At 34.7% G+C, this 230,686-nt stretch carries 211 protein-coding genes, 1 tRNA gene, 1 other RNA gene, 6 pseudogenes, 1 CRISPR repeat array and 2 other annotated features (2 of these 222 cut by a window edge); of the genes and pseudogenes, 89 read left to right on the forward strand and 130 right to left on the reverse strand.

From position 1 onward, the window contains the following. The 3 genes from ACI6PB_RS08115 to nfsA form a co-directional block, all read left to right on the forward strand. Positions 1-136, forward strand: the 3' portion of a protein-coding gene (locus ACI6PB_RS08115; RefSeq protein ID WP_056955778.1) for a catalase. Its footprint begins 1,313 nt before the window's first position; the window shows 136 of its 1,449 coding nt (coding positions 1,314-1,449); the start codon falls outside the window, past its left edge; the stop codon is at positions 134-136. 175 nt (positions 137-311) lie between these two features. Then, a complete protein-coding gene (locus ACI6PB_RS08120; protein WP_404327261.1) occupies positions 312-704 on the forward strand; it encodes a nuclear transport factor 2 family protein in 393 nt (130 codons plus the stop codon). Then, positions 688-1,425 (forward strand): oxygen-insensitive NADPH nitroreductase, encoded by a 738-nt coding sequence (nfsA, locus tag ACI6PB_RS08125; RefSeq protein WP_025084803.1) that lies wholly within the window; start codon positions 688-690, stop codon positions 1,423-1,425. The genes ACI6PB_RS08120 and nfsA overlap by 17 nt, the downstream gene beginning before the upstream one ends. Here nfsA and ACI6PB_RS08130 read toward each other — a convergent pair. The 4 genes and pseudogenes from ACI6PB_RS08130 to ACI6PB_RS08145 form a co-directional block, all read right to left on the reverse strand. Further along, positions 1,422-2,022: pseudogene (locus ACI6PB_RS08130) on the reverse strand (SAP domain-containing protein). The gene nfsA and the pseudogene ACI6PB_RS08130 sit on opposite strands and share 4 nt — an antisense overlap. Next, positions 2,006-3,778 (reverse strand): oleate hydratase, encoded by a 1,773-nt coding sequence (locus ACI6PB_RS08135; protein WP_404327262.1) that lies wholly within the window; start codon positions 3,776-3,778, stop codon positions 2,006-2,008. The pseudogene ACI6PB_RS08130 and the gene ACI6PB_RS08135 overlap by 17 nt, the downstream one beginning before the upstream one ends. A gap of 188 nt (positions 3,779-3,966) precedes the next feature. Next, a complete protein-coding gene (locus ACI6PB_RS08140) occupies positions 3,967-4,797 on the reverse strand; it encodes an aldo/keto reductase (protein WP_025084808.1) in 831 nt (276 codons plus the stop codon). Between the two features lie 200 nt (positions 4,798-4,997). After that, positions 4,998-6,074 (reverse strand): serine hydrolase, encoded by a 1,077-nt coding sequence (locus tag ACI6PB_RS08145; protein ID WP_025084809.1) that lies wholly within the window; start codon positions 6,072-6,074, stop codon positions 4,998-5,000. 160 nt (positions 6,075-6,234) lie between these two features. On the opposite strand from ACI6PB_RS08145, the gene ACI6PB_RS08150 reads away from it, so the two are divergent. Together ACI6PB_RS08150 and htpX are read left to right on the forward strand one after the other, a co-directional pair. Then, positions 6,235-6,783: a LemA family protein gene (locus tag ACI6PB_RS08150; RefSeq protein ID WP_025084810.1), complete on the forward strand. Its 549-nt coding sequence runs from the start codon at positions 6,235-6,237 to the stop codon at positions 6,781-6,783. Positions 6,784-6,795: 12 nt separating this feature from the next. Then, positions 6,796-7,704 (forward strand): zinc metalloprotease HtpX, encoded by a 909-nt coding sequence (gene htpX / locus ACI6PB_RS08155; RefSeq protein WP_025084811.1) that lies wholly within the window; start codon positions 6,796-6,798, stop codon positions 7,702-7,704. Between the two features lie 47 nt (positions 7,705-7,751). On the opposite strand, the gene ACI6PB_RS08160 is transcribed toward htpX, so the two are convergent. Next, positions 7,752-8,348 carry a sugar O-acetyltransferase gene (locus tag ACI6PB_RS08160; RefSeq protein WP_025084812.1) on the reverse strand — a complete coding sequence of 199 codons (597 nt, stop codon included), beginning with the start codon at positions 8,346-8,348 and terminating at the stop codon, positions 7,752-7,754. A gap of 195 nt (positions 8,349-8,543) precedes the next feature. On the opposite strand from ACI6PB_RS08160, the gene ACI6PB_RS08165 reads away from it, so the two are divergent. From ACI6PB_RS08165 to ACI6PB_RS08185, 5 genes are all read left to right on the forward strand, one after another. Beyond that, positions 8,544-9,356 (forward strand): DNA/RNA non-specific endonuclease, encoded by an 813-nt coding sequence (locus ACI6PB_RS08165; RefSeq protein WP_025084813.1) that lies wholly within the window; start codon positions 8,544-8,546, stop codon positions 9,354-9,356. A gap of 4 nt (positions 9,357-9,360) precedes the next feature. Further along, complete coding sequence (glyA, locus tag ACI6PB_RS08170; protein ID WP_404327264.1) at positions 9,361-10,599, forward strand: serine hydroxymethyltransferase; 1,239 nt, start codon at positions 9,361-9,363, stop codon at positions 10,597-10,599. A gap of 106 nt (positions 10,600-10,705) precedes the next feature. Beyond that, positions 10,706-11,014, forward strand: a complete 309-nt coding sequence (locus ACI6PB_RS08175) for a helix-turn-helix transcriptional regulator (RefSeq protein WP_025084815.1) — start codon at positions 10,706-10,708, stop codon at positions 11,012-11,014. A gap of 61 nt (positions 11,015-11,075) precedes the next feature. Continuing rightward, positions 11,076-12,290 carry an NADH:flavin oxidoreductase/NADH oxidase family protein gene (locus ACI6PB_RS08180; RefSeq protein ID WP_404327265.1) on the forward strand — a complete coding sequence of 405 codons (1,215 nt, stop codon included), beginning with the start codon at positions 11,076-11,078 and terminating at the stop codon, positions 12,288-12,290. Positions 12,291-12,293: 3 nt separating this feature from the next. Continuing rightward, complete coding sequence (locus ACI6PB_RS08185; protein WP_404327266.1) at positions 12,294-12,968, forward strand: type 1 glutamine amidotransferase domain-containing protein; 675 nt, start codon at positions 12,294-12,296, stop codon at positions 12,966-12,968. A gap of 45 nt (positions 12,969-13,013) precedes the next feature. Here ACI6PB_RS08185 and ACI6PB_RS08190 read toward each other — a convergent pair whose 3' ends face one another. The 13 genes from ACI6PB_RS08190 to ACI6PB_RS08250 form a co-directional block, all read right to left on the reverse strand. Then, positions 13,014-16,736, reverse strand: a complete 3,723-nt coding sequence (locus ACI6PB_RS08190; protein WP_404327267.1) for a hypothetical protein — start codon at positions 16,734-16,736, stop codon at positions 13,014-13,016. 138 nt (positions 16,737-16,874) lie between these two features. Next, positions 16,875-18,014 (reverse strand): ROK family protein, encoded by a 1,140-nt coding sequence (locus ACI6PB_RS08195; RefSeq protein WP_404327268.1) that lies wholly within the window; start codon positions 18,012-18,014, stop codon positions 16,875-16,877. A 13-nt stretch (positions 18,015-18,027) separates the two neighbouring features. After that, positions 18,028-20,298 (reverse strand): glycoside hydrolase family 3 N-terminal domain-containing protein, encoded by a 2,271-nt coding sequence (locus tag ACI6PB_RS08200; protein WP_404327269.1) that lies wholly within the window; start codon positions 20,296-20,298, stop codon positions 18,028-18,030. A gap of 17 nt (positions 20,299-20,315) precedes the next feature. Beyond that, the gene (locus ACI6PB_RS08205) at positions 20,316-21,698 is read right to left on the reverse strand and encodes a PTS sugar transporter subunit IIC (RefSeq protein ID WP_404327270.1); all 1,383 of its coding nucleotides are present in this window, start codon (positions 21,696-21,698) and stop codon (positions 20,316-20,318) included. 486 nt (positions 21,699-22,184) lie between these two features. Further along, positions 22,185-23,780, reverse strand: a complete 1,596-nt coding sequence (locus ACI6PB_RS08210) for an SLAP domain-containing protein (protein ID WP_404327271.1) — start codon at positions 23,778-23,780, stop codon at positions 22,185-22,187. Between the two features lie 101 nt (positions 23,781-23,881). Further along, positions 23,882-24,316: a MarR family winged helix-turn-helix transcriptional regulator gene (locus ACI6PB_RS08215; RefSeq protein ID WP_404327272.1), complete on the reverse strand. Its 435-nt coding sequence runs from the start codon at positions 24,314-24,316 to the stop codon at positions 23,882-23,884. Further along, positions 24,316-25,269 carry a zinc-binding alcohol dehydrogenase family protein gene (locus ACI6PB_RS08220; RefSeq protein WP_404327273.1) on the reverse strand — a complete coding sequence of 318 codons (954 nt, stop codon included), beginning with the start codon at positions 25,267-25,269 and terminating at the stop codon, positions 24,316-24,318. The genes ACI6PB_RS08215 and ACI6PB_RS08220 overlap by 1 nt, the downstream gene beginning before the upstream one ends. Positions 25,270-25,416: 147 nt before the next feature. Then, positions 25,417-26,946 carry a glutamate/gamma-aminobutyrate family transporter YjeM gene (gene yjeM, locus ACI6PB_RS08225; RefSeq protein WP_056955838.1) on the reverse strand — a complete coding sequence of 510 codons (1,530 nt, stop codon included), beginning with the start codon at positions 26,944-26,946 and terminating at the stop codon, positions 25,417-25,419. A 39-nt stretch (positions 26,947-26,985) separates the two neighbouring features. Beyond that, positions 26,986-28,416: a C69 family dipeptidase gene (locus ACI6PB_RS08230; protein ID WP_056951939.1), complete on the reverse strand. Its 1,431-nt coding sequence runs from the start codon at positions 28,414-28,416 to the stop codon at positions 26,986-26,988. Between the two features lie 9 nt (positions 28,417-28,425). After that, positions 28,426-28,752 carry a heavy metal-binding domain-containing protein gene (locus ACI6PB_RS08235; protein ID WP_025084966.1) on the reverse strand — a complete coding sequence of 109 codons (327 nt, stop codon included), beginning with the start codon at positions 28,750-28,752 and terminating at the stop codon, positions 28,426-28,428. A gap of 171 nt (positions 28,753-28,923) precedes the next feature. Further along, on the reverse strand, positions 28,924-29,109 hold the full coding sequence (locus ACI6PB_RS08240) for a CsbD family protein (protein ID WP_025084965.1): 186 nt from the start codon (positions 29,107-29,109) through the stop codon (positions 28,924-28,926). Positions 29,110-29,725: 616 nt separating this feature from the next. Continuing rightward, positions 29,726-30,874 carry a tyrosine-type recombinase/integrase gene (locus ACI6PB_RS08245; protein WP_404327274.1) on the reverse strand — a complete coding sequence of 383 codons (1,149 nt, stop codon included), beginning with the start codon at positions 30,872-30,874 and terminating at the stop codon, positions 29,726-29,728. Positions 30,875-30,924: 50 nt separating this feature from the next. Further along, positions 30,925-31,560 carry a helix-turn-helix domain-containing protein gene (locus ACI6PB_RS08250; protein WP_404327275.1) on the reverse strand — a complete coding sequence of 212 codons (636 nt, stop codon included), beginning with the start codon at positions 31,558-31,560 and terminating at the stop codon, positions 30,925-30,927. A gap of 117 nt (positions 31,561-31,677) precedes the next feature. On the opposite strand from ACI6PB_RS08250, the gene ACI6PB_RS08255 reads away from it, so the two are divergent. The 7 genes from ACI6PB_RS08255 to ACI6PB_RS08285 all read left to right on the forward strand — a co-directional run bounded on the left by ACI6PB_RS08255 (position 31,678) and on the right by ACI6PB_RS08285 (position 36,671). Then, a complete protein-coding gene (locus tag ACI6PB_RS08255; protein ID WP_404327276.1) occupies positions 31,678-31,878 on the forward strand; it encodes a helix-turn-helix transcriptional regulator in 201 nt (66 codons plus the stop codon). A gap of 48 nt (positions 31,879-31,926) precedes the next feature. After that, a complete protein-coding gene (locus ACI6PB_RS08260; protein WP_404327277.1) occupies positions 31,927-32,190 on the forward strand; it encodes a hypothetical protein in 264 nt (87 codons plus the stop codon). Positions 32,191-32,246: 56 nt separating this feature from the next. Then, a complete protein-coding gene (locus tag ACI6PB_RS08265; RefSeq protein ID WP_404327278.1) occupies positions 32,247-32,474 on the forward strand; it encodes a hypothetical protein in 228 nt (75 codons plus the stop codon). 227 nt (positions 32,475-32,701) lie between these two features. Continuing rightward, on the forward strand, positions 32,702-32,971 hold the full coding sequence (locus ACI6PB_RS08270; protein ID WP_404327279.1) for a hypothetical protein: 270 nt from the start codon (positions 32,702-32,704) through the stop codon (positions 32,969-32,971). Between the two features lie 15 nt (positions 32,972-32,986). Then, complete coding sequence (locus ACI6PB_RS08275; protein WP_404327280.1) at positions 32,987-35,644, forward strand: phage/plasmid primase, P4 family; 2,658 nt, start codon at positions 32,987-32,989, stop codon at positions 35,642-35,644. Positions 35,645-35,958: 314 nt separating this feature from the next. Beyond that, a complete protein-coding gene (locus tag ACI6PB_RS08280; protein WP_404327281.1) occupies positions 35,959-36,177 on the forward strand; it encodes a hypothetical protein in 219 nt (72 codons plus the stop codon). A gap of 71 nt (positions 36,178-36,248) precedes the next feature. Next, positions 36,249-36,671, forward strand: a complete 423-nt coding sequence (locus tag ACI6PB_RS08285; RefSeq protein WP_404327282.1) for a hypothetical protein — start codon at positions 36,249-36,251, stop codon at positions 36,669-36,671. Here ACI6PB_RS08285 and ACI6PB_RS08290 read toward each other — a convergent pair. From ACI6PB_RS08290 to ACI6PB_RS08300, 3 genes are all read right to left on the reverse strand, one after another. Next, positions 36,661-36,786 carry a hypothetical protein gene (locus ACI6PB_RS08290; protein ID WP_264372382.1) on the reverse strand — a complete coding sequence of 42 codons (126 nt, stop codon included), beginning with the start codon at positions 36,784-36,786 and terminating at the stop codon, positions 36,661-36,663. The genes ACI6PB_RS08285 and ACI6PB_RS08290 overlap by 11 nt on opposite strands. A gap of 289 nt (positions 36,787-37,075) precedes the next feature. Next, a complete protein-coding gene (locus tag ACI6PB_RS08295; RefSeq protein WP_404327283.1) occupies positions 37,076-37,390 on the reverse strand; it encodes a MazG-like family protein in 315 nt (104 codons plus the stop codon). Next, positions 37,390-38,754: a DNA/RNA helicase domain-containing protein gene (locus ACI6PB_RS08300; RefSeq protein WP_404327284.1), complete on the reverse strand. Its 1,365-nt coding sequence runs from the start codon at positions 38,752-38,754 to the stop codon at positions 37,390-37,392. Before ACI6PB_RS08300 ends, ACI6PB_RS08295 begins: the two co-directional genes overlap by 1 nt. A gap of 477 nt (positions 38,755-39,231) precedes the next feature. On the opposite strand from ACI6PB_RS08300, the gene ACI6PB_RS08305 reads away from it, so the two are divergent. Together ACI6PB_RS08305 and ACI6PB_RS08310 are read left to right on the forward strand one after the other, a co-directional pair. Next, entirely contained in the window at positions 39,232-39,696 is a 465-nt protein-coding gene (locus ACI6PB_RS08305) for a hypothetical protein (protein WP_404327285.1), read from the forward strand. A 178-nt stretch (positions 39,697-39,874) separates the two neighbouring features. Further along, a complete protein-coding gene (locus tag ACI6PB_RS08310) occupies positions 39,875-41,107 on the forward strand; it encodes an MrcB family domain-containing protein (RefSeq protein ID WP_404351047.1) in 1,233 nt (410 codons plus the stop codon). A gap of 79 nt (positions 41,108-41,186) precedes the next feature. Here ACI6PB_RS08310 and ACI6PB_RS08315 read toward each other — a convergent pair. Further along, a pseudogene (locus tag ACI6PB_RS08315) lies at positions 41,187-41,339 on the reverse strand (helix-turn-helix domain-containing protein); the annotation flags it as partial. 194 nt (positions 41,340-41,533) lie between these two features. On the opposite strand from ACI6PB_RS08315, the pseudogene ACI6PB_RS08320 reads away from it, so the two are divergent. After that, positions 41,534-41,680 (forward strand): annotated as a pseudogene (locus ACI6PB_RS08320) (IS256 family transposase); the annotation flags it as partial. Between the two features lie 655 nt (positions 41,681-42,335). Here the strand turns inward: ACI6PB_RS08320 and ACI6PB_RS08325 are convergent. Next, on the reverse strand, positions 42,336-43,601 hold the full coding sequence (locus ACI6PB_RS08325) for an aminotransferase class I/II-fold pyridoxal phosphate-dependent enzyme (RefSeq protein WP_404327287.1): 1,266 nt from the start codon (positions 43,599-43,601) through the stop codon (positions 42,336-42,338). 257 nt (positions 43,602-43,858) lie between these two features. Continuing rightward, positions 43,859-45,907 (reverse strand): putative ornithine decarboxylase, encoded by a 2,049-nt coding sequence (locus ACI6PB_RS08330; protein WP_404327970.1) that lies wholly within the window; start codon positions 45,905-45,907, stop codon positions 43,859-43,861. A 288-nt stretch (positions 45,908-46,195) separates the two neighbouring features. Between ACI6PB_RS08330 and ACI6PB_RS08335 the strand changes: the two genes are divergently transcribed. Beyond that, a complete protein-coding gene (locus ACI6PB_RS08335) occupies positions 46,196-47,647 on the forward strand; it encodes an APC family permease (protein ID WP_025084947.1) in 1,452 nt (483 codons plus the stop codon). Positions 47,648-47,710: 63 nt separating this feature from the next. On the opposite strand, the gene ACI6PB_RS08340 is transcribed toward ACI6PB_RS08335, so the two are convergent. The 4 genes from ACI6PB_RS08340 to ACI6PB_RS08355 form a co-directional block, all read right to left on the reverse strand. Then, on the reverse strand, positions 47,711-48,040 hold the full coding sequence (locus tag ACI6PB_RS08340) for a hypothetical protein (RefSeq protein WP_404327288.1): 330 nt from the start codon (positions 48,038-48,040) through the stop codon (positions 47,711-47,713). Positions 48,041-48,058: 18 nt separating this feature from the next. Next, positions 48,059-48,379, reverse strand: a complete 321-nt coding sequence (locus ACI6PB_RS08345) for a bacteriocin immunity protein (RefSeq protein ID WP_025084945.1) — start codon at positions 48,377-48,379, stop codon at positions 48,059-48,061. Positions 48,380-48,845: 466 nt separating this feature from the next. After that, positions 48,846-48,917 (reverse strand) — tRNA-Gln (locus ACI6PB_RS08350). Positions 48,918-49,090: 173 nt separating this feature from the next. Then, positions 49,091-49,363: a hypothetical protein gene (locus ACI6PB_RS08355; protein WP_025084944.1), complete on the reverse strand. Its 273-nt coding sequence runs from the start codon at positions 49,361-49,363 to the stop codon at positions 49,091-49,093. A gap of 268 nt (positions 49,364-49,631) precedes the next feature. Here ACI6PB_RS08355 and ACI6PB_RS08360 point away from each other — a divergent pair, with 268 nt between their 5' ends. Beyond that, positions 49,632-50,546: a hypothetical protein gene (locus tag ACI6PB_RS08360; protein ID WP_404327289.1), complete on the forward strand. Its 915-nt coding sequence runs from the start codon at positions 49,632-49,634 to the stop codon at positions 50,544-50,546. 16 nt (positions 50,547-50,562) lie between these two features. Here ACI6PB_RS08360 and ACI6PB_RS08365 read toward each other — a convergent pair whose 3' ends face one another. Further along, on the reverse strand, positions 50,563-51,594 hold the full coding sequence (locus ACI6PB_RS08365; RefSeq protein ID WP_025084943.1) for an aldehyde reductase: 1,032 nt from the start codon (positions 51,592-51,594) through the stop codon (positions 50,563-50,565). A gap of 124 nt (positions 51,595-51,718) precedes the next feature. Between ACI6PB_RS08365 and ACI6PB_RS08370 the strand changes: the two genes are divergently transcribed. After that, complete coding sequence (locus ACI6PB_RS08370) at positions 51,719-52,288, forward strand: TetR/AcrR family transcriptional regulator (protein WP_025084942.1); 570 nt, start codon at positions 51,719-51,721, stop codon at positions 52,286-52,288. A 46-nt stretch (positions 52,289-52,334) separates the two neighbouring features. Here ACI6PB_RS08370 and ACI6PB_RS08375 read toward each other — a convergent pair whose 3' ends face one another. From ACI6PB_RS08375 to ACI6PB_RS08390, 4 genes are all read right to left on the reverse strand, one after another. Continuing rightward, positions 52,335-52,475, reverse strand: a complete 141-nt coding sequence (locus ACI6PB_RS08375; protein WP_404277825.1) for a hypothetical protein — start codon at positions 52,473-52,475, stop codon at positions 52,335-52,337. A gap of 11 nt (positions 52,476-52,486) precedes the next feature. Then, on the reverse strand, positions 52,487-52,732 hold the full coding sequence (locus tag ACI6PB_RS08380; protein WP_025084941.1) for a GlsB/YeaQ/YmgE family stress response membrane protein: 246 nt from the start codon (positions 52,730-52,732) through the stop codon (positions 52,487-52,489). 74 nt (positions 52,733-52,806) lie between these two features. Continuing rightward, positions 52,807-53,394 carry a type 1 glutamine amidotransferase family protein gene (locus tag ACI6PB_RS08385; RefSeq protein WP_404277827.1) on the reverse strand — a complete coding sequence of 196 codons (588 nt, stop codon included), beginning with the start codon at positions 53,392-53,394 and terminating at the stop codon, positions 52,807-52,809. Positions 53,395-53,530: 136 nt separating this feature from the next. Beyond that, positions 53,531-54,247 (reverse strand): GntR family transcriptional regulator, encoded by a 717-nt coding sequence (locus tag ACI6PB_RS08390; RefSeq protein ID WP_404327290.1) that lies wholly within the window; start codon positions 54,245-54,247, stop codon positions 53,531-53,533. Between the two features lie 227 nt (positions 54,248-54,474). Here ACI6PB_RS08390 and ACI6PB_RS08395 point away from each other — a divergent pair, with 227 nt between their 5' ends. The 4 genes and pseudogenes from ACI6PB_RS08395 (at position 54,475) to ACI6PB_RS08410 (ending at position 57,289) form a co-directional block, all read left to right on the forward strand. After that, on the forward strand, positions 54,475-55,797 hold the full coding sequence (locus ACI6PB_RS08395) for a PTS sugar transporter subunit IIC (RefSeq protein WP_025084938.1): 1,323 nt from the start codon (positions 54,475-54,477) through the stop codon (positions 55,795-55,797). An 11-nt stretch (positions 55,798-55,808) separates the two neighbouring features. Beyond that, a pseudogene (locus tag ACI6PB_RS08400) lies at positions 55,809-56,722 on the forward strand (haloacid dehalogenase-like hydrolase). 88 nt (positions 56,723-56,810) lie between these two features. After that, a complete protein-coding gene (locus tag ACI6PB_RS08405) occupies positions 56,811-57,008 on the forward strand; it encodes a helix-turn-helix domain-containing protein (RefSeq protein ID WP_404327291.1) in 198 nt (65 codons plus the stop codon). Positions 57,009-57,055: 47 nt separating this feature from the next. Then, positions 57,056-57,289 (forward strand): hypothetical protein, encoded by a 234-nt coding sequence (locus tag ACI6PB_RS08410; protein ID WP_404327292.1) that lies wholly within the window; start codon positions 57,056-57,058, stop codon positions 57,287-57,289. A 123-nt stretch (positions 57,290-57,412) separates the two neighbouring features. Here the strand turns inward: ACI6PB_RS08410 and ACI6PB_RS08415 are convergent, their stop codons facing one another. The 3 genes from ACI6PB_RS08415 to ACI6PB_RS08425 form a co-directional block, all read right to left on the reverse strand. After that, positions 57,413-58,441, reverse strand: a complete 1,029-nt coding sequence (locus ACI6PB_RS08415) for an IS30 family transposase (RefSeq protein ID WP_041501690.1) — start codon at positions 58,439-58,441, stop codon at positions 57,413-57,415. Positions 58,442-58,791: 350 nt separating this feature from the next. Beyond that, positions 58,792-60,258, reverse strand: a complete 1,467-nt coding sequence (locus tag ACI6PB_RS08420; RefSeq protein ID WP_404327293.1) for an MFS transporter — start codon at positions 60,256-60,258, stop codon at positions 58,792-58,794. Between the two features lie 51 nt (positions 60,259-60,309). Then, on the reverse strand, positions 60,310-60,594 hold the full coding sequence (locus tag ACI6PB_RS08425; protein ID WP_309510827.1) for a metalloregulator ArsR/SmtB family transcription factor: 285 nt from the start codon (positions 60,592-60,594) through the stop codon (positions 60,310-60,312). Positions 60,595-60,752: 158 nt separating this feature from the next. Here ACI6PB_RS08425 and ACI6PB_RS08430 point away from each other — a divergent pair, with 158 nt between their 5' ends. Together ACI6PB_RS08430 and ACI6PB_RS08435 are read left to right on the forward strand one after the other, a co-directional pair. Beyond that, positions 60,753-61,937, forward strand: a complete 1,185-nt coding sequence (locus ACI6PB_RS08430; RefSeq protein WP_404327294.1) for an acetate/propionate family kinase — start codon at positions 60,753-60,755, stop codon at positions 61,935-61,937. 221 nt (positions 61,938-62,158) lie between these two features. Continuing rightward, a complete protein-coding gene (locus ACI6PB_RS08435) occupies positions 62,159-62,428 on the forward strand; it encodes a SemiSWEET family transporter (RefSeq protein WP_034544509.1) in 270 nt (89 codons plus the stop codon). Positions 62,429-62,489: 61 nt separating this feature from the next. Here ACI6PB_RS08435 and ACI6PB_RS08440 read toward each other — a convergent pair whose 3' ends face one another. The 3 genes from ACI6PB_RS08440 to ACI6PB_RS08450 form a co-directional block, all read right to left on the reverse strand. Then, complete coding sequence (locus tag ACI6PB_RS08440) at positions 62,490-64,016, reverse strand: ABC transporter permease/substrate-binding protein (RefSeq protein WP_025086304.1); 1,527 nt, start codon at positions 64,014-64,016, stop codon at positions 62,490-62,492. Further along, on the reverse strand, positions 64,016-64,948 hold the full coding sequence (locus ACI6PB_RS08445; protein WP_404327295.1) for an ATP-binding cassette domain-containing protein: 933 nt from the start codon (positions 64,946-64,948) through the stop codon (positions 64,016-64,018). Before ACI6PB_RS08445 ends, ACI6PB_RS08440 begins: the two co-directional genes overlap by 1 nt. A 167-nt stretch (positions 64,949-65,115) precedes the next feature. Next, on the reverse strand, positions 65,116-66,150 hold the full coding sequence (locus ACI6PB_RS08450; RefSeq protein WP_059075255.1) for an IS30 family transposase: 1,035 nt from the start codon (positions 66,148-66,150) through the stop codon (positions 65,116-65,118). 497 nt (positions 66,151-66,647) lie between these two features. Between ACI6PB_RS08450 and ACI6PB_RS08455 the strand changes: the two genes are divergently transcribed. Further along, entirely contained in the window at positions 66,648-67,880 is a 1,233-nt protein-coding gene (locus ACI6PB_RS08455) for an ISL3 family transposase (RefSeq protein ID WP_227005137.1), read from the forward strand. 211 nt (positions 67,881-68,091) lie between these two features. Here the strand turns inward: ACI6PB_RS08455 and asnS are convergent, their stop codons facing one another. Beyond that, entirely contained in the window at positions 68,092-69,483 is a 1,392-nt protein-coding gene (asnS, locus tag ACI6PB_RS08460) for an asparagine--tRNA ligase (RefSeq protein ID WP_025086240.1), read from the reverse strand. A gap of 60 nt (positions 69,484-69,543) precedes the next feature. Next, positions 69,544-69,776: a binding site (T-box leader), on the reverse strand. Positions 69,777-69,851: 75 nt separating this feature from the next. Here asnS and ACI6PB_RS08465 point away from each other — a divergent pair. The 3 genes from ACI6PB_RS08465 (at position 69,852) to ACI6PB_RS08475 (ending at position 71,970) form a co-directional block, all read left to right on the forward strand. Beyond that, positions 69,852-70,568: an alpha/beta hydrolase gene (locus tag ACI6PB_RS08465; RefSeq protein WP_056955813.1), complete on the forward strand. Its 717-nt coding sequence runs from the start codon at positions 69,852-69,854 to the stop codon at positions 70,566-70,568. An 83-nt stretch (positions 70,569-70,651) separates the two neighbouring features. Then, positions 70,652-71,347 (forward strand): hypothetical protein, encoded by a 696-nt coding sequence (locus tag ACI6PB_RS08470; protein WP_404277847.1) that lies wholly within the window; start codon positions 70,652-70,654, stop codon positions 71,345-71,347. Positions 71,348-71,427: 80 nt separating this feature from the next. After that, complete coding sequence (locus ACI6PB_RS08475) at positions 71,428-71,970, forward strand: AAA family ATPase (protein WP_056955814.1); 543 nt, start codon at positions 71,428-71,430, stop codon at positions 71,968-71,970. A 179-nt stretch (positions 71,971-72,149) separates the two neighbouring features. Here the strand turns inward: ACI6PB_RS08475 and ACI6PB_RS08480 are convergent, their stop codons facing one another. The 10 genes from ACI6PB_RS08480 to ACI6PB_RS08525 form a co-directional block, all read right to left on the reverse strand. Beyond that, positions 72,150-73,385, reverse strand: coding sequence for an acetate kinase (locus ACI6PB_RS08480; RefSeq protein WP_309510823.1), 1,236 nt, complete (start codon positions 73,383-73,385; stop codon positions 72,150-72,152). A gap of 263 nt (positions 73,386-73,648) precedes the next feature. Continuing rightward, a complete protein-coding gene (locus ACI6PB_RS08485) occupies positions 73,649-74,815 on the reverse strand; it encodes a MalY/PatB family protein (protein ID WP_404327296.1) in 1,167 nt (388 codons plus the stop codon). A gap of 13 nt (positions 74,816-74,828) precedes the next feature. After that, the gene (locus ACI6PB_RS08490; protein WP_404327297.1) at positions 74,829-75,680 is read right to left on the reverse strand and encodes a DUF3737 family protein; all 852 of its coding nucleotides are present in this window, start codon (positions 75,678-75,680) and stop codon (positions 74,829-74,831) included. 112 nt (positions 75,681-75,792) lie between these two features. Next, the gene (locus tag ACI6PB_RS08495; protein WP_025086143.1) at positions 75,793-77,589 is read right to left on the reverse strand and encodes an ABC transporter ATP-binding protein; all 1,797 of its coding nucleotides are present in this window, start codon (positions 77,587-77,589) and stop codon (positions 75,793-75,795) included. Further along, the gene (locus tag ACI6PB_RS08500) at positions 77,579-79,342 is read right to left on the reverse strand and encodes an ABC transporter ATP-binding protein (protein WP_025086144.1); all 1,764 of its coding nucleotides are present in this window, start codon (positions 79,340-79,342) and stop codon (positions 77,579-77,581) included. The genes ACI6PB_RS08495 and ACI6PB_RS08500 overlap by 11 nt, the downstream gene beginning before the upstream one ends. A gap of 174 nt (positions 79,343-79,516) precedes the next feature. Continuing rightward, entirely contained in the window at positions 79,517-80,617 is a 1,101-nt protein-coding gene (locus ACI6PB_RS08505) for a lactate oxidase (RefSeq protein WP_025086145.1), read from the reverse strand. A 337-nt stretch (positions 80,618-80,954) separates the two neighbouring features. After that, on the reverse strand, positions 80,955-81,569 hold the full coding sequence (locus ACI6PB_RS08510; protein WP_034544413.1) for a TMEM175 family protein: 615 nt from the start codon (positions 81,567-81,569) through the stop codon (positions 80,955-80,957). Positions 81,570-81,579: 10 nt separating this feature from the next. Then, entirely contained in the window at positions 81,580-82,746 is a 1,167-nt protein-coding gene (locus ACI6PB_RS08515; protein ID WP_404327299.1) for a cation:proton antiporter, read from the reverse strand. A 280-nt stretch (positions 82,747-83,026) separates the two neighbouring features. Further along, the gene (locus tag ACI6PB_RS08520; RefSeq protein ID WP_404327971.1) at positions 83,027-84,175 is read right to left on the reverse strand and encodes an MFS transporter; all 1,149 of its coding nucleotides are present in this window, start codon (positions 84,173-84,175) and stop codon (positions 83,027-83,029) included. Between the two features lie 54 nt (positions 84,176-84,229). After that, positions 84,230-84,760: a PadR family transcriptional regulator gene (locus ACI6PB_RS08525; RefSeq protein WP_025086159.1), complete on the reverse strand. Its 531-nt coding sequence runs from the start codon at positions 84,758-84,760 to the stop codon at positions 84,230-84,232. Positions 84,761-84,917: 157 nt separating this feature from the next. Here ACI6PB_RS08525 and ACI6PB_RS08530 point away from each other — a divergent pair, with 157 nt between their 5' ends. Beyond that, a complete protein-coding gene (locus ACI6PB_RS08530; RefSeq protein WP_025086160.1) occupies positions 84,918-85,595 on the forward strand; it encodes a dihydrofolate reductase family protein in 678 nt (225 codons plus the stop codon). A 15-nt stretch (positions 85,596-85,610) separates the two neighbouring features. On the opposite strand, the gene ACI6PB_RS08535 is transcribed toward ACI6PB_RS08530, so the two are convergent. From ACI6PB_RS08535 to ACI6PB_RS08545, 3 genes are read right to left on the reverse strand one after another with little or no spacing between them, the layout of a single operon-like run. Then, positions 85,611-86,624, reverse strand: a complete 1,014-nt coding sequence (locus ACI6PB_RS08535; RefSeq protein ID WP_404327300.1) for a zinc-binding dehydrogenase — start codon at positions 86,622-86,624, stop codon at positions 85,611-85,613. Positions 86,625-86,647: 23 nt separating this feature from the next. Further along, on the reverse strand, positions 86,648-86,974 hold the full coding sequence (locus tag ACI6PB_RS08540) for an AzlD domain-containing protein (protein ID WP_025086162.1): 327 nt from the start codon (positions 86,972-86,974) through the stop codon (positions 86,648-86,650). Beyond that, entirely contained in the window at positions 86,961-87,668 is a 708-nt protein-coding gene (locus ACI6PB_RS08545) for an AzlC family ABC transporter permease (protein WP_025086163.1), read from the reverse strand. The genes ACI6PB_RS08540 and ACI6PB_RS08545 overlap by 14 nt, the downstream gene beginning before the upstream one ends. 148 nt (positions 87,669-87,816) lie before the next feature. Between ACI6PB_RS08545 and ACI6PB_RS08550 the strand changes: the two genes are divergently transcribed. Together ACI6PB_RS08550 and ACI6PB_RS08555 are read left to right on the forward strand one after the other, a co-directional pair. Beyond that, positions 87,817-88,620, forward strand: a complete 804-nt coding sequence (locus ACI6PB_RS08550) for a fumarylacetoacetate hydrolase family protein (RefSeq protein ID WP_025085966.1) — start codon at positions 87,817-87,819, stop codon at positions 88,618-88,620. A 70-nt stretch (positions 88,621-88,690) separates the two neighbouring features. Further along, the gene (locus ACI6PB_RS08555; RefSeq protein ID WP_056955799.1) at positions 88,691-89,734 is read left to right on the forward strand and encodes a zinc-binding dehydrogenase; all 1,044 of its coding nucleotides are present in this window, start codon (positions 88,691-88,693) and stop codon (positions 89,732-89,734) included. Between the two features lie 111 nt (positions 89,735-89,845). Here ACI6PB_RS08555 and ACI6PB_RS08560 read toward each other — a convergent pair. The 3 genes and pseudogenes from ACI6PB_RS08560 to ACI6PB_RS08570 all read right to left on the reverse strand — a co-directional run bounded on the left by ACI6PB_RS08560 (position 89,846) and on the right by ACI6PB_RS08570 (position 94,073). Next, positions 89,846-91,941 (reverse strand): annotated as a pseudogene (locus ACI6PB_RS08560) (LTA synthase family protein). Positions 91,942-92,042: 101 nt separating this feature from the next. Continuing rightward, positions 92,043-92,741 carry a hypothetical protein gene (locus ACI6PB_RS08565; protein ID WP_404327301.1) on the reverse strand — a complete coding sequence of 233 codons (699 nt, stop codon included), beginning with the start codon at positions 92,739-92,741 and terminating at the stop codon, positions 92,043-92,045. Positions 92,742-92,882: 141 nt separating this feature from the next. After that, on the reverse strand, positions 92,883-94,073 hold the full coding sequence (locus tag ACI6PB_RS08570) for an NADH-dependent flavin oxidoreductase (protein WP_404277875.1): 1,191 nt from the start codon (positions 94,071-94,073) through the stop codon (positions 92,883-92,885). Positions 94,074-94,241: 168 nt separating this feature from the next. Between ACI6PB_RS08570 and ACI6PB_RS08575 the strand changes: the two genes are divergently transcribed. Further along, complete coding sequence (locus tag ACI6PB_RS08575; RefSeq protein ID WP_025085963.1) at positions 94,242-94,553, forward strand: multidrug efflux SMR transporter; 312 nt, start codon at positions 94,242-94,244, stop codon at positions 94,551-94,553. Positions 94,554-94,903: 350 nt separating this feature from the next. Here the strand turns inward: ACI6PB_RS08575 and ACI6PB_RS08580 are convergent, their stop codons facing one another. From ACI6PB_RS08580 to ACI6PB_RS08590, 3 genes are all read right to left on the reverse strand, one after another. Then, positions 94,904-95,962, reverse strand: a complete 1,059-nt coding sequence (locus ACI6PB_RS08580) for a DUF916 and DUF3324 domain-containing protein (protein WP_309510820.1) — start codon at positions 95,960-95,962, stop codon at positions 94,904-94,906. 67 nt (positions 95,963-96,029) lie between these two features. Further along, entirely contained in the window at positions 96,030-96,494 is a 465-nt protein-coding gene (locus tag ACI6PB_RS08585) for a WxL domain-containing protein (protein ID WP_404327972.1), read from the reverse strand. Next, complete coding sequence (locus ACI6PB_RS08590; protein WP_404327302.1) at positions 96,470-96,622, reverse strand: hypothetical protein; 153 nt, start codon at positions 96,620-96,622, stop codon at positions 96,470-96,472. The genes ACI6PB_RS08585 and ACI6PB_RS08590 overlap by 25 nt, the downstream gene beginning before the upstream one ends. 233 nt (positions 96,623-96,855) lie before the next feature. On the opposite strand from ACI6PB_RS08590, the gene ACI6PB_RS08595 reads away from it, so the two are divergent. Together ACI6PB_RS08595 and ACI6PB_RS08600 are read left to right on the forward strand one after the other, a co-directional pair. Then, positions 96,856-97,629: an NrtR DNA-binding winged helix domain-containing protein gene (locus tag ACI6PB_RS08595; RefSeq protein ID WP_309510819.1), complete on the forward strand. Its 774-nt coding sequence runs from the start codon at positions 96,856-96,858 to the stop codon at positions 97,627-97,629. A gap of 138 nt (positions 97,630-97,767) precedes the next feature. Continuing rightward, complete coding sequence (locus ACI6PB_RS08600) at positions 97,768-98,931, forward strand: MFS transporter (RefSeq protein WP_404327973.1); 1,164 nt, start codon at positions 97,768-97,770, stop codon at positions 98,929-98,931. 47 nt (positions 98,932-98,978) lie between these two features. On the opposite strand, the gene ACI6PB_RS08605 is transcribed toward ACI6PB_RS08600, so the two are convergent. From ACI6PB_RS08605 to ACI6PB_RS08640, 8 genes are all read right to left on the reverse strand, one after another. Further along, positions 98,979-99,692 (reverse strand): B3/4 domain-containing protein, encoded by a 714-nt coding sequence (locus ACI6PB_RS08605; RefSeq protein ID WP_404277879.1) that lies wholly within the window; start codon positions 99,690-99,692, stop codon positions 98,979-98,981. After that, complete coding sequence (locus tag ACI6PB_RS08610; protein ID WP_319792496.1) at positions 99,689-100,210, reverse strand: GNAT family N-acetyltransferase; 522 nt, start codon at positions 100,208-100,210, stop codon at positions 99,689-99,691. Before ACI6PB_RS08610 ends, ACI6PB_RS08605 begins: the two co-directional genes overlap by 4 nt. Then, the gene (locus tag ACI6PB_RS08615; protein ID WP_309510816.1) at positions 100,207-100,659 is read right to left on the reverse strand and encodes a MarR family transcriptional regulator; all 453 of its coding nucleotides are present in this window, start codon (positions 100,657-100,659) and stop codon (positions 100,207-100,209) included. The genes ACI6PB_RS08610 and ACI6PB_RS08615 overlap by 4 nt, the downstream gene beginning before the upstream one ends. 104 nt (positions 100,660-100,763) lie before the next feature. Next, positions 100,764-101,039 (reverse strand): hypothetical protein, encoded by a 276-nt coding sequence (locus ACI6PB_RS08620; RefSeq protein WP_025086376.1) that lies wholly within the window; start codon positions 101,037-101,039, stop codon positions 100,764-100,766. Between the two features lie 123 nt (positions 101,040-101,162). After that, the gene (locus tag ACI6PB_RS08625) at positions 101,163-101,786 is read right to left on the reverse strand and encodes a hypothetical protein (RefSeq protein ID WP_025085967.1); all 624 of its coding nucleotides are present in this window, start codon (positions 101,784-101,786) and stop codon (positions 101,163-101,165) included. A 119-nt stretch (positions 101,787-101,905) separates the two neighbouring features. Further along, positions 101,906-102,769, reverse strand: coding sequence for an SDR family oxidoreductase (locus ACI6PB_RS08630; protein WP_404327303.1), 864 nt, complete (start codon positions 102,767-102,769; stop codon positions 101,906-101,908). Positions 102,770-102,902: 133 nt separating this feature from the next. Continuing rightward, positions 102,903-103,085, reverse strand: a complete 183-nt coding sequence (locus ACI6PB_RS08635; RefSeq protein WP_025085969.1) for a hypothetical protein — start codon at positions 103,083-103,085, stop codon at positions 102,903-102,905. A gap of 2 nt (positions 103,086-103,087) precedes the next feature. Further along, positions 103,088-103,780, reverse strand: a complete 693-nt coding sequence (locus ACI6PB_RS08640; protein ID WP_025085970.1) for an NAD(P)H-dependent oxidoreductase — start codon at positions 103,778-103,780, stop codon at positions 103,088-103,090. Between the two features lie 142 nt (positions 103,781-103,922). Between ACI6PB_RS08640 and ACI6PB_RS08645 the strand changes: the two genes are divergently transcribed. After that, entirely contained in the window at positions 103,923-104,357 is a 435-nt protein-coding gene (locus tag ACI6PB_RS08645; RefSeq protein ID WP_025085971.1) for an ACT domain-containing protein, read from the forward strand. A 277-nt stretch (positions 104,358-104,634) separates the two neighbouring features. On the opposite strand, the gene ACI6PB_RS08650 is transcribed toward ACI6PB_RS08645, so the two are convergent. The 8 genes from ACI6PB_RS08650 to ACI6PB_RS08685 form a co-directional block, all read right to left on the reverse strand. Beyond that, positions 104,635-105,414, reverse strand: a complete 780-nt coding sequence (locus ACI6PB_RS08650) for an alpha/beta fold hydrolase (protein WP_404277889.1) — start codon at positions 105,412-105,414, stop codon at positions 104,635-104,637. A 178-nt stretch (positions 105,415-105,592) separates the two neighbouring features. After that, positions 105,593-107,020 (reverse strand): C69 family dipeptidase, encoded by a 1,428-nt coding sequence (locus ACI6PB_RS08655; RefSeq protein WP_025085974.1) that lies wholly within the window; start codon positions 107,018-107,020, stop codon positions 105,593-105,595. Between the two features lie 124 nt (positions 107,021-107,144). Next, positions 107,145-108,626 carry a family 1 glycosylhydrolase gene (locus tag ACI6PB_RS08660; RefSeq protein ID WP_056955659.1) on the reverse strand — a complete coding sequence of 494 codons (1,482 nt, stop codon included), beginning with the start codon at positions 108,624-108,626 and terminating at the stop codon, positions 107,145-107,147. A gap of 21 nt (positions 108,627-108,647) precedes the next feature. Then, positions 108,648-110,102, reverse strand: a complete 1,455-nt coding sequence (locus ACI6PB_RS08665) for a family 1 glycosylhydrolase (protein WP_404327304.1) — start codon at positions 110,100-110,102, stop codon at positions 108,648-108,650. Positions 110,103-110,126: 24 nt separating this feature from the next. Continuing rightward, a complete protein-coding gene (locus ACI6PB_RS08670) occupies positions 110,127-111,575 on the reverse strand; it encodes a PTS transporter subunit EIIC (protein ID WP_404327305.1) in 1,449 nt (482 codons plus the stop codon). 102 nt (positions 111,576-111,677) lie between these two features. Then, positions 111,678-112,508, reverse strand: coding sequence for a PRD domain-containing protein (locus ACI6PB_RS08675; protein ID WP_309510813.1), 831 nt, complete (start codon positions 112,506-112,508; stop codon positions 111,678-111,680). Positions 112,509-112,523: 15 nt separating this feature from the next. Beyond that, positions 112,524-113,006, reverse strand: a complete 483-nt coding sequence (locus tag ACI6PB_RS08680; protein ID WP_404327306.1) for a PTS glucose transporter subunit IIA — start codon at positions 113,004-113,006, stop codon at positions 112,524-112,526. A gap of 291 nt (positions 113,007-113,297) precedes the next feature. Next, positions 113,298-113,489, reverse strand: a complete 192-nt coding sequence (locus ACI6PB_RS08685; RefSeq protein ID WP_309510811.1) for a helix-turn-helix transcriptional regulator — start codon at positions 113,487-113,489, stop codon at positions 113,298-113,300. A gap of 133 nt (positions 113,490-113,622) precedes the next feature. Between ACI6PB_RS08685 and ACI6PB_RS08690 the strand changes: the two genes are divergently transcribed. Beyond that, positions 113,623-113,991: a hypothetical protein gene (locus tag ACI6PB_RS08690; protein WP_404327307.1), complete on the forward strand. Its 369-nt coding sequence runs from the start codon at positions 113,623-113,625 to the stop codon at positions 113,989-113,991. Between the two features lie 56 nt (positions 113,992-114,047). Here the strand turns inward: ACI6PB_RS08690 and ACI6PB_RS08695 are convergent, their stop codons facing one another. From ACI6PB_RS08695 to gnd, 3 genes are all read right to left on the reverse strand, one after another. Further along, the gene (locus ACI6PB_RS08695; RefSeq protein ID WP_404327308.1) at positions 114,048-115,400 is read right to left on the reverse strand and encodes a gluconate:H+ symporter; all 1,353 of its coding nucleotides are present in this window, start codon (positions 115,398-115,400) and stop codon (positions 114,048-114,050) included. A gap of 70 nt (positions 115,401-115,470) precedes the next feature. Next, a complete protein-coding gene (gene gntK, locus ACI6PB_RS08700) occupies positions 115,471-117,006 on the reverse strand; it encodes a gluconokinase (RefSeq protein ID WP_404327309.1) in 1,536 nt (511 codons plus the stop codon). Positions 117,007-117,034: 28 nt separating this feature from the next. Continuing rightward, entirely contained in the window at positions 117,035-117,937 is a 903-nt protein-coding gene (gene gnd, locus ACI6PB_RS08705; RefSeq protein ID WP_404327310.1) for a phosphogluconate dehydrogenase (NAD(+)-dependent, decarboxylating), read from the reverse strand. A gap of 139 nt (positions 117,938-118,076) precedes the next feature. On the opposite strand from gnd, the gene ACI6PB_RS08710 reads away from it, so the two are divergent. The 3 genes from ACI6PB_RS08710 (at position 118,077) to ACI6PB_RS08720 (ending at position 120,087) form a co-directional block, all read left to right on the forward strand. Beyond that, entirely contained in the window at positions 118,077-118,934 is an 858-nt protein-coding gene (locus tag ACI6PB_RS08710) for a MurR/RpiR family transcriptional regulator (RefSeq protein WP_404277910.1), read from the forward strand. A gap of 158 nt (positions 118,935-119,092) precedes the next feature. Then, positions 119,093-119,362: a hypothetical protein gene (locus ACI6PB_RS08715; protein ID WP_404277912.1), complete on the forward strand. Its 270-nt coding sequence runs from the start codon at positions 119,093-119,095 to the stop codon at positions 119,360-119,362. 77 nt (positions 119,363-119,439) lie between these two features. Then, on the forward strand, positions 119,440-120,087 hold the full coding sequence (locus ACI6PB_RS08720) for a TetR/AcrR family transcriptional regulator (RefSeq protein WP_025085172.1): 648 nt from the start codon (positions 119,440-119,442) through the stop codon (positions 120,085-120,087). A 73-nt stretch (positions 120,088-120,160) separates the two neighbouring features. Here ACI6PB_RS08720 and ACI6PB_RS08725 read toward each other — a convergent pair whose 3' ends face one another. From ACI6PB_RS08725 to gntK (ACI6PB_RS08735), 3 genes are all read right to left on the reverse strand, one after another. Then, positions 120,161-120,865, reverse strand: coding sequence for a LysM peptidoglycan-binding domain-containing protein (locus ACI6PB_RS08725; RefSeq protein WP_404327311.1), 705 nt, complete (start codon positions 120,863-120,865; stop codon positions 120,161-120,163). 245 nt (positions 120,866-121,110) lie between these two features. After that, on the reverse strand, positions 121,111-122,463 hold the full coding sequence (locus ACI6PB_RS08730) for a gluconate:H+ symporter (RefSeq protein ID WP_025085171.1): 1,353 nt from the start codon (positions 122,461-122,463) through the stop codon (positions 121,111-121,113). Between the two features lie 55 nt (positions 122,464-122,518). Continuing rightward, positions 122,519-124,054: a gluconokinase gene (gene gntK / locus ACI6PB_RS08735; RefSeq protein WP_404327312.1), complete on the reverse strand. Its 1,536-nt coding sequence runs from the start codon at positions 124,052-124,054 to the stop codon at positions 122,519-122,521. 421 nt (positions 124,055-124,475) lie between these two features. Between gntK (ACI6PB_RS08735) and ACI6PB_RS08740 the strand changes: the two genes are divergently transcribed. Continuing rightward, positions 124,476-125,510, forward strand: coding sequence for an IS30 family transposase (locus tag ACI6PB_RS08740; RefSeq protein ID WP_059075255.1), 1,035 nt, complete (start codon positions 124,476-124,478; stop codon positions 125,508-125,510). A gap of 177 nt (positions 125,511-125,687) precedes the next feature. Here the strand turns inward: ACI6PB_RS08740 and ACI6PB_RS08745 are convergent, their stop codons facing one another. After that, positions 125,688-126,215, reverse strand: a complete 528-nt coding sequence (locus ACI6PB_RS08745) for a GNAT family N-acetyltransferase (RefSeq protein WP_227005172.1) — start codon at positions 126,213-126,215, stop codon at positions 125,688-125,690. Positions 126,216-126,391: 176 nt separating this feature from the next. Between ACI6PB_RS08745 and ACI6PB_RS08750 the strand changes: the two genes are divergently transcribed. Beyond that, positions 126,392-126,760 carry a hypothetical protein gene (locus ACI6PB_RS08750; protein ID WP_025085170.1) on the forward strand — a complete coding sequence of 123 codons (369 nt, stop codon included), beginning with the start codon at positions 126,392-126,394 and terminating at the stop codon, positions 126,758-126,760. Between the two features lie 65 nt (positions 126,761-126,825). On the opposite strand, the gene ACI6PB_RS08755 is transcribed toward ACI6PB_RS08750, so the two are convergent. Then, positions 126,826-128,790, reverse strand: coding sequence for a glucose PTS transporter subunit IIA (locus ACI6PB_RS08755; protein ID WP_404327313.1), 1,965 nt, complete (start codon positions 128,788-128,790; stop codon positions 126,826-126,828). Between the two features lie 201 nt (positions 128,791-128,991). On the opposite strand from ACI6PB_RS08755, the gene ACI6PB_RS08760 reads away from it, so the two are divergent. The 3 genes from ACI6PB_RS08760 to ACI6PB_RS08770 all read left to right on the forward strand — a co-directional run bounded on the left by ACI6PB_RS08760 (position 128,992) and on the right by ACI6PB_RS08770 (position 133,666). Next, positions 128,992-131,694 carry a glycoside hydrolase family 65 protein gene (locus tag ACI6PB_RS08760; protein ID WP_404327315.1) on the forward strand — a complete coding sequence of 901 codons (2,703 nt, stop codon included), beginning with the start codon at positions 128,992-128,994 and terminating at the stop codon, positions 131,692-131,694. A 193-nt stretch (positions 131,695-131,887) separates the two neighbouring features. After that, positions 131,888-133,252, forward strand: a complete 1,365-nt coding sequence (locus ACI6PB_RS08765; protein ID WP_025085167.1) for an MATE family efflux transporter — start codon at positions 131,888-131,890, stop codon at positions 133,250-133,252. Between the two features lie 210 nt (positions 133,253-133,462). Next, positions 133,463-133,666, forward strand: coding sequence for a hypothetical protein (locus ACI6PB_RS08770; protein ID WP_404277927.1), 204 nt, complete (start codon positions 133,463-133,465; stop codon positions 133,664-133,666). 61 nt (positions 133,667-133,727) lie between these two features. Here the strand turns inward: ACI6PB_RS08770 and ACI6PB_RS08775 are convergent, their stop codons facing one another. Further along, entirely contained in the window at positions 133,728-134,771 is a 1,044-nt protein-coding gene (locus ACI6PB_RS08775; RefSeq protein ID WP_404277929.1) for an alpha/beta hydrolase fold domain-containing protein, read from the reverse strand. 152 nt (positions 134,772-134,923) lie between these two features. Between ACI6PB_RS08775 and ACI6PB_RS08780 the strand changes: the two genes are divergently transcribed. The 4 genes from ACI6PB_RS08780 (at position 134,924) to ACI6PB_RS08795 (ending at position 138,425) form a co-directional block, all read left to right on the forward strand. Beyond that, positions 134,924-135,898 carry an ROK family protein gene (locus ACI6PB_RS08780; RefSeq protein ID WP_025085164.1) on the forward strand — a complete coding sequence of 325 codons (975 nt, stop codon included), beginning with the start codon at positions 134,924-134,926 and terminating at the stop codon, positions 135,896-135,898. Positions 135,899-135,964: 66 nt separating this feature from the next. Further along, positions 135,965-136,774: a Cof-type HAD-IIB family hydrolase gene (locus tag ACI6PB_RS08785; protein WP_309510800.1), complete on the forward strand. Its 810-nt coding sequence runs from the start codon at positions 135,965-135,967 to the stop codon at positions 136,772-136,774. Further along, the gene (locus ACI6PB_RS08790) at positions 136,774-137,628 is read left to right on the forward strand and encodes a helix-turn-helix domain-containing protein (RefSeq protein ID WP_404277935.1); all 855 of its coding nucleotides are present in this window, start codon (positions 136,774-136,776) and stop codon (positions 137,626-137,628) included. Before ACI6PB_RS08785 ends, ACI6PB_RS08790 begins: the two co-directional genes overlap by 1 nt. Before the next feature lie 2 nt (positions 137,629-137,630). After that, on the forward strand, positions 137,631-138,425 hold the full coding sequence (locus tag ACI6PB_RS08795) for a Cof-type HAD-IIB family hydrolase (protein WP_404327316.1): 795 nt from the start codon (positions 137,631-137,633) through the stop codon (positions 138,423-138,425). Positions 138,426-138,654: 229 nt separating this feature from the next. Here ACI6PB_RS08795 and ACI6PB_RS08800 read toward each other — a convergent pair whose 3' ends face one another. Both ACI6PB_RS08800 and ACI6PB_RS08805 read right to left on the reverse strand, forming a co-directional pair. After that, positions 138,655-139,263, reverse strand: coding sequence for a sugar O-acetyltransferase (locus tag ACI6PB_RS08800; RefSeq protein WP_404327974.1), 609 nt, complete (start codon positions 139,261-139,263; stop codon positions 138,655-138,657). A 99-nt stretch (positions 139,264-139,362) separates the two neighbouring features. Next, positions 139,363-139,932, reverse strand: a complete 570-nt coding sequence (locus tag ACI6PB_RS08805) for a cob(I)yrinic acid a,c-diamide adenosyltransferase (protein WP_025085160.1) — start codon at positions 139,930-139,932, stop codon at positions 139,363-139,365. Between the two features lie 150 nt (positions 139,933-140,082). Between ACI6PB_RS08805 and ACI6PB_RS08810 the strand changes: the two genes are divergently transcribed. Beyond that, complete coding sequence (locus ACI6PB_RS08810) at positions 140,083-140,802, forward strand: MIP/aquaporin family protein (RefSeq protein ID WP_309510798.1); 720 nt, start codon at positions 140,083-140,085, stop codon at positions 140,800-140,802. A gap of 248 nt (positions 140,803-141,050) precedes the next feature. Here ACI6PB_RS08810 and ACI6PB_RS08815 read toward each other — a convergent pair whose 3' ends face one another. Genes ACI6PB_RS08815 through ACI6PB_RS08825 form a run of 3 tightly spaced genes read right to left on the reverse strand, consistent with a single transcriptional unit; the run spans position 141,051 to position 144,179 of the window. Further along, positions 141,051-141,728 carry an ECF transporter S component gene (locus ACI6PB_RS08815; protein WP_056955978.1) on the reverse strand — a complete coding sequence of 226 codons (678 nt, stop codon included), beginning with the start codon at positions 141,726-141,728 and terminating at the stop codon, positions 141,051-141,053. Further along, positions 141,718-143,322 (reverse strand): ABC transporter ATP-binding protein, encoded by a 1,605-nt coding sequence (locus tag ACI6PB_RS08820; RefSeq protein WP_404327317.1) that lies wholly within the window; start codon positions 143,320-143,322, stop codon positions 141,718-141,720. Before ACI6PB_RS08820 ends, ACI6PB_RS08815 begins: the two co-directional genes overlap by 11 nt. Beyond that, positions 143,256-144,179 (reverse strand): energy-coupling factor transporter transmembrane component T, encoded by a 924-nt coding sequence (locus ACI6PB_RS08825; protein WP_404327318.1) that lies wholly within the window; start codon positions 144,177-144,179, stop codon positions 143,256-143,258. The genes ACI6PB_RS08820 and ACI6PB_RS08825 overlap by 67 nt, the downstream gene beginning before the upstream one ends. Positions 144,180-144,295: 116 nt before the next feature. Between ACI6PB_RS08825 and ACI6PB_RS08830 the strand changes: the two genes are divergently transcribed. After that, positions 144,296-144,676, forward strand: coding sequence for a DUF4430 domain-containing protein (locus tag ACI6PB_RS08830; RefSeq protein ID WP_051564168.1), 381 nt, complete (start codon positions 144,296-144,298; stop codon positions 144,674-144,676). Between the two features lie 172 nt (positions 144,677-144,848). Further along, positions 144,849-145,874: an SLAP domain-containing protein gene (locus ACI6PB_RS08835; protein WP_025085155.1), complete on the forward strand. Its 1,026-nt coding sequence runs from the start codon at positions 144,849-144,851 to the stop codon at positions 145,872-145,874. A 37-nt stretch (positions 145,875-145,911) separates the two neighbouring features. On the opposite strand, the gene ACI6PB_RS08840 is transcribed toward ACI6PB_RS08835, so the two are convergent. From ACI6PB_RS08840 to ACI6PB_RS08850, 3 genes are all read right to left on the reverse strand, one after another. Beyond that, positions 145,912-146,748, reverse strand: a complete 837-nt coding sequence (locus tag ACI6PB_RS08840; RefSeq protein ID WP_025085154.1) for a helix-turn-helix transcriptional regulator — start codon at positions 146,746-146,748, stop codon at positions 145,912-145,914. A 659-nt stretch (positions 146,749-147,407) separates the two neighbouring features. Next, entirely contained in the window at positions 147,408-148,298 is an 891-nt protein-coding gene (locus ACI6PB_RS08845; RefSeq protein WP_309511209.1) for an IS3 family transposase, read from the reverse strand. A 5-nt stretch (positions 148,299-148,303) separates the two neighbouring features. Continuing rightward, a complete protein-coding gene (locus ACI6PB_RS08850) occupies positions 148,304-148,555 on the reverse strand; it encodes an IS3 family transposase (protein WP_002816285.1) in 252 nt (83 codons plus the stop codon). Between the two features lie 17 nt (positions 148,556-148,572). Here ACI6PB_RS08850 and ACI6PB_RS08855 point away from each other — a divergent pair, with 17 nt between their 5' ends. The 4 genes from ACI6PB_RS08855 to ACI6PB_RS08870 all read left to right on the forward strand — a co-directional run bounded on the left by ACI6PB_RS08855 (position 148,573) and on the right by ACI6PB_RS08870 (position 152,941). Further along, entirely contained in the window at positions 148,573-149,373 is an 801-nt protein-coding gene (locus ACI6PB_RS08855) for an IS30 family transposase (protein ID WP_404327319.1), read from the forward strand. Positions 149,374-149,461: 88 nt separating this feature from the next. Next, positions 149,462-149,743, forward strand: coding sequence for a LytTR family DNA-binding domain-containing protein (locus ACI6PB_RS08860; protein ID WP_404327975.1), 282 nt, complete (start codon positions 149,462-149,464; stop codon positions 149,741-149,743). A 156-nt stretch (positions 149,744-149,899) separates the two neighbouring features. Further along, positions 149,900-151,504, forward strand: coding sequence for an IS1182 family transposase (locus ACI6PB_RS08865; RefSeq protein ID WP_025086411.1), 1,605 nt, complete (start codon positions 149,900-149,902; stop codon positions 151,502-151,504). Between the two features lie 141 nt (positions 151,505-151,645). After that, the gene (locus ACI6PB_RS08870; RefSeq protein ID WP_404327320.1) at positions 151,646-152,941 is read left to right on the forward strand and encodes a glycoside hydrolase family 73 protein; all 1,296 of its coding nucleotides are present in this window, start codon (positions 151,646-151,648) and stop codon (positions 152,939-152,941) included. Positions 152,942-153,082: 141 nt separating this feature from the next. Here ACI6PB_RS08870 and ACI6PB_RS08875 read toward each other — a convergent pair whose 3' ends face one another. Continuing rightward, positions 153,083-154,447: an NCS2 family permease gene (locus ACI6PB_RS08875; RefSeq protein WP_404280433.1), complete on the reverse strand. Its 1,365-nt coding sequence runs from the start codon at positions 154,445-154,447 to the stop codon at positions 153,083-153,085. 354 nt (positions 154,448-154,801) lie between these two features. Here ACI6PB_RS08875 and ACI6PB_RS08880 point away from each other — a divergent pair, with 354 nt between their 5' ends. From ACI6PB_RS08880 to ACI6PB_RS08890, 3 genes are all read left to right on the forward strand, one after another. Continuing rightward, positions 154,802-155,824 carry an SLAP domain-containing protein gene (locus ACI6PB_RS08880; protein WP_404327321.1) on the forward strand — a complete coding sequence of 341 codons (1,023 nt, stop codon included), beginning with the start codon at positions 154,802-154,804 and terminating at the stop codon, positions 155,822-155,824. A gap of 127 nt (positions 155,825-155,951) precedes the next feature. Next, a complete protein-coding gene (locus ACI6PB_RS08885; RefSeq protein ID WP_404327976.1) occupies positions 155,952-156,326 on the forward strand; it encodes a GNAT family N-acetyltransferase in 375 nt (124 codons plus the stop codon). Between the two features lie 104 nt (positions 156,327-156,430). After that, positions 156,431-158,092, forward strand: a complete 1,662-nt coding sequence (locus ACI6PB_RS08890) for an ABC transporter transmembrane domain-containing protein (protein WP_404351052.1) — start codon at positions 156,431-156,433, stop codon at positions 158,090-158,092. A 43-nt stretch (positions 158,093-158,135) separates the two neighbouring features. Here the strand turns inward: ACI6PB_RS08890 and ACI6PB_RS08895 are convergent. From ACI6PB_RS08895 to ACI6PB_RS08910, 4 genes and pseudogenes are all read right to left on the reverse strand, one after another. Beyond that, positions 158,136-158,787: pseudogene (locus ACI6PB_RS08895) on the reverse strand (family 1 glycosylhydrolase); the annotation flags it as partial. An 86-nt stretch (positions 158,788-158,873) separates the two neighbouring features. Then, positions 158,874-159,908 (reverse strand): IS30 family transposase, encoded by a 1,035-nt coding sequence (locus ACI6PB_RS08900; RefSeq protein WP_059075255.1) that lies wholly within the window; start codon positions 159,906-159,908, stop codon positions 158,874-158,876. A gap of 410 nt (positions 159,909-160,318) precedes the next feature. Further along, positions 160,319-162,403, reverse strand: a complete 2,085-nt coding sequence (locus ACI6PB_RS08905; RefSeq protein WP_025086045.1) for an ATP-dependent Clp protease ATP-binding subunit — start codon at positions 162,401-162,403, stop codon at positions 160,319-160,321. A gap of 15 nt (positions 162,404-162,418) precedes the next feature. Then, complete coding sequence (locus tag ACI6PB_RS08910) at positions 162,419-162,640, reverse strand: hypothetical protein (RefSeq protein WP_025086046.1); 222 nt, start codon at positions 162,638-162,640, stop codon at positions 162,419-162,421. Between the two features lie 166 nt (positions 162,641-162,806). Between ACI6PB_RS08910 and ACI6PB_RS08915 the strand changes: the two genes are divergently transcribed. The 3 genes from ACI6PB_RS08915 (at position 162,807) to ACI6PB_RS08925 (ending at position 166,880) form a co-directional block, all read left to right on the forward strand. Beyond that, the gene (locus ACI6PB_RS08915; protein ID WP_056955863.1) at positions 162,807-164,525 is read left to right on the forward strand and encodes a DUF6792 domain-containing protein; all 1,719 of its coding nucleotides are present in this window, start codon (positions 162,807-162,809) and stop codon (positions 164,523-164,525) included. Between the two features lie 467 nt (positions 164,526-164,992). Further along, complete coding sequence (brnQ, locus tag ACI6PB_RS08920; protein WP_034544540.1) at positions 164,993-166,396, forward strand: branched-chain amino acid transport system II carrier protein; 1,404 nt, start codon at positions 164,993-164,995, stop codon at positions 166,394-166,396. 1 nt (position 166,397) lies between these two features. Next, positions 166,398-166,880: a GNAT family N-acetyltransferase gene (locus tag ACI6PB_RS08925; protein ID WP_034544539.1), complete on the forward strand. Its 483-nt coding sequence runs from the start codon at positions 166,398-166,400 to the stop codon at positions 166,878-166,880. Positions 166,881-167,120: 240 nt separating this feature from the next. Here ACI6PB_RS08925 and ACI6PB_RS08930 read toward each other — a convergent pair whose 3' ends face one another. Beyond that, positions 167,121-167,792, reverse strand: a complete 672-nt coding sequence (locus ACI6PB_RS08930; RefSeq protein ID WP_025086372.1) for an AraC family transcriptional regulator — start codon at positions 167,790-167,792, stop codon at positions 167,121-167,123. A gap of 282 nt (positions 167,793-168,074) precedes the next feature. Between ACI6PB_RS08930 and ACI6PB_RS08935 the strand changes: the two genes are divergently transcribed. Continuing rightward, positions 168,075-169,103 (forward strand): IS30 family transposase, encoded by a 1,029-nt coding sequence (locus ACI6PB_RS08935; protein WP_152319183.1) that lies wholly within the window; start codon positions 168,075-168,077, stop codon positions 169,101-169,103. Positions 169,104-169,333: 230 nt separating this feature from the next. Next, complete coding sequence (locus ACI6PB_RS08940) at positions 169,334-170,368, forward strand: IS30 family transposase (protein ID WP_059075255.1); 1,035 nt, start codon at positions 169,334-169,336, stop codon at positions 170,366-170,368. 152 nt (positions 170,369-170,520) lie between these two features. On the opposite strand, the gene ACI6PB_RS08945 is transcribed toward ACI6PB_RS08940, so the two are convergent. After that, the gene (locus tag ACI6PB_RS08945; protein WP_025086399.1) at positions 170,521-171,861 is read right to left on the reverse strand and encodes a glucose-6-phosphate isomerase; all 1,341 of its coding nucleotides are present in this window, start codon (positions 171,859-171,861) and stop codon (positions 170,521-170,523) included. A gap of 55 nt (positions 171,862-171,916) precedes the next feature. Then, positions 171,917-172,537, reverse strand: a complete 621-nt coding sequence (locus ACI6PB_RS08950; RefSeq protein WP_025086398.1) for a VanZ family protein — start codon at positions 172,535-172,537, stop codon at positions 171,917-171,919. A 113-nt stretch (positions 172,538-172,650) separates the two neighbouring features. Here ACI6PB_RS08950 and ACI6PB_RS08955 point away from each other — a divergent pair, with 113 nt between their 5' ends. After that, positions 172,651-174,825: an LTA synthase family protein gene (locus ACI6PB_RS08955; protein ID WP_404327324.1), complete on the forward strand. Its 2,175-nt coding sequence runs from the start codon at positions 172,651-172,653 to the stop codon at positions 174,823-174,825. Between the two features lie 81 nt (positions 174,826-174,906). Further along, complete coding sequence (locus ACI6PB_RS08960; RefSeq protein WP_404327325.1) at positions 174,907-177,075, forward strand: LTA synthase family protein; 2,169 nt, start codon at positions 174,907-174,909, stop codon at positions 177,073-177,075. 238 nt (positions 177,076-177,313) lie between these two features. Here ACI6PB_RS08960 and ACI6PB_RS08965 read toward each other — a convergent pair whose 3' ends face one another. Next, positions 177,314-178,819, reverse strand: a complete 1,506-nt coding sequence (locus ACI6PB_RS08965) for a HAMP domain-containing sensor histidine kinase (RefSeq protein WP_025086013.1) — start codon at positions 178,817-178,819, stop codon at positions 177,314-177,316. After that, positions 178,819-179,568: a response regulator transcription factor gene (locus tag ACI6PB_RS08970; RefSeq protein ID WP_309510789.1), complete on the reverse strand. Its 750-nt coding sequence runs from the start codon at positions 179,566-179,568 to the stop codon at positions 178,819-178,821. The genes ACI6PB_RS08965 and ACI6PB_RS08970 overlap by 1 nt, the downstream gene beginning before the upstream one ends. 76 nt (positions 179,569-179,644) lie before the next feature. Between ACI6PB_RS08970 and ACI6PB_RS08975 the strand changes: the two genes are divergently transcribed. Next, positions 179,645-180,421, forward strand: coding sequence for a Cof-type HAD-IIB family hydrolase (locus ACI6PB_RS08975; RefSeq protein WP_404327326.1), 777 nt, complete (start codon positions 179,645-179,647; stop codon positions 180,419-180,421). Between the two features lie 44 nt (positions 180,422-180,465). Here the strand turns inward: ACI6PB_RS08975 and ACI6PB_RS08980 are convergent, their stop codons facing one another. Together ACI6PB_RS08980 and ACI6PB_RS08985 are read right to left on the reverse strand one after the other, a co-directional pair. Then, entirely contained in the window at positions 180,466-181,461 is a 996-nt protein-coding gene (locus ACI6PB_RS08980; RefSeq protein WP_404327327.1) for a zinc-binding alcohol dehydrogenase family protein, read from the reverse strand. Between the two features lie 135 nt (positions 181,462-181,596). Then, positions 181,597-182,283 (reverse strand): hypothetical protein, encoded by a 687-nt coding sequence (locus tag ACI6PB_RS08985; protein ID WP_051564294.1) that lies wholly within the window; start codon positions 182,281-182,283, stop codon positions 181,597-181,599. Positions 182,284-182,597: 314 nt separating this feature from the next. Between ACI6PB_RS08985 and ACI6PB_RS08990 the strand changes: the two genes are divergently transcribed. Beyond that, positions 182,598-183,146, forward strand: a complete 549-nt coding sequence (locus tag ACI6PB_RS08990) for an NADPH-dependent FMN reductase (RefSeq protein WP_025086008.1) — start codon at positions 182,598-182,600, stop codon at positions 183,144-183,146. A 242-nt stretch (positions 183,147-183,388) separates the two neighbouring features. Here the strand turns inward: ACI6PB_RS08990 and ACI6PB_RS08995 are convergent, their stop codons facing one another. Further along, a complete protein-coding gene (locus ACI6PB_RS08995) occupies positions 183,389-186,022 on the reverse strand; it encodes a glycoside hydrolase family 3 N-terminal domain-containing protein (RefSeq protein ID WP_309510786.1) in 2,634 nt (877 codons plus the stop codon). 219 nt (positions 186,023-186,241) lie between these two features. On the opposite strand from ACI6PB_RS08995, the gene ACI6PB_RS09000 reads away from it, so the two are divergent. Next, positions 186,242-187,174, forward strand: coding sequence for an IS30 family transposase (locus tag ACI6PB_RS09000; protein WP_404327328.1), 933 nt, complete (start codon positions 186,242-186,244; stop codon positions 187,172-187,174). 471 nt (positions 187,175-187,645) lie between these two features. Here the strand turns inward: ACI6PB_RS09000 and ACI6PB_RS09005 are convergent, their stop codons facing one another. Further along, entirely contained in the window at positions 187,646-187,840 is a 195-nt protein-coding gene (locus ACI6PB_RS09005) for a hypothetical protein (protein ID WP_056955871.1), read from the reverse strand. Positions 187,841-187,918: 78 nt separating this feature from the next. On the opposite strand from ACI6PB_RS09005, the gene coaBC reads away from it, so the two are divergent. Then, positions 187,919-189,112, forward strand: coding sequence for a bifunctional phosphopantothenoylcysteine decarboxylase/phosphopantothenate--cysteine ligase CoaBC (coaBC, locus tag ACI6PB_RS09010; protein WP_309510785.1), 1,194 nt, complete (start codon positions 187,919-187,921; stop codon positions 189,110-189,112). 53 nt (positions 189,113-189,165) lie between these two features. Here the strand turns inward: coaBC and ACI6PB_RS09015 are convergent, their stop codons facing one another. The 4 genes from ACI6PB_RS09015 to ACI6PB_RS09030 all read right to left on the reverse strand — a co-directional run bounded on the left by ACI6PB_RS09015 (position 189,166) and on the right by ACI6PB_RS09030 (position 192,818). Then, positions 189,166-189,573 (reverse strand): amino acid decarboxylase, encoded by a 408-nt coding sequence (locus ACI6PB_RS09015; RefSeq protein WP_309510784.1) that lies wholly within the window; start codon positions 189,571-189,573, stop codon positions 189,166-189,168. After that, complete coding sequence (locus tag ACI6PB_RS09020; protein ID WP_025086243.1) at positions 189,573-190,145, reverse strand: UbiX family flavin prenyltransferase; 573 nt, start codon at positions 190,143-190,145, stop codon at positions 189,573-189,575. Before ACI6PB_RS09020 ends, ACI6PB_RS09015 begins: the two co-directional genes overlap by 1 nt. Before the next feature lie 12 nt (positions 190,146-190,157). Next, the gene (locus tag ACI6PB_RS09025) at positions 190,158-191,633 is read right to left on the reverse strand and encodes a UbiD family decarboxylase (protein WP_404327329.1); all 1,476 of its coding nucleotides are present in this window, start codon (positions 191,631-191,633) and stop codon (positions 190,158-190,160) included. 135 nt (positions 191,634-191,768) lie between these two features. Further along, positions 191,769-192,818 carry an MFS transporter gene (locus tag ACI6PB_RS09030; protein ID WP_152319199.1) on the reverse strand — a complete coding sequence of 350 codons (1,050 nt, stop codon included), beginning with the start codon at positions 192,816-192,818 and terminating at the stop codon, positions 191,769-191,771. Positions 192,819-193,447: 629 nt separating this feature from the next. Between ACI6PB_RS09030 and ACI6PB_RS09035 the strand changes: the two genes are divergently transcribed. Further along, a complete protein-coding gene (locus ACI6PB_RS09035) occupies positions 193,448-193,657 on the forward strand; it encodes an ATP-binding cassette domain-containing protein (protein ID WP_056955873.1) in 210 nt (69 codons plus the stop codon). Positions 193,658-193,702: 45 nt separating this feature from the next. On the opposite strand, the gene ACI6PB_RS09040 is transcribed toward ACI6PB_RS09035, so the two are convergent. Then, complete coding sequence (locus ACI6PB_RS09040; protein WP_059075255.1) at positions 193,703-194,737, reverse strand: IS30 family transposase; 1,035 nt, start codon at positions 194,735-194,737, stop codon at positions 193,703-193,705. Positions 194,738-194,888: 151 nt separating this feature from the next. Between ACI6PB_RS09040 and ACI6PB_RS09045 the strand changes: the two genes are divergently transcribed. Beyond that, positions 194,889-195,227, forward strand: coding sequence for a hypothetical protein (locus ACI6PB_RS09045; RefSeq protein ID WP_056955994.1), 339 nt, complete (start codon positions 194,889-194,891; stop codon positions 195,225-195,227). Positions 195,228-195,369: 142 nt separating this feature from the next. Here the strand turns inward: ACI6PB_RS09045 and ACI6PB_RS09050 are convergent, their stop codons facing one another. Continuing rightward, positions 195,370-197,622, reverse strand: a complete 2,253-nt coding sequence (locus ACI6PB_RS09050) for a UvrD-helicase domain-containing protein (protein ID WP_404351245.1) — start codon at positions 197,620-197,622, stop codon at positions 195,370-195,372. 74 nt (positions 197,623-197,696) lie between these two features. Further along, complete coding sequence (locus ACI6PB_RS09055; protein ID WP_404327331.1) at positions 197,697-198,590, reverse strand: LysR family transcriptional regulator; 894 nt, start codon at positions 198,588-198,590, stop codon at positions 197,697-197,699. 115 nt (positions 198,591-198,705) lie between these two features. Here ACI6PB_RS09055 and ACI6PB_RS09060 point away from each other — a divergent pair, with 115 nt between their 5' ends. Then, complete coding sequence (locus tag ACI6PB_RS09060; RefSeq protein ID WP_025086228.1) at positions 198,706-199,434, forward strand: DUF554 domain-containing protein; 729 nt, start codon at positions 198,706-198,708, stop codon at positions 199,432-199,434. A gap of 203 nt (positions 199,435-199,637) precedes the next feature. Here the strand turns inward: ACI6PB_RS09060 and ACI6PB_RS09065 are convergent, their stop codons facing one another. Then, positions 199,638-200,570 (reverse strand): agmatine deiminase family protein, encoded by a 933-nt coding sequence (locus tag ACI6PB_RS09065; protein WP_404327332.1) that lies wholly within the window; start codon positions 200,568-200,570, stop codon positions 199,638-199,640. 250 nt (positions 200,571-200,820) lie between these two features. On the opposite strand from ACI6PB_RS09065, the gene ACI6PB_RS09070 reads away from it, so the two are divergent. The 3 genes from ACI6PB_RS09070 to ACI6PB_RS09080 all read left to right on the forward strand — a co-directional run bounded on the left by ACI6PB_RS09070 (position 200,821) and on the right by ACI6PB_RS09080 (position 203,753). After that, the gene (locus ACI6PB_RS09070) at positions 200,821-201,594 is read left to right on the forward strand and encodes a hypothetical protein (RefSeq protein ID WP_056955993.1); all 774 of its coding nucleotides are present in this window, start codon (positions 200,821-200,823) and stop codon (positions 201,592-201,594) included. A gap of 210 nt (positions 201,595-201,804) precedes the next feature. Continuing rightward, positions 201,805-202,833, forward strand: a complete 1,029-nt coding sequence (locus ACI6PB_RS09075) for an IS30 family transposase (RefSeq protein ID WP_041501690.1) — start codon at positions 201,805-201,807, stop codon at positions 202,831-202,833. Between the two features lie 119 nt (positions 202,834-202,952). Continuing rightward, the gene (locus ACI6PB_RS09080) at positions 202,953-203,753 is read left to right on the forward strand and encodes an HAD family hydrolase (RefSeq protein WP_404327333.1); all 801 of its coding nucleotides are present in this window, start codon (positions 202,953-202,955) and stop codon (positions 203,751-203,753) included. Between the two features lie 69 nt (positions 203,754-203,822). Here the strand turns inward: ACI6PB_RS09080 and ACI6PB_RS09085 are convergent, their stop codons facing one another. Together ACI6PB_RS09085 and ACI6PB_RS09090 are read right to left on the reverse strand one after the other, a co-directional pair. Further along, complete coding sequence (locus ACI6PB_RS09085; RefSeq protein WP_025086419.1) at positions 203,823-204,017, reverse strand: PspC domain-containing protein; 195 nt, start codon at positions 204,015-204,017, stop codon at positions 203,823-203,825. Between the two features lie 19 nt (positions 204,018-204,036). Next, a complete protein-coding gene (locus ACI6PB_RS09090) occupies positions 204,037-204,225 on the reverse strand; it encodes a PspC domain-containing protein (RefSeq protein ID WP_025086418.1) in 189 nt (62 codons plus the stop codon). A gap of 181 nt (positions 204,226-204,406) precedes the next feature. Here ACI6PB_RS09090 and ACI6PB_RS09095 point away from each other — a divergent pair, with 181 nt between their 5' ends. From ACI6PB_RS09095 to ACI6PB_RS09105, 3 genes are all read left to right on the forward strand, one after another. Continuing rightward, positions 204,407-204,709 (forward strand): hypothetical protein, encoded by a 303-nt coding sequence (locus ACI6PB_RS09095; RefSeq protein ID WP_404351055.1) that lies wholly within the window; start codon positions 204,407-204,409, stop codon positions 204,707-204,709. Between the two features lie 67 nt (positions 204,710-204,776). Then, positions 204,777-205,028: an IS3 family transposase gene (locus ACI6PB_RS09100; protein WP_002816285.1), complete on the forward strand. Its 252-nt coding sequence runs from the start codon at positions 204,777-204,779 to the stop codon at positions 205,026-205,028. Positions 205,029-205,045: 17 nt separating this feature from the next. Further along, positions 205,046-205,924 (forward strand): IS3 family transposase, encoded by an 879-nt coding sequence (locus tag ACI6PB_RS09105; protein ID WP_404327966.1) that lies wholly within the window; start codon positions 205,046-205,048, stop codon positions 205,922-205,924. A 187-nt stretch (positions 205,925-206,111) separates the two neighbouring features. On the opposite strand, the gene ACI6PB_RS09110 is transcribed toward ACI6PB_RS09105, so the two are convergent. The 8 genes from ACI6PB_RS09110 to ACI6PB_RS09145 all read right to left on the reverse strand — a co-directional run bounded on the left by ACI6PB_RS09110 (position 206,112) and on the right by ACI6PB_RS09145 (position 214,289). Beyond that, positions 206,112-206,516, reverse strand: coding sequence for a hypothetical protein (locus ACI6PB_RS09110; RefSeq protein WP_404327335.1), 405 nt, complete (start codon positions 206,514-206,516; stop codon positions 206,112-206,114). A gap of 76 nt (positions 206,517-206,592) precedes the next feature. Then, positions 206,593-207,411 (reverse strand): helix-turn-helix domain-containing protein, encoded by an 819-nt coding sequence (locus ACI6PB_RS09115; RefSeq protein WP_025086128.1) that lies wholly within the window; start codon positions 207,409-207,411, stop codon positions 206,593-206,595. A 405-nt stretch (positions 207,412-207,816) separates the two neighbouring features. Next, complete coding sequence (locus ACI6PB_RS09120; RefSeq protein ID WP_025086129.1) at positions 207,817-208,641, reverse strand: MetQ/NlpA family ABC transporter substrate-binding protein; 825 nt, start codon at positions 208,639-208,641, stop codon at positions 207,817-207,819. Between the two features lie 87 nt (positions 208,642-208,728). Next, positions 208,729-208,960, reverse strand: a binding site (T-box leader). Next, positions 208,960-209,649, reverse strand: a complete 690-nt coding sequence (locus tag ACI6PB_RS09125) for a methionine ABC transporter permease (RefSeq protein ID WP_025086130.1) — start codon at positions 209,647-209,649, stop codon at positions 208,960-208,962. It overlaps the preceding feature by 1 nt. Before the next feature lie 3 nt (positions 209,650-209,652). Beyond that, positions 209,653-210,711: a methionine ABC transporter ATP-binding protein gene (locus ACI6PB_RS09130; RefSeq protein ID WP_034544406.1), complete on the reverse strand. Its 1,059-nt coding sequence runs from the start codon at positions 210,709-210,711 to the stop codon at positions 209,653-209,655. A gap of 7 nt (positions 210,712-210,718) precedes the next feature. Further along, positions 210,719-212,053 carry a M20/M25/M40 family metallo-hydrolase gene (locus ACI6PB_RS09135; protein ID WP_025086132.1) on the reverse strand — a complete coding sequence of 445 codons (1,335 nt, stop codon included), beginning with the start codon at positions 212,051-212,053 and terminating at the stop codon, positions 210,719-210,721. 30 nt (positions 212,054-212,083) lie between these two features. Continuing rightward, positions 212,084-212,902, reverse strand: coding sequence for a MetQ/NlpA family ABC transporter substrate-binding protein (locus ACI6PB_RS09140; protein WP_025086133.1), 819 nt, complete (start codon positions 212,900-212,902; stop codon positions 212,084-212,086). Positions 212,903-213,572: 670 nt separating this feature from the next. After that, positions 213,573-214,289 carry a LysM peptidoglycan-binding domain-containing protein gene (locus ACI6PB_RS09145; protein ID WP_404327336.1) on the reverse strand — a complete coding sequence of 239 codons (717 nt, stop codon included), beginning with the start codon at positions 214,287-214,289 and terminating at the stop codon, positions 213,573-213,575. Between the two features lie 216 nt (positions 214,290-214,505). Between ACI6PB_RS09145 and ACI6PB_RS09150 the strand changes: the two genes are divergently transcribed. After that, entirely contained in the window at positions 214,506-215,105 is a 600-nt protein-coding gene (locus tag ACI6PB_RS09150) for a YitT family protein (protein ID WP_051564363.1), read from the forward strand. Between the two features lie 116 nt (positions 215,106-215,221). Next, a CRISPR array of direct repeats spans positions 215,222-215,983; the repeat unit is 28 nt; unit sequence GAATCATCCCCATGTATATGGGGAGCAC. A 294-nt stretch (positions 215,984-216,277) separates the two neighbouring features. Here ACI6PB_RS09150 and ACI6PB_RS09155 read toward each other — a convergent pair. After that, complete coding sequence (locus ACI6PB_RS09155; RefSeq protein WP_404327337.1) at positions 216,278-219,457, reverse strand: hypothetical protein; 3,180 nt, start codon at positions 219,455-219,457, stop codon at positions 216,278-216,280. 178 nt (positions 219,458-219,635) lie between these two features. On the opposite strand from ACI6PB_RS09155, the gene ACI6PB_RS09160 reads away from it, so the two are divergent. Further along, on the forward strand, positions 219,636-220,568 hold the full coding sequence (locus ACI6PB_RS09160; protein ID WP_034544610.1) for an IS30 family transposase: 933 nt from the start codon (positions 219,636-219,638) through the stop codon (positions 220,566-220,568). Positions 220,569-220,988: 420 nt separating this feature from the next. Here ACI6PB_RS09160 and ACI6PB_RS09165 read toward each other — a convergent pair whose 3' ends face one another. Next, positions 220,989-224,006 (reverse strand): hypothetical protein, encoded by a 3,018-nt coding sequence (locus ACI6PB_RS09165; RefSeq protein ID WP_404327338.1) that lies wholly within the window; start codon positions 224,004-224,006, stop codon positions 220,989-220,991. 270 nt (positions 224,007-224,276) lie between these two features. Between ACI6PB_RS09165 and ACI6PB_RS09170 the strand changes: the two genes are divergently transcribed. After that, positions 224,277-224,597: a helix-turn-helix domain-containing protein gene (locus tag ACI6PB_RS09170; RefSeq protein WP_025086035.1), complete on the forward strand. Its 321-nt coding sequence runs from the start codon at positions 224,277-224,279 to the stop codon at positions 224,595-224,597. A gap of 173 nt (positions 224,598-224,770) precedes the next feature. Here the strand turns inward: ACI6PB_RS09170 and ssrA are convergent. Further along, positions 224,771-225,135, reverse strand: a transfer-messenger RNA (tmRNA) gene (gene ssrA / locus ACI6PB_RS09175). A gap of 141 nt (positions 225,136-225,276) precedes the next feature. Here ssrA and ACI6PB_RS09180 point away from each other — a divergent pair. Next, positions 225,277-225,921 (forward strand): DUF3862 domain-containing protein, encoded by a 645-nt coding sequence (locus ACI6PB_RS09180; protein WP_025086034.1) that lies wholly within the window; start codon positions 225,277-225,279, stop codon positions 225,919-225,921. Between the two features lie 192 nt (positions 225,922-226,113). Here ACI6PB_RS09180 and ACI6PB_RS09185 read toward each other — a convergent pair whose 3' ends face one another. Both ACI6PB_RS09185 and ACI6PB_RS09190 read right to left on the reverse strand, forming a co-directional pair. Beyond that, positions 226,114-227,277 carry an MFS transporter gene (locus ACI6PB_RS09185; RefSeq protein WP_309510776.1) on the reverse strand — a complete coding sequence of 388 codons (1,164 nt, stop codon included), beginning with the start codon at positions 227,275-227,277 and terminating at the stop codon, positions 226,114-226,116. 310 nt (positions 227,278-227,587) lie between these two features. Beyond that, positions 227,588-228,346 (reverse strand): hypothetical protein, encoded by a 759-nt coding sequence (locus tag ACI6PB_RS09190; RefSeq protein ID WP_025086032.1) that lies wholly within the window; start codon positions 228,344-228,346, stop codon positions 227,588-227,590. A gap of 216 nt (positions 228,347-228,562) precedes the next feature. On the opposite strand from ACI6PB_RS09190, the gene ACI6PB_RS09195 reads away from it, so the two are divergent. Both ACI6PB_RS09195 and ACI6PB_RS09200 read left to right on the forward strand, forming a co-directional pair. Continuing rightward, positions 228,563-228,889, forward strand: coding sequence for an ArsR/SmtB family transcription factor (locus ACI6PB_RS09195; RefSeq protein ID WP_404327339.1), 327 nt, complete (start codon positions 228,563-228,565; stop codon positions 228,887-228,889). Beyond that, positions 228,879-229,496, forward strand: coding sequence for a cation transporter (locus ACI6PB_RS09200; RefSeq protein WP_404327340.1), 618 nt, complete (start codon positions 228,879-228,881; stop codon positions 229,494-229,496). The genes ACI6PB_RS09195 and ACI6PB_RS09200 overlap by 11 nt, the downstream gene beginning before the upstream one ends. 210 nt (positions 229,497-229,706) lie before the next feature. On the opposite strand, the gene ACI6PB_RS09205 is transcribed toward ACI6PB_RS09200, so the two are convergent. After that, a protein-coding gene (locus ACI6PB_RS09205; protein ID WP_059075255.1) for an IS30 family transposase crosses the window boundary here: on the reverse strand, positions 229,707-230,686 show its 3' portion. Its footprint extends 55 nt past the window's final position; 980 of the gene's 1,035 nt are visible here — the last part of the coding sequence; its start codon lies off the right edge, out of view; the stop codon is at positions 229,707-229,709.

The raw sequence follows: 230,686 nt of genomic DNA on the forward strand, positions 1-230,686 counted from the left end.
TATTGTTTCTGGACTCGGAAGCTTTGATGACAAAGAAATTCAAATTTTAGAAACTAAACAATTTTATGCCGCTGATAAAGAATATGGTTTAAGAGTAGCTCACGAATTAAATTTATCAGAAAATGATATAAAATAAACTTTTACGAAAATAAGCACTAGCAATGATCCCTAAAAAGATTATTACTAGTGCTTATTTGAATATCCTCAGTTACATTGATCAATCACTTGATAATACTGTTATTTGTACTAGAAAAGGTTACTAAAGATTCCTATAATTAAAGTTAACTTGTAAAAAATCAATGGAGAATCTTATGGATAATACAGCTATCATCAAAAAATATTTTCAATCCTGGCTTACACGGGACTTTTCAGACCTAGACACCTACATCGACGAAAAAATCATTTATCGCGAATGTTACGGTCCTATATATATTGGTCTGGATGAACTACATCAATTTATCGACAATATGATGAATCGCCAAAAAGTTTTAAACTGGCGAATTGATAAAATCCTCCCAACAGACAAAAACACTTATACAGTGTTATGGTATTTTCATGCTGTTGAGCATACTGAATACGACTTCGACGGTGCCTCAATAATTCAATTTAAAGATAATAAAATTATTGACGTCGCTGAATATCGATCTAAACATGAGACTTTTCGTCCATTCAAAAAAGAGGGTAAAAATGAATTCAACAATTAAGAATATGACTGAACACGTTTCTGTACGTGAATTTAAAGATCAAGCCATCACCGCTGATCAAAAGCAATCACTATTAGCTGCAGCTCAAAGTGGTTCCACATCTGAGTTTGTTCAAGCTTTTTCTATCATCGAAATAACTGATCAGAAACTTAGAAATGAGTTAGCTGATATTACCATTAGCTCCCCACATGTTAAAAAAGCCGATACATTTTATGTTTTTGTAGCCGATTTAAACCGTCAGGCTAGTATTTTAAAAGCACATAATCAAAGCTTAGATAGTTTAAAGAATATGGAATCATTGATTGTCAGTGTCGTTGATACGACTATTGCTGCTCAAAATATGGCAGTTGCCGCTGAATCAATGGATTTGGGTATCTGCTATATTGGTAGTCTTCGTAACAATATCAAACGAGTGGCTGAATTACTGAATCTACCAAAATTCACTGTTCCCGTCTTTGGTATGACGGTTGGTATTCCTGCAACGAAAAATCAGCATAAACCACGCCTACCACAGGCTAATCAAGTCGCTACTAACACATATGACAATCAGAAATTCACTGATTTAAAAGCATATGATCAAGATGTCCACGAATATTATGCTAATCGTAAAACTAATGCTTCCGACACCAATTGGTCTGAAAAGAACTTAACAATTTTCAAACAAATTAGACGTCCAGAGGTAGCCAGTTTTCTTAAAGAACAGGGCTTTACGTTAGCTTAATTTTTTCGATACTTTTCAATTTCACTTTGATACTGATCAATTAGTTGTGAACGATAAGTCTTATCAGTTTGACCATCACGAACTTTAGACCAAATAATAGCCGCAACCTTCATTTTTGCGAATATTTTTTTGAACGCTCATCATGGTTAAAATCTTTTACAAAATTATTCCATTGGTAAGTGTGTTCTTCCTCATTGTCAGTCAAAGTTTTATTCTGATAGGCATCAATTAAATCCTGTACCGTGGCTGAAGTGTCCTGATCACTTTGAACTTGGCGCATTTTAATTGCCATGGACTTTTTAAAACTGAATTTACTCATTTGAAAATAATCAGCGAAAAACTTTCTAGCTTCTGCATTCAATTTGAATCCCGTGGCTAATAATTTAGTCTGCGGATTGATTTGTTCCGTCTTCAATGATGAAATGTGAGTATTAGTCCGCCAGTTTTTATTTGTGATTGTGGTATGCCACTCAAATACTGAATAATATATTGATTCAATTCAGCCTTAGTTCCATAACTAGGCAACTAATTATCTTTACAAATCTGTACTAATTCTGTTTTATACCAGTTTTTCTTTATATTACAAGAGATGTGCATCTTTCAATAGTTCTTCAATATAAGTTCCATGGATCTTCTCCATAACTTTCTTCTCTACCAAACGTTCCTTAAATGGCAATTTAATATCTTCAAGCTTCTTCTTACCATCTAGATAGTAGATAGCACGCATCAATGTACGTACATCATAAGCTGAACCAAAGACTTCAGGAACTCCACGATCAACATTCAACAAAGTATAAACGGCTTCCATAGCTGTTCTAACTGAATATTCTGTTGTGAAGACTGTATCACGGTCTGTTTCAGCAAAATTACCAATGAAGGCTAAGTTCTTTGATCCTTCTGGAACAACTAATGGACGATCTCCAAGTTTTCTTGGCATAAAGTATGAAGTGATGTATGGCATATGTGCTGGAATAGTACTTGCATGATTTTCAGCAATATCCTTGATCTTATCAGTTGGAACACCAATATGATAAAGCCACTCTTCACATAATTCATCACCAGTACACTCAGTGATCTTCTTATTTACGAAATTACCTGGTTTATCTGAGAATAGTCCATAAACCCAGACAACCAATTCGTTATCCTTTTGTCTCTTAAAGTGTTTTTGACGACTGATGGAATATCCATATAACCAGTTAGAATCTTTGATACTTACTGGACCACTGGTTACGATTGAACCGCTATGTGGATCTTTCTTACTGATCTTCTCGATATATGGTGTTACTTCATCATCAGTTAAAGTAACTGTTCCAGAAATAGTCCAGTTTGCTTCAGGGATATTCTTACAGAATTTGTCTGGATGACCAAAAGCCTCATCTTGTTTAGCTAAGTTTTCCCATAATTGCCAACTGCTACCCAATTCATGTTCGGTTGGTGCTGGATGAGTCTTGTCACCATAAGTTGTGCTCTCAGTAATTGAACCATTTGTTACAAAGACTAAATCATTTTCTGTCAAACTGATTGTGTTATCTTTGCCATCAGTTGTAAGGTCGATTTCTTTAGCCACTTTAGAACCATTTGATGTATCAACCTTAATATTATTTACATGAGTATTATATGTGAATTGAACACCTTTACTCTCCAAGAATTTAATCAAAGGTTGAATCAAGGATTCATATTGATTGTATTTGGTGAATCTCAATGATGAAAGATTTGACAATGAATCAATATGATGACAGAAACGCATCAAATAACGTCTCATTTCCATAGCACTAGCCCAAGGTTCGAAAGCAAACATTGTTGACCAGTAGAGCCAGAAGTTAGAATTCAAAAAGTCCTCTGAGAAGACTTCATTGATCTTCTTATCACCCAAATCCTTTTCAGGTGTCATAACCAAATCCAATAGTTCTTGAACTGCCTTTGGTGTTAATGTTAAATCTCCTTCAGTTGGCAATTCTTTTCCTTGCTCTTGGATAACTCTGCCATGTGAGAAACTAGGATCTTCTTTATTCAACCAATAAAATTCATCCAAAACAGATGCATCAGGATTTTCCAATGATGGAATTGATCTAAACAAATCCCAAAGTGTTTCGAAATGAGGTTCCATCTCTCTACCACCACGGATGATATAACCCTTTTGTTCATTCCAAATACCATCCATACTACCACCAGGTAGAGCTAATTCTTCTAGGACATGAATCTTGTCGCCTTTCATTTGACCATCACGTACGAGAAATGACGCAGCTGCCAAACCAGCTAATCCAGAACCAACAATGTATGCTGACTTATCATCAACGCCAACTGGTTTCATTGGTCTAGCAAATGCCTCATAATTTCCGTTACTTCTATACATAAGAACCACCTCTTGAATTATTAGCTTTCTTAGTTGAAATCGTTTACAGCTAGAATATAGTTCTTATATTTCTAAATTTCAATAGATATTCCAAAATAATATTATTTTTTAAATTCTATATTCTCTAAAAAATGAGACAATATAAAAAAAGAGTGGTATTTGAGATAGTCTCAAATATCACTCTCATTTTAGAATTCCTCATAAACAGCAGGATCTTGGTCCTTGTTACGTCCATCTGATTTAGTCAATGAATTAATTTTATCCATATCAGTATTTGATATTTCAAAATCAAAAATACTCAGATTCTCTACTTGTCTAATTGGCGACGATGACTTAGGAATTGGTACGGTTCCCAATTGATGTTCCCATCTCAAAATAATCTGACCAACTGACTTATTATATTTCTTACTTAATTCAATCAAAACTGGATTCTTTAATACAGAACTGGCGCGCCCAAGCGGACTCCAATCCATCGTGATAATTCCATTATCCTTATCAAATTTACGCATATCAGCCTGATTAAAATATGGATGCAATTCAATTTGGTTAATAGTCGGTAAAATACCAGTCTCTTGCTTTAATTTATTTAAATGTTCTGGCAAGAAGTTACATACACCAATTGATTTAACCAGACCAAATTTTTGCGCATCAATCAAAGCTTGCCAAGCTTCGACATACATTCCACGTTTGGGATTAGGCCAATGTAACAAATAAAGGTCAAAATAATCTAAATGTGCTCGATAAAGTGATTCTTGCAAAGCAGCAATCGCATCATCAGAAGCATAGTATCTACCAGGTAATTTAGAGGTCACAACTAATTTATCACGATCAATGCCACTTTCAGAAATAGCACGACCTACAGCACCCTCATTTTCATAATTATAGGCCGTATCTAGCATTCGATACCCATTGTTAATTGCAGAAACTATACTTTGAACACCTTTACGTCCATTTAATTTGTAAGTCCCAAAACCTATTTCAGGTATTACTTGTCCATCATTTAATTTGTACATCAACATTCACTCCTTTATAAGTCAATATTAACGTAACTCTTTTTAATCAATCAAACAATTAATTTATCACATAAAAAAAGGCCCTACATCAAAGATGCAGGACCAGAAACCATTCCATAGAAATCTTTGGAATGTATGAAACAGTTTTGTGCGGATAGGCTATACCCGCATCTATTATAATAGCACACTATTCCTAAACTACAAAGCTAATCATTAGCCATTTGATAAATTTGTTTAACAAATGGCTTAACATCCGCTGCTTTTCTAGAGTAATTCTCTAAAGCTACAACTGCCGTTTTACCATCATCAGAAATATGAACTACTCCCTGGAAACCATATCCCCAACCGTTAGCATAATTATCATCCTTACCATGATACATACCACCGCCATAAGTACTGATACTTCCGGGAACAAACAATTCATCGCGTGACTTCTTCGTCAACATGGAACCATTCATGATATATTCTTCAGCTTTATACAAATCATTGGCACTCATGAAGACTTGTCCAGTACCTAATTCATCGTACTCATAATATCTCTTAGTATAGAAGATATTTTGATAATCCATCTTGATCGACAAAGGATTAGGGTTGTTATATCCAATTGCTTTAACAACGTCTGGAGAATAGTCATAAGCAAAGATAGTATGTTTGAGATTTAGTTTATTAGTATATGTCTCCGTGAATAATTGTTGATAAGTTTTACCAGTTACTTTTTCCAAAATACCACAAAGTAGATTGAAATTAATAGCTTGATAATTCCACTTATCATGTAATAGACTGATATATTTTGTATTCTTAATATCAGCATTGATAATTTCTGAATCTGACATGACTCTGTATGGTCCAACGTCCCCCTTCAGCATTAAGCCTGACGTCATAGCCATCATTTGTCTGAGTGTTATGTTATTACTACCTGGAACTTCGGGATAAAATTGTGACAATTTGTCATTCAAGCTCAATTTGTTTTCTTGAACTAATTTCATAACCATTGCCGCTGTTAAATTCTTCTGAATCGAATCTATTTCATACGATGTTTCATCATTATTATAAAGACTAGTACCGTAATTAGAATATCCTCGACTAGTTTCAAATATCGGCTTACCATTCTTTACAACCAATAAACTGCCGGAAAAGCCTTTTTGATCAAGAATCTTATTGGCCTTTTGAGCAAACTCATCAGTGTAATTTGTATCAACCAAACTATCTACACATGCAGTCGATGGTGCAATACCAAGCAAGGCAGATGAAAGCATTAAAATGGGTAAAAACATTTTTTTCATAATATTCACCTTAAAACCTGTTTGAATACCTTCCTTAATTGTTAAGTATAGATTATTTTTCAAAAAATTAATAACATTTTAGTCAAAATTTTCTGTCTACTTTCACTAGAATCATTGCAATATGGTAGAATATAGCCAATAAGAAATGAAGGAGATTTAAATGAAAACAATAATAATAATTGCCATTATTTTAGTGATAATTGTCGCCTATGCGGGCATGTACAATAGTTTGGTAAAATATCGCAATCGTGCTCGTGAGTTCAGTTCTCAAATCGATGTTCAGCTAAAACGTCGTACTGACTTGATTCCTAACTTAGTCGAAACTGTCAAAGGTTACGCTACACATGAAAAGGAAACACTAGCAAATGTTGTTGCTATGAGAAACAATGTTACTAACGCTGACAGTCTCCAAGATAAGGTTGAGGCCGACAACGCTTTGACTGGTGCTTTAAGACAGGTTTTTGCTTTAGCTGAAAGTTATCCAGATTTGAAAGCTAATCAACAGTTTTCACAATTAATGGAAGAACTTTCAAATACTGAAAATAAAGTATCTTATGCACGTCAAGCTTACAATAGTCAAGTTCAGGCTTATGATACCGCTATTGAAACATTCCCTCGTAATCTTATTGCTGGTATCCATGGATTCAAGGAAATGGACTTTCTTCAAATTCCTGACGCTGAAAAAGCCGCACCTAAGGTTAAATTTTAATCAGGTCTTCCTATGATTTATGAACAAATTGACCGTAATAAACGTAAAACTTACTTTATTTTCTTTTTCTTCTTTTTGTTACTAGCGGCTTTAGGTAGTTTTATCGGTGCTTATTTCTTTGACAATATCTATTCAGGTATCGTTATTGCATTGGTAATCGCTATTGTCTATACACTGATAACTTATTTTCAATCAACTAGTATCGTCATGCAGATGAATGGTGCTAAAAAATTGGAATCGGCCAAGGATGCTCCTGATCTCTGGCATATTGTAGAAGATCTCTCAATGGTTGCTGATATACCTTTACCAGATATTTATATTATTGATGATCCCAGTCCCAATGCTTTTGCTACCGGACGTGATCCCCAACATGCCGCTGTGGCTGTTACCACTGGTCTTTATCAAATGATGAATCGTGAAGAACTCGAAGGCGTTTTGGCTCATGAGATCTCTCATGTTAAAAATTACGATATTCGAGTATCAACAATTTCTGTAGCCTTATCTTCAGCCATCATTTTGATTTGCTCAATTATCGGTAATGCCTATCGTTGGTGGATTCCTATGGATCGTGACGATCGTGATAACAACAATTCTGGAGCTATCCGAGTCGTTCTTTGGCTAGTAGGTTTAGTCTTCGCTATTTTGGGACCATTGATTGCTAGTTTAGTTCAAATGGCTATTTCTAGAAATCGTGAATACTTAGCCGATGTATCCGGTGCTGAATTGACTCGTAATCCTCAAGGATTGATCAATGCTCTGGAGAAATTAAAGGAAAGCACTAAACCAATGCGCCGAGTTGACGACGCAAGTGCATCCTTGTATATCGATGATCCAACAAAAAAGAAACACTTCTCAGGACTTTTCGATACTCATCCACCTTTGGATGATCGTATTGCTGCTTTGAAAAAAACTTTTGAATAGTATAAAAATAGCTCACTCAACTTTTATGGTTAAATGAGCTATTTATTTTAAATAAAATCATGACCAACAAAACCGGTCTTATCATCATCAGTAATAGGACGAATAACCTTACAAGGATTACCAGCGGCGATAACTTTATCAGGAATATCATGTGTTACAACACTACCTGCGCCTATAATCACATCATTTCCAATTATCACTCCTGGCAAAACCGTTACATTAGCAGCCAACCAAGTGCGGTTACCTATCGAAATTGGTTTGGCAATACACCCACCAATTTCACGCTCTTTAGCATCAAACAGATGATTACTAGTATACAAACCAACTTTAGGTCCGAACAATACTTTATTTCCTATCGTTACTTTCGCTCCATCCAGAATGACACAATCATAGTTTGCGTAAAAATCATCACCGACAAAAATATTACGTCCAAATTCACAACGAAAATTAGGATTAACAAATGGTGCCTTACCCGCTTCACCAAATAATTGACGAACTAATTTTTCTTTCTTTGCTTCATTACTTTCGTTATTAATTTTAGTGGTTAATTCCGTTGATTTTGCTCTAGCATCAACCAATAATTGATCCAAATCATCATATGGACGTCCGGTTGACATATATTGAAACTTTTCATCTAAATTCATCTTTCTTTCCCCCATTTTGCACATTAATACTTATTAAGTGAATTTTATCATGAATTAATATAATTTTTCTAATTAGTCAAGGTAATTCCGAATTAATTTTTGTGATTCGGGAAATAATGTTCTAGATTTCTGAAAATATATGATAAAATCATACATGGAGATTTCCAAAATCTTCATAGTAAGGGGAACGATTTTATGTATATGTTATTACTTGTTTTATTAGGTGCCATCGTGTTGTTTACAACATTCATGGTCAAGCCTAAAAAACGCCTGCACCGCAAGCTGGTATCTTTAGGATTACTACTGATTGTGGTTGGTGGTTCAGGCGTTTACGAATCCTACCAAAATAATGGGATTGGAACTGGTGATAATCCGAAGCAAGTTGAAAAGAGCAAAACTTATTCGAGTTCTAGTCTGGCCAATCTGAATTACAATGGTAGCCAAGAAATAGAAGTTAATAACAATACGCCTACTTTTACAAAATCCGAACTAAATGTCTCAAATGGTCCCTGGCAAGAATTCGCCGATTTAGATAACCTAAACCGTGCAATTCAAGCTGATGCACTATTAAGCAAGAGCTTAATGCCTACTCAAAAGCGTGAAGCACTTTATGTTAATCCAACTGGTTGGCACAATAAGCGTATCAAGGGTGGCTGGCTATATAATCGTTCACACCTTATTGGTTATCAATTAACAGGACAGAATAATAATCCTAAGAACTTGATGACCGGTACTCGTTCTCTGAATTCACCAGAAATGCTCAAACACGAAAACGATATTGCCTACTACCTAAAGCAAAATCCTAGCAACTATATCAGATATCGGGTTAAACCGATATATCGTAATGATGAATTGGTTGCACGTGGTGTTCAAATGATGGCTGAATCAATGACTTCATCAGGTCAATCAGATAAAGCAGTATCTTTCAATGTGTATATTTTTAACGTTGAAAAGGGTGTTAAGATTAACTATAGCGATGGTACAAGTGTAGTTAATAATAATTATTAAGGAGATGGTCGTAGTGCAATATAGTACAGGAGATAAAGAAGTTTTCGATCTAATCAAAAAGGAAGAAGAACGACAAAATAGAAATATTGAGTTGATTGCTTCCGAGAACCTTGTTTCTGACAATGTTAGAAAAGCTCAAGGATCAGTTTTAACAAACAAATATGCTGAAGGTTATCCAGGGCATCGTTACTATGGTGGTTGTGAATACATCGATCAAATTGAACAAATTGCTATTGATCGTGCTAAGAAATTATTCAATGCTGAATATGCTAATGTTCAACCACATTCAGGTTCACAAGCTAATGCCGCAGCTTACCAAGCAGTTCTAAAACCTGGTGATTCTGTTTTAGGTATGGATCTTAACGCTGGTGGTCACTTGACACACGGCTCAAAAGTTAACTTCTCTGGTAAAATGTATAACTTCCATTCATATGGTGTTAACGCTGAAGGTTTCATCGATTATGATGACGTTCAAAGAATTGCTGAAGAAGTAAAGCCAAAACTTATCGTTGCTGGTGCTTCTGCATACAGTCGTATCATTGACTTTAACAAATTCCGTGAAATTGCTGACTCCGTTGGTGCTTACCTAATGGTTGATATGGCCCACATCGCTGGACTAGTTGCTGTTGATTTACATCCAAATCCAGTTGGCGTTGCTGATATCGTTACAACAACTACTCACAAAACTCTTAGAGGTCCTCGTGGTGGTATGATCCTTGCCAAAGCTGAATTAGGCAAAAAGATCAACTCTGCTATTTTCCCAGGAACTCAAGGTGGTCCACTAGAACATGTTATTGCTGGTAAGGCCGTTGCTTTCGGTGAAGATCTTCAACCTCAATTCAAGGATTATATGGAACAAGTTGTGAAAAATGCTGCAGCTATGGCCAAAGTTATCAATGATGCTGACAACCTATCAGTTTTAACTGGTGGTACAGACAATCACTTGCTAAACGTGGTTCTAACTGAAACAGATATGAATGGTATGGAAGTTCAAAACCTTCTTGATACAATTCACATCACAACTAACAAGGAAGCTATTCCTAATGATCCATTACCTCCTAAGTACACATCTGGACTACGTCTAGGTACTCCTGCTATCACATCAAGAGGCTTTAACGAAGAAGATTGTGAAGAAGTAGCACGTATTATTGTTGACGCTATTAAGTATCACAATGATCCTGAAGAATTAAAGAAATTAGATGCTCGTACAAAAGCACTAACAGACAAGCATCCTATCAAATAGTAATTACTAAAACAGAGCTGAGGCTCTGTTTTTTTTGTTGACATTTTAATTTGTAATAGTTATTATAGGTTTAAACATTTAAACCTATAAAATTAAGGAGATCAATATGGCTGAAGAAACAATGAACCTTTTTCGAAAAGGTATGCCCATCTTTGGTATCTTTCAAGATGAGAATCGTCAGAAAATAATTTTGCTACTATGTAAAAATAAAGAATTAACTGTCAATCAAATTACTGAACAAATTAACTTATCACGTCCGGCCGTCTCCCACCACCTCAAATTAATGCTAGATGCTGGTGTTATCGCTGTAAACAAAGTCGGTAAAGAACGTCTATATCGTGTTTCACTAGATGACACAGTTCAACTGCTCAAAGATTTAACTGTTTCACTTGAGAATAGTATTTCATCTAAATAGGATGAAATTTATTTTTTGCTCAATAGGTTCAAATGTTTAAACTTATTATTAGGAGAATATTATGACAACTATCTTTACACCCTTAACTTTAAAAAATGGTACTACAATTAAAAACAGATTTGCTAAGGCCGCTTTAAGCGAAACCTTAGGTGACAAAAACTATCAACCAACGAAAGAACTCATCTCCCTTTATCAAAAGTGGGCTCTAGGCGGTACTGGTCTTCTTATTACTGGAAATGTTATGGTCGACCGCAATGCCCGTGGTGAATATGGCAATATTGTTGTTGATCGTCAGCAGGATTTGAATTTATTAAAGAAGTGGGCTCTAGCCGGAACCACGAATGATACCAAAATTTTCATGCAATTAAATCATCCCGGTAAACAGTCCCCTAAAACCATCAGTAAACAACCAGTTGCTCCTAGTGCCGTTCCCATGACTGGTTCTAACGGATTTGCCTTCAATACGCCTAGAGCTTTAAGTATTGCAGAAATTAAACAAATCATTAACAAGTTCACCGAAGCCGCAGCTATGGCACAACAAGCTGGTTTTTCAGGAGTCGAAATCCATGCAGCTCACGGATACCTTTTGAACCAATTCCTTTCACCACACGATAATCAACGAAATGATGAATACGGTGGCACATTGAAAAATAGAATGCGTATCTTAACCGAAATTTACACTGGTATTCGCGAAAAAGTTGGCCATGATTTCCCAATTGCTTTAAAAATCAATTCATCCGATTTCCGTTCAGATGGATTCTCTGAAGAAGATTCACTTCAAGTAATTCAAAAAATGGACCAATTAGGTATCGATTTGATTGAAATTTCTGGTGGTAATTACGAAAATCCTAAAATGCAAGGAATCGGTAAAGGTGCTTTCTTCATTGACTACGCTCAAAAAGTAAAACAGATTATTTCAACTCCAATAGTTGTTACAGGTGGTTTCAACACGGCCATCGGTATGGAGAATGCTATTCAAAATAACGAAACTGACTTTATCGGATTAGCCCGCCCTCTAGTCATGGTGCCTGACTTGCCTAACCAATTAAAATGGGGTAACTTTACTTCTGTAAAACTACATCATTTAACTACTGGTTCAAAAAAATTGGATAAAAAAGTGGGTTCATTGATTGGTTTAAGTTTCTATCAACAACAAATGTTGCGCATTGCTGAAGGTAAAGCAATTCAACATACAACCAATGCTTGGGGAGCTTTGCTGTTCTCCCTCAAACATCAAGGATTATCCGCTTTAATGCCACAACGAGATAAGGAGTAACTCATGAAAAAGATTCTAGTTGTTTTAACAAATACAATTGAATATAAAGGCACTGACCAAGCTACCGGACTCTGGTTAGGTGAAGCCACCGAATTCGTTGATGAAGTGACTAAAGCTGGATTTGAAGTCGACTACGTTAGTCCCAAAGGCGGTTTCGTTCCTCTTGATCCTCGCAGTTTCAAATATACCGACAAATCTACCATGGCAATTTACAGTAGTTCTGATTTTCAACAACGAGCCTTAACTAATTCATTGAAACCAACACAAATTCAACCCGAAGATTATCAGGCCATTTATTATACTGGCGGACACGGAGTTATGTGGGACTTCCCTACCAATCCCGAATTGCAAAGTATTACTAAGAAAATTTATCAACAAGGCGGCTTCGTAACCTCCGTCTGTCATGGCATTGCCGGTTTACTCAACGTTAAAGATGATGACGGCAATTACTTGATTGCTGGTAAAAAAATCACTGGCTTTACGACTGCTGAAGAAATTTTAGCTGGTAAAAGAAAAGTTGTGCCCTTCCTCAATGAAGAAGTTGCTAAAATGCACGGTGCCAATTTTCAAAAGAAACGTGCCTACAAAGAATTTGCTATTCAAGATGGTCAACTTATCACCGGACAAAATCCATTCTCCGCTAGAGCCGTTGCTAGAATATTAATTGAGAATAATTAAAAACAGGTCTCATCAAAATTAATTGGTGAAACCTGTTTTAGCGTATTAATAAATAAACTCATCTTTTTTTTCTTTTAATTGCGTTTCTTTTTTACGCTTCATCAAGTATCCTTCCTCATTTTCTAAATATCTCTTATGTTCTATATAATCTAATCCCTTGATGCTATCTTTTAAATCACGTATAAAACTAATTTTATCATCAATCAAGGGTACCTCACTACCATACGAACTACTAAAATCTGGGAATAGCCTTAATTTCTTGAATAAACCAACATTATTGGATAATTTAATAAAATACAATAACAACCTAATCTTCTCATTTGGAAAACAATAGTAGATAGTTTGAAAAATATTATTCATTGAACTTATATCATCAAAATTATTTTCAATATAGTCTTCTACCCAATTAATTTTTTTATTATTAATAATAACATCATCCGAATTCAAAAATATCTTTTTACTTACCTCCTCTAGTGCCATATAGTTTCTAGTAATATTGAAAAAGCAGTCGTAAACAGGCCTGTAAAAGGAATCTATATATTCTTTATAATTCGGTAATAACCAGATCTTCTTGAATAACTCTATGAACAAATCGTTCTTAATTATTTTCTTATTATTCATCAGATATCGATTCCAATAATCTACATCATTAGTAATTAATTTAAATAATAATATACCCATGTAATCAAAGTCTGGCTTGTCATCTAATATATATAACTCTTTTAACAATCTCTGATTATTCTCGAATAACGATAATAATTTAGAAATTTCTTGTTCACTATCAATATTCCTAAACATTGAATCTACCATTAATACATTATTATCAGAATTTAAAATCAAATTTGATAATTCTTCAAGAAAACCTGTATCCTCTTTTATATTCTTTTCCAATTCATTGATTCTAGGTATTAATGGCTGCTTTTCTTTAGCCTGTGATCTAATATAATCTAACAAAATATCTTTATTAAAAGAAACTGGACTTCTTTCAAAGAAATCACAAAACCATACATTTTTATCCTCTAAATTATTATTTTCTATAAGTTTTAATCCTAAGTAGATATCAGAGTGATTAATGATTCCATCTATCACTTCAACACGTACATTGGATTCATATGGTATGTCATTTTCAAAATATTTTTGTACAACCTTGAGATAGAAATCATTATTCTCCATCTTTATTATTCTAAATACCCATGATAAAGCAGATCCTATTTCATATCCGGATACACTATTATTCTTAAATTTCTCAATTTTTTTCATAATAGAAAATAAGTGACCAAATTTTTCTAAATTATAGTTTTTAATCACAGATTCTATTAATCTATATTTATTTGCTTGTTTTCTCTCATAGTCTTTTCCAATACATTTTTGAGAAAAAGCCTCATAAATTTTAAAATCTAAATTACTTTTATAAGCATCCATTACACCGTTATATTCTATTTTTCTTTTTTTGGCTTTTGTTACTAATTTATACATAACAATTGCCTGTTCCAAATTAGGATTATTCCACTTTACAAAAAAATCATCACTAAGGCATTTTAAATCCCATTCAAATATAGGAACGAAGTCACTATTTTCTTTATTCACCGCTGTCCCGAAATTAGTCATCATTATATGATATATTTTGTTCTTTAATGATTCATTCTCCTTAAAAATCGTACACAACGTCGACCAAATAAATGCTCTCAGTTTCTTACTACCTTCACTATACGTAATATATATCGTGTAGATGTCCACTGATCTAATATTATATGAAGATTCTATATTTTGAAATTCAACAAATAAGAATTCTTTTACAATCATTAAATAAAAATAAATTCCATTCTTTTTATTAGCTTCGTTCTCAACCACTAAATATTTCCATAACCATTTTATTAACTCATTTTCTCTCAAATAATCGTCCTTATAGGAATGCGTATCAAATTTCATTTCATAAGTAAAAGCTAAATAAACATCTAATGCCAGGTTTTGCTTTTCGTTAAAAATTTTACAGAGCAGTTCTACTGCCTCTTCATAATAAGGTGTATCTTTAAAATTTCCCAATAAGCTAATATATTCATTGTTTATTGTTTGATTTTTATCTTTTTCTGAAAAATCTAATTTTGATACATCAACTTCTTTAGACTCTAACTTTTTTATTCGTTCATTTATAATTTCAAGTGTTTTTCCCGGGTTTAATTGATAGAAGTCTTTCATATATATTTCCTGAGTACTCTCATCTGATTCAATCCATGCTTCATTAACCTGATCTTTAATATAATTTCGTACTTCTTGATTTGAAAAAATGGAGAATAGTGTATTAAGTGCATAATTAATTCTTGTCATATACTTAGGAAATCCATATTTTAATATCTTTTTTATACCTATTCTTTTTTTATCTATCAATATATAACGTAATAAATAATCTCCAAAACTTTGATCATTTATTTTTACCAGCTGATTCAAATATATATCTACAATTTCTTTTTGACTTAACGATTTACAAATATCATTGAATTCTGTAATACTTATTTGAAATTCATTTAATATTCTTTTAGCAAAATCATCTTTTGATATACTAATATTGGGAAGTAAGGCTATCACAAATAATGTAATTAAGTCTTTATCCTTCAACTTTTGAGCTTCAATAATATAACTATAATATGATTTTAAAATATCATCCGGAATTTTATGCTGCTCTACTACACTTAGACCGGCCATCAGTGCTGCTCTAACATTTCCCTTTGCCAAAGAACATATATCATCAAGAACTTCACTATCTTTTATACTTAGATTTGTTTGAATTATATTTCTAATTTCTTTTTCCTTGAATCTATTCAATATAATTTCATGATTCTTCAAATCAAAAAATTTTCCAATCTCTTTGACAAGTGAATTTTTAGCATAATCTCTTACTGTCATTAGTAATTTTATACTTGTATTTTCAATTGGATTTTGAACTCGATCCAATATGAAATCCAAACTAGTTGTCATATTGGCATCATCTATAAAAAGCAAATATTTTCCAGAGGTCGTAGTATAGAAACGTATATCATCAAATAGTTCTTGACCATTATTTGTTATACATAAAACATTATATCCATCCCTTTCAAACTTTTTACAAACTTCTATTGCTAATCTGGTTTTGCCAACTCCTGCATTGCCACTAATTAGTGTAACTGCCGACTGATTTATTGACTCTTCCACATTAGATAACTCTTCCGTTCTATACTTTAATTCAAATTTTAAGGGAGTGTTAATTTTATTCCGATTATATCTTTCTATAAAGTCTCCAATATTAAAAATTTGCTCTGTATCTGGACTAATATTTAAATATTCATTTGCAATTGACACATATTTGTATCTTAGATCATGTGATACAGTATCTATACCTATAAGTTCAATTTTCACACTTGGAATTAATTCCTTTAAATTTGAGATTTGCTCAATTCTTAAATTTGTAGATGTATATGCACATATAATCTTTTTTATCTTTGACTCAGGTATGTCTAATTTGTTTTTATTGAAGCACGACAAAATATCGTCTTTAATTTTATCAAAGGGACGTTCCTTTACTGATCCATACATGATTAAAATATAAGTCCCATCATCACATAAACTGTACGTATCTGGTATACCTTTAGTAACTTTATTAGAACCTGTACGAGAACCTAGAGTCTGTATATTTTTAAGATTGAGCTTTTTATAAAAGTAAGCATCCATCATTTTTTGATACTCACCACCACTTAATCCTAAGATGGCTCTTTGAATTTCATTTACTCTACTCACAGAATTACACCTAATATTCTTTATTATTCTTATTGGATAATCATTATACAATGATTATTGCATCCTTACAAAATAGGTCTCACCAATAAATTGGTGAGACCTATTTTACATATCAAGGAATAATATTTTTTATCTTTTTTATGCTTCAAATATCACTCTCTTATCATCAAAATTCAAGACATGTCTAGTTATATTGGCACAACCACCTAATAATGTTGCCCTATTCACATCTTCTATCAAAGAAATTCCACTTGATGGCCAAAACATACTTTTCTTTAATTGAGAATTTGGTCTGTCCAATAATTCAGGAATAACATGCAGTAGACGTGAATTATAAACTATTTTTTGCGGATCAAAGGATAACATAATATTCTGGGTAAGCATCGTTAAGTAGTAATTAAACTCATTCAAAATATCGGTCGTTTCAGCATCTTTTTTACAATATAAATCTGCAATATCTTCAAAACTTAGACTTTCATTATCCTTTAAAAGCCTAAGTTTTTTCAATACATTCATCTCTGAACAATAATCTTCAAAGGTTTTTACATGACCGTCATTATTTGATACAACTATATGCCCCACTTCACCTGCTTCACCACAAGATCCCGTATACAGTTTATTATTTAATATAATTCCGGCACCAACTCCACGATGAATACTGATACAAACCATATTCACATCATCATAATGATCAATAAAATCACGTTCAAAAACAACAGATAAATTGGCTTCGTTTTCGATGATAATTGGTACTGAAAAACGCTTTTTTAGTTCACCATATATATCTACTGATTCCAAATTCAATTGTGGTGAATAAATAATTTTTTTATCATTTATCACACCATGAAAAGCCAATGATATTCCCAATAATCCATTCACAGTATTAATACGTATTTTCTTAATTTTATTACAAAGCATATCTATTCTTTCGAGAATAGTATTATTCCCTGTATCCATATGAACTACTGAAAGTACCTCACCATTAATCTTATTTATCATAAAATCCATATAATCGTAAGCAAAGTCAATTGAAATGGTATATCCGTAATTTGGGTTCAACATTAACATTGTTGGTTTCCTACCACCATTATGGGTACTACTTCCCCTACCAGTTTCAACGATGAGTTGCCTTTTTATTAAGGTTTCCACGATTTCCGAAATAGTTACTTTATTGATTCCAACTTTTTTAGATACATCACTTCTCGAAATATGTCTTTCATTTAAAATTGTTTGTAGGACCTTCTCTGTATTTAATGCTCTAACATTTACTGTTGACATGAAATTACCACTCTTATTCTAATGACACATTTTGTTTAAGATCTCCGACAGAAATCATTACGCTTTCAGGAATAGTATATTCATTACTTGCATTGATATAACTTAATTCATTCAACTTCTCTTTAAATTTGACTGTCATTGAAGAATTTGCATCTAAATATACCTTCTCAAAATCAACCATTCGTTTAATTGCTCCAAAAACTCCTATTGTTTTTGCACTCGAGAATAGTAAAACAGACTCTTTAACACTGAATTTACTATCATTTGACAACTTTATCGAGACTGAAATGTAATCATCTATTCTTGATACATTCAAATCTTTATATGACAAATTACCATAGTGTTTACCAAAACCAAATGGATAAGCGGGGGCACCACTTTCATCATAATAATTATCATTTTTTGCTATGGCCCTTTGATAATAATAGACTGGTAGCTGTTCACTATTTACAGGATAACTAACACTTAACTTACCATTAGGATTATAAGTTCCATCAATAATATCCGCTATAGCTTTGCTACCCATCTGACCAGGATACCAAGATACAAGTAAAGCATCTGTCTTTCCTATTAATCTAGAAATATCATATGGTCTTCCCTGAACGAGGATTGTTATAACAGGTTTATTAAGTCTAGAAATTTCACTTATCAATTTTTCCTGTGCTCCCCCTAAGATCAAGGAAGCAACATCAACATTTTCGCCACTATCCATATTGATTCCTTTAGATGAAACCGCACCATTTGCTAAGAATTTCATATCGAAGTTTCTAGTACTTGATCCCCCTAAGGTAAGAATAATAACGTCACTTTTAGAAGCCAATTGAACTGCTTCAGATATCATATCTAATGATTCTGCTGTATCCCTTATATCGCAACCTTTGGCAAATGAAACATTTAGAAATTTTTCCTTTAATGAATTATAAATTGTATTTTTCTTTGCTTTTTCTGTTTGAGGGGCAGTATAGTCCCCCAACATGTTATATAGACTATTTCCATTAGGACCAATAACAGCAATCTTTTTGTTTTTATTTAATGGTAATATATTTCCTTTGTTTTTCAATAATGTGATGCTTTCATGTGCCACTTCTAAATTAACTGCTTCCGAATGTTTAACTGTTTCACTATATTCTTGTTCACTCGATTCTACGTATGGATGGTCGAACAAACCTAACAAGAATTTAATACTTAATACTTTTTCAACCGCCCTATCCAAATAACTCATTACATCTGGATGTTTATCTAGAGTCTTTTCGATACTCATGAATGTATCATCCCAAAGACTTAAATCTATCCCTGCTTTTAATGCAGCATATGCGGCCTCTTCTTTGGTTCCATAAATATCAACCAGTCTATCCAGAGCAGTCCCATCGGACATAATCATCCCTTTAAAACCATTTTGCTTTCTTAAAAATTCTGTCAATAAGTTCTCATTGGAATGACATGGTATACCGTCAATATCATTATATGCAGCCATAATTCCAACAGCATTCCGAGTAGAATATGCTAATTTGTCATAAACCTGATGAAACTCTCTATTTCCAATATTTACAGAGCCTGAATTATGTCCACCTAACGTCTCACCTTGGGCAATGAAGTGTTTCAAAATAACACCAACCGTACGCTCATCAGGTACTTTATTATTTAAATAATCTTCATCATCCTTTATTAAGGATCCTTGAAATCCCTTAACTATAGATTCAGAAAATCGGGCGCTCAATAATGGATCTTCACCAAAGCACTCTTCCGTTCTTCCCCATCTAGGATCCTTTGCTAGATCCAATGTAGAAACTAGTGCTAAATTTATACCTTTAATTTTTAATTCATTTGCTTCAGCTTGAGCCATTTCTCGCATTAAATCGGTATTAAAACTATTTCCCTTACCAAGGTTAGTTGGATAAGAAATACTACCTAAACCTTGATGTCCATGCGGACACTCTTCTGAAAATAAAGTTGGAATACCCAATCTAGAATGATCAATCACATACTTTTGAATTTTATTGATTACTAAATAACTGTCTTGTGCTTCAATGCCTGTTTCATAATCAACCTTTGACCAAGGGTCGGCTCTTAGAACTCCATATAAAGATCCTAATCCTTTACCCCATTCGACATGTTCCTTCAGATAATCAGTTAATTCAAAGCCATTACTATCAGATTTTTTATAACATTTCCATCCATAAAGGTGCTGATTTATTTGTCCAATTTTTTCCTTTACTGTCATTCTTTTCATTAAATCAGAGACTCTTTTACGAATCGTTAAATCAGAATTTAAATAATCCTCCATTGATATCTCCTTGTTAACTAAGCCATATTTGTACTTGTACTGCTATCTTCGGTATCTTCAACTGATTCTTTTTCTTCTTTTGTACTAGAAACAATTTTTTCTTTATTCCCTGCAAGTACGAATGGAATGTAGATAAATGTATCCATTACAAATAATGCTACAGTTAAAATCGTAGCCGGAATATTACCTGCTGTTGATACCCATGTTTGAATAATAGGTGGAGTAATCCACGGTGCCATGGCAACCATTTTTCCGGCAAAACCAATACTTGTTAAGAAATAGGCAATAATCAAATTAAGTGATGGAACTATTGCTGCTGGAATCATGAATATAGGATTCATAACTACAGGTAAACCAAACATAATAGGTTCAGCTATATTGAACATACTTGGAGCAACAGCTAACTTTGCAATACTTCTATAATCACTACGTTTAGAAATAATAAAAATGGCAATAATCAATGGTAGCATACATCCACCACCACCGAGTAAACCATAACTACTTAGGAATGGAGCATTTACAATATTAGGAATGGCCTTGTGTGCTGCAAAAGCCTGCATATTCTCTTGAATAGATTGTAATTGTGGAGCGGTAGTTATTGGAGATAAAATACTTGATCCATGCAAACCAAATACCCATAATGTATCAGAAATAAATTGAATAACAATCATACCTGGAGCTGACAATACCAATCCCCTTAATGGTGTTTGAATTATAATATTTACCCAATCTGGAATACTTTTACCACTCATTGAAGTAATAGCAAATACTGGAATTGCAACAATGATAATAACTAACATCTCTGGAATCAGAGAATTAAAAGTTGATGCAACTGCCGGTGGAACGCCATCTGGCATTTTAATCTTTAATTTATCGAATTTGGATAATCTTACAAACAATTCTGTACCCAGAATTCCTGAAATCATTGCTAAAAATAATCCTGATGATGATGTCATTGATTGTAGATAAACACCAGTTGCCTTAGCAACTTTACCACTTAATAGTGGTACATCACTTGTAACAGGCATCATGATGAACATAAGAGCAACACTTAATCCACCCGCATGAATAGGACTAAACGCACCCTCTTTAATACTGGTATTCTTTAAATACCATTCACTTAAATTGGCACCGATATTGTATGCCACTAAAATTGCTAAAATACCTAATGTACCGTTATTTACTAAAACAGCTAAATCAGCAAATCTACTTAGATCTACTACTTTATTAACAGCTGCATTCGAAAACAAAAGTGCATTTAATAGAATAAAAAGTGAAGCCGCCATAATTAATGGCATTGTGACGATAAAACTATCACGAATTGATGTTAAATGCCTCTGATTATTTAATTTTGCTGCTACTGGTAGCAATTTATCAGAAAGCTTATCAACAAACTTCATAATGTTTCCCCCTTGTTTTAATTAGTTAGTTATCCTAACTAACAAAATAGTAAAGCGCTTACATAAAAATGTAAATACCTTTTTATGCATTTAATCAAAACCAAAAGGAACTTTATGTTAGTTATAACGATACACTATTACCTTGAATTGCATGTAAACATCTATCTAATTCATACGAATAAATTTTATAATCGTTTTAAACCATCCATCATATATTGATATATACCAATTATTAATTTTATTTTTTTATTCATTTTATGAATATACAAAAAGTCCAGAAGCAAACGCTTCTGGACTTTTCGTTTAGCTACGGATAAAGGGGTTTATCACGTACTCATAAATAAATATGGGAAAAATATTCGAAATCATCTGATTCCACTTAACAGTATATGACTTGCCAGTGTCACTATATGTCAAAATCCCACCTTATACGAAAATAATTGTATAAAGTGGAATTTTTCTAACATTTAATTTCTATTGAGAAAACTATTTAACGTCCTTTGCTGCAAGCCATTCATTAGTGGCAACTCGATACATTGTTTGACCATTAATTTGAGCTGTTCTGTCAGTTCTCCATGCAGTATCAGCACCTAGCACGCGGTTAGTAATTTTTTCACCCTTGCTGTTGTACAAAATTGCTTGTTTATTAGTCGTAATGACTGAATCCACTAACTTAATTTCCAAGCCGTTGTCTACTTTAACCCATTCGTTTGTAGCAACACGTAGATAAGTTACACCTTTAACGACTTTTTTCTGGTCAACTTTCCATGCAGTGTTCTTGCCTAGGCTAACATTGGTAATTAGCTCACCATTATCGTTATACAATTCTGTACCTGTTGTTGGTGTGTATACTGAACTATATGATGCAGCTGGTGTTGTTGTCTCATCGTTATTCTTATTTTCATCAGCAGTTGTTGAAGTATTTGTATTAGTATTCGTTGTATTTCCTGTATTTGTGTTTGATCCTGTATTTGTTGTATTTCCTGTGTTTGTGTTTGACCCTGTATTTGTTGAGTCAGTATCTGGTGGTAATACAACAACATCCTTAGAAGCTACCTGCTTAGAATTATCTCCCAAGTATTGATCCCACGTACCATTTCCTAGAATTGGATTTTCAACATAATGAACTCCAAAGTGGAAAGTTACACCTTTACCGCCTTTTTCTTCTAAGAATTGATCAATTTCATTGGGAGTCAAATTTCTCTTAATTGTTCCATCATTTGCGGTAGCTGTCGCAAAAACAGCATAATTATTTGCCTTATTATCATCATGCCTAAAGTAAAGGTCACTTCTATCTTTATTATCATTAAAATGCATGAAAAATTCATCTGTATTATGATTGTCTGGACTAAAAACTCCAAAAATATTAGTTTGAGGTGTCAAATCACTGGCATCAAGGTAAAACCATCCATCTGAACCAACTAGATATACCAACCCGTAATCATCGTTAGTAATCAAAGGCATGTCTTTAGTAACTTTAAAACTACTTTTCATCTGACTTTCCCATTTTTGGGCATCGGCTTTTTGAGCCGACGTTATATCTGTCGAATTAGAAAATCTTTCTTGCCCTGAATTGTCCGAGAGTATAGATGACATTTGATAAGCTTCATTACTTTCAGTCGTAGATGAAATTGGACTACCGTTTTTCGTATAAGTTGGAATACCATTTGGAAGGATAATTCCGGTAACAGCATTAGTCTTGGGATTCCTTTGCAATTTAGGTACTATGTATTCTTGATCCACTGAATATCCTTCAAATACAGGCATTCTTAATTCTTCATTATTGTCAAAGCCCTTCCCATTAACATAAACACTGTTATAGGAAATGTTTATTTGTTTACCATCTTTAATGGCTGGAAAAGTACCGGTTATACGACATTCACCTTTTATTCCAGTCCAATTATCTTCTACACTAGTTTTGTATACTTTACTAGTATTAGTAGTACTTGTCTTAGTATCTTCATTCACTGTATCTGCTTTAGCAGTAATTTCTGTTGTAGAACTGAAAACTGGTGCAGCAATTGGTGCGATGGCCAACAATGATGCAGCAGTAATCCCCATATATTTAACTCTTCTATTCAAAATTCCATTCCTCCATAACATTTCGTTTACTACGAAAGATTATCACAGAGGTGTGTCACAATATGACAATACAAGCGCTCCACTAAAATTTTTTTGAAATTTTATTTAATATTTTTTAAAGTCTTAGCTAGATGACCTAAATTATCTGATAAGGCTTTTTTTTCGTCTTCAGACCAACTCTCCAAAGCAGAATCAATCATCTTAACTCTGGTTTGATCCAGAATCTTTTTCAATTCTTCTCCTGACTCGGACAAGACAATTGAACGAACCCGTGCATCTTGTTCTCCGTCCTTTGTTGTAACCAACTGTTTTTGTTCCAACTTGTCGATCTGGCGACTGACACTAGAATGACTTTTACCCAAGATATTGGCTAAATCAGAGACGTTTGTCGGTTGCATGCGACCAATAGTCACAAATAGTTGAAATGACACTGCTTCTAAATCGACTCCAGCTTGTTTGATAAAAGCTTGATCACGGTCAGTTCGATTAAAAAATGAAACAATGGTCACTAATGATTCGATCAATTGATTGTCCATTATTTCATCACCACTACTGCTCGTGGATTCAATGGTGCTTGCCAAGCCTTTTCAATATCTGCCAAATCAAATTCATTTACTGGAATTTCTATCTTTTCTTGAGCTGCCCATTCGAACACGCCCTTAATTGCTGATAATAATTCAGACATCGTAGCACTTTTAACACCACTGCCCAAAATTTCAATAGCGGATGAACGCAAGACGGCTGATGGTAAAGCAATTTCGTTTTGACCAGCTGATGCTCCGATACTGACGAATTTGGTTACATGGTGACCACCGAACTTGGCTACTGCGGTCATAATGGCAAGTGCACTGTCGCCCCAAAGATAATCCAAGACAACGTCAACACCATCTTTAAATACCTCTGCCAAATCATTCGTTAATTGATTAGCACCATCGGATTTGTCCATATCAAAGGCAACTGCTTTATCAGCTTCTAGTTTAGCTAACTTTGTTGCATTTCTTCCAGTGACAATTACTTTCTTAGCTCCTAAATGATAGGCAATTTTGACAGCTAAACTTCCGGCAGTTCCTGTGGCACCATTAATCAAAACCGTTTGACCAGCTTGAAAATGTGCTCGACTAACCAAGGCAGCCCAAGATGACATCCCTGGATTAGCAATAGCGGCGGCTGTAACATCATCAATACCATCTGGTAATGACACCATGAGTTGCTTATTGATCAATGTTTGTTCAGCTAAGGACCCGAAGGGTGCATTAGTAGCTAAGAAATAAACTCTTTTTCCATCAACCTCACCTACTCCATCTGTCCCGGCCACGTTTGGATAAATATGATCGGCTGAATAATGATTTCCTAGAGCTCTCATTTTAGTTAAATTGCTTAAAGCTGACGCCTTAACATTTACAAGTACATTTTTCTCTTTAGCTTTTGGTTCTTCAAAAGTTGAATAAATTGGTGTAGTTCCCTTTTCTGTAACGATTGCTGCTTTCATAAATTAATTACCTCTTTTTTTAAATTTTATATTTTAATACATTATGTGTGTTTTGCACTTAATTAGATTAGCATCGATAGGTGCATAATGCAACTATTTTTTCATAAAAAAATAGACCTTATCAAAATTGATAAGATCTATTACTTTTTAATCAGTTGCGTCAGCTGTATTAGTAACTTTATTTTTAGATTTATGTTCATATCTATAATAAAGTGTGAATCCAACTAGACCGAAGACTACTGGTCCAATAATTGTCCAAAGAGCATCTGTATATGCGCCTTCCATAATTGGTTGGAGCAATGTAAAGATAATGGCGAAAGCCAAAACTAAGAAGACAACTATTGTAACAGTCCACATAGCTTTTTTATTCTTATAGAATAAATATGGTTTTTCAATATCTTTATTCATATTAAAGAATGGATATGCACCAACTAAGAACAAATATGGAACAGTCGTAGAAACATTAGCCATCAATGTCAAAACATTGTAAAGTGCTTTGGCATTCTTACCACCCATATCAACAATTAAAATAAGGACGATAACTACGGCAGCTTGAATCCACATTGCATAAGCAGGCATACCATGTTTATTCAACTTAGTAACCTTTGCAGGCCACAAATCTTTTGGTGTACCCAAGATGAATGACTTCAATGGTGAATAAATCAAAACAAAGAAAGCACCCATGTAAAGAACAAACATATCAAAACCAGTAAATCTAGCTAACCATTCACCTAAGGCAATGGCAGCGGCACTACCTAAACCAATATGGCTACCAAATTGATAACCAAGATTACTCATCATAACGTAAGTAATATTACCTAAGTTAACATTACCTTTGGCAATAACAGCGTTCCAATTAGCACTCATTGACCAACAGAAAATAGTTAATGAATAAACTAAAGCCATAATAACAGCCGCAATTAAAACACCACGTGGAAAATCTTTCTTAGGATTCTTCATACTATCAGTAACACCACCAACAGATTCCATACCACCGTATGCAAAGATTGCATAAACGATAAAGGAAACCATCCCTAGTGGTGAAGCAAATGCAGGATTAGCAGAATGGATAAATGTGTCTAAACCATTGATAGGTTCAGCCGTGTGGAATCCTGACATAAACAAAACTGCCAAACTTAAAACAAAGAAAATAACTTGTAAGGCAATTGTCATAATTCCACCAAAATTAGAAATCTTGGAAATTTTATCAATACCTTGTGAAGCTGTGTATGTAACAAATATGATCCAAAGAACAGCTAAGATACCAATAACTTGTGTGGCACTTAATCCAAATAATCCCCATGTTTGTGTGGCATCATGTCCTGCAAACATTGTTGAAAGTGGAATCCAAACTTTTGAAGAAGTCGACACTAGCCAAACTTCCCATGAAGCTAACCACATAAAAGTACCGATGAAAGCCCATTTTGCACCAACGGCTCCCTCGATCCAGGAATAAATTCCACCCTTTGCTTCATTAAAGGCAGCACCATATTCAGCTACCATGAATCCTACAGGTAAGAAGAATAGAAGTGCAGCGAAAATGTACCAAATAATACTTGCCAATCCCATTTGCTCGTAAGCAACAGTAGTATTAGCGAATCCAAAGATTGCCGTGAAAATCATCATTATTAATCCAAATAATGTGATTGTTTTTTTCGGCGAATTGCCATCATTCATTTTATAAAACCCCTCATTTAATTTTCAATGTACAAATTTTTACAAATTCATATCTGTCTTGAAGTTAAGAGGTGAAAAATCAGTCGAGTCCGTAATTAATTGAGCGATTAGCTCTTTATAACCATCAATTGAAAGTTTTGCCATTTCAAATGAAGCTTTTGTTAAATAATTAGGTAATTCCTCATCATCTTTGCTTGAAGCTTGCTCATCAAAATCATGCAACTTTTTACGTAACGTGATATTGATAGCCTCTTGCTTGTCTTGGAACATTTTTCCAAGTTCTTTATAATGACTGTCTAGTAAAACTCCAGCCAATTTGTAGGTCCAATAAGCTGACTTACTGTCGTATGGTAGTTCTCCAAGTTTGTACTCTTCAGGGGTATCTGTCATTCCCATATAGAAAGGAACATAGATACTTTGTGAAGCTACACCCATGGCTAACCAGTGCACACAAGCAATTTCAGGAGCCATATTAGGTCTTACTTGTAAGACATGTGACTCTTGTGTTTTAGCCAAACTAATTGGACGGAAACGTTTGTTATCCTTTGACTCATTCAATGGATCATAAGGCGTCTTTTGGAAATGTGAAGCCAAGTAATCTTGAGCATCATCGACACTCAATAAACGATTAGCCTTTTTGATAAAAGACAAGTTTTCACTTTCAGGACTTTCATCCGTCTTACCAGAAAACTCTTGTTGGCCCCACCAAACCCGTGGCGTACTATAAATCTCATCGGATAAAGTATGCGTTCCAAAAATTTCTCTAAAATTGAACGTATCTGGTTTAGCATTCAAGTGATTGTCAGAAACAAATTTTTGAATATCTTTGTGATACAAGAAATTCTTTTCATCGTCAAAGTCAATCTCTTGAATTGCTAATTGATTGGCTACCACAGCGTAGCTATCGTCGGGAATGCGCTGTGCTACCCAATAGTGACCTGATCCACTTTCGAAATACCAAACCTCATCTTTATCAGAGAAAAGGACTCCGTTAGTTTCACAAGTTCCGTATTTTTCAATAATTTCACCTAAACGCAAGACGCCTTCTTTAGCTGTCTTGATGTAAGGCAAAACTACTGTAATCATAGCTTCCTCACCAATACCATTTATCTCAAGAGGATCTGCACCTAAAACACGTTGATTAGAATAAGCACTTTCGGTAGCACTCATTCCAACTCCGTATTCATTAAAGCCATCCTCTTCGAATAGTCCCTCTTTTGAGGTCCATTCAGGAGTAGCGGAATATTTACTGCGAATCTTAGGTAAGTCCATTTGAAAATCATTGGCTTGAGAAACAAATTTTTGTTGCTCAGTAAATTCTTTATGTTCATGAATCACAAAATGCTTAGGCCAAGACGCTTTTGCATCCTCGTTTCTACCAATAATAGTAGAACCATCAACAGTTGCACCCTTACCAATCAAAATGCTAGTACATGCAGATAAAGAACTCTTGTTATACTCTAATGCCATCAAATCACCTTACTTAAATTTTACTGCGGTACCATATGCTGCAACTGTTTCCATGTCAGCACTAATTGAATCGGAATCAAAACGCATCATGACTACAGCATCAGCACCCATATCAACTGCATTTTGTCGCAAACGACTAATAGCAATATCACGAGCCTCTGTTAGCAGTTCAGTATAAGCTTTAATTTCGCCACCAACGATGTTTTTGAACCCAGCACCGATATTCTTAACGACGTTTTTTGATTGAGTAGTCAATCCGAAAACTTCGCCAATAATTTCGTATTCATGTCCTGGAATATGCTCAGTTGTAGTTACCAATATCTCGTTCTTATCCATTGATTCACCTCACAAAAATATTTATTTCACTCCATTAAATAATGTAACACATTCAAAAGGAATTATGAGTAGTTATTTAGAAATTTATTATACCTATTTTAAGGAGATTAAAAAAATAAAAGCGCCATCACAACTATTGTGACAGCACTTTTAAAGAATTTCGTTTGATCATTATTTATCAGTTTTCTCATTTACTTTATGAGCAACTTTATCTACTGCTTCATCTACTTTATCCTTGGCTTTACCCATTGCTTCTTGAACTTTACCTTTTAATTCTTGTTTGTCGTTACCAGAAGCTTTGCCAACGGCCTGATTTGTTTTACCTTTAATTGCATCTTTTTTACTATCAACACTCATAATAAAACTCCTCTCATAACTTTATTTATGATTAAAGTTTAGCAAGTTACCGGTTGATCTAGCAAATTAGAAGCTCGCACGTCAAAAAGATCCATCAATTAATGAATTGTTGCAACCACCTGACAAATAAAATAAATCATAGCTATAACAATACACAACCTTACAATGATCAAATTACGATCAATTCGTTCTGATCTTCTTCTTTTACGTAATCTATCAGTTCTTGTCATTTGTTACACCCGCTTTCGTTCTTACAGTTCTATTTTATAATACTTAAATTGTAATGGTCATTTCTTAAAGAATCCTTAAGCAATTATTGTAATATCCATTTAATATTATCGATATAAATTTGATGTATTCAACATCCATGTTAGATTAATTTAATAAGCTCTTAAATAATCGTAACTCGCCAAAATTAGACGGTTATTTTTTTGTAATTATTTTGAGAAATCAAAAAGCCGTTAACCTTCAAGTTAACAGCTTTTTTATAATTTGATTACTATTATTGGGCATATTGGGAACAATATGAACATCCAATAAATACTGTAATATCAACGATTATAGCCTGTTTATTAGTGAAATAACACCCTTTGACTATATTTTGACTATACACCCTCTAAAAATCAACATAATTAGCGTACTTTTGAGCAGTATCTTTACGCTGTTTTTTAGTAACTTCCGTATACACATCAGCAGTAGTTTTATAACTTGAGTGTCCTAATTGCGCTTGTACCTCTTTTAGTGAAGCGCCAGACTCAATAGCAAGGGTAGCAAACGTACGTCTAAATGCATGAACAGTTACATTCTTTAAATCAAAACGGGAAATAACCAGTTGTAACCATATTCTAGGTTTAGTAGGAACAAGCATAGTATTTCTATTATTGGAAAATACAAGTTGATCTTTATTAATTGTATTAAAACCTAACATTAGTAGCTCATTACGTTGCGTTTTACGCCACTCTTTCAGCATTGACATAGTTTTATCATCAACGTTTACTACTCTCACACTTGCATCCGTCTTAGGTGTATTAACTAATAAGCGACCATGAGCGCCTTGCGATTCCGTTTTAGTAATACTTATCTGATTATTATTAAAGTCTATATCAGTCCAAAGCAACGCCAAACTTTCGCCTTTGCGCATCCCTGTAAATGCTAATAGTCTAAAATACATGTATGCCTGCGGATTATCCAAGTCATTGAAACATTCAAAAAAATGTTTCAATTCTTTTAAATCATAATAGTTATCTTTCATAGTTTTAAATTGGCTTGTGTTAACTGGTAAAATAACCCTACTTGCGGGATTATCATTAATAATCTGCATCTTATAAGCCCATATAAGCACTCTATTAATATAATTGTAAAATCTCTTATACCTAGTTAAGCCAGCCTTAAACCACTTATTAACAGCTGTCTGAATATGAATAGTTTTTAGTTTATTCATAGGGATGCTACCTATTTCTGGTAAAATATGAAGTGTAAAGTGTTCATCGGTTTTAGTATAAGTAGATTCTTTGACCGTTGATTTATATTGATCGTACCATTGTTTATAAATAGCCTTAAACGGCTTATTATCCATTTTCTGAAAGCCATGCTTGTCAGTGTCTAATAGTAGTTTAGACATTGCTAGGCGGGCTTCTTTTTGTGTCTGAAAACCTCTACGAGTAGTAGTTTTTACTTTGCCCGTGAGTTCGTCCATTCCTAAATAAACACTAAACATGTAGGCGGTAGTACCGTCTTTTTTTTCGTACATCTTAATTTCTGTCATTGTCCTACTCCTAAACGCTAGCGGGGCGTGTTAGTTTCGTGGGTGGTTAATTAATGTAGATGATACTTTCCTTTTAGATCATCTAATTGCATTCTTGTATTTTGAAGTATTTTAAATATTTCATGATAAACATCAGGGTTCATATCATCATAAAAAGTATCATCAAAATTGGCAAGACTAAGAAGTCCATGTTTATCTGCATATTTTTTCTTTTTTTCATCGTCAATATAAAAGTTGTCAACCATTGATTCCAACTTCAATATTGCATTTTCAATTTGATTAATTGCTCCAGCATCCGTTTGACCGTCGCCCGACAAGTTTGCAACAGCTTGTCCTATAATATTTTGAATGTCATCCTCTTTTTTGACACGTCCAGCCTGATGCATTCTATCATATTCTTGTTTTATTTTTTCTTCAGAAATACCAGTCGCCTTTGACCACAATTCCCAACCGTATTCATCATTCACTAATTCGTCACGAGTCATATTTCCTAACTTTGCTATCGCTATTTGTCTAGCCTTATTAGGTTTATTTCGTCCTCGTTCCCAGTTATTAACAGTTCCTTTTGAAATCGTATCACTACCAGTAAGATTACCCACTTTCTCCGCAAATTGTTCTTGAGATAATCCTAGATTTAATCTTATGGAGCTAATTTTTTGCCCTAAATAATAATTACTTATAGCCATTTAGTTCACTCCCTTATCGTTATTAATATATATGTAAAGTTGTTAAAAGTAAAGAAAAGTTTGCAAATAAAAAGTCTTTCTGCTAGTATTGAAAAGTAAAGAAAGGAGGCTATTTCTATGCACTGGACCCTATTAAAATACAGAAAACAGCTAGGACTCACACAAAGTGAACTTGCCAAAAAAATAGGTATCTCAACTAATAGTTATGGAAAAAAAGAAAACGGCACGGTTCCATTTAAAGAAAACGAAATGGCTATTATTTTGAAACTATTTAAAAACGATAGTATTGTCACTTCTTTAAATGATTTGTTTTTGTGATTTTTAGTAAAGAAAAGTAAAGATACTAATCAGAAAGGACAAATAGAAATGGAAATTACACTATCACACGATCAATATGCATCCCTTGGAGATGATATTTATAAGTTAGTTACTGATTCCATTAGCAAGGCTCGTAAAGATGCCAGTATTGATAGTAAAGACTTTTTTCGTAAGAAAGAGGCTTGTATATATTTAGGTGTATCGAATAATACGCTTGATAAGTTTCTTGCTATGGGGATGCCTTACCACGTTGTTAGAGGTATCACGCTTTACAGTAAAGAAGAAATTAAACAATTTGTATTAGAACAATAATTCAAGTCTAGCGGGGCGTTTAAAACTAATACAATAAGATAATTGGAGAAATAACTATGAAAAAAGCATTATATGAAATGAGTAAAGAAGAAATTAGAAATTATAAAGAAGACCTTGAGGATGATTATGCCGAAAATTTGGAAACAATTAACTTTTACAGTCAGGCGCTAGAAGATCGTTCTAATATCAAAGAAAGCAAAGATGTAGCTATTTTATTAACAAAATTTGTTTTACATGCTCACGATATTTTAGGAACACTTGAAGCAGTTGAAATGTATGAATAATACTCAACCACATTACGAAAAAAGGGTAAAAAAAATAGATTGCTTGCACCGACCAAAGTTAAGCAATCCCGAAAATTTATTAACATTTTACCCTTTAATTATACATTGAGGGAGATTTACAAACAACATGAACGCACAAATACAAGCCATATTAAACGACAACTTAAAGAACAAGCAATTAAATGTTGTTAACGCTGAAATATCCGATCTATTGGAGGCTATTAACAATGACTAAAGTAATTGATCCTTACGACATTGAAGATATTGCCTATCACATGGATAACAATAAAAATTTACTAGAACTATTAGCAGAAAATATAGACAGTCTATCCAATAAAAATATTAGTGGTAAATATACCAATACCGAGATAGTAAACGAATTAGAACGTGTTACACCCCACTTACAGGCGTTGTGTGATGTCTTATTAAGAGGTGCTAATGCCAATCACGATAAATTAATAGAACTAGTTAACGGCGCAATACCTGAGAACAAATAACGAGGAGGTGTTTAATTGCTATATCTTCAAACTGGTACTAATAATAACAATCTAACTAAGGTATCTACCACTAAACCACTTATTAAATATATCTTAGATTACACGCCACAAACATCTAACGGAAAAGATGAGAACGGCAACAAACAATTTAAAGAAACTAAAGCTAAATATATAATATCTGGAACGTTAAAAAATGGCGTTACTACACGGTCTAATGAAAATCTTTTGACACGGGATGCTTTAATTTTAGATATTGACCACTTAACAAGGCATGATGTATCAACAATGTATAATAATCTTTCAAAACATTTTAATAACATTGAATGGCTTGCCTACCCTAGTATTAACTCTAATCTTAATTGGGTAAACCGACAAACTCATATATACGAGAATAAAGGCTATGGTTATAGACTTATTTTTACAGTTGATCGTTCTTTTAAAGAGAATGAACGTAAGTCTTTAATCACTAATGTATGTAAAAAAATTGGCGTAAAGGATGATCCCCGTGCCGAACAATGGTCACAAGTCATGGGTTTACCTGTTAAGAATATTCATACTAAAAATATGGATAATTTTCTAAAATATCACGAGGGACAACCTCTAAAAGTTGATAATTACATCACATCTAGCATCCCTATTAAAACACCTACGACCGTGGCCACAAATGGCAACGACAACATTTATCCTATTGATGATGCTGATGCCATTAGTCTTTTAGAAACTTGGAGTAAACGACATCACGACTATTTAAATGATGAAAGTAATTTCTCAAATATTCTCATTGGTTTAATTGGGTATTACCAACGTGAAGAAATATCTTACAATGTTTTAACACAAGCTATGACTATATTGGCGGTTGGTAATGATGAGTGGGCTAATGACAACATGAGAAAGTTAAAAGCTCATTTTAATTACTCCGCTAACGATCCCGATAAGTCATTTAGTGAGTTCTTTTCATCAAGTACAATAGATAAATTTAAATCTGTCAAAATGACTACTAAATTACTCATTAGCAAAATGAAACATACACATGATGAATGGTTAGAAAAAATTAACGAACAAATAAGGTTAGAGCATCCCAAGGCACAGGCAAAGAGTACACTCTCACAGTCAGCAATAGCCAACCTGATTAGAATGTACGTCCCTATCTTTAAAACAACGAGCAGAAGCGATGCTTTATTATGCGTTTATAATTTTGATAACGGTATATATGATGCTAACGATCAGTATATTGCTAAATTGGTAGACAAATTAGAAGAAAACTATAATGAAAAGCAGACTAAAGAAGTCAGAAGAAAGTTACTCCTAAGAAGTCAAGTGATGACGTTAGAAACTAGACCTACTTTAATATCTGTTAACAATGGAATTTACGACCAAGTTAAGAAAGAACTTCATCCCCACGACCCTAGTTATAGATTTATAACCAAAGATATTACTAATTTCAATAAACACGCTAAAGAACCTAAATATCAATTATCAGACGGTGGTTATTGGACTCCTAGTAATTTTATTAAGGATTTATCTTGTACCGATAGACAAATAGAAACATTACTATATCAGATTATTGCTGATTCAGCTAATGGTAATTTTTCACGGGAACAGGCTGTATTTTTACTTGGCAATCAAACTGGTGAATTGAGTAATAACGGTTCTAACGGTAAAAGTACATTTCAAGATTTAATACAAGGAATTGTAGGAGATGAAAATACCGCTAATCTAAAAGTTGACGAAATGAAGAAACAGTTCAGTATGGAGCTACTAATAGGAACAACTGTAAATATTGGAGATGATTTACAATCTAACGTCTACATAGACAACTCATCCAATTTCAATAGTGCAGTTACTGGAGATATGATTTATACAGATCGTAAATATAAAACCCCTGTTTCATTTAGATATACAGGCACTATTATTCAATCAACCAATGAACTGCCTAAATTTCATAATAAAACTGGTGGCACTTATAGACGTATGATTATTGTCCCATTTAATGCTCATTTTGCACCTAGTAAGGATGGTAAAAATATTAAAGGCTTATTCATTAAGACTAAAGAAACACGTGAATGGTTACTAAAAAAAGCCTTAGAAATGCCATTTTTTACTGAATACACGCAACCCGATGCATCTAAAAACTTAATGGATGAGTTCAAACTTGAAAATGATACCGTAAGACAATTTTTCAATGAAATAATGATGTATCTACCTATTGCGCGCATCGCAAGTAAACCATTGTATAGAGAGTATCGAAATTGGTGTAACGAAAATGGAGATAATAGACCACTTAAAAAGGCTAATTTCATAACTCAAATTAAAGGCATCCTTAACGAACAACAAAATAAAATCACCACTATATCTATGCAAGCTTTTGCTGATATTGCTAAAAGCAAAGATAATCGAAATGATTTAATTGTACAATCTTTACCATTAATGCAATGTCAATATACATACAAAAAAGCTACCTCACTTGCAAGATATTCTACCTATTCTAGTTCCTACAGTGATACCACAATATATTATGCTAATAATGGTCAAGATAGATGTTTTATATTTCCAACTAGAGAGTTATTAATTGATACATTGTCTTTGCACGATAGTTTACCTAATAGAGATAGTCCCGAATACGACAAAATCAATAGAAGAATAAGTGATAACCAAAAAAGACTAATTAAGTAAGTGGATTATTTAAAACCTCGCTATATCAGTCTTTACAATTCCTATTATCCACTGCTACTATCCACTTAAAAAAAGAGTGGATTATAAAAATTCTTATTTACCAAGGGTTACAGCCATAATAATCCACTAGTACACTTGTTTTCTATGAAGTTTAAATAAAAAGAATATATAAAAATATAAAATAATAAAGAACAAAAACTAAACTAAGTTGAAACATAGTGGATAGTGGATTATTGAGGCTGTACTCCATGTACGCCAAGGTATACAGCATTATCCACTATGTGGATTATTTTAAATTATCAGAGGTGTAAAGAATGAATGAACAACATAAAAAGAAGTATCAAGTAAAATATATTACAGCTCGAGACATTGGAGCAGACTACACAGACGATAACTCATCACGAGCAAAGAAGACTGAAAGATATATCAATGATGTGTGCAGTGTATTAATAGATAATGATTGTAACGTATTAGATATAGAGAATGCTCACAGCTTCCTTATCATCATTAAGTACACGCAACCTATTGAATAGAACCACTAAGGGATGTCATTATGAGTGGCATCCTTTTATTGTCCACACAAACATAACAACGAGGTGTATCAATGACACGAGATTACAACGAAATAATAGACTGGATGCAGTTAATTAATAAAGCTAATACACAACTGTTACACTATCGAGATATGACTATCAAAGCTAATGAACTAGCAACAATCCAAGGGATGCACATTGATCTAGGTTATGTATCGAATGGTAATAATGATAATGGAACAGAGAACAAACTAATTAGATACTTAGAAATCAAAGAACAAATACATAAGATTGATAAAGCAGTTAAGCCATTGAATGAACAACAGAAACAAATACTTACATTGACTTACTTTAATAAGTATCGTGCATCTGAATACATTATTATGGATGTCATGAACCTTTCAGATCGTGGCGATTATATTGACCTGTGGGACGATGCTCTTATAGACTTTGCTAATAATTACTATGATAAAGATACTATTGCTAGTTGTTAGCAACAACAAGATGGAAGTGCGCAGGGATAGGTGACAATTTAGGTACTAAACCTGACATGCCACAGGAAGCTGTATAATTGTTTATGAGTGTTGTTAGACTATTTGTAGGGTCCAATAGCCCCTCCCCCTATACGCGCCGATAAGAGCGCACACAATACCATTCGTTTGTGTCAAAAGACAATTTTTAAACTTTTTTTACCTGGGAGGGAGACTTTAGTCAAGAAATAATCGTACAGTGGAAAAAGGCAGGCTGAAGAAGTTAATGACGGGCGTTCAGTATGTAAGGTATTAGCCTATAGCGGACGAAAAATTATTCATCATTATGTTGGAATGCACATAAAATAAGAGCTTCTGACGGATTGGGATGGTCAGGAGCCCTAACGATTAAGATAGAAATCAGTACACTACTCTTTATGATCGAATTTCCAATGGCGAGTTTGATTTATTTCCAATTTTTCATTTACTAAATCATTGGGGTTTTCTCCAAGTTTTTCGCATAGATAGTAAGCATAAGTTAAAACATCGGCTACTTCCATCTTTAAGTTGACAATGTCGGAGGAGTCTAAATCTTCATCATTGCGCTTCCAAAGAAAGACCTTTTCTACTTCAGAAGACTCAATAGATAATGCCCTAGATAGTGATATGAGCGTATGGTATTCCTGCCACTGCTTACGGTCTCTAAATTCAATTAGCTTAGCTAATACAGTCTCATAGTTCATTACTGAATCTCCTTATTAATACCCATAAAGTCATAGAAATATTGTTGCATTTTTTTGTCTTCAAAGTATACACGTACGCCGTCAATACCTCGCGTTAAAAGGACATAGTAAATATTCTTAATGAAGTTTGAAAAACCCTCTTTACTGTAGTCATCGGATTTGTATTGACCATTGCGATCTTTGTAATTCTCCGGGATGCCGATTATTTTACCGGTATTATCAATAGAAATATCTGTTGAAATAATAACACCTGCGTAATTAAGATCAATGCCTTGAACAGCATGAATTGAACCAATTTCAATGCGAGAATTCTTTTTCATCAACCAGTTTTCACTATCAGAATTCCATTTCCAATGGTATTTACCCTCTACCCAGTCATAGACATCGTTTCGATCTCTGTTTTCCTTTTGATGACTAGCCCATTCACGTGTATAACCAGCCATAACACGATTTTGAGTAGCAGGTTCGTAATTTTCACAATCATCTAAATAGTCAAAAAGTTCATGAATTGAGTTCACCACTCCAAAATAGGCATCTGGATTAGTGAGGTATGATTGGAAAATATTATGATCAAATTTTGCATTAGAGGAATCTATTTGTAAGAATTCTTGAATTCCGGTCATAAAATCATCACTGGTATATGTTTTATTTAGCTCGTTGATATTGACTCGATACTCTTTGGTAAGTTTAAGTTCTTTGAATTCATTATCGGTGAGAAATGTATTGTAATCTTTTTTGGGAATGTCAGATGGACGAATAGTTTGAGCAGGATCATAAAATAAAATAAAGCATGGATTTAATTTTCCCAGTAGTTTAAGCTCGTTCTGGTTTTCATCTTTATTAAAAATGTCTTGGGTAACGTGATTACCTTTGGAATAATACCTCCTAAGTCGATGGGCTTCGTCAACCAGAACGTAATCATACTGCTCACCACTTTTAATTAATTTATAAGCTGTAAAGACATCTATATTTTTAACAGAATATGCTTGAAAAATCTTTTGAGCACTTTTAACCCAGTTAGTTTTAACAACCACTGCAATACGTTTGTTAGGGTAGGTTTGACTTAATCTGGCCGCCAAGTTAGTTAAAACGACAGTTTTTCCTGTACCGGCCAATCCAGAGACGATATAGTTTTGGGGTTGTCTAATTATTTCATTAATGATGTTATTTTTTTCTTCAGAAAGTGAAGTGAAGGGAGAATATTTGAATAGGATAGATTCTTTGACGGCCGCTAAATTTTTCTTCAACACGTAACCTTTACTGAATAGTTCTTCCCAAAAAGGATTTATGAAATCAGTTAGGACTTCATCTTGGTTTTGATAAGCTGGGGATTCGTTGCCTGAAGTGCCATTATTAACAGTCATATTTCTATCGTCCTCATAATCCGCCGTGATATAAGTTATGAGTTTTTTTTCGATATCGTCAAGTGATAATTGATTGATTAATATGCCAAAGGCAACTATGACCTTGGTATATTATCCGTTTATGTATCGATGATTACTTTCTTGGACATGCTGCTTGTGTCGACTAAAAAAATGCTTAGTTTGGCCAACGTATACATTTTTTGGCCCTAAATATATATAGATGGCATCATTATTTTCAAGCGCTTTTTTACCACGAGGTCTGAGACGAATTGGTGACAATCTTCCAGTCCCCTTTTCTATGGAAAATTCCTTAGTTATAAATTTATTAGACATGATTATGTAATCCTCCGATTTTGGATTGGAATATGCTATTGCAAGAGTTGCAATCAATTATTTATTATAGACGATGAGACAGTAGAATTGAAAATGTGATCAAATTATATTGTATTTTTTGTAGAAAGTGGGGAGTGAGCAGTTGTGGAGACATTTTATAGGACTGTTGAGGAGTTAAAGAAGTTAAGCGATGATAATAAGCTGGCTGATTTATTGTGGCATCATGAACATGGAATGGTCAAAATTGATCATTCAGACTCAGAGTATATGTCGTGGAAAAATTCATTGCCAGTATTGCTTAACGTATTGTGTAATTCCGGATTAAGTAATCTGGTTATGGTTTTAGAGTATGAAACGCCATTAGGTGCCAGAATTGATGCAGTTCTGTTGGGGTATAACCATAAGCATGGTGATCAAATAATGTTATTTGAGCTGAAACAATGGTCGAGGATAAAGTCAACCAATAATTTATCTGTTGTCCAAGTTTCAGTGGGGATTAATGCTCAGGGGAAACGTATTTGGGATCCACGTTTGCATCCATTACAACAGCTACTTACATACGAGAAGCATTTGAAACAAGTAGTAATTGATCTACCGGCCTTAAAATGACCTAATTTTTTCAAAATTATTGGTCTAGTTTTAAAATGCCTTTAAATCAATAGTTTAGTCATTTGATAGACCATTAAATTACTAAAAGCATTCGCTATACCAAAAAATAATTTTATCGTTCAAGAGAAAATATTATTATATATGTTGTAAAGCTAACAATTAAGAAAAGAGAAGAAAAGTGTTATTTAAAGATTACCTTTTAATGGTATTAACAAATTACCAAACAGAGAAAGAAACCCAATATAGCAAAAACAAATTGGCAGATTCTATTCGTAATGAACCCCTATCAATTGATATCATTTCTAATTTAGATTCTACCAAGTATAAAATAAGTGCCTCTGCAGGCAATGGACAATGGGCTGTTATACCTTGGTTAAGCATTTATGATAGAAAAATTACTGAAAGTGCCCAAAAAGGGTATTACATAGTCTATCTTTTTACTGCTAACCTCTCCGGAGTTTATCTGTCTTTAAATCAAGGCTATACTTTTTATCAAAAAAATTACGCCCGAGAAGATCCTAAAAAAAAGATAGAGCTTGTATCAAAATATTGGCAAGCCAATCTTCCCTTCTTAAAAGATATCAACGGATTTAATTCAAATAAGATTAATTTAAATTATAAGGGTACTGGAACAGTACTTCCTAAGGGTTACGAATTAGGTAATATATTCAGCAAATTTTACTCTACTAATGATCTACAAAAAATGTCAACAGATAAAGCTCTATCTCAAGACCTTAATTATATGATTACTGTTTATCAAGAACTAAAAGAATCGTTATACACTATCTTTGATAAAGTCAATGCCCATATTGTTAAAGGCCAATCGTTATACAAACTAACAGAAAAAATCGAAAATAAAAAATCTAAATCCGTTAATAAAGATATGATTTTAATAGAAAATCCAACACAGATACCAACAAATCTTGAAATAACTAAACCTAAAAACCTGGGTAACACAAAAAGAAAACCGGATTACATCAATAATTTAGAGCGTAATACTAAGCAAGGCTTAGAAGGCGAAGAATTAGTGATAAAAAATCAAATTGATATCCTTTCCAAAGATTCCAAATTAAAAGAATATGTAGATCAGATCAAACACCTATCCGTAGATGAAGGAGACGGAGCAGGATATGATATCCTATCCTTTAAAAAAGACACAAAGAACGAAATACTAGAACACTATATAGAAGTTAAATCAACAAAATCAGGAATAGAAACGCCCTTTTTCATGTCATCTAATGAGTTAGAAGTCGCTAGAACTAAAGGAAAACAATACTCTATTTATAGATTATATAAAAAACATAAGAACGACACAGAATTTAACTATTACATTATTAATGATCCATACAACAATATACAAAAAGAACCAAGTAAATATAAAGTACTACCGTCTAAAAAGCAAAAGGATTGAGCCGTTCCGGCTCTCTCGAGACACTTTCCCTATCAACGAGAAAATGTCGTTGATTTCGCTTCTTTTGACACCTGCTTTATGCTAATTCAGCCTGATAAGGTTGACATCGAGATAATTCATAAGAAATTGTTGACGGTGATTGGTTCAGCCGAACGCCCATTTGGATATTGGACAGCCCTAGTTCACAAAAGGTTTCGATTTTAATTCGTTCGGAATAGGTTATACTAGACAAAAGATCAGCTCCTAAAAGATGGGTTTGTGGTAAACACCATTTTAAAGGAAGCTGATCTTTTTTGTCCGAACAGCGTTCGGATTAATTTTACAATCTACCAAATGCATAAAAGATTTATGAATTGTATAGAAATAGGGAATGCCTTCCCTTATGATATTTAGTAACCACAGAAAACATCACAGGAGGCATTCCCCATGAATGAACTTACCACAGAAATTATCGCTGCACTAGCCCAAAAGCAAGATTTGGACGAAGTTTTTCGTCACCACCTCTAAATTGCGATTAACCAGCTGCTTCAAACCCAATTGGCAGAGTTTTTGGGTTACGAACGTGCTAAGTTTGAATTACATACAGAATCATATGAAGAATTCATGAAACGATTAAAGGAAAAAAATTAACAGTTATCATATACAAATTTATTAACATCAAAATAGAATAGATACGATCTAATAGAGTGTGTGCTTAATTGTATGCTCTCTATTTCTTTATAGCCCCCCGCCTAGTGTCTGCTGGGCGACAGCTCGCATAGTGGGCATGAGCTTTAAAAAAATTCCGTAAATTAAATATTTAGCGTCTTTTAACGTATAGGTAACATTACATAGACATCATTAGTATGTATTAATCATTGATAATAAGGCAACTAAGAGTTGTATTCATTAATCGATAAGAACTATAAAACCTTATTAAGTTGCTCTAAATTAGTCTATTTTTGCATGATTTAAAGTAAGTTTTGTTAGTTTTATATAATTAATTGAATTAGTAATTTTAATTATATTTAGGACGTTGACACACGCCGTGTATGACTTAGTTCACTTATCATACCAACGATTACACACTATACCCCTTGTATATTAACGGGGCTTAGATTATAAATAATCACTTGAACGTACAACCTATTTTTTATACGCTAAATTCTATTAATTAAAATTCTAAATATAATTTTATGAAGTTTAACCACCGCCTTATTTAATAATTTAAGATACCATTTCTATAGATTTATTTATAAAATGTTTCATTAACAGCTTGTGTAATCGCAATTTGAACATGCGCATATGACAAACCACCTTGAATATATAGTGAATATGGCGGTCTAATAGGACCATCTGATGACAGTTCAATCGTTGAACCCTCGACGAAACTACCTGATGCCATAACGACATCATCTTCATAGCCATCTTGATGACTAGGAATTGGATCAACGAATGAATTCATTGGTGAATAATGTTGAATAGCAGCACAGAATTTAACCATAGGTTCAGGATCACCAAAGGAAACTGTTTGAACAATATCGGTTCTTGGTGCGTCCCATTTTGGTGAAACATTCATTCCCATTTCTTCACAAAGAGCTGAGGTAAAGACCATACCCTTTAGAGCCTCACCTGTCGTGTGTGCTGCCATGAAAAATCCTTGATAAAAGTCACGCAAGTAACCCCAAGTAGCTCCTTCACCTTTACCAGCACCAGGAACTGTCAAACGTGAGCCAGCACCATCAACTAGATCTTCTCGTCCAACAATATAGGCACCACTCTTAACAATTCCAGCACCAGCGTTCTTATACAAAGATCCTGCCATAATATCAGCACCATAGAAAGTAGGCTCTTCTTTTTCAGAAAATTCACCATAACAATTATCAATAAAAACATTAACGTCAGGGCGAATTGATTTAACGAATTTGATCATTTTGGCAATCTTATCAACTGTAAAACTGTCACGAACTGCGTAACCTCTTGAACGTTGGATAGCAACTACTTTGATGTTATCGTCAGCTTTCAATGCTTTTTCCGCGTTCTCATAATCAACTGAACCATCATCTAATAATTCCGTTGTAGAAAAGCTAATGCCATACTCCTTCATATTGCCACGCTTATTACCAGCTAAACCAATAACTTCTTGAATTGTATCGTATGGTGTTCCAGTTAAATAATAAAGTGTATTTCCAGGACGCAGCATACTGAATAGAGCTGTCGAAATTGCATGTGTACCTGAAGCAAATTGAGGACGAACTAAAGCATCATCTACCTTAAAGTAGTCGGCGTAAATGGCTTCGATCTTATCACGACCAATATCATCATAACCATAGCCGGTTGATGGTACTAAGTCTTCCTCACCTACTCGATGTTTTCTAAACAAGTTCAAGACACGTTGTTGGTTATAAAGAACTTGTTGATCAATTTCTTCTAAACGTGGTTGAATTAGTTTTTCTACTTCAGCAACTTTTGTTTTTAAATCTTCTGGTAAATCATCTGTCCATGATAATGACATAAATAAACTCCTTTTTTGCCTTTAGGCTGCCGTCCTCCACAACAAAGAAAATTGGGCTGGAACGCAGTGGGCACGAATTTGAACCAATTGAAGTTCACAATTGTTTCAAATCTCGGCCTTCTACTACTGAGCCCATTTTCTTTGTTTTTCCGGACTAGTGTATTCGTAATATTTTATTTTACTTTTAATTTGAATTATTAAATTTGTTTCTATTTAAATTAACTCATTAAATCCGATAACAATCTAGGTTTAAAAAATTATTTCTTTAACACCTCTGCTTGAACGGAGATAGTGCCGTCTGCATTCTTATTCCAATAAACACCTTGAATTTCTGGTACAAATCCTGGAAACCTCTCGATTGCGCCAACTAGAACTTCAAAATACTTCTGGTCAATATCGCCCCACTTTTCTCCAGGAGCAACGATGAATACTCCGGGTGGATATGGCAATGCACCTTCTACCGCTATACGCCCCTTAATGTCCTTTAAATCAACTAGTTCACTTTGATTTTTCATAAACAATTGATCTGCATTTTCTGGCGTCATTGTATAACTTTGCATATCTGGTTTAGCAAATAATTCTTTTTGTAAGGTAAAGGTCTTATTCTGGCGATAATACTCGTGCATTTCTTGGCATAATTGTTTCAATGTATAACCTTGATAACGTTCTGGATAAAATTGAGCTAGCTTGGGCAAAACTTTAGTTAATGGTGCATCTTCAAAATAGAATTGTTCAAATTCTAAGAAAGCATTTAACAAAGTATCTAATTCTTCCTTAGTATCGCCTGGTGTTAATAGGAACAAAAGTGAATTCAAATCATCTTTTGCTCGAATAATTCTTTTTTCCATTAAAAATTTCGCCACGACTGGCCCGGGGATTCCATTTGCTTGATATTTAGCATTTCTTACATCAATTCCAGGCGTTATAACGGTTATTTTTAGTGGATCAATCATTGCTTGTCCTTGAGCTATTTCATTAAATCCATGCCAATTATCTTGCGAATTCAACTCCCAATACTTACTATTGGTAGCTAATTCATCCGTACTGATTTCGGCATAATTATCGGGAACTAATGGTCTAAACAATTTTAACTTCTTTAATAACTGTTTACGCCATTCAATTCCCATTCTCAAAGTATCATCCCACCAATTCTTGTTACCTTGACCGGCAGTCAGATAAGCATTAACTGTTAATGAGGCATAGATAGGATAAGAATAACTTGAGGTAACGAATTTCAAATACGCATTATTAAAATGCTTATGATCAACGTAACGGGCTTGTCCTTTTATATGAGCATCTTTTTTTAGAATCTGTGAAGTTTGAGCTAGTCCAGCTTGTTGTTTATGTAACGATTGTGTCACTAAAATACCAGGATCTTCTGGTCCATACTCTAATGACAATGGCGATAAATGTTTCATGATTGGTACGAATTGCTCAAATCCACCCCAAGCACAATCGAATAATATATAATCACAAAGTTTACCAATCTTATTAATGATCCATTGAGCGTCATAAAAGACCCCATCATACGTTTCTAATTGTAGGATAGCTAATCTAAATGGACGCTTAGCTTTCGCCTTCTCAGGGTCAATTTTGGCTATTTCAGCTCGAATATTAGTTTCATCTAGTGCTTCGGGATTCATTTCGCCAATTAATCCTAAAGGATTTCTGTCAGTCGGAATGTAAACTGGTTTCGCTCCACTCATTACTAAAGCACTATTATAAAGTGACTTATGATTATTACGGTCAAAGAGAACTAAGTCATCTTTTGATAACAAAGCACTGGCACAGATTGAATTGGAACTAGTAGTTCCGTTTGTACAGAAGTAAACTTTATCAGCATTGTATGTTTCAGCAGCCTTTTGCTCAGCGGTCAAAGGTGTACCACCATGGGTCATGGTATCGCCTAATTCATCAACTGTATCGCTAGTATCCGCAAACATCAGATTCTTTCCAAAGAAACGGTTAAAGACTACTCCTGCTGGATGTTTTTCGTAGTACTGACCGTTGTGGTGCCCTGGAGTAGTAAAACTAATTGGTCGATCTTCTGCAAAATTAACCAAATCAGTCAAAAAACCTGGAACCATTTTTTCTTGATATTTATTGGCAGAATCAATTGCTTCAGAAGTCACATCGGCAGTAGAATTTGTTTTGATAATAGGGATGCCAAGACCTGATGTTTCTTGTAGATTTTCAGCTATTTTGATGGCTGTTGCATCATGTTCGTTTAAGACGATGGCTGCTAATTCGGCAAGATCACTCTTAGCTGTAAATGGAACTGTTTCCCAGTTAGATGATCCACTCATTTTCACATCATCGCCAATGGCAATTTTCAGAAAATTCATATTTTCCCCCTATTTTTTAACTTTTTTCATAAAAACTATTGCAAATGATATATAAATCCCTAAAATTGTTTGAGGATATCTTTTATATTTTCGCAATATTAATTATGAAAAAATATTACAGCATTGATTATATATACGTATCGAGGGTATAAACAAGTGAAAATGAATAGTTCTCTGCTTACACTGAAGCCGCCTAAGTTCTAAAGCCTTCTATAACAAGACTTTTAGACAATTCGGGGGAAAATAAAATTGGAAACATTAGAACCAAATAAAAATCATTATCTAAGTTGGCCGGTCATTGCCTTGATCGACTTCGTTACTATCATTAGTTTTGAAAATATCTTCTATCCTTTTCAAAACCAAGGATTATCCGTGGTTATCTCATGGATCTTCTTACTTTTTGCCTACGTCATTCCTTATGCTTTAATTTCTAGTCAAATGAGTTTAACTTTTGACAATCAAGCCGGAGGGCTTGCTTCTTGGGTTCGTCACAGTAGTAACGACACCCTGGGTTATTGGACTTCATGGATGTATTGGGTTCAAAGTGTCCCTTACATCGTGGACGTTTCTAACTCAGTTATCGTTTCATTCAGTTGGATGTTTTTAGGTAACAATACTTTGGACAAAAGAATGTCGACTTTCTGGTTCGGTATTTTAACTTTTATCATCATTTTACTTTTCATCTTATTAGAAAATGTTATCAAGAATTCATTAGAAATCCTTTCACTTATCGGTGGAGGTGCCATGTTCATCATGTCGTTCCTCTTTGTTCTTCTAGCAGGTTACGCCGTCCTACATGGTCATCATATTGCTACACAACCATTTAACTGGGGAGCTTTCAAACCATCATTTAGCTTGAAGTACTTCTCAACTACCGGACTATTGATTTTCGCTATGTCAGGTGCTGAACTAGCTGCACCTTACGTCGTTCAAATGCGTGATCCTAAGCATGAATTTCCTAAAGCTATGTGGCTTCTTGCTATCATGACTGGTTTCTTAACTATCTTTGGTACATTGGCCTTGGCAATGTTCTTCAATGCCAACCATATTCCACATGACTTCAAGATGAACGGACCTTACTACGCTTTCCAACTATTAGGTACTAGTTTAGGTGTAGGTAAATTATTGATGTATATCTTCGCTGTCGTTCAAGCAATCTTTATGATGGCTCAATTGGCTGTCTTACTTGATGCTTCAAGTCGTGTCTTTGCCGGTGATGTCGCCGACAAGTTCATGCCTAAGTGGTTAACTAAGAAAAACAAGAATGGTCGCCCTATCCACAGTTACACAATGACAACTGGTTTGAGTTTATTCTTACTTCTTTTGACAGGTACTTTGCCAAATATCAATACAATTTATAATTGGTTACTAAACATTAACGGAATTATTTCACCATATAAGACTTGTTGGGTCTTCTTCGCCTTCGTGGCAATGAGAATGCACCAAGACAAGTTCCACTCTGATTACACTTTTATCAAAAATAAAGCTGGTGCTCTAATCGTCGGTGGTTGGTGTCTAGCCTTTACCTTTATCTGTGCTACTTTAGGATTCATTCCTCAAGAAGCTAAGTTCGGTACCGGTGCTTTCAACCATCAATTACTACTAAACTTCATTACTGTTATCGTATTATTTGGACTAGGCTTCGTTATGCCATGGTTACGAAAACGCGAGCAACGTCGTGAAGGTATGGAATTAGATTAAAAATTTCACTTTTAAATAAAGGGCAGTATCATTAACATATGTTAGTGATACTGCCCTTTTTATTTATCTATGGAACAGATTCAAAAGTGTATAAGCTAAAGAATTATCAGATGGTCCCTTTTTCATATTAACAATTGCAGACCAGACTTTTCTCGTTTCTGCATTGAAAGAAACATCCCCATTAGCAATCTTTAAACTAATCCGTTGGACTAAATCATGAACCAAGTTATCAAACGCTAAGCCCTGACATTTTTCTTTCGATAATTTGAATATTCCATCATTCAATGCTTCCACTATTTGTTGATTCGTTTCGTTGTGGTTGTTCATTAAATTGAGTTCACGTCGAAAATCAATTAATAAACTTAGAGCTTTTCGTTGTTCCTTGTAGTTCATTTTCCATCTCCATTTTTTCTAATTCAACGGACCAAATGTAAAGTGAGTTGCTCCAAGTCCATATCCTAAATTCACATCTCGCATCGTCTTTTGATCCAGATTATTTAACTTATCTTTTACAAACTGATATAACACTCGATTCTTTTTGGGCAACGTCATTGGAACGATGAAGTTATCGTGATAAAGTTGATAAATTTTTAAACAAACATCTAACCCACTTGTACCACTTTTTAATTCTTGAGCACTCTCTAATAATCCTTTTTTGTACTCTTTAGGCTGATTGGACAAGTCCTCTTGATATGCCTCATCAATCAATTCAAATAAACTTTTATTCGTCAAAATAACATCCTCTTTCAAGTATATTCTAGTGGGAAGGTAACTTTAATTTGTAAAAATATCCCCAATGGTGGGATTTATGATCATTTACCCCGCCCTATTACACTTTATTCAGATGCTTTAGAAAGTAAATTAGCTAAGTTACCCTATAATTTAAATTATCCTACTTTTTTGCTACAAATAAAAGCTACCTTATACATTTCAGTCGATACAAGCAATTGTTTCACGTCCTAGATACTCATTTTAACGTTTTGACTATATTTTTTTATTTTCATAATATCCCTAAGTACAAAAAAAGACCGCTAGTCCAATGACTAACGATCTACACGCCCCGATAGTATATTTGTTTTTTGACTATATTTTGACTATATAGTTATGAAATTGATTGATAATTTTTAAAACTGTAATTCGTAAAACGTTTATTTATCAAGGCTTATAGCACCTTATACACTTTGTGAAACTCTCAATATTGGGCATATTGGGTTCGAACCAATAAATTGCGGATTCAGAGTCCGCTGCCTTACCATTTGGCGAATGCCCATTAATGATTAAAAGTATTAAACAACAATAAAATGTTATAAAAAAAACGCTGCAATGTCAATAGTAATCGGCTATTCATTATAAATATAACCATATTTTACCCGAAAAAAAGAACATCCCCACTGAAACGACAGCCAAGATGTACTTTTTTGGTTAAGTTCATCTTTATTTACTTTATTCTTTAACGTTTGATTCCAAAATATCAATAGATTTATCGATTGATTCAAAGATTTCAGTATTCAAGAGTTCAATAATCGGACTCAGTCGTTGATATTCATGTGACACCATATTTTTGTTAACTTGGTCGTCATTAATGCGCTTAATTTTCAAACTGTAATCCATCAAAGCATTAATTCCGATCTTTGAATCATCCAGCTCACACAATAAATCGTCGATATCGTCCATATCATACGTTCTCGTTAAATTTTTCTCCTTACATTCGTCCATAATAAATACTCCCTTCAAATTTCAAGTGAATTGACATAGTTTCTATTTCCTACATGTAATTCACTTCTTTGACACTCATTCTAATAGCTTAAAAATTTAAAACTAGTCAATTATCCAGAATGTAAAGTTTTATTTTGGTAAAGTCGTTCTCTTTCAATATTCCAAAATTATATATATTCTATTTTAAATAATTATAATTGTATGTTAAACTAGTTTCGTTTTGCTGAAAGAATATCAGCTGTTTACATTATGGAGGGATAAGACAAACATGCATTTAAGTACTATTGAAAAGAGAAATTACTTAATTGGATTTTCATTCATTATCATCATGGTAGCTAGTGCTACTTTACTGAACGATATGGAAATCATTCTACCCGAGATTGGAGCATTAACGGCTGGAACATGGATTTATCAAAACGATGGCTGGATCAATCAACCATTGAAAATCTTCCTAGCTCCATCAGGAACAGCCATCATTGGTTTTCTAATCAATCAGTTAACTATCGGTTATGCACAAAAAGTCATCTTGGGTCTTCTCTTGATGCTAGTTCTGTTACGAGTTCTTCACTCAAACTTGGCTCCATCATTTGCGACTGGCCTATTGCCGATTATCATTAACGCTACCCATTGGTCATTCATCGTTGCTATCCTACTATTCACACTAGCCTTGACGGTCGGTGTTTTCATTCAAGGCAGTTACAAGGAAACAACTTCTAGTTCTATCATTAAAAAGCACCACATGTTGATCTTCGCTATTATGGCGCTCATCTGGGTTGGTGCTGTCTGGTTCTTTGGTTTTTCACAAATGGCTGCTATTCCACCAGTTATGGTTGTTTTCTTCGAGGTTCTACAGAAGCCTCAATACAGTTGTAAAATGGCCGTTAAGCACTTCATTGCTTTGGTCGGTGCTGCTAGTATCGGTGTTTTAGTTCACACTTTTATCAGTTCCTGGTTAATCTCTGCCGTTATCGCCTTACCATTAGTTTTCGTATTACTACAACTTTTAAAAATCAAATTGCCAGCTGCCTTTGCTTTTCCACTGTTAGCCTTAGTTTTACCTACTAGTATGTTCCACATGTTGCCACTAACAGCCGTTCTAGCAACTACTTTTTTCTTAGGTTCAATCGTTATCCTTAAAAAATATATCTCTTCTCTAAAAGTCGAAAATGACTCTCAAATTTAATTGAGAGCCATTTTTTTTATCTGACGATTCCAAGATCAATCATAGATTGTGCTGTCGCAATGATAGCTGTTTTAGCAGAACGAGGATTCCACCCCAACAACTCCTTAGCCTTCTTATTGCTAGTACCAGCGTACTTACCAACAATCGAAGCAATCATTTTAAGTTGGGGATTAGTTAAAGCAGCGGCTTTTACAACTGCATTCGGTATAGTTCTAGTTGGAATGTTACTTGCATAATCAGGAAAAGCTTCACGTAAAATGTCGGCTACATCCATCATTGATAAAGTTTCACCAGTTGTTGCCAAGAATCTTTCACCATTGGCTTTAGGTGAAGTCATTGCCAAAATATGTAAGCTAGCGACATCACGAACGTCAATATAACCTGAATCAACCTTAGGTAAAGCTTTGATTTTTCCTTCTAACATTTCTTGAATCTGAACATTAGAGTGGGAATACTTGGCAGACAAGACCGGTCCCATAACACCAACTGGATTAACCGTAGCTAGTTGCAAGCCATCACCTTCCTTTTTGATAAAATCCCAAGCGGCCATTTCTGACATCGTTTTTGACTTTTGATATGGATGTATATTTTTAGCAGAAAGATCTGACCAATCTTTTTCAGTATACGGAGTTGTGCGATTCTTGTGACCTGCAAAAATGGCACCATAGGCTGATGTCAAAACCACTCGTTTAACCTCAGCATCTTTAGACGCTTTAAGAACACGTAAGACTCCATCCACGGCTGGACGAATCATCTCGTCCTCATTTTTAAAGTTTAATTTAGGAGTTGGTGAAGCCACATGAATAACATATGTTGCTCCTTGCATCGTTTCTTCCCAATTCGTATCAGAAGTTAAATCAGCTTGTGAGAATGAGAGATCAGAAAAATCTCTTATTCCACCGTTATATAACATTTCTTTAATAACATCTTCTTTTTTGGCCGAACGAATTGTTGTTCTAACCGCATATCCTTGTTGCAACAATTCCAAAATAATGTGTACTGCAATAAAACCACTACCACCTGTAACGACTACTAATTGTTTTCTCATGTTTAATATCTCCATTTCATTTTAACTGACGTTTCACTTGTAACGTTCATGAATGTATCCTACTATGTAAGAAACAGCTTCTCAAGTAAATCAGAAGCATCTGTGACAGAATGGAGAAAATGTAATGGCAGCGACCGAACATTCACAAAAAATCAAACAAGATTCCCAAGAATTTCTCATTACCGCATTATTACAATTATTAAAAACAAAAGATTTCAACGATATCACTATTACTCAAGTTGTAAAACGAGCTGGTGTAAGTCGAATGGCTTTTTATCGGAACTTTGAAACTCTAGACGATATTTTAATAGCTTACATCGAACCCAAAATAAATATTGGCTTTGAAAACATCATTAATAGAGTTCCTCAGAACCAGAAATTAACCGCCTTAGGAAATCTCTTTGAAGAGATATCTGACATCTTAAAAATGGCTGTCAATAAACATTATGAAGCAATTATTCAAAATATTTTTGATAAGAACATGACCGAATTCTACGATCAAACAATGGACTGGAGCCAATTCACAGCCATTCAACGTAAGTACTGGGTCAAATTTATGAGTGCCGGTGTTTATGCAATTTGGCGTGAATGGCTGATTAGTGGTCAAACAGAAAACATCAATGACATTCATGTTCTTTTAGCTGATTTTCAAATTTCTACTTTAACTGCCTTACGAAACGAGACTACAAATTAAAAGAGACGTTATCAATTAATCAGAAAATTGATAATGTCTCTTCTATTTATTCATGCAATTTTGCTTGAATTTTATCGCCGGCTTTATCGATGCCCTTTGCAGTTAAAATAGTTCCACCTACAAGAACACCTCCGACTATTAAGGTACTAACAGCCATGAATTTAAAAATTGATTTAACAGTATCCATAATTATTTACCTCACGACATTTTTTTAACAACGAATGATACCACTAAGACTAAAATGATAGCTCCAATTAATGAAGGAATAATAGCCATTCCTGCAAGTTGTGGACCCCAAGCACCTAAGATTCCCTCACCTAAAGCCGAGCCAACGATACCAGCAAGAATATTACTGATCCATCCCATTGATTTTCCATTGTTAGTAATTGCACCCGCAAGTGCTCCAATAATAGCTCCGACAATAATTACCCATAACCAATGCATAATGTTAATCCTCCTTAATAATATTTATATTCTAATATTATTAAATTCCAGTAAATTACGCACGAAATATGCTGTTAAAACGGATTACCATATTTTTTACAGTATTCATAGAAACCATTGTCATACAATTCAATCAAAGGTTTCAATTGTTTATCAGGTAGAAATTGAATCAGTTTCAAAACAGCTTCAGTGAAGTCTAAAGCAGCTGTACCATTAGCGGTTACTAAATTCCTATCACTAACCACTTGTTGAGGTAGGAACTGATCAGGATTATTATATTCCGAATAATTTTTCCAAATTGCCTGAGAGTTACCAGTATGTTGATAGCCACTCAATAACCCATTTTTGGCTAAATAGTCGACTGCACCACAGATAGCACCAACTGGTTGATCATTTTTTAATCTATCGGAAATTAATTTTCTCAAGGTTTCATTTTTAACATCCCAAGAATTACCACCAATCAAAATTAACAAATCGATTTTTTCAGGCAATTCATCAATTTGATAATCAATTATAGTTTTAAACCCACCGATAGAAGTAACCTCATCAGAAAATGAAGCCGTCTTAACCGTCCATTCAGAATTTTGATTCAATTGACTAGACAAATAAGGACCTTCCCAATCCGCGTATTCGTTTAATATAAAAAAGATTGCTGTTTTCATTAATAACTCCTCTGATAATTAAATTTTCATATAGCAGTTATTTAACTGTAATATAATCTCTTGGCCTTAAGCAAGGATTTACAAAAGATTTTAATGTGATACTTTTTGCTTAATAACAAAGCACATACTTGATTAACTATAATGTAATATCGGCAATTAATTCACTATTTTCAAATGGAAACCGTGATTCGGACAATTCAAACGGCTGACCATCGTCTAAATAACTTAATTGAATAATAACTAACACAGGATCCACTTTGTCTTTAGCTATGCCAGTTTCAAGATCAGTTTTATCAGCTCTATCAGCCTTTACTATTCGATGAGAGCCTTCAATATTCAATCCTAAATTCTTCAAGTGGTCATAAATAGAATGTTCTAGTACATCCTCATTTATTGGTGCTATCGTAGTTGGCATAATTGTATGTTCGTAAGCAAAAATTTTTCCATCCATATATCGAATTCTTTGAATATCATATACAGGCGCATCAGATTCAATTATTAATTTTTCCATTTCTTCTTCTGTTGGAAGTCTAGCCGAATAGCTTAAAATCTTGCTGGTTACTTTATTGGCTTGGTGAGTATAAGTGGCGCCTAATGGTTTTTCTAAAGCTGAAACACTTTTATATTTTGTATCTAGATTAAAATCTTTTCTGACAAAAGTTCCAGCACCCCGTTTAGAGTAAATCATTCCTTCAATGACTAATAGATTCAAAGCCTTATGCACCGTACTTCTCGTAGTATTGAAATCTTTAGCAATTTGAGATTGATCAGGTAAGATATCCCCCGCCTTATATTGTCCATTTTTTATTTTTGATTTAATATTTTCAGCAATCTTTTTATATTTATACTCCATAATTTTTCTCCTATATCTTATAAAATATTTTATCATCATTTAACATTGACTTCATTTTTATTTTAAAAGACTAGTCTTATTTATAAAATGATGTGGACATATAATTACAGCGATGATATATTGTAAGCGGATACAAGAGAGGCGAATTTAAGGAAAGAATTATTAGTAAATAATCTTCAATTTACTAATTTAAATGATTATTAATACATATTCTGGGGGAATATAAAATGAAAAATGGTTTTTCTGAATTTCTAAACAAGAAAATCATGCCATTCGCTAACAAATTAGCCGCGAATAAGGCCTTAATGGCTATTCGTGATGGTGTTGGATTTGCTATCACCTTAATCATTATTGGATCTGTTCCACTTATTATTAATAGTTTACCCTTTGACAATTGGACACAAACTTTACAAGGAATCAAAATTCCATATTTTGATAATCTAAGTAATCTTTTAAATATGATGACCAACATGACTTTTGGAATAATGGTAATTCCAACTGTTTTCGGTATTGCATATAGTTTTACAAAGAGTCATATTCACGATGAACTAAAATCAATTGGTTCAGGTTTCGTTGCTTTAGGATCATATTTAACAATTACACCTGTTATCACAAATAAAGCGGGACAAACTGGTGTTGATCTAACTTATTTAGGAAGTAAAGGACTTATCGTTGCCATTATCCTTGGTTTGATTTCTGCCAAAATATTTTCAATGTTCATTGAACATAATGTTGAAATTAAAATGCCTGAAAGTGTTCCACCTGCAATTTCTAAAACTTTCAGTGCTTTATTGCCTGGTTTCGTAATTATTTTCATGTGGATTTTAATCGCCATTATTATCGGTATGTTTGGATTTAACAACATACATGAAGTTATTTTGAAATTATTAAATAAACCTCTATCATTCTTAGGAGGTACTCTAGCCGGTACCCTGATTGCCGTCGGACTAAACAGTTTAGTTTGGAGCATTGGTGTTCACGGTACTGTTATTAACTCAGCCATGAATCCTATTTGGTTGATGAATTCTGATGCCAACAGATTGGCTCTACAACATGGTAAAGAAGTACCAAACATTGTAACCAACTCGTTTATGGATAACTTTACTTATATGGGTGGATCAGGTGCTACTGCTTGTTTAATTCTTGCCTTATTCATCCTCGTTCTTATGAAGAAAGCAAGCGCTGAAAGTAAGGCTATCACTTCTGTTGGTACAGCTCCAGCTATCTTTAACATTAATGAACCAGTCATGTTCGGTTATCCAGTTGTATTTAACGTAGCTATTATTATTCCATTTATTCTTGTCCCTATGGTTTTTGCGACAACTACTTACTTAAGTATGAAATGGGGACTAGTGGCTAAACCAACCGGTACTGTATTAAATTGGACAATGCCACCTATTATTTCGGGATATCTAGCAACCAATAGTATCAGTGGTGCCGTCATCCAAGTTATTAATTTAGTAATTGGTACTCTAATATACTTACCATTCGTTGCCTCAATCAATAACAAACAAGTTTTAACTGAAAAATTAGACGAAGAAAAAGCATAGGAGAATTATAAATGTCGACAAGATTAATTAGTGCTACTGCAAGCGAAATATCTAAAATGACCAAAGAGGAACTTTTAACTTCCATCAAAGCTAGTGAAGGACGCGTAGTTTTAAGTGAAAATGTAGTCATGCATGAACCTGTTGAGGACGGAATCACTATCAGTGAAATGACTAAAGCTTCAGGCGCTGATATGATTCTTTTAAATGCCTTTGATACATTAAATCCCATTATTTTGGGAATGCCTGATCAAGAGAATATTCAAAACGCCATTCCTAGAGACTCTGTTGTTAAAGAATTAAAAGAATATGTTGGAAGACCCTTAGGATTAAATCTTGAACCGATAGATTTAAAGGCTGAAATGTTAGAAACAAGATTAGAAATTTCCAAAGGTCGACAAGCAAATGAGGAAACTTTAAAACGTGCTAAAGAATTAGGATTCGACTTTGTTTGCCTAACTGCCAATCCAGGAGTTGGAACTTCTAATAAAGCTATTACTCATGCAATTGAATTGGCAAAGAAGTATTTGGTGGTGTTATTATCGCTGGTAAAATGCATAAAGCCGGCGGTAACGAACCAATCTTTACAGAACAAGCAGTTAAGGATTATATTCAAGCTGGAGCTGATATCCTTCTACTTCCTTCCGTTGGCACTGTCTGGGGTATTAGAAGAGAAGATTTAAAAATGGCCGTTGATTTGGCCCACGATAATGGAATTCTTGCCATGAGTGCTATTGGAACCTCTCAAGAATCTAGTCAACCAGACATCATCAGGACAATGGCATTAGAAAATAAAGAAATTGGTTTTGATATTCAACATATCGGCGATGCTCAAAGAAATAGATTCGAAAACATCTCAGAATTAAAAAAATCCATTTCAGGTTATCGTCACTATATTGCTGGCATATCACGAAGTGTAAGAAGATAAAAGATATAGGAAAAGGAGTAACTAAAATTATAAAGTTTGAAGTAAACCCCTTAGTTTGGACACAAAACCAAACTAAAGGGTTTTTCTTATGGTCAAATTCAATTTAGATTTTAGAATCAAAGTAGTAACTGAATACTTTAGCGGTTATGGATCCACAGCTTTGGCTAAAAGTTATGGGGTTGCTAAAGAGGACGTGATTCTTAATTGGGTTCATAATTTTGAGTTACGTGGCGTCGAAGGGCTTGAGCCATGTAGAATGGATTTAAATTATTCAAGCAATAGATGAATTTCGACAATCAGATCCAAAATATACAAAAATACGGCTATCGACGTATGACTAAAGCACTTAAAGAATTGGGATTTACAGTTAATCACAAGAAAGTTCTTCGTATCATGACTGAACATTCTTGGTTTTGCCAAACGTTCAATCGTCAAAAAAGAAAATATAATTCATATAAAGAAACCGCTGGAAGAATAGCTAAAAATCATTTAAAACGTCGTTTTAATGCTGATAGATCTTACCAAAGCTGGTGGCTGATATTAGTGAATTTAGATATGGAAATATGAACTAAAATGACCGTGTTTATTTAGAACCAGTCATGGATTTATCTTCCCGAAAATTACAAGAACAAGTTAGCCACTTGTCCAAAAAATAAATACGAAATATATCAGTGCCAGAAAAGTGCATTTCTAAACTCCACAGAAACTAGTGAATAGTTCCCGTGGAGTTTTGTAGTTCAACAACTTTCTAGGCATATCATTGAGCTTTGATTCAATAGAGGATACTAAATCTGGAGCAATAGAATCGAGTGACAGCCCTTTGGGCAAGTCACGACGAATCATTCTATTATGTGCTTCATTGGTTCCTCTTTCTGAGGAAGTATATGGATGTGCAAAATAAACATCTGAAACTCCAGACATAACAGAATCGAGATTAGCAAATTCAGGACCATTATCTGCGGTTATCGAGTTGATAATGTGACCGTAATTATGTTTGATCTCTTCCATAGCGTAATCAACAGAGTCGGCATCTCTACCGTCAATAAGTCGCATTATCTCGAATCTGGATTTACGCTCAATAAGTGTTAAGACTACGCTCTCGTGACCATTTCTCTTACCAACGATAGTATCAATTTCAAAGTCACCAAAATCTTCTCGCAAGTCAACGCTCTCAGGACGTTCCTCGATACTTCTACCCAATAGACGCTTATGTTTCTTCGAAACGTGTAGCTTGGTAGATCTATTCATTTTGTCGGTTAAGTCTATATTACGTATCTCTAAACGTTGTTCATCGATGTACTTATAAAGAGTGGTAGTTGATACCATTTCATCTTTAAAGAATAACCCATCGACACGTGATCTACCTGCGATTATATCTGGAGACCACCCCTGTTTGAACTGTTCTACAAAGTAGCTTAGGAATTGTTTAACTCGATTAAACTTAGAAGGTCGATGACACTGCTTACGCAGCGTGTCATAACGTAATTGAGCGGTATCAGGGTAATAATCATTAGAGAAATATTGTTTCCCATTAACCTTTTTAACCTGTCTTACGGTCCCTCTGCGGATCTCATTATTAATAGTTTGAGGGCAAACGCCAACGGCGTGAGCAATCTTACGATTTGAGAATCCCAAAAGGTGAAGCGAAGCTATTTCACCACGTTCAATTTCAGTTAAATGGTGTCCCTTAGGTCGTATTATGGTATCATTTTCTTGCATCAAGACGAAAAACCTCTTTCATTGTTTGTGTAGGAACTCCAATGATACCTGATTTTTTCGTCTTGGTGTTTTTATTTTGAGCTTTTATTGAAAGTGGCTAACTTGATTATAAAATTCGCCGGATTTATCTTCCGGAGAAATATTAGTTTTTAATATTAGTGAACATCCAACAGTTGAGTTTGCCATCAAGACAAAACTAAAAGGAAAGCCACCGGTAAAATACCGAGAATTTTCCTTTCTAAAAGCAGCATAATTAATTATCCAAACTTAAGGGTTCAGATCAAGTTACTCCTTTTTATTATTCCGCTTATAATTCTACGAGTGAACTAACAAAGCTATCAAATACCTAATTATTTAATAATCTCCCTATTCTTGTCCTTCAAATTAACTAACAAGATGATTCCAAATAAGATCACTGTAACTAAGAAAACATTATGCATACCTTCAATAATAATTTTTTGCATGATAGGAATTAAGTTACTAGCTGAATCATGATTGGAACTGATAAATCCATTAACTTGTCTCAAACTCACCTCTGCATGATTACCAACAGCTTGATTGATCGACAAGTTAAACACCAATCCAAATACTCCTGTCATGATGGTTTGTCCCATCGTTCTTCCTAAAGTTAACATTGATGAGGCTGTTCCAACCTCAGTATCCGAAACTACTTCTTGTGAAATCAGTGTATTCATTGTAATTACAATACCTAACCCCGTACCGGTGACACCAGCAATTACATAAAACATAATCATCGGAAAATTAGTTTTAGCAAAAACTAAGGTTAGATAAAACAGCATTTGTACTATAACAATTGGAATAGTAATTAATTTAGGAATAATTCTTTTCACTAAGCTCCCCACAAAGAATGATGCAATCAACCACATTACTGGACTCGGTGTAACTGCCAAACCAGCGACAGAGGCAGTAACTCGATAAACTGATTGTAGCCAAATAGGAAAATAAACTTGAAAACTTATTTGTATCCCACTTAGTAATAATGCAGTCAGAATTTGAATTGTAAATAATTGATTCTCAAAAAGTTGCAACGGTACAATTGGATCAACTGACTTTTTCTCGAAGTGTACTAATGCTATTAAGGATAATGAAAAGACCAGTGCCACAATTATGATATATATTATATTTAATTCTTGACTACTTAACATTTGGAATAGAAACAAAAGTGAAATTAAAGACAATGATAAACTCAAAATCCCTTTATAATCTATTGGCCGATGTGTTTTAGTAGTCCTTTTACTTCCTAGTCCAAACAGAATCAATACCAAAACTATCAAGCCTAAAGGTACGTTAATGAAAAAAATCCAATGCCAATTAAGTTTGTCAACAATGAAGCCACCGATAATGGGTCCTAGCAAGGCCGAAATTCCCCAAGCTGTATTATTTAAAGCCAATTTACTGGAACGTTTATCATAGGAGTATAAATCCGCAATGATGGTGAATGTTATTGGCATAATTGCACCAGCACCGATTCCCTGAATAGCTCTGAACAGTATCAAAAGGTAAATATTAGGAGCAATTCCACAAAGAAATGACCCTAAAGAAAAAATCATCAATCCAACAATAAATATCGGTTTACGGCCTAACTGATCAGACAATTTTCCATATATGGGAGTACTGACCGCTGTCGTTAACAGATACATTGCAAATACCCAGCTTTGCATTGACAGGCCGTTTAATTTACTAATAATTGTCGGCATAGCCGTCGTAATAATGGTTGTTTCTACTGAGGTCATAAACGTAGCAATAAAAATTGCAATCATTGTCAACAACAAGTTCAATCTTTTATTTTTTAACATAATAACATTTTCTTTCTTAGTTCGATGATCATCGAACTAAAGTACAAAATTTTATAGGGTATCTAAAAAAAATGGCAAGAATTCGGTAAAGGTATCCATATTAATCGACAAATATTTAATTTGCGCTTCTTTTCTAGTATTAGTCAAACCAACTTTACGCAGTTTCTTAAAATGGTAGGAAACGGTTGATTTGCTAAGATCCAATTTTTCACCGACTTCACCACAAGTCAATTCACGATGCGCTTGATATAGAATTCGAATCATTTGTAACCGATTGGGATCTGACAAAACTTTAAATATCTCTGCTCTTTGAATATCTTTTTTATCTATTTTCATAAATCTATTGTAAATCTTCTTCTAAAATATTTATAAAATATAGTATTAAAAAGACGATTTGGCATTTATTAGTCGCCATGTTATTGCAATGACACGATTCTTTATATAACATATTTAATGATGAAAGCTTCATATTAATAGAAAAGAGTGATCTCATAATGGAAAAAACGTTGGTCGTCAACGCTGGTAGTTCATCCCTAAAATGGAAACTGTTTGAAATGCCATCCGAAAAGGTTCTAGCAAGTGGTACCGTAGAAAGAATCAATGCCCCTGCTTCCTTATTTAAAATGAAATATAACGGTAAGAAGTTCGAGAAAACACAAGATAACTTAACTCAAAATCAAGCCGCTCAAATGGTTTTTGAAGAGTTACAAAACTTAGACATTATCAAAGATCTATCAGAAATTACGGCTGTAGCACACCGTGTCGTTGCTGGAGGCCAAGTCTTCAAGCATGCTGTTGAAATTACACCTGACGTGTTGCAACAAATTAAAGATCTTAGTGATTTTGCACCCCTTCACAATCCTATGGAAGCTAAGGGAATTGAAACAATGGCTGAAACTTTGCCTAATGTTAAACAATATGCCGTCTTCGATAGTCAATTCTTTACCGACTTACCTGAAAAGAATGCTATCTACAGTTTGCCATATAAATTAACTAAGAAATATCAGATTCGTCGTTATGGTGAACACGGTATTTCTCACACTTACTTGACCAAACGTGCCGCTGAATTACTTAATAAGCCACAATCAGATGTCAACTTGGTAACCATGCATCTAGGTAGTGGTGCATCACTCGCCGCTGTTAAAAATGGTAAAGCCTTTGATACTTCAATGGGATTCACACCTCTCAACGGTGTCACAATGGGAACACGTTCCGGAGACATCGACCCAGCCTTAGTGCCCTTTTTGATGAAAGAATTAAAACTTGATGATCCTAATCAAGTTCTAGATATCTTCAATCAAAAATCTGGTCTCTTAGGTATTGCTGAATTCTCTTCCGATATGCGTGACATCAAGGCCCAAGAGGATACCAATGAACAAGCCAAGTTAGCCATTGATATATTTGTTAACCGTGTTGTTAAATATGCTGGTAGTTTCCTAACTGAATTACATCGTGCTGATGCTCTAGTCTTTGCCGGTGGCATTGCTGAAAACAATGCTTGGTTAAGAAAACAGATCATCAATGAGCTTTCTATCTTTAATATCAAACTAGATGACAAATTGAACGAAGCCGCTCAAGAGGGACTCATTAGTAGTCCTGATTCTGCTATCAAGGTTTTCTTGATTCCTACTGATGAAGAACTCATGATGGTTCGTCAAGTTGCTGAAATTCACAATTAAAATTTCTTATAAAAAGTGTTAGTCATAACGGCTAACGCTTTTTGTTTCTCAATTTTGTGAAACAGCATATCAATTGACAATACATTTTGTCTGGTTTATTTTGTACTTATGGTCAATTGATGCGAATTAATTATGTCAACAATGACTTTTTGTAACATGCATATTTTACTAACAATAAAAATAGTTTGTAATACGAAAGGAAGTTAATTTAATTGCGGAGGATCAGTTCAGAAAAAGTAGAAAAAATCGGGACAGTCGCGAGCGCCATGTCCGTTCTGATGTATGTTTCATATATTCCCCAGATTATATCCAATCTATCTGGTACTAAGGGGAATCCTATACAACCACTCGTTGCTTTTATCAACTGTACTATTTGGACAGCATATGGATTACTCAAGAAAGAAAAGGATTGGCCAATTGTTTGGGCTAATATTCCTGGTATTTTTCTTGGAGCAGCAACTTTCATCACTGCAATATTTAATTTTGGTTAAAAAAACATCTATCTAGAGCGCATAAATTTTATGCTACCTCTGAATAGATGTTTTTTAAATTTTATTTTAATAAACCTTTTTTAACTAAATAATCACGAGCCACAACACTGGCCTTTTTATTCTTAACACTGACTTGATAATTCATCTTCTGCATATCTTCAGCAGAGATCTTACCAGCTAACTTGTTCAAGCTCTTAACAACTTCAGGATTTTTTTTAGCAAAGCTCTCATTCATCAAAGGAGCACCCTGATATGGTGGGAAGAAATGCTTATCATCCTTCAAAACCACTAAATGATATTGTTGAACTTGTGGATCCGTCGTATAACCATCTACCAAATTAACGCGATCATTAGCAATCGCCTTGTAACGTAAAGAAGGTTCCATTCGTTTAACGTTAGCAAAATCTAAATTATATTTCTTCTTCAATCCTAAATAACCATCAGCCTGATTAGAAAAGTCAGGATCGAATCCGGCAATAACTTTATCACTTACTCGTTGTAAATCGCTTAACTTGGTAACGTGATACTTTTTTGAAAATTCCTTGGTCACAGCCAAATCATAACCATTTTCGTATTCCATTGGTTTTAAGAAACTCATATTTTCTTGCTTCGACAATTCCTTTTTAGCAATTTGATAAGTTTTTTCCGGACTCTTAGGCGTTGGTTTATCGTATTTTACTAATGCTTCCAAAACAGTACCCGTGAATTCTGGATAGATATCAATATCTTGGCGTTTTAATGCCTTATATAAGAATGTTGTTGCACCAAAATTAGGTTTCAAAGTAATTTGAGCCTTAGGATTATCCTGTTTGATCAAGTCCTTATACATATTAATCAATATCTCTGGCTCACTGCCTAATTTACCAGCAATTGTAATTTGGACTGGTTGTGGTTTTACCATTTGATAAACCTTGTTGCCACCAAATCCTAATAACATCAATAGTATTATCACACCGCCAGCATAAATCCGACGTTTTGACGAGCCAATAAATTTCAAAAGGCCACTGAAAATAAAGGCTAACAGGGCTGACAAAACACCACCGATAATTAGATAGTAATTATTATTCTGTTGAATACCCAGCATAATATAATCCCCTAAACCACCAGCACCAATAAAAGCGGCTAATGTGGCCGTACCGATAATCATAACTAAAGCAATTCTGATACCAGAAATAATCATTGGTAAGGCTAATGGAAATTCCAAACGTTGTAATCTCTTCCACTTTGACAATCCAAAGGCAACCGCAGCTTCCTCCAGATTAGGATCAATATTGGTCAATCCTGAATAAGTATTTTGATACAACGGCATGATAGCATACATAGTTAGTGCTACCACTGCTGGCACCGTTCCAATTCCTACAAGTGGAATTAATAATCCTAACAAAGCTAAACTGGGAATAGTCTGAATAATTCCAGCAATTTGTAGTCCCACTTCACCAAAGCGACGATGGTTCCGTAATAAGATAGCTAATGGAATTGCAATTAGCATGGCAATCAATAGTGAAATAAAAGAAATGCCAATATGTTGATACAATGATTTTAAGATTTCAGTACGTTGACTGACTAAAGTCTGTAGTAACATTTGCATTATTGATTGTCCCCCTCTTTTTCAAAATATGCTAACAATTGCTGAGGGGTCAATGAATAAGCCTTATTCTGATAGCTAAACTTTATCTCAGTATGATCTTTTAAACTGTTAACTAATTCGCCAAACTGCTCCACCTCAGGATAATCAGTTGAGTTTTGAATTTCTGTTAAAACTTTGGACCCAATCAAGAAATCCATATTCCACCAATGTGGTGTCTTAGTACCAAAGAATTTCTTAACGAAATCATTGGCTGGATTTTGCATGATCTCATGTGGTGTTCCTACTTGCTGGACCTCACCTTGATTTAAAATGGCAATCTTTTGACCCATTCGCAAAGCCTCTTGCATATCATGTGTTACAAAGACAACTGTCATCTTATATTTGGCATGCAATTTTAAAACCAAATCCTGTGATTTACGTCTCAAGACAGGATCTAAAGCACTGAATGATTCATCCATCAAAACTAATTTAGGACTAGTTGCTAAAGCGCGAATAATGGCAACACGTTGCTGTTGCCCACCAGACAGTTCATCAGGCATCCTTTTAGCATACTTCTTAGGATCAAGTTCAACCGACTCTAGTAATCCAGCAGCACGTTGATGGCGTTCTTGTTTGGAAACACCCTTTTGTTCCAATTGAATTGCAATATTATCTTCAACATTTAGATTAGGGAATAGACTACTATCCTGCAATACATACCCCATGTCTAAACGTAATTTTTGCACATCATAGTCTTTAATCTTCTTATCGTCAAAATAAACATTCCCATCAGTAGGAACTGTTAGTCGGTTCAACATTCTCAATAACGTAGTTTTTCCACTACCACTGGGACCAACCAAAACAAACAATTCACCATCATCAATTGTCAAATTGATATCATGTAAAACGACGTTTTTCTCGTACTTCATTCCGACTTCTTTGTAGGTAATCAAATTATTTCCCCTCTCTAATCAACTTACCCTAATAATAAATATCTTCCAACTTTTAAACAAAAAATTAGCATAATAATATTTACGAAAATTTCAATAACAAGTTAGCCACTTGGACAAAATAAATTGAATCCAAGTGATATCAGTATTTGAAGTTTATAAATATGTCTTTAAGCGCCACAGGAACTAGCAAAGAGTTCTTGTGGCGTTTTATAGTTCAATAACTTTCTAGGCATATTGTTGAGCTTAAATTCTATGTCTCTTATTACTTTTGGGCTGACTGTATCCAGTGACAGCCCTTTGGGCAAGTCACGACGTATCATTCGATTATGTACTTCATTTGTTCCACGTTCACAAGATGTATATGGGTGTGTGAAGTAAACATCCGCAACGCCAGCCATATCAGATGATAGATTAGAGAACTCAGGGCCATTGTCTGCAGTGATTGAATTGATAAGATCACCATAGTTCTTTATGATCTCTTTCATAGCATAATCTACAGAGTCGGCATCTCTACCGTCAATAAGTCTCATTATTTCAAAGCGTGTCTTACGCTCTATGAGCGTTAAGACGACACTCTCATGGCCATTTCTTTTGCCCACAATCGTGTCTATCTCAAAGTCCCCAAAGGATTCTCTGCTATCAACACTTTTAGGGCGTTTCTCAATACTACGACCAAGTAGACGCTTATGCTTTTTTGAAGTATGTTGCTTAGTCGGTCTAGTTGACTTTTCTACCAGATCAATATTCCGGATTTCAAGTCGTTGTTCATCAATATATTTGTAAAGTGTAGTAGTACAAACCATTTCATCTACTAAGAATAATTCTTCGTTCTTAGCTCGTCCAACGGCCGTATCAGGTGACCATCCATTATCTATGAACTGGCTTACAAAGAAGCCTAAAAAGGCTGTGACTTGGTCGAATTTAGAAGGACGATGGCAAAGCTTACGGTTCTTTACATACTTTTGATGTGCAGTGTCAGGAAAGTAGCAATTCAAGTGTTGAACTTTACCATTAACTTTCTTGATCTGCTCAACAGTACCTCTGTTAATTTCATTATTAATAGTCTGAGGTGAAACGCCGATAGCTTTAGCTATCTGGCGATTCGAGTAGCCAATTGAATGAAAGGAAGCAATCTTTCCACGTTCAATTTCAGTTAAATGATGTCCTTTAGGACGATTTATGATATTCTGTTCTAGCACCAAGACGAAAAACCTCTTTCATTGTTTGTGTGAGAACTCCAATGATACCTGATTTTTACGTCTTGGTGTTTTTATTTTGTCATTTTTCTAAAGTGGCTAACTTGATTATAAAATTCGCCATAATAATATTTATTTGTTCACTTTCCATAAAATAAACTATACGCCAACGTTACAGTCAAACTTTTTCATATATTTATAAAATGCTTTTTAGAAACTATCTACAATGATATTCTTATGTAAAACTAAATACATTTATTTAATTAAGTCTTCTAGTCAAAAAATGTTATTTTTTTAAGCACAAAAAAGGGCTGTACGATAAATAGAGTTGATAGGCATTTTGCCATCAACTCTATTTTTGTATACCATTTATTAATAAAACTATTTTAGAACATCAAAAAGACACCATCCATACCTTTAGATGTTCTACCCTCTACAGCTTCACAATGAAAGGAATTTGAATGATGTCCCTAAGTAATAAGTCTATACGAAACGCTCTTGAAATGAAAGATGAAAATATTATCTTTACTGAAGACTCAAAATTTATGTTAGTTAATGGCATCAAGTCCTTAGTCTATTTTGCAATGCTAACTAAACAGATTGACCGTTGTCTTAACTGTGGCCTTGCAGGCCACTTAGTTAAGAATGGATTTAATAAAAATATGATAGTCGCTCCATCATTATCATTACGTCCAACGTATATAAGTCTGAAACGTCAAAAGTATAAATGTAAATCTTGTAACTCTATCTTTGTAGCCAAAACTAGTTATGTTTGGGAATATTGTCAAATCGCACAACCTGTTAGACAAATGATCTTATCAGAAACTGCTTTTAATACATCATTGAAGGATATCGGCAGACGTTTTAACGTCTCCGATAAGACCGTTCAACGTATCATCGATGAAGAAGCCAAGATGCACAAGAAATCACTTCCTGAACATCTTCCTAAGCACTTGGCATTTGATGAATTTATGTCTACTGACAAGATGAGCTTTATTTGGTTAGATAGCGATAATCATCGTACGGGTGATATCTTGCCCAGAAGAACTTCATATCAAATCAGTAAATACTTCAGTCGATTTCCTTTGAAAGTCAGAAGACAGGTAAAAACTATTTCTTTGGATTTAAATGCCGGATACATTAATTTAGTACCAAAGTTGTTTCCAAAGGCCAAAGTCGTTGTTGATAGATTTCATATCGTTCAGATGATGAATCGTTCTCTCAATTCAACTAGAATACAGGTAATGAAACGAATGCCTAAAAGAAGTAAAGAATACTTGTTCATGAAGAGAGATTGGAAAAAATTCTTGGAATCATTCGATTCCATCGAAAAGATAAACCCTAAGTATCAGTACAGTGTTGGTTATTATGAAACGGATCTAAATTTAATCACAAAGTGTTTAGATTTGGACGAAGGTTTCGCCAAGTCCTACGAAGTATATCAAGATATTTTAAAGGCTATTAGAACAGGCGATACTGATACAATGAATCAGATACTACTCAATTATCATCCACTCAATACCGCTATGGATCAAACAATGACATCATTAAGAAAATATCGTAAACAAGTATTAAATGCACTGAAGCTTAAATATTCCAACGGATTTTTAGAGGGAATCATTGGAAGAATAAAAAAGATAAAAAGTAGTGCCTATGGATATCGTAGTTGGAACAACTTTACTGAACGTATAAATATTCAAATGTTTTGGCTTCGAGCAAGCTCATCAGCCAAATAAAAAAACAGCTAGACCATTTATGGTCTAACTGTTAACTTGAACCGCCATCAACTTGATTTGACGAACAGCCCAAAAAAGACCAGAGCCATAATCATTTTGATTATAGCCCTGGTCTTCTTCATTTATTTTTTTATAACCATAATTCTATACTTTATAGTAGAAACGAGCTACAAATGCTCAGAATCTAAGCAGGCTTGCTCCGCTCTCTGTCCTAGAATTCAGCATTACCTGGTGTTCTTGGGTAAGCAATGACGTCACGGATATTTTCCATACCTGTGATGTACATAACTAATCTTTCAAAACCAATACCGAAGCCTGAGTGAACTGTACCACCGTACTTACGTAATTCTAAGTACCACTTGTAGTCTTCTTCGTTCATATCAAGTTCAGCCATTCTACTTTCTAGCTTATCAAGACGTTCTTCACGTTGTGAACCACCAATTAATTCACCAATTTCAGGAACTAACAAGTCAGCTGCAGCAACAGTCTTACCGTCATCATTAGCACGCATGTAGAAAGCTTTGAATTCCTTAGGATAGTCAGTAATAAAGACAGGCTTCTTGTAAACTTTTTCTGACAAGTAACGTTCATGTTCTGATTCGAGGTCAAGTCCCCAGTAAGGTTTAACTTCAAATTCAACATCAGTAGCTTTTTCAAGAATATCGATTGCATCAGTATAAGTAACATGAGCAAATTCTTCGCCAGCTGTGGCTTTCAAACGATCGATCAATGTATTATCAACGTTTTCGTTCAAGAAATCTAGTTCTTCTTTAGCATTGTCCATTACATAGTTGATAACATATTTAAGTAACTCTTCTGAACAGTCCATCTCATCTTTAAGGTCAGCAAATGCCATTTCTGGTTCGATCATCCAGAATTCAGAAGCGTGACGTCCAGTATGTGAGTTTTCAGCTCTAAAAGTTGGTCCAAATGTGTAAACATTTCTGAAGGCCAAGGCAAATGGTTCAACTTCTAGTTGTCCACTAACAGTTAGGTTAGTTTCTTTCTTAAAGAAGTCTTCATTATAATCGACTTTGCCATCGTCAGTCTTTGGTACGTTGTTCATATCCAATGTTGTTACTTGGAACATTTCACCGGCACCTTCAGCATCGGAACTAGTGATAATTGGTGTGTGAACATAAACGAAACCATTGTGTTGTAGATATTCATGAATAGCAAAAGCAGCTAGTGAACGGATTCTAAATACTGAATAGAAGGTATTTGTTCTAGGACGCAAATGAGCTACAGTTCTCATGAATTCATATGAGTGAGCTTTCTTTTGTAATGGATAATCTGAATCTGAAGCACCTTCTTCAACTACTTCGGTAGCATGAATTTCAAATGGTTGTTGTGCCTTAGGAGTAAGGGCAACTTCACCGACAACTTTAATTGTTGTGCTGATTGGGAACTTAACAACATCAGCATAGTTATCCATATCACTAGTAATAACAACTTGAACATTCTTAAAGAATGAACCATCATTTAACTCAATAAAACCTACTCGTTTTGAACCTCTGATTGTACGAATCCAGCCATTAAGCGTGACTTGATCACCGTCAGCAAATTCTTTTTTATATAAATCTTTAACTAAAACGTTTTGCATTGATTTCTCCTTTTCACATCTGGAATACTGTAGACGAAAAAAAGATCCTCCATCCCCAATAAAAGGGACGAAAGATCTTTCCGCGGTACCACCCAAGTTTTTTAAAAAACACCTCAAAAGTACATTAAATACTCTCCAATTATAACGTACTGGGTCACGTCTAAACCTACTCTCCTATGATTTCAGCTAGAATAACAAAGATGTTTTTCCTATATACCGACACGTTAAGTTCTCACTCACCTTAACTCCCTGTGGATAAAGTATACAGTACTCCTTCTTTTAATATCTTTAGATATATTAATTTTCTTAAATGTAGCATAACTTTGACTAAATTGTAAAGTAGAATATAGATATTGAGGAGGAAGATCATGAAAAAATTTTTTAAATGGCTAATTGGTATCATTATTGCCATCATCGCAATCATATTGATTTCTATTATTGTCGTTAAAAATAAGGAATACCAACCTTCAACTGCAGCAATATCAGCTAGTAAAATTAGCACTACAGATGACAATATAACCAAATTTTCAGGAAACGACCAAAATCCTAAAGTCATTTTCTATCCTGGTGCTTTAGTGGAACCCAAGAGTTACAGCATTTGGGCTAAGAAAGTTGCTCAAGCGGGATATTCAGTTTACATTGTGAGATTTCCATTAGACCTAGCTGTTCTAAAAACTAACATAGCTAATCAAGTTTCTAAAAATAATGGATATGTTATTGGAGGTCACTCATTAGGTGGAACTATGGCTAGTCGCTATGCTCACAATAATCCTAAAAATTTAAAGGGCGTCTTTTTCTTAGCCAGCTATCCTGAGAAAAAAGGTGATTTACGGAAAACTAAGGTTCCGGTTTTATCAATTACTGCTTCAAATGATGGCGTTTTGAAATGGAAAAACTACAATAAAGCCAAAAAACTACTACCAAGTAATACACTTTATGAACAAATTCAAGGTGGAAATCATGCTGGCTTTGGTAGCTATGGCAAACAGAGTGGCGATAAATCTGCTTCTATTAGTAATCAAAAACAACAAAATATTGTAAGCAGATTATTAATAAATTGGCTAAATAAAAAAATTACCAAATAAATTAAAGCGTTTTCATAAATTCCCACAAAAGCGCATACATTTTTGTTATACTGTCACTAGTCGCTACAATTTTTGGGGGAAACATGACTATTTTATTTGATAAGAACTTAACTTTAACTGAAGATTCAACAACTTTTATTGAGAATTATATTAATTACGTAAGAACTATCAATCCCGAAGACCTATATGAAGGTAAAAAAGATAAAAATATTCTAAAAAATAAATTCATTTTTCGGATTCATCAATTGGCTAATCTTGATTCAGCCATTGTCAGCTTAAGTGTACTTGATAAGAAAATTAATGTCCTAGCCCGTATTCCCGGTTTTGAAACTGTTGTGATCGGCTCCTATCCACTAAATTCTCATCTAAAAAAGATTATGTCTCAAGGAGTTTATCCCACAATAAAAATAACTGGTGGCAGATATAAAAAAGTTGTTCCGACTGATTTTGATAAAGATATTATAAAAAATGGCTTTGAACCATATGGAATAATCCTTGAGCTTCATCAAGTTGAAAATGTTGTCTATAAATCAAGAAAAATCGATGTAATTTATAAGTACGTCTTTAAAAGTGAACGTAGTCTTGTCAACGTTTCAAAAATCTTAATGTTATGTTTTGCCCTCTTCGGCCTTGCATTAGGATTAGGCTTCATGTTTTTAGGTTTCTTCATGACAGGATTAATGGTAATTGTCGCCTTCTTCGGCGTTAATTCTTATACCTTGATTTTGTCTGATACTTATAAACCTAAGCAAGAATTGAACCAAACCCAAACAAATTAGTTTCAAAAAAGGTGTTCATATTTGAACGCCTTTTTATTTTTCCAATAGAAGAGTTATATTACTTTCAGGAAGTGAAAAATATGTTAAAAAGTTATGTCATCGTCATAAGTGGTGTCACTGCCAGTGGAAAAACCACTCTGATTCAAGAATTAAGTCATAAGTTACCTGATTGTAGCCTCATTTCTTTTGACGACTACAGTATAGATGCCTTACCTTCCGCACCACCTATCGATACCCCAATTCAGGAGGCTGTTAACCAGTATGATATCAGTATGCTAATGGATGACTTCCTTAAAGTTTACAATAAACATCATTTCATACTAGTCGACTTTCCCTTTGGGTATAAGCATGACACATTGAAACCCTATATCGACAAAGTTATCTATATAAAAACGCCATTGGACGTTTGCTTTGCTCGTCAAATTCTACGCGATTACACAAACAAGGATGGTGAACAGATACGTGATTGGGTTAAAACTTATTTAAACTTTGCCAGACCAATTTTTGTTAATCACGACAAATATATTAGTAGTGATGCAGACTTGGTTATTGACGGTCTATTGCCACTGGACAAAAAAGTTGGACTAATTTTAAATGAGTTTAAACTGGATAATCTTTTCTAAGCTCTTAAAAAATATAATAACTACAGTCAAAATAGTTTTCTTCTTCAGAAACTAAAACGGCATCCATTTAGAAACGTAATTACATACGCTTATTCTAAATGGATGCCGTTATTTTTTTAAATTCAGAAGAAAAATAATAAATAGAATCTTTTACTAGTCTGGAACAAAAGTTTTTACTATTAAAATGTGCTTACTGATTCTTGATACTTATCATTATGAACATCCTCATTACCAGTTAAACGAACAACGTCCCTTAAAATCATTAACTCCTCATTAGTTGGAATAACTAATACATCACTTTGAGAGTCCTCTGAACTGATTTTACGAGTTCCTTTACTATTTCTATTGGCATCATCATCTAGCTTAATACCCATATAACGGAAATGTTCCATAATCATTGATCGAATATCCGGATTATTTTCACCAGTTCCCGCAGTAAAGATAATAGCATCTACACCGTTCATCAAAGAAATGTATGAACCAATATACTTAACAATTCGATTTATATACATATCTACAGCTAATTTAGCTCTTGGATTCTCATCTTTAACCGCCATTAAATCTCGAAGATCAGGTGATATGCCTGAAATGCCTAATAAACCAGACTCGTTATTCAAGATGTCAGTCATCTCATCAGCGTCAGTAATATTTAGCTTCTTCATAAGATATGTTACTAGTGATGGATCAATATCCCCTGCACGTGAACTCATCATTAGACCTGACTCTGGAGTAAAGCCCATCGATGTATCTATTGATTTTCCATTTTCAATAGCATCTATAGAAGCTCCACTTCCTAAGTGACAAGAAATGATTCGAAGTTTATCTATTGGTTTTCCTAAAAATTCAGCAGCTTGTGTAGATACATATCGATGGCTAATGCCTTGTGCACCAAATTTACGAACTCCATATTTCTCGTAATATTCATAAGGAACTCCGTACAAATAGTTTGCTGGTTTTAGCGTTTGATGGAATGAGGTATCAAATGCTGCGACTTGTATAGCATCTGGCAATAATTTTTCAAATGCCTCAATTCCTGCAACCTGACTAGGATTATGTAATGGTGCCAGTTCTGATAATTCACTAATTTGCTTTATAACCTTTGAATCAACTACAACCGAGTCTTTAAAAATAGTACCGCCAGCAACAACTCTGTGTCCGACACGTGTGATTTCATCATAACTTTTAATTGCTTTTATACTAAGCAAAGTATGCAACGTTAACGTCACAGCAGACTCATGCGTTGGCACATATTTATTTTCGCTTAATTTCTTTCCATCAAATTTTATTTTAAACACGGAATCTTCTTTACCTAAACGATCGACCATACCCTCAGCGATACATTTCTCATCTTGTAAATTAAATAGTTTCCACTTAAAAGTTGAACTTCCTGAATTAACAATTAATACTTTTGACATCTATATCACCAACCAATTACTAAAATATTATACTTATTCATCAATTAATATATTATATTTTGTAACCGTTGTCAACGATTGGGACGTACCACTTAATTATGTGGTTATTACCATAGCAATGATCATTTATTTCAAATAATTCAGAAATTAAAAACAGCATCTATTTAAGATAAACGTATTTATACGTTTTTAAATAGATGCTGCCATTTTAAAGATTTAGAAAAATGATAATAAATAGAACTGGTTAAATCATTTCTCACTTTCTACTTATAATCATTTATACCTTTTTGTAGACGATTCAAACCATCCTGAATCATTTCTGTTGGACTTGCAATATTCATACGAATAAAGTGTTGTCCATCTCCACCGTAAACATCTCCAGGTGTAACGATCAAGCCAGTATCCTTACGAATGAAGTCAGTCAATTCATCAACATTTTCTGTAATTTTAGAAACATCGAACCAAAGTAAATATGTAGCATCGCCTTGAACCCATTTGATTTCTGGGACATTCTCAGCCAAGAAGTTCAAAACTAACTTTCTATTTTCCAAAACTTTTTTCTTCAATTGCTGTAACCACTCATGACCCTTTGTATAGGCTGCAATTGTTCCAGGAATGGCTACCAAATTAGGTTCTGCTAGTTCTTCACTATTCAATCCTCGACTCACCTGAGCTCTTAAATTGGCATCTGGTACGATTACCGTTGAAGCATGCAAAGCGGCAACGTTAAAGGTCTTACTTGGTGATACAGCAACAATAACGTTCTTAAGATATTTTTCTTCCAATCCGAAAACAGGATTATAGCCTTTTTCGTTAAAAGTAACATCCCCATGAATTTCATCACTGAATAATTTAACGTCATATTTTAAAGATAAGGCCGCAATCTTAGTTAATTCATCAACAGTCCAAATCTTACCTACTGGATTGTGAGGATTGCACAGAATCATCATATTAGTTAGTGGATCACTCATTTTCTTTTCCAAATCGTTAAAATCAATCGAATACTGATGATTTACTTGATCATAAAACAAATCATTCGAAACTACATGGCGACCATTATTCACTATTGAATTATAGAAAATATTATAAACTGGTGCTTGAACTAAGACATTGTCACCTAACGAAGTTAACCGACGTACTGCTGAGGAAATAGAAGGTACTACTCCGGTAGCAAATACCATCCAGTCTTCTCGTGGACGTACATGATGTTCTGTTTCGTACCAATCAGCCACAGCTTTGCGATACTCATCAGGAATCTCTTCATAACCAAATAGTCCCATTGAAATCTTATCTTGCAAAGCTTGAATGATTTCTGGAGCTGTTTTGAAATCCATATCAGCAATTGTCATAGGCAATTCATTTTGTCCGACATCCCACTTAGCTGAATTTCCAGCACGTTTTTTATTTAATGTTTCAAAATCATAATCCATCAGGCCACTCTCCTTAAACTTTTTGAGCTACTTTGATTGAGGTCTTAGTCTTATCAATTTCAGGATCATCAAAAATAATTTCATCAACAGATTTAACTTGAATTGAACCGCTGATAGGATTCTTAATACTCATAAAATCAGTTGTAATTTCAGCATCGATATTTGAGCAATATTCAAAGGCCAAATCAGTTCTGAGCAATTTACAGTTAACCATCTTTAAGCCATCGATATAACAAAGGCCTTGATCACTTTCAATTGTACAATTAATCAAAGTAATATTTTTAGTATTCCAAGCTAGATATTCGCCACTAATTTTTGAATCATAAATTACTACGTTATCACAATTCCAGAAAGCATCTTTTGAAACAAAACTAGAATTATGGATTTCAACATTCTTAGCACCATCAAAAACATAATTACCAACAACATTTAAGTTCTCAGCATAAATATTTTCACTATCTTTACCAAAATAATTACCGTTTACTTCAACGTCCTTCATTTTGATATCCTTACAAGTCCACATTGTTTCTTCAGCATCAGCAAAATGAACATTGTTTAATTTAATATTAGATGCACGACGGAAAAGCTTTGGTGCTTGAAGTGCTGAATTGTTAATTTCAATATCGTCAGTATACCAAATACCTGAACGTGACATTGTTTCAAAAATAGAATCATTGACCTTAATATGTTTATCATACCAAAGTGGGTACTTCCATTTGAAAACAACATCATTCAAGTCAATATTACGTGCCTCTTTAAGTGGAGACTCACCTTCACCAAAAGTTGTATCTGTTATTTGAGCATCATGTTCCTTAAACAAGGGACGTTCACCATCAAAATAACCTTCATTTATTTGTTTTTTCATATAATTACCAAACCTTTTTTGTAAAAATTTTCTAACGATAATAATTATTATCCATTACTATTGATATGTTAAATGCCTATTTCAAATACTTAATTATACATTTTTGTTATAACTAAGCATTTTCCACTGACTGTAGAGCATACAGTTCAGCATACTTACCACCTAAAGCTAATAGTTCTTCATGAGTACCTCGTTCAACAATTTTACCTGCACTCAATACCAAAATTTGATCAGCATCTTGAACTGTCGATAATCTATGTGCAATTGAAATAGTTGTTCTATCATCACGCATCTTTTTCAAACTCTTCGTGATACTCTGCTCCGTTTGTGGATCGATATTAGCAGTTGCTTCATCCAGAATCAAAACTTTAGGATTTCTAACAATCGTTCTTGCAAAAGAGATCAATTGTCGCTGACCTGTTGAAAAACTTCCACCACGTTCAGTTACTGGAGCATGATATTTTTCGGGTAATTTCTCAATAAAATCGTCCGCATCAACAAACTTAGCTGCTTGTTCAACTTGTTCATCAGTAATTTTGTCATCAAACATACGAATATTTTTGGCAATATCACCATAGAATAGATATGGCTCTTGAATGACCAACCCTAATTGTCGACGTAATTCTTGAGTAGAATAATCACGAATATCATGATCATCAATCAAAATCTGACCTTCGCCAAACTCATAGAAACGTAACATAATATTGATAATTGAACTCTTTCCACTACCAGTGTGACCAACAAAGGCAATATTCTCACCTGGTTCAACGGTAAATGAAATATCCTTCAAAATAGGTTCATCAGGATTATAACCGAAAGTAACATGACGGAATTCAATTTTGCCTTCAACAATTTTTTCCTTACTAGTTTCGTTTTGTTTAGGTGCATAGGAATCATTATTGAACATTCGCATAATACGATATCCAGCAACCAAACCATCTTGGAAGAAAGACATATAGTTCATTACGTTAGACAACGGATTAAAGAAGTTTTGTTGGTATGACAAGAAGGCATAAATCACACCCGCTGCCACCAAACTATTCATACTCTTCATTCCAAAACCTAATAATGCAACCAATTCCGCCAAGGTAAACATTAGATTGATCATCGGATTCAACAAGAATGAATTGACGTTGATCATCTGCGAACGCATTTGATAATAGGCATTATTCTTATTTTCAAATTCAGCCGTTTTACGTCCTTGTTGTCCAAATTGTTGAATAACACTGATACCCATTAAAGACTCATTCAACTTAGTATTGATTTGACTCAAATACTCACGTAAACGTTGATAAATTTTCGAACTGATATGTTGGTAAACCCAAACGACCAAATACAAAAGTACCACGAACAGGGCTGTAAAAATGGCTAAAGGTACACTAACTGAAGCCATAGCGATAAATGAGGATACCATTGAGAATAACGCAATGATAATCATCAAAAATAAAGTCCAAAAGTTGTATAAAGTTTTAGTATCATTGGTTACACGTGACACGATTGAACCAGCTGGAGTAACATCAAAATACTTCAAACCCAATGTGTGTAATTTATGAAATAATTGACTTCTAATTTTCTCCAAAGTTCGTTCAGCACCCATTGAGAAAAAGAAATTCTGAATGAACTGGACAATGGCTTGAATAATGGTTCCAATCGCATAAAGAATGGCAAATCCAATAATCAGCTGCACACCAGTACTCTGATTAGTCAAATAATGATCCATATAGTATTGCAACATTCTGGGTAACATAATATTAATAATACTCAAAATGATGGCAAAACCGATGGCAATCCCGAACTGCACTTTAAATTCCCAAGCAAACTGAAAAAGCCACTTCAAAATCTTGTTTCGATCCTTATGAGACAATGATTGTACCGTCTTTAAAATATTCTCTTGTTCATTATTTTTCATCATTCAGCCTCCCCTCTAACTCGGCTGTCTTTTCTTGCAAATGGAAGGTATCGTAATACCACCCTTTTTGAGCTAATAACTCTTGATGAGTTCCTTTTTCAAGAATAGTACCGTGATCCATAACCAAAATTTGATCAGCAGCCTCAACTGAACTTAAACGACTTGCAGCAATAATAGTTGTTGCATTTTTACGATTATGAGCAATCCTTTGTTCAATATTACGTTCAGTTTTGAAGTCAACCGCAGACAAAGAATCGTCCAGAATCAACAATTTAGGATCACTCAAAATAGCTCTAGCAATCGCTAAACGTTGTTTCTGACCACCAGACAAAGAAACACCTAGTTCACCAACCTCAGTATCATAACCATTTGGCATTTTTTCAATATCAGCATCAAGATCAGCTACTCGACTGGCATCCTCAACTTGTGATTGATTAGCTTCCATATTGGCAAAACGAACATTATCTCTAATATCAGTTGAAAACAGAAAATTAGTCTGTGGTACATAACCAATCGTATTTAAGTAATTGTCGATATCATATTTCCGAATATCATTTTCGCCCATTTTGATTGAGCCATCATAATGGTCAAAATCACGCATCAAAAGACTGATAATAGTTGATTTACCACCACCAGTTGGACCCACAATTCCTAACGTTTGTCCTTCCCTTAATTCAAAATGAACATCGTGTAAAGCTGTAGCACTGTCATCGTCAGGATAATGGAATGAATGGACATTAAAATCTAAATTACAATCTGTTATTGTCTCAATTGCATGTTTTGGGCGAATTAACGAAGACTTCTCACCTAATAAGTCGCTGATACGATCATAACTAGCTGATCCACGTTCCAAAACGTTGAATAGACTACCAACAGCGTACATTGGCCATGTTAATTGAGTCATATATGTAATGAACGAAACCAATTGACCAATTGTGATCTGCTTGTTCAATACCGACAAACCACCAAAAATAATCGTAATTACATATGAAATTCCCATGATCAAGGTCGTCAACGGATCAAATAGAGCATCTAAACGATAAGAACGTCGATTAGCCTTGATGTTATCATCAACATAATTATTGAAATCCGCCTCATCTTCACGTTCTTGCCCAAGAGCTTTTAAAACCTTTATACCAACAATACTTTCTTGCGTTTTATTATTGATACTAGAGAATTCTGCTTGTGATTTAGAAAAGGCATCATGAACTTTGCCTCCTAAAATATTAGCCATAATTCCCAAAAGAATAAGTGGTAATACTGCCAAAATCGTCAATTTCCAACCAATAAACAATCCCATGGCCAGAATAGTAGAAGTTCCGGTAATTATGGAGTCGGCTAAAGTTAAAATACCTGGTCCTGCAACATCACGTACTGCATCGATATCATTGGTAGCATGTGCCATCAAATCTCCAGTACGCCATTTTTTATAAAAAGTAGCATCCATCTTCATAAATTGACGATAGAGCCGACTTCTTAAATCTCTCTCTAAAACGAAAGAACTTCCAAATATCATTTTTCGCCATAAAAATCTTAAAAGATATTGTGCAATCGCTGTCCCCAAAAAGATCAGCATACTTACTAATAGGAAATTACCCGTGACATTGCGCTTACTAACAGCATCAACGACATTTCCAATAATTTTGGGAGGAATAACATTTACAATTGCGACAATTATTAAAGCTATGACTCCGATTAAATATTGTTTCCATTGGTTTTTGAAAAACCATTTGAGTCGTGAAAAAATCCCCATGTTATCTCACCTACAATCTAAAAAATACATTATTAATACCTTACACCCTAAAGTTAACTTCAGCACAACTTAGAAAGCGTTTTCTGGCTATTTTTTTAATTTTATTACAAAAAAATAGCGGTATTCTCATAATTAAATAAGAATACCGCTATTTAAAGTCAAATTAAACTATTATTACCAAAGTAATTCAGTGTTTTTAACATCATTGATTGTCTTAGTACCAGCTAATTGCATAGTAATAGACAATTCCATATTCAAATGCTCAATAACATCTGTTACACCTTGAGCACCACCGAGGTTCAATCCATAAATAATTGGACGACCAATAGCAACTAAGTCAGCACCACTAGCCAAAGCCTTGAAGACATGTTCACCACGACGAACACCACTATCGAAGATAACTGGCACACGTTGGTCAACTGCATCAGCAATATCTGGTAAAACTTCAAATGAGGCTGGACCACCATCTAATTGACGGCCACCATGGTTAGATACCCAAATACCATCAGCACCAAAGTCAATAGCTAATTCAGCGTCATCAGGTGATTGAATTCCCTTAACGATAACTGGTAGACCGGACATATTCTTAATCTTCTCAATGTCTGTAGGTACGATACCTTGTTTAGCTGAAGCATAAATCTCAGAGATTCCCTTGCCTTCACCATCACCAGCTGAATAACCAGCCAAGTTAGGCATTGGAAGTGGGAATTGGAACTTATTAGCAACATCAGCTTCACGATAACCACCTAAAGTAGAATCAACAGTTAAGACAATAGCCTTAGCACCGGCAGCAACAGCTTTCTTAATTAAAAATTCATTAAATTTATCATCTTTACTCATATATAGTTGGAAAAATTGTGGAGCATCAGGGGCAGCGGCGGCAGCATCTTCAATTGATGTACTTGCATAAGTACTGATTGAGAAGATAGAACCGGCAGCTGCTACACCCTTGGCTGTGTCAGTTTCACCTTTAACATGTGCTAATCCTTGAGCGGCTGAAGGTGCTTGGATAATAGGAGTCTTCAAATCAATATCCCATAATTTAGTACTTAGGTCTGCATAATCAATACCTTGAAGTACACGTGGAGAAATCTTTCTCTTATTAAAGGATTCAGTATTTTGTTTCTTAGTCCATTCATCTTCAGAGCCACCACTGATATAACCAAAGGCACCCTTTTCATTACTCATATGATCCTTCACACGAGCCTCTAGACCAGCAATGTTTAGAATGTCTACATGATTTTCAGCAGTACTTGCTTCATACTTCTTTTTCATTAAAAATCCCGTCCTTTTTACTTGTATTTGTTCAACAGGATCAGTTTAACCTACATTTGTAAATTTTGCTGAGATTTGTTCCGTAAATATCAATTTTTCTTTTAATATTAATGAAATAATTTATTTAATATTAATACTGCATACCGTCTTTCACAACAAGCCCGATTGTTCTGAAACGCTGTGAACACTGATTTGAGCTAATTGAAGTTCACAATTATCTCAAATACAGGTCCTCTACTAATAAACAAGAACAGTCTCTATTAAGAGATTCAAGTTTGAATTCCTAACGGGGACTGTTCTTTTAATTTAAAATCGTTATTTGATTGTAATCTCAAGCTTACCTATGTCCTAAAATATTACTTAATCGTAGATAAGCCACAAAATGAAAGCCAATTCCTGCTAGCAAGAAAAATGCTCCTAATGGAACGAAGAATAGTGAACTAATGATAGCCAGGATATAAAGACTAACGCTGATTAAAGGATCATATTTATTCTTAGCAAAAGCACTATTTTCCATCCGATTAGATTTTAGTTCGTGATGTTTTCCGATATACGAGTACAGAACGTAAAACATAAACGAAATAATGAGTGCTACTAAATCATACGTAATAAAAGCTACTCTGATATCGTTCAAATTTCCCCGACTTAATGTATTGGCTACTAATGCCATTGGATAATTAATCAATGTAATTGTGAACAATATTAAAAGATTAATCAAATTTAAATTACGATTGATGGCCTTGAGCGCATTAAAATAATCGTGATGAAATAACCACAAAGTACCAACATAAAAATATGAAACTACATAAGCTATCAGAATTGGCCATTGATGAAACATGGCTTCCAATAAGTGACCAGATTTAAAATTTGGAACTGTAAATTCTAAAACTAGAATAGTAATTAAAATGGCAAAGACGCCATCGCTAAACGCCAATAATCTATCTTTAGTCACTAAAATCCCCTCACTCTATAACTTCATCATCTGAACTAAGTATCTTATTGAAGACGATTGGACAGACTAAACAAGTAATAATAGCCGCCAAAGTGATTGCCCCTGACTGAGCAGTAATAATCAATTTCAAATTTCGTCCAACTTGTAAAATAGGCAAAACTAAAGTAATCGTTGTGGACGTAACAATTGCAGCGGCACTGGCATAACGTTTGCCAAAACGTTTACGAAAGACAAAGTAGACGATTGCCTTTGATAGAATGAATGCTACTAGAAATACTGGAATCAATAATAGTGCCTGTTTGTTAGTAAATAGTGTTCTCAAATTTAGATTTACTCCTGTAGTAATGAAGAAAACAGGAATAAAGAAACCATATCCCATCGAACTTAATTTTTCCTCAGTATCAGGTTTGGGTTTCAACAGTTTCATTACGGCCCCAGCTAAGAAAGAACCCAAAATACTTTCAGCACCGATTTGTTCAGCAAAAGTAACCAAAGTAAAGATCAAGAAGAACGCTAAACGAATATCTAATTGCGTCGTCGATTTATCAATTTTATCAAAAAAAACATAGATTCGATTGAAACGATGCAATAGAACAATTGCAATAATAAAAATAACTGGCAATCCTAATACAGAAATATAATGCTGTTGCTTAACAGCTGAATAAATTGTCAAAGCCACCAAAGGAATAAATTCCCCGAACGCCGACGTTAACAAAATCGTTTGGCCGTAATTGGTATTTAGTAACCCAGCCTCTTTTAAGAGTGAAATGATAACACCCAAAGCAATTGTACTGAATAAAATGACTGCTAAAATAAATTCACTGAAAATTCCAGTAACGTACAAAATACCACTCAAAATCATCGACATAATAAAGATCGACATGAAACCGGCAAAAGAATTTCCCAAGGGTGAATAAACTGATTTATCCTTCTTAGGTTCCAAGAGAGAAAAATCAATCTCCATTCCGCCCAAAAAGATCAACATAATCACACCCAAATTAGCTATGTATTGAACACTGACATCTGGATGAACAATATTGAACCCAGTCTTACCAATAATAATCCCCATAATAATTTCTGAAATAGCTGTCGGCATCCGTTGCAAATGGAACCTAGCCGTAATAAGTGGCGTGATCAAAGCCGCAAATAGCACAATCAATAAAGCAAATTTTTCCATAACAAAACCTCAGAGAGCTGAGCAGACCCGCTTAGATTCCTGTATTTTGCCTGCGTAGCTCATTTCCACTATAAAATATAGAACCATAGTTATTCTAAAACAAAATTATCCCAAAATAAAAAATCAATTAACAACAAAAACAATAATTATTTATCAATAAAAAGTCAAAAAAACCAACTTGAAACAGAGCATGGTTTTTCCCATCTAAAAAAGCCCAGTATAGCAACCACCAAAAATGGTAACTACACTAGACTTATTTTATTACTCGTAAATTGGATAATTATTCTACTTCAGTATTCAATTTTTCAGGTTCACAGATAACAAAATGATCAATAACGGCGATAACTAAGAACGCTAAAGCTACTAGACAAACGCCGATCCAACCAATTCGACTCCAAGCCCAAGTTGCGGCTAAAGTACCGATTGAACCACCTAAAAAGTAACTAAACATAAAAATCGAATTGTTACGACTACTCTGTTGGCGATTCAATGATTGCACGATTGCTTGATTAGAAACCTGACTGAATTGTGTTCCCAAGTCAAGTAATATAATTCCGATTATTAAACCGATCATCCAAAATCCCACTAACCAAAAAACCACAAAGGCTAAACCAGATAAAATCATACTTAGACCAATTGTTAACTTAGGAGATTTCTGATCAACCAAATTGCCAACCCAAGGTGCCACCAGAATACCAGCAATTCCTAATAAGCCTAACAATCCTGCAACACTACTACCTAAATGATATTGAGCTGCCAAATAAAATGCTAATGTAGACCACAAAACATTGGACATCCCAAACATACAAAAACCATTAATGGCTGAACCGCGTAATTCTTTTTGTTCAACAAATAGTTTGGGCAAAGTTTTGATTACAGTAAAATACTTCAAATCACGATGTCCTCGTTTATCATGAGGCATAAAAAGATGCACTATTAATAGAAAAATCAAATCTACCCCAGCCGCAATCAAGTAAATATATTGCCAAGGCATAATACTCCCCAACAGGCCACTAAATGAACGTGATAATAAGATACCGGTCAACAAGCCACTCAATACGATACCCAAAACTTTACCTCGTTGTAAAACTGGGGCCAGATAACCAGCATATGGAATAATAATTTGTGGTGCCACAGAAGTTATCCCTATCAGGGCCGTTGCTACTGCAAATATTCCTGCATTCGGTGCCCAAAAAGCTAATAATAACGAAATAATCGACAATATCATCATAAATTGAATCAAATGATAACGATCGAAAATGTCCCCTAATGGAACAATCAATAACAAGCCAAACGCATAACCCAGTTGCGTAATCATGGCCAACATCCCGACAACCGACTTAGAAATATTGAAATCAGTCGCAATCAAATTTTCAATTGGCTGAATAAAATTCAAATTGGCAACAATAACTCCAGTCACCACCGCCATCAATAAGATGGTCTTTTTTGACAAAGTCTCCGTCTCTTCCAAACTAAAATCTCCCTATTCTGTAAATTTCTTCAGTGACGAATCAACCCATTGTAAAGCAGCTTTCATCTGCACTTGTTTTAATGAAATCACCCATTTAGCATTTTCTAAATCAGGAGCCGAAATAGGTGTCTTCTTCATGTCAATTACTTGTTGGTGTAACGATTCTTGATTTTCCAGCAAATAATCCTTATATTCGTTTAAAATTTCTTGACGTAACTTAGGTTCTACTAGATGAAAATTACGAAATTTAACACTGTAAGTGAACTCCAAATTAGGATTCAAAGGTACCTTTTCTACCATTAATTCTTTGAACCTAGTCCGACCGCGATCAGTAATTGTTGCCACCTTTTTTGAACGTTTTCCCACATCAGTTCGATCATCAAGAGTAATGTAACCAGCTTCATTTAAACGTTTAAATAATGGATAAATCATGCCAAAACTAATTTTTCTCTGTCGACCAACAATTTGTTGCAAAATCTGTCGCATCAAATAACCACTCATCGACTCATCCATAAGTTGTCCTAAGACAAATAAGTCATACATAAATTTACCTTCCTTACATATATCAGACTGATACATAATCAACTTTTCTAATATATATCAGCTCAATATTGTTGTCAAATTCAAATTTAATCTTGACCTCAAGTCGACTTTAGGTAATAAGGTTAATTTATAAATTAAATTATCGAGGAGCTTTATTATGACTAAACCTTATATTATTTGTCACATGATGACATCAATTGACGGTCGTATCGATTGTGATATGACTGCTCAACTTCAAGGAACACAAGAATACTACTCAACTTTAAAGGCTATTGAAACCCCTACTACTTTAAGTGGTCGTGTTACCGCTCAACTAGAATTAGCACAGACTGGAAAATTTGAATCAAAGACTAACGAACCACTTAATAAAGAATCTTTCAATAAAAAAAACGATGCTGCCGGATATGAAGTAATTGTCGATACCAAGGGAGTCTTGCTCTGGGACGAAGACTATAACTACAGTAAGCCACACATCATTATTACTAGTGAACAAGTAAAAAAAGATTATTTAGATTACCTAGATTCTAAGCAGATTTCTTGGATTGCCACCGGAAAAATTCAAATTGACTTAGCTAGAGCCGTAGAAATCCTGGTAGAACAATTCAATGTTGAAAGAATGGCAATTGTCGGTGGTGGACATATTGATGGATCATTTTTAGATGCTGATTTAACAGATGAAATCAGTTTGCTCATTGGACCTGGAGTTGATGGACGCCAAGGAATGCCTGCTGTTTTTGATGGCCGACCTCAAAACCGTAAACCAATGCCATTGAAATTACAGAGTGCTCAAACATTCGAAGATGGTGCTGTTTGGTTACGATATTTAGTTAAATAACGAAAAACAAACATTCTATTTATAATTAAGAAAACAAAAAAAGAGATCAGACATAAACATATCCAATCTCATTACAATTAAATTAACAATAACTACCTTACCCAAGTTATGGCCACTCTCTAAATACTCATGGGCATCTTTAACTTGATCTAATCTATAAATTTTAGTTGGTGAAACTTCAACATGATAATGTTTTATATAATCCAGCATCTCATTGAGTTTTTGACTATTAACTTCACCTGAGGACAACGATGTTAATAAAGCTCCTTCATGAATATCACTAATTGGTTCAAAACCATCCATATACCACTGTCCACCTAATTCACCAGTGTTGCAGACTATTCCATATGGCAAAACATGATTAAATGTATCCTTCAGGGTAGCTGGTCCAACCAACTCTAAAATTTTATTAAATTTTTTATCCGTTTGTAAGTGTCCATTTTTATCCTCAATCACTGAATCATAACCAGCGTCCAAAAGAACATCTTTTTTCTTAAGACTTCTAACCGAGCCAGTAATCTTCATAGTCGGATATTTAGCTTTAAGTAATCGTAAAGTCGAAACACCTACACCACTAGCACCGGAACGAATTAAAATCGGATCATCTGCTTTTATTTGAAGATGTTTCAAAGAACCAAATGCGGTATAAAAAGTTTCTGGTACAGCAGCCAAATCAGACCATTTTAAATCAGTCTGAACTGGATAGATCTGCTCATTTGGTAATAACACATCCTCAGCATATGAGCCATCGAAATCACGTCCCATTTCACCCATAATAGAAATAACTTTTTGTCCGACTTTCAATTCATCCGAAGTACTATCAATTACGACACCAACACATTCAATACCTAAGATACGTGGAAATTTGACACTAGGTGACAATCCTTGACGCGTAAAAATTTCAGAATGATTGACACCAAAACCCTTAATCTGAACTAATGACCAACCTGGTTTTACCTGAGGAGTTGGAACATCCTCATAATTCAAAACTTCTGGTCCTCCAGCTTTTCTAACAACAATGGCTTTCATTAACTTTCCTCCCATTAGCATTATTATATAGCTAATCGGACTAATGCTAAGGAAATAATGCCTACAACCACAATCAACAGTAGTTTTTTAGTCAAAACAGCTGTCAGTACGGTTGGTATTGAAGCAATCAAATTAGGATAATCAATTTGCGGTAAATGACCAATATGTTGGTGAAAGAGATTCTCAAACCATAAGGCCGCCATAATAGTAATAGGAACAAATCCCAGAAATTCAACTACTTTCGCAGGTAGATTAAATTTTTTCAATAAAACAAATGGCAAAACTCTGGACAACCAGGTTGTCAACCCACAGGCAATTAATGTCCACAAAATAAATTTAGTTGATGGCATGTTTTAAAATCACTCCTAACGCACAGCCGATTAAGGTAACAACCAAAATCAATAAATCACTGGAAATAAAAATCAGACCGAAATAAACTAACGGCAACATAATAACTACAACAATCAATTGGACTCTTAAGGAAATTGATTTATCACTAATCAATTGTAGATACAATAAACCAATGAACATCGCTACTAAGGCAAAATCCAAACCCAATTTTTCTGGATCACTAATGACTTTACCCAACATAGCTCCAACCATCGTCGATGCTGCCCAAACTAAGTAGGCTAATAAATTAACAGTATTGAACCACTTAAATGAAAGTTTACCATCGGTATAATTAAGTTTATTCATACTTAAAGCAAAACTTTCATCCGTAATCAAACTGCCTATAACAATATTTTCAAATATTGAATTCTTTTTAAAAAAATTGGCTGTGGTCATACTCATCAATACCATTCGTGAATTGACCAAAAAAACTGACAAGACAATTGAAATAATCGGTGTTCCAATTGCCAATAGACTAACTAAAATAAATTGTGCCGACCCTGCGTATACGATCAACGACATCAAAGTTGCCATTAACACACTCATCCCCGCAGATGCCGCGACAATACCAAAAGAAATGCCAATTCCGATGTAACCAAAAACGGTTGGCAATGTATCCTTTATGGCACTCTCAATGCTTAAACTGTCATCTATTGATAATCCCCTCTTTCACATAAAATATTATAATAATTTTAATTTACTTATATGTCAATTAGACCAGGGTTTTTATTTGTGTTAATAACATAAATAAGTTTTTTATGTATTAAAATAGAATAAAGTTCTATATGAAAGAGGCATAATCATGAAATTAGGAATGTACCTTGGTAGGGCCGCCATTATTAATGATAATCATACTTTACAACTCATTAATGGCGTCAAAGATATACAGTCTATCTTACCCAATCTAAAAGAAAAATTATTTTTGAGCCGCGAACGTGTATTACCGACAATGGAAAGTTTTTCTTTACCTATAACTAACCCCAAACAAATTTTCGCAGTTGGCTTCAATTACCGAGATCATTTGAATGAACTTCACACTAAAGAACCTCAGGTTCCCAATATTTTTACCAAATTCATCAGTTCCTTGACCGGTCCTAATCCAACTGTCAAAATTCCTAGTCCTAAAACAGACTGGGAAACAGAACTAGTCATTGTTATTAGCAAAGGAGGACGTAATATTAGCCAGAATCTTGCGAGTCAACACATTGCTGGTTACATGGTTGGACAAGATCTATCTGATCGCCAATTACAATTTGCTAATGACAATCCACAATTTTCTTTGGCAAAATCTTATGAGAACTTCTCACCCATTGGGCCTTGGTTAACGACGCCGGATGAAATCACAGATTTAAACGACTTAACTATTACTACCGAATTAAATGGTGTCGAAAAACAACACAGTAAATTGGGCAATTTAATCTTTGGGCCTGAAAAATTGGTTAGCTACTTATCATCTATTACCGAATTGTACTCAGGAGATCTTATTTTTACTGGTACTCCTGGTGGAGTCGGTGCAGGACGAAATCCTCAAGAATTTCTCAAATCAGGCGATCAATTAATTAGTAAAATTGAACAATTAGGACAACTAACGATCAATTTGAAATAGGGTTTTAATTAATACCAAAACATTTTTTAAAAACGCTATAATTGAATTAACAAATAAGGGAGGATCATTTATGAAAAAAGCAATCTTTGAAAAAGTCGGGCAAGTGGATATTGAAAATGTTGATATTCCTAAGATTAAACAACCTGATGACGTTATTATTAAAGTTGTTCGGACATGTGTTTGCGGATCAGATTTATGGGCTTATCGTGATCTAGAGGATAAAAAAGAACACTCTGAGAATTCAGGACATGAAGCCATTGGTATCGTTCAAGATGTTGGTTCCGATATTACAACTGTTAAAGCAGGCGATTTCGTAATTGCCCCATTTACACATGGTTGTGGACATTGTCCTGCCTGTTTAGCTGGTTTCGATGGAGATTGTCAATCTCATACTGATAACTTCAGTAACGGTAATCAAGCTGAATACATTAGATTCCAACATGGTCAATGGGCTTTAGTTAAGATTCCCGGAAAACCCGGTGATTACAGTGAAAATATGCTCAAATCACTTTTGACTCTAGCTGATGTTATGGCTACTGGTTACCATGCTGCAACCGTTGCTAACGTTAAACATGGTGATACTGTCGTTGTCATGGGCGATGGAGCCGTAGGACTTTGCGGAATCATTTCTGCCAAATTACTTGGTGCTAAAAAAATCATTTCAACTAGCCGTCACCCCGACCGCCAAGCTTTAGCCGCAAAATTCGGTGCAACTGATAATGTTGCTGAACGTGGTGATGAAGGTGTTAAGAAGATCTTAGAATTAACTAATGGCTTTGGTGCCGATGCCGTTTTGGAATGTGTTGGTACTGAATTATCTACTGAAACAGCTTTGAAAGTCGGTCGTCCTGGTTCTGTTGTCGGCCGTGTCGGTTTGCCACATACCGGAAAGATGGATATTGCTACATCATTCGGTAAGAATATCATTATCGCCGGTGGTCCTGCTTCTGTTACTACTTATGACAAGAGTCGCCTACTAAAAGCTGTTCTAGATGGTGAAATCAATCCTGGATTAGTCTTTACAAAGAATTTCAATCTTGACCAGATCAACGATGCTTATCAAGAAATGACTGATAGAAAAGTTATCAAATCATACGTCGCTGTTAGTGATTAATTAAAATTAAAAATAACAGCGCCTATTCAGGTTTCAAGACACTTTTATAGTGTACTGAAACTTGGATAGACGCTGTTTTATTTTTCCTAATTGTTGGTATTGTATAGGAACTTATTCTGTACTTTCAGGTGCATCAGTTTTGTACATTGAAACAGTCGATTTATCATTATTCTGCGAATACACGCTTGTCGATGAGTTACCCAATGTATCATTTATCTTATCCAACTGGCTTACTTCATTTTCATAGTCATAATCAGTAGGGTCAACTGGTTTGAATCCTATTGGTGTATAGAATCTCAAAAGATTCTTTTGATTAATAGTATCTGATATATCCAACAGATGACGTTCTTGTTCATATTTTTCAACAATCTTTTTATACAAATCGGATGCAGGATCAATATTCAATAATTCTCCTGTTTTATTATCATAAATATTGTATGAATCATTTGATTTCTTTAAAACAGTATATTCTCTGTTGACCATTCCATTATTTCTAAAAATGACGTTACTATCATGCTGCTTAGAAAACAGGTCAGTTCCTAATTGAATATAATCCTTAGTATTAATTCCTAATAAATGCAAAATAGTTGGTAATACATCAATTTCACCACCATATTCATTATCAATATGACCAGCGATTCCCTTCATATGAATCATAAAAGGAACCCTTTGTAACTGAATATTGTCAAATTCATCCCACTGTTCAGGATCTTTATCCAACAATGGTGCCAGAGCTTTATTCCTATCATCTGAAATACCATAATGATCACCATACAGAATAACAACTGATCGATCATACAATCCACTTTCTTTCAGATAGTTGAAAAATTCACGTAACGAGGCATCCAAATAATGTGCTGTCAAAAAGTAATTATTGACGACACTATCGCTTGTTTCCGGTTTAACAAAACCGTCATTGTCTTCATCTGGTAAATCAAACGGATAATGATTTGTTAGTGTAATGTATTTCATATAAAACGGTTGTTGCAGTTTTTCTAAATATTTCACACTCTCCTTAAACATCAATTTATCTTTCAATCCAAAACCAACATTAGAATCTTCAGTTTGATTAAAATAACCTTGATCGAAAAAGTAGTTGTAGCCCATACTCTTATAAGTTTTGCTTCTTGTATAAAAACTACCAACATTTCCATGGAAGACAGCACTTGTATAGCCTTCTTTTTGTTTCAAAATAGCTGGAGCACTCTGGAAAGTATTTGTTGGTCCTAATTTGTTAAATAAAGATCCTGTCGGCAATCCAAATAATCCCGACTCAAGCATATTTTCCGCATCACTAGTTTTGCCCTGCCCGACTTCATGAAAAAAATTAGAAAAGCTGACAGTATTCTTATCTGAATACAAACTATTCAAGAATGGTGTTACTTCTTGATCATTGACCTTCATATTAATCAAAAATTGTTGAAAGCTTTCTAAGTGAATAACAATGACATTTTTTTACGCGCAATTCCATAATATTTTTTATCTGGCTTCGCATAAATCTGTGCAGCCTCTTGTAACGGTGAATCAATATCGACCGTCGTTACTTTATTTTTTTCAGCATCCTCATTAACCTTGTTGGCCGTATTATAAGCCATATAAAAGTTCAATCCGAGATACTTAACAATATAAGTTTGATCAAAGGTTCTACCTAACAATTGAGGTCGATTCATCTCAGAGATAGTTAAATTCAGAACGATTAGAAATGCACTTAAACACGATAAAGCTACTTTATTAACCATCCTAACAGGAATGGTTATCAAATTATTCTTAGTAAAGAATGGTAGACCTATAATTAAACCCAAATTCAACAAGTAAATAACATCATGCGGCGAAATTAGGGTAGCAATACTCTTTCCCATTGCACCATTAAATTTTTGAGCACTTAACATTGTATTTATTGAAATAAAATCAGAAAACTCTCGATAATAAATAACGTTAGCAACTAATAATATCGTTTCTAAAGCAAATAATACCATCAGTGAAATCACAAATGATTTTTTACGTACAAAAAAATTAGCCAAACTCAAAATAAGCAATATGAAACCTAACGGGTTGAAGATAGAAATAATTACTTGCAATGGACCTTCAATTCCCAACTTAAAATCCCCATAGTAAACTAACAATGTTTCTATCCAAATTATTGCCGTCAAAATTAAAATCAATTTTGTTCTGGTTAATTTAACTGTTATATCGCTTTTTCTTTTCATTTATATACCCCTATTTAACCTGCAATTAAACTATAGGCTAGGTGAAATGGGAGTTTCAACCATATTTGTGAATTATTTAACTATTCTGATTTGAAAATAAATCACTCATTCTTCTTGGTCAAACGGCTTAAGACAATAATTCCAATTAACATATAACAAATGGTAAATACTCCTAAAATCAAACTAAAGGAATTAATGATACACGGTACTGAATAGAGTGCATAAATAAATTGAAAAGGATTAATCATTGTCAAAATATAATTCCATACTCCTTCTGGAAGGGTACTTAATAACAATAATCCACCAAATAGAAAAAAGTTTATAATCACATAAAAAGTTCTTTGCTTACATTTAAAAAGTAACAATATGGACATCATCGAAATACTGATAATTGTTGTTAAAAATGAAACCAGAAATCCATATAAAAATGTATATGATGATACTGGCGTTATAAAATAATCAATTGTCAAATTAAAAATAAAAATTTGTATCTGTATAACAAGCAGTTGAGCAAAGAAGGCTGTAAACAAAATTGAAAAATTAGAATCGATCAATTCTGACGGTTGTTTAAAAAATCCACTTTCACGTACCCGAATCAAATTCATTAAAAAACCGTTCAGGACTGTCGTGACAACAATGTACGCCCAATAAATATATAAGACTTCATTTCCTCGAAAATTAAGATTATTATTCAAAAAAGCCATGATTATTGGCACTATCAAGGTATAAAAGAAAACAATCTTTTCTTGCATAATCATTTTTAATTGCAGTTTAAATAATTTCCAATCATTCTCAAACAAGTTTAACAATCCCCTACAACAATTAAATATTTACTAACAAAATTAATATAGGTTTTTATCACTGTCAATTGGGTGTTTGATATAACTTTTTATTAGAATTTTTTATAAAAAAAGAGCTGTCTTCACAGACAGCTCTAAGCATTACTCTCCACCACCAAAAATGTGGTCCAAAATACCACTAAATTCTTTACGATTCTCTTCTGTATGTGGTTCACTACTCAACTGCAAACCTGAATGAAAAGCCGTAATTAAGAAGTCCCAGAAAGTACCATAGAGACCTAACTCTTCATGATCTGCTGGAGCAATAGTATAACGAATAGCATCTTCATCACCAGCGACAACTTTTTGAACCCAATGTGGCTCACGTAAACTCTCACGACCAATGGCTGCAAAATCTAATCCTTCATCTACAACCTTTTCAGCATCAGCAGGTGTTTGAATATCACCAACGCCAATCAATGGTAAATCACCAATATGCTCTTTAATAGTTAAGTTCAATGGTGTAGTAACTGACTTATCATTAAGTGATTTTCTCCAAACATTCCCCATTGAAACATGAAGATAATCAAGTGGCTTTTCTTTCAAGGCATCGACTAATTTCAAAGTATCTTCAAATCTGATACCGGGATCTTCAATCTCTTCTGGAGAAATACGATACCCCATCAAAAATGGTCTGTCGGCGTACTTTTCGATAATATTTTCTACTTCGTCAACTACTGCCAATGGGAAAGTCATTCTCTTTTCAACTGATCCACCCCATTTATCAGTCCGACGATTAGAGTGTGGTGAGAAGAATTGTTGAATCAAATAAGTATTAGCACCATGGATTTCAACACCATCAAAGCCCGCCTCAATCGCACGTCTTGTTGCTTGACCAAAATCTTTAATTGTTTGTTCAATTTCTTCTTCTGTCAATTCACGTGGTACTTCTGAATTATTTCTAGTTGCCTTAACAGCACTAGCGCTAACTGGTTGTTGTCCACGTAAAATAGCAGTTGAAGACATACGTCCAGCACTAAAAATTTGTAAAATGGCTTTCGTACCGTTTACATGCATAGCTGAAGCCAATTTTCTTAAGCTGGGTATAAACTTATCATCTTCGGCACTAAGTTCACCTTCAAAACCTTTACCTAGTGCATTAACGTTAGCAACTGCAGTCACAAACATTCCAGCGCCACCACTGTGCATATGATAATAACGCAATTCATCTGATGTTACTTCACCATTTGAAAAACTCATTTCCTCGGTCATTGGTGGAATAACAATACGATTCTTTACTGTAATTCCCTTCTTCTCAAACGTATATGGTTTCAAAAACTTATAATCTGCCATTGCAATCCCTCGCTTTCTAATTCAGATTATCACAATATCGACATTTGTAAGCCCTTTCATAAATGTATGGATTCATAGAAAGAATTTTTCCATTTTTAAAAATAATTGGTGTTTTTTTGTTTAAACTCGTGTATGATATTGAAAGAAATTTTGAATGAGGAAAAGCTTATGAACTACTTACTATTATTGGTCTCCATTGGTTTCGAAGTCTTAGGAACTTCACTTTTAAAGAAAACTGATGGCTTTACCAATCTATTACCTACAGTGGGAACTTTAACGTCATATTTTATCTGCCTATTTGTTCTTTCCCACGTCCTTAAAAGACTACCACTTAGTCTTACATACGCTACATGGGGTAGCGTTGGCCTAATTCTTGTTACTATTGCTGGTATTGTCTTCTACCACGAAACACTATCAGTTTACTCAATTGCAGGATTATTCTTAGTCGTCTCAGGTACAGTTCTCATCAATGTGTTCTAATAGGAATACAAAAAGAACGGTTTCCATTAAGTATTCAAGATATATACCTTACTTGAATCTCTTAATAGAGGCCGTTTTTATTTTACAAAATTACGTATTAAACATACTTACCACAAGAAAACTAAATGGAAAATTATTTGGTCTGGAGTAAGAATTGGAAATGAGTTCAGCTATGTGATTATTGTTGGCGGCTTTGCCACTTACAATAAGGCTGATCTTGGAGATCCATCGCGTTCCAATACATTTCTAATTCTTGCGGAAGACGGGAATTTAAGCACATTCACATTTTAACCAAATTTGAGTAAGAACCCCAAAAGTGAGTTATTGGATTCTTTTATTCGTATCTCGTTTTACTTTTTATGTTTTTTGTAATACCAAACACCTAACCCTGCAACCACTATAATTGCAGCAATTGTTTCAACGATAGCCATATTGGATTTAGTATGACTGTTCTTAACTGGCGTCTTCTTATTGATTTCACGGCTTTGCTTGTCAGTAACCGTAAATTTCCGTTGAAGCTTCCAAATATTTTGCCCATTGTTAGCCTTAACATCCAAATACATCATATAAGTCCCTGACTTTAATCTCTTATCCTTGTTAGCACCGATAACTGTATTAACATTAATAGGATAAGTAAAGTAACTGTTTGGGGCAATTGACATATTTGATTTCTCTGATTGTAAAATAACATTCTTACTATCATTTTCTGAAGTTATCTTTGCTTTGATATCAACTTTTTCTTCCAATCTTGGCACATCATTATCTAATAGTGCATTGACTGAAATTTGTCCATTTTGAGTATCTTCATATGCTTTGATCAGTTTTAAATTTGGCTCAACTGTGTCAGTGTTTTGTCTCAATTGTAGGCCTAGAACATAATTATACTTATTTTTTAACGTTACACCCTTAGCGTTACTCTTGCTAACTTGATTATCTTGTTCGATAAAGATACCACCTAACAATACGCCATCAAAATTTCCTTTCGGAGCATTAATGTTCACAACTACTTCTGTAGAAGATTTTGCATCAACAGTAACACTCTTAGGATATGTAACTAATTTTTCAATATCATATTTCAAAGATGAATCAGCTTTAACGTTATGTTCGTTATAGACTATTACCCCATTGGTATCAGTCGATGCCCGGTTCACCATTACAGTATAAGTATGCGTTTTAGTATCGTTATTATTAATCTTAAATTTAGCTTGCAACTTCTCATCTGGCGTCACTTTCAAATCAAAATAACCGACTTTTTTATCGATCTGATTATTTGAAAGTTCTGGCACAATATTATAAGTCACTGCTGGTTGAGCTTCTGAGGTGGCGGCCGAAACATCTTGGGTTCCTAAACAACCAAAAGTTATAACACTAATTAAAAACAACATGAAAATCCAAATACGCTTCTTCAAAATATCATCTCCCGAAGAAAAAAAGAGAGCATGCAACAATTAAGTTACAAGCCCTCAATTTTTATATTTAAGCAGGTGCATTAGCTAACGTCCATGTTAAGGTTGAACTGTAGGATCCGCCAATATTACCAGCTGGAACCTTAAGTGAGGCATCAGTAGAACCATATGTTCCAGTATAGGCACCTACACCACTACCAGCTGCAGCACTAACAACAGTTACTGGTGAACTTGATAGTGAAAGCTTTGCGACAAGTGTTGGAGGTGTTGATACATTATCAACATCATCTGCTTTAATAGGATCTTTCTCTTTATTATCTAATAATAGTTGTGCATTCTTTAAGGCTGCGCCGCCTGTTGCCGTGAATGGTGATGCCGCAACAGTTACAGTATATCCAGTACCAGTACCAGCATCAGCGATATCCAAGATTCCTGATGTGGAAGTTGATGTATATGAAATATCGTTTGCTGAAGCTGCTACTGTACCAAATTGAAAACTAGGGGCCGAACTTAAAGTGATCGTTCCAGGCGTAATATCGGCCGTGGCTGTTCTTGTAACTGGTGGTGCAGGTGTTGTGCTGCTGCTTGAGCGACTGCACCTAACGAACCAATTCCTAAAACAGCTGCCCCTACTAACATGCTATTTCTTACGAGTTTTTTCATAATATTTTCCCCCTCATAAACGACTGTTGGTCGCTATGAAACAGAGTCCTAATGTGATGGATCAATCGGACTCTGCTTGATTGGAGAAATACCCATCACATAGAGATCTCTTTCAATCTCTGCGTACGTTATATATTTTTTTGGATAAATAAACAAGAATATACACGTCAAAACGTTGGAACTGTACAACAAGTAAATTATAATGAGGGCATATCTAGAATGGAGTCAATAGTATGACAGATACAACAACTGACGACCGATTAAAAATCAGCGTCGTTAATATCATCTGGAGTTTCGATACTAACAAAAGTAAAGTGTTGATTCTTCTAGTTAAAAATTCTCTGGGGCCCAATATTGACAAATGGGGGTTACCTACAACGATGCTACGTACTAATGAAGATGCTGAGGAAGCCTCATTAAGATTGATCAATGAAAAAATTGGTATTCAATTACCTAACTTTTATACTGAACAATTAGCCACCTTCAGTAATGTTAAACGTACAGATCAAAACCGCGAAATTGCCCTAAGTTACATGACTTACTTACCTTATATGCCCGATCTAACAGCTGGTTATGGTGCTAAAGAGGTCGCATGGTTCAATGTTAATTACGATCAAGACTGTTTCTTATTGGAACATCATAACTTAACTTTCAAAACATTAAGTGAAAAAATATCGGTTAAAGATTTCTACGAACATTTAGCAAAATACAATGATAACAAGCATTTGAGTGCCGATCATGCTTTAATTTTACGTAACGCTTTTCAAAGAATCACGAATCGTTTGAATTATTTACCCACAATCCTTTTGATTTTAGGTGATGATTTCACTCTCAAAGAAGCACGTGAAGTCTACTCCACATTTTGGAAGCAGCCCTATCAAACCATTGATAATTCTAACTTTCGTAAAACACACTCACATCTCTTTATTGAAGCTGGAACTGAGCACGGCAAGAGTGGTCGTCCGGCCAAATTATACAAGTTACGTGAAACGCTTGACCCTAAATAAGACTAATGATAGTCTTTGTTTTGCATTATTAAAGGTAAATTTTACCTTTAATAATATTATTTATTTTTTTTATAAATTTAGGAGGTATTTACTATCTTGGACACACAAGCAAATGAAAAAAGTGGTCTAAAGCTCTTAATGGTCATCGGAACTGCTTGGCTTTTTGACGCCGCCGATGTAGCTTTATTATCTTTTATCATGCCATTGATCAAAAAAGAATGGTTTTTGAATGACAATCAAATTGGATTAGTCAGTTCTATTACTACTGTTGGTATGATGTTTGGTGCCATATTATTTGGCTACTTAGCCGACAAATTTGGTAAAAAAAATATTATTGTTATTACGCTCTTAATTTTTTCTGTTAGTAATTTAGTCTTAGCATTAACGACTAACGTTGAACAATTCATGTTTGTTCGTTTCATTACGGGAATTGGTCTAGGTGGAGAATTACCCGTTACCACAACTATCATTGCCGATTCCTTCTCTGGTCACAGACGTTCCAAAATGTTGATTCTAGTTGATAGTTTTTGGGCGATCGGTTGGATCTTGGCTTCCCTTCTAGCCTTTCTTTTCATGCCACTATATGGTTGGCGATTTACAGTTATCGCCACATCCATTATGGCTCTATATACTTTGGTAATTCGTCGCCATTTACCAGAACAAACTAATATTAAAAATAAACGCCTAAACCTGCGGATTGCTCTAAATCAAATCTGGTCTAAAAAATATCGTCGTGCCACTGTTTGTTTAAGTTTGTTGTGGTTTATCATTATGTTCACCTACTATGGTATGTTCCTTTGGTTACCAAGTGTACTGATCAAACGAGGATTCTCAGTCGTTCACAGTTTTGGTTATACATTAATAATGAGTTTTGCTCAATTGCCTGGTTACTTTCTAGCAGCCTATCTAATGGGTAAATTGAGCCGTAAAAAAGTTTTGGGAATCTATTTAGTTGGGACCATTATCGGATCTTTCCTATTTGGAACCGCGCAAAATGTCTTTATGGTTGTATTCAGTAGTTGTCTACTTTCCTTCTTCACTCTAGGAGCCTGGGGAATTCTGATTGCTTTGACACCAACTCAATATCCTATGAACATTCGTGGCGTCGGTATTGGATTCACTCAATCAATTGGACGTATTGGCGCTACTATCGGGCCTTACTTAATTGGCTTCTCATTAAGTATTAATTTAAATATTTCAACTATCTTTTCCTATTTCGTCGGTTCACTAATTATCGGTATTCTTATATTAGTCTTCGGAATGGTCGATAATGATCAAAAAAATATTCAAATAGAAAATTAAGTTAAAAAAATTCACCCCATGAATTGGAGTGAATTTTTTAATTTGAATTACAATTCATCTGTTTCCGAATTGTCTTTTGTCAAAATCTCTATTTTTCCATCTACATGGAAATAATCTTCAATCAATTGCTTTAACTCTTTAATTGCTTCGTTAGCTCTTTGAGCCTGTTCTTGATTAATGGCTTCAATAACCAAAACTGAATCTGTTGTTTCTTCAGTTAACATTGTTCTTTGAGCCTCACGCCAATTTAAGCATCGACAAATTGCACCGTCATTATCATAATAAATAATTTCACCTGGTAAAGCCGGAGCGTCTTCATCAGCACCTAATGGTTTAAACCCTTCGCCACCTTGAGCTTCTCCAAGATGTAAATCGCCTGCCATAGCATTTAGGTTTTCACCACCACAAGGTACCGCATATTTCAAAGAAACACTGTTATAAATATCGACTAGCGGATTAATCGGCGAAAAGGTTCTCCCTTGGCTTACCCGTTTCAACAAGGCTTCAATTGAACAACGTGCACCCTTTTTAGTCTTGAATTCGCGAAAGGCTTGACGCCACTGATCCACTACTTCACTCTCACGGAAAACTTCATCATTGATAAATTTCTTTGATTCTTCGGCGCTATCATTCAACAATTTAGCAAAGTATGGATCATCTTTCTCATCAACGTGATTATTTATTTGATGAATTGCCAAAGTACTAATTTGTGCATCTGGAAATAAATCCCAAAACTTTTGATCAATAACTACTTTTGTCATTTTTCTACCCTCAAATTCTTTTTCATTAAGAAATCAGTTTGCACTGAATCTCCCATTATAAATTTATGTTCGCTGAATCTTTCGAAGCCCATCTTTTGATAAAACTTTTGGGCTGGATAATTGAATTCCCAAACACCTAACCATATATTATCTTTAGATAATTCTTTTGCTCGTTCTTCGGCAAAATTAAACACTTTAGTTCCTAATCCTAAATGTTGATAAGCCGTTTTAAAGTAAACTCGCTCAACTTCCATATAATTATCTGGCATTTTTTCTGATTGAGCCGTTAAAATATTGAGTTTCAGATAACCTGCTAATTGTTCGTCTTGGTAAATGAAGTAAAATTTTGAATCTTGATTCGTTAATTCAGAAGTAAGCTGTTCAGTATTGTATGCTTCTTCCAAATAAGCATTCAAATTCTCTTCTGTATTATCCTGACCGAAAGTGGCCGTGTAAGTCTCTCTGCTTAAATCCTGAAGAACTTTTAGGTCATTTACATTGCACTGTCTAATTTTCAATATTCTCTCTTATTACCCTTCTTAACATATTCCCAATCGGCTGCCACATTATCTTCAACCTTCTTCAACAACTTTAGAATTTGCTTCTGTTCGGCGGCATCTAAACCCTTTAAAGCCATTTGATTTGAGTAAATATCTTCTCGATAAATGATTGGATATATTTTTTTACCCTTATCGGTTACGTATAATTTTTTCTCTTTTTTATTATCAGTTGATTGTTTTCTAAAAATAAAATTATTTTTTTCTAGTTTTTTAATAGCCCTAGCAGCCGTTGTCTTGTCTACCTTGATCATTCCGGCTAATTTTTCCTGAATAATGCCGGGATTTTCATAAATTCTTACTAAATATAAATACTGTCCTTTAGTTAAGTCATAATCTTTAAATTCAATATTACTGATTGAATCTAAAGAACGTGCAATTACACCAATTGAACGCAAAATTTCTACCACCAAACTCCCTCGCTTTCAATAGAAGTATTGTACAGCCATTTTGTTGCATTTGCAACTAAAATTTAAGCATAAAAAATGGCAACCCCTCGTTGCCATTTTTTTATTTAGTTGACCGCGTAACCTAAATTACGAGAAAGCTGATCAATACTTTCTTGATATTCTGAACCATTATCCATATGTTTCAAAACGCTTTGAACTTGACGATCATCTCGCAAACGACCAAATAAATATGTTTCTGAATAATTTTTATCCAACAAATTATATGTTTTCAAAACAAAATCTTTACTATAGTCATTTTTATCGATTTCTTTATTATTATTAATATCGGTATATAGCTCCGATAAAATTCTCTTTGCCTCTGTATTGTCATTTAGTTTCATCAATACGCACCACCTAATTAATTATTAAAATCTCTCGCAAGATATCGCCCGTGTAAGCGTTTTCTATATCTTGTATTTCCATTATACGACTTATAGTAAAAAAATTCAGTCAAAACGAAAATATTAATCAGTTTGTGTTTTAAAATTATGTTTCAATTGTGGCCAAATGAACTTGTCAGCCGAAGCAATCAAAATACCATTAAAGATAAATGAGAACAATGTCCCAATATTAACTGAATAGACATTATGAATACCAACCGCAGCAATCAAAATAATGATAATTGGTGGTAGAAAATCAATAATCTGTGCCTTTGTCGAATTACCATTTAAGTAGAAAAATCTAAGAATATTTGTTGTATCATCATTAGGGTGCATTACAATATTAGCTCTCTGATATAGCGAAATGGCAACGCAGAAACAAACAACTCCTAAACAAGATAAGATTGTTCTAACAACAATCGGCAAGTTAGGAACTCCTACATAATTTAGTAAATCAGTAAAAATATTAACAAAATAACTGAAAAACAGAACATACAAAATTTGCCCAACTAGTCTCTTGCCATCAAATTTTTTAATTAAAAATTGATTAGTTATCGCATTAATGACACCAAAAGCAAATAAAATTAATCCAGTATTCCAAGCAAACCATTTATTTAAATTAACGGCAGCAGCTGTCCATAATCCACTTCCCATATCGGCAGTTATACACAAACCATTACCAAAAGCATTCAGAATCAGACCACTTATTAGTCCGATTATCCTCGTTTGTATTGAATTTTTGATACTATCACTCCTCACAGTATGTTGATTATGTTACAACAATTCCATGCCAAGTGACAAAATTTTATTTAAAATAAGAATATTTTTTAGTTATTTTGATAATTTGTTTGTAAAAATTTCTTCAAATCAGCAGCAGGATGTCCCATTATTTCTTCGTAGTCAGAACTAACCTCATCAAGAAGCCCCATACCACCAGCTTTATACATTGAAGACAACATGTGACCCTCGTTACCTTCATTATACATAGCTCCAAATTCATCCAAACTTACTGGTTGATAACCTATTTCACTATTCGCAACTTCGGACAATACTTTGGCTAATTGTGGCATCGTATAATTTCTTGATTGCGTCAAAGTATAGATACGGCCATCCTTCAGTAAAGACTTCGTAGCAGCAACTTTTGCGAAAGCTTTAGAACTATCATCTAAACTAATAAAGGACAAAGCTTGATCTTTCATAGGATAGATAACGTTATGACGTTCAATTAACTCTGGTAAATATGGAACTAATGGATCTGCATAAAGTCCGTTTCTAATAATCGTATAAGGAATTTGCGATTCAGCTAATCTTCTTGGCAAATATCCATAGAATGCTGACAAATCAAATGGATTGTTAACTTGATCAGCAATAAAGCCCATTGCCAAAATATGACCAACTGAGGCCCCTTTAGCTGCTTGCAAAACATTTTCTAATTCCATTATTCGACTGTAGCTATCATGACTCTTACTTGGAACATAAATTAAAACATCTTTATCTTGAAAAGCCTTAATCAAACTATCCTCATTAAAGAAGTCGATACTAACAACTTTCGCACCTGCTTGGCTTAGCCTATCAGCTTTAGAAATCGTATGAACCCCGGCTGTTATTGAAGAACTAGGAACCAACTTGATTAATTCATTAAAAATATGATTACCTAAATGACCTGTAGCACCAGTTATAATATATTTCATCTCTATCACCTTCAACTTTCTACTACATGTTACTATATGAATAACAAGATAACAAATATAAAATTAAAAAAAGCATCCAATAAACTCGTCACACACGTGAATATGTATGACAAATCCTATTAGACGCTAATTTTTACCACTGTTCATGATTCCATAGACGACCATCTACTTCACCTTGTAATAATTTCATACGATCATTTTGTTCTTCAACAACCTTTTTCATGGCCGTTAAAAAAGCACGATTTTCATAAGCCTTCTGTTTATCTGCTAATTTGGAGAGTTCTTTACTCAACCAAACCCCAGTATCTTCTGCCACGATTATTCGTCCTCCCCTTGCTTGATCAAACTAATGGTGCTCTTCAATTGACTTAAGTCTTCCTTTTGCTGAATAAATGTATTCAAAATTGTTTCGCACTCTGTACAGTTCGTTTCATCGAGGGTCTTCAATCGATCAGCAAACTCCTGTTCAAACCATTCCTGACGATTATCTAACGTATCAGGATACTTCTGAGTCAGGTAACGTTGGTAATCAATCAACGTCTGCATTTGTTGTTCTTCTTTTAGATATTGAAATTGCGAAATAACGAAAACTGGCAAGTTTTCCATTTTAGCACGGTCAGCGATAGCACGCAGTGGTGCCATGATTTGATCAATTGTAATATTTTCAGTTCCACCTCGTCTAAATTCTTTAAGTGGCATACCGGTACTAACAACGATTCCAAATTCTTTATCACGTAAATTGTCATTACCATCACCATAAATAAAATTACGAGTCAAAACTTTATCTTCCCAATCTTTTAAGCCCGCAGGGGCAGCATACCAATAAAGCGGAAATTGAAAAATAATTCTGTCGGCAGCTCTTAACAATTTCTGTTCATTATCGACATCAATTTTTTTCAATCCTTCAACATGATGCCATGTAACATCAAATAACTTTGCTCCTTGCATCAAGAATTGCTGTGTTTGCGAGTTATTTATTTCCGGATGAGAAACAATTATTAACGTTTTCAAATTAACATCTCCAATCAACTTTAGAATAGCAAAAATTAGCGGACTTATACAGTTCAACAACTTATTTTTGAAACTTTGCTAAAATGAATTTAATGAAATGATATAATTTAAGGGATATGAAGTACAATTAAGGAGCTTAGCAATGGAAAAATACTATATTGTCGACAGTTCTATTCTTCCTGAATCCTTCGATAGAGTAATTAAAGCGCGCAACTTGCTTGAGACTAGAAAAGTTCATAATGTCAGTGAAGCTGTGAAAGAAGTTGGAATCAGTCGTGGCACTTACTACAAATATAAGGACTTAGTTTTTTTACCTGATGAGGAAATGACCGATCGTAAAGCCGTTATTTCAATGATGTTACATCATGAACAGGGAATCCTATCTAAGGTTTTAGTGGATATTTCCGAATCTAATGCAAGCATTTTGACTATTAATCAAAACATTCCAATCCATAATATTGCTACCGTTGTAATTTCTTTGGATATTAGTCATCTGAATGGCACGATTGACAATCTTCTTGATAAATTAAAACAATCGAATTTCGTTAACAACGTACAATTAATTTCAATTGAATAAATCAAAAAGCATGTTCACGCATTGAACATGCTTTTTATTTTGGCCAAGCAATGTACATTGCCAACAAAACACTAAATGTGCCAATGAAGTAAAATAATTTAGAGATAACATTACTTTTCATATGACTGCCTGACATTATTAAACACAATCCTGCTATAAAAATTACTACCATTATTAAGAAATTCATCCTGTCACCTATCATTTCTAATTAAGTTTCGATAACAAGAACTTTACAAAAGAAATGTGACGAATTAATGAATTTGTTATGTAAATTTAATTACTTATTTCTTTCCCAAAGAAAACTTTCAATATCATGCAGCACACGTGGATTTCGTCTTGTCAGAGCACTGTGTTCGGCCCTATGACCAGTGAAAAGACGTGCCTCATATGTTTGATGTGGGCCTTTGAAAACTTTCTTTAGAGATTTAGCAGAGGATACAGGGACTGCCTTATCAAAATGATCTTTCATTGATAATTGTCCCATAATATTCAATTCACGAATATGCAATTTATGAATCACTGAATCAGGAGCCATATAAGATCTAAAATCCTTAGTTAATTGTGGTGAATAACGCCAATCGTTGCGACGATAAATATTATGATTTAAAACTTGCATTGGTGCTGCAATATTAACTAGTGAATCTATTTGAGGTTGATCCTTGTTATCACTATACTTTTCAAGATAATACATAACGGCGTTATTACCCCAAGAATGAGCCACTGCATTAAATCTTGTAACGCCATACTTACGATGTAACATCTTCACTATTGAATTAATCCACTTAGCAGTCTGATGATAATCAGATTCATGATTATTACCAAATAAAATTTGAATTTCAGGATTCTTAGCTGATTTAGGCCATCTTCCATCAAAGCTTAACTTTCCTTTAGGTGAAACAAAAATAGTCAAAGTTCTTGTAGCAAAGCCATCAGCCTGAGATTGATCAATTAAATAATCCATTGAATGAACTGTACCACCAAAACCATGAAAGAATAACGTTGGTATCTGGCGCTTCTGACTTTGATTATTTGTGGCAGCAGAAACTTCTTGTTGCAAACACGATGTTATCGTTATAAGACCGAAAATAATTATACACAGAGTTATTAATAAATTTCTTTTTTTCATGAATATCACCAATTTGATTTATTATCAAATTCTAAATCAAATCTGGCTTTAGTCAATAAAAAAAGCCAATCTCTAATAAGATTAGCTTTTATTTATCAATCTATAAATACTATAAGTTTTGACCCTTTTCCCAAGTTGTCTTGGATAACATCAAACCTTTTTTAACCAAATCATTGAATAACTGATGTGTACGTTTTGTTACTTCAGCGGCTGTCTTCATATTGCTTGAAGTCAAGAATTGTGAGACATCATTGTTAAAACCATCAATTACTTCATCAGTAACTTCAATTCTTTGGCGAGCGTATGATTGGCAAGCGTCCAAATATGCGTGAACCATATCCGAATATTCATGGTAATGAGGTTCGATCATAACGGACAAAGTTTTTTCTAACCAATACATATTGTCAACTGAGACTTCATTTGTCGTATTCTTATAGTCTTCAGGAGTATCTGTAATATTTGTATAGAATGGAACGTATGGACTATATGCAAAGAATCCTAATGCCAACCATTGGATAGCGGCATGATTATCATCAACATCATTTCTAATTTGAAGTATTGATGATGCTTGATTACGATCCATTGCAATAGAACGGAATTGACGTTGTTCGTTTGCTGTACCAGAAGCAAAGGTACCGAATGGATCATACTTAGTACCGTTATAGTGTGATGACAAGAAGTATTCTACATCTTCAATTGCAATCTTCTTACTTGGTTTTCTAACCATAGGCATCTTTTGAGATGTAGGTTCTTGTTCAATTTCAGGATTAAATAATTTTTGACCATACCATGTACGTGGAGTGTTGTAATAGGCATCAGCTTCACTTTGTGTTCCAAAAATTTCACGGAAGTTAAAGTGATCAGGATTTGGATTCAAGTGATGCTTTTCAACAAAATCAATTAGGTCAGTCGCAATCAAATAGTTTTCGGGGTCGCTAACGTCAACCTCTTCCATAACAGTTTGGTTAGGAACAATAGCATAAGCATCATCTGGCAAACGCATAGCAGCCCAGTGATGTCCACCTGCTGTTTCTAAAAGCCAAACTTCATTTTTATCATTGAAGGCAATACTATTTGATTCTCCAGTACCATATTCTTCAAGTAATTCCCCTAAACGAAGAACACCCTCTTTAGCCGTCTTTACATAAGGCAATACCAAAGTTAGCATAGCTTCTTCATCAACACCATCATGAACTAATGGATCGTAACCCAAAACACGGGCATTAGTAGCAGTTGTTTCAGTTGAACTCATACCAACATTCAATTCATTGATACCAGCTTCTTCATATTGACCATCACTTTGATCAGCTTGTGGGGTTGCTGTATAACGATAAGCATGATTAGGTAGCGGAACTTTTACACCTGTCGTCTTAGAAATATAAAATGCATCTTCTTGATCTTTAGCAGCATGTGCAACAAATTTGATCGGATTAATTGGGCCATAGCCGTCTTCATTACGAGCAACTATAGTGGAACCATCCATACTAGCGGCTTTACCAACTAGAATTTCAGTACAATCGGAACTTGGATTTTTCATTTCGTTCCCTCCCTTATATAAAACCAGTATAGGATTAAAGTTTGGTTTAATCTAGAGGAGTTATTAGAAAAATTATAATAAAAAGACCACTTTCTATTTCAAAAGTAGTCTTTAATCCAATAATCTAATCTAAACTTTCACCATTAGTTTCAATAACATTCTTATACCAATAGAAGGAGTCCTTAGGAATTCTCTTCAATGAACCACTGCCATCGTTATTGCGATCTACATAAATATAACCATAACGTTTCTTCATTTCACCAGTTCCTGCAGAAACCAAATCAATACATCCCCAACTTGTATAACCCATCAAATCAACACCATCAATTGTAACTGCATCTCTCATAGAGGCTATATTTTCACGAAGATATTCAATTCTATATGGATCATGAATCTTGCCGTCTTCTGAAATTTCATCAACGGCTCCCAAACCATTTTCAACAATCCATAATGGTTTACGATAACGATCGTAAAGTGTATTCAAGGCCATTCTAAGTACATATGGATCAGTAGCCCAACCCCAATCCGATGTCTTCAAATAAGGATTTTTAACACCAATCTGTAGATTACCGGCATCCTGTCCCACATCTTCATGTGTAGTAACCACATTTGACGTATAACAAGAAAAGCTTAAGAAATCAGCTGAATATTTAGCTAACAACTCATAGTCTTCAGGTTTATCGTCTAATTTCACGCCTTCTCGTTCATAATATTTAATACGTGATGCTGGATAATGACCACCAGTTTGAACATCCGAATAGAACAAAGTATCATCCATTTGTTTCAAGGCCTTAAATTGGTCAGCAGGATCAGCCGTATATGGATAAATTTGTCCATAAGCTAACATTTGACCAATCTTATAATCAGGATTAATTTCATGGCCCAGTTTTACTGCCAAAGCGGAAGCAACAAATTGATTGTGCGCACCCTGTGCACGATTTTGAACACTTCCATCAAGAAGTCCGCCTGCAACAAAAGGCATCATATCCATACAATTTATTTCATTAAATGTTAACCAATATTTAACTTTACCATTATACCTTTCAAAAACGGTCTTAGCATACTTAACAAAGAAATCAATTAATTTTCTACTTGCCCAGCCATTATATTTATTAGCTAAATTCAAAGGAGTCTCATAGTGAGACAACGTTACTAGAGGTTCAATATGATATTTATTCAATTCATCAAAAACATGATCGTAGAATTCTAAGCCTTTTTCATTTGGAGTTTCATCGTCCCCATTTGGAAAAATTCTTGACCAATTAATTGACATACGATAAGTTTTATAACCCATATCGGCTATCAATTTAATATCTTCTTTATAGTGATGATAAAAGTCAGATGCTACATGGCTAGGATAATATTCACCATCTAAAACAGCTGCCTGGGCACCTTCAGGAACAAACTTTCCACCACCAAATTTTAATTCTGAAAATCCAGTTTCACCCGTATCAGGATTACGCCATGTAATATGACGAGGAGTTTCATAAGTACCTGCAGTCATAACGTCAGCAGTACTTAATCCCTTTCCATCTTCATTGTATCCACCTTCAAATTGATTAGCAGCCGTTGCGCCACCCCACAAGAAATCTTTCTTAAATGACATACTATTCTCCTTCAAATAAAATTATTCTAAATTAGCTCCATTACTATTTATTACCTGTTGATACCAGTAAAAAGAATCCTTTCTATATCGATCAAAAGTCCCTCTTCCCTGATCATCAGCATCCACATAGACAATTCCATATCTCTTACTCATTTGACCTGTTGAAGCAGCAGTTAAATCAATTATTCCCCAAGGCATATATCCGATTAAGTTTACCCCATCTTTAATGGCTTCTGACATTGCCTCTACATGTTGACGCATATATTCGATTCGATATGGATCGTGTATCTTACCATTTTCTAGCTTATCTTCCGCACCCAATCCATTTTCTGTAATCATAATTGGCTTTTTATATCTACGATAGAATTCATTCAAATAAAATCTCAATCCCACTGGATCAATATTCCAGCCCCACTGTGATTTCTTTAAGTATGGATTCGGCGTTCCAAAAGCATTAATGGCTCCATTCGACTTCTTTTCTTCTTTAGCTTGTACACACCCAGTAGCGTAATAACTAAATGTCACAAAATCAACGGTTCCATTCTTTAATACTTCGTCGTCACCTTTTTCCTTAGAAATGACAATACCATTTTCTCTAAAGAATCGATTCATATAGTACGGGTATTCACCATTACCTTGAACATCTGGACAGAAGAAAAGTCCTTGTTGAATTTTTTCTTGCCATGCCAACATATCTTCGGGTTTGGGTGTTAATGGATATGAGGTCATTCCGGCAATCATACATCCAACTTTATTTTCAGGATCAATCGCGTGAGCTAAATTTACAGTTCTGGCACTAGCGATGAATTGATTATGTAAAGCAGTAAAACGTGTACTCATTTGTACAGACGTTTCTTCAATTTGAGTAGTCATTCCGTGACCACCTGCAATAGACTTTATTCCACCCACTGGAAATCCTCCGGATGGCATTGATAGAGAATTGATTTCATTAAATGTTAACCAATAACGAACTAATCCTTTATACTCTGTAAATAATGTATTGGCATAATGGACATAAAGATCTATTAACTTTCTATTAGCCCATCCGTCATATTTTTCAGCTAATCCTAATGGCAATTCATAATGAGAAATTGCCACCAACGGCTCGATATTGTATTTCTTTAATTCTTCAAATACATTCCGATAAAAAGCAATTCCTTCTGGATTAGGTTTATCCTCATCACCATTCGGAAAAATCCTTGACCACTGGATAGACATACGATACATATTTAATCCCGCCTCGGCTAATAACTTTATATCTTCTTTATAGTGATGATAAAAATCAGAAGCCTTATGTGAAGGATAAGTATATTTGGATTCATCAATTGGATAGTGATATTCACGATCGGTATCTTTCGTTCCAAGAGTTAAGGTATCAGGAATTGATAATCCCTTACCTCCTTCTTTATAACCACCCTCAAATTGATTAGCGGCTGTCGCACCACCCCAGAAAAAATTATTTGGAAATTTACTCATGAGAAGTCCTCCATTGTTGAATTATTAAGCAGTTACAGCATCACTGACTGTTGCTTCTACAGCCTTCTTATTAGAATCTTTTTGATCCGAAACCTCTGGTCCTTCTTCTTTATACAGGATTAATGTTGCGATAAATGAAATAATCATTCCAATTAACATGCCTAATAAGGCCCATACTAAGGTCATAATACTGTTCCCAATAAATACTGGTGTTCCAAATAGTCCAGCGCTACCTGCTAATGCAAAAGCTTTAACACCCATGAATCCTGCAAAGCCAGCACCAAAGAAACTTCCAATCATAGCACCAATCATTGGTTTCATATATTTAAAGTTAATACCGTACATAGCCGGTTCAGTTACTCCAGCGACAATTGCTGTAATACCACAAGTAAATGCAGTAGAACGTAATTTTTCATTGTGATGTGTCTTAACTCCAACAGCCAAGGCAGCTGCACCTTGGTCCAAATTACTTACAAAATTAGCAACAAGTATTAAAGGATCATTTCCAACTGAGGCAAATGCTTGAACCAAATAAGGCATAAATGCCGAATGCATTCCTGTCATAACAATCCAAGGGAATGCAGCAGAAAGTACTGCTACACCTAGGAATCCAGTTGTCTGATAGAACCAAAGAATAAATTTAATCAAATAATTACCAATGAAAGAACCTGCTGGTGCCAATAGCCATAATGTCAAAGGAGCCATTATCAACAATGTTCCAAATGGAACAACCAATGACTTCAATGAATCAGGTGTCCAACGTGTGAAAGCTTTTTCCACGTAAGACATAATCCAGATTGCTAAAATACTTGGAAAAATCATATTCCCATAAGAACCACTAAATACAGGAATTCCAATTAGAGATAATGATTTTCCTGAAGATACAGCACTCACAAAATTAGGATCAATAAGCATTGCTCCAATCAGCATACCTAATCCTTGATTAGTACCAAATTTCTTAGCAGCCGTTGCTCCAACAAATACGGGTAAGAAATAAAATGCGGCATCGCCGATGAAATTCAATACAACATAACTTGGACTCTTAGTTGTAAGAACACCCGTTATTTGAAAAATCAATAGTAGAACTTTGAACATACCACCACCGATTAACAAAGGAATCAATGGAGTAATACTTCCCGCAATATAATCCATTACTGTCATAAAACTAAATTTTTTCTTAGGAATATCATCAGCTGGGACTTCTCCATCACCAGTTAAACCTGTTGATTGACGAACCTCGTTATAAGCCGTTCCAACATCCTGTCCTATAATAATTTGAAATTGCTCACCAGACCATTGCGTACCTACAACTTTGTCCAATTTTTCAATTTCGTCTTTTTTAACACTTGCCTTGTCCTTAACATTGAAACGTAAACGTGTTACACAATGTGTGAAGAATACGATATTGTCTTTACCACCTAGAAGATCAACTACATTATCGGCAATATCACTATATTTAATTTTTTTTGCCATTTTCAAAATCTCCCTAATAATTTCATTAAAAAAACCTTCAACAAAAGACAACAAATCTAAATAGATCTGTTAATCCTTTGCTGAAGGGTAATGCCCGTTAGGTTACAATCCCTCGCGTGAGCAAAGTCTATTAACGTGTAACATTAAATAAAATTTTTCTTCGTCCTCCAAGTTGATTCCTCGCTGTTCGGCAAGATACTTGGATATTTTTTTGACACAATCCTCTGTTTTAGGGTAATTGTTGACCATATCTTCATACATTATTTTATTACCTGAATGTATTGAAATACCCTCTGTCTGTCGTTTTAACAAATATTGCATATGTGTCACAAATCTAGAATAACTAAAACTATGCTTATCTATATAAATTTCAAAATATCCCGAAATAATATCAGTGATATCAGAAATCAAATCACTTTCTCCTTCATTTCCATTAGGTTTCGTCGACATATTCCGTGCATTAATAAAATGAATGGCCAAATTACTAGCTTCTTCACTTGGTAAATTAGCATGTAATTTATTGTTTATGATGATAAGAGCCTTTTTACCCATTTCAAATTCATCAGTATATAAATTCTCAATATCATACTGCATGGGAGCCGTGAAGACCATACCTTTTTTTCGACGTTCAATCGCAAATTTAATATGATCGGCTAATGTAAATACCAGATTTGAAGTAATTGGTGTAGGAACTTTAAGCCTAAACAAATCCACAATCTCAGCGGCTATGCTAAGAATATCCGACGGTATTTCACTAGCCATATCAACGTACATTGAATCAACATTATAAAAAGTTCGTTGAATTTTCTTTAAGTCGGTGATCTCATATGGCATCTTAGGAAATCCTAATCCCTTACCAACAGCAATAAGCTGATGATTATCGGCATCTAAACAAACCGCAATATTATTATTAATCTTTTTGATTGCTTTCATGTTTACGCCCCGTCCCTATTTATTTACAGAAGCAATAACTGATCTACCAGCGTTTACATCCCCATTATTCTTAATATCAATGGAATAATCCTTACTATTCGTGATTAACACTGGAGTAATTAGATCGTATCCTTTCGATTCTATCAAAGAACGATCAAGTTTAATAATCGGATCACCAGCTTTTACTTTATCGCCTTCATTAACCAACTTACTAAATCCGTTTCCTTTAAGGTTAACCGTATCAATTCCAATATGTACTAAGATCTCTGCATCATTTTCTGCCGTTATACCAAAAGCATGTAATGTATTTGGTATTGTCGTAATTTTTCCATCACATGGGGCGCAGACTGTATTAGTAGTATATCTAAAAGCAACCCCATCACCCATCATTCCTGATGCAAATACCTTATCAGGTACTTCCTTTAAATCAACGGTCTTTCCATTAACGGGAGCGACCAAATCTACTTCTTTAACTCTCTTTTTAAAAATATTTAACATATTGTCCCTCCTAGTAAAAAAACTTGTTAAAATTTTTTATTAAGTCGATTGTGACAATAAAAAATCCTCGAAAGCGTGTGCTTCTAAAGTTATGCATAAAACACGCACTTTCTTTAGAAGGTGACACCTCCCGAGGAGTAATGATCCTTCATCTGTTATTTATACTAATGCAAACGGTTGCAAAATACAAGTGGGATTTTTATTTTTATGAAACAAAAGATATTTATACTATTAAATGTAGAACTATTTATCCTTCCTAATATCAAGAATTAATCCATTTCTTCTATATACTTAACCAAAAAAATAAGATAAATCAACATGATAAATACCTGATATTAAATGCAAATTTTCTAAATCGGGACGGCTTTCTCCCCTCTCCCATTGCGATATTGCTTGTCTAGTAATATTCAATTTCTTAGCAACATCCCCTTGTGACAATCCATTCTTTTTTCTCTGATATTTCAATTTCTCAGACATCCCCATAATTTTTCCTTCCCTAACTAAGATTAGAAAGGAACTCTTTCGAAAGAACTCCTTTCTTTAATTATAAAGAAAACGATTTCATAATAAAAGATGAGTACAGGAGTCACTTTAAGAGATGAAAGGAGAACACCGTATGATGAAAAAGATAATACATTACCTATCACAAGGAATGTACCTATTTGCAGTAATGATTTTAATCGACATTATCGTAGAGCAAAGTAAATATACCATTTTATCCTCTACACCCTATTATGTAGTTTGCTCAGTCTTAATTATTTTGATTATTATTTCAGTTCCCGAAGAGGGTTCTATCCATAAAAAGTTTAAAATATCAGGAATTTACATACTTGAAGTAGCGATTCTCATGGCAGTCATAATACAGCAAAATATATACCCTCTTTTACCTCATATATTTTATTTCATTATTTATCCGGTTTTACTTACTTTAATTGTTACTTCACTTCCTGAAGGAGTACTTTATAAGAAACTCCAACACAAATGAAAAAATCTGGGACTCAATCTATGCAACCGTGAGTCTCAGATTTTTTTACATTTCATTTAAACAAACAAGCTCAAAATCATAACACAAATGATACCGACAACGGAAATCAAACTTTCCAAAACAGTCCAAGTTAACAAAGTTTCTTTCACTGTTAAATCGAAATACTCTTTAAACATCCAAAAACCTGCATCATTAACGTGAGATGCGGCTAATGAACCAGCTCCAACGGCCAACACCATCAAAGCAGGATTTACTCCGGCTGAAGTCATCAATGGTAAAACTAATCCGGCAGCAGTTAATGAAGCAACGGTTGCTGATCCCAATGCCACTCTCAAAACGACGGCTATCAACCAGCCTAATATCAATGGCGAAATATTAACTCCAGTGAACAATTTCATAACAGCATCACCGACTCCACCATCGATCAAAACTTGTTTGAAAGCACCGCCACCACCGATTACTAGTAGTAACATGGCGATTGATTTAACAGCATCTTCCAAACTTTTCATAATTTCCGGAGTCTTAAATCTTCTGGCCCACCCCATGGTGCACATTGCTACTAACAATGAAATTGTCATGGTAATAGCAGGCGTTCCGATAAAGGCAATGATCGAATCCAAAAGCGTTGGATTCTTTGGAACGGAACCACCATTGAATAGCAACTGATAAACAGTAGTGATTGCCATCAAGATAACTGGGAACAGTGATGTCAAAACACTGATACCAAATCCTGGTGTATCTTCCAATTTAAATTTCTTTTGTGGTCCTAAAGCGGTCAGATTGCCTTTCCGATTAAAGGCATCTGGTACAATTTTTTTAGCAAATTTTGTGTAAACTGGACCAGCAACGATAACTGCTGGTATAGCAACAATTATTCCATAAAGTAATACGTGACCGGCATTAGCATTCAAAACAGCACTAATTGCAGTAGGTGCTGGATGTGGTGGTAGGAAACCGTGTGTTACAGAAAGTGCAGCAGCCATAGGTATTCCTAAATAAAGAATTGAAACTCCAGCTTCAACAGCTATAGCGAAAACGATGGGAATCAAAAGAACCATCCCTACTTCAAAGAACAAGGCAATTCCGATAATGAATGATGCCAAAACAATAGCTAACTGTAGCCGTTTTTTTCCAAATTTTTCAATTAAAGTATGTGAAATCCGATAGGCACCACCGGCATCAGCAACCAGTCGACCTAGCATTGCACCGAAACCGAAGACAATCGATAATTCACCTAATTGTCCTCCAATTCCGTTTTGAATACTTATGGCAATTTTAGTCATTGGAATTCCTAATCCAATCCCAACAGCAATAGAAGTAATGATCAATGAAACAAAGGTATTTAGTTTTAACTTAATGATTAAAAATAGTAATAAGGCTACGCCTAAAATTAATACTAAGAAAGCCATATTAATCTCCTCCTCTTTGATACCGCTTACGATAAATCTATTAAGAAAAGTGCGTTCACACGCACCCTTTTTATTTCACATGCTTCTTTTGAAATTCAGCAATACTCTTATATTCTGGTTCCAAGACCCTTGAGAGTCTGATCCAAATTGGTAACAACTCGCGATAAACTTGGAAATTCTCTTCATTTGGTTTGTGAACATCAGTTACACCGACCATATCTTTTACTGCTGATAGATCATCAATATATCCTAAAGCGTACATTCCTAACACCGCAGCCCCTAAACAGGAACTTTCAAAACTTTCAGGAATCGTAACATCTTGTTCAAAAATATCAGCCAACATCTGTCTCCAAAGAGCTGATCTGGCAAACCCACCAGTAGCTTGAATACTCTTTGGCTTTCCAGCAACTCCTTCAATCGTCAACATAACGATGTAAAGATTGTAAACAATGCCTTCCAACGCGGCTCTGACCATATGTGCTCTGGTGTGCTTTCTAGTTAAACCAAAGAATGAACCTCTAGCGTAAGCATCCCAAATTGGAGCTCTTTCACCACCAAGATAAGGATGGAATAGTAATCCATCGGAACCAGCGGGAATCTTTTCAGCAATCTGCGTCAAAATGTCATAGGTTGAAACTTGCATCTGTTCAGCGGTAATTTTTTCTGGAGCAAAGAGTTGATCTTTGACCCAACGGAAAACAATTCCGCCATTATTAACTGGACCACCAACAACCCACTTATCTTTAGTTAAGGCGTAACAGAACAATCTTCCATTAGGATCAACCACTGGTTTGTCGACCACTACTCTGACTGCTCCACTAGTTCCGATTGTCACTGCTACTACTCCAGGGTCAATTGCATTAACACCAAGATTGGATAACACGCCATCACTAGCGCCAAATACGAATGGTACATCCTTTGTAATTCCTAAAACTTTACCATAATTGGAGTCAATACCAGTAATTGTGTCAGTTGGTTCAACTAATTCTGGCAATTGATCTGTAGTAATACCTAGGAGATCCAAGGCTTGTGGCTCCCACTTCAATTTGAAAATATTAAACATTCCTGTTGCAGAAGCGATAGAATATTCCATTTTATAAGTTCCAAATAATCTGAAGAAAACATATGTTTTAAGGTCAATAAATTTCTTAGTTTTCTTAAATAAATCTGGTTTCTCATTTTTGATCCATAATATTTTTGATAATGGTGCCATAGGATGAATTGGCGTTCCGGTTTTGGCGTAAATTTCTGCACCAATGCCGTTTGCTTTTAACTCTTCACTGTACTTAGCTGCTCGGTTGTCAGCCCAAGTAATCGCACGAGTCAAAGGTTGGTCATCTTGATCCATTAAAATCAAACTATGCATTGCTGATGAAAAGGAAACTCCTTTTAATTCATCTTTTTTGACTTTTCCTTTACGAATTACTTGTCCCAGTACTTCAATCACTGCATCAAAGATATCTTCCAGATCTTCTTCGGCCATGTCAGGCACATCTTGATACAATTGGTAACCACTGTTAGCGTGGGCAATGACTTTTCCTTTCATATCATAGAGGACACTCTTTGTACTAGTAGTTCCAATATCAACGCCAATCATGTATTCCATAATTAAAACTCCTTACATAAACTCAAAATTATTTATTCTTATCGACTGCATGTCCACCAAACTCATTACGCAAAGCTGAAACAACTTTACCAGTGAAAGTATCGTCTTCCATAGAACGATATCTCATCATCAGTGACATTCCGATAACGGGTGTTGGTACTTGTAATTTCAAGGCTTCATCTAGAGTCCATTTACCTTCACCAGATGAATGCATTGTTCCTTTAATATGTTGCAAATTATTATCTTTAGAAAAGGCATCTTGAGCTAATTCCATCAACCAGCCTCGAATAACCGAACCATTGGACCAAACTTTAGCAACAGCTTCATTGTCATATTCGAATTGACTATGCTCCAAAACATCGAATCCTTCGGCGATAGCTTCCATCATTCCGTATTCAATACCGTTGTGAACCATCTTGAGATAATGTCCACTACCAGCCTTACCGGTATAGAGATAACCGTCTTTCATCGCAATACCTTTGAAGATTGGTTCAATATATTGGAAAGCTTTATAGTCATCGCCACCAATCATGAAGTTACCATATTGATTAGCACCACTCTTACCACCAGATGTTCCACAGTCGAAGAATTTAATTCCCTTAGCTTTTAAAATTTGATTATGTCTAAGTGAATCTTCATAAAACGAATTACCACCATCGATCACAATATCTTCACTATCTAAAAGTTGACTTAATTTATCAATCGTATCATTAGTAGGTTTACCAGCTGGTAACATGACCCACATGATGCGGGGTTTCTTCAAGGCCAAAACAGCTTCCTCTAGACTAGCAACGCTTTGAGCACCCATGTCACTAGCTTTTTGTCTAGCCACTTCGTTTAAGTCAAAAGCGACTACTCGATTGTCATTTCTGATTAAGTTCTCACATAAGTTGATTCCCATTTTTCCTAAACCGATCATTGCTAAATTCATATTTATTGTCTCCTTTTGTAAAGCGCTTTCATTTATTGACTATAGTATATGAAAATTATTTTTAAAAATCAACCTTTATGTGGAAAAATCTTTTCAGATAAATCAAATTGTGCTATCTTATTATTGTGAGGTAAAGCCTATGCAAAATAATTTTAATATGTTGATCAAGTCCTACTACGACAACTTAACCGGAACTTCAAAAGATATCGCTGATTATCTTTTAGAAAATCCCCAAACCAGTTCGGCTCTAACCATTACTGACTTGGCTAAGAAAACTAATTCTTCTATCTCTTCCATTTCCCGTTTTGCAAAGAAATTGGGATTCAACAGTTTTCAAGAATTAAAAATTAATCTGCTCACATCAACAACAGACAAGAAAGAATCTAATAACCTTTTTCAAGAGATCAATTCTGACGATACTCTTAAAGAAATGGCGAAAAAAGTTTTCACATCTAACGTGTCAGCTTTGAATGCTACGATTGATACTCTGACCCAAGAACAATTACAAATGGCTATCGAAATAATTGCCAGTAAAAACTCTATTGCTTTCTTCGGATTAGGTGCTTCAGCTATCGTGGCCTTAGATGGCTACCACAAATTCTTAAAATCAGATAAAACTCCATTATTTGCTAACGATTTTCACATGCAATTAATGATGGCAACTACTTTAAGATCTGATACCTGTGCCGTAATAATTTCACACAGTGGTGAGAATAAGGATGCTTTGAAGTTAGCTCAGAAGTTACACGAAAAGAAAATCAAAACTATCGGAATAACTAGTTATGGCAATTCGTCTTTAACCAAAATTGTCGATTTAACTCTGTTATCGATTTCTGAAGAAACAAACTATCAGGATGAAGCTTTGCATGCTATCATTGCTCAAATTTCTTTGATTGACACCCTCTTTGTTTTAACCGCCATGAGAGATGACAAACAAACAACTGATGTCTTTAAAGAGATTCGTGAAACAATCAACGGTACTCGTTTGAACAAATAATTAGATTTTAAATATGCCAAATAACCCTGATAAATCAGGGTTATTTTTATGTTCTCTTTTTTTAATCCCTTTTTTTATTGCATTTTTAAAAGAAAGAACTATAATCGAATTTGTAAATTGATAGTGAGTACTCACTATCATACAAAGGAGAGGATATTATGTTTACAACAATGTTTTGGATTCTAGCAATTTGGTTCATTATCAATGTTATTTGGATGTGGTTCGCAACTGATAATCAAAAACTTCAAAAAACTTTTGCTTGGATCAATGTAGTTGCAGTTATTATTGGATTTTGGGTTTACTTTGGCGTTACCAAAGTCAGTGGTATTGATACTTGGTTCAATATCATGAACTATGCAAATATTGTCGTTGCCATCGTTCAATTCTACTTTGGTTACAGAAACAGTTCTACTGTCAAACATGCCTAAAAAGATTTCGAAGTTTTACCTCTTGTGTTCCATTTAGGATAGAATGGAACTATCAATAAAAAATGAGGTATGGCATTATGGACAATCAATTTGATATTTATCGTGAAGCAGAAAAAACTGAAAAGTTAACACCGAAACAAAAATTGATTTTCCAATCAGCTATCGACTTATTCTCTAAGCAAGGCTATGCCAATACTTCAACCAAAGAAATTTCTGAGCATGCTGGTGTTTCTGAAGGAAGCATTTTTCGTAAGTTTAAAAATAAAGAAGAATTATTGATGGCAATTCTGACACCCTTGACTCATAAAATTCTACCCCAGGATTTAAAACAGTTTTCTCATACTATGTATCAGAATGACACTCTTAATTTGAAATATTTTTTAACAACTATGATTAATGACCGTATTTCACTCTTTAAATATAACCATAAGATAATGAAGATATTTTTGAATGAATTTATCTACGATCAAAAAATACACGACCGTTTGATTGAAAGTATTCCTAAAAAATCTTTTAAACAGTTCAATCAGGTTTTGGATGAGTTAAAGCAAAAAAATTTATTGATTGATTGGGACAATCTTGAGATTTTTCGATTCCTAGCCTCAAATATTTTAGGATACTTGATTCAACATTATATTATCGTTAATGAAAAAGAATGGGATGAACCCTCAGAAATAGAACACGTCACAGAGTTTATCGTCAAAGGATTAACTCCAACAAAATAATTTTCAACAAAAAAAGCCGATGAATGAAATATTACTTTCATTCATCGACTTATTTGTTTATCTAAAATTATTCTTAAAGTACTTCAACAGATGCTGCTGTAACACCATATGAAGGAATTTGGTTATTTGGCATAGCAACGTCTAATTGGTTAGGGTTACTGTATGCAAATGTACCTGTATCATTAACTGTTCTGATCAATACTGTACCATCAGAAAGTGTGATCTTAAGTGTTGTACCCTTAGGGAATACTGAAAGGTTAGCAGCAACACCGCCATACCCCATGTTTGAACCTAATACAGCTGGATCGTAGAAACTGATCTTGAATGTACCTTGTGATGTACCAGTTGTTGTACTTGTACTTGTTGTTTGTGTTTCAGAAGCACTTTGTGTAACTGCTTGTGTTTGTGCTTGTGTATTTTCTTGTGTAGTACTTTGTGTTTGTGTAGTTGTCTCTTGGTTACTTGTTTGTTCAACATTTGTTTGTGGTGTTACTGTTTGTTGAGCATCTGTAGTTGATGCTGTTGTAGTAGCACCTGGCAATGTAACTGTTTCACCAGGGAAGATTAAGTCAAATCCGCCAACTTCACGGCCGTTTGCTTGTTCTAGTTCAGCGATTGTTACGCCTGTGTTAGCAGCGATACTCTTGTATGTATCCCCTGCTTCAACTTGAACATGGTTACTGTCGAGTTGTACTGCAGCCTGAGCAGTTTGTGATGTTGCTGCAAGTGCTGTTAAAGCTGTTGTACTTACTAAAGCGATAGATAAAACTTTTTTCATGAATTAATTACATCCTTATATTTAAAATTATTGTCTAGCCCTCATTTGCTATGTTGCATATACTAACAGGTGTTTATTACACAATTACGTCCGTTAAATTACAAAAGCAGGCTTTTCTGTAATTTTAGTAACAATTCTGAAACAATAAGTCTAAATATCGTTGGTATAATAAGATTTCATATTTTATGAATTTGAACATAATTAAAACTTATTCTGAAAATATGAGAGTATTCTTACAGTAAATATTAAACAAATAAGCTTAAAATCATGACACAAATGATTCCAACGACTGATATCAAGGTCTCTAGCACGGTCCAAGTCATTAAGGTTTCCTTAACTGTTAAATCAAAATATTCCTTAAACATCCAGAATCCAGCATCATTTACATGAGAAAAAGCTAATGATCCAGCTCCAATTGCTAAAACCATCAAAGCAGGATTTACTCCAGCCGAAGTCATCAATGGTAAAACTAATCCCGCAGCAGTCAACGAAGCCACGGTTGCAGATCCTAAGGCAACACGCAATACTACGGCAATCAACCAGCCTAAGAGTAAAGGTGAAATATTAACTCCGGTAAATAATTTCATAACCGCATTACCAACGCCACCATCGATTAAAACTTGTTTAAAGGCACCACCACCACCAATTACAAGTAATAACATTGCAATTGATTTAACAGCATCCTCTAGACTTTTCATAATATCCGGTGTTTTAAATCTTCTCGCCCATCCCATTGTATAAATTGCTAGGAGTAGAGAAATTGTCATTGTAATAGCCGGTGTTCCGATAAAAGCAATGATTGAATCCAATTTATTCGGATTATCAGGAACTGAGCCACCATCAACGACTAATTGATAAATGGTGGTAATAGCCATCAAAACTACAGGGAACAATGAGGTTAAAACACTAATACCAAAACTAGGTGTATCCTCTAATTTAAAATTCTTTTGAGGTCCTAAGGCCGTTAAATTACCTTTACGCTCAAAAGCATCTGGAACAATTCTTTGTGCTAATTTTGTATACAATGGGCCTGCAACTATTACCGCTGGAATAGCTACAATAATTCCATAAAGCAATACTTGCCCTGCATTAGCACTCAAAACTGTACTAATAGCTGTAGGAGCTGGATGTGGTGGTAAGAATCCATGGGTAACTGACAAAGCCGCAGCCATTGGAATTCCTAAATAAAGAATTGATACCCCTGCTTCCACAGCGATGGCAAAGACAATAGGAATCAACAAGACCATCCCTACTTCAAAGAACAGAGCGATTCCGATAATAAATGAAGCTAAAACAATTGCTAATTGTAATTTCTTTTTACCGAACTTTTGAATCAAAGTGTGCGAGATTCGGTAGGCACCTCCAGCATCAGCAACCAAACGACCAAGCATAGCACCGAATCCAAAGACAATCGAAAGTTCTCCTAATTGTCCGCCAATTCCATCTTGAATACTGGTTGCTATTTTGGTTAAGGGAATTCCTAAACCAATTCCTACTACTATAGAAGTAATTATTAATGAAAGAAACGTATTAAATTTTAATTTGATGATCAAGAACAGCAATAATGCCACACCTAAAATCAATACCAAGAAAGCCATTTGTAATCCCCTTTAATTTTTGACATAAAAAAATGCGTTATTAGCGCACTTTAATTTATTTCATATGTTTCTTTTGAAATTCCGCAATACTCTTATATTCGGGTTCCAAAACTTGTGATAAGCGAATCCAAATTGGTAAGAGTTCACGATAAACTTCAAAATTCTTTTCATTAGGTTTGTGAACGTCTGTAACACCGACCATACCCTTAACAGCAGATAAATCGTCGACATATCCTAAAGCGTACATGCCTAGTACAGCGGCTCCCAAACAGGAACTTTCGAAACTTTCAGGAATAGTAACATCTTGTTCAAAAATATCAGCTAGCATTTGTCTCCAAAGAGCTGAACGAGCAAAACCACCAGTAGCTTGAATACTCTTAGGTTTACCAGTCACTCTTTCAATCGTCAGCATCACAATGTAGAGGTTATAAACGATTCCCTCCAAGGCGGCTCTAACCATGTGAGCACGAGTATGCTTTCTAGTTAAACCGAAGAATGATCCACGAGCATAAGCATTCCAAATTGGAGCACGTTCTCCACCCAAATAAGGATGGAACAACAAACCATCAGAACCTGCAGGAATTTTTTCGGCAATTTGAGTCAAAATATCATAGGTTGAAACTTGCATCTGTTCGGCAGTGATTTTTTCTGGAGCAAATAATTGATCCTTAACCCAACGGAAAACAATACCACCATTATTAACTGGACCACCAACAACCCACTTATCTTTGGTCAAAGCGTAACAGAATAAATGTCCATCTGGATCAACAACTGGTTTATCGACGACAACACGTACAGCACCACTTGTTCCGATTGTTACAGCCACAACACCAGGATCAATTGCATCAACTCCTAAGTTTGAAAGGACTCCATCACTAGCACCAAAAACAAACGGAATATTCTTAGAGATACCCAACAATTTGCCATATTTAGGATTTAGTCCACTAATTGTATCAGTCGGTTCCACTAATTCTGGCAATTGGTCAGTAGTAATTCCCAAAAGATCCAAGGCCTGTGGTTCCCAAGCTAATTTAAAGATATTGAACATCCCAGTTGCAGAAGCGATAGAACATTCCATTTTATAAACGCCGAATAATCTGAAAAAAATATAAGTTTTCAAATCAATAAATTTTTTAGTTTGAGCAAACAATTCTGGCTTCTCATTTTTTATCCAAAGAATTTTTGATAACGGAGCCATTGGATGAATCGGTGTTCCCGTTTTAGCATAGATCTCGGCACCCAATCCATTTTCTTTCAATTCCTCACTATATTTAGCAGCACGATTGTCTGCCCAAGTGATAGCACGAGTCAAAGGTTGATCGTCTTTATCCATTAAAATCAGGCTGTGCATTGCTGATGAGAAAGAAATTCCCTTTAACTCACCTGCTTTAATTTTACCTTTACGAATAACTTGACCCAAAACTTCTACTACAGCGTCAAAAATATCATCTGGATCCTCCTCCGCCATATCAGGGACATCTTGGTATAATTGATAACCACTATTAGCGTATGCAATGACCTTTCCTTCCATGTCATATAAGACACTTTTTGTACTGGTCGTTCCAACATCAACGCCAATCATATATTCCATATCTAAACTCCTCACGTGATTTTCTAGACTATTAATATTATTGCATATTTTTTAAATAATTTTTGGAAATCTTAACTGTAGTAGTATGATATTTTGAAATCACGCGAAAAAAATGTACTTCTATTGCCGTCGTCCGCAAAAAATATGTGAGCCGCTGGAACGTGGTGGACACGACTTCAAGCTAAGTAAAACATCACCACTTAGGGCTCACATATTTTTTACTATCGACTAGTTTTCTTTTCCAATATTATCAAGTAAAACTGCAGTATTTTAAAATTTTTAACTCTATATAGTCAAAAAAGAACGGCGAATTTTATAATCAAGTTAGCCACTTTAGAAAAATGACAAAATAAAAACACCAAGACGTAAAAATCAGGTATCATTGGAGTTCTCACACAAACAATGAAAGAGGTTTTTCGTCTTGGTGCTAGAACAGAATATCATAAATCGTCCTAAAGGACATCATTTAACTGAAATTGAACGTGGAAAGATTGCTTCCTTTCATTCAATTGGCTACTCGAATCGCCAGATAGCTAAAGCTATCGGCGTTTCACCTCAGACTATTAATAATGAAATTAACAGAGGTACTGTTGAGCAGATCAAGAAAGTTAATGGTAAAGTTCAACACTTGAATTGCTACTTTCCTGACACTGCACATCAAAAGTATGTAAAGAACCGTAAGCTTTGCCATCGTCCTTCTAAATTCGACCAAGTCACAGCCTTTTTAGGCTTCTTTGTAAGCCAGTTCATAGATAATGGATGGTCACCTGATACGGCCGTTGGACGAGCTAAGAACGAAGAATTATTCTTAGTAGATGAAATGGTTTGTACTACTACACTTTACAAATATATTGATGAACAACGACTTGAAATCCGGAATATTGATCTGGTAGAAAAGTCAACTAGACCGACTAAGCAACATACTTCAAAAAAGCATAAGCGTCTACTTGGTCGTAGTATTGAGAAACGCCCTAAAAGTGTTGATAGCAGAGAATCCTTTGGGGACTTTGAGATAGACACGATTGTGGGCAAAAGAAATGGCCATGAGAGTGTCGTCTTAACGCTCATAGAGCGTAAGACACGCTTTGAAATAATGAGACTTATTGACGGTAGAGATGCCGACTCTGTAGATTATGCTATGAAAGAGATCATAAAGAACTATGGTGATCTTATCAATTCAATCACTGCAGACAATGGCCCTGAGTTCTCTAATCTATCATCTGATATGGCTGGCGTTGCGGATGTTTACTTCACACACCCATATACATCTTGTGAACGTGGAACAAATGAAGTACATAATCGAATGATACGTCGTGACTTGCCCAAAGGGCTGTCACTGGATACAGTCAGCCCAAAAGTAATAAGAGACATAGAATTTAAGCTCAACAATATGCCTAGAAAGTTATTGAACTATAAAACGCCACAAGAACTCTTTGCTAGTTCCTGTGGCGCTTAAAGACATATTTATAAACTTCAAATACTGATATCACTTGGATTCAATTTATTTTGTCCAAGTGGCTAACTTGTTATTGAAATTTTCGGTCAAAAAAGAACCAAATTTACAAAAATAAAAACATCTATTAATTTCACCACACAAACTTATGGTGTCCTTAATAGATGTTTTTTATTATTTTTACTTCCATTCATCACGTAAAATTCCGTATTGAACTGAATCGTAATACTTGCCTTCATAAAAACGAACTTGACGAATCCTTGCTTCTTGTTTCATTCCAATCTTTTCGGCTACGTGCATCATTCGTGGATTTCCAGACCAAGTTGTTAAACCCAAATGTGGGAAATCAAAAAGATTGAATAAGTAAGTAATATAAAGTTTTAAAGCTTGGCTACCGATATGTTTATCCCAAGTATCTGTCGCATAAATAGTAATTCCCATGTCGTACCACTTTGCTAATTTTCCATCTTTAAAATGTCCACCAACGGAACCAACGATTTTTCCATCACTTGTAATCAATAAATGTTCCTTATTACCTAACCAAGCTTTTGGTGCTAAATCATTAATGAACTCTTCTTTAGTAGGCAAATCATCATGAAAGTATGGACCGTTCAGTTTTGTCCATCCAGCATTGGGATCACTAAAGGCCAATTGCCAGAATTCTTCTAGATCTTCTGGTTGTGCTTGGCGTAACTCTACTTTTGACAAATCAATCATCTCCAAAATAAAAAGAACTTGTCATTATTATATGGCAAATTCTTTCTAGTTCAACATAAAATAAATATCGTCTATTTTTTACTGCTATATTTTGAACATTTTCTTATAATTAATCTGTCCAAATACTGATGACACGAAAAGCTGATGTTTAGGAGGATTCTTTCAAAATGAAGAACCTGAAAATTAATATCTGGACAGGAATTCTAGATATCATCAACTGTATTTTATTCGCAATATCATGGCCAGTTATTTTTAGTACTGCTGCCAGCGACGCCTTCGGTGGTACTAATTTGACTAGTGGAACAGGGGTATTTTTCTACGTGATGGCTGCCTTAGGGATCATTCTTAATATTGTTGCCCTTATTAAAAGTAGGAAAAACAACATTTCCATAGTTGGTCCCGTACTAGGAATCATAGGAAATGCCTTGTTTCTTATAACTGCTGCGATGGCATTTCCTGCTATTGTAGTAATTATTATTGGAACAGTTTTTATATTTTTACATCAACCGACTAAAAATACTAAAGCAATAAATTAGATCCTCAAAAAAAGTAGAAACGCTAATTTAATAGCATTTCTACTTTTTTTTATTAAAATATTTAGTTAACCTTGCGCAGGTTCACGGCTACCTAATCTTACCTTTTCAACAGCATGACTGCTTTCGAGGTCTTCTTCTTTGAATCCGAAGAGGTATGTGCATACAAAGGAAACAACGATTGTTGCAGCTGATGCGATTAAATATCCTGTGAAGCTACTGTCAATACCCTTTGGATTGATGAATGAAGCGAAACCGATTAATGATCCGGCAAAGCCCCACATATCAACATGCATTAATCCGGTAATCAAACCACCAACGGCACTACCGATATTTGCTGTCCAGAAGATACGACCATATTTCAAATTAATACCATACATTGCAGGTTCTGTAACTCCAGCAAAAGCTGAAAGTGTAGCAGCACCGGCAATTTGTTTCATATCAATGTTCTTCTTTGTTTTAACGAAGACAGCCATTGCAGCAGCACCTTGAGCAACCATTGTTGCAGAAACAATAGCATTCAATGCACTGTGTCCTGTTGTGGCAATTTGACTAGCAACGACAGGAATAACAGCCCAGTGTAAACCGAAGATAACCAAGCATTGATAGAATCCACCAATCAACAATCCGGAAATAGCAGGACTGAACTTCAATAGAGCAACGATACCATTTGCTAAGTAAGAACTTAGAAGTGTAATAACTGGTCCAACGATAACGATAATAATTGCACTGACAATAAATACTTCTAGTAGAGGACTAAGGATCATACGTAGTGACATAACGATATGTTTCTTGAGCCATGGTTCAATCTTTGAAGCAATCCATGCAGCAGCGATCATTGGGAAAATTGAATAAGTATAATTTGCGATATGAATAGGAATACCAAAGAAATTACTGTTGAAATTCATTGCAGTACTACTTGTTTTAGTTGCTACTTGTACCAAAGTTGGATATGCCAAAACACCACCGATAACACCCATGATGATCTGGTTTGCTCCTAATCTCTTAGCAGCTGTAAAACCAACTAAGATAGGTAGGAAATAAAATACTGAATCACCCATTGCACTAATAATCATATATGTAGAACTTGTTGCAGATAACCATTTTGCTGAAACGATTAAAGCTAATAATCCCTTTAAAATACCTGATGCAGCTAACAACCCGATGATAGGCATCATGCTGGCTGTGATTACACCAATTAAAGCACTGAAATAAAACTTTGTCTTAGGCCAAACTCCTTTTGGAGCTTCAACCTTTTCTTTCTTAACTTCAGAATCTCCACCAAATCCAGGTCCTAAAGCTTTGACAACAGCATCATAAACATCTTCAACTGCTGGTCCAATAACAACTTGATACTGTCCACCAGCTTTAGCAACATCCAGAACACCCTTCATGGCTTTGATAGTATCGTCATGAGCTTTGTTGTCATCTTTCAAATAGAAACGAACACGTGTGATACAGTGAATAACATTTTCAACATTACTTACTCCACCAACGTTCTTAACAATATCCTTACCTAGTTGGTCATAATCTACCTTACCTGATGGCTTAGCAGTAGATTCACCAGGGGCCATCAAACTAACTTCAGCAACATCATCGCCCGCTTTAACATCACCTTTAGTGACATTAACATCCTTGACCACTTTATTAGTATTGGTAATAGCGACGATAACATCTGTTACTTTGCCAGCCTTTTTGACAGCGTCAATATCCATTGTAGCTACCTTTTGACCAGCTGTAACTGTATCTCCTTCTTTAACGAATAGTTCAAAAGGAGTACCGTTTAGTTCAACTGTATCCACACCCATATGAACCAAAACTTCTAGTCCATCATCAGTACTGAACCCAATTGCATGTTTTGTTGACGCAACTAACATAACTTTCCCAGAGACTGGGGACAAAATCTCATTTCCTGTAGGAATAACTCCAAAACCGTCACCCATGTCTTTTTCAGAAAACATTGGATCATGAACTTCAGTTATTGGTACAGCTTTTCCATTTACAGGAGCAAGCATTTTAACTGTACTCTTCATAAGAATAGCACCTCCTTAATTTTAGTAACCGGTTACATCTTTAATTCATAATGATAATACATCTTGTCATGTATAAACATCAAGTTAGAACATTTTTTATTATAAAATTCGCACTAAATCAGTATTGACGGGGTGTATAATACGTATTGTAATAATGTGTTTAAACAAATATACAGTCTTTTATTTATGGAGGAAATAGTCATGAAGCCCTTATACTTAAAGTTTACAGATGATGAAATTATTTATTCCGACAATAAAGATCTAAGCAATCAGAAAAGTTATAAATTAAACTCTAAACAAGAGTTAAAAGAAAATTTTCAAAATTTTGCAAAAATTCTCTCAACTCCAGTCGACGTTCTTGTGCTTACAAATGCACGTGAAAGTTTACTAAATAAAAATTTAATTACGTATAATAATCAAACCATTAATTGTCGTAATGATTTAGAAAATATTTTCCACGTTCCTGTTGTTGATATGGAAGATATTCGTAAAGATGGCTTAGCCCTAGCTACTCATAATGCAATTAGTTATTCTGGTTGGCATCTAGACTACAATCATTTAGATCATGACAAGCGCCAATATGGTCAAGAGTCCATGCAAACAATCGGTAATGGTTTTTTAGGTTTACGAGGTACTTACTTAGAGGCTAAGGCTAGTGACGATAACTACCCTGCTACCTATGTAGCCGGCGTCTTCAATCAATTATCTACCCCTATCAACGACCGCGACGTCATCAATGAGGACTTAGTTAATTTACCAAATTCTCAATACATCAGTTTTAAAGTAGATGAAGGCGACTATCTTAGAATTAAAGATGATCTAGTTCAAGAATCAGTCCGTTCTTTAGATATGAAACATGGAATTCTGACAATTTCTACTATTATAAAGTTGGATGATGGTAAAGAATTAAAAGTTGTTGCTAAGAAATTGGCCGACTTAAAAAATTATCATGATTATTATCTTCAATATTCTGTCACGCCACTCAATTTTTACGGCAAAATAACTATATTAACTCAAACAGATGCCTCAATTGTAAATAGTAATGTTGCTAGATACCGTAACTTAGCAAATAAACACTTAATTGTCGACAATATCGAAAACAATGATAAGGAAATGTTAATGCTGGCCCACACCAATCAATCTCAAATTGATCTAGCTATTAAGACTAATATTTCCTACCCTGACATTGACAATGCTCAATACTATATGGAAAACAAATCTGAAATTGCTAGTCAGTTTATTGAATTCAATGTCAAACCAAATCATACTTATACCCTAGAAAAAGCCGTCAGTATTTTGACTTCACTTGAGACCAAACCAGACATGATTGATACAGCCAGAAGTCACAACTTCATTCCTACGTTTGCCGGCGCTCAAGAAGCATCAAAAGAGGCATGGCATGATGTTTGGAAAAAAGAGAATATCATTGTCACAGGTGATATTACTGCTCAAAAATTATTACATTTGAATTGTTTCAGTATGACGATTGCTGCTCAAGAACTAGCTAATAAACATTTAGATGCTTCCGTTGGCTCTAGAGGCTTAACTGGTGAAGGTTATCGTGGTCATATTTTCTGGGACGAACTATTTGACATGAATTTCTATCTCTTACACTATCCCGAATTAGTTAAAGATTTAATGATGTACCGTTATAAGCGCTTAGATGCAGCCAAAGAGTACGCTGCGGCTAGTGGTTATAACGGAGCTATGTTCCCTTGGCAAAGTGGAATGTATGGTGACGAACAATCACAAGAAGTTCACCTCAATCCCATGACTAATACTTGGGATCCCGATAATTCTAGAAAACAACGCCATGTCTCTTTGGCTGTAGCGTATAATATCTTAAATTATTACAATGCCACACAAGATGAGACTTTTATGAGTCAATATGGCTTAGAATTACTTTTTGATATTGCTGAATTTTGGATCGGTATGTCTAAATTTGATCCTGATACTGGTAAATACACTATTTCTGACGTTATGGGTCCAGATGAATTTCACGAAAATTATCCTGATGACACTGATAACAATGGTTTAAAGAACAATGCCTATACCAATATTATGGTTAGTTGGTTCTTCAAAAAACTTTCTAAATTAATTGAAGATGAACCTGCTAAAATAATTGATGATAATCTTAAGAGAACTAACTTCACTCAACAGAATATCAAAGATCTAAATAATATCAGGCACAACCTTAAATTAGATTTCAGTGGTGATATTCTAGGTCAATTCGAGGGTTACTTCGATCTCAAAGAAATTGACTTTGACAAGTACCGTCAACAATATGGCAATATTTCCAGAATGGATCGAATCCTCAAGGCACATAACGATTCACCTGACAATTATCAAATTGCCAAACAAGCTGACACTTTAATGGCTCTATTCAACATCCGTGAAAGTACATTCTTAAAAATCATGTTAGATTTAGGTTACCCAATCGTTAACCCTAACAAGTTTATTCACGATAATATTAAATACTACATTGCTAGAACGACACACGGTTCCACTCTTTCCAGAATCGTCTACTCAATGTTAATGCTTAAAATTGGTGAAGACAGTGAAGCTTGGAAACTATTTTATGAAGCACTAACTAGTGACTACTATGACATTCAAGGTGGTACAACTGCTGAAGGTATTCACTTAGGTGTTATGGGTGCAACCTTGAACGTCGTTACATCATATTTTGCCGGTGTCGACTATCGTGGTAAGATGCTCGAAGTTAATCCACATATGCCAAAACAATGGGAAGAAGTAGATTTCCAAATGACCTTTAGAGACGTCAACTTCAAATTCAGAGTTACTGACAATACTTTTATCGTAACAACCGATAAAGATTCCGAAATTAAATTTCTCAATCAAAAATTACCATTAACAGCCAATCAAGAAATTCAATTAACTTATTAAATAAAAAAATAAACAAGCTATACCAACCGTAATTGAAGTACTTTTACGGTTAGTATGGCTTGTTTTACTTATACGCTTACACCTAGATGTGACAAGTTACTCAAAAATAACTTAATCTTTCTCTTTTACCCCCTTACCAATCAAAAATAAAATGATAGAATATTCATAATCTTTATGGAGGGGTTTTAGACATATGATAGATCTGACTAACGGCAGACCTATAAAAGTTATTTTTCTGTATACCATACCTTTGCTATTAGGTAACTTTTTCCAGCAATTCTATAGTTTCATTGATACTTTAATTGTTGGCAAAACTATCAGTGTCAATGCTTTAGCCAGCGTTGGTGCAACAGGGGGATTGACAGCACTAGTCATTGGATTTGCTCAAGGGATGACCAGTGGTCTAACTATTTTAACTGCACGAAAATATGGAGCCAACGATGAAGCTGGAGTCAGACAAAGTTTTGCTTCAGGAATTATCATCTCCCTATTTATCATTGTCGTCTTTACAGCGATTGCTCTTTTAGTAGCTTATCCACTGCTCATTGCTATGCAAACACCTAAAGTGTTGCTACATGACTCGTTTATCTTTTTGGAAATTATCTTTGCAGGAATTTTTTCTTTTGTAGGTTTTGATTTTCTAGGAAATACAATGCGAGCACTTGGAGATTCAAGAGTGCCTCTATTCTTTTTAATCGTAAGTACAATTTTAAACATTCTTTTAGAGCTAGTATTTATTCTCTATTTGAAGATGGGCGTAGCTGGTGCTGGTTTAGCTACCGTTGTTGCCCAAACAATCACATTTGTGATCCTTTATTTTTACATTAGAAAACACATCCCATACTTAATTTTGACTCGTGATGATTTCAAAATTGATATGAACGAAATTAAAGAATTGCTAAAAATAAGTTTACCAATGGGTTTTCAGTCTTCCATCATTGCCATTGGTTCAATTATCTTACAATTCATGCTCAATACTTTGGGTGCCAATGCAGTCGCTGCATACACAGTTGCCGGAAGAGTCGAACAGATTGCCACTTTGCCGGCCTTTAGTTTTGGCCTAGCCTTAGTTAACTTCACCGCTCAAAATATGGGTGCTAAAAAATTCGATCGTATCCTAAAGGGCGTCAAGGATGGAATTTTAGTCTCAGTTATTTCTAGTCTTGTCATCGGGATCTTTTTGATTTTCTTCGGACAATCAATTTCTCATTTGTTCATGAATGGTAGTGAAACAAAGGTCTTGAACTTAATTCAAATTTACTACTACTTCAATGGTTCGACCTACTTTATCTTGTCAATTCTCTTCATTGTCAGATACACATTGCAAGGATTAGGCAATCAAAAAGCACCAACAATTGCTGGTATCGCCGAACTATTAATGAGAGTCTTTGCTGGTGTCGTTCTTATCCGTTTATTCGGATTTTACGGAGCTGCCATGGCCAACCCACTAGCTTGGACTGGTTCAGTATTGGTATTAGTAAGTACTTGGAATATTGAGATCAAGAAACTTAAAAACATGAAGAATCTTTTGAATCATGAGGAAACAGCTTCAGAATAATCGAGGGAAACCTAATATTATTGGGTTTCTTTTTTTCATATTCAGATATATGTAAATGTCAGATGATTTTAAACTCTATGATTTAAAATTAGGTGATACATAGTAATCAATACCCACTCATGATATAAATTAGCTACATTCAAGACATTTTTGTATCCGGTTACATAAAAGTGATACGATACTTATAAATACATTTGGGGAGATGTTAACATGGGTGTTTGGGCTATTGTCATAGGTGTAATTTTAATTTTACTTTCTCTTATAACTTTTCGTTCTGTAACAAAAACATTCAAAAAATTAAAAAAAGGTGAAATAACCAATCCTTCACCTTTTATCGCATATGCCCTCTGGACCACCGATGTTATTGCTTTATTCATTGGTATCGCCGGTATTATGACATTCACATTTTACTAAACTTTCACAAAGCAAATAGCTCCTATTTAGATAATACGTATTATCTAAATAGGAGCTATTTTTAACTATTTAAAGCTTCCGCACACTCGATCAAAGCATCTTCTACTGCCGGTATCTTGCCTACATAGTTCAAAAAAGCGTGTGCTAAACCACCATAGCGGATATACCCTGCTTCGCATCCTGCCATACCAACCTTTTGAACAAAGGCTTCATCTTGCAGTCTGAATGGATCGAACTCACCTGTCATTACCAAAACTTTTTTAAAAATCAATGGATCTGCATACATTGGTGAAATAAGCGGTGCCGAAAGATTATAATTAGCACCATTCAAATAATATTTTGTCATAATCTTATCTAAACGTTTAAATTGTGTATAGTTATTATGAAGTGCTTGTCTTTGTTCCGGATTAATTGGAATCAAACGATCATTCCAAAGTGGACCATTATAATCTGAGCCTTGAACTATTGTTGGATAAAATAATATGTGCTTATAAATTTCGCAAATACCCATGTTACTGCTTAATTGACTGACACCCAACGCAATCGAGGCACCAGCTGAATCTCCAGCTAGAGAAATTTGTTGGTGCTTATCGCATATATCCATCAATACTGAAAGACAATCTTCAATAGCTGCTGGATATGGTTTTTCCGGTGCAATGCTATAATCCACACTATAGATAAAACCATTGAATTTAGCCGCTAACAAACGTAAAAATGGTAAAGTATCCTCAGCGGAACCTCCATAATAAGCGCCTCCGTGCACATAAATCAAAGCCTTTTCGGTTGATAAGTTTTTGTCATTACGATAAATTTTCAAATATCTAACTTTGCGATCTAACTTATTACTCATTTCTACGTCAATTCTAACTGTCGAATCGGAAGCAACTATATCAGCCTTTTGATTTCCAGCACGTAACTGAGTCAAATCATCAGGTAATTGTGGATCATCACTCAAGGTTTTCAAGTGATCCCAAATTATCGGTTCATAAGAATGAGCGTCTACCCTATCTTTAACAATCATTTTGACATTTTCTAGATGGGGAATATCGACTGACTCAATCTGATTCAATCGGCTCAATTCAACGTTATAATCGCTATTCATCATAATAAAAGCCATCCTTTATTTTTTATTTAAGTCAATTCGTATTATCTATACTACAATCAGTATATATCCTGTTTAAACATATTTTACATTAAATTATAACAAAACTTTTTATTAATATTGATTTATCAAATCAATCTATCTGGAGGAACACAGTGACATCTAATAGCAAAATTTCAGCCCGAGAACATAATTTACAGTCAATTTTACATTTACTGCATATTCATAAGTCCCTCTCCGCTAAACAATTATCAACATTAACTGGTTTAAGCGTCGTCAGTATCAATAAACTGATCGAGTTATTGGAATTAAAAAACATTCTTACCGTCGATTTTACTAATACCAGAGGCCGCCGGGCCAAAACTTATCAGATAAATTATCAGGCCTATACTCTGGGAGCGTTACAACTCCACGAAGTCCATGATTATATCAAGGCTAATTACTCTCTTATTGATCTATCAGGAAAAATCATTTCTCAGACACATTATGAAGAGAATATAACTTCAGTTGAACAGCTTTTGGAATTCATTAAACTGCATACAGACGAAAGTAAACCTCAGAAAATAATTGTCGGCATCCCTGGCGATGAATTGAATGGTTACTTACAGCTAATTGATGTTAAGGCATTGCGTGGTATCAAGTTATCCAAGGCCATTGAGGTCTCAACTGATATCGATACTATTATCGTTAACGATATCAATGCTTGTATCTTCGGAGCTGCCTCTTCACTACACGAAAGCCAAAATATTGCTGCTGGAATCTATTTTCCCAAGCTCTATGGTCCCGGAGTCGGTATCGTCATCAACGACCAACTTATTACTGGCGCAGACGGATTAGCTGGAGAAGTTCAATATGGTACCGTCGATCAAAAGGAATCTCCTAAAAATCAAATTATTGACCATCTACGAAACATTATTAGTTTGATCAATCCTAATCTGCTTATTGCCTATATTGATGAATTGAATCTAACCGATTTAGAAATTAACCAAATTATTCAAACACTCCATCGATATCTCCCACTACATCAAAATTATAAATTGGATTTCAATCGTAATTTTCAGGATGACTATTTACTTGGTTTGGCTACTATTGGTCGAAATATTATTTTTAAAAAGTTAAGCGGCAATTGAAACCGCTTAACTTTTTTGGTACAATATCCTTATCTTAATTAACCAAGTTTAAAAAGGGGTAAATTCATGAGTATAAAACTAATTGCTTTAGATGTTGACGATACACTACTAACTTCCAATCAACAAATTGCCGAATCTACTAAATCAGCTTTAAAAGAAGCTTTGGCTAAAGGTATCAAAGTTGTTCTTTGTTCCGGTAGACCATTAGCCGGCGTTGACCACTATTTAGATGAACTTGGTGTACAAGGTGATGATCAATACGTCATCACTTACAATGGTGCACTTGTAGAAACAGCCGCTGGTAAAGTCCTTTCCCGTAAAATAATTAACAATAAAGACTATCGAAGAATCGTTAAATTTGTTGAAGACCGCAAAATGCAATATTATGTGCTTGACGATGATAGCAATGTCTATACTTCCAACCATGACATTAATCGCTTTGCCGTTACCCAAGCTTGGGAAAACAGTGCTGGTATTTTTGTTCGTGAACCCGATGAATTAGCTTCCGACTTCGAAATTGCCAAAGCCGCTATCGTTGGTGAAAAAGAAACTTTAGATCAATATGAACAAGCAGTAAAAGATGAATTTGCTGATGAATACTATGTTGTGCGTGCTGGTGCTAATTTCATCGAAATTATGCATCCTGAAGTTAACAAAGGTGAAGGTTTAACTACTCTAGCTGACATTTTACATTTGAGTAGCGATGAGATAATGGCTTTTGGTGATGAAAAGAACGATTTACCAATGTTTGACTTCGTTGGCTCTGCCGTAGCAATGGGCAATGGTTCAGATATAGCTAAAGAACATGCTAAATATGTGACTGATACTAATGACAATGATGGTATTGCCAAATCATTAAAGAAGTACGTCCTTTAATGAAAATTACGCACGAAATAGTTCAACCAACACCAAAAGTACCTTTCAAATACTATTTTCATGATGAGAATTCACCTAAACGTGTCCCCTCGCATTGGCACCGTAATATTGAATTAGGATTTATGGTTTCTAAAAATACTTTGCTGGTTAAAGACGATAATCAAGAAAATGAATATCATCAAGGTGATATTTGGGTTATCAATTCCCGAGATATTCATGAGACTGACTTTATTAATAGAAAATCAGTCTTTGTCTTCTGCCTTTTGATTGACTATGACTTTCTCAAAAAAATTTATCCTGATATCGACCAAATTCATTTTGATCTCAGAGGCAAACCAACTTGTCTAAAACAGTTGATTGCTTATCAAGAATTAGAAAAACAACTGCGGATGATGATTCAACTTTTGCAAGAACCTCGTGATGATACTTTCAATCTTGATTTAACCGGTCGAATTTATATATTGATGTCCAATTTAATCAACAACTTCTCTCACAAAGTCACTTCCAACACCTCTGTCAATGAGAGTCTAATCGATCAGGCTCTGAAAATAATCAATAACAATTATGCTGATGATTTAAATGGGGCCGTCTTAGCTCATGAGCTGAACACCTCAGTAACGACTTTGAACCAACAATTTCACCAAACCGTTCAAATGCCGATTAATAAATATATCACGACTGTACGCTTATTAGCAGCTCAAAAGAAATTACTCAACACTAATCAAAATATCGACTATATTGCCATTGATAGTGGCTTTAACAGCACCAAATCATTTATCAGAAACTTTAAAAATTGGAAGCACACGACTCCTTATCAATACCGTAAAAATTTTGCTGAACTGGAAAGGATTTAACTATGACAATTAAATTAGTTGCTACTGACATGGATGCTACCTTCTTAGATGACAATAAACATTTTGACACTAAGAGATTCGATAAGATTTATCAATACATGATTGATCATAATATCTATTTTGTTTCCGCTAGTGGTAATCAATATTATCAATTGAAGAATTTCTTTAAAGATTACCCTGAAACGCTTTTTGTTGCAGAAAATGGTGCTCTAGTTGGTAATTATCAAGAAATTTTTAAGACTTGGCATTTTCCAGATGCTGTAACTAAGAAAGTTATTCAAGTCTTGGAGAATATCGATCATATTCAATACATTGCCTGTGGTCGTAAGTCAGCCTATATTCTCAAAAGCGCAACTGAACAGTTTTACAACATCAGTAAATTCTACTTTCCACGTATTACAAGTGTTGATAGCTTTGAAAATATTGACGATGAGATTCTAAAATTCTCAGTCAACTGTCCTTTAACTGAAACTGAAGCTTATATGGAACACCTAGCTAATGGCATTGGCAAAGATGTTTCTGTCGTTTCCAGTGGTCACGGTGATATCGATATTATCCAAGCCGAAGCTAACAAGGCTACTGGTTTAGAGTATTTATCACAAAAATTAAATATCAAACCAGAGGAAATGTGTGCTTTCGGGGATGGAGGCAATGATCTTGAAATGTTACGCTATGTCGGTCACGGTGTCGCCATGGAAAATGCTAGTGAAATTGTCTTAGAAACAGCTCCATATCAGACAACTAACAATAATCAACAAGGTGTTCTCGCGCATCTCGAATCTGTTTTTGAATTGTAAAATCGATTTTTCTTCACATTTAATTAAAACAAATATCGATTTTCTTCAATAATTAATTCATATCTCGGCGGTAAAGTATAAGCATAATCAAATAAGAAAATATTTGATTATCCTTCCCCTATAGATAATGTATAATCCTTAACAACTTTAGAAAAACTGTTTCTTACGGATTCGGTTCAAACAAAAAGCTCAAAATCGCTTGCTGACGGTTTTGAGCTTTTTGCTTGGTTTAATTTTCAAAATAACGTTGTTTCTCTAATTCCCAATATTTTTTATCCTCATCATTGATTTTTCTTAATACTTTACAAGGATTACCAACTGCTACTACATTATCAGGAATATCCTTAGTTACGATTGAGCCAGAACCAATAACAACATTATTACCTATTTTGACATTTGGATTAATCACTACATTGCCACCAATCCAAACGTTATCGCCAATCTCAATTGGTTTACCGTATTCGTATCCTTCTGTTCGTATTACGGGATCAATTGGATGACCAGCTGTATAAACTCCAACACGAGGGCCAAACATAACATTGTCACCAATCTTTACTGATGCAATATCTAAAAGAATTAAGTCGTAGTTAGCATAGAAGTTCTTTCCAATAGTCGTATTGCAACCATAGTCTGTATAGAACGGTGGTGTTATATAGGGCTTATCACCAATTTTCTTGAATAAATCTTGCAAAATCTCAGTCCTACGTGGAACTTGTTCCTCATTGGATTGATTGAACTCCTTTAATAGTCTCTTAGCTTTCAAAAAATCTTTTTTTAATTCCGGATCATGTGCGATGTATAAGTCGCCAGCTAACATTTTTTCTTTTTGTGATCTCATCATCATATTCCTCTATCTTTAAAAATTCATACATCAAGGATAACAATTTTTTGCCAAAAAAATACCCATTTACAAAAGTAAATGGGTACAATTCTTATGCTATCTAAAAACAGGTTTACTATTACGATATTGAATATCGTCTACTCCATCTAAAACGTTGCTATACCTAGCCGCAGCAAAGAAATAATCGGATAAACGATTAATAAATTTAAGCACATAATCATTGATTGGTTCTTCCTGCATCAAGGCAACGATTTCTCGTTCGGCTCTTCTAGTCACAGTTCTTGCTAAGTGCAAATTAGAAGCTGTCCTTGAACCACCAGGTAAGATGAATTTTTGAATAGCAGGAACTTTGGCAGAATAATCGTCGATTTTCTTTTCTAACCAATCAACAGCCTTATTATCCTCTGTAAAAATAAATTCATGCTTCTTATCACTAGCAGAAATGGCCAGATCAGTTCCACAATCAAATAATAATTGCTGAATCTCTTGTAATTCATCTTTCAAAACTAAATTTTTTTCAGACAAATTAGCAATCACGACACCCACTAAAGAGTTCAATTCATCAATCGTTCCGTACGATTCAATTCTTTGGGCTGACTTGTACAAAACATCATTACCAATAATTCTAGTCTTACCTTTATCTCCAGTACGTGTATAAATTTTCATATTTAATAAAACTCCTTGCTTAATAATTATCTTTCTTAACAACTATACCAAGAAATAATGTCCAAAAGATGACTATTTTTAGCTTTCTTAACTTTATCTATGTATAATCAATTTATGCAACCGATATCATATGGATGGGAGGTAAGTTTTATGCATGACAGTTTAACATTACAATTACTCGGGGAATTCATTGGTACCTTAGTTTTAGTTCTATTAGGTGACGGCGTCGTTGCTGCAGTCAGTTTGAAAAAGTCTAAAGCTGAAGGTTCCGGTTGGGTTGCCATTTCTCTTGGTTGGGGATTAGCTGTAACTTTAGGTATTTATTGTTCAGCCTTCCTTAGTCCGGCACATTTAAATCCCGCTGTAACTTTGGGGATGGCTATCGCAGGTGTCTTCAATTGGGGTTACGTCGTTCCTTACATGATTGCTCAAATCTTAGGGGCAATCGTCGGAGCTGTGATTGTCTGGATCAATTATTATCCACATTGGCAAGAAACCAAAGATTCTAAAGCTATTTTAGGCGTTTTCGCCACAGGTCCAGCTATCAGAAATTACCCAATGAACTTTATCAGTGAATTTATTGGGACATTCGTCTTAGTCTTTGCCTTACTAGCCTTTACTAGAGGTAAATTCACACAAGGATTAAATCCAATTGTTGTAGGACTTTTGATCACTGCTATTGGATTCTCACTCGGTGGGACCACTGGTTATGCCATTAATCCAGCCAGAGACCTAGGGCCAAGAATTGCACATCAAATTCTACCAATTGCTAACAAAGGCGACTCCGATTGGAGTTACAGTTGGGTACCAATTCTCGGACCACTAGCTGGTGGAGCTATCGGTGCTTTAGCATATCTATTGATTCCTTAAAATATTTAAAAGTAAAACAGAATATGTTCAACTTTCAATTATAAAAAGAACAGCCTCCATTAAGTATTCAAGACTTTGCTTGAATCCCTTAATAGAGGCTGTTTTTACCTTACTAAAACAAATTATCTTACAAAGTTACATATAAAACATATTTATTTCAATGAAAACAATCAAAAGGCCATTTAGTCTGAAGCAAGAATTTAAGTACATTCATCCCTAACTTCAAAAAAAATTCGTACCTTTAATTATTAGTTATTATTCTTAAATAAATCATACTTTCGTTGGTAATTACCAAACAACTTGATCCAACGCTTACCGACTAATAATAGTAGAACGGCTGTAAAGATGGCATGAACGACATCGAAATAAAAACTTGCCGCTAAAGAAGTTAAAACGCTCTGCCAACTGATTGGATTCACAAAACCAATAATGTAATAAATGTCCATGATCCAACCCATGATAAAGCCCGATAAGAAACCCCAGAGGACTAACTTCCAAGTCGCGATATCCTTTTTCAACATCAATCCTGATACCAATCCAATTAGCCCTAAAGCAAACATTTGCCAGGGTGTCCAAGCACCTTGACCAAAGTACATATTTGACGTTAACGCGATAATTGTTCCCATCAGAAAGCCAGTCTCTGGTCCACTGACGATAGCTCCTAGAATTAAAATAAATAGTTCTGGTTTAACTGCAGGAATAGCTGCAAAGATGATCCTTCCTACAACTGCTAAAGCACAGATAATAGCAATAAAAACAATCTCCCGTGAAGTATGCGGTGATTTTTCAAACTTCCAGAAATAAATACCTAAAGTTAAAATCAAAAATCCGAAAGAAAACAGTAAATAATTCTTACTTGAAAAAACAGCCATTAAAACTAGCACTAAAATTGCTAAAACTAATAAAGAAATTGATTTACGATTCACGTTGTCTAATATCCTCCCACGATAAGGCTAATGGAAAAGTTTCCCTTAGTGCCTTATTTATTTCCGTCGTATAGAAAAATTTATCTTTAAAAAATGCTGTTGGTGTTGCAAATTGACTGATTTTTCCATCAAACATCATTGCTACTTGTTCGAAAAATCTTGCTGCAAATAGTAAATCATGACTATTCACAAACACCGTTCCACCAGTATTCTGAAACCGATTCAACATCTGCCCCAACTCTAATTTTTTATTGGGATCTAATCCCTTAGTCGGTTCATCCAAAAATAATATTTGAGGGTTCTTAATGAAGCCTAGTGCCAATGCAAAAAACTCCTGTTGCCCGCCGCTCAAATCATAAGGACTCGTCTTTTCTAAACCAGTTAGAGAAAATTTATCTAACACTGCTTCAAGAGTAGTGTCACGCTTGCTTAACTGCAATTGATAATTAATTTCCTCAGCCACTGTATCCTTCATGAACAAAATAGCCGGATTCTGCGGTAAAACAAAAACCTTCTGATAGAAATCACTTTGGATTTTATGACCATCAAATAGAATTTTACCTGATTGGGGTTTTAATTGTTGTGTCATCGCTTTTAATAGCGTAGTCTTTCCCATTCCATTAGGACCTATAACACAATAAGACTGCCCTCTTTTCAGCTCAAAACTGATATTGTTGATAATCTGTGGACCATTGAAGTCAAATCGAAAATTTAGATGCTTGATCTCAAAAATATCTTCAGCGGAATTGTCGATCACAATTTTACGAGGAACACACTTTAACGATGCCCTGTTCTGATTTATCAGGAGTCCAACTTTCTTATTGCTCAAAGGTAATTGTTCATCCGTAGACAAGTTCAACTCCAAAATCAAACGGTCAACTTGGGTCAAGTAATTTTTGAGGTGAGGATTTTGATAGATATCACGCAACCCCGTATCCACTGGTGCATCCTCAATCAAACTACCTTTCTCCATGACTAACAGTCTGTTGGCATAATGGATTGCACGGTCAATCTCATGTTCAACCAACAATACTGTCACATTCAATTCTTCGTTGATTTTATGTACCATCTGCAATAATTTTTCAGCCGCAATTGGATCTAATTGTGAAGTCGGTTCATCTAGCAATAATACTTTTGGTTTCAAAATTAAAGCACTAGCTAAATTAACTAACTGTTTTTGCCCACCAGACAGATGTTTTTCATTGATATCGAGTAAATCAATAATACCTAAGTAACTGGCAATTTCCGTAATCCGCAATTGAATTTCATTTTGATTGCAGCCTTGGTTATCTAAAACAAACTTCAATTCGTCCCTTGGTGTCTCCATGACCATTTGATTATCAACAAACTGCGACACATAGGCAAAATTATTATTGTTCAGTGACAAGTCAGTCACCAATTCACCTGACAAAATTTTTCCAACAGCTAAATCAGCTAGCATTTGCTTCAATAAGGTACTTTTACCGCTACCAGTTTCACCAATCAACACAATGAAATCGCCTATTTGGACAGAGAAATTCAGATCTTTTAACGATACTTTCTGACTGTTGTTGTATTTGAAGCTGTAATCTTTGAAATGTAAAATTTCCACCATAAGTAATTTACCCCTCCAAATATAACTGGTAATAAAATCAAAATCACATTAATTAAAAGTAAAATAATTTCTGAATTAGTAAAAATCAATTGAACATCGATTGAACCTAAATTAATGATACCAACTTTGCCAATCGCCATCACAATATCAGCCACTAAACCTGACACCATCAAACCTGACAATAAGAAATCAGCACCTCTGTACTCCGTTTTACCAATACTCTTTTGATGATTATTGAAACCACGCAAAATTAATGTGTCCGAAACATTCATAAAACTAGCAATAGCTTTATTCAAAATAATCTCCATTAAATTCATCGTCGATTTCAACTTGGATTGTGGCACTTTGTCTGTAGTTTGAAACTTTCTAATTGCTTTTGTTTCATTGTAAATTTGAATGATTCGCGGAATGAATTGAATCGTCAAAATAAAAATCAACGCTACATTTTTTAACAGACTAGATAACAACTCAAAGACTGTTTTTACTCGAACCAGGGCATTATAAATATAAAAAGCCCACAACAAATTTACAAAAGATAGACCTAAAACAATGCCATTAAGAAGTGATTCCTGTGTAAGCTGAAATGAATAGAAATTCCAAAGTACATCCTCACCACGCTGATTTAAAATCAAATTAAATATAAAAGTCACAATAAAGATTACGTAAGAAAACTTAAAATATGTTTTTATTTTCTCACGACTAACCAAAATGGCCATAAAGATTAAGGCAACTAAATTAATCAGAGAAATAATTGGACTATTAAAGAGCAGCGATATCAGAATAATACCAAGCAAATAGATGAAAATTGTCACACTGTTAGTTCTTTTTTGAAAGTTCAAAATCAACTTATTCATCATTGCCTGCTCCTTTCTCAATATTCCTATTTTAACTTATTCACGAAAAAAATCTATTTGATTCATTTAGTTTTTATTTGTTATAATTGAAATCGTTGTACAAAATGAGGAGGAAGATTATGAAAAAAATAACAGCATTTCTACTGTCATTATTAATGTTACTAGGGGTATTTGCTCCAGTGACTGCAACAACTGTTCAAGCCAAATCTACTAAGAACATCAAAGTTACTTATACTTTGAAGAAAAATAAAAAACAGTTGGCTAAGAAAACTATCACATTGAAAAAGAATGCCACTGTTACCGATGGTCTAAAGAAGGGCTGGAAAGTTACTGACAAAGGTGGTTTTATCTCAGCTATCGACGGTCACAAACAAAATAACAAGAAGAAAATTTACTGGACATTCACTGTTAATGGCAAACAAGTTAACGTTTCAGCTGACAAAAAGAAATTACACAACAAAGACAAAGTTGTTTTCAAATTATCAAAATATAATGGTTAATGATTAAATTAAAATATGAGATAAGGATAAATCAAATATCCTTATCTCATATTTTTTTGCATAAATAAGTAATTTATTAAGTTAAGTTTTTCTTAACAAAAGCAATAGTTTTCTTCAATTATATTAAATAGTGCTATTTTATACTTGAATAATATATTCGGAGGAATTAATTATGAATAAAAAGAAAATTGTTTTAGCCTCGACACTTGCCGTTTTATTAGCCCCATCTGTCCTTAATAATTTACCCACAAATCAAACCGTTCATGCTGCTAATACCCAACTAATTGGAACCGTTAGGCGTGGTGGTGCTGCCACTGTTGATGCCAATGGTAATTACGTTCGTGGTGGTTACTTGGGGAATTTCACTTCATGGAGATTAAGCCAAAGAATTACTATCGGTGGTAATCCTTACTATGAAGTCGCAACCAATCAATATGTTGATGCCACAGCTATGAATATCAGCAATGGTAATCAAGTACTCAACCCAGTTCAAAAAGAAGTTTCCTATGTTAATGCTGTTAAAACTATTACTGATAATAATGCCACTGTGGTCAACAACAATGGTTACAGCTTGGGTGTTACCCTTCCTAATGGCACCTCATGGAAAGTTGATCAATACAAAGTTATCAATGGTTACCCATACTACCGTGTTGCTACCAACGAATGGGTCAAAGCTTTAAACTTCACTTCTGATTACAATGGTACAAGTAACACTAACAATACTGTTGCTAATACTAGTGCTCAAAAAGTCATCACTCTCCGTACTAATTCAGTCATCTACAATGGCTTAGGTCAGAACACTGGTAGAACTTTACCAACTAACACTTCTTGGAAAGTAGCTCAAGAAAAAACTATCAACGGTCATCAATATTACCAAGTAGCTACAAACGAATGGATTCTAGCTACCGAAGATAAAAACACTTCTATCTTCAGTAACGGTACTGCCACTGGTACTTTAGCTAAGAATGTTCAACTATATAACACTTCTTCAAATTCGATGACTAGATCACTTTCTGCTGCTACTTCTTGGAAGATTTCTAGCGTTGTAGAAAATAGTGCTGGTTACTATTTTGCTCAAGTATCTAACAATGAATGGATTCCATTAGGCGGATCAGTCTTCAATGATGGGCTCCTTCAACAAGAGTTAGCTAACTCAGCTACTTATGAACCAAGCTTTGCTATCAGTCTTTTCAAATAATAATTACAAAAAAATAAGGCAGCCGCTTTGGCTGTCTTTATTTATGTTCAATTTTTTCTTGAAGCTTATGATTATTTAATACATCTGCACAGTAGAAAGCTCGGTTTTTATACAATCGTTGTTTTTCCTTATCGTCTCCTGCTTGATAAACTAAATAAAGATTATAATTCAGTTCATCTAAAAAATAGGACAAGTGATTGTCATTGGCAAATTTCAAACCACGTTCGGAAATACTTTTAGCAAAATCAAATTGTTTTATTTTTAAGTATGCTTTACCTACCATTTTAGCAAGAAAAATTATTTCTAATCCACTAGCATTATTAACATTAAGATTCTCTCTCAAAGAACTACTAATCAAACCGAGATAGTAATCGGCTTCGTCGAAATGTTCTTGACGATAATATATCTTACCTTTGAATAAATATGACATCAAAGTATAAATATTATCTTCATCAGTCTTAGTCTCTCGTAAAACTTTATCAAAATGGAAAGAACTCAATTCATAATTTCCAATATTAAACTTCACGACACCAAGAATAAAGTCACATTGTGCCCGATCCTTAGCCTTAATTTTATCTTGAATTAAAGCAATTTTATCTTCGATCGAATCCAAATTACCTAACAGAACATCTTTTTCGATGTCATTCAAAATAAAAGTTTGTTCAGGTTTGGAATCGCTGGAAAATTCACTAAAAACATCATTCAAAGAAAGATCCAAACGCTGACAGATTTTTATCAAGACATCCATTTGAGGTGTCATATTATGCTTTTCCATTTTGCTAATAGTATTTTGATTACACAAACCATTAGCCAAGTCACTTTGAGTTAGGTTCAAACTACGTCGCTTATCGTAAATTACTGATCCTAAGAACACATCTCTACCTCACTAATTATTATTACAAGTTAATATAATTGTACCATTTGAAATTATATTTTACCTTTTAACGTAATTTCTTTATGTTTAACTTTTTACAATTTTTACCAGTCATCAGTCTCCCTGGAATTAATTCAGGATTCTAAAATTAAGTGAGGAAAATTCAAATTGGAACATTTTACAACGCCTTCTTGGTTAATCCTTGATTTTTCTAATTCTTTATTAATCTATTTATCAATATTCTTGTTGATTCCAAATCTGCGTACGAAAAAAAATATAATCTTATCCTTCACTTTAAGCCTTATATTCACTTTTATCGATCTTTATTTTTCTAATGCTTCAATATTTCTCATAGCTTTCACATATTGGTTATTTTTTAGAAAAATAAAACAAAAAACAAACCCTTTAATCAAAATCATTTTACTACTACTATCGTTTCTTCTAAGTACGATTACTCAAGGAATAGCAAGTTATTTTGTTATACAGGTATTTAAATTAGATTTTAGTACCTATTCATATAGTTCATTACTAGCAACTTGGATTGAAGTCAATATTTGAGACAGGTTTTAAGAGACATTCAGAACCGCGTTTACCTTCCACAGCTCAAATAAATCATTAATCGTGATTAATAACTTATTTGAACCCTGGAAAGCATTAAATCAGGCGGCCATTTGGCTCGCAAGTGTTGCGATTTCAACTTGTAAGGGGGTCTGGTAGCCCAGTGAACTATGAATTCTCTTCCTATTGTAGAAAGCATGCACATATTCAAAAAGGACAGCAGCGGCAGTTTCATAATTCTCAAAGACCGGCACTGGATAAACACATTCCTTTTTGAGGGAAGCATGAAAAGATTCCATTGGTGCATTATCGTATGGACACCCCTTACGGCTGTAAGAGTGGCGGATATGTAGTTCTGTTAACCGTTGGTTGTAATCATCGCTGGTGTACTGTGATCCTAAGTCTGTGTGGATAATCAGGTCCCCAGTAATGGTTCGATTTTTAACCGCGCTTTCCAGGGTCTTTAAGACTAAATCAGTATCCATCTTTTTTGAGAATGAATAGCCGATAATTCGTCTTGAGTGCAGATCCATGATGGTTGATAAGTAACACCAGCCATTACGCTTCGTTTGAATATAGGTCATATCAGCGGTCCATTTTTGATTTAAACCAGTGGTCGAGAAATCCTGCTTAAGCAAGTTGGGACGCTGTTCAACCTTGGTTTTGGAAGCCGAAGCCGCTTTCCATTTATTGACGGTAACGGAGTGGATATCCAGTTCCTTCATGAGCCGGGAAATCCGTCTTGGGCTGCACCGACGCTGCAGTGGTTGAAGTTCCAGATTCAATTCATGGTGGATCTTCATAACACCGTATCGCTGCTTAAATTCCGCAAAGATCCGCAGAATCCGTTGTTTTAAGTCCGCATCTTCGGCCCGGCGTTTTGAAGGCTTTGGGGATCGATAACGATAATACTGAGCTCTGGAAACACCGAGGATTCGGCACATCTTAGTTACCTGGTGGTGATGGCTTTCTTGGTGAATGTAATCAAAAATATTGGTTACTTCTGCGCAAGGAAGCCCAGGGCTTTTTTTAGGATTTCGTTCTCCTCAGACAGGGAAGCCAGCCGCTTTTCCATCGCTTTAATTTCGTCTGGCGATTTACCGGATTGAGTTTTGGCTTGGCCCTGGATCCACTTATGAACGGTTGAATAGCCAATGCCATATTCTCTGGCCAGTTGGGCAGCTGATTCGCCTTGCTTATATAGGTTGATGATGTTTTGTTTGAATTCTTTGTCGTAACGAGTTGGCATGTAAAAATTCCTTCCTTTTGAGAGACGATTTATTCATTATACCCTCTCTTAAAAGTTGTCTCAGGAATCAGCTTACATCCAAACAATTCCTAAGCTACTTTGTAGAACAGTTCAAACAGGGGTGGTCTCCAGATATAATCGCAGGTAGATCACGTGTCGATGGGTTATTCTTTAAAGATGAAATGGTATCAACTACCACTCTTTATAAGTACATCGATGAACAACGTTTAGAGATACGTAATATAGACTTAACCGACAAAATGAATAGATCTACCAAGCTACACGTTTCGAAGAAACATAAGCGTCTATTGGGTAGAAGTATCGAGGAACGTCCTGAGAGCGTTGACTTGCGAGAAGATTTTGGTGACTTTGAAATTGATACTATCGTTGGTAAGAGAAATGGTCACGAGAGCGTAGTCTTAACACTTATTGAGCGTAAATCCAGATTCGAGATAATGCGACTTATTGACGGTAGAGATGCCGACTCTGTTGATTACGCTATGGAAGAGATCAAACATAATTACGGTCACATTATCAACTCGATAACCGCAGATAATGGTCCTGAATTTGCTAATCTCGATTCTGTTATGTCTGGAGTTTCAGATGTTTATTTTGCACATCCATATACTTCCTCAGAAAGAGGAACCAATGAAGCACATAATAGAATGATTCGTCGTGACTTGCCCAAAGGGCTGTCACTCGATTCTATTGCTCCAGATTTAGTATCCTCTATTGAATCAAAGCTCAATGATATGCCTAGAAAGTTGTTGAACTACAAAACTCCACGGGAACTATTCACTAGTTTCTGTGGAGTTTAGAAATGCACTTTTCTGGCACTGATATATTTCGTATTTATTTTTTGGACAAGTGGCTAACTTGTTCTTGTAATTTTCGTATAATTTCGATATTGATCAAATCAATTATTTTGAATCCTTAGAACATACAACCAATGTGTTTCTTCATGCTGTTAATCAGAATATTGAATTTCCCGATACTTTAAAAGCTATTTCTCACAAAGTACCTTATTTCTACCGTGCCCATAAAAGTTTATTGATCAATCCTAATAACACTCAGTCTATTAATAAGAAGGAACGAAAAATCTATTTCAAGGATGGTTCCTCTTGCGATATATCAAGAAGAAGATTGGTTGATTTTTCTCGAGAACATCCAAATTTAATTAAAAGATAACAAGAGAGGCTGTGACATAAGTCTCAAAAAATAAAAGCTGATGAATGAGATTCTTATTTCATTCATCAGCTTTTTCTGTATCATTATATAAAAAAAGAGAAGATACCTCGCACGCATCTTCCCAAAATTTATCACTCCAAAAGGAGATCAAAAACCATGAATAATTATAACATAGACCAAATGACATTAAGTATTCCTTTAGATTACAAACCAAAAGAAAATCATCCAGCTAGATTTATCAACGATCTTGTCGAATCGCTTAATATTGAAAAAGTCTATTCTAGCGGGAGGCCGCGAGAATATGACTTACGTGCAATGCTAAAATTGATACTTTTTGCGTACTCTCGCAGTGTAATGACTAGCAGAAAGATTGAAGAATTTGCTGAAGAAAATATCGTTGCTAGATGGCTTACACAATATCAAGTTCCCTCATATAGAACCATATGTAGATTTAGAATTTCAGATGAGATTGAAACTTTACTTGATGATAGCTTGACGAATTTAACTAGTGTTTTAAAACAAAATGGTCTGATTGATGAAGTGTCCTTTATTGATGGTACGAAAATATTGGCAGATGCCAATAAATTTTCGTTCGTTTGGAAAAAGAATACCATCAGATTCGATGATATGAATAAATCTCAAATTCAAAACTTATTGTCCGAAATAAACGAGGTACGATTAGGTATCGTCGAAAATCCTTCGGATCTTTCTGACGATGCTCTAGAGGAAGTACAAATAAAACTTGAATTACATCTTGAAGATTTAAACGCCAGAATAGAAGCTAATCCTAAAAAATCTCCTAATCCTGATAAACAAGAACGCCGAAAATTAAAATCATATTCCCGAAAACTTGATAACCGTATTGATAAAAAATCTGAACACGAAAAACAGATGAAGAAATTCGATAAAAGAAATAGTTATGCTAAAAGTGATGAAGACGCAACATTTATGAGAGTCAAGGAAGATCCCATGCTGAATGGTCAATTAAAACCTGCATACAATGTTCAGATAGCCACTAGTAATCAATTCATTACAGGTGTTGGAATGTTTCAAAATCCAACTGATACAAGAACATTGATACCATTTATAAAACAGCTTGAAGAGAACCATACGCTTGGCGACGTGATCGTCGCCGATGCGGGATATGGTTCTGAAAGTAACTATCAATTTTTAGATGATAACTATAAGAAATACGTTATTCCGTACTCTACTATGCTCAAAGAGAATTCAAAGAAATGGAAAACAGATGAAAAGAAGGTAATGAATTGGAATTACTACGAAGACGATGATTATTATATAAATCCTCAAGGTGTCCGTTTCAGTTTTAATGCATATCGAATAAGAACTGATAAATATGGATTTAAACGTTACTTTAAAGAATATATTTCCGAGATATTTGATGATGATCACAATAGGATTCCTCAGGCGTTCACGCCTGGTGGGAATCGTAAAAGAATATACATCAATCCTTCATTGGAATATTTTAAAGCTAGCATGAGAAGTAAACTTTCGATTCCCCAATATGCTGATATTTATGCACGTAGAAAAAATGACGTGGAACCAGTCTTCGGAAATATGAAGGCTTGTTTAGGTTTCAAAAGATTCCATGTTAAAGGATTGAATAAAGTTAAAAAAGAAATGATGATCGTAGTAATGGCATTGAATATCAGGAAACTGGTATCAATGTCATTTTTTATTTGTATTTTTAGAGAACAAAAAAGTTCGATGTGGAATTTTTTCAAATTCGCATCGAACTTTTAAGATAAAGAGACTGTTTTGTCACAGCCTCTTTTTTGTTATCTTTTAAAATACTTTTAAAATATTTTAAAAATACTATTTTATTATAATATTCTTTGTAGTAATATACTTCTTATAAATAAATTTGTAAGGGGATTTATAACAATGTATAAAAAAGTAAAATTATACAGTTCTATTGCTTTGGTCGGATTAGCACTAAGCTCTACAGTTACTTCTACAGCTGTCAGTGCCGCAACATCAGGAAATGTGAATAATAATGATACTCAAAAAACTACTGCCGTTGCCGATGACAGTAGTAAAAAGGAAAGCACTACATCTTACGTAGTTCAAAAGAATGTTTCTGATGACAATTCATCTGATAATACTTCTTCAGATACTTCTGTAAAATCTGATAAAACCACTACTGACACAAACAAGGCTGATAGTGATAAAGATTCAGATAAGGTAGCTAACAAAGACGCTGTTTCTACTAATAACCAACTTGGACCTGGATACTACAATGCAGGTTTCAATCTAAATTCATGGGTACTTCCTTCATTAGCAGATTCAAACTTTCTATCTCAAATAAAGGCTGGAGCAATTGAAGGTTGGACAAAATATAAGATTCTTCCTTCACTAACTGCTGCTCAAGCTGTTTTGGAATCAGGTAATGGTACTAGTGCACTTTCAAGAGCACCTTTCAACAACCTATTTGGTATCAAAGGAACTCCTGGTAAGGCTTGGAGAACCGCTGAACAAGATTCTTACGGTAATACTTACTACATAACAGCAACATTCCGTATTTACCCATCATTTAAGGAAAGTATTGAAGACCATAATGCATTATTAGGTACATCTGCAAGATACAGAAATTTGGTTGGTGTTAAAGATTATACTGTTGCTACAGCAAGAGTAAAAGCTGATGGCTATGCCACTGCAACTAACTATGCTTCTGCCTTAAACAACATTATCGTTTCTGATGGTTTAACAAATTGGGATAAAGAAGCCTTTAACGAATCAGATTACCCTCATAAGGCCGTAGATGTTTCAGTTATTACTATTAAGACTGTTCAAAACCCTGGTGTCTTTGCATATAACTCAAATGGGAATGCTGTAAGCGGATCTAATGGTGTATTTACAAATGGTAGTAAATGGAAGACTGCTGGTACTAAAGTTATCAACAATCAAGAAATGTTTGAAGTTGCCACAAACGAATACGTTCCTATTAAGGACACAACTGTTGGTGCAAACGGTGTTGTTACAATCAATTACAACTCTGGTTACGGAGTAATGGGATACCACCTAAATGGTTCACCAATTTCTGGTAGTAATTCTACATTTAAGACTGGAACTTCTTGGGCTACAGATGGTGCTGCTACAATTAATGGTCAAGTCATGTATAGAGTTGCCACTGATGAATATGTTCCAAAGGAATATACACAATTTGGTAACGAAAAATAATATTTATTAAGTATACAAAAATACTCGTGAAGAATAATAATTCTCACGAGCTTTTTTGTGTTTATATATTTTGGATATAAATTTATACGTAAAAAAGTCCAATTGCTTCTATATAATAATAGAGACAATTGGATTTTTTGATTAAGCCAAACTAGCTTTCGGCAAAATATTAATAATGTATAGCAAGATAACGAAGACTACGAACAATCCGTACATAATTGGATTAATTTCTTTTCTCTTACCTGCAGCTAACATTGTAATTGGATAAACTAGGAATCCGAAAGCAATTCCGTATGAAATATTATATGTTAGTGGCATACCAACGATTGTTAAGAATGCTGGTAGCGCAATTTCGAATCTATCCCATTGAATTCCACGCATTGATTGTGCCATCAAAGTACCAACGATGATTAGTACTGGCGCTGTAACGTTACCTGTTACAACTGACAATAATGGTGAGAAGAACATTGATAATGCGAACAATACTCCGACGGTAATTGATGTTAACCCAGTTCTACCACCCACGGCAATACCGGCTGATGATTCAACATAAGCTGTTGGAGGAGTTGTTCCAAAGACGGCACCACTGACCATTGAGATAGAATCGGCCATCAAAGCATGACCAATTCTTGGCATTTTACCATCTTTGTCTTGCATGACATCAACTTGTTCAGCTAATCCAATCAAAGTACCAGCAGTATCAAAGAAAGCTACTAATAGGAAGATAATAACAACGGCCCACAATTGAGGTTCCTTGATATCAACAATATGTGCCACACCAACACCAAAGGTTGGCTTCAAACTAGGTATTCCTGAAATAATATGTGCTGGTGCTGGAATTAGTTTTGTTACTAAACCAGCAACTGTTGTGAAGACCATTCCGATAAAAATTGATCCTGGAACTTTACGCGCCATTAAAATTGCTGTAACTAATAATCCGGCAATCGTTAGTAATGTAGTTGGATTAGTAAATGATCCAATCGCAACAAGTGAATCTTTACTTGCTGTAATCAATCCCCCACCTTGTAAACCAACGAAGGCAATGAAAATACCTAAACCGGATGCAACCGCCAACTTCAAATCCTTAGGAATTGCGTTGATAACCACTTCACGAATCTTCATCAATGAAAGTACTAAGAAAATCAAACTGGCAACGAATACCCCAGCCATCGCTGTTTGCCAAGGAATACCCATCGCAATAACAACTGAATAACTAAAGAAGGCATTATCACCTAAACCTGGGGCAATGGCAATCGGATAATTAGCCAAAATTCCCATTAAAACTGAACCAACTACAGCGGTTAATGCAGTAGCTGTGAATAGTGATCCTTTGTTCATCCCTGAGTCTCCCAAAACCTGAGGATTAACAAACAAAATATAAGCCATTGAAACGAAAGTAGTTAAACCGGCTAAAATCTCTCGTCTAACGTTCGTCTTGGCTTCTTCCAAGTGAAACAAGCGCTCAAGCAAGCTCAAGTTTCCCCTATTATCTAATGAATTCAATATAATTCGCCCCTTGTAAAATAATAAACTTTTGAGAACTCATATAGTATTACAGATTTTAAGCACTTTTTCAAGCTAAATAAAAACTTTTATATAGTTTTTCATCAATATTGTTCGTATTCAGTAATAATTTTATTTATTTATACTATTGATAAACATATTAAAGACAATTTTTCTTAATATTATCAATTAAACTCAAAGTACAAATTTTATGAACTATATCATAGATATATGAATGTCTAATACGTATTTTACCGAACGATTAAGTTTTTATTAACATGCCTATTTATTGAGTTAAAAAAATATCCTAGTGGTAATTTGTAATTGGATAATACATTAATTATAGGGAGATTAATTATGAATAAGAAAAAAATTGTTTTAGCTTCTACTCTTGCTATTTTACTTGCTCCTGCTGCTTTAAATACATTACCAACTACACAAATTGTTCACGCCGATACTCAATTGATTGGTACCATCAGACGTGGAGGTGCTGTTGCCGTCGATGGTAATGGTCACTTTATCAATGGTGCTGCCTTTGGTAACTTTACTTCATGGAAACTTGGTCAAAGAATTACTATCGGAGGTAATCCTTACTATGAAGTAGCAACCAACGAATATGTTGATGCCAGCTCTATGGATATCACACAAAATGGAAAGTTACTCAATCCAATCAATAATCAAATTTCTTACATCAACCGTGTTGAAACCGTTGGTAGTAAAGCCGCTACTATTGTTAATAATAATGGTACTGCCACAGGTGTAACTTTACCTGCAGGCTCATCTTGGAAAGTTGATCAAACTAGATTCTTTAATACATACCCATACTACCGTGTCGCAACTAACGAATGGGTCAAAGCACTAGACTTCAATGTTGCATCTTCAGTAAACAATGACAGCCACACCGTTGTAACTACACCAACAGCACATCAACCAATTACATTACGTACAAACGCTACTCTATACAATGGTAATGGTGTTAGTCTAGGAACAAGTTTACCAAAGGGTTCTTCATGGAAAGTTGCTCAAGAAAAGACAATTAACGGACATCAATATTATCAAGTTGCTACTAACGAATGGGTCTTAGCTACCGAAGATAAGAATACTTCTGTATTCAGTAGGGGAACTGCTACAGTTACTTTGGCTAAACCAGTTCAACTTTATGATACTTCAAGCAATTCAATGACGAGAACACTTCCAGCCGGATCAGCTTGGAAAGTCAATGCTACTGTTGAAAATAGTGCTGGTTACTTCTTTGCTAAAGTTTCAAACAACGAATGGATTCCACTAGGTAGCTCAATCTTTACTGACAATGTCTTACAAGAAGAACTAGCTAACTCATCTGCTTATGAACCTTATTTTGCAATTAATCTCTTTAAATAATTGAAATGGGATGATTAAAGTGACGAAACGTCGTAATTAATCTATCACGTCAGATTTTAAATAAAAGGACGAATTATGATGATAAGATTACACATTTCAAAAACCAAATTTTATTGATTCTAAACAAATCCTTGACCTCTATCAAAGTGTTGGTTGGTTAGCATATGTCCAACAACCACAGACAACAATCGAGGCTCTTAATAATTCTGTTGTTCTTTGGGTCACTGAAAACAAAAAACTAATCGGCTTATGCCGTGGTATCACTGATGGTAAAACCATTCTTTATGTTCAAGATATTTTGGTCAATTCCACTTATCAAGGTCAACACATTGGGACTGATTTAGTTAAGAGATTCTTAGAAAAATATCAAGATATTGGACAGACAGTTTTGATTACTGATCCTGAAGATAAAACATTAGCCTTTTATCAATCACTGAAATTTCAAGAAGTTAAACCATCTGAATATGGTCGAGCTTTTGTTATGGATCGCCGATTCAATTAGCTATAAACGTCTCCTTAATTTGGAGGCGTTTTTTATTTTTCTTCTAAAAATAATTATTAGAGTTATAATCAAATTAAAATATTTATAATTTAGGAGAAAAATTAATGTTATTATCCAAATTTTTCAGGATGACTAAATACAAATCGATGTTATTACTGCTCCTGATTCCGATTGCATCGGCCATAGAAATCTCCGTCTCGTATCTTCTGCAATTAATCACCGATACCGCTACTGGCAAAGGATCTCTATCTTACATTAATTTAGTTTTTGTTGTCATTATTTATATTATTGTTGACGCCTTAGTCTATTTTGCTTCATCATATCTTGAACAGACAACCTTAAACGACATTATTAGCACTATCAAAAATAAATTACTCTCAGCTATGTTTCGACAAAGTACCGGTGTTGGTCACGATGTTAAAAAAGTAACCACCGATTATTACAACGATTTTACTTCCACCACTGATATTCTCCGTTCTGACTATCTTCAAGGCAGTATCAACTGTTATAAAGAAATTTGTCAATTTATTATTGCGATAGTTTTATCACTAATGATTAAACCAGCCTTGAGTTTCGTCATTATTTTGCTCTGCATTCCAGGACTTTTCCTACCTTTCTTTCGACAGAAAAGTCTGAAAGAAAATAAGCATCGATTAATTAACATCTCTAAAAAATATACCGGACGTTTGCAAGATATCACCAATGGCCTGCGGACCATTCAACTATTCAATCTCCAAAGGGCTCTTACCAATATCTTTCAAAATCAAAATTTCAAACTATTAAAAAATCAGAATAAAGATCAACTGACCCGTAAACAAATTAGTGGTATCAGTCAATTACTAGATAACTTCTTATACCTAGGAACTTGGGTCGTAGGGATCTACTTTGTCCTCCAACAATCGATCACTTTAGGACAATTAGTCGCTTTTTCTCAACTGATAATCTTCATTTCCGAACCAATTCAATCCGCATCCGGTTTAATCGGCGACGTTTTAGGTGGCAAGGAAGCTGCTCAGAAAATCAATTCTAAAATCAATGTTTCACCTGAGGAAATTAATTTTCTGACACTTTCAAAATTGAAATCACTCAATTACGATAACGTTTCTTTCAGTGATCAACAGAAGAAGATTCTGAAAGACATTTCTATAAATTTTGATTCCTCTAAGCATTATTTATTAGTTGGTAAAAGTGGCAGTGGAAAGTCTACTTTAATTAATCTACCCCTTAGTCACATTGACTTTACTGGCGAAATTCTTCTGAACAATCATCCTTTAAATCGTTATAGATTGATTGATGTATTTGAACAAATCAACTTACTAGAACAAGATAGTTATCTATTCAATGACAGTTTGAAAAATAACTTAACGTTATATTCTAATAGATTCTCAAATGAAGAATTGATCAACACTCTTAACATCATCGGACTAGAAAAATACGCATCGGTTGATAACCTATCCTCACACAATAATAATTTCTCTGGCGGTGAAAAACGTCGAATCGTTCTAGGACGATTGCTGCTGAGAAATGCTAATTTCAAAATTTTTGATGAACCCTTAACTGGTTTGGACCCTAAAACTGCTCATGATATAAGCAAAATTCTAACTGACTTACATTCCGGTTGGATAACCGTTACTCATCAATTTGATGAACAACTATTTGAACAAGCTGATGAAATTATTATTCTCGACAATGGCGAAATTAAAGCCCAAGGATTTTTGAATGATTCAGCTATTCAAACCTGGTTGGATAAATTAAATTTAATTTAAATCAAAAAATCGTTACGACTTTAATTTCGTAACGATTTTTTTACTATCTAATTTTCAATGAAACTTCTTCTACACTAACATTTGTAGTTTTAAAAAAAGAAAACGGTATCTCACTTCCAAACGACAATAATTTCTTATACCAATAGAAACTATCTTTTTTATATCTCTTATAACTTCCATTACCCTCATCATCTAAATCAACATATATTAATCCATATCTTTTAGATATCTGATTCGAAGATGCAGAAATCATGTCAGTCGTTCCCCAAATACAATATCCCATCAGTTCAATTCCATCCTGAGTTAATTTGCTTGATATGTTTACTGAGATAATCTATTCGATAATCATCATGTACACTTCCATCCGATGCCAGCTCATCTACCGCTCCCAAACCATTTTCTACAATAAACAATGGCTTTTGATATCTATCGTACAAATCAATCAGTGATAACCTCAAACCTATCGGGTCAATTTGCCATCCCCAATCACTTTCAGGCAAATATTTGTTATAAACTCCCATTGTTCTGTTAGCTTTTGTTACTTTTAATCCTGTAACATCATACGCTGTGCAAACCGAAGAATAATAACTAAACGCGACAAAGTCTGCAGATCCTTTATTCAAATCTTCTTCATCTGTTGATTCCATTTTTAAGCGAATGTTCTTTTCTTCTAATTGTTTCAAAAGAAAATTTGGACGAAAATTTCAATAACAAGTTAGCCACTTGGACAAAATAAATTGAATCCAAGTGATATCAGTATTTGAAGTTTATAAATATGTCTTTAAGCGCCACAGGAACTAGCAAAGAGTTCTTGTGGCGTTTTATAGTTCAATAACTTTCTAGGCATATTGTTGAGCTTAAATTCTATGTCTCTTATTACTTTTGGGCTGACTGTATCCAGTGACAGCCCTTTGGGCAAGTCACGACGTATCATTCGATTATGTACTTCATTTGTTCCACGTTCACAAGATGTATATGGGTGTGTGAAGTAAACATCCGCAACGCCAGCCATATCAGATGATAGATTAGAGAACTCAGGGCCATTGTCTGCAGTGATTGAATTGATAAGATCACCATAGTTCTTTATGATCTCTTTCATAGCATAATCTACAGAGTCGGCATCTCTACCGTCAATAAGTCTCATTATTTCAAAGCGTGTCTTACGCTCTATGAGCGTTAAGACGACACTCTCATGGCCATTTCTTTTGCCCACAATCGTGTCTATCTCAAAGTCCCCAAAGGATTCTCTGCTATCAACACTTTTAGGGCGTTTCTCAATACTACGACCAAGTAGACGCTTATGCTTTTTTGAAGTATGTTGCTTAGTCGGTCTAGTTGACTTTTCTACCAGATCAATATTCCGGATTTCAAGTCGTTGTTCATCAATATATTTGTAAAGTGTAGTAGTACAAACCATTTCATCTACTAAGAATAATTCTTCGTTCTTAGCTCGTCCAACGGCCGTATCAGGTGACCATCCATTATCTATGAACTGGCTTACAAAGAAGCCTAAAAAGGCTGTGACTTGGTCGAATTTAGAAGGACGATGGCAAAGCTTACGGTTCTTTACATACTTTTGATGTGCAGTGTCAGGAAAGTAGCAATTCAAGTGTTGAACTTTACCATTAACTTTCTTGATCTGCTCAACAGTACCTCTGTTAATTTCATTATTAATAGTCTGAGGTGAAACGCCGATAGCTTTAGCTATCTGGCGATTCGAGTAGCCAATTGAATGAAAGGAAGCAATCTTTCCACGTTCAATTTCAGTTAAATGATGTCCTTTAGGACGATTTATGATATTCTGTTCTAGCACCAAGACGAAAAACCTCTTTCATTGTTTGTGTGAGAACTCCAATGATACCTGATTTTTACGTCTTGGTGTTTTTATTTTGTCATTTTTCTAAAGTGGCTAACTTGATTATAAAATTCGCCTTCGAGTAATAAAGGCATTATTATTTAAAATCTTTTTTATTCTCATTCCATCACCCCTTTTAATAAAATTCCATAAAAAAAGCCCACCTAACCCTATATAAAGGTTAAGTGGGTTTTGTGTAGCTCATGTACATTACTATAACAATCCCAGTTGATTACTATTGATTTCAAGTAAAATGATAGCGCTTTAATTAAGGCGTGTCAATGTTACTTTAAAAATAAATTTCAACATTAATTTACTAATCTACACAAAAAAAATTACCGTTACAACGTTCGTAACGGTAATTTTTTATATTATTTAACTTCAGAAATTTTAATAGTTCCATCAACTAGATCGGCTTGTAAACTCTTTACATCAAGATGATCGAGGTAGTATTCAGCAACTTTATCTCTAATCTGTTGTTCAATAACACGACGTAATGGTCTTGCACCCATGGCTTCATCGTAACCTTCATCGATCAACCATTCCTTAGCTTCAGGAGTAATCTTCAAAGTGATATTCTTCTTAGCCAAGTTGGTATTCACGTCATCAATCATTAAATCAACGATTTGATTTAAATCTTCTTTGGATAGATGAGTAAATTCAACGATACCATTGAATCTATTCAAGAATTCGGGTTTGAAGTATGGTGCTAATTTATCCATTAACTTCTTATCTTTATCAGTATTATCACTGAATCCAGCATTAGAAGTTGCAATGATGATTGTATTCTTGAAATCAACTACGTTTCCTTGACCGTCAGTTAAACGACCGTCATCCATTACTTGTAGAAGCAATGTTAAAACTTGTGGATTAGCTTTTTCAATTTCATCTAGTAATACGATGGAATATGGATTACGACGTACTTTTTCAGTCAAAGTATTGCCGTTATCTTCATAACCTACATAACCAGCAGATGTACCAATCAATTTAGATACAGCGGTTAAATCAGAATACTCACTCATATCCAAACGGACAATGGCATTCTTATTACCAAACATATCTTTAGCCAACTGTTTTACTAGCTCAGTCTTACCAACACCAGTAGGTCCAACAAATAAGAAACTACCAATTGGACGATTTCCATCATCAAAACCAGCACGGTTACGACGAATGGCACGTACGACCATATCTACAGCTTCATCTTGTCCAATGACTTTGCCTTTTAATCTCTTACCCATTCCCTTTAAGTGCTCAATATCATTGGCACCCATTTGAGAAACAGGAACACCGGTTAATCTTTGAACTGATTCTGCAATATCGTTAACTTTTGCTACTGGCTCATCAGAATGTTCGTCACCCTTATCGAGTTTAGCCTGAAGATCTTCAATTTGTTTCTTCAAACTAGCAGCCTTCTCATAATCTTCCTTTTTAGCTGCTTCTTCCTTATCTTTTTCAGCTTGTTTCAATGATTTTTCCAAACTTACTTTATCAGTAACTGGATTTTTAGCTGCCAAATGAGCAGCAGTCATATCAATCAAATCAATTGCCTTATCAGGTAAGGATCTTTGAGGAATATATTGAACTGAATAATCTACAGCAGCCTTTAAAACCTCATCTGGTAATTTGACATGATGATGATTTTCGTAGGCTTTACGCAATCCCTTCAAGATAGCCAATGTTGCTTCTTTACTTGGTTCGTTGATTGTTACGTCATTGAATCTTCTTGCTAAAGCAGCGTCTTTCATGATCGTATTACGATATTCATCTTGTGTGGTTGCACCAATAATAGAAATCTCTCCACGGCTCAAGGCTGGCTTGATAATATCAGCTAAACCTTTACTACCAGAATCGGAACCAGAAGATCCAGCACCGATAATTTGATGAATTTCATCGAAGAATAAGACCACATTGCCTGCTTTTTTAACTTCTTTTAGCAAGTTTTGAATATTTTCTTCGAATGAACCACGATACTGTGTTCCAGCTTCAAGAGATGATAAATCAATCGAAATGATCTGTTTATCCTTGATTGCTTCAGGTACGTCACCTTTTACAATAGCTTGTGCTAAACCTTCAACTACCGCAGTCTTACCAACACCTGCATCACCAACTAAAATTGGATTATTCTTAGTTCTACGACTTAAAACTTCTGCTGTTTCTTGAATCTCTTTGTCACGACCAATAACTGGATCAAGAAGTCCTTGTTGAGCTTCCTTAGTTAAATTACGGCCGAGTTTTTCTAAAATGGTACCTTTTTTGTTTTTACTATTATCACTAATTGGAATATTTTGTCCTATAGTTCTTGCCTCTTGATATTTTGCTAATTCTTCTGGAGTCAACTCATGACCATTCACATAATACTTAGCTTGTGAATTGCCGTTTTGTTGATTCATCAGTCTATTAAATATTTCGTCCATATTATCGTTAAATGGATCGTCGTCCCAAAATGATCTTGCCATATATATAAAGCCTCCTCACTTCAGATAATGCAACTCCAATTCACGCAGAACTCTCCACATTTCCGTATCCTGCGCTTTGGCAATTGCCTCTATATCGCGCAAATTGAGCGGTGTGGCGGAAGATTGTTTCTTATTAAAGGATTTATGCAAAGTCGTGTAACCATACCCACTTTTCTTTGAAATTACATAAATTGTTAAATGATTATCTTCTAAGTATGATTTAATATCTATTCGCATATCCTCAACCTCCACAACTATATTATAGCACGTTTGTGACATAGAACAAGTGTGAAGTACTACAAATGTGAAATAATTTTAAAAATAAAATCATTTTTGACCAAAAGGTTCTCAATTCCTTATATATCAACAATTTGTTAGAATAAGAGTAACGAGAGGTGATTTAATGAAAGAACTATTAAGTACTCTAAACCGATTAAATCATGTTTATGAACAAATTGATTTACTTAATTTCCGTGCTCACAAGGACTTACCTTTAACTTTCAATAAAGCTGATAGCAAGCAACTTTTGCCCAAAAACAAACGTCTTCAATTTAGTTATTCTTACTTAAATAAAGAAAAAACACGTCTGACCAATCTACTTTTAAATCAAGTAATTGATTTACGTGTTCCCGAATTTTCTTTAAATAAAACGATTCATCCCCAACTAATTGATAAAGCTTTAAAACTTAAAAATATTGATGAAAATCACAGTAAGCAAAAATTAAAACGCCCTTCTAGAGATAGAAAAATCAACAAACTCAAACAACTGATAGACAAAATTGAAGATGAAAATCTCAATCTCTGCCATGGTTACTTGAATCAAATCTACGTAATTCTCTTAATTCACCACCTCTTACCAATTGAATTACGCAAAGAACCTTATCAAGCTGGCGAATTATTGCATGATAACGATTTTCGAACAAAGTTGCTTCAATTTGATTACGACCGTTATCTCTACGAGGAATTTAAGCCTGAAAATTACTTACGTTTTCTTATTTATACGCGAGTGCATCGAATGCCAGATTATGTAAAATCTTATGATGCGCGTGAGATTATTCCCGAAGCAGCTGAATGTGGTTTCTCCGGAATCGCTTTTGAAATTTCTATCGACGGATTAAAAGAATGTTACGTTACTTTCAAGGGAACTGAGGTCAATGTCGATTATACGGTCAGTTCTCGTAGTAAACGTTTTGAAAAAGCTGTTCTGGAAACTTATAAAGACTGGGATTACAATGTCAACGCCATTTTAGTTGGTAGCGACAAGAATCTCAGCCAACTCAATGTTGCTCGTGATTTTATGCGTTATATTGAGGACAATATTGCTTCACAAACTTTGATTTACGGCTTAGGACATTCTTTAGGCGGACATTTTGTGCAAACTTTGCAACTAATGGATTACTGCTTTGATGCCGGCTACACACTCAATTCTGCACCAGTTAATTTAAAACTGATTCAACATGTTAAGCCAACTCTTTTCTCCGATGATGTTTGGAAAAAATTATTTGCACTAACAGATGATAATGACAACGTAAAATTTATCACTCCTGAATTACGTCGACAAATTAACCGGCTTTTGCCACATGATTACTCACAAATTATTAACGAAGTTTTTGAACAGGACATGACGCAAGTCTTCTATGAACTCCCATTTACTATCTGGATCGGTCAAAAATGGGAATACAATTTAAGCAACTGGAAATATCCATTCAAGAACCATCCTAGAGCCTATTTAAATAGTGGTGAAGTTCACGCTTATCAAAAGTTTTTTGAACAACTCTTTGCTTATCTATCCAGCTCTAATACAAGTCGTCAAGTCTTGCGTAACAGTGTCAGTTTTATTCGCTTGAGAACTAGAATTCTGCGTAATAACATTAATGATCCACAAACTGCTAAATATTTTTTTGATTATTCTAATTATCTTTATCAATCTGGAGCCTTTAATGATCAACCACAAAAAATTGGACAAGAATTTATTGAACAAAACAATTCTGTCATCAAGGGTTCGTTACGTGAATGGCCTTTTCTGAAGAGTATAAATACCGATATGTTCAAGTTAGCGACCTACTTTCACGTTATAGATGGTGCCAAACATTTCTTAAATCGCACGCCCAATAAATTATAATAATTATAATAAAATTAGAAAAATACTTGATATTCAAATTATGAATGCCTATAATACAGTCATTAAACGTTGAAGAAAAAAGTAGGAATCCTGAATTCGCTAAGTGAGTCACGTTAAGTGCAAAGTGACCGTAACAGGAATTTCGAAAATCATTTCTGAGTTCGAGGCCGAAATGTAGGTTTTCGTGGTTGCCACCATTATCAGGCTAGCGGATGATTGTCCGTTAAGTGAGTGAGTATTCTTTGAATACCCAAAAAGGTGGTACCGTTCTATTTGAGCCCTTTTCCTTAGTTGGAGAAGGGCTCTTTTTTTATAGTCTCTTAGTGGCTTTGCCACTTTAGAGACTATTATGGGGGCATCTAAAGATGCCCGTATTCCTTGCTTTTACTGATTTTAAACATTTAAAGGCAACCCAGAAAACCTTCATTTCAGACCATCTATATTATTCAAAAAGGAGCGTGTATCATATGCAAGATGATTTTAATTATAATTTTTCAGGGGAAACTAAACCTAAACATAAGGTTTGGCATCTGTTAATTGTTAGCTCATTGATCTTCGGAATGTTCTTCGGATCGGGTAATTTAATTTTCCCAATTCACTTGGGACAACTTTCTGGTAATAACTGGTTTCCAGCGGCTTTAGGATTTGCTGTTTCCGGCTCATTATTTCCATTACTAGCCATTTTAGCGGTCGTCGTTACCAAGAGTGATGGCCTCTATGATTTGGCTCGCCCAGTTGGTAAATATTATGCTGCTATCTTTTTAGTTCTTGTTCATTTAACAATTGGACCATTCTTTGGAACACCAAGGACTGCTGCTATGGCCTATGAAATGGCGGCCAAACCCTTCTTACCTGCAAAATTCAATACTGTCGGTATGTTCCTATTCACCGCTCTCTTCTTTGGATTAGCTTATATTTTAACGGTACATCAAAGTCAATTATTAAAGTATGTTGGAAAGTATCTCAATACTATCTTTTTAATTTTATTGGCAATCATTTTTGTTGTGGCCTTTCTAAAACCTATGGGTGGTTTGAACCATATGCCAACCTCAGCTTACCAAACTAATCCTTCAGTCAATGGTTTACTCGAAGGTTACAATACTATCGATGCCGTTGCTCTATTAGCCTTAAGCGTCACCTTCGTTCATGCAGTCAGAGGTCTAGGTTACAAAGATAAAGAAATGTCTCGTTTAACTGCCAAAGCTGGTTCTCTAAGTATCAGTTTAGAAATTTTAGTTTATTTCGGTTTAGTATTGTTAGGTGCCTTTAGTTTAAACAAAATGAAATTATCAGCTAATGGTGGGGATGCTCTCTCAAGTATTGTCAGCTATTATTTCGGTAACTTTGGAACAGCTTTTCTCGGTGTTTTAGTTACTTTGGGAGTTTTCACCACAGCTATGGGATTGGTTGCTTCATTCTCACAAGATTTTCACAAATTATTCCCTAAAGTTAGTTATCTAGAATGGTTGCGAGTTACAACTTTTCTATCATTTATTGTCGCTAACGCTGGACTCGATAACATCATTGCTTGGTCATTGCCAGTGTTGATGCTTCTATATCCTTTGTCACTGGCTTTGATTCTAACTTCTTTAACTGTCCATGCTAAACCTTATGCCGGTGTGGTATACAAAATGACCATCGCATTCACAATTCTACCCGCTATCTTCGATATGTTAAATGCCTCACCCGCAGCTGTCACTAACCTAACTTTTGTCAAATTAGCTTTAAGATATTATCATCAATATATTCCGTTAGCAAATCTAGGATTAGGTTGGGTTACATTAACATTGGCCGGATTCGTACTAGGTTTAGTTGTTGGAAAATTGAGTAACTTCGCAAGCGTTAATACTACCGTTGAAAGTCGAGATTAAAATGAATTTTGAAATAGTCAAAACCAATCAACAAACTGATTTTAAAGCCATTCAAGAACTCTATTATCAAACTTGGAATTACGCTTATATCGGTATAGTTCCACAATCATTTTTGGACCACTTAACAACCGATATCTGGCATCCTGAAAAACGTATCAACAATACTTTAATCGCTACCGTTGCTGGAAAAATAGTCGGCATCTGTACTTATGGACCGGCACGCCGTAAAAATTATGTTGGCTACGGGGAAATCTATTCACTTTATGTCTTACCTGAATTTCAACATCAAGGCATTGGTCAAAAACTTTTCCAATCTGCTCTAAATATTTTACAGAATGACTTCAATAAATTTTATCTAATCGTTTTGAAAGATAATCTGATTGCTCAAGCGTTTTATGAAATGTTTGGATTCACACCTACTGATGAGGAATTAGTTGAACATACTACTTATGGAGATTTAGATGAAATAATTTTTACAAAATAAAAGCGACCTCTATTAAGAGATTCAAGTAAAGAATATATCTTGAATACTCAATGGAGGGCGTTTTTTTGATTTAAGGTTTCTATATTCGTATATTAAAAACACTAAAATACCAGATAATACTAGAACTAAGGGACCAAGTAGTAAAAAATTGTGAACCCTCATTAGTTGGTATTTAGTTACAATCAAGTTTAAGAAAGAACTAATTTAAACTTCATATTGATTCCTTTTTAAATTAATTACCTATTTGTTTTCTTCCTGATAATTATTTTTACGATACATTAATGGAGATATTCCAACTTTTCTTTTAAATTGTTTGGAAAAATCATTCAAATCATAGAATTTCAATTTTTCAGCAATTTTTTGAACCGAATCATCGGTCTCTCTCAATAATTTCTGTGCTGTACTGATCTTCTTAGCACTAATAAATTCACTTATTGACATGTTCATTTCAGCTTTGAAATCTCTTTGCGCTCTAGCTGGATTACAATACTGATTAGCGTGAATCAAAACATCCTTTACGGTTACTTTATGATAAATATTGGTATTAACATAATAAATGATATCTAATGTTGGCTCTAAACGACTTGAAAAGGATAAATTATGATACTTCTGTTGTAGTTCCAAAAACGGATAAATCTCAACATGATTTTGAATACCCTCATGCGCCAAATCATCCACAAAACTGTGGATTTGAGAAATTATTTGAGTTATAGATAAATGCCTCATTAAGTCAGCATTTCTTTTAACGTTTTCCTTTATAAACTTAAATCCATCTATTAAGTCACCTCGACGATAATATCGAAGAAAATCTCTTTGAATGTATCCTAGCAATATAATTGCCTTTTTTTCAGGTGTCTGGTGAACATACGATTTAAGATGATCTAAATATCGTGTGTAAAACAAATCATCCATCGTCGCAATCCCCTTCCATTAATTGTAATTATATTTTACAAATTTACCGTAGCTTAAGCCAGAATCAAACCTACAATCAAGCCAAAAGTGTCTGCAAAAGTAAATTATACCGAGCTAGAATTGTTGTGTAACATTTTTAGTATCAAATAGAAAAAAATAATTGGCGAATTTTATAATCAAGTTAGCCACTTTCAATAAAAGCTCAAAATAAAAACACCAAGACGAAAAAATCAGGTATCATTGGAGTTCCTACACAAACAATGAAAGAGGTTTTTCGTCTTGATGCAAGAAAATGATACCATAATACGAACTAAAGGACACCATTTAACTGAAATTGAACGTGGTGAAATAGCTTCGCTTCACCTTTTGGGATTCTCAAATCGTAAGATTGCTCACGCCGTTGGCGTTTGCCCTCAAACTATTAATAATGAGATCCGCAGAGGGACCGTAAGACAGGTTAAAAAGGTTAATGGAAAACAATATTTCTCTAATGATTATTACCCTGATACCGCTCAATTACGTTATGACACGCTGCGTAAGCAGTGTCATCGACCTTCTAAGTTTAATCGAGTTAAACAATTCCTAAGCTACTTTGTAGAACAGTTCAAACAGGGGTGGTCTCCAGATATAATCGCAGGTAGATCACGTGTCGATGGGTTATTCTTTAAAGATGAAATGGTATCAACTACCACTCTTTATAAGTACATCGATGAACAACGTTTAGAGATACGTAATATAGACTTAACCGACAAAATGAATAGATCTACCAAGCTACACGTTTCGAAGAAACATAAGCGTCTATTGGGTAGAAGTATCGAGGAACGTCCTGAGAGCGTTGACTTGCGAGAAGATTTTGGTGACTTTGAAATTGATACTATCGTTGGTAAGAGAAATGGTCACGAGAGCGTAGTCTTAACACTTATTGAGCGTAAATCCAGATTCGAGATAATGCGACTTATTGACGGTAGAGATGCCGACTCTGTTGATTACGCTATGGAAGAGATCAAACATAATTACGGTCACATTATCAACTCGATAACCGCAGATAATGGTCCTGAATTTGCTAATCTCGATTCTGTTATGTCTGGAGTTTCAGATGTTTATTTTGCACATCCATATACTTCCTCAGAAAGAGGAACCAATGAAGCACATAATAGAATGATTCGTCGTGACTTGCCCAAAGGGCTGTCACTCGATTCTATTGCTCCAGATTTAGTATCCTCTATTGAATCAAAGCTCAATGATATGCCTAGAAAGTTGTTGAACTACAAAACTCCACGGGAACTATTCACTAGTTTCTGTGGAGTTTAGAAATGCACTTTTCTGGCACTGATATATTTCGTATTTATTTTTTGGACAAGTGGCTAACTTGTTCTTGTAATTTTCGGAAAAAAATAATTCGAATTTTACTAAAGAAAAAATAGTGGCGAATTTTATAATCAAGTTAGCCACTTTAGAAAAATGACAAAATAAAAACACCAAGACGTAAAAATCAGGTATCATTGGAGTTCTCACACAAACAATGAAAGAGGTTTTTCGTCTTGGTGCTAGAACAGAATATCATAAATCGTCCTAAAGGACATCATTTAACTGAAATTGAACGTGGAAAGATTGCTTCCTTTCATTCAATTGGCTACTCGAATCGCCAGATAGCTAAAGCTATCGGCGTTTCACCTCAGACTATTAATAATGAAATTAACAGAGGTACTGTTGAGCAGATCAAGAAAGTTAATGGTAAAGTTCAACACTTGAATTGCTACTTTCCTGACACTGCACATCAAAAGTATGTAAAGAACCGTAAGCTTTGCCATCGTCCTTCTAAATTCGACCAAGTCACAGCCTTTTTAGGCTTCTTTGTAAGCCAGTTCATAGATAATGGATGGTCACCTGATACGGCCGTTGGACGAGCTAAGAACGAAGAATTATTCTTAGTAGATGAAATGGTTTGTACTACTACACTTTACAAATATATTGATGAACAACGACTTGAAATCCGGAATATTGATCTGGTAGAAAAGTCAACTAGACCGACTAAGCAACATACTTCAAAAAAGCATAAGCGTCTACTTGGTCGTAGTATTGAGAAACGCCCTAAAAGTGTTGATAGCAGAGAATCCTTTGGGGACTTTGAGATAGACACGATTGTGGGCAAAAGAAATGGCCATGAGAGTGTCGTCTTAACGCTCATAGAGCGTAAGACACGCTTTGAAATAATGAGACTTATTGACGGTAGAGATGCCGACTCTGTAGATTATGCTATGAAAGAGATCATAAAGAACTATGGTGATCTTATCAATTCAATCACTGCAGACAATGGCCCTGAGTTCTCTAATCTATCATCTGATATGGCTGGCGTTGCGGATGTTTACTTCACACACCCATATACATCTTGTGAACGTGGAACAAATGAAGTACATAATCGAATGATACGTCGTGACTTGCCCAAAGGGCTGTCACTGGATACAGTCAGCCCAAAAGTAATAAGAGACATAGAATTTAAGCTCAACAATATGCCTAGAAAGTTATTGAACTATAAAACGCCACAAGAACTCTTTGCTAGTTCCTGTGGCGCTTAAAGACATATTTATAAACTTCAAATACTGATATCACTTGGATTCAATTTATTTTGTCCAAGTGGCTAACTTGTTATTGAAATTTTCGAAGAAAAAATAGTATAAAAAAACCTCACATCTTTCGATGTGAGGTTCAATTAATTTAATTTGTAAAATTATAGTCTCTTGTTTAATTCTTCGCCAAGTTCTTCATAACCAGGACGGCCAAGTAGACCAAACATGTTCTTCTTGTATGCTTCAACACCTGGTTGGTTGAATGGGTTAATACCGTTCAAGTAACCAGAAATACCAACAGCAATTTCAAAGAAGTACATCAAGTAACCCAAGTTATAAGCATCTTGTTTTTCAATGTGAACTGTCATAACTGGAACGCCACCGTCAGTATGTGCAAGAACAACACCTTCGTAAGCCTTCTTGTTAACAAAGTCCATTGACTTGTTTTCCAAGTACTTCAAACCATCAAGGTTATCTTTTTCAGCAGGAATCTTAACATCATGTCTTGGTTGGTCAATCAAAACAACTGTTTCCATAAGGTTACGACGACCTTCTTGGATATATTGACCTAATGAGTGCAAGTCAGTTGAGAAGTTAGCTGATGATGGGTAGATACCTTTTTGGTCTTTACCTTCAGATTCACCCATCAATTGCTTCCACCATTCACCAAAGTATTGAACATTTGGTTCGTAGTTTTCTAGCAATTCTGTTGTGTAACCTTTACGATACAAGATGTTTCTCAAAGCAGCATACTTGTAAGCATCGTTCTTTGTAAGGTCAGCTGATGAGTAGTCTTCACGTGATTGTGCAGCACCTTCCATCAACTTATCGATATCGATACCAGCAACGGCGATTGGCAATAGACCAACAGCTGTAAGTACTGAGAAACGACCACCGATATCATCAGGAACAACAAATTCTTCGTAGCCTTCAGCATCTGATTCTGTCTTCAAAGCACCCTTAGCACGATCTGTTGTAGCATAGATACGGCCCTTAGCACCTTCAACACCATACTTTTCAATCAACTTGGCTTTCAAAATACGGAAAGCGATTGAAGGTTCTGTTGTTGTACCAGATTTTGAAATAACGTTAATACTGAAATCACGGTCACCGATAACATCAAGAAGATCAGCTAGGTAATTTGGGGAAATTGAGTTACCACAGAAGTAAACTTCTGGAACATCTTTTTCATTCTTAACGTTATAGAATGATGAACTTAGGAAATCAATTGCAGCACGTGCACCTAAGTATGAACCACCAATACCAATTCCAACAAAGACTTCTGAGTCTGATTGGATCTTCTTAGCAGCTTTCTTAATACGAGCAAATTCATCCTTGTCATAGTCAACAGGCAAGTCGATGAAACCACGGAAGTCAGCACCAGCACCAGTACCCTTACGCAATTCATCGTCAGCAGCTGTAACAAGAGCTTGCATTTCGCCAACTTCGTTCTCGTGAACGAACTTGCTCAATTTTGAATCATCAAATTTAATTTGTGTCATTTTCTCTCCTCCATATATATCGTCAAAACTAGATTAATCATTTTTGAAGAAAATTTCAAATTTTTATTAGCTTTTTTATCCATTTTCCTACAAAATATAAAAAATATCCTACCGCAGCGCCGAGAGTATTAAAGATAACGTCATCAATATCCGTTACACCAGTATTCAAAATAAACTGAAGCGTTTCAATTGAAGTCGAGATCAAAGCGCCAATGAGGACAACTTTAAAGAAACCAAAGTGTCTTTCTGTAAGCGCAGGTATAAATATTCCCATTGGTACGAACCACACAATATTACCATATAAATTATAAAAAAAGTCGACTAAAGACTGACCATTTAATAATTTTATTGTTTCTACTAGTGGAATTATATTTATTTGGGATAACGGACGGTGCCAATAAAACTTGAATTGCCAAATGAAATAGCCATCTCGAAAGACTGTTAAAGCAAAAAGTAGGAGAACATAGAAGACAAATATAGTTAAGCCTAATTCTCGGCCAAAACTAGTATTTTTCTTTTTAACTTTTACCCATATATACCTTAGGGTAACAAAAAATAAGGTATACAATATTGCTTTATCCACAGCATAAAAAGAAAGCCTAATCAATGGAAAATGATTGAATCTAGTCGCATACTTTTCAAAAATGTATGTATACAACGGTCCTAAAAATATCATTTTTCTTATTCTTCCCCACTTTTTACCTATAACGTATTATACTAACAATTAAACAATTTATTTAGTCCCTAAATAGATTTTATTAAAGAATTTTTATAAATAAGGAATTATCAATGAATAGATTAAAAAATTTCTTGAGTAGACGGTTAGGTTTTCTAACTCTTTTAGTCTTTACTCTCTGGCTCAAAACCATCATAGCTTATTATACCGATTTTTCCCTAGGCGCAACGGACCTGTTACAACATTCGATTCTAATCTTTAATCCCATCGCTACTTCCGTTATCCTACTAAGCATATCGCTATATGTTACACGTTCTCGAATCTCTTACATCGTTATGGGTGTGATATATGTTCTTGAATCAATTCTTCTTTATGGAAATGTGCTTTATTATCGTGAATTAAGCGACTTTTTATCCTTTAACACTATTACCAGTGCTTCTAAGGTATCTAAGGGACTTGGTGGCAGTGCTACCAGCCTAATTCAAGTACACGATATTTTCTATGTTTTAGATTTTATTATTATTGCTGTTTTGTTGTTCACTCACTTTATTAAAATTGATCCTCGTCCAATGAGAAAATTAACCGCTGTAGCAACAACCATGTTAGGTATTTTTCTTTTCTCACTCAATTTAACGGTTGCGGAAAGCAATCGTCCTCAATTGTTGGGTAGAACTTTTGATCGTTCTTATATTGTTAAGTATTTAGGCTTAAATACCTTTTTGGCTTACGATTCAATTAAAACAGTACAAAATAACCAAGTTCGTTCTGAGGCAGTTGGTACCGATATGGATGATGTCTTAGCCGATGTTCAAAAAAATTATGCTAAGCCAAATCAAGCTTACTTTGGTAAGGCTAAAGGTAAAAATATCATCATCATCCACTTGGAAAGTTTCCAACAATTTCTAATTAACGACAAAGTTAACGGTCAGGAAGTAACGCCGTTCTTAAACAGTCTCTATAACGATAAAAATACAATGTCGTTTGATAACTTCTATCACGAAGTTGGTCAAGGACGGACCAGTGATGCGGAAAACATGCTAGAAACTGGTCTCTTCGGATTACCAGAAGGATCACTTTTCACTAAACTTGGAAGTGACAACACCTTCCAAGCTGCCCCAGCTATTTTAGGACAAAAAGAAGGTTACACTAGTGCTGTTTTCCACGGGAATGTTGGTAGTTTTTGGAACCGTAATTCCGTTTATAAAAATATGGGTTATAATTATTTCTTTGATTCCAGTTACTTTAATAAAAGTGACGATTCAATGCTAGGATTCGGTATGAAGGATAAACTGATGCTTTCAGAAAGTGTGAAATATCTTGAACAACTTCAACAACCATTTTATGCCAAATTCATTACCGTCACTAACCATTACCCATTCCAATTAACTGATGAAGATAAAGATGATTTCACTCCTCCAGATACTGATAATAGTACTGTTAATGGTTACTTTGAAACGGCTCACTACTTAGATAATTCCTTAAAGGAATTTTTCAGTTACTTAAAGAGCAGTGGAATTTATGATAATTCAATGATTGTACTTTACGGTGATCACTATGGATTATCTGACAGTCAAAACACCGACTTAGCGCCCGTCTTAGGAATTGATTCCAAAGATTGGACCGACTTCAATGATTCACAGATGCAAAAAGTTCCTTTCATGATTCATATGAAGGGCCTCAAAGGTGGTATTAATCACACTTATGGTGGTGAAATCGATGTCTTGCCAACACTGCTTCACTTAGCAGGTATTAACACCAAGCAGTATGTTCAATTAGGAACTGATCTACTTTCAAAGCAGCATAATCCAATTGTAATTTTTCGAAATAAGAATTTTGTTACACCTCATTACACTGTTTTAAAGGGTAATAGTGATCAACCAGAAGTTTATCGAAATAAAACTGGCGAATTAGTTGATCTCAGTCAAAATCCGATTCTCAAGCAGAAGGTTAAAAAGTGGCAAGAATATGTTAACAACAAGCTTAAACTTTCAGATACTATTAACAATAAGAATCTTTTGAGATTCTATACGCCAACCGGATTCACACCAGTTAACCCTAAGAATTACGATTATCAAAACGAAATTCAAAGACTCGTTCAAACACGTAATGATTTAGGTCTAAAATCAACTAGTGTTTACTCACAAAATAATAATAAATCGACAACTAGTCTATATACCACTGATGCGCCTGAACTAAACGGTGATCGTACTTATATTGATAGTTGGTCTAGTATCTTAAAAGAAGATTCTGAAAACAAGAGTAATAATTCTACTTCTACTAACAAGTAAAGTCAGCCTAGAGCTGGCTTTTTTTATTGCTTCAGATAAAGTATTATTATTTGGTGAACTAATTAAGTTATGAGGATAAAAATGAAAAAAATTAAATCCGTATTAAACACTAGATTAGGATTTATGACCTTCTTAATTCTTTGTCTATGGTTAAAAACCATCGTTACCTACTATCTTGATTTTTCCTTAGGTATCGAAAATCTTTTGCAACACTTCTTTTTAATTGTTAATCCATTTGCCACACTGGTTTTGTTGATGAGTGTCGCTCTCTATTTCAATAAGGGAATTTTATCTTATATTGCCATGGGCATTATTTATATTGCTGATTCAATTTTTATCTACAGCAATGTCTTGTACTTCCGCTCTTTTTCTGATTTTATCTCTTTCAATTCCATTACCGGCGTTGGTAAAGTTGCTAAAGGTTTGGGTACTACAACTTTAGGCGTTGTGCAGGCACGTGACGCTATTTATCTAATTGATATTGTTATTATTGCCTTCTTATTTATTTTTCATTTCATCAAAATTGACCGTCGTCCTTTCAGAAAATTGAATGCTGTAGCCACAACCTGTTTAGGTTTAATGCTATTTTCAGCCGATTTGGCGGGTTCTGAAGCTAATCGCCCTCAATTACTAGGAAGAACCTTTGATCACTCTTATATCGTTAAATATTTAGGAATAAACGCTTTCTTACCCTATGATTCAATTCGATCAGCTCAAAACGATCAAGTGCGCTCAACTGCCACTGAATCAGAGATGGATAAAATTCTTGATTATGTCCATCAAAATTATGCTGCACCTAACCCGGTTTACTTTGGTAAGGCTAATGGCAAAAATATTATCATTATTCATTTGGAAAGCTTTGAACAATTCTTAATTGGTTTAAAAGTTAATGGTCAAGAAGTTACTCCTTTCTTGAATAAGCTTTATCATGACAAAAATACCATTGCCTATGACAACTTTTTCAACGAAGTCGGTAGCGGTCGAACTAGTGATGCCGAAACAATGTTAGAATCTGGATTATTTGGTCTCCCTGCCGGTACTTCCGTCTTTACTAAATTGGGAACTGAAAACACCTTCCAAGCAGCACCAGCTATTCTTGCACAAAAGAAAGGCTATACTAGCGCTGTTTTCCACGGAAACGTAGGTAGTTTTTGGGATCGTAATTCCGTCTATAAGAATATGGGTTACAACTACTTCTTCGACAAAAGTTACTACGACACTAAAGATCCCGATACCGCTTCACTCAACACTTATGGTATTAAAGATAAATTGTTGCTGTCTGAAAGTGCTAAGTATCTTGAACAGATGCAACAACCTTTCTACACTAAATTTTTAACTGTTACTAATCATGTTCGTTACCAGTTTTCTGATGAAGATAATGGTGACTTTAAATCAACTGATCTGGACGATGATGAAATTAACCAATATTTCAAAACTGCTCATTATTTAGATAAATCAATTGAAGAGTTTTTCAATTACTTGAATGATACTGGACTATCTAAAAATAGTATGATTGTTCTCTATGGTGATCATTATGGTATCGATAAGAATCAAAAAGGTGAAAGTCAGCATAAGGAATTGGCTACTGGTCTCTTCGGCCAAGATCCTGATACTTGGAGTAAGTTCAATGAAACACAGTATCAACGTGTACCTTTTATGATTCACATGAATGGTCTCAAGGGTGGCATCAAACACACCTATGGTGGAGAAATTGATGTCCTACCAACAATTTTACATTTGGCGGGAGTTAACACGAGTCAATATGTTCAATTGGGAACAGATCTGTTATCGAAACAACACAGTTCCATTGTGGCCTTTCGAAATAAAAGTTTGATCACACCGAAATACACTGTCTATCCGAATGATTCTGGAAGTCCGACTGTTTATGAGAATAAAACCGGTCAAGAAATTCCTTTGAAGGATAATCCAAGATTAGCCATGCAGGCTGACAAATGGTTGGAAGATGTCAGTTTGAAATTAAAAGTTTCCGACAACGTTAATAATAAGAATCTTTTAAGATTCTACACACCTACAGGATTCACTCCAGTTAACCCAACTAACTACTCTTATCAAAATCAAGTTCAACAATTGGTTAAACGTCGTGATGAACTGGGTGTTAAATCAACTAGTATCTATTCTCGCAATGGCAACAAATCAACTACTAATTTGTATAATACTGATGCTTTGCAATTACAGGATGACCGTTCACCAATCGACAGTTGGTCATATTTAGGTAAAAAAGAGAAATGATCACACTAACTAATATGGTTGAAATATGCCGTCGTCCACAAAAAATCTGTAGGCCGCTGGAACATGGTGGACACGACTTGAAGCGTTCCAACACATTTTCAATTCTTGCGGAAGACGGAAATTTAAACACATTCGCACTTTAGGATAAGAACCAAAAAGAGTGTTCACATCAAACTGAAATATATCAGGTTTGATGTGAACACTCTTTTATTTTAAATCTAGGTATAATCTTTTAACTTTAACGATTACTGCCTTCTTTATTTTCATTTGGTTTATGTTCATAACCTTCGTCAAAGAGTGTCACGATAAAGGTTGTACCCTCGTTCTCTTTACTCTTAACTTCAATCTCTCCACCATGATTTTCAATCAATTGATGGACAATTGATAATCCTAAACCAGATTCTCCGTATTTACGGTTCTTTCGTGAAGGATCAGCTTTATAATAACGATCCCAAATATTCTTGACTTGATCTTCTGACATCCCTATTCCGGTATCAGAAACAGTAAAGACGGAGGCATGGCGCTCTTCTTCACGAGTTCCACTGACAAAAATCTTGCCATCATTAGTAAACTGAATAGCATTTTGAATAATATTGAACATGACTTGAACAAACCGATCGTAATCGGCGAAAGTCTTTAATTCACCATCATACTTCTTCAAAATCAATTCATCACCAGATCCAGCAGCCTTCTTATTCAATTGTGAAGTAATATCAGTCAAAGGTTTATTGGCATCAAAGACTCGCTTAGCCATAGTGATCTGGTTAGTCCTAATCTTTTCGTAATCCAAATTCTCATTAACCAATCTAATCAGACGTTTGGTTTCATTACGCATTAACTGAATACTTTGACCTTTAGACTCTTCCGGAATAGCATCATAGGCCAATCCCTCTAATAGTCCATTAATCGTCGTTAGCGGCGTTCTCATTTCATGCGATGCATCAGCCATGAATTCCTTCCGTCGTTGTTCTTGACGCTTAATTTCAGTATCTGAGGCTTCTAGAGACTTAACCATTTGGTTAAAGTCCTCTGCCAAATCATCTAACTCATCACGGCCCTTACTTTCAATATGAACCGAGAAATCGTTATTAGCAACTTTCTTGGTCGCACTACGTAAGCGGTTGATACGATTAACTTGATATCTAGACAATAAGAAACTCAAAATAATTGCCGCCAATAGCGAAATCAAAAGTGCGAAGTATAGACGACTATTGATCTCACCAATATTAGTCTGCAATTCTGAAACATCTGATCCTGCCCAAACAGCCGCAATCAGCTTCCCATTTTGAAACCACGGCGTCAGGACATAAACATAACTTCGATTATCGTCCTTTCGCAGTCGGGGATTGCCTTCAGTATCCTGTAATTTTTGCACATTTCGGATTGTTTTACCTTGTTTAAGCTTCTTCCAGTAAGAGTCTTTCAAATGTAATTTTACATTAGTTGGTGGTGTTGGATAGACTTGGTCGTTGTTATAGTCAAAAATAGCAAATTGCACATTTCTCTCTGACAAAACTTGTTCAACCGTTCGAATATTGTCACCAGTAATATTATGAATCTGCCCCGTTTTAGGGTCAGTCTTCAAAGCAATCTTCTCCAGATTACCAGCGTAGCTTTCCAGACTCTTATAGGTCCGATTATATTCCCAGCTAGTTGAGGCACTCGTAACCGAATATAAAATGATCCCCAAGGTCGTTAAGATAACAATCAAAAAGCTCAGCATATTTTGGTAAATTAATTTCATTATGCCTCAGCCCTTGCAGTAGTATCATCAAATTTGTAGCCCACGCCCCAAACTGTTTCAATAACTTGTGGACCTACTTTTTCAATTTTTTGACGTAATTTTTTGATATGGGCATCGACTGTTCTTTCTTCTCCAAAATAGTCGTAATCCCAAACTAATTCTAGTAATTGTTCACGTGAGAAGACTTGCTTAGGCTTGCTAGCTAGAGTCTTCAATAAGTCAAATTCCTTTGGTGTCAAATCGGGAATTTCCTTATCATTCAAATAAGCTTCACGCGTGCTGGAGTTGAGCTTAAAGAAACCAGTATTGATGTCGAACCCATCTTCTGCTTCTTCCACCGTTGCATTGACATTTTTGCTCTCAGCTAATTTTTCAGCCATATTTTCGTCACGTCTGTGAATAGCCTTCATACGAGCAATCAAAGTGATAGGACTGAATGGTTTTGTAACATAATCGTCAGCACCAAATTCTAGTCCCAATACTTGATCACTTTCAGTATCGCGAGCAGTTAACATAATAATTGGTACAGTTTTAGATACTTTACGAATTTCTTTAGCAACTTCCATTCCGTCTTTTCCCGGAAGATTCAAGTCTAGGGTGATCATATCCCAATCGTTAGGACTGGCGTTGAACATATCAACAGCTTCGTTACCATCATATGCAAAACTGGCATCCCACTTCTCTTTTTGGAAGAACATCCCCATCATCTCTGAAACAGATTTATTATCCTCAATCATTAATATTTTCATTAATATCACTCCATTATTTCTTGTAAAATTGTTAATATATTGTAAGTATACAAAATTTATTTAGGTTGGTGATCTTTTGCAAACAAATTATAAAGGAACTGTTTTCTTCGATCTCGACGGTACACTTCTAAACGCCCATTCAAAAATTGATGCAGACGTTGCACAAGCTACACGCGAACTCAAAGAAAATGGCTATTTACCAGTCGTTAATACTGGACGTGCTCCAATTGAAATTAATCCAGTACTTGACTCAACTGATATTGATACATATATTACCTTGGATGGCGCTTATGTCCAATCTCAAGGCAAAGTAGTTTACGAAAACAATATTAAACCAGACTTAATCGAAAAGCTGCTTAAACAGGCTGGAAAGTTTGGCGATACTGTCAGTGTACATTCAGCCGATCAATCATACCTTAACGCAGTTAATCTCTTCGTTGAAGGCTTTTACAAAAGTGTTCATTTGGAATTACCTGAAATCGACCCTGATTTTTACAAATCCAACAAAATCCCAATGATTGTTATCGTTACTGAAGGCGATGGCTCTAACTATCAAAAAGTCTTTGACGATCTTACTTTTTATAAGACTGGTCCTAGATCAGTTGATGTCGTCAACAAGGGTGTTTCTAAGATGAGTGGTATCAAGCATCTATTAAAAGAACTAGATCTTGAAGATAAGCCAACTTATGCTTTTGGTGATGGTAATAATGATCTACCAATGTTAGAATTTGCCGATTACAGTGTTGCAATGGGTAACGGTTTAGATTCAGTCAAAGCCATTGCTTCTTATGTTACCACTGAAAACGTTAATGGTGGTATCGTTAATGGTTTGAAACATTACAATTTAATTTAAAACAAAAAGAGGGTGATACTAACGTATCATCCCCTTTTTCACTTTTAAGCCAAAACAACAACTTTTCCCATCATATGTCCTGCTTCTACTAATTCTGTAGCAGCCTTAATATTATCAACATTTAAGCCATGGAAAACTTTAGTTACAGTCGATTTGATCATGCCACTATCCAATCCTTGTGCTAGTTTCTCTAAGTAAGCTCCCTGATCAGACATCGAAGCCAACTTGAACTTGGCCTTGGTAAACATCCATTCCCAAGCAAAGTCGACTGACTTTGACTTCAAATCACTTATCTGTGACTCACGCAAATTAGTGATTGTTGCAAAAGTGCCAAATGGCTTAATCAATTCTACGATTTCTTGCCAATGTGGGTCGTTGTCACTTAATCCAACAATGTAATCAACATTCTTAATTCCTAAATCGTGCACTTGCTTAATTAAATCATGATGATGGTTAACTACTAAATCAGCTCCCAAATCTTTAACCCATTTTACTTTTTCCGATGTTGAGGCTGTGGCAATGACTTTTAAGCCAGCCAAATGAGCTAATTGGGTAGCAATAGAACCGACACCACCAGCTCCGTTGATAATTAGGATTGTCTTATCACGATTATCAATAGCTGGATTGACATGTAATTTTTCAAATAATAATTCACTTGCTGTCAAAGTTACTAATGGCATGGCAACACTTTTTTCAATCGAGGCCTGTACAGGTGCATGGGCTACAATTCTCTCATCAATCAATTCATACTCTTGGTAAGAACCGTAACGAGTGTAATCACCTGCAAAGAAAACCTTATCCCCTACTTGGAAATTCTTAACAGATTCACCAATTTCTTCAACAATACCGTATCCATCGTATCCTAAAATTTTAGGATTCTTTAATTCAGTATTGATACCCTTACGTGTAGCAATATCAACTGGATTAACTGAAATACCTTCAATCTTAACCAGTAGATCTCTTCCAGTAGGTACTTCTTTGGTTTTATCAAATTCTAAAAAGCTGTCTAACTTATTATTAGTTACTCCAAATGCCTTCATAATCTAACCTTCTTTTTTATAGGTCCATTTTACAATAATGAAAAAATTAATTGAACCTTTGACCCCCTCATGACACAAAAAAAAAAAACATCTATCAGGTTCCGCAATATACGTTAATCCTGAATAGATGCTGTTTTAAATTATTTCGACAGTAGCACTAGTAATTCCGTATGAAGGAATCATACTATTTGGCATAGCCATATCGATTTGATAAGGATTATCATAAGCAAATGTTCCAGTATCATTAACAGTTCGATAGAAAACATCTCCTTGAGCTGTAGTGATTTTCAAGCTTGATCCACGCGGAATAACACTTAAATTCGTAGCAACTCCTGAATAACCCATATCCGATCCTAGAACTGCGGGATCGTAAAAACTAATTTTAAAAGTACCAACACTTTTACCAGCTGCCTGCATTTCCACAGGTGGCTCTGAAGCAGCTTGTGTAATAGCTTGTTGTGACTCTTCAACTTGTTCTGGTTGTGATTCTTGGACTGGTGCGTGATCAACATCCTGTTGCTTTTGCTTTGCTTGAGCTTGTGATGCAATCTCGTCCATATTTACATTTGGATCTTTTTCACTATTTTCGATTCCAGGCATAAACTCCTTATTACCCGACAATATAATTTTTTTATTCAGTTTATTGGCATTTTCATCGACCTTTTGGTTTGTTTCCAAATTAGTCAATGTTTTTCTAAAATCCGTTGCATTACTTGTTTGGTCTACTGATGCATCTGCAGCATAAGCAACTGTATATCCCATACCCCCAGTAACGATCAAACTAATGATAAGTAGTGCTTCTAATTTAATTTGCTTTAACAACTAATCTCTCCCCGGTTTTTCGTTTACCAGAGGAAACTATACAAGACGAATATTGCAATCATATTACAAGCAGAATAAAAAAAATCAGTTTGAAGCTATTTTTGTAATGTTTCTGTAATCAAACTCATATTATTGTAATTAATATAATGCATTTTGCATAGTTATACAATTGTCGACAAATTGTAAACATCTTCTCAATCTTTTTGCAATCGTTTTCCTTCGAAAAAAATATTTTTGTTTGCGAGAACAAATATTTGTTGATTATTCTTTTTTATGATAATTTAAAAACATCAAAGGTTACGGAGGAATTTCATATGTCAGAAAAAATCGCTGTTTTAGTGGGAAGTTTACGTAAAGGATCATATTCAAAGCAAATTGCTAAGAATCTTGCTAAGCTTTTCCCTAGTCAATATGAACCAGAATTTATCGAAATTGGCAATTTACCACTATATAATGAAGATATTGATACACCTGAATCAGTTCCAGCAGAATATACTGAATTCAGAAATAAAATTAAAGATGTTAAAGGTGTTTTATTTGTAACACCAGAATACAACCGTTCTGTTCCTGCTGCATTAAAGAATGCTCTTGATGTTGGTTCAAGACCATATGGTCAAAGTGCTTGGGATATGAAACCAGCTGCTATTGTCAGCGTTTCACCTGGTGCTATCAGTGGATTTGGTGCCAACCATCATCTACGTCAATCATTAGTATTCTTGAACATGCCAGTTCTTCAACAACCAGAAGCATACATTGGTAATGTGACAAATATTCTTGATGAAAACGGCAATGTTGCTGAAGGAACTGTTGGATTTTTACAAAGTATTGTTGATGCTTATGTTGACCTATTAAACAGATATTAATATAATGTTATAATATTACTTTCGGTACGTAATCAGTCTATTGCAAACAGTTTATCACGTATCAAAAAAGAATAAGGGTGTAGAAGTCAAATTTGATTTCTACGCCCTTATTCTTTTTTGCTTTTACTCAAGTTTTAGTTGCAACTAAATACCAACTAATGTAATTGAAATATACCGTCGTCCGCAAAAAATCTGTGGACACAACTTGGAGTTAAATTTTCTTGTTACGGAGACTGGCAGTTTTAACTAAACTTCAATTTCAAAACTGTTCTTAAAATGTTGATTGCAGATTTTTGTAAATCACCTAAGTACAAAGTGTTGTTATCTTTCCACTTCCCGGTCAATAAGACATGATCATCATCAACAATTTGAGCTTCTCCTGTGTAGACCCAGGTTTGAATCTGTTTGTTCAAATTGGAATTACTATCAACTCTAACTTTCACCAACACTTCACCATCAGGATCAAGTACGAAATCATTCCACATTTCCGTTCGTTTAATGCCTTTAGTCTTGATATCAAGTTCTTGTTTAATCTTAATATTACCCTGATCGTCAAACTCTGGTCCAAAGTCACTAGCTGCACAAAGTAAATCCTCTTTAGAATTTCCAGGCATAATCAGATCATTTCCGGCATGCATACTTTCTTTAGGGTCGGCAGAACTGAACCAATCAGTCATTACTAAACCTTTGAAATGCCATTCATCACGTAAAATATTCGTTAATAGTTCAAAATTAGCACCTGAGAATGTTCCATTAACTTGGTTGTACGAAGTCATCATTGCTACTGGTTGTCCTGACTTCACAGCAATTTCAAAATTACGTAAATAAATTTCACGTAAAGCTTGTTCGCCAATCAAACTATCTCCAGAATTACGGAAACTCTCTTGGTTATTGCCAATAAAGTGCTTCAAGGTTACCCCAATTGTATGGTGATCTTGTACTCCCCTAGTTTCTGATGCAGCAATCGTTCCAGAAAGATATGGATCTTCGGCAAAGTACTCAAAATTACGTCCACCAAGCGGATCCCGGTGAATATTCATTCCTGGAGCCAACCATAAATCAACTCCAAATTCGACCATTTCCCGACCAATAGAAAATCCAACTTTTTTAACTAAACTCTTATTCCAAGTTTGAGCTAACGCCGTTCCAATAGGCCATGCGGTTGCATAATGTGTGACTGTCTGGCCATTTCTTTCAAAAACCGGTTCTACTCTGATTCCTGCAGGACCATCAGCCATAACTAGGGCGGGAACACCTTTATGATCGATCATCCCCGTTTGTCCAGCAGCACCTGGTAAGATATCTGATGAGATACCGACTACACTATTCTCTTTAGTTGAAAGTTGACCTTCAACTAAATCAACTAACTGTTTAGTAGATAAACTAGCCACAAATTCGGCCAACTCAACATCACCATTATTAACGTCATCAAGCGTTTTTCCAGCTGCATTACGAACTTCTTCTACAACCTCATCTAATCCTTTGCCAGGTAACGGATTTTCGTCATTAATGAAAGTAGTAACATCCGTCTTCTCTTGGTACTGAACAAACTCAGTCTCTGGGAAATTGGCAGCTTTCAAAATAAAGCGTGGTACATCGGTCACATTTTCTAATTCAACTTTGTTCTCTGTGAAAACAGTTGGATCAGTCTCTGGCTTCATCAGTGGATTAACTTTTTTCAAAATAACTTTCTCATCAAGTTTGAATGAGGCAACAACTTTCGTATTACGAGAACTGTTCCCTACCCGCAAAAGATATGTTCCTGGTAATAAGACATAAGCTCCTAACTCATCATCAAAAACACTCAAATTACTCGTATCAATTTCAAAATCAAGCTTCTGTTGTGCATTAGGGCGTAATACAGCAGTCTTCTCATAGCCAATCAAATCTTGATAAGGTGTAGGAATCCCTGTCTGTGGTTTAGAAACATATACTTGAACAACCTCACGTCCAGAATACTTATTGCCAATATTTTCCACATTAATACTTAATTTAATCTTTTTCTCATTAATATTTATTTTCTGTGCTTTTAAATAGAAATCAGCGTAACTCAAACCGTAACCAAATTCATATCTTGGTTTGACGTTAAAACTATCAAAGTAACGATAACCAACGTAAATTCCCTCAACATACTTAGGATTTTCCATTCCAAAATTCTCTGAAGTTGGATAATCATCATATGAATAAGCCCAAGTATCCGTCAATTTACCAGAAGGCGTAGTTGTACCGTCAATAATATCAGCGACTGCATCTCCTGTCGTCATTCCTAGTTGAGACACGAGGACAATACTATCTAACAAAGGACATTCATTAATAAAACTAGTATCAATTACCCCACCGATATTCAATAACAAAATACTATTAGTGTAATATTCACTCATCCGTTTAATATTTGAAAGTTCATTGTCAGTTAATTTAAAATCGCCAGTCTCATTCTTACGATCATAATTTTCACCAGAACTTCTTGAAATAACATAAATTCCAGTTAAACTATCTTCAAAATCTCCTACTTCGGGATCATTAAACTTAAAAGCTGGAGCTAACAGAGCTAAAGGATCATCCTTTAACTTTTCATCATGTAATTGTTTTTCTTTTTGATAGTAACGATTTAGACGGTTCAACCAAGCCTTAGTAGTAACAGTAAATCCATGGCTCTCTAACCCATCCAAAATACTAACCATATTTCGTTGATTAACGTCACCAGAACCAGTACCACCCTTGACAGTGGCAAAAGCTCCACTTCCATACAAAGCTACTGTTTTATTTTTAATTGGTAAAGTAGCATTACGATTTTGTAGTAAAACAATACCTTCCTCAGCAGCCTGTTTAGCTAATTCTTTATTTTCTAATTCTCTTTGTGAAATAACGTTTTCCATCGCGACATTCTCCTTTGGTGGAAATGTAATTACCTTAATTTTACACTTTTAAATAATTGATTAAAAAGTAATTTCATAATCATTATATGTATTCTTTCAAATGGTAGATTGTAAGATTAAATAGAATTCTACCCAGACGAAAAATTTGGATAGAAAAAGGGCAATGGACCCGGTATTGTTTTAAGTGACAAAACTATAAACAATAGGAGTCCATTACCCATGAGTCACATTTTAACATTATCGGATAGAACTGTCATCCAAACGCTGCTTAAGGTTGGTTACTCACAAAAACAAATTGCTGAAGAAGTTGGTGTAGTTCCTTCAACCATCAACTATGAACTAAAGCGCTGTCCTAAGGGATACTATGACGCTGATCAAGCTCAGGAAGACTGCGAAAAGAAGCTAACTCACCGGGGGCGGAAAACTCTTCTAACAGAGAATTTAAGAGAATTCGTCCGTGGGATCATTCTCGAACAGCGGTGGAGTTTTGAAGTCATCGCGCATATTCTCCAAATGCCATTCAAAACCCTCTATAACTGGCTGGACAAGGGCTGGTTGGACATCAAACGCGAGGTCCTTCCAGACCACGGTGTGCGGTACCGAAAGAGCCACGACGGTCGTGGTCAGTACACACGTGGGGCGAAGTTTATCAACCAACGCCCGGACGAGGCTAACCTGCGTCAAGAGATTGGTCATTTTGAAGTCGATACCATCCTATCAGGAAAAACCAGGGGCGAGGTCCTAGCTACCTTTACTGATCGTAAGTCCCGACTAATGATTATTCGTCGTTTACCGGGACGTGATAGTAAAGCTATGACTAAGGCAATCCTAGAGCTTAACGAGGAGTTGCGCGGCTTGGTCAAGTCAATCACCAGTGATCACGGTAAGGAATTCGCAGGCTTCAATTTCCTTGAAGCCTGCGGAATTGCCCATTATTTTGCCCACCCGTATGCGCCACATGAACGCGGAACCAACGAACGGTTGAACCGCGAGATTCGGCTACACATTCCAAAGAACCAGCCAATTGAGAGCGTTACGGATGAAGAGCTGACTATGATCTCAAAGTACTTAAACTGGCGTCCCCGGAAATGTTTAGGGTGGAAAACGCCACTCCAAGTCTTCTTTGATGACTTGTCCGAAAAATTCGATTAATTGTTGCAATCTACCAAATAAAAACATTATTAGTATAATTGAAGCACAAAAAAGGCCAGACACTAACAATGTCTGACCTTGAGTAACATATAGTTTTTTAATATATTCAGGCGATGACATTCAGATTTTTGGGACTAAAGATTGCCGCCTTCGGTCTTTTTTATGTCATCTTTTATAAACAAATAATAGCGCAAAATTTAAATTAAAGGTAACTGAATTTTATTTTAATTCTTACTTTAGTTTAATTAGAACATGAATGTGCTTAAATTCCCGTCTTCCACAAAAAAATCTATGGGCCACTGAGGACCTACAATTTTTACTATCGACTATGTTCTTGATTCTAATATTAGCGAGTAAAAACGCAGCATCTTGAAATCTTTAATTCCACATAATCCAAATGAAAATTCTAAACCAAAAGAACAGTTCACTAGTCTGGAACAAAAGACGGCAATAAAAACACATCCCACCTATTTATTTTTTAAAGAAAAATCGTCTCAAAACATATTTATGAATAACAAACATAAGAAAAATCACAACAACACCAATGATTATTTCACTAACTATAAAATTACTTCCTAATACACCCTGTAAAAATCTAAGCAATGGATCATTCAACCCAATAATCAATAAAATAATAATTATTATATCCAATGTATAAATATTCATGACAACCCCCTGATAAGAAAATATTATCATACTCATAATCATGTATAATATAGTAAGAAAAAATTTTGAGGTGAAATTATGCTTAAAGATAAACATATTGCAATTTATGTTACAGGTGGTATTGCAGCTTATAAATCATTGAACATTGTACGTGCATTGATTAAACAAGATGCCCAGGTTCAAGTTATCATGACTAAATCAGCACAAGAATTCGTTACACCACTAACCTTCGCTACCTTGAGTCAAAGACCTGTTATCACCGATAATTTCAAACCCCAAACCGCTACTGATGACTTTATTCCTCATATTAAATTAGCACTATGGACCGATTTAGCTGTGGTTGTTCCCGCAACTGCCAACATTATTGGGAAAATGGCTAATGGTTTAGCTGACGATATCGTTTCTACCAGTTTGCTAGCAACTAAGGCACCGAAATTGATTTTTCCGGCCATGAATACTGATATGTATGAAAATCCTGCCGTTGAGCATAATTTACAAATCTTAAAACAAATGGGGGTTCAAATAATTGAACCCGAAACAGGCTTTTTGGCTGAAGGAATGACTGGCAAAGGACGCTTGCCTGAACTTGATGTCATAGTCGAAGCACTTCAAGAACAGTTTGCTGAGAAAAAACTGAAAGGTGTTAAAGTTGTTGTAACTGCTGGCGGAACTAAGGAAGTTATCGATCCAGTCAGATTTATCGGCAATCGTTCGTCCGGTAAAATGGGCTTTGCGATGGCTAAAATTGCCCGCGATTTAGGAGCTGAAGTAACCTTAATTACCACTGTGGCAGCACCATTTGGTGGTATGAATATTATCCAAATACAGACTGCTGACGAAATGATGAAACAATTAAAGGATATTTTCCCTACTACCGACGTTTTAATCATGGCTGCCGCTGTGGCTGATTTCAAACCAGTTCATGTTGCTGATCAAAAAATCAAAAAGAATGATGATGAAGATATTTTCACTATCAAATTAACTAAGAATCCTGATATTTTACAAGCTATCGCCGCTACTAAAACTAAGCATCAATTTGTCGTTGGCTTTGCCGCTGAAACTCAAAATCTTTTAGAAAATGCTGAAAAGAAGTTATCTAAGAAGAATGCTGATGTTATCTTAGCTAATAATGTTGCTCAAGTTGGTGCTGGTTTTAACGTTGATACCAATAAAGTTACCCTTCTACAAAAAGGACAAAAGCCTCTAGTTTGGCCATTAATGTCTAAAGAAGATGTAGCCAGAAAATTCTGGAAATTCTATTTAGATAAGTAAAACAAAATACCCTCTAGAACTAGGTAATTTACCTAATTTTGGAGGGTATTATTTTATTGTGGACTTTCCGAATCACTGTAGTAAACAGGTGCTGGCGCATCAAAATCAGTTTGTTGCAACCAAGTACTAATTTGATCACCTAAATTCTGTGACATCTGACTGGAAACCATGATTTGTTTCTTTGAAATATGATTAATGTGAACTCCCGCACTGATAGTGCAACTTCCTGGTAGATAAGGTTGAATAATTTTTCCAACACGTATGGCTAGAACATCATCCTTATGAAATCTACTGTCGTGACTGGGATATCGTATCGTCTGCATATCAATATTTTTCGTTAGAGTCGTGATGGTTCCAATATGAGGATTATCTCCACCCGTTATAGCGATAAATAGATCTTTACCAATGATAGTAATATCAGCTGTCATGGTGTAATTTTCTTTGGTAACTGAGAATTTCATTAAATTCCCTCCCAACGTCCGCCAATTTCGTTGTCAATTCTTAAGGCATCTAATTCTTTCATTGTTTGATGATCAACTAAATCTTGAATAGTTTCAGGATGATTATAAAATGCCGGAATTGGTGGAATCATTTGTACACCCATTTTCGATAACTTTGTCATGTTTTCTAAATGTATCGTATTTAAAGGTGTTTCTCTTGGTACCATAATCAACTTACGTTGTTCTTTCAGTGTGACATCAGCTGCTCGTGAAATTAAATTGTCACCGATACCTACTGCAATACTAGCGACTGTCTTCATACTGGCGGGAACGATTACCATTCCATCGGTTAAGAATGAACCACTAGCAATAGTAGCACCCAGATCGTTATCACTGTAAAAATAATCGGCCAATTCTTTAATGTCAGCTAAAGACATCTCTGTTTCTAGCTGCAAATTTTTCTTAGCCCAAGCACTGAAAACAACATGTGTTTCAACATTCTCAATTGCCTGCAACTTTTTCATCAAGTCAATTGCATAAATTGTACCTGAAGCACCAGTGACACCGATGACGATTCTTCTTTTACGAGCCATCTTCACACTTCCTTATTTCAAATATTTTTGCCAGTCATCAACTTCTTTAAACTGTGCACGGATAAATTGATCTTTCATATCAAATGGTACAGTCCCATCAATGATTGTTTTCGAACTCATTCCACGGAAACGAATTGATTTAGGATCATACTGTGGTCTTTCAGATGGATCTAGCGGATGGCTTCTCATACCAGACAGAACCATAATATCCTTGTCACCTTGGAATCTCGTATTCATTGTCCAAACGACATCATTCATATCAAAAATATCGACATCATCATCAACTAAGAAGACTGTTTTTAATTCTTTAAAGGCTGACAGAGCCAAAATGGCGGCTTGCCTTTGAATTCCTTCATCAGCTTCATTATCTTTGTGAATTTGCATGATAGTCATCAACTTACCACCACCTGCTGGAGGATTATAAACGTTAACAACTTTTCCAGGAATGGCTTTGTCAACAAGTTCTAGAATACTTGCTTCAGTAGGAATTCCTGCCATAGAAACATGTTCTTCACTAGGGCCAATTGTCGTCTGCATGATTGGATTATCTTTTCTGTGAGTAATAGCCTTCACTTTAACCACATTAACGGCTGGATTAGCATCACCGTTATACCCAGGAAATTCAGGCATAGCCTTACCAGTGTGGGTATTGATATCTTCTTGCATAGTTTGGTTAGGCATAATTTCAGCCTCAACTACATATTCAGCACGAGCAATCGCTTTTTCATCAATTGTTTTGGCATTAACAAGTTGAACCGCTTGATTACGCAAAGCACCAGCAATATTCAATTCATCATAACCAAGTGGAGTTGTAGGTGGCTCAAAAGTTGCCCCAATGGTAATAGCTGGGTCCAAACCAATATTAATTGTAATAGGCATAGGTTTATTTAATTTTTCAAATTGTTTCTGGAAGTGTCCAATATGACGACCACCAGGCATGATATACATACCAATTGTATCTTTGTCTTCCAAGACCATTCGGTGAATCGTAACGTCTGTCATAGTCTTATCGGGATCTGAACCCAAAACTAATCCCATAGTAATGTATGGACCAGCATCATATTCAGTATTAGTTGGAGCTGGCAAAATTTTTCTGATATCGAAATCTTTGTCAGTAGCCTTATGAACAACTTCTTGTACAGGAGCTTTGTCAGAATCCATCATTACTGGAGCAATAGGATGTTCCACTGAATCCTTTAAAAGACGTCCCAGAGTCTTATAGTCATGATGCAAAATCATCCCATCACGCTTACGACTTGCCATCGCACCGATGAATACTCTTGTTCCAGGAAATCCTTTGACATTGTTGAACATCATTGCTGGACCCTCTTGAGTAGGACGTTTAACCGTTCCACCAGCACCGATATAACGGTAAACTCCAGAAAGTTCTGCATCCGGATCAACCTCAACATCAGTTTCATGGTATTGACCAGGTTCCTTCTTTAATTCATCAATAACTCTTCTTAAATCATATGGTTGTTCTGACATTTAATTGCCTCCTCTTTGTCTTAACAGTGATTATTATAGGAAGGATATTAAGTGCGAACAATTCATGTTAATTAAAAAAGCATTCCATAATGGAATGCTTTTTGAAAACTTCACGGATCAATAATATCGACAATCTTATTTTTCATTTTCTATCAACACTTTCATACATGGGGGTGTATATATAATTAATGCCGCCAAAAACATTATTAATCCCAATACAATTATTAGTGGCCTTAGCCCCGCTAACTTTAATAAAAACGGACTTGTGATTCCGGCTATCGGATTGGCAACTGAAAAGATTGTCAATACTGCTCCTACGGTTTTTCCTATATCGGATTTAGAAGCAGACATCTGTACAGCTGAAAAATAAATTATTGCTGTTATGCTATTAAAAAAGCCATATAAGAACCATATAACTCCCACTAAAATCACATTAATGATATTTACAAAGGGTACTAATGAAAGTAAGCCCAACAGAAGTAAAGAGAGTGCCTGTCCGGCAAGATATACCGGATAAAAATGTAATTTACCAATTCTTTTTCCTAACTTTGTCAGAACGACCGTTCCAAGAATTCCTCCAATTGTTACACCTATATCCATGAAATTGTACGTAAACGAATACTTACCATATATATCAACACTAAATTTAGGCATTAAAAGCCAGATAGTCCAATAGCAAAAATTGGTTACCAAAGCAATTGGTATCATTATACTTACCAAATGATTTTTATATATAAGAGATATCCCTTCTTTTATTTTTAATCTTAGTTGAAATGATGATGTATCACTATGTATTTGCGGTTTATCGTCAGCCTTTATTCTCGAAAGAGAAACAAAAGAAATAATGACAGATATCATAACAAAGATTAAAGAATATTTTGGATCTTTCATCATAACCATAATTACTGAAAAGCCAGACGATACAATTGATGACACTTGCGAAGCTAAAGAAACCCATGAATTTGCGGATACAATATCTTCATCCTTTTGTATAAAAGTTGGTGCAATAGACTCAGTCAGTGGCATATAAACGGTATTCAAACAGGCATTTAATATTACAATGGCTATAACAATATAAATGTTACTTCCACCTATCGCCAGTATAGTTAACGCAATTATTAATGTAATTATTCTTATAAAAGCAATTATCCTTAGCAGTTTTAACTTACTTGATCGATCAACAATAGATCCCCCCTATCATCGAGCCCAATACGGCAAGCATTGTTATTGTCCCAATGGTCGATACAATTGATTGATCCTTAGTAACCTTATATAAGAACCAATAGGCATATGTTATAAATGCGGATACGGAAAAACTACTAATGAAATCACTAAAAATTATTAATTTAATTTCCCTCATATATTATTCACCTACTAAAATGAAACTGTTTTAAACTTAAGAAGCCCATTAGTTCGTAAAATTAATCTAAATACAATGGTGTAGTCCTTAACATTGTCTCTGATTATAATAATGTGTTATAGGCTTTTTATCGCATATTCATTTTTAATGAAAATAACCGCAATTTATACCATGATAAAATCTCCTTATTCTTTACACTATTTGGTGGAATAGAATGAAATCCGTTTCCCAATAATTAATTCCAAGTTTCATTGTACTAATTTAATTTTAATTAAATTAGATATATTACAAGCAATTCATTAGTTTTATATAGCGCATTTTTCAACATTTATTACCATTAATATTATTATAAAGATATCACTTGTTTTTTAATAATTCAATGAACTTATTTTTATATAGCTAATATTATTAAAAGTATTATAATAAAGCTAATAAATTATTAAAGGATGATAGCATGTTACAACTATCTAAAGGAATTATTTCAATCAACGATAATATTCTATTTACGTTCCCTAATCTAATAGTTCATTCTGATGAAATTATTGGAATCGTTGGTGATAACGGTGCAGGTAAAACTACATTTTTTAATTATATAATTGAAAATATTCGAAGAAAAAAAATAATCGAAAATTTCAATAACAAGTTAGCCACTTGGACAAAATAAATTGAATCCAAGTGATATCAGTATTTGAAGTTTATAAATATGTCTTTAAGCGCCACAGGAACTAGCAAAGAGTTCTTGTGGCGTTTTATAGTTCAATAACTTTCTAGGCATATTGTTGAGCTTAAATTCTATGTCTCTTATTACTTTTGGGCTGACTGTATCCAGTGACAGCCCTTTGGGCAAGTCACGACGTATCATTCGATTATGTACTTCATTTGTTCCACGTTCACAAGATGTATATGGGTGTGTGAAGTAAACATCCGCAACGCCAGCCATATCAGATGATAGATTAGAGAACTCAGGGCCATTGTCTGCAGTGATTGAATTGATAAGATCACCATAGTTCTTTATGATCTCTTTCATAGCATAATCTACAGAGTCGGCATCTCTACCGTCAATAAGTCTCATTATTTCAAAGCGTGTCTTACGCTCTATGAGCGTTAAGACGACACTCTCATGGCCATTTCTTTTGCCCACAATCGTGTCTATCTCAAAGTCCCCAAAGGATTCTCTGCTATCAACACTTTTAGGGCGTTTCTCAATACTACGACCAAGTAGACGCTTATGCTTTTTTGAAGTATGTTGCTTAGTCGGTCTAGTTGACTTTTCTACCAGATCAATATTCCGGATTTCAAGTCGTTGTTCATCAATATATTTGTAAAGTGTAGTAGTACAAACCATTTCATCTACTAAGAATAATTCTTCGTTCTTAGCTCGTCCAACGGCCGTATCAGGTGACCATCCATTATCTATGAACTGGCTTACAAAGAAGCCTAAAAAGGCTGTGACTTGGTCGAATTTAGAAGGACGATGGCAAAGCTTACGGTTCTTTACATACTTTTGATGTGCAGTGTCAGGAAAGTAGCAATTCAAGTGTTGAACTTTACCATTAACTTTCTTGATCTGCTCAACAGTACCTCTGTTAATTTCATTATTAATAGTCTGAGGTGAAACGCCGATAGCTTTAGCTATCTGGCGATTCGAGTAGCCAATTGAATGAAAGGAAGCAATCTTTCCACGTTCAATTTCAGTTAAATGATGTCCTTTAGGACGATTTATGATATTCTGTTCTAGCACCAAGACGAAAAACCTCTTTCATTGTTTGTGTGAGAACTCCAATGATACCTGATTTTTACGTCTTGGTGTTTTTATTTTGTCATTTTTCTAAAGTGGCTAACTTGATTATAAAATTCGCCGTCAAAAGGTAAAGTTACAATTAGCAAAAATATTATTGGGTCCACATCAATTACTAATTCTAGACGAACCTACAAATTACTTAGACTTACGGGCAAAGAAGGGACTTGAAGATTTCCTTATTAATTATCCAGGAACAATTATTTTAATTAGCCATGACATTGATTTCACAGAAAAATTGAATTTTAAAACTTACAATATAAAAAATAAAAAGCTTCTAAATCCAATTTTGAACAATCATTACTCTAGTTCTGAAGACGATAATCTACTTTTGCTGAAACAACGACTTGGAACATTCATTACCGACCCCAACATTAGTATGGAGGAAATAAAAGATTTGCAAAATAAAATAAAAAAATTGGAAACTAACAGATAATGAAAAGTGTCTAAAATATAATTAAAGAATGGTATAAAACCACGAAAAAAAGCAAAACAAATAATCCTAGTAATCAAATACAATTACTAGGATTATTGTTTCAATGCTTGAAGATTAAGTATATTTGTCTCACCTCCACAATTTACTTTTTATCTTTTTTCTTAGGTAGTTCCAATTCAAATACCAAAGGATTAGAGTCCGGCGCAATTCTTAAATTCAATTCCTTCTGGGCTCTAGTGACACCAACATAAAGGAGACGACGTTCTTCTTCAATGAAAGCCGAATAATTCTCAATCTCATTGTACATTGTGTAGAACATCTTAAATTCTTTATTCTTATTCAAAGTCTTATCCAAATTGATCGGGTTGAAAGCATTGTTATTGGTAATATCACGATATTTTTCAACATGAGCTGTCTTCAAAGCGTTCTCTAAATATTTAAAATCGTGATTATAAACTAATTTCCATTTCTGTACAAACTTATCCATTGGCATTTCAGGTGGGAACCAGCTATTCAAAATTTTACTATTGCGATCAACTTCTTTATCCGTTAACCCATAGAGATAAACATACTTGAATTCCAATCCCTTTGCCTGGTGCAATGATAAAAATTGGATTCGATTATCTTGTTTCCCCTGTTCAACTCGACTCGTAAGAATCTCTTTTTTATTTTCCTCTGCACTAAAGAAATCATCGATATTAGGATACTTCTCCAATTCTTCCAACAAATACTTCTTGATATCATTGACCTCATTTTTCGACATGAAATTCTTTTCTTCCATGTAATCAAAATATCTGTCAGTTAATTTAGTCGTGGCCTTATACAAATCTTTAATCAGACTCTGCGACAATTTTTGCTTCGTAACTTCATTGTCTGACTGTTCCATCTGTTTTTTAAAACGTTGGACACTGTTGAAATAGACTTTAACTCGCTCATCAGTCCGTTTATAAGGTGTATTGGTCGTCGCATTGTACTTCTCAGCACCTTTGAAATACTGACTCAAAGTTTCAAATTCATCTTCGGCTTTGGCCTGAACTTTTTCAGTGTGATCCTTATAAGCTCTAAAGCCAATCCGATTAGCTTGATTACTGAAATAAGAAAACTTATCCTGCCACAGAGATCTCATCAATTCCGTCACAATTCGATAGACAATATTATTCTGTAAGATAGCTCCAATATTATTGATATCGGCATAAATCTTTTGATTAGCCAACCAATCAGCCAGCAACATTCTTGAAGAATTGTAACGAACCAAAATAGCAATATCATCATTGTTGATTTTAGGATCATTAATCTGCTTGACCAGACGACGTAACATCTTAGAATCACCGCTAAAGCCTGACTTCTTGGTACTATAAAGAATAAATTTTCCCATATCTTTCTTGCCAGACAACAAATCCTTATCCAAACGAACATGATTCTTTTTAATCAGTGGAATAACTCTTTTCAAAATTTTCTCACCGGTCCGATAATTTGTTGATAAGTTTTTCTTCTGAGCCTGGGGTAAAAGCTTCTTATAATTCAAAATGAATTGTGGATTACTACCTCTGAATGAATAAATACTCTGGTCATCATCCCCGATAACAATCAAATGTTGCATCGTTTCTGGACTCAATAATTGTGAAATGATTTTCCACTGTAAGTTGTCAATATCCTGAAACTCGTCAATAACTGCAATCTTAAAGCGAGCCATAATCTGTTGATAATATTGCAAATATTCCGGTACTTGCATACTCTTTAATAACAAAAGTTTCATATCGTTAAAATCAATATAGCCATTACTATGCTTTAATTCCTGATATTTTTTTATCACATCAATATAATCTTCAAAAAAAGTTTCGTTGTGATTCTGTCTTGAGTATTGACCCATGACTTTAATCGCTTCACTCAAAGGTTTGCCGACACACTCATTAGGTAATACACCGTCACTAGTCAAATCTTGATTGATCAAATAATCATTCAGATCGAACATTTCTGACAACATCTCATCTTTGGTAATAATATTACTAGGATGTTTGATCTGATCCGATAGGTCTCGAATAAAGTAGCGATAAGACGTTAAAACCTTTGCACTGCGATATTCAGGATTCTGTCGTAACAATTGATAAAACAATGCGTGAAAAGTAGTAAATTTCGGCTTGCCACTGGATAAATTCAGTTCACTACCTTGTAACTGGTCCACAAAATTTTGATAACGTTGGCCCATGTCAATTTTAGATTTATGTGAAAAAGTAATTCCTAAAATTTCATTAGGTTCCGTCTTGCCTTCAGCTATTGCAATCAATGCCATTAAAATAAAAATAGTTGTCTTACCTGAGCCAGCACAAGCGTTAACTAAGAGTGGTCTCATAAAATCATTGTTCAGTATAGCAATCTGTTCATCTGAAAATTTCATTTTCAAATTTGATTCCATCAAATTAATTATTTCAGTTGTTGATAAATCTTGAATATTGTCGTCCCCCAATACTTCTACTTAGCTTGTAAAACTTTTAAATTTGCTTGGATATATTTCCAAAAGAGATTATTAGCACTAGAATGTTCACCCTTAACTCGAATAAAGCATAATTCATTAGCAATATTCGTTGTCAATGGAACAATCGAGAACTCTTCACTATCAAAGTTTTGAGCCGTCTTTTGCATCATAATGGAAATTCCCATATTGTTTTGGACCATCTGCATAATTAAATCGACTCTGGTTCCTTCATATGCAATTTTCGGTGTGAAGTGAGCCTGACGACAAAGTTTTATAACTGGATCATATAAGTTAGTCGATTTTCCCAAAATTAAGAATGGATCATCTTTCAATTGAGAAATAGTAAGTTTTTCCGATTTTGCCAAAGAATGCTTTCTAGGTAAAACCGCTACAAACTTATCCTTTTCAGTGACAATTCTTTCTAGATCAGGATCATCAAAATCAAAAGTTCGAGCAAAAATAATCTCACACTTACCTGACTTCAATGAAGTAATCAAATTGTAGCTTTCCTCTTCTCGCAGTTGCATGTGTACTTCAGGGTGCTTCTGTAAAAATTGGGTTATTAAAGTAAAACTTTGATAACTAGGCATTGTGGGAATGGTATGCATTTCAATTGTCAAATTCTTGGCGGCCTGAAAGTCATTTAACTTATTACTTAATTCGTTATAATCCAGTAAAATCTTCTTCGCATAAGGTAAAACAAATTCACCTTGTTGCGTCATTTCAATTTTGCGATGGGCACGCTTGAACAATGATACACCAAGTTCCTTTTCTAATGCCATGACCTGTTTAGAAATATTGCCTTGAGTGGTAAAAAGATTCTCCGCCGTATCAGTATAATTTAATGTTTTCGACAAATCGACAAAAACTTTGAGCTTCTGTAAATTCACTTATCATGCCTCACATTCCATTTTAGAATACTATATCACAGTTTTTGAATTGTTCATTGTGCCGCCAAATCTTAAAGTTGGAAATAGTTAAGTATTTGAAAGGGGTATTACAACTATGCCAACTGGTGTTATTATCAATGCTGCCTCAGTTTTGTTTGGTGGCTTACTTGGTGGGTTTTTAGGCGATAAATTTAGTGAACAATTCAAGAATGATATTACCTTAATTTTCGGTGTCTGCTCAATGGGAATGGGTATCTATTCAATCGCACCGATGAAATATATGCCTGCTGTTATCTTTGCTTTAGTAATCGGAACTGGAATAGGTTTGTGGATGCATTTAGGTCAATGGATCAATAAAGGTGCTGTTGAAATGCAAAAGCCTATTTCAAAATTATTTCCTAATTCTAAGACAGAAATGTCTCATGAAGACTTCGTCAATACTTTAGTTACCGTGATTGTACTCTTCTGTGCCAGTGGTACCGGTATTTACGGAAGTTTGGACAATGGGATGACTGGTGACACAACTATTCTGATTTCTAAATCTGTTTTGGACTTCTTTACAGCTGCTATCTTTGCCTGCAACTTAGGTTACGTAGTTTCTATTATTGCTATTCCACAATTTATTCTCTTCTATATTCTATTCTTACTAGCACGTTTCATTTTCCCACTCACAACGCCAAATATGATTCTTGATTTCAAAGCTTGTGGTGGTTTTCTAATGCTGGCAACTGGTTTCAGAATGGTAAAACTCAAGATGTTCCCAATAGCAGATATGATTCCCGCGATGGTTATCATTATGCCTTTGAGTTGGATCTGGGCTAACTGGTTCTTACCTTTGCTGTAAATTATATTCTTCGTAAGTTTGATTAAAAATAATGGCATCTATTTAGAATAAGTGTATGTTTCTTACGCTTCTAAATGGATGCCGTTTTTAGTTTCCAAAATATTTGAGACAAGTATACAAAAAATAAATAGAACTGCTCTACAATTATCTATAAGGAATGAGAGTAGTAAAAGTTTTGAAAAAAGTGGCAATACTTACACTAGTTAATCCTTAAATTTATTGGGTACATTCCAAGTTAAACAGTGAAGTGAGCCGCCAAGTACTGATATATTTCCTACTTTGACGGGAACTACGGGTTTATTAGTTTGAGCTTGAACCATTTTTAGAACTGTATGATCCTGCTTAAGTCCATACATGGGAAAATAAATTGCGTGATTGGTTTCCAACATATTAATGTATAACCCCTTGGCCGAAGCTATCTTAGAGTCGTATTGTCCCTTGCTCGTATAGGCCGACGGCAACACGATAAATTTCATTTCAGGAATCTGTTTTTTTATCTGTCGTTCAATTTTTTGTAAGAATCCAGGTTCATAACTGAAATCATTGATGAACATTTTATTCGGACTAATGAATTTTACCATCCCATCGCTATGTCCTAAAACGTCTCCAGGTTCAATTGAAATGTAGACTACTCGTTTTACCTTTAATTTATCTTTCAATTCTGAAGTTATTTCGGTCTTGGTCCAATCGGGATTATCCTGAAATACTTTTTTGGTCAGTACTACAGTTTGATCGCCATCCCACTGAGCATTTCCACCGTCCAAAACTAAGCTGGATTGACTATATTTGTATCTTCCTTTTAAAAATTTTTTAAAGCGATTATTCAAATATCTACTATCACACTTTTTTAAATAATTAGGCGAATATTTAAATTTCACCATCTTTGTCGTAACGACCGGAGCAACATCCCGTAACCAAATATCGGGATAATAGAATTTCAAAACAGAAAAAGAATCACCTTTATTCATTTTTCGTGAAAAATCATAATTAAATTTCTTCAAAGAATCATAGAATGGTTGATAATAATCGTCATTTTGATCTGGCATACTAGTATAAATTGTTTCAGCCGACACCAAATTATTAGTTCCCAAAATTGTTAACAATGCTGTTAAAGTTGCAATAATAATTTTCCTCATGATTCTGACCTCTTTTCACAAAGAGTATAACAGCAGCTTTCTTTATATATTTATATAAAAAATATATAGCCGATCTGGCACCAAAAATTAATGCTTGACAGTACAGACTATATATTTAAATAAATAATATAAATCTAATCAAATTTTCCAACATTGACTTCTGTTGACCTTTTAAATAAGTTAATCTGAAGACGAAATGGATTTCAATATTCCGCAATACATCCAAAAATAAAAACGAGGGGTGCTGATCTTGAAGAAAACAGTAACATTAATCGTTGCTATAATAGTTTTATTATTAGGCGGTTTCACTACGTATTACGTTAGCAACAAGGCCAACAATATTACTCATGAAAAAAAGATTTCTAAAATTAAAAGAACCGTTTCTCCCCAAAAACTAAGTAAATCCGAAGCAAAAAAGATCAACGATGAATTCTATAGTCACAAGATAATAAAAACAGGTGGAGAATCATGTTTTGTTGGTGAATATCCTTCTGATTTTTCCAAATTGATTAACAAATCTGAATTAGTGGTTGTTGGTGAAGTAGTCGGACTCAAAAGTCATGTTTCTAATAGCTTCCCTTATACCATTGTTAATCTGAGAGTCGATAATATTTTAAAGGGTGACCGTAAAAAGTTGAATAAGACCATTCCAATAGAAATCATGGGTGGAAATATTACTAGAAAAGAAGATGCAGCCGCCCACAACCTTAAACCCTCTGATGATAAGGATCCTAATGAAATTATCACTTTAGAGTTTACTCACTTGCCTAGGGCAGGCGAAAAAATGGCAGTGGGACTTACTAAAATTCCTAAAGGGGTAAATGGAACTCATGGGAAAACTTGGAGTGCAACTTATGCTGAAAAAAGTACCTTCTTTCAAGACTCCGATGGTAAATACCGCCGAGAATCTGAAGTATCGCCAACTACTGATAAAGGTAATCATGATTTGTCTGGGCAAAAAGAAGACGAACTAATGAATAATGAAATGAATGATTTAATTAATAAATCCCAAAATAAAAAATAAATTAAATAATGCATCTATTCAGGATAAGAGTATTACATTTTTCTGAATAGATGCATTTTTATTTTTATATTCGGTTAGTTTATAATAAATGGCGAATTTTATAATCAAGTTAGCCACTTTCAATAAAAGCTCAAAATAAAAACACCAAGACGAAAAAATCAGGTATCATTGGAGTTCCTACACAAACAATGAAAGAGGTTTTTCGTCTTGATGCAAGAAAATGATACCATAATACGACCTAAGGGACACCATTTAACTGAAATTGAACGTGGTGAAATAGCTTCGCTTCACCTTTTGGGATTCTCAAATCGTAAGATTGCTCACGCCGTTGGCGTTTGCCCTCAAACTATTAATAATGAGATCCGCAGAGGGACCGTAAGACAGGTTAAAAAGGTTAATGGAAAACAATATTTCTCTAATGATTATTACCCTGATACCGCTCAATTACGTTATGACACGCTGCGTAAGCAGTGTCATCGACCTTCTAAGTTTAATCGAGTTAAACAATTCCTAAGCTACTTTGTAGAACAGTTCAAACAGGGGTGGTCTCCAGATATAATCGCAGGTAGATCACGTGTCGATGGGTTATTCTTTAAAGATGAAATGGTATCAACTACCACTCTTTATAAGTACATCGATGAACAACGTTTAGAGATACGTAATATAGACTTAACCGACAAAATGAATAGATCTACCAAGCTACACGTTTCGAAGAAACATAAGCGTCTATTGGGTAGAAGTATCGAGGAACGTCCTGAGAGCGTTGACTTGCGAGAAGATTTTGGTGACTTTGAAATTGATACTATCGTTGGTAAGAGAAATGGTCACGAGAGCGTAGTCTTAACACTTATTGAGCGTAAATCCAGATTCGAGATAATGCGACTTATTGACGGTAGAGATGCCGACTCTGTTGATTACGCTATGGAAGAGATCAAACATAATTACGGTCACATTATCAACTCGATAACCGCAGATAATGGTCCTGAATTTGCTAATCTCGATTCTGTTATGTCTGGAGTTTCAGATGTTTATTTTGCACATCCATATACTTCCTCAGAAAGAGGAACCAATGAAGCACATAATAGAATGATTCGTCGTGACTTGCCCAAAGGGCTGTCACTCGATTCTATTGCTCCAGATTTAGTATCCTCTATTGAATCAAAGCTCAATGATATGCCTAGAAAGTTGTTGAACTACAAAACTCCACGGGAACTATTCACTAGTTTCTGTGGAGTTTAGAAATGCACTTTTCTGGCACTGATATATTTCGTATTTATTTTTTGGACAAGTGGCTAACTTGTTCTTGTAATTTTCGGTTTATAATAAATTATAAATAAACTTACTTAGGAGAATTTAATTTGAAGAATATAAAATTAATTGCAACAGATATAGATGGAACACTCTTTGATTCTAATCACGAATACAATACCCAGCGCTTAAATAATTATATTAACCAATTGCATCAACAAAATATTAAATTTTCCGTAGCCAGTGGTAACAGTTATAGTCACCTCGAACAAATTTTCCAACAAACTAATAATATCGATGCCATTGTAGCCGAAAATGGTGCTCAGATTCTAGTTGATGGCAAAACTATTTACGAAGACACTCTAAATAATGATGAATTATTCGATATTGATAAGGAACTAAATAGTAATTTAAATATTATTAGCCTCTGCTTCTCTGGTGAAAACGGAACTTACGTCAACGCCGATTCTCCGCAAACTAATGATTATTACATCAACAATCTCGTACGACTCGAAGATATGAATGATATTAACGATAAAATTTTCAAAATGAATATCCGAATTGACGACAAAGAACTCGACCCTACGGTTAAATATATTAATGATAATTATGGAGACACAATTCACGCCGCCGTAAGTGGATTTGGTAGTATTGATATCATCAGTGCTCACATCAACAAAGCCACTGGTATCAAAGAATTATGTGATTACTACAATATTTCTACTGAAAATGTCATTTCTTTTGGCGATAACGGCAATGACTTGGAAATGTTACAAGAATCTGGTATCGGCGTTGCCATGAAAAATAGTGGTAAACATATTCAAGCAGAAGCTGATATGATTTCCGTAACTGATAATGATCACGATGGAGTTCTTAACACTATTGCAGACGTACTCAGTTTAGAAGTATAAATACAAAACAATAGAGATAGGTAATCAAGTACGATTACCTATCTCTATTTTCTTTAATATTTAGTTCTTTTAATTCATATCTGGTTTTTCCATTAGCATCCAAAGTATTAAATAGACGATAATTCCTGGAAAACCTGGCGTTAAAGTTAAAATAACGTATAGAACTCGACCGATTGCTGGATTCCAATCGAAGTTTTCACAAAATCCGGCAATGACTCCACCTAATATTTGATTATCTTTAGATCTTTTAACTGGAATATGCACTATACTCTCCCCCTTTAATTTAATCTTCTGGATTTTCCATTAATAGCCAAAGTACTAAATAACCGATAACTCCTGGTAAAGGTGTCAAAGCTAAAACAACCCATAATACTCTAGCAATAGTTGAATTCCATTGGAAGTGTTCAGCTAATCCACCGACTACTCCGGCAAGTACTCTATCATTGTTGGAACGTTTAATTGGAATATGCATAATTGCTTTCCCCCTTTGTTATGTTAAATTCATCTTAATCTATTCACAAAAATAAGTACATCTAAATTGCTTACATAAAACTTACAATTATGTCACATAAAAGTATTATTTAGTTACGGTGCTTTTTTCTACAAGCCATGTATAATATAAATATAATTATATATGTTTGGGGAAAAATTTAATGAATCGTAGGAAGATTTATACTATTATCTTATCCACACTTTCAGTTTTAATATTGGGGATAATTGTTTGGCACGTTTCGAGTACTTCAACTAAAAAAACTCAGGCTGAGGCACAACAACAAGTTATCAAAAAAAAGCAGACTAAGAAGAAACTAAGGGAAAAGGCTCCCTCACCATTAAACGTCAAAGATGACAAGCACATGGTGAACTTGAAAGATTTTAAATATAACAGTGCCTCTGAAAAAAAGAAATATCCAGATTTGTACAAATATCCTAAAGCGTGGATCGTGGATGTAAGCTGATTCCTGAGACAACTTTTAAGAGAGGGTATAATGAATAAATCGTCTCTCAAAAGGAAGGAATTTTTACATGCCAACTCGTTACGACAAAGAATTCAAACAAAACATCATCAACCTATATAAGCAAGGCGAATCAGCTGCCCAACTGGCCAGAGAATATGGCATTGGCTATTCAACCGTTCATAAGTGGATCCAGGGCCAAGCCAAAACTCAATCCGGTAAATCGCCAGACGAAATTAAAGCGATGGAAAAGCGGCTGGCTTCCCTGTCTGAGGAGAACGAAATCCTAAAAAAAGCCCTGGGCTTCCTTGCGCAGAAGTAACCAATATTTTTGATTACATTCACCAAGAAAGCCATCACCACCAGGTAACTAAGATGTGCCGAATCCTCGGTGTTTCCAGAGCTCAGTATTATCGTTATCGATCCCCAAAGCCTTCAAAACGCCGGGCCGAAGATGCGGACTTAAAACAACGGATTCTGCGGATCTTTGCGGAATTTAAGCAGCGATACGGTGTTATGAAGATCCACCATGAATTGAATCTGGAACTTCAACCACTGCAGCGTCGGTGCAGCCCAAGACGGATTTCCCGGCTCATGAAGGAACTGGATATCCACTCCGTTACCGTCAATAAATGGAAAGCGGCTTCGGCTTCCAAAACCAAGGTTGAACAGCGTCCCAACTTGCTTAAGCAGGATTTCTCGACCACTGGTTTAAATCAAAAATGGACCGCTGATATGACCTATATTCAAACGAAGCGTAATGGCTGGTGTTACTTATCAACCATCATGGATCTGCACTCAAGACGAATTATCGGCTATTCATTCTCAAAAAAGATGGATACTGATTTAGTCTTAAAGACCCTGGAAAGCGCGGTTAAAAATCGAACCATTACTGGGGACCTGATTATCCACACAGACTTAGGATCACAGTACACCAGCGATGATTACAACCAACGGTTAACAGAACTACATATCCGCCACTCTTACAGCCGTAAGGGGTGTCCATACGATAATGCACCAATGGAATCTTTTCATGCTTCCCTCAAAAAGGAATGTGTTTATCCAGTGCCGGTCTTTGAGAATTATGAAACTGCCGCTGCTGTCCTTTTTGAATATGTGCATGCTTTCTACAGTAGGAAGAGAATTCATAGTTCACTGGGCTACCAGACCCCCTTACAAGTTGAAATCGCAACACTTGCGAGCCAAATGGCCGCCTGATTTAATGCTTTCCAGGGTTCAAATAAGTTATTAATCACGATTAATGATTTATTTGAGCTGTGGAAGGTAAACGCGGTTCTGAATGTCTCTTAAAACCTGTCTCAAATATTGACTTCAATCCAATTTATCGTACAGCCTAAATATCAAACACAAAAAGCGTAATCACCCCAAAGTGATTACACTTTTTTTATGCTCCAATCAGTTTTTTTAAAGCTTGTAAATTTTGGTTAAACGCCTTTTTAGTAATTGAAGCAATCAAAGCTTTTGGCAAACTAAAATTATTCAACACATAAAGGGTCTCTGTTACTAATACATGGCCATCAGTTTGGAAAATTTGAAAAACTAATTGATATTCTAGTTTTCCACCCCTACTTACATAAACTACTTCATTATCAGTTTGTTCAACTGTTACAATTTCATCTTGATTTACAGCTGGTTCATTACGATGAATTGCGAATTCATCAGTGACAACTTCAGTAACTTCCGAAATGGCATAATTCCATTTAGTTAACGTAAAAGCATTTGCCAAAATATCCGTCACTGTTTTAAGATCAGAGTTGATTTCAATACTATTAGTAAATAATTTTTTCATAAGAGCATCCCCTATCTAATTTATAGAGTCATCTTACGAAATTTGGTCTCAAATTAAAAATCAGTATTCTGATATTTTAAAATTTTTCAAAAATATTTTCACCGTACAGTTCTGTAAACAAATCCTTACGTCTATTAGCTTCTAGACGTTCATCATCATTGTGAGCTACCAATGCCAAACGAGCCAACAGAAAATAACAATTGGCTAACATATAATGAGAATTATGCTTTGCGATAAAGCCAATTCCATCGGCTATATAGGCAGTCGAATCTTGATAATCATTCAGTTTGAAATAAATCAATGCAGCCAAGTAATAAAGAGCATTTTGATTTTCTTCATAAGAAAATTCATCCCAATTTCTAAAAGCCTTATTAATATATTCCTCTGCCAAATCTTTTTGATTCTCCAAACTATGAACATAACCAATAGCCATATATGCCAAACGTCCCAAAGTGTTTGGATGTTTAGAATTAACCTCTGCCAGTGATAAATCCAATGACCGTTTAGCTTCAGAAATAGCATTGGTCTGTAACTGAGCCACTCCTAAATAGTAGTAATAAGCTTGCATTTGTAAACTAGTCTTCAAATTATTCAAAACTTTATCCTGCATCAAAAAATCATACAATTCCTGATACTGATGATTGTTACAGAGATCATCCACCTTATCATTGAAATTGTACTTTGAACTAATAGGAAAATTGGTTGCCAAACTAACTTGGTCCAGACTTACTTCCAATTTAGTGGCTAACTTGATCAATAAATTAGCATTAGGAACATAAACGTTATTTTCAATAGCTGACAACATCGATTGAGCACAAATACCCTCTGCTAATTCTTTTTGCGTAAGTTTCCTATCTTTTCGCAGTTCTTTGATAACTGTCCCTAAATCTTTCATATATATCCCTGACTTTGCTTTACTTGTTATCTCTATTTTAAAATAAATTTTGTAAAATGTATTATCTTTCGTTACAAAAAAACGTCTAGAAATTATTCTAGACGTCTTTTTGGTGGTAGTTTAAAGCCTTCTCTTTTGATACTCGATAATCTGCTAATTTTGGTCTTTGGGGATTGTGGTATTTATTTTTATCCTCAAGTATGCAGCAAACAGGTTCCGAATGACAGCTTCCTGTGCTTTGCTACAGAATCTAACCGTCATTCTCCACCCCCTCTCTAATTTAAAACGAGTTCCACAATGGCAACCTCTTCCGGCTTACTACAGTAATGAAATCATACGCACAGTTCGCGTATAATTCCATTACTTAGGTAAGTCCTCATAGGCTAACCGCCCTTGTTCCACCCTCTAATTCAATACTTTATAATTCCAAGCTGGTTGTTCGTATCCGTGGAATTCATTCTTAATAACTTTGGCAATATCTTTTGATTGATATGCTTTAACGATCTTCTTGTATGTAGGATTATCTTTGTCTTTCTTATTAGCTGAAATAATATTTACATATGGTTTTGACTTAGCTGTGATTTTTTCTCTATAAACGGCTGTCTTAGGATCTAGTTTTGAATCGTTAGCAACTCCACTATTAACTACTGAAGCTGTAACATCATCCATTGATTTGGCCGTTTGGGCAGCATCTAATGGTGTGATTTTTAGGTTCAACTTGTTTTCTGTAATATCCTTTAAACCAGGAACTTTGGCGTTATCCAACTTAATCAAGCCAGCACTTTCTAGTAATGTCAATCCACGGGCTTCATTTGTGGCATCGTTGGCAACGGCAATTTTATCACCATTCTTGATTTGACTAACTTTCTTGATCTTCTTTGAATATAGAGCCATTGGTGCAATTACAGTTGAACCGATTGAAACGATATGTGTCTTATGTTTTTTGTTCCAATCATTTTGGAAGATAACTGTTTGGAAGGCATTCAAATCAATTTCACCTTGATCCAAAGCAGTATTTGGTTGACTGTAATCTGAAAATTCAACAATTTTAATGTTGATACCCTCTTTTTTGACTTTCTTAGCGACGGCTTTTAATACCTCATCATCAGAACCTGTAATACCTATTTTTACAGTCTTTTCTTTGGTTGAACTGGCTGAAGAATTACTTCCACAACCTGCTAACAAGAACAAACTGAATGTGGCAACAACTAGCAAAAAAATAGCTTTAATTTTATTATTTTTCATAATGAAACTCCTCCTCTTATTTAAAACCCCTATATACAAAAAGACGCTCCTAACTAGACATCATTTGTCTAAGATAGAAGCGCCTTTTGCGCGGTACCATTCTATTTTAAAAGCAAACTCACATCTGCTTTCCTTAATAACATGCATTGCATGCGTGTACGATAATGGGTACCGACCATCATCCCTTAAAAAATTCAGGGATACCAATCACGGATCATTTTCACTTATTATTTTGTCCCCATCTCAGCACCTGAGGCTTTCTGTACAAAACTTAATAAGTTACTTTTCCGATCAACTTGTTATCTAATGTTCAAGTTTACGAACAGCAAAATCGCCAAGTCCTTGAATAACGAATACTAAAACTAAAATAAATAACATAGATACAATAGTTACATCATTTTCAAATCTTTGATAACCAACAGAGATGGCCATATTACCAAGACCACCACCACCAACAGCACCGGCCATGGCAGTTAAACCAATTAAACTAATAATTGTTAGAGTTCCTGAACGGATCAATTCTGGTAGACCTTCACGCAAGTAAACTCTAAAAATAATTTTAATTGGTGAAAGACCGATTGCCTCGGCAGCTTCGATCACACCATGATCAACTTCAACTAATGCTAATTGGACTTGTCTAGCAAAGAATGGTGCTGTTCCGATAACTAATGGTACCAATGCACCAGTAGGTCCAATTGTTTGACCAACGATCAACTTTGTAAATGGTCCAATTACGGCCAATAGAATAATAAATGGTATTGATCTAAATAGGTTAACCAACTTATCTAAACAAGTGTAAAAAGTTTTATGTGGAGTAATTCCATCATCAGCTGTAACAACTAGCAGAATTCCTAAGATAATTCCGATAATTCCAGCAAATAATGCACTGACAAATGTCATATAAAGTGTTTGCCAAATGGCTACTACAAAACCATTGTCACCTTCCCAATTAGCTACGACGTTAGGAAGAAATTTATTTACTAAATCTGCCATGAATTATTCGCCCTCTTTCTTTAAAGATATTTCTTTAACATTAACTTTCAAACTATTTAAGTATTGAATAGCTTGTTCAACTTTGTCATCGTCACCCGTCAAAGCAAACAACATAATTCCGACTGTGGTACTCTGCAATCTTTCAATATTACTGAAAAGAATATTAGCTTCAACTTGGAAACGTTTATAAAGTTCAACAACGATTGGTTCATTAGTTGAATCACCGATATAATTCAATTCGATCAGGCGACCAGAAAGTTTATCAACAATTCCACTACTTCTGATTTCATCAAGAACTGAACCGATATGAGTAGATGTATTAACAAAGTCTTTTGTAAGTTGTTGCTTAGGATTACCGAAGATTGAAAGTAAACTACCTTCTTCAATCAATTCACCATTCTCCATAACCGCAACACGATTACATACTTGTTTGATAGCATCCATTTCATGTGTGATGATAACGATCGTGATACCTAATTCCTCATTCAAACGTCCTAGTAGATTCAAAATTTCAGTGGTAGTTTTTGGATCCAAAGCACTAGTGGCTTCATCTGAAATCAAAATTTCGGGATCATTTGCTAAAGCACGAGCAATCGCAACACGTTGTTTTTGACCACCTGATAATTGAGATGGATAGTTCTTAGCACGATCAGATAGACCAACTATATCCAACAATTTATCAATTTTTTGTTTACGTTCAGCCTTACTCAATCCTGAATCACGTAGTGGAAAATCAACATTTCCATAAACGGTTAATGAATTCATCAAATTAAAATGTTGAAAAATCATTCCAATATTGCGACGTGCTTTACGTAAATCCTTAGCACTCAATTGTGTTAAGTTTTGGTCATTAACTACAACTGTTCCAGAAGTTGGTTTTTGTAATAAATTGATTACACGAACCAAAGTACTTTTTCCGGCACCAGAGTATCCAATAACACCAAACACATCACCTTTATTAACATTAATCGAAACGTCTTTCACAGCTTCAATTGTCTTGCCTTCATTATGAAAAGTAACATCAATATCTTTTAGCTGAATTATCCCATTTTGTTCTGCCATATAATAATTACTCCCTTAATTTACCCAAGAATTGATCAAAGAAATCAATGAAATCTAGGTAATCTTTAATTCTAATATTTTCGTTAGGGGCATGATTGCCAGCCTTAGAATAACTTACACCAGTTGAAACAATTGAGGCATGAGTATATTCATTTAATAAGTACATTGGACCAGTACCAGGACTTGATGGTAAAGCCTCAACTTTATCAGCTCCACCAAAGAAATCTTCGGCGGTTCCAATTAACTTGTTAACGATTGGACTGTCCAGATCCCAACGATAACCCTTTTCACCCAATAGATACTTAACCTTAATATCTTTAAAACCTTGATCATTCAAATATTTAGTTAACTTATCAAAAAGATCATGTGGATCTTGATTAGGTACCAATCTGAATTCCAATTTAGCCTTAGCAGCTTTAGGAGTAACAGTTTTTACTCCTTCGCCTTCCCAACCACTGCTAATTCCTTCTATATTAATAGTAGGATTAAATGTCAAATTGTAATTAACTGACTTGTTCTTCAACAATGGTACTTGTAAGTCCCATTTAGATTTCAAATCAGGTGTAGTAGCTTTATTAACTAAATCAATTTCTCTTTGAGAAGGTTCAACAACATCATCGTAGAAACCAGGAATCTTAATATCACCTTCTGGAGTTCTCAAAGCATCTAATGCTTGAGCTAATCTCCATGTAGCTGAATCAACTACAGCAGCAAATGATGAATGAAGATCAATATTGGCAGAAGTTGCTTCTAGTTCAAAACATAAAACACCTTTATTACCACCAGTGAAATTAAATTGTTCTTTTTCATTCTTGTATCCTGACTCCCAAATTATCAAATCAGCAGATAACTTATCGGAATATTTCTTCAAATAATCTTCCAAGTGACGGCTAGCAACTTCCTCTTGTCCTTCAACTAAGAATTTAATATTACAAGGTAAGTCACCATGTTCTTGACGATAAATCTTCAAAGCAGTAATTCGACTGATCAAATCAGCTTTACAATCGGAAACTCCACGTCCAATGAACTTATCATCAGTGATCTTTAACTCAAAAGGATCTGAGTTCCAAAGTTCTACTGGTTCTTCCGGTTGAACATCGTAATGATTGTAAATAAGAATTGTGGTATTACTTGGCTTCTTAGGTTTAATTTCGGCAAAAACAACTGGATATTCATATTCATCCCAAACCGTTGCATCTGCTCCAAAGTCTTGTAGTAAATTCTTAAGGAATTCGGCTGTCTCAGTAATGGATTGATTCTTTGCTGAAACGGATGGTAGTGCAATATATTGTTTTAAATCTTCAATCGACTTCTGAATTAATGGATCTGATAATTTTGACATATGAAAACCTCCTCAAATTTTTAAAACATTTTACTTATTCCAAGCTGGTACAGCACTTTCGCCGTAAACCTTCTTGATTTCTTTAGCAACTGACTTTGTTTGGAATGCCTTAACGACTTTTTTGTAAGTCTTATTATCTTTGTTCTTCTTTTGAGTAACAATGATATTAATCCAAGGTTGTGATTTCTTGTTAACTTTTTCAGTTACAACAGCCTTTGATGGATCAAGCTTAGCATCACTAGCAACATTACCATTGACGATTGCGGCATCGACATCATCTAATGAACGAGCTGTTTGTGCAGCATCAAGTGTTGTAAACTTCAAGTTCAATTTGTTTTCCTTGATGTTCTTTGTTGATGGTAACTTAACACCACTATCAAGTTTCAAAAGTCCATTAGCTTCTAGCAATTGTAATGCACGAGCTTCATTAGAAGCATCATTAGGAATAGCAATTTTAGCGCCATTCTTTAATTGACTAAGCTTTGTGATCTTGTGTGAATATAGAGCCATTGGTTGAATAACTGTTTTACCAATTGATACTAGATCAGAATGATGTGCCTTGTTCCATGAATTTAAGAAGAATGTGTGTTGGTAAGCGTTGATATCAACTTCCCCTTGAACCAAAGCCGTATTAGGTTGATTGTAATCATTAAATTCAACGACCTTTAGGTTGATACCTTCACTCTTTACATTTTTCTTTACTACTTTCCAAATTGCAGCATCTGAAGGATTGATTCCGACTTTAACTGTTTGTTCCTTGTTTTGGTTACCACAACCAGCTAATACAAAAATAAATAATGCTGTAAAAGCTAATAGGATTACCTTACCCAAATTCTTAAATTTACTCATTTTTTTCCCACCTTACTTGTTTCTTAACTAACCAAAAATATCTATAAAAACAAAAAAGCCACTTCCAAACATGAACAGACTATGTTCATGTTTAGAAGCGGCTATTGCGCGGTACCATTCTAATTCGGAATAAATTTACACTTATCCCCTTAACAACGTACAAAATTTCTATACGCGTGTACTGTAAAGGGTACCAACCATTGCATCTTTATCCGAAAGGATTCAGCGCACCAATCACGGGTCATTTTCATTCAAATCGTCGCCCTCATCTCAGCAAATAGAGGTTTTCTGTACTAACGAGGTTGAATTACTTCCCCCGATCACTTTGTTTAATAAATGTCTTTTGTTAATTGATGATTTGATAATACAATCTAATTTTTAAATTGTCAATCAATAAAAATAAGTTTTTCTGGTCAATTTTCTAATTTTGTGTTTTTATGCCAAGTGTCATTTATAACATGATATTTAGTAAAATGCCCGTTTTATAACCTTTATCCAAGTCTATCGTGACAACTTTTATAACGAATAAATTATATTTTTTTAAAAATAAAAAAATTATAAATTTATTTTCTAACACTAATAAATATTAGAAAAAAATAAGTATTTATTAAAAAAGTCTCTCTAAATTAATAGAGAGACTTTTACAATTGTCTTTATATTTTTCCAATGATTAAGAAATTACTTCAACTGAAGCTGTAGTTACACCATATGAAGGAATTGATGAACTAGGCATAGCAACATCCAATTGTTGTGAATTTGAGTTAGCAAATGTTCCTGTATCATTTACAGTTCTGTATAATACAGTTCCGTCAGCCAATGTAATCTTTAATTGTGTACCCTTAGGGAATACTGAAAGATTGGCAGCAACACCACCGTAACCCATATTTGAACCTAAAACAGATGGATCATAGAAACTAATTTTGAATGTACCACTAGCTGTTGTTGCCTGTGAACTTGTATCTGTTGTACTTTGTGTAGTTGCTTGTTGGGCACTTGTATCTTGTGTTGATGTAGTATCAGCACTTCGTGTATCAGTAGATGCTTGTGTTGAAGTATCTGTTGATATTTGTGTTGTAGGTAATACATTTTGTGATGCTTGTGTATCTGTATTATCAGTTGTAGTTGTTGCTGTTGATGTTGAACCAGGTAATGTAATAATATCTCCTGGGAAAATCAAGTCAAATCCGCCAACTTCACGGCCATTTGCTTGTTCAAGTGCGGAAATACTAATTCCGTTAGCTTCAGCAATGCTCTTATAAGAATCACCTTTTTCAACTTTAACTTGGTTATTTCCAGTTGAAACTGCGGCTTGAGCAGTATTTGTTGAAGTGAATACCCCTGCTAATGCTACTGTACTTAATAAAGCGATAGATAAAACTTTTTTCATGAATTAATTACATCCTTAATTTTAAATTTGTTTAGCTCTCATTTGCTATGGTGCTATACTAACAGCCCAGTGTTACATGACAGCAACCACAAAGTTACAATTTAAGGCCATAATGTAATTTTAGTAATACTTATGAAACATAATCATTAATTTTATTTTTTAGGTATCAGGTACTTTTACTATCTATCCCTATATATTCATGATATATTAGTATGTATGAAGAATAAAAAGAGAACGTCCGCAAAACTACTAATAATGTTAGTTGCTTTGGAACTTATCGCATTTAGTCTTAATATGTTCTTCGAACCGCATAGTATAGCGGCTGGTGGTGCTACAGGTATCGCCATCTTGCTACAGGCAGGGTGGAAAATCCCAACATTCATCTCGGTTCTTTCCATAAATATTGTGATGTTAGTACTGGCTTACATACATTTAGATCGACAAACCACCATTAAATTAGCAATTGGAAGTTTCATGCTTCCCCTCTTGCTATATATCACACCGGTTTACAATTTAATTCCTAATAATCGAGTAATCTCTATTATAGTAGGAAGTATCATTTTTGGAATTGGTTTAGCTATTCTTTATACTCTCAACATGTCTAGTGGTGGGACAACAGTTCCCCCAATGATTATTCATAAAAACTTCGGTGTAGATAAATATATCAGTCTATTCATTATTGATGGATTAGTTTGTTTAGGAAACTTTGCCTTAAATGATTTAATTTCTTTCCTACTAGCTGTCATGTCAGTCGGTATCTCCAGTCTCGCAATTAAAGGCTTCGGTATTTTCCATCAACGACACATTACACAATAAAAGACGCCCATATCAAAGCATTCAGTGTTTTGACATAGGCATCTTTTTTTATTTGAAAATCACCTCATATATATGGGGAACACTCAGAGGACAGTGGTGCATGTGGCTCTTTGGTAGAATCATCCCCATGTATATGGGGAGCACGTAAGGACTATAAACTTCTGGACCATACTGTAGGAATCATCCCCATGTATATGGGGAGCACGTCACGTTGAAAACTCGAAACATCCGCAAAATAGAATCATCCCCATGTATATGGGGAGCACTTCTCTGGGAAAATAGCAGTTCCCATTACCACAGAATCATCCCCATGTATATGGGGAGCACTTATGATTTACAAAACTGCCTAAATCTACAACAGGAATCATCCCCATGTATATGGGGAGCACAAAGGTATAAGTAGTCAGGAGCTTACTATTAGAGAATCATCCCCATGTATATGGGGAGCACCAAAGTTATCTGACTACAACAACCGTATGTCTGGAATCATCCCCATGTATATGGGGAGCACGCGCATCTAAAAATATTATCTATGGGGATGTTAGAATCATCCCCATGTATATGGGGAGCACTTGTTAAGTGAATATGAAACTAAATCAGCCTTAGAATCATCCCCATGTATATGGGGAGCACGCGATTCATTCATCAAGATGCTGCAATCTGTTAGAATCATCCCCATGTATATGGGGAGCACTATATCCAAATTTCTGTAATCTCCATTAATGAAGAATCATCCCCATGTATATGGGGAGCACCATCGGTTTCAGATGTTTCAGAATCATCGTTATAGAATCATCCCCATGTATATGGGGAGCACGTAAAAAAGAAGATACGGATTCAACAGACATAAGAATCATCCCCATGTATATGGGGAGCACACTAAGAAAAGACTGATATATCAACACTTTAAAATTAGAAATCCACTTATTTTTATTAACTTGAAAAAGTAAGTTCATCAATCTCTTAAAGCATAACTTTCTCTTCTATTGTAAGCAACTCTATTTCAAGTTTTCAATAACTAACAAAAACTTTCTAAATTCATGTACACAAAAAAGAAGATTCAGAAATCAAAGCAATTTCTGAATCTTCTTTTATTTGTAATTTTTCCCAGACTCTCAATACTAGTAATAGCACTTACCTATACGCTTTTATAATATTTTCAAGTCCACTTATTAATTATTAGGAATTCCATCAATAGCGCTCCACGTTATTTTTCCAGAATAGACACCTGATTTAAGGCCGTCTCTATTTGCATTCATCAACCATTTTCCTGGTCCTATAAATTCAGTAAGAGAATTATTTCCTAATTTACTAAATCCTGCACTATTCAACATAGCTCCACTATCATTTATCGGAATCCACCTACCAGTATCCATTTGCTTAATGAATAATAATCCCTTACTATCGGCTTCTTGAAGTTTGGTATCATCATTTTTTATTGCCGAATCTCCTGAAGGATCATATGAAACAGATACTTGATAGTATGGATCATTTGTATAGTTCATGAAATTGAGTTCACCAACTGTTTTTATATTGCTAATGTTACTCAAATCAAAAGACGAATGTGTACCAAAATCAATATCACTAGGTGTCTCTTCAAATCCTAGCCAGTCTTGTGGCTCTATCAATGATGCATTTGCATATATCATTGTAGTGCCACCATCCTCCAAAACATGCGGCATATACTGTATTTCCGAAGGCGTATTTTGAGTTATCTTGGCCTTAAAACTTATAGTTACATTTTGATCGGAATCAATTTTTTCAATATCAGGTATACTCTCAATATTTTTATAATTATTACTTGATCCATCAGAGGAATATGTAACATTCACACTGTTATCTATCAAACTTAGGCTAGATGGTATTTTTCCTGCAAAAGAACCTCCCTTGAAACTTCTGCTTCCATCTTTGACGCTGAAAATTATTTTGTAATCCACAACATCGCCATACTTAGCAATGAGTGAATCTGAAAATTTATCGTCTGAATCATCATCTTTTTTTATTTGATTGGTAAAATTAGTTTTCAAAATATTAGGTTCAACACTAATTTTTTTACTATCTGTCTTTGTAATATTTGCCCCATAACTACCATTAGCAAAGCCATTAATATCCTTACCACTTGCCGAAGCCTTATTTGTTAAGGGACTAAGTCCTGAACTAGGATCACCAGCAATAGGATCAATAGTTGCATTGTAATTTAAAGACAAGTTATCTCCTTCTGATAAGTCAGTATCCGTACTAACGGTTAATGTAATACTTCCATCAGAATTTTCATCATACTGCACATTAGTAGGACTTTGTGTGGTGTCATTATTTAATTGTAACTTTAGAGACCCTTTATCAAGATCTAATCCTTTAGGAATAACATCTTTAAAAATGATAGGCCCCCACTTACTATATTTTACATTACCCTTATTCTGAGCAGTTAGGACAAAATTCAATACATCATTTATTCTATTTTTACCATCGCCTCTAGAACTCTCCGTAATGTTTTTAAAATCCTTATCAAAAGATGGACTACTGGGAAAACTATCCGATTCTACATTAAGTGAAGTAGAGGAGGTATTAGTTGAAGCAGTTGGCTTAACATCACCAGGTTTAGAGAAGGCATTCATATCTGTACCAGTAACACTTGTATCTGTTTTTGAAACTGTTCTACCTCTAGCAGTATTATCGATTACAGTATCATAAGTCAACGTTTCTGCTCCTGTACTAATATACGAGTTATCGTTTGAACGAACTGTCAATAATCCACTAGAAGTGTCGTAATCATAGTTAGATTTTGGAACCGAATATGCTGCTTCACTTCCAAATTTAAGTTTCAATGAACTAAGATCAACATTTAAACCTTCAGGGATATTGATTTTAAATACTAAACCTCCCCATTTAGCATCTGAATTTCCATTTTGTGCTATCCAGGAAAATGAAACCTTATTATCCACATGGTATGGTCCTCCAGTCATTGATCCACTAAGTTCTGGTTCGACTTTATAACTATTGATAGCCATTTTAGAAATAGCCGATGATGTCGCTGATCCATCATCATTTTTAGTGGTATAATTGTTTCCTTTTAAACCATATGTAGCATAGGCTTCACCGTTCATTTTAATGTAGTAAGGATCATTACTGCTTGTATCCAAATAGTTATTCAAAAAGCCTTCATTTGCCAACTGATCTTTAGTTATACTTCCAGTAAATGTAAATGTATATTGTTTATTAACTAAAGCCGATAAGCTTTTTGCAGTAGCGGTATAATTGCCGTTATTGTCCTTTTCTATATTAAAGTCACCAGTAACATCTGTGCCAGCTGAATTTTTAATCTTCAAACTAACATCATTAGAATTTAAATCACTTGGTATTTTGAAATGTAACGCATAATTATCTAAATAAGTATCACTTGGTTGTGATGGAAACGCCTGAATTACGTTCCAACTAATCTTATTTCCCTTATCGGAATTATCATTGGTAATTCCAATTACATCAGGCGAAGCGAGCAATATTGGAGATGCTGATGTCGTTTGAACATTGTAAAAAGCAATTCCAGCGAACATATAGAAAGTAACATTCATATTACCACTTGGAGACGTATACAATTCTGAGAAATTATTATATTTATATTCATCCCCCCCAGGCGCATTAGCCGTAATAAAAAGACTCCCCTTATTATATGAATTTATATTATAAAGATTTGAATATCCAGTACCGGGTTGACTACCAGATGCCGTTCTCGCAGAATTAGGTACTCTTCCTCCTTGAAAAACATCAGGATCCATGTAAACAGCTTTACGATAGGATAACTTTCCATGGTTCATAGTTCCGTTAATTCCCTTTATAGGATCCTTTGTACCAGATTTAACATACATAATATTATTATTAATGTAAGTCGATGATGATGCATTTATATTCGTGTACATAAAGTTAGTATCGTCACCAACAGGTGCCAATGTTAGATGTTGAGTAGCATTTGATACATTAACGTTTCCGTTTAATCTCTTATTCTCCGCAAATAAAGTATAAAGGATATCCACACTCTGTCCTTTATAATACCCGACGTTAGATATACGGTATGTCACTGGTCCCCCGGATCCTCTGACGGCAGGGGCTCTTGAACCTTTCAATAAGGATTCCTTTCCGTCCGGATTAACAATGTAATATTCTGTATTTGAAGTCAGAATAGGAGCAAAAGCGTATTTACTATCGATAGGCTCATTGACAGAATATATATTTAGATTCTTCAATGTAGGAGAATTATTGTTATCTAATAGTTGACCCCAAGAACCATTACCATTAGAACCTGAAGAATGACCAGGATTTCTATCAGGTACAACGACCGTATCAGGATTAGGTAACAAAGAGGCGGCCGAAATCTCTTGATAATTTGAAAAAGAAAGAATTAAAAATATAAGAATAAGAGGTAGATTGTAAGATTAAATAGAATTCTACCCAGACGAAAAATTTGGATAGAAAAAGGGCAATGGACCCGGTATTGTTTTAAGTGACAAAACTATAAACAATAGGAGTCCATTACCCATGAGTCACATTTTAACATTATCGGATAGAACTGTCATCCAAACGCTGCTTAAGGTTGGTTACTCACAAAAACAAATTGCTGAAGAAGTTGGTGTAGTTCCTTCAACCATCAACTATGAACTAAAGCGCTGTCCTAAGGGATACTATGACGCTGATCAAGCTCAGGAAGACTGCGAAAAGAAGCTAACTCACCGGGGGCGGAAAACTCTTCTAACAGAGAATTTAAGAGAATTCGTCCGTGGGATCATTCTCGAACAGCGGTGGAGTTTTGAAGTCATCGCGCATATTCTCCAAATGCCATTCAAAACCCTCTATAACTGGCTGGACAAGGGCTGGTTGGACATCAAACGCGAGGTCCTTCCAGACCACGGTGTGCGGTACCGAAAGAGCCACGACGGTCGTGGTCAGTACACACGTGGGGCGAAGTTTATCAACCAACGCCCGGACGAGGCTAACCTGCGTCAAGAGATTGGTCATTTTGAAGTCGATACCATCCTATCAGGAAAAACCAGGGGCGAGGTCCTAGCTACCTTTACTGATCGTAAGTCCCGACTAATGATTATTCGTCGTTTACCGGGACGTGATAGTAAAGCTATGACTAAGGCAATCCTAGAGCTTAACGAGGAGTTGCGCGGCTTGGTCAAGTCAATCACCAGTGATCACGGTAAGGAATTCGCAGGCTTCAAGGAAATTGAAGCCTGCGGAATTGCCCATTATTTTGCCCACCCGTATGCGCCACATGAACGCGGAACCAACGAACGGTTGAACCGCGAGATTCGGCTACACATTCCAAAGAACCAGCCAATTGAGAGCGTTACGGACGAAGAGCTGACTATGATCTCAAAGTACTTAAACTGGCGTCCCCGGAAATGTTTAGGGTGGAAAACGCCACTCCAAGTCTTCTTTGGTGACTTGTCCGAAAAATTCGATTAATTGTTGCAATCTACCATATATAAACTATTATAAAATAATCATGTGCACATTTTCAACATTTTTAAAAAAATGACCGTTATTTGACACAAGATTAGTCCAACTATAGAATGATTTTACTGAAATTTTCCATGCTCTAGATATGAAAATGAGTGATATTTTTAAACTTAGTTTTATTGGTAAAAAAGTGGAAGGTAAATCATCCCTCAATTCTCTCAATGGCTCTGACACATCCCACAAGAATAAAGAAGCCCGCAAAATGAGTAGCTTTTTCTGAGGTACAAGTCTCTATTACGTACGATTTACGGCCCAAGTCGGTAAGTTTCACGTACTTAGACATAATAAATAGGCCCCGATACTCAAAGAACGAGAACATCAGGACCTATTTTTTAAGATATTTTTCAAATCTTAATATTAATTGTTCTATAAACTATCCGTAGCTGTCCAAGTGACTGTACTTGTATATTTTCCAGGATAATCAACACCGTTACTTCTTAATTTTATTTTTTGAGGTCCATTTATCAAATCTAAAATCGTTGATCCTCTATAATCATCTGTAATCTGTTGTTCTCTAATTAGTGAATCAGTATTTGTGATATTGATAATGTTATTATTGCCATTTAATTCTAGGCCAAGGTCATCACTACTTATTTCCCTTTGACCTGATTTAAAGTTAGATGCTCTAGCCATCAATTTCCAACCATTAACATGTGATGGATCTCTATCATCATTAACAGCTACATTAAATTCTTTGGATGCCGGTGATTTTATCACCGGAGTATATGCAGGAATGATTCCAAAGTCGAGATTCTCAGTAACGTCCAAAGACAAAGTGTTCGTTCCACCTACGCTTACGACGGTAGCAGGTAAAAATGTAGCATCATGAAAAATTGTTTCTGAAAACGGAGTAGTATTAGCATCTTTATCAGTCAAGTAAACGATGATTTTATCGTCATTTACTATTCCAGAGATATTATTTATTTTCCAATTTCCATTACTATCAACCGTTGTGGCATTTGGATAAACTGTATCTGCACTACCATTATGATGAACGATTTTCCAACTTAGAGATGTTCCTGGCTCACCCGTACCCTCCAATTTTTTAGACCACTGGGAAATCATTTTTACATTATTTTTTATTACTACTGGATCAGGTGGCGTCTTATCTATGACCGTTTGTTCTTTATATTGATTATATTTCGTATTGCTCATATCAGTCTTTATAGCATTAATGGAATTATAATCTGGATCATTTCTCCATAATTTTAAAATTTTTATTTTAGTTCCAGGTTCCAAATATTTTTTACTTGAACCCAAACTACTAATTGGTATCTTAATAGCACCATCAATCGTTGATGTACTGTATTCATAATATTTTTGGTTCTGAACAGATGTCCCAGTTGCAGTTTTAGTTGTTCCATCTGGATAAGTTAATTGAACCTCAGCATAAACTTCATTGTCATATGAAGGGCGATATGCATTATTCTCAGCGGGCATTAATGTTGGTACCCAAACATATGAATCGGCATTGGTAGGCTGGTCAGGGGCATTTTTTACTTGAGCAGGTGCCGTATTAGCCGTCATCCTTCCCAATTTCGATAAACCTGAATTATTTACTAAGAATTCTTTAAAATCAGCATCAGAAGAAGTAGTAGTAAATTTATTGAAATTAACCCCTGAATAAGTAGCATTAACATATTTCCAGCTCTTAGTAGGAGATTTTTGAACATTTGATGTACTTAACCATACAGATAGTGGAATATTACCATGACTAAATTGGCTAGTATCCGAACAATTGAATAAAGTCCCTCCTGTTCCTGTTCCAATGGAAGCAGTATTCATAAAATCAAAATATCTAGGTACCCCCATATTAAAGTTTAATATATTTGTAGAGTAGAATATTGCGTTACCAGGATAATACCCTCGTGCTACAAAAGAAGTCCCATCACCAGCTGTCATATCGATTCTTGATAATGAAGATATAGCTGGTCCATTGTTCGCACTAATGAGAACCTGAGAGTCTGTACCACTTAATTTGAAAGAGTTCGAACTTCCGCCACCAGCATAATATATTCCTTGTCCATCATTATCTCCAATTCCCGGACCCCAACTAGTTGAATTATTTATACAATCGAATTCAGCACCATTGCTTACCGAAATATTATTACCTCCACCATACATACGGATTCCATATGTATTAACAGTTCCATTTTGATTAATTGAAACTTTAGCATGATTTTTTATATCAAATGTCATTTCTCCCGTCCATGCAAATCTAATAACAGCATTATTATAATCAGCTGTTCCTGAACGAGAAACATTTAATTCAGTACCTTCATCGGAGACATCAAAAATACTTCCCACTCCAGATTCCGTTATGGCAGCTCCATTAGGGTTATTTACAGTAAATTTAGAATTTGTTGATAATATAATCTTGGTATTCGTTCCAAAAAGATAAATGGGAGCATTAAAATCCCCCTGATTTGTTTTATCAACATTTACGTTTGAATTGTTAGTTATTTTAAGTATCATACCTGTTTGAGCATAAGTTCCATACGTACTAATGAAATAATTTGAGGTTCCCGAGGGATAAGTTGATTTAATCGTCGAATTATCTATATTGATATTTTTCGAAATACTATCCGATGTAGAACTATAATAAAAACTCCTAGAACTATCTGTAATTGTGGAATCTTTGATAGAAAGATCTCCACCTGACGATCCTTGGAATCTAATCGTAGGAGTCGAACTTGTATTTTGTGTTACATAATTAGCATTAGTAAAATTTAAATTAGTATAAATATTATTAGTATCCAAAATTGTACCAGTTAAGGAACCGATACCTGAAAATATAATTACCGCATTTGAACTTGATCTTAACATGGCAGATCCAGTTGAATTAATCGACGCGTCGACAAAATTAATTTGGTAATTATTGGTATTCATATACCTACTAGCCATATCTATACTGTGTCCATTAAAAGCAACAACCTTGTCATTTTGAAAACTGACCTTATTATTAGCAGCCTTTAGATCTACGCCAATAACTATTTTTCCCACCGACGTATCACCGGCGGCATCAATAAAATCCTGCCAACTATTGACAGTAACAGAACTCCCCTCAGTATTTAAGACCGGCACACTAGATGTTGATTGTGCTCTAAGGCTTTTCAATGTAGCATTTATTTGCTTATTTTTTAAATCAAATTCTCCTGAACCATTTATTTGATTTAAAAAGTCCGATTTATAAGGCTGAGATACCGCAATGTCATTAGAATTATCGGATAAATTGCTGTTTAAATTTAACGATTGTGGTACTTCGGTATCTGAACTATCCGCTTTTACAATTGTAGTATTCGTAATTAAACCAATTAGGAATATTGATAAATATATCAGAAATAATTTCAATTTATCGTAATGTAGATTTTTTATAAGAAGCATATGATGACCCCCTCATCAGAAATTCCATATGATGTTAATTAATGGATTCCTATTGGCAATCTGAAAAAAGAGATATTAAAAACATAGCGAAAAAATCTAAAAATAGAAAAAACTTGATTTTTTCAAAGAAATATCCCCCTTTTTTCTATATATGAGGTATTATAAAGCAATCATGTGCATATTTTCAACATTTTAATAAAAATGACTGTTATTTGACATTTAATTTAGTCTTATCGTAGGGTAGCTTAAGGCTTGAGGTGTATGACTGCTATGGCTAAAAGTTACAATGATTTTATTAGACAAAAAAGATTAAGCAAGGGTTTAACAATTGAACAGCTTGCCGAAATTTCCCACGTTTCCAGATATACAATTTCAAGGTTGGAATTGGGAGAATCAGGTAGCATATCCTTATCTAAGTTGGAAAAAATTGTCCACGCTCTAGATATGGAGATGGGTGATATTTTTAAACACAGTCTCATTGATGAAAAAACCGATAATTTCTTTAAATTTATGAACACAATGAATTTAAAAGACCGCCAATCATATGTAGATTTATTTATGGAAATAATCGGTTTCGTTGATGATAAATAAAATTGGTTAAAAAAACAGTAGCTAACTGCAATTAGCTACTGTCCCCCTTACTTGGATTTTAATAATAAATATATTTATCCAATATACATGCCTAGTATTAGATAAATTATGAAAAAGAAAAAAGCCAGTTATATCAGGGTATAAATACCCGATATAGCTGACTCTTATTTGCTTTATGGAGGTGAGGGGAATTGAACCCCTGTCCAAGCGTAATGCTATGCAAGCCTCTACACTCATAGTTGTATCATTTAAAGTTTCGCCACTATGAACGCCATACAACTCGGCTAACCACAATGACTATTCCGACAATCTCTTTTTAACTATTCAGAATGCACAGTTAAACGTAGCCCAATAATTTTGAGACCCATTTCCAACCCTTGGGCGAAGTTAGACTGGATCACGCTTAGACTGTTTTTAGGCAGCTAATGCGTAGTTATTATTATTTTTTGCAGTTATAATAAACTGTGCGTTTTAAAGGGACGCAAGGCCCTAAGTGCAACTCACACGCTACTACACATGTCGAATCCAGAACACCCCCATTAGTGTCCACAGTCTATACTATCGAATTTTGTTTTATTTAGCAAATTATAAGTTTATTTGTTATGAAAATATCGATACATCTTGGGTGCTACTTTCAGTAAATGCTAGTAAAATATTGAATATAGACGGAGGTGTAACCATGTTGAATGAAAAGAAACCTTTCTATAAAAGAAACTGGTTCTGGATCATGATTTTTTCGATTATCGTTGTTGTATCAACCACCACGTATATTGCTAATAATTCTTACTACCAAGGTGAAGCCGATCAAGCTAATCTTGAACAACGAAAAGATCAAGCTGAAAGAAAACAGGCCGAAAAAAATCCTTCTCTAGTTGCTAAATATAATTCTATTAAAACTGGTAAAAATGGCTATTCTGAAAAAAATATCACTTCCCTTCTTGGAAATCCTACTGAAACGCAAACGATGGATAAACAAGGAAAAGAAATCATTGCTACATGGAATAAAACCGTTAATAGCAATCAAGTTATGATTCAAATTACATTTTTCAAAAACATTGCCAAATCTAAATCTATTCAAGGACTCGATATTGATCGAGAAAATAGCTTGACCTTAGCTGATTTCAATAAACTTAAAAATGGTGACAGTTATAACCGCGTTATCAATGTACTCGGCGATCCTGACGATTATTCTGACATTAATGGTGTTAGAACCTTAACTTACGTATCAGACTTATCTGAAGCAGATCCTAGCCAAAATGCTTCAATTGATATTAAGCTATCCGATAATAAAATAATTGCTAAATCACAAGTTAACTTAAAATAAACTACCATAAACGTAGAAAGTTCCCTAATTGTTAAACTAATAGTCTTAATAATTAATGTAAAAACATAACTGATTTTCAAGTCTCAAATTGCAAAAGTGGTTATCTAGTTGCTACCTTAGATAAAAAAAGTTTAGGCATTTTTATATCCCATCCTATTTATGGAGTCTACATGCAATTTCCGTTAACCACTTTTAATTTTTAACAAGTAATTTCCGATGACCAAAATGTAAAATCACTAAAGACACTGCTAAAACAGCTATTGCTACTAAATATAATAGATTGTAAGAACTATGTTCCACAATCAAGCCACCCACCAGTGGTCCAATGGCTCTAGCAAATGTTGAAGACATGCTTAATAAACTTTGATAGCGTCCTGCTTCCGACTTTGGTGTTGACTCACTGACCATAGCTGGAATTCCTGGATAAACCAAAGTTTCACCTAAGGTTAAGACAATCATCCCAATGACAAACGCTAAATAAACTTTAGCATTAATAATTGAAGCAAATGCTGCAATAAATAAGACAACGCCAAGTGGTATTTGAATTTGCTTAAACCACGCCTTACTTTCAACTAAACGATTAATCAATGGTAAAACTAAAACAATTACCACCGCATTGATGGTCCATAACAAACTGTACCGACTAACAGGAATCCCCAAATTTGTTAGGTGAGCGGAAATGTTACTGCTCCATTGTGAATATGCTAACCACGAAGCTGCTAAGAAAAGGGCAATCAGACCAACTCCTGGTTGTAATTTAGTTTTTCTTCTCCTCCTAACTTCATTTTCCATACCATTTTTAACTGCTACTTCACGATTATTGTATCCAAATATTACTAATAGGAAGAAAAGTATTAAGAAGAAAAAGTTAGCCACAAAAACTAATGTCATCTGAACTCCAGCAATATAGCCACCTAACGCCGTACCAATGGCATTTCCTAAGTTGGTTCCCATGTAAATACCGTTAAAAAGCTTATATCGATCAACATCATCTATCTGTGCCGCAAATGAATTAATGACCGTAAAAGCACTACCAACGCCAAAGCCTAATATTGGTAACAGAATAGGATATGCTGGCAAACCATGATCAAAAATTAAACCAACCAAAGCTAACAATCCAATTAATGTACTGATAATAATTGTTTTGTGACCACCCCATCGGTCAAATAATTTTCCACCTAAATAATTTCCCAAAAAGGTTAAAATCGAATTAAAAAACAAAACTATTCCGGCAACCGCCAATGATTTGTGCAAATAATTGTGGATAAAAATTGTATTAATGGGCCAAATAAAACTGGCGCCAACCGATTCTAGAAATGCTCCCAAAATCAGTGTTTTAGCCGATACCTTTTTCATAATTTCCCCTTAAACATATTATAAAGTTGTGAAAATCTTATCATCTAATCACCAGTTGTCAACGTATGATATCCTTTAAATAAAGGGAGAGTCGAAATGTCTGATAATAATCCATACTGTCATGAAGGAATGACTTGTTTTTCCAGTTGCCACTGTTCAGGTACAGACGGAATCTGTCATTCTCCTATGAGCGACAACACAAAATGCACTTGTAATAGTTATTGTGGTCCTAAAGTACCAACTACAATCTAAATTCAAAATAAAGCCAGCAACTCAATTTGAGCTACTGGCTATTTGTTAGGAATCATATTTATTTAATTACCGTTAATTCATGTAAAGTCTGGCCCGATGGTGATTTCAATTGAAGCCAACCATTAGTTCCAGCAAAATAAAGAAATGTTCCAACTTCATTAACACTACGCAAAATTATATCTTTTGTTAGAGTATCATCTTGAATTTCCTGCGCATGCTCTTGACGTAAACGTAAACCAAATCTACCAGCAAATCCAACTACACCAGATTTAGTTAATGGTGCCTGTTCGATTAACTTTGCTCCAGATTTAACTAAAAATTGATTGCGTTTTTGCCAATAAACAGTTGCCTTACTACCCTTGTAATCAATTTTAAAAGGGACATCTGCTAAGGAAGACATAAACTTATGACGTGGTTTACCCTTTCTAATTGGAATTGTTCTTAATCCAAAGGCAGATAGAATTGGTAAAATATTCCTCCAATATTCCTCATACAATTGTTGTGAAGCTTGCGAAATTTTCATTTTATATTCAACATTGATTTTATAACCTGATTGCACCATTTGTTTAGTCAAAAAATAGAAGAAGTCCGTAACAATAAAGTTTTCCGGTACCACGATTTCAATATAGCTCGTGGCGGTCTCGGTGTTATCCAAATCTCCAATTCCTAATCCAATAATCTCTCGATTTTGCATTATTAAGAAAATCGATTCTTTACTGTATTCCTCAGGCTTTTTAAAATAATAATTAACGTGTCCTAAATCCTTTAAATCTACAGTTAATTTTTGATCCGAATAATTTCCAGTGAAATTAGTCATTCCTACTCCCTCATCATTTTAATATTTTACTTTGATTGCCAAATTCCATACAAATCACTAATCTGATTTATTATGCCTTCATGATATAATCAATAAATTCAATATACAAATAGTTTACTTATATAAATAGTGTTTTATTGTATTCAGGGCGCTAATTTTTATTTACATATGTTATGATTTACATATGTTAAAAATAACATGTGTAAAGGAAAGAATATGTCACAAATAAAAATCATTGCTCCTGATCTCTTAAATGAGTCACAAAAAATTCTGAAATTACTCAGCAATCCAACTCGAATTCAGATGCTCAACGTTTTAGAGCAAAAAAAAATGAATGTCAGTGAACTTGTCGAACTATTAGGAGTCGAACAGTCAGTCATCTCTCACCAATTGGCACTTCTCAAAAATTATCAACTAGTAAGCTCCCATCGAGTAGGAAAAGCCAACTATTATCAATTAGATGATCCTCATATTTTAGATGTTATCAATGAAACTCTGGAACATGCTGATCACGTTATGCGAGGTAAAAAGCATGGAGAATAAAATAGACTATGTTAAAAAGAGTCTCCAAATAGAATATCTTTCAACAATTTGGATGACCTTTGAATTTATTGTTGGTTTCTATTCAGGAATAAAAGCTAGATCAATTCTGTTAATTGCTTTCGGTTTGGACAGCTTTTTAGAAATTATTTCTGGAAGTACTCTAATTTGGCGTTTAAAAAAAGAATTCAATAAGGCTCCTGTCAAACAAATTGAAAATGCTGAAAAAAAATCTTCTTTGATCGTCGGTAGTGTATTACTACTGCTATCAATTTACGTCATCACCGTATCAATTTTCAATTTGGTCACCCATCAAGCGGCTGATACCAGTATTTCAGGTATCTCAATCGCAATTGCTTCGGTTCTACTGATGCCTTTCTTCACTTTTAAGAAACGTTCTTTAGGTAAAAATATTAATTCCGATGCTCTAGTTGAGGATGGTATGTGCAATATTACTTGCGCCTATATGGCAGGAACCGTTCTTTTGGGCGCCATTCTAACTGCTCTCTTTGGTTTATGGTGGGTCGATTCAATTGCTGCTTTAGTGCTAGTTTATTTTATTGCAAGTGAGGGTCTGGAATCATTAAAAAATGGTTTAAATAAATATTAAATTCAAATTATTTTTTAAACAAGGTCAAAAAATGTGATTTTAGTTTTCATTTTCTGAGATCTCTCAAAATTTTATACAAATAATCCATATAATTTAAAAGCTGGAATAATTAATTGGAATATTAACGAAAATTTCAATAACAAGTTAGCCACTTGGACAAAATAAATTGAATCCAAGTGATATCAGTATTTGAAGTTTATAAATATGTCTTTAAGCGCCACAGGAACTAGCAAAGAGTTCTTGTGGCGTTTTATAGTTCAATAACTTTCTAGGCATATTGTTGAGCTTAAATTCTATGTCTCTTATTACTTTTGGGCTGACTGTATCCAGTGACAGCCCTTTGGGCAAGTCACGACGTATCATTCGATTATGTACTTCATTTGTTCCACGTTCACAAGATGTATATGGGTGTGTGAAGTAAACATCCGCAACGCCAGCCATATCAGATGATAGATTAGAGAACTCAGGGCCATTGTCTGCAGTGATTGAATTGATAAGATCACCATAGTTCTTTATGATCTCTTTCATAGCATAATCTACAGAGTCGGCATCTCTACCGTCAATAAGTCTCATTATTTCAAAGCGTGTCTTACGCTCTATGAGCGTTAAGACGACACTCTCATGGCCATTTCTTTTGCCCACAATCGTGTCTATCTCAAAGTCCCCAAAGGATTCTCTGCTATCAACACTTTTAGGGCGTTTCTCAATACTACGACCAAGTAGACGCTTATGCTTTTTTGAAGTATGTTGCTTAGTCGGTCTAGTTGACTTTTCTACCAGATCAATATTCCGGATTTCAAGTCGTTGTTCATCAATATATTTGTAAAGTGTAGTAGTACAAACCATTTCATCTACTAAGAATAATTCTTCGTTCTTAGCTCGTCCAACGGCCGTATCAGGTGACCATCCATTATCTATGAACTGGCTTACAAAGAAGCCTAAAAAGGCTGTGACTTGGTCGAATTTAGAAGGACGATGGCAAAGCTTACGGTTCTTTACATACTTTTGATGTGCAGTGTCAGGAAAGTAGCAATTCAAGTGTTGAACTTTACCATTAACTTTCTTGATCTGCTCAACAGTACCTCTGTTAATTTCATTGTTAATAGTCTGAGGTGAAACGCCGATAGCTTTAGCTATCTGGCGATTCGAGTAGCCAATTGAATGAAAGGAAGCAATCTTTCCACGTTCAA

It is taken from the genome of Companilactobacillus paralimentarius (genome assembly GCF_963227125.1).
GTDB lineage: Bacteria > Bacillota > Bacilli > Lactobacillales > Lactobacillaceae > Companilactobacillus > Companilactobacillus paralimentarius.

What these genes read in the sequence shown, in the direction of transcription:
- ACI6PB_RS08120 (WP_404327261.1), top strand. Translation starts at nt 312, where the DNA reads ATGGATAATACAGCTATCATCAAAAAATATTTTCAATCCTGGCTTACA.
- nfsA (WP_025084803.1), top strand. Translation starts at nt 688, where the DNA reads ATGAATTCAACAATTAAGAATATGACTGAACACGTTTCTGTACGTGAA.
- ACI6PB_RS08135 (WP_404327262.1), bottom strand. Translation starts at nt 3,778, where the DNA reads ATGTATAGAAGTAACGGAAATTATGAGGCATTTGCTAGACCAATGAAA.
- ACI6PB_RS08140 (WP_025084808.1), bottom strand. Translation starts at nt 4,797, where the DNA reads ATGTTGATGTACAAATTAAATGATGGACAAGTAATACCTGAAATAGGT.
- ACI6PB_RS08145 (WP_025084809.1), bottom strand. Translation starts at nt 6,074, where the DNA reads ATGAAAAAAATGTTTTTACCCATTTTAATGCTTTCATCTGCCTTGCTT.
- ACI6PB_RS08150 (WP_025084810.1), top strand. Translation starts at nt 6,235, where the DNA reads ATGAAAACAATAATAATAATTGCCATTATTTTAGTGATAATTGTCGCC.
- htpX (WP_025084811.1), top strand. Translation starts at nt 6,796, where the DNA reads ATGATTTATGAACAAATTGACCGTAATAAACGTAAAACTTACTTTATT.
- ACI6PB_RS08160 (WP_025084812.1), bottom strand. Translation starts at nt 8,348, where the DNA reads ATGAATTTAGATGAAAAGTTTCAATATATGTCAACCGGACGTCCATAT.
- ACI6PB_RS08165 (WP_025084813.1), top strand. Translation starts at nt 8,544, where the DNA reads ATGTATATGTTATTACTTGTTTTATTAGGTGCCATCGTGTTGTTTACA.
- glyA (WP_404327264.1), top strand. Translation starts at nt 9,361, where the DNA reads ATGGTCGTAGTGCAATATAGTACAGGAGATAAAGAAGTTTTCGATCTA.
- ACI6PB_RS08175 (WP_025084815.1), top strand. Translation starts at nt 10,706, where the DNA reads ATGGCTGAAGAAACAATGAACCTTTTTCGAAAAGGTATGCCCATCTTT.
- ACI6PB_RS08180 (WP_404327265.1), top strand. Translation starts at nt 11,076, where the DNA reads ATGACAACTATCTTTACACCCTTAACTTTAAAAAATGGTACTACAATT.
- ACI6PB_RS08185 (WP_404327266.1), top strand. Translation starts at nt 12,294, where the DNA reads ATGAAAAAGATTCTAGTTGTTTTAACAAATACAATTGAATATAAAGGC.
- ACI6PB_RS08195 (WP_404327268.1), bottom strand. Translation starts at nt 18,014, where the DNA reads ATGTCAACAGTAAATGTTAGAGCATTAAATACAGAGAAGGTCCTACAA.
- ACI6PB_RS08200 (WP_404327269.1), bottom strand. Translation starts at nt 20,298, where the DNA reads ATGGAGGATTATTTAAATTCTGATTTAACGATTCGTAAAAGAGTCTCT.
- ACI6PB_RS08205 (WP_404327270.1), bottom strand. Translation starts at nt 21,698, where the DNA reads ATGAAGTTTGTTGATAAGCTTTCTGATAAATTGCTACCAGTAGCAGCA.
- ACI6PB_RS08215 (WP_404327272.1), bottom strand. Translation starts at nt 24,316, where the DNA reads ATGGACAATCAATTGATCGAATCATTAGTGACCATTGTTTCATTTTTT.
- ACI6PB_RS08220 (WP_404327273.1), bottom strand. Translation starts at nt 25,269, where the DNA reads ATGAAAGCAGCAATCGTTACAGAAAAGGGAACTACACCAATTTATTCA.
- yjeM (WP_056955838.1), bottom strand. Translation starts at nt 26,946, where the DNA reads ATGAATGATGGCAATTCGCCGAAAAAAACAATCACATTATTTGGATTA.
- ACI6PB_RS08230 (WP_056951939.1), bottom strand. Translation starts at nt 28,416, where the DNA reads ATGGCATTAGAGTATAACAAGAGTTCTTTATCTGCATGTACTAGCATT.
- ACI6PB_RS08235 (WP_025084966.1), bottom strand. Translation starts at nt 28,752, where the DNA reads ATGGATAAGAACGAGATATTGGTAACTACAACTGAGCATATTCCAGGA.
- ACI6PB_RS08240 (WP_025084965.1), bottom strand. Translation starts at nt 29,109, where the DNA reads ATGAGTGTTGATAGTAAAAAAGATGCAATTAAAGGTAAAACAAATCAG.
- ACI6PB_RS08245 (WP_404327274.1), bottom strand. Translation starts at nt 30,874, where the DNA reads ATGACAGAAATTAAGATGTACGAAAAAAAAGACGGTACTACCGCCTAC.
- ACI6PB_RS08250 (WP_404327275.1), bottom strand. Translation starts at nt 31,560, where the DNA reads ATGGCTATAAGTAATTATTATTTAGGGCAAAAAATTAGCTCCATAAGA.
- ACI6PB_RS08255 (WP_404327276.1), top strand. Translation starts at nt 31,678, where the DNA reads ATGCACTGGACCCTATTAAAATACAGAAAACAGCTAGGACTCACACAA.
- ACI6PB_RS08260 (WP_404327277.1), top strand. Translation starts at nt 31,927, where the DNA reads ATGGAAATTACACTATCACACGATCAATATGCATCCCTTGGAGATGAT.
- ACI6PB_RS08265 (WP_404327278.1), top strand. Translation starts at nt 32,247, where the DNA reads ATGAAAAAAGCATTATATGAAATGAGTAAAGAAGAAATTAGAAATTAT.
- ACI6PB_RS08270 (WP_404327279.1), top strand. Translation starts at nt 32,702, where the DNA reads ATGACTAAAGTAATTGATCCTTACGACATTGAAGATATTGCCTATCAC.
- ACI6PB_RS08280 (WP_404327281.1), top strand. Translation starts at nt 35,959, where the DNA reads ATGAATGAACAACATAAAAAGAAGTATCAAGTAAAATATATTACAGCT.
- ACI6PB_RS08285 (WP_404327282.1), top strand. Translation starts at nt 36,249, where the DNA reads ATGACACGAGATTACAACGAAATAATAGACTGGATGCAGTTAATTAAT.
- ACI6PB_RS08295 (WP_404327283.1), bottom strand. Translation starts at nt 37,390, where the DNA reads ATGAACTATGAGACTGTATTAGCTAAGCTAATTGAATTTAGAGACCGT.
- ACI6PB_RS08300 (WP_404327284.1), bottom strand. Translation starts at nt 38,754, where the DNA reads ATGACTGTTAATAATGGCACTTCAGGCAACGAATCCCCAGCTTATCAA.
- ACI6PB_RS08325 (WP_404327287.1), bottom strand. Translation starts at nt 43,601, where the DNA reads ATGTCATTATCATGGACAGATGATTTACCAGAAGATTTAAAAACAAAA.
- ACI6PB_RS08330 (WP_404327970.1), bottom strand. Translation starts at nt 45,907, where the DNA reads ATGAGTGGATCATCTAACTGGGAAACAGTTCCATTTACAGCTAAGAGT.
- ACI6PB_RS08340 (WP_404327288.1), bottom strand. Translation starts at nt 48,040, where the DNA reads ATGAACTACAAGGAACAACGAAAAGCTCTAAGTTTATTAATTGATTTT.
- ACI6PB_RS08355 (WP_025084944.1), bottom strand. Translation starts at nt 49,363, where the DNA reads ATGGACGAATGTAAGGAGAAAAATTTAACGAGAACGTATGATATGGAC.
- ACI6PB_RS08360 (WP_404327289.1), top strand. Translation starts at nt 49,632, where the DNA reads ATGCATTTAAGTACTATTGAAAAGAGAAATTACTTAATTGGATTTTCA.
- ACI6PB_RS08365 (WP_025084943.1), bottom strand. Translation starts at nt 51,594, where the DNA reads ATGAGAAAACAATTAGTAGTCGTTACAGGTGGTAGTGGTTTTATTGCA.
- ACI6PB_RS08370 (WP_025084942.1), top strand. Translation starts at nt 51,719, where the DNA reads ATGGCAGCGACCGAACATTCACAAAAAATCAAACAAGATTCCCAAGAA.
- ACI6PB_RS08375 (WP_404277825.1), bottom strand. Translation starts at nt 52,475, where the DNA reads ATGGATACTGTTAAATCAATTTTTAAATTCATGGCTGTTAGTACCTTA.
- ACI6PB_RS08380 (WP_025084941.1), bottom strand. Translation starts at nt 52,732, where the DNA reads ATGCATTGGTTATGGGTAATTATTGTCGGAGCTATTATTGGAGCACTT.
- ACI6PB_RS08385 (WP_404277827.1), bottom strand. Translation starts at nt 53,394, where the DNA reads ATGAAAACAGCAATCTTTTTTATATTAAACGAATACGCGGATTGGGAA.
- ACI6PB_RS08390 (WP_404327290.1), bottom strand. Translation starts at nt 54,247, where the DNA reads ATGGAGTATAAATATAAAAAGATTGCTGAAAATATTAAATCAAAAATA.
- ACI6PB_RS08395 (WP_025084938.1), top strand. Translation starts at nt 54,475, where the DNA reads ATGAAAAATGGTTTTTCTGAATTTCTAAACAAGAAAATCATGCCATTC.
- ACI6PB_RS08405 (WP_404327291.1), top strand. Translation starts at nt 56,811, where the DNA reads ATGGTCAAATTCAATTTAGATTTTAGAATCAAAGTAGTAACTGAATAC.
- ACI6PB_RS08410 (WP_404327292.1), top strand. Translation starts at nt 57,056, where the DNA reads ATGACTAAAGCACTTAAAGAATTGGGATTTACAGTTAATCACAAGAAA.
- ACI6PB_RS08415 (WP_041501690.1), bottom strand. Translation starts at nt 58,441, where the DNA reads ATGCAAGAAAATGATACCATAATACGACCTAAGGGACACCATTTAACT.
- ACI6PB_RS08420 (WP_404327293.1), bottom strand. Translation starts at nt 60,258, where the DNA reads ATGTTAAAAAATAAAAGATTGAACTTGTTGTTGACAATGATTGCAATT.
- ACI6PB_RS08425 (WP_309510827.1), bottom strand. Translation starts at nt 60,594, where the DNA reads ATGAAAATAGATAAAAAAGATATTCAAAGAGCAGAGATATTTAAAGTT.
- ACI6PB_RS08430 (WP_404327294.1), top strand. Translation starts at nt 60,753, where the DNA reads ATGGAAAAAACGTTGGTCGTCAACGCTGGTAGTTCATCCCTAAAATGG.
- ACI6PB_RS08440 (WP_025086304.1), bottom strand. Translation starts at nt 64,016, where the DNA reads ATGCAAATGTTACTACAGACTTTAGTCAGTCAACGTACTGAAATCTTA.
- ACI6PB_RS08455 (WP_227005137.1), top strand. Translation starts at nt 66,648, where the DNA reads ATGAAAGATGAAAATATTATCTTTACTGAAGACTCAAAATTTATGTTA.
- asnS (WP_025086240.1), bottom strand. Translation starts at nt 69,483, where the DNA reads ATGCAAAACGTTTTAGTTAAAGATTTATATAAAAAAGAATTTGCTGAC.
- ACI6PB_RS08465 (WP_056955813.1), top strand. Translation starts at nt 69,852, where the DNA reads ATGAAAAAATTTTTTAAATGGCTAATTGGTATCATTATTGCCATCATC.
- ACI6PB_RS08470 (WP_404277847.1), top strand. Translation starts at nt 70,652, where the DNA reads ATGACTATTTTATTTGATAAGAACTTAACTTTAACTGAAGATTCAACA.
- ACI6PB_RS08475 (WP_056955814.1), top strand. Translation starts at nt 71,428, where the DNA reads ATGTTAAAAAGTTATGTCATCGTCATAAGTGGTGTCACTGCCAGTGGA.
- ACI6PB_RS08480 (WP_309510823.1), bottom strand. Translation starts at nt 73,385, where the DNA reads ATGTCAAAAGTATTAATTGTTAATTCAGGAAGTTCAACTTTTAAGTGG.
- ACI6PB_RS08485 (WP_404327296.1), bottom strand. Translation starts at nt 74,815, where the DNA reads ATGGATTATGATTTTGAAACATTAAATAAAAAACGTGCTGGAAATTCA.
- ACI6PB_RS08490 (WP_404327297.1), bottom strand. Translation starts at nt 75,680, where the DNA reads ATGAAAAAACAAATAAATGAAGGTTATTTTGATGGTGAACGTCCCTTG.
- ACI6PB_RS08495 (WP_025086143.1), bottom strand. Translation starts at nt 77,589, where the DNA reads ATGAAAAATAATGAACAAGAGAATATTTTAAAGACGGTACAATCATTG.
- ACI6PB_RS08500 (WP_025086144.1), bottom strand. Translation starts at nt 79,342, where the DNA reads ATGGGGATTTTTTCACGACTCAAATGGTTTTTCAAAAACCAATGGAAA.
- ACI6PB_RS08505 (WP_025086145.1), bottom strand. Translation starts at nt 80,617, where the DNA reads ATGAAAAAGAAGTATGAAGCAAGTACTGCTGAAAATCATGTAGACATT.
- ACI6PB_RS08515 (WP_404327299.1), bottom strand. Translation starts at nt 82,746, where the DNA reads ATGGAAAAATTTGCTTTATTGATTGTGCTATTTGCGGCTTTGATCACG.
- ACI6PB_RS08520 (WP_404327971.1), bottom strand. Translation starts at nt 84,175, where the DNA reads ATGGCGGTGGTGACTGGAGTTATTGTTGCCAATTTGAATTTTATTCAG.
- ACI6PB_RS08525 (WP_025086159.1), bottom strand. Translation starts at nt 84,760, where the DNA reads ATGTATGACTTATTTGTCTTAGGACAACTTATGGATGAGTCGATGAGT.
- ACI6PB_RS08530 (WP_025086160.1), top strand. Translation starts at nt 84,918, where the DNA reads ATGACTAAACCTTATATTATTTGTCACATGATGACATCAATTGACGGT.
- ACI6PB_RS08535 (WP_404327300.1), bottom strand. Translation starts at nt 86,624, where the DNA reads ATGAAAGCCATTGTTGTTAGAAAAGCTGGAGGACCAGAAGTTTTGAAT.
- ACI6PB_RS08540 (WP_025086162.1), bottom strand. Translation starts at nt 86,974, where the DNA reads ATGCCATCAACTAAATTTATTTTGTGGACATTAATTGCCTGTGGGTTG.
- ACI6PB_RS08550 (WP_025085966.1), top strand. Translation starts at nt 87,817, where the DNA reads ATGAAATTAGGAATGTACCTTGGTAGGGCCGCCATTATTAATGATAAT.
- ACI6PB_RS08555 (WP_056955799.1), top strand. Translation starts at nt 88,691, where the DNA reads ATGAAAAAAGCAATCTTTGAAAAAGTCGGGCAAGTGGATATTGAAAAT.
- ACI6PB_RS08570 (WP_404277875.1), bottom strand. Translation starts at nt 94,073, where the DNA reads ATGGCAGATTATAAGTTTTTGAAACCATATACGTTTGAGAAGAAGGGA.
- ACI6PB_RS08575 (WP_025085963.1), top strand. Translation starts at nt 94,242, where the DNA reads ATGAACTACTTACTATTATTGGTCTCCATTGGTTTCGAAGTCTTAGGA.
- ACI6PB_RS08590 (WP_404327302.1), bottom strand. Translation starts at nt 96,622, where the DNA reads ATGAAAAAACTCGTAAGAAATAGCATGTTAGTAGGGGCAGCTGTTTTA.
- ACI6PB_RS08595 (WP_309510819.1), top strand. Translation starts at nt 96,856, where the DNA reads ATGACAGATACAACAACTGACGACCGATTAAAAATCAGCGTCGTTAAT.
- ACI6PB_RS08600 (WP_404327973.1), top strand. Translation starts at nt 97,768, where the DNA reads ATGGTCATCGGAACTGCTTGGCTTTTTGACGCCGCCGATGTAGCTTTA.
- ACI6PB_RS08605 (WP_404277879.1), bottom strand. Translation starts at nt 99,692, where the DNA reads ATGACAAAAGTAGTTATTGATCAAAAGTTTTGGGATTTATTTCCAGAT.
- ACI6PB_RS08620 (WP_025086376.1), bottom strand. Translation starts at nt 101,039, where the DNA reads ATGAAACTAAATGACAATACAGAGGCAAAGAGAATTTTATCGGAGCTA.
- ACI6PB_RS08630 (WP_404327303.1), bottom strand. Translation starts at nt 102,769, where the DNA reads ATGAAATATATTATAACTGGTGCTACAGGTCATTTAGGTAATCATATT.
- ACI6PB_RS08645 (WP_025085971.1), top strand. Translation starts at nt 103,923, where the DNA reads ATGGAAAAATACTATATTGTCGACAGTTCTATTCTTCCTGAATCCTTC.
- ACI6PB_RS08655 (WP_025085974.1), bottom strand. Translation starts at nt 107,020, where the DNA reads ATGAAAAATCCAAGTTCCGATTGTACTGAAATTCTAGTTGGTAAAGCC.
- ACI6PB_RS08660 (WP_056955659.1), bottom strand. Translation starts at nt 108,626, where the DNA reads ATGTCATTTAAGAAAGATTTCTTGTGGGGTGGCGCAACGGCTGCTAAT.
- ACI6PB_RS08665 (WP_404327304.1), bottom strand. Translation starts at nt 110,102, where the DNA reads ATGAGTAAATTTCCAAATAATTTTTTCTGGGGTGGTGCGACAGCCGCT.
- ACI6PB_RS08670 (WP_404327305.1), bottom strand. Translation starts at nt 111,575, where the DNA reads ATGGCAAAAAAAATTAAATATAGTGATATTGCCGATAATGTAGTTGAT.
- ACI6PB_RS08675 (WP_309510813.1), bottom strand. Translation starts at nt 112,508, where the DNA reads ATGAAAGCAATCAAAAAGATTAATAATAATATTGCGGTTTGTTTAGAT.
- ACI6PB_RS08680 (WP_404327306.1), bottom strand. Translation starts at nt 113,006, where the DNA reads ATGTTAAATATTTTTAAAAAGAGAGTTAAAGAAGTAGATTTGGTCGCT.
- ACI6PB_RS08685 (WP_309510811.1), bottom strand. Translation starts at nt 113,489, where the DNA reads ATGGGGATGTCTGAGAAATTGAAATATCAGAGAAAAAAGAATGGATTG.
- ACI6PB_RS08690 (WP_404327307.1), top strand. Translation starts at nt 113,623, where the DNA reads ATGATGAAAAAGATAATACATTACCTATCACAAGGAATGTACCTATTT.
- ACI6PB_RS08695 (WP_404327308.1), bottom strand. Translation starts at nt 115,400, where the DNA reads ATGGCTTTCTTAGTATTAATTTTAGGCGTAGCCTTATTACTATTTTTA.
- gntK (WP_404327309.1), bottom strand. Translation starts at nt 117,006, where the DNA reads ATGGAATACATGATTGGCGTTGATATTGGAACTACTAGTACAAAGAGT.
- gnd (WP_404327310.1), bottom strand. Translation starts at nt 117,937, where the DNA reads ATGAATTTAGCAATGATCGGTTTAGGAAAAATGGGAATCAACTTATGT.
- ACI6PB_RS08710 (WP_404277910.1), top strand. Translation starts at nt 118,077, where the DNA reads ATGCAAAATAATTTTAATATGTTGATCAAGTCCTACTACGACAACTTA.
- ACI6PB_RS08715 (WP_404277912.1), top strand. Translation starts at nt 119,093, where the DNA reads ATGTTTACAACAATGTTTTGGATTCTAGCAATTTGGTTCATTATCAAT.
- ACI6PB_RS08720 (WP_025085172.1), top strand. Translation starts at nt 119,440, where the DNA reads ATGGACAATCAATTTGATATTTATCGTGAAGCAGAAAAAACTGAAAAG.
- ACI6PB_RS08725 (WP_404327311.1), bottom strand. Translation starts at nt 120,865, where the DNA reads ATGAAAAAAGTTTTATCTATCGCTTTAGTAAGTACAACAGCTTTAACA.
- ACI6PB_RS08730 (WP_025085171.1), bottom strand. Translation starts at nt 122,463, where the DNA reads ATGGCTTTCTTGGTATTGATTTTAGGTGTGGCATTATTGCTGTTCTTG.
- gntK (WP_404327312.1), bottom strand. Translation starts at nt 124,054, where the DNA reads ATGGAATATATGATTGGCGTTGATGTTGGAACGACCAGTACAAAAAGT.
- ACI6PB_RS08750 (WP_025085170.1), top strand. Translation starts at nt 126,392, where the DNA reads ATGAAGAACCTGAAAATTAATATCTGGACAGGAATTCTAGATATCATC.
- ACI6PB_RS08755 (WP_404327313.1), bottom strand. Translation starts at nt 128,790, where the DNA reads ATGAAGAGTACAGTTAAAATGCTTGCTCCTGTAAATGGAAAAGCTGTA.
- ACI6PB_RS08760 (WP_404327315.1), top strand. Translation starts at nt 128,992, where the DNA reads ATGAAGCCCTTATACTTAAAGTTTACAGATGATGAAATTATTTATTCC.
- ACI6PB_RS08765 (WP_025085167.1), top strand. Translation starts at nt 131,888, where the DNA reads ATGATAGATCTGACTAACGGCAGACCTATAAAAGTTATTTTTCTGTAT.
- ACI6PB_RS08770 (WP_404277927.1), top strand. Translation starts at nt 133,463, where the DNA reads ATGGGTGTTTGGGCTATTGTCATAGGTGTAATTTTAATTTTACTTTCT.
- ACI6PB_RS08775 (WP_404277929.1), bottom strand. Translation starts at nt 134,771, where the DNA reads ATGATGAATAGCGATTATAACGTTGAATTGAGCCGATTGAATCAGATT.
- ACI6PB_RS08785 (WP_309510800.1), top strand. Translation starts at nt 135,965, where the DNA reads ATGAGTATAAAACTAATTGCTTTAGATGTTGACGATACACTACTAACT.
- ACI6PB_RS08790 (WP_404277935.1), top strand. Translation starts at nt 136,774, where the DNA reads ATGAAAATTACGCACGAAATAGTTCAACCAACACCAAAAGTACCTTTC.
- ACI6PB_RS08795 (WP_404327316.1), top strand. Translation starts at nt 137,631, where the DNA reads ATGACAATTAAATTAGTTGCTACTGACATGGATGCTACCTTCTTAGAT.
- ACI6PB_RS08800 (WP_404327974.1), bottom strand. Translation starts at nt 139,263, where the DNA reads ATGAGATCACAAAAAGAAAAAATGTTAGCTGGCGACTTATACATCGCA.
- ACI6PB_RS08805 (WP_025085160.1), bottom strand. Translation starts at nt 139,932, where the DNA reads ATGAAAATTTATACACGTACTGGAGATAAAGGTAAGACTAGAATTATT.
- ACI6PB_RS08810 (WP_309510798.1), top strand. Translation starts at nt 140,083, where the DNA reads ATGCATGACAGTTTAACATTACAATTACTCGGGGAATTCATTGGTACC.
- ACI6PB_RS08820 (WP_404327317.1), bottom strand. Translation starts at nt 143,322, where the DNA reads ATGGTGGAAATTTTACATTTCAAAGATTACAGCTTCAAATACAACAAC.
- ACI6PB_RS08825 (WP_404327318.1), bottom strand. Translation starts at nt 144,179, where the DNA reads ATGATGAATAAGTTGATTTTGAACTTTCAAAAAAGAACTAACAGTGTG.
- ACI6PB_RS08830 (WP_051564168.1), top strand. Translation starts at nt 144,296, where the DNA reads ATGAAAAAAATAACAGCATTTCTACTGTCATTATTAATGTTACTAGGG.
- ACI6PB_RS08835 (WP_025085155.1), top strand. Translation starts at nt 144,849, where the DNA reads ATGAATAAAAAGAAAATTGTTTTAGCCTCGACACTTGCCGTTTTATTA.
- ACI6PB_RS08850 (WP_002816285.1), bottom strand. Translation starts at nt 148,555, where the DNA reads ATGCCAACTCGTTACGACAAAGAATTCAAACAAAACATCATCAACCTA.
- ACI6PB_RS08865 (WP_025086411.1), top strand. Translation starts at nt 149,900, where the DNA reads ATGAATAATTATAACATAGACCAAATGACATTAAGTATTCCTTTAGAT.
- ACI6PB_RS08870 (WP_404327320.1), top strand. Translation starts at nt 151,646, where the DNA reads ATGTATAAAAAAGTAAAATTATACAGTTCTATTGCTTTGGTCGGATTA.
- ACI6PB_RS08880 (WP_404327321.1), top strand. Translation starts at nt 154,802, where the DNA reads ATGAATAAGAAAAAAATTGTTTTAGCTTCTACTCTTGCTATTTTACTT.
- ACI6PB_RS08890 (WP_404351052.1), top strand. Translation starts at nt 156,431, where the DNA reads ATGTTATTATCCAAATTTTTCAGGATGACTAAATACAAATCGATGTTA.
- ACI6PB_RS08905 (WP_025086045.1), bottom strand. Translation starts at nt 162,403, where the DNA reads ATGGCAAGATCATTTTGGGACGACGATCCATTTAACGATAATATGGAC.
- ACI6PB_RS08910 (WP_025086046.1), bottom strand. Translation starts at nt 162,640, where the DNA reads ATGCGAATAGATATTAAATCATACTTAGAAGATAATCATTTAACAATT.
- ACI6PB_RS08915 (WP_056955863.1), top strand. Translation starts at nt 162,807, where the DNA reads ATGAAAGAACTATTAAGTACTCTAAACCGATTAAATCATGTTTATGAA.
- brnQ (WP_034544540.1), top strand. Translation starts at nt 164,993, where the DNA reads ATGCAAGATGATTTTAATTATAATTTTTCAGGGGAAACTAAACCTAAA.
- ACI6PB_RS08925 (WP_034544539.1), top strand. Translation starts at nt 166,398, where the DNA reads ATGAATTTTGAAATAGTCAAAACCAATCAACAAACTGATTTTAAAGCC.
- ACI6PB_RS08930 (WP_025086372.1), bottom strand. Translation starts at nt 167,792, where the DNA reads ATGGATGATTTGTTTTACACACGATATTTAGATCATCTTAAATCGTAT.
- ACI6PB_RS08935 (WP_152319183.1), top strand. Translation starts at nt 168,075, where the DNA reads ATGCAAGAAAATGATACCATAATACGAACTAAAGGACACCATTTAACT.
- ACI6PB_RS08945 (WP_025086399.1), bottom strand. Translation starts at nt 171,861, where the DNA reads ATGACACAAATTAAATTTGATGATTCAAAATTGAGCAAGTTCGTTCAC.
- ACI6PB_RS08950 (WP_025086398.1), bottom strand. Translation starts at nt 172,537, where the DNA reads ATGATATTTTTAGGACCGTTGTATACATACATTTTTGAAAAGTATGCG.
- ACI6PB_RS08955 (WP_404327324.1), top strand. Translation starts at nt 172,651, where the DNA reads ATGAATAGATTAAAAAATTTCTTGAGTAGACGGTTAGGTTTTCTAACT.
- ACI6PB_RS08960 (WP_404327325.1), top strand. Translation starts at nt 174,907, where the DNA reads ATGAAAAAAATTAAATCCGTATTAAACACTAGATTAGGATTTATGACC.
- ACI6PB_RS08965 (WP_025086013.1), bottom strand. Translation starts at nt 178,819, where the DNA reads ATGAAATTAATTTACCAAAATATGCTGAGCTTTTTGATTGTTATCTTA.
- ACI6PB_RS08970 (WP_309510789.1), bottom strand. Translation starts at nt 179,568, where the DNA reads ATGAAAATATTAATGATTGAGGATAATAAATCTGTTTCAGAGATGATG.
- ACI6PB_RS08980 (WP_404327327.1), bottom strand. Translation starts at nt 181,461, where the DNA reads ATGAAGGCATTTGGAGTAACTAATAATAAGTTAGACAGCTTTTTAGAA.
- ACI6PB_RS08990 (WP_025086008.1), top strand. Translation starts at nt 182,598, where the DNA reads ATGTCAGAAAAAATCGCTGTTTTAGTGGGAAGTTTACGTAAAGGATCA.
- ACI6PB_RS08995 (WP_309510786.1), bottom strand. Translation starts at nt 186,022, where the DNA reads ATGGAAAACGTTATTTCACAAAGAGAATTAGAAAATAAAGAATTAGCT.
- ACI6PB_RS09000 (WP_404327328.1), top strand. Translation starts at nt 186,242, where the DNA reads ATGAGTCACATTTTAACATTATCGGATAGAACTGTCATCCAAACGCTG.
- ACI6PB_RS09005 (WP_056955871.1), bottom strand. Translation starts at nt 187,840, where the DNA reads ATGAATATTTATACATTGGATATAATAATTATTATTTTATTGATTATT.
- coaBC (WP_309510785.1), top strand. Translation starts at nt 187,919, where the DNA reads ATGCTTAAAGATAAACATATTGCAATTTATGTTACAGGTGGTATTGCA.
- ACI6PB_RS09015 (WP_309510784.1), bottom strand. Translation starts at nt 189,573, where the DNA reads ATGAAATTCTCAGTTACCAAAGAAAATTACACCATGACAGCTGATATT.
- ACI6PB_RS09020 (WP_025086243.1), bottom strand. Translation starts at nt 190,145, where the DNA reads ATGGCTCGTAAAAGAAGAATCGTCATCGGTGTCACTGGTGCTTCAGGT.
- ACI6PB_RS09025 (WP_404327329.1), bottom strand. Translation starts at nt 191,633, where the DNA reads ATGTCAGAACAACCATATGATTTAAGAAGAGTTATTGATGAATTAAAG.
- ACI6PB_RS09035 (WP_056955873.1), top strand. Translation starts at nt 193,448, where the DNA reads ATGTTACAACTATCTAAAGGAATTATTTCAATCAACGATAATATTCTA.
- ACI6PB_RS09050 (WP_404351245.1), bottom strand. Translation starts at nt 197,622, where the DNA reads ATGAAATTTTCAGATGAACAGATTGCTATACTGAACAATGATTTTATG.
- ACI6PB_RS09060 (WP_025086228.1), top strand. Translation starts at nt 198,706, where the DNA reads ATGCCAACTGGTGTTATTATCAATGCTGCCTCAGTTTTGTTTGGTGGC.
- ACI6PB_RS09065 (WP_404327332.1), bottom strand. Translation starts at nt 200,570, where the DNA reads ATGAGGAAAATTATTATTGCAACTTTAACAGCATTGTTAACAATTTTG.
- ACI6PB_RS09075 (WP_041501690.1), top strand. Translation starts at nt 201,805, where the DNA reads ATGCAAGAAAATGATACCATAATACGACCTAAGGGACACCATTTAACT.
- ACI6PB_RS09090 (WP_025086418.1), bottom strand. Translation starts at nt 204,225, where the DNA reads ATGCATATTCCAATTAAACGTTCCAACAATGATAGAGTACTTGCCGGA.
- ACI6PB_RS09095 (WP_404351055.1), top strand. Translation starts at nt 204,407, where the DNA reads ATGAATCGTAGGAAGATTTATACTATTATCTTATCCACACTTTCAGTT.
- ACI6PB_RS09100 (WP_002816285.1), top strand. Translation starts at nt 204,777, where the DNA reads ATGCCAACTCGTTACGACAAAGAATTCAAACAAAACATCATCAACCTA.
- ACI6PB_RS09110 (WP_404327335.1), bottom strand. Translation starts at nt 206,516, where the DNA reads ATGAAAAAATTATTTACTAATAGTATTGAAATCAACTCTGATCTTAAA.
- ACI6PB_RS09115 (WP_025086128.1), bottom strand. Translation starts at nt 207,411, where the DNA reads ATGAAAGATTTAGGGACAGTTATCAAAGAACTGCGAAAAGATAGGAAA.
- ACI6PB_RS09125 (WP_025086130.1), bottom strand. Translation starts at nt 209,649, where the DNA reads ATGGCAGATTTAGTAAATAAATTTCTTCCTAACGTCGTAGCTAATTGG.
- ACI6PB_RS09130 (WP_034544406.1), bottom strand. Translation starts at nt 210,711, where the DNA reads ATGGCAGAACAAAATGGGATAATTCAGCTAAAAGATATTGATGTTACT.
- ACI6PB_RS09135 (WP_025086132.1), bottom strand. Translation starts at nt 212,053, where the DNA reads ATGTCAAAATTATCAGATCCATTAATTCAGAAGTCGATTGAAGATTTA.
- ACI6PB_RS09140 (WP_025086133.1), bottom strand. Translation starts at nt 212,902, where the DNA reads ATGAGTAAATTTAAGAATTTGGGTAAGGTAATCCTATTAGCTTTTACA.
- ACI6PB_RS09145 (WP_404327336.1), bottom strand. Translation starts at nt 214,289, where the DNA reads ATGAAAAAAGTTTTATCTATCGCTTTATTAAGTACAGTAGCATTAGCA.
- ACI6PB_RS09150 (WP_051564363.1), top strand. Translation starts at nt 214,506, where the DNA reads ATGAAGAATAAAAAGAGAACGTCCGCAAAACTACTAATAATGTTAGTT.
- ACI6PB_RS09160 (WP_034544610.1), top strand. Translation starts at nt 219,636, where the DNA reads ATGAGTCACATTTTAACATTATCGGATAGAACTGTCATCCAAACGCTG.
- ACI6PB_RS09165 (WP_404327338.1), bottom strand. Translation starts at nt 224,006, where the DNA reads ATGCTTCTTATAAAAAATCTACATTACGATAAATTGAAATTATTTCTG.
- ACI6PB_RS09170 (WP_025086035.1), top strand. Translation starts at nt 224,277, where the DNA reads ATGGCTAAAAGTTACAATGATTTTATTAGACAAAAAAGATTAAGCAAG.
- ACI6PB_RS09180 (WP_025086034.1), top strand. Translation starts at nt 225,277, where the DNA reads ATGTTGAATGAAAAGAAACCTTTCTATAAAAGAAACTGGTTCTGGATC.
- ACI6PB_RS09185 (WP_309510776.1), bottom strand. Translation starts at nt 227,277, where the DNA reads ATGAAAAAGGTATCGGCTAAAACACTGATTTTGGGAGCATTTCTAGAA.
- ACI6PB_RS09190 (WP_025086032.1), bottom strand. Translation starts at nt 228,346, where the DNA reads ATGACTAATTTCACTGGAAATTATTCGGATCAAAAATTAACTGTAGAT.
- ACI6PB_RS09195 (WP_404327339.1), top strand. Translation starts at nt 228,563, where the DNA reads ATGTCACAAATAAAAATCATTGCTCCTGATCTCTTAAATGAGTCACAA.
- ACI6PB_RS09200 (WP_404327340.1), top strand. Translation starts at nt 228,879, where the DNA reads ATGGAGAATAAAATAGACTATGTTAAAAAGAGTCTCCAAATAGAATAT.